Origin of the sequence: Pseudomonas sp. COW5, from assembly GCF_026240005.1 — a bacterium.
Classification (GTDB): domain Bacteria; phylum Pseudomonadota; class Gammaproteobacteria; order Pseudomonadales; family Pseudomonadaceae; genus Aquipseudomonas; species Aquipseudomonas kribbensis.
Genome location: NZ_JAPHVP010000001.1, coordinates 4,739,517 through 4,963,277 on the forward strand (window position 1 = coordinate 4,739,517; position 223,761 = coordinate 4,963,277).

Consider the following 223,761-nt stretch of genomic DNA (forward strand, 5'->3'; position numbering starts at 1 on the left):
TGCAAACCGCCTTCGCCGGTAACCCGGACCTGGCCGCTGCGCAGTGGGAAATCGGCATTGCCGAAGGTGACCGCAAACAGGCGGGCCTGATCCCCAACCCCGAGGTTTCGTGGGAGGCCGAAGACACCCGGCGCCAGTCGCGCACCACCACGGTGATGCTCAGCCAGCCGATCGAGCTGGGCGGCAAGCGTGGCGCGCGGATCGATGTGGCGAGCCGTGCTCAGGATGCCGCAGGCATCGAGCTGGAGCGCAAGCGCAACGCCTTGCGCGCCGATGTCATTCAAGCGTTCAACGGCGCACAAACTGCGCAGCAACGTTTGCAACTGAGCCGTCAGTCGCTGCAATTGGCCGAACACGGCTTGCGTGTGGCCCAAGGGCGGATCGAGGCGGGCAAGTCATCGCCGGTGGAAGGCACGCGGGCGCAAGTACAGCTCTCGGAAGTACGCCTGGAGCTGAGCCGCGCCGAGCGTGATCAGGCCAATGCGTACCAGCAACTGGCGCAGGTCATGGGCGCACCGTTGCCGACTTCTACCACGGTGCAAAGCGCTGCTCAAAGCCTGCCAAGCGTCCCACCGCCGACCCGTTTGCTTGAGCGCCTCAACGAAACGGCGGAGCTGCGCCTGGCCAGGTTGCAGATCGATCAGCGCGAAGCATCGCTGGGACTGGAGAAGTCCCAGCGGATTCCCGATCTCACCGTCAGCATCGGCAGCCAGTACAGCGAAACCGAGCGCGAGCGGGTCAACGTGGTCGGGCTGTCGATGCCGATTCCTCTGTTCAACCGCAATCAGGGCAATGTGCTGGCGGCGGCGCGGCGTGCCGATCAGGCACGGGACCTGCGCAACGCTACCGAGCTGCGCCTGCGCACGGAAATCCAGACCACCCTTGAGCAATGGCAGACCGCCAACGGCGAAATCCAGGCGTTCGACCGGACCATCCTGCCCGCCGCGCAAAGTGCGGTCGACAGCGCCACTCGCGGATTCGAAATGGGCAAGTTCGGCTTCCTCGACGTACTCGACGCTCAGCGCACATTGATCGCCGCTCGCACCCAATACATCCAGGCGGTGAGCGAGGCCACCGACGCCCGGGTCCGCATCGAACGCATTTTCGGCGATCTCAGCGTCAACCGTTGAATTTCAATTTTCTGATCACTGCGCGATGGCACGGCGCAGAGGAGTTTCCATGGATAAAAAACTGATCGTGGTCGCTGCGGCGACCTTGGCGCTGGGCATTGGCATCGGGTCGATGTGGGCGGGCAACTCGGGCATTGACGCGTATGCCGATGAGGCCGCCGAACATGCGGATCACGCCGAAGAAGGCGCTGCCGCAGAAGGCGAACATGGCGAAGAAGGGCACATCGAATTGACGGCCGAGCAGATCACGGCGGCGGGGATTCAACTGGCCGAAGCGCGAGCGCAACGCATCAGTCTCGGCTTGCCGTTCCCCGGCGAAGTGCGCTTCGACGAGGACCGCACCGCCCATGTGGTGCCACGTGTACCGGGGGTGGTCGAGTCGGTGTCGGTCAATCTCGGGCAGTCGGTGAAGAAAGGCCAGTTGCTGGCCGTAATCGCCAGTCAGCAGATTTCCGATCAGCGCAGCGAGCAGGCAGCCGCGCAGCGCCGGTTGGCCTTGGCGCGCACGACGTTCGAACGCGAGAAGAAACTGTGGCAGGACAAGATCTCCGCCGAACAGGATTTCCTCCAGGCGCGTCAGGCCCTGGAAGAAGCCGAGATCGCCGTGAGCAACGCCCGGCAAAAGATCAGCGTGCTCGATGGCAGCGTGGTCGCTACCGGCGGCAATCGCTATGAACTGCGGGCGCCGTTCGACGGCGTGGTGGTGGAAAAACACCTGACGCCGGGGGAGGTGGTCGATGAAACCACGGCGGCCTTCACGCTTTCGGACTTGTCGCGGGTGTGGGTCACCTTCGGTGTTTCTCCAAAAGATCTCAACAAGGTGCAAGTGGGCAAACCCGTCACCGTCAGCGCGGCGGAACTGAATGCTGAAGTCAGCGGCACCGTGGCTTACGTCGGCAGCCTGCTCGGCGAACAGACCCGTACCGCGACCGTGCGCGTCACCCTGGAAAACCCGCAAGGCTCATGGCGCCCTGGGCTGTTTGTCACCGCACTGGTCGCCACCGACAGCCGTCAGGCCAAGGTCGCCGTACCGGAAACCGCGATCCAGACCGTCGAGGACAAACCCACGGTATTCGTGCGCACCGACGACGGCTTCAAGGCGCAAGCGGTAGAGCTGGGCAGTCGCGCGGCGGGGCAGGTGGAAGTCACCGCCGGACTGGAGCCGGGCGTGCAAGTCGCCAGCGCCGGCAGCTTCGTCCTCAAATCGGAGCTGGGCAAAGCCTCGGCCGAGCACAGTCATTAATCGCGGAAGACTCCCATGTTCGAACGCCTGATCCAGTTTGCCATCGAGCAGCGCATCATCGTGCTGCTCGCCGTTCTGCTCATGGCCGGCCTCGGCATCGCCAGTTACCAAAAGCTGCCGATCGACGCCGTGCCCGATATCACCAACGTCCAGGTGCAGATCAACACCGGCGCGGCCGGTTTTTCGCCGCTGGAAACCGAACAGCGCATCACTTTTCCGATTGAAACCGCGATGGCCGGACTGCCCGCATTGGAGCAGACCCGCTCGCTGTCGCGTTCGGGGTTGTCCCAGGTCACGGTGATCTTCAAGGACGGCACCGACCTGTTCTTTGCCCGGCAGTTGGTCAACGAGCGGTTGCAGTCCGCCAAGGAGCAATTGCCCGAGGGCGTGGAAGCAGTGATGGGGCCGATTTCCACCGGGCTCGGCGAGATCTTTTTGTGGACGGTCGAAACGAAGGAGGACGCGCTGAAGGATGACGGCACGCCCTACACGCCAACGGACTTGCGAGTGATCCAGGACTGGATCATCAAGCCGCAACTGCGCAACGTTCCCGGTGTGGCCGAGATCAACACCATCGGCGGCTTTGCCAAGGAGTACCAGATTGCCCCCGATCCGAAAAAACTCGCGGCCTACAAACTGACACTCACCGATCTGGTGACGGCGCTGGAACGCAACAATGCCAACGTCGGCGCCGGCTACATCGAACGCAGCGGCGAGCAATTGCTGATTCGCGCGCCGGGGCAAGTGGCGAGCACCGAGGACATTGCCAACATCGTCATGGCCAACGTCGACGGCACGCCGATCCGCATCAAGAACGTTGCCACCGTGGATATCGGCCGTGAACTGCGCTCCGGCGCCGCCACGGAAAATGGCCGTGAAGTGGTGCTCGGCACGGTGTTCATGCTGATCGGCGAGAACAGCCGCACGGTCTCCCAGGCCGTCGCCGCCAAGCTGGAACAGATCAACAAGTCCTTGCCCGCTGGCGTGATCGCGGTGCCGGTGTACGACCGCACGCATCTGGTCGACAAGGCCATCGCCACGGTGAAGAAGAACCTCGTCGAAGGCGCGATTCTGGTGATCGCAATCCTCTTCCTCTTCCTCGGTAACATCCGCGCCGCGCTGATCACCGCGATGGTGATTCCGCTGTCGATGCTGTTTACCTTCACCGGCATGTTCAGCAACAAGGTCAGCGCCAACCTGATGAGCCTTGGTGCCCTGGACTTCGGCATCATCGTCGACGGCGCGGTGGTGATCGTCGAAAACACCCTGCGACGACTGGCTCATGCGCAGCAGCATCACGGACGGTTGCTGACGCGGTCCGAGCGTTTCCATGAAGTGTTTGCCGCGGCGAAAGAGGCGCGGCGACCGCTGATTTTCGGCCAGTTGATCATCATGGTGGTGTACCTGCCGATCTTCGCCCTGAGCGGCGTCGAAGGGAAAATGTTCCATCCGATGGCGTTCACCGTGGTCATCGCGTTGCTTGGCGCCATGCTCTTGTCTGTCACCTTTGTGCCTGCCGCGATTGCGCTGTTCGTCACCGGCAAGGTCAAGGAAGAAGAGGGCGTTGTGATGCGCGGTGCACGTCGTGTGTATGCACCCGCGCTGGCCTGGGTGATGTCGCATCGTGCCGTTGCCGTGGGCGCAGCGCTGGGTGTGATCGTGCTCAGTGGCGTGGTCACCAGCCGCATGGGCAGCGAGTTTGTGCCGAGTCTCAGCGAAGGCGATTTTGCCTTGCAGGCGTTGCGCGTGCCGGGCACCAGCCTGACGCAATCGGTGGACATGCAGCAGCGACTGGAAACGTTGATCCTCAATAAAGTGCCGGAAGTCGAGCGCGTGTTCGCCCGCACCGGCACGGCGGAAATCGCCTCCGACCCGATGCCGCCGAACATCTCCGACAGCTACGTGATGCTCAAGCCCAAAGACCAATGGCCGGATCCGGGCAAGTCCCGGGAGACCTTGATGGCTGAACTGCAGCAGGCCGCCGCAACTTTGCCGGGCAGCAACTATGAACTGTCGCAGCCGATTCAGTTGCGTTTCAACGAGCTGATCTCCGGCGTACGCAGCGATGTGGCGGTCAAGGTGTTCGGCGATGACATGGACGTACTCAACGCCACGGCGACGAAGATTGCTGTCGCGATGCAGAAGGTCAACGGCGCATCCGAGGTCAAGGTCGAGCAAACCACCGGGCTGCCGGTGCTGACCATCAACATCGACCGCGACAAGGCTGCGCGTTACGGGCTCAACGTTGGCGATGTGCAGGACACCATTGCGGTGGCCGTCGGCGGGCAGAAGGCCGGGACGATGTACGAAGGTGACCGACGATTCGACATGGTGGTGCGCCTGTCCGATGCCATGCGCAAGGACATCGAAGGGCTGTCGGCGCTGCTGATTCCAGTGCCGGCGGCGGGTGGTGATGCAGCCAGTCAGATCGGTTTCATTGCGCTCAAGGATGTCGCCAGCCTCGATCTGGTGCTGGGGCCGAATCAGGTCAGTCGCGAAAACGGCAAGCGCCTGGTAATCGTCAGCGCCAACGTGCGTGGGCGTGACATCGGATCGTTCGTCGCCGAGGCGGGCGAAGTGATCGAGCGCGATGTGCAGGTGCCGGCGGGTTACTGGACGACCTGGGGCGGGCAGTTCGAGCAACTGCAATCGGCGGCCAAGCGCTTGCAGATCGTGGTGCCGGTGGCGTTGCTGTTGGTGTTCGGACTGTTGTTCATGATGTTCAACAACCTCAAGGACGGTTTGCTGGTGTTTACCGGGATTCCGTTTGCGTTGACCGGCGGGGTCATGGCGTTGTGGCTGCGGGACATTCCGCTGTCGATTTCGGCGGGTGTCGGGTTTATCGCATTGTCCGGCGTGGCGGTGCTTAACGGGCTGGTGATGATTGCGTTCATTCGCAACTTGCGGGAGGAGGGGCGCTCGCTGTCCGAGGCGATCAACGTCGGTGCGCTGACGCGCCTGCGACCGGTGTTGATGACTGCACTGGTGGCGTCCCTGGGCTTCATTCCGATGGCGCTTGCAACCGGCACTGGCGCCGAGGTGCAGCGACCGCTGGCGACGGTGGTGATCGGCGGAATCCTGTCTTCGACCATTCTCACGCTGCTGATCCTGCCGGCGCTGTATCAGATTGCTCATCGCCGGGACGAGGAATCGCCTGCGGCTGCCTAGTCATTTTTTGCTTTAACAACCGGCCCGCAACTGCGGGCCTTTCTACATAACGGATATGTAATTTCGGCGCCACCGTCACGAAAGGTTCGGATTGTTACCTTGATCCCGTCAGTTACTTAAATGAGGAATCAAACATGAAACCTGTACAGATCGGTGCGTTTTTGTTGGCGTTGGCGGTGTCTTCCCTGGCGATGGCCGAAGGTGGCGGCGACCGCACCTTCGACCGAATGATGACCAACAACGACCGCTCCATGGAGCTGTTCGTTGCCAAGGAAAAGGCCCGGGATCCCGTTGTCGTGAACGACAAGAAGGCCGAACAGACCCAAGACCTGTAAGCGTGCCACCAGTGAATGAGCCCGTCATCGCGCATCGATGGTGGGCTTTTTTATGAGTCGTGTTTTGAAGGAGCTGGATATGAAACTTCTAAAGTTGTTGGCGTTCACCGGTGTCATGGCGATGTCTTTGAATGCGTTGGCCGAAGGGGGCGGAGATCGGACTTTCGACCGGGCGCTCAGCGCCAATGCCCAGGCCATGGAGCAGTACGCGGCGGCCCAGGGCAAAGCGGCGCCGGTGGTCAAGGAATATACGTACGGAATGAAGCTGGATGTGAAGAAAGTGGTGAGCGTTGTCCGGCCGAAAAATGAATGCGCGGTGGTGCCGGCTGCGATGACTTATGAAGACTCCAAAGGACAACTCAACACCGTCACCTACAGCGTCATGGGGACCTGCCGTCAACAGGGTGGATAGCGCCTGTAACGGCACAATCGCCCGGTTCATGTTGAGTGAGTCGGGCTTTTTTTCAGGCATAAAAAAGGCGTCCCGAAGGACGCCAAAGGATTCACCTCTTACCAAAGGAGCAAGGAGCTTCTAAAGGTGAATGTGTTGCTCGTGAAACTCAGAGAATCGCCAGCGGGTATTCGACGATCACGCGAACTTCATCCAGATCCGACTCGAACGCCGTGGCACGGGTGGTGGCCTGGCGCAGACGCAGTGACAGGTCTTTCATCGAACCGCTCTGCACCACGTATTTGACTTCGATGTCACGCTCCCAGCGCTTCTGGTCGGTCAGCGGATTGCCTTCGGCATCGCGGCGCATGTACACAGCGTTGGCGTTGGAATAATCGGCATCTGTGCCACGGGCATAACGGGTCATGAACGACAGGCCCGGTACGCCGTAAGTGCTCATGTCGAGGTCGTAGCGCGCCATCCAGGAACGCTCTTTGGGTGAGTTGAAGTCGCTGTACTGGATCGAGTTGTCGAGGAAGATCGAGTCGGACTGGCGCAGGTAATCGAAATCATCGTTGCCGTTGTTGCGCTGGTGGGAGAGGGCCACCGAGTGCGCGCCGAGTTTCACGCCGACCCGGCCGCTCCAGATGTTGTTGTCGAACTGGCCGAGCAACTGTTTGCCTTCATCGACCGCCTTGTAATAGTTCAGGCCACCGAACAGCGACAGGTCACCCGACAGCGGATACGTCCAGGCGGTGCCGGCGTAATACTGGTTCCAGGCATCTTTCAGGCGACTGGTGTACAGGCTGAAACTGAGGTTTTTGTTCAGCGCATAATCGCCGCCGCCATAAGCGATCCAGGGCGAGTTGACCGGGCCGGCATAGAAGGTCGCGAAATTCTCGCGCATGTCGCTGGACACCGGCTGGCTCATCGCATGCAACCGGCCACCCTGGATCGACAGGCCATCGATGCTGGTGTTGGTCGCCGTCACACCGCGAAAGCTTTCCGGCAGCAATCGCGAATCACCCGCCGCAACGACCGGGTTGGCCGGGAACACATCGCCGATTTTCACCACCGTATCGAAGGCCCGCACTTTGGCGGCACCGCCGACCTTGGTGTATTCGTCCCGTGCCTTGCCTTCGCTGTCGACCGGCAACACATCGAACGAACTGCGGCCACCGTTGCGTCCGTCACCGGTGTCGAGTTTCAGGCCGATCATCGCGAAAGCATCCACCCCGACCCCGACGGTACCCTGGGTGAAACCGGATTCGAACTTGCTGATGACTGCATGGGCCCAGGCCTCGGAATAACCATTGCCGGTGGGACTGGATTGGCCGTTGCGGTGATCACGATTGAAATAGAAGTTACGGTTGAGCACCGTCAGGCTGCTGCCTTCGATAAATCCTTCGGGTTTGTCTTCTGCAAACACCGCGGACGGCCCGGCGCCGACAACCACTGCTAAAGCGGCCATCGATATTTTTGTGTTGTTAACCATCAATCACTCCTGAGTTCGGCAGAACGGGAACGTGCTTCGGCGTGGGTTTTATTGTTCGACGGGCAAGGGCCCACCGGGAGAGTCGCCGGGTGACATCGTTGCAGGCTGCGGATAACGGGGAGGTGATGGGGGAATTACAATTTCGTTAGGTGGGTTCGGTTTGAGCTTCACTACTCAGCTCAGGGCGTATTTCTGTTTCCCCACTTGTGATCGGTATCCGCTTTGGCAAATTCAGCGTGTGGATTTTCAGAGTGATTTTGCCTTCACGTGCGGCGGCCAAATCTCTGAGGCCATCCATCAGTTCCGAAAAGATTTCGCGTTTCATTGGTCTTCCTCGTTTTGATTGGTCTCTTGAGCAGGCGAACAACATAGAGGTATTGCCCCCTGAGCTGGCTGTAGGACGAAACGGACATGCTGGCGGGAGCTTTCGATAAATAAGAGAAGAAGCTTCGTTATTGACGTGACCGAACAATCCGCAGCACTATCCAGCCATGACTGCCCAGCACCGAATGACCATGATGTGCTCCGCTATGACCGCTTCCGGCGGGCCATAGGGTCATGCATGTCTGGTCAATGACGTGTTACCCAAAGCCCCGCCAGAAATGGACGGGGCTTTTTCATTGCCTGTCCGCACATGGCTCATGGAGAGAGATATGTTCGAAATCAAAAGAGCCACCCCGGAGGATGCCTGGATAGCGTTCGAGATCCGGCGACTGGCGATCCGTCACCAATGCATCGGTGCCTACAGCGAGCAGCAGATGCTCGACTGGACAAAAGGCTCGGCGCAGGACGGTTACGACACGCTCATGCAAAAGCATTTCTATCTGGGTTACGTTGAGGGTGAGCCTGTGGCAACCGGCATGCTCGATCTGGAGCATCGCGAAATTGGCGCAATTTTCATCCACCCGGATTTCATGCGGCGCGGTCTAGGCAAACGAGTGCTGAGCTTTCTTGAAGCGCTGGCACGGAGTTTGGGACTGGCAGAGGTTTGTCTGGATGCGACATTGAATGCCACTGATTTTTATCGACGCTGCGGTTACGTCGGGGAGGGGAGTGCGGTTTATCAATCGCCTTCAGGTCTACAACTGGCCTGCGTGCCGATGGTAAAGAAACTGTGATGGCATAAACGCAAAAACGGCACCCGAAGGTGCCGTTTTTTATTGCGCTAGCAAAGCTTCAACGCGACTGTCGCGAGGGCTAGATCAAAATGGCCAATGACGTGTATTTGGCAACAATGGGATCTGCAGTGAGAAGCTTCATGGGTTCCGTCATAGCGGTTGCCACAATAAGGCGGTCGAACGGATCCCGGTGGTGAGATTCCAGATCCTTCACTGCAATCGCGTGTTCGGATGAAATGGGCAACTCAATGAACCCGCTTTCGACGCAGTATCGCCGAATTTCGTCCAGATCAACGCTCAGTTTTCCCAGGCCGACCTTGATCGCCATTTCCCAGAACGTCGCGGCGCTGACATAGATTTCGGCTGCATTATTGATGAGTTGTCTGGCTTTACCGGATAACTTCTGATCATCGGCGAGTACCCAGAGCAAAACATGGGTATCGAGTAACACCCTCATATTTTCTGGCCTTCAAAGGCATCCAGCAGATCATCCGGCAGGGCAGCATCGAAGTCATCGGTAACGACAAGTTTGCCCTTCATCGCACCAATTCGCTGTCCTCGTGGTCGCTCCACTGGAACCAGACGAGCAAGTGGTCGGCCATGCTTGGCGATGGTGATGACTTGTCCGGCAGCTGCGTCATCGACCAGTTTGGATAAATTGTTTTTGGCTTCGGCCAACGGAACAATGATCATGGTTCGCCCCTCGTATTCTGGACAAATATAGCCAGAACTATGTGGGGCTGCAAAGTTGAACGAAGCTTCAGTGCAGATGAGTGACGCAAGAGGAGGTTTTTCGTTGAAGCGCTCAGGCGGGACTTCGTTCTGGCATCCACTCGCAAAAGCGCCGTGACCATCGACCAACTCGTAAAAGGTCTCGCGTTTCATTATCTGTTTTGCCTCGATTGATATTTTCCGCAGGCACTCAGGATAGAGGCACACCCTCAATCTTGGCTGTAGGACGGACCTGACAGTCTTGCGCGAGTTTTCGGGAAATTCAGCAAGAGAACAAAGCAGCGGTAACAAATCCCACAAAAACAAAAACGGCACCCGAAGGTGCCGTTTCTGTTTGTAGCCATTCCAGCAGAGCAATCAGCCCGCCAGGCCCGCCTGCTGAACCAGGGTCAGCAATGGTTGCGGGTACACACCGAGGAAGAACGCGACCACGGCGATAGCCAGCAGCATCACGCCGCCGGCCTTCTGTTCCCAGTGCAGCTGGGCGTCGTGGCGGCGCAGGTTCGGTTCGATCAGGTACAGGGTGACCATCACGCGCAGGTAGTAGAACACGCCGATGGCGCTGCCCAGTACCAGCGAACCGACCAGCCACCATTGGTGCGACTCGACACCGGTGGCGATGATGTAGAACTTGCCGATGAAGCCAGCGGTCAGCGGGATACCGGCCAGGGACAGCATCATCACGGTCAGTACGGCGGTCAGGTACGGACGGCGCCAGAACAGGCCGCGATACTCGTACAGCGCATCTGCGTCACGGCCGTTGTACGGCGAGGACATCAGGGTGATCACGCCGAAGGCGCCGAGGCTGGTGATCACGTAGGTGACCAGGTACACGCCGATGGCCTCCACCGCCAGACCCTTGCTCGCCACCAGTGCGATCAGCAGATAGCCGAAGTGCGCGATGGACGAGTAACCGAGCAGACGCTTGAGGTTGCTCTGGGTCAGGGCCAGCAGGTTACCGAACAGGATCGAGGCGATGGCGATGATGGTCAGCACGTTGCTCAGAACACCACTGCTTGCGGCAGGGGAGATCTGGAACAGACGAACCATTACCGCGAACACGGCCACTTTCGAGGCGGTGGCGAGGAACGCGGCCACCGGTGCCGGAGCCCCTTCGTACACGTCCGGCGTCCACAGGTGGAACGGTACCAGCGACAGCTTGAACGCCAGACCGATCAGCATCATGCCCAGGCCCAGTTGCGCCAGCGAGCTCGGCAGGTTGGTGGTGGCCAGTGCCTGACCGATACCGACGAAGCTCAGGGAACCCGAGTCTGCGTACAGCAGCGCCATACCGAACAGCAGGAACGCGGAACCGGCGGCCGACAGCACCATGTACTTGATGCCGGCTTCCAGCGAACGCTTGTTGAAAAAGGCGTAGGCCACCAGACCGTAGACCGGTACCGACAGCAGTTCCAGACCGATGAACAAACCGGCCAGGTGCTGCGCGCTGACCAGAACCAGGCCACCGGCGGCGGCCATCAGGATCAGCAGGTACAGTTCTTCACGGTTGCCCGGGTAACCCGAACCGCCATCGCCGAGGTAGGCGTGGGCGAGGGTGACGCAGGCGAGGGTGGCGACCAGGATCAGCGCCATGTACAGGCAGGCAAAGGTGTCGATCTGCAGCAATGGAGTCACGGCCAGAGGCGCGACTTTCAGGGCCGGCAGGATCGACAGCAAGGCCAGGTTCAGACCCGCCACCGAAATCAGGAAGGTCTGCGAGTGGTTGCGGCGCCAGGCGATTGCCAGCATCACCACGATAATGGTGAGGCTGGTGATCAACAGTGGCGCTAGCGCAATAAAGTGTTGAATCGTGAATTCCATAGCGCTCTTACCGGGCCGAAGCGAGTTGAGTGAAGGCGGTGCCGAGCCACTGCTGCACGCCATGCATCGTGGCGGCAGAGGTGTCGAGGAACGGTTGCGGGTAGACGCCGAGGTAAATCAGCAGCACCGCAAGGCCCAGCACCATGATCAGTTCGCGACCGTCCATGCCGTGCAGGATCGAATCCGATTTCGACGGACCGAAGTAGGCACGGTGGATCATGATCAGCGAGTAGACCGAACCGAACACCAGACCGGAGGTGGCAATCGCGGTGATCCATGGCGCACTGGCGAAAGTGCCGATCAGGATCAGGAACTCGCCGACGAAGTTACCGGTGCCCGGCAGACCCAGAGAGGCGGCTGCGAAGAACAGGCTGATCGCCGGCAGGTAAGCGATACGCGACCACAGACCGCCCATCTCACGCATGTCACGAGTGTGCAGACGCTCGTACAGCTGACCGCTCAGGATAAACAGTGCCGCGGCCGACAGACCGTGGGCCAGCATCTGGATCACGGCACCTTGCAGCGCCAGTTGGCTGCCGGAGTAGATGCCGATCAGTACGAAGCCCATGTGGGAAACGGACGAGAAGGCGATCAGACGCTTGATGTCGGTTTGCGCGAACGCCAGGAACGCACCGTAGAAGATCCCGATCAGACCGAGGGTCATGGCGATCGGCGCGAACTCGGCCGAGGCGTTCGGGAACAGCGGCAGGGCAAAACGCAGCAGACCGTAGGCCGCGGTTTTCAGCAAGATACCGGCGAGGTCGACGGAACCTGCAGTCGGTGCCTGGGCGTGAGCGTCAGGCAGCCAGGAGTGGAACGGAACCACTGGCAGCTTGACCGCGAAGGCGATGAAGAAGCCGAGCATCAGGATGTACTCGGTGGTCATCGACATCTTGGTCTTCAACAGGTCGGCGTAGTTGAAGGTGATCACGCCGGTGCTGTTGTAGTTGACCAGTACCAGACCCAGGATCGCCACCAGCATGATCAGGCCGGAAGCCTGAGTGAAGATGAAGAACTTGGTCGCTGCGTAGATACGGGTTTTCTTGCCGTCCGAAGAACTGTGACCCCAGAGCGCGATGAGGAAGTACATCGGCACCAGCATCATTTCCCAGAAGAAGAAGAACATGAACAGGTCGAGGGCGAGGAACACGCCGACAACACCGCCCAGGATCCACATCAGGTTCAGGTGGAAGAAGCCAACGTGACGTTGAATTTCTTTCCACGAGCAGAGTACCGACAGGATACCCAGCAGACCGGTCAGCAGGATCATCAGCAGCGACAGGCCGTCGAGGGCCAGGTGCACGTTGATGCCGAAGCGCTGGATCCAGACGTGCTTGAACTCAAGCGCCCAGGTCGGATCGGCACCAGGCGCCGGAGCAAATGAATAGTCACCGTGGGCCCACAGCCAGAGGCCGAGGGCGAGTTCCAGGGTCATGGTCAACAGCGCAATCCAGCGGGGGAGGGTAGCGCCGAAGCGCTCACCCATCCAGCACAGCAGGCCGCCGATGAAGGGGATCAGGATTAGCCAAGGCAGAATCATGACGGGCTCGTTTCCTTTCGCAAATTCGCAAGGTTCATATCAGACCGCTACCAGCACGACAGCGCCGATTACCAGTACGGCACCAGCAGCCATCGAAGCAGCGTACCAACGCAGTTGACCGGTTTCGGTACGGCTCAGGGCAGTGTGACCACCCTTGGCCATACGCGGGATCAGACCGATGGTCTGGTCGAGCGGGTCTTTGCGCAGCATGTGGCTGATCGCAAGGTACGGCTTCACGAACAGTTTGTCGTAGATCCAGTCGAAGCCCCAGGCAGCGAACCACCAGGCCGAAAGGAGACGGCCGATGCCGCTGTTGGCAATCGCAGTCACGAAGCGACGCTTGCCGAGGAACAGCACCGCCGCCAGCAGGATACCGGCCAGGGCGATGGCGCCCGAGGCGATTTCCAGGCTGTGCTTGGCTTCGCCACCGGCATGGCCAACGCTCTCAGGCAGTACGCCGTGCAGCGGTGGAACGATCATGGCACCGACGAAGGTCGACAGCACGATCAGCACCGACAGTGGCAGCCAGTGAGCGATGCCGTGACCGGCGTGAGCTTCGGTCTTGGCTTCACCGTGGAACGCGATGAAGATCAGGCGGAAGGTGTACAGCGAGGTCATGAACGCACCGACCAGACCGGCGTACAACAGACCGTTGTGGCCGCTGGCGAACGCTTCCCAGAGGATTTCGTCCTTGGAGTAGAAACCTGCTGTCACCAGCGGCAGGGCAGCCAGGGCGGCACCACCGACGATGAAGCTGGCGTAGGCCAGCGGCAGTTTCTTCCACAGGCCGCCCATCTTGAAGATGTTCTGCTCGTGGTGGCAGGCAACGATCACCGCACCGGACGCAAGGAACAGCAGGGCCTTGAAGAAGGCGTGGGTCATCAGGTGGAAGATCGCGCCTTCCCAGGCGCCAACGCCCAGCGCCAGGAACATGTAGCCGATCTGGCTCATGGTCGAGTAGGCGAGGATACGTTTGATGTCGGTTTGAACCAGTGCGGCAAAACCTGCCAGAACCAGAGTCACACCGCCGACGATGCCGACCAGGTGCAGGATATCCGGCGCCAGGGCGAACAGACCGTGGGTACGGGCGATCAGGTAGACACCCGCAGTAACCATGGTTGCAGCGTGGATCAGTGCCGAAACCGGGGTAGGGCCGGCCATCGCATCCGCAAGCCAGGTCTGCAGCGGCAGTTGAGCCGATTTACCGACCGCACCACCCAGCAGCATCAGGGTTGCCAGCACGATCCAGAAATCGCCGACCTTGAAGTGCTCAGGCGCCTTCACCAGTAGTTCCTGGACGTTCAGCGTGCCCAGTTGCTGGAACAGGATGAACAGGCCGATTGCCATGAACACGTCGCCGATACGGGTGACGATGAAGGCTTTCAGTGCGGCGTTACCGTTGTTGCGGTTGCTGTAGTAGAAACCGATCAACAGGTACGAGCACAGGCCCACGCCTTCCCAACCGAAGTAGATGAACAGCAGGTTATCGCCCAGCACCAGGAACAGCATGCTGGCGATGAACAGGTTGGTGTAGGCGAAGAAGCGCGAGTAACCGGCTTCACCGCGCATGTACCAGGAGGCGAACAGGTGGATCAGGAAACCCACGCCGACCACCACACCGAGCATGGTCACGGACAGGCCGTCCAGGTACAGGGCGAAGTTAGGCTGGAAGCCTTCCACCGAGATCCACTTCCACAGTACGTGGACGTACACGCCACCTTCCGGTGGAGCGACGTTGAACTGCCAGATCACGTAGGCCGCGACGATGGCAGACAGGCCGATGGAGCCGACCCCGATCAGCGCCGACAGGTTTTCCGAGAGGCGGCCGCGGGAGAACGACAGCAACAGGAACCCGATCAGGGGGAATACGAAAGTCAGAAAGAGTAGGTTCATCCGCGCATCTCACTGGCAGCGTCGATATCGAGCGTGTGGAAGCGGCGATACAGTTGCAGCAGGATCGCCAGGCCAATACTGGCTTCGGCGGCTGCCAGGCTGATCACCAGGATGAACATGATCTGTCCATCCGGTTGCGCCCAGCGGGCGCCCGCAACGATGAAGGCCAGTGCAGAGGCGTTCATCATCACTTCCAGACTCATCAACACGAACAAAATGTTGCGGCGGACCATCAGGCCGACCAGACCAAGGCAGAACAGGATGCCGGCAACCGCCAGACCATGTTCGAGAGGGATAGCAGGCATGTCTTACTCCTTCGCCTCGTTACGGCCCAAATGGAACGCCGTGACGGCTGCAGCGAGCAGCAGCATCGAGGCGAGTTCGACCACCAGCAGGTACGGGCCGAACAGGCTGATGCCCACGGCTTTCGCGTCCACGGTGGTTTGACCGATGGCCTGACCGCTCTGGTGAGCGAACAGCACATACAGCAGTTCGGCCAGCAGCAGGGCGGCGAGAATCACCGGTCCTGCCCAAATGCCGGGCTTGAGCCAGGTGCGTTCCTGCTGAACCGAGGCCGGGCCCAGGTTCAGCATCATCACCACGAACACGAACAGCACCATGATGGCGCCGGCGTAGGCGATCACTTCCAGCACGCCGGCGAACGGAGCGCCGAGGGCGAAGAAGGTCATGGCCACGGAGATCAGCGAAATGATCAGGTAGAGCAGGGCGTGCACAGGATTGGTGTTGGTGACCACACGCAGTGTGGACACAACAGCGATACCCGATGCGAAATAGAAAGCGAATTCCATCGTTCTTCCTTAAGGCAGCAAGCTCTTCACGTTGATCGGCTCGGCTTCGTTTTGTGCGGCGCCTTTCGGCTTGCCCGCAACGGCCATACCTGCAACACGATAGAAGTTGTAATCAGGGTTTTTGCCGGGGCCGGAGATCAGCAGATCTTCTTTCTCGTACACCAGGTCCTGACGTTTGAACTCGGCCATCTCGAAATCCGGCGTCAGCTGGATCGCGGTGGTCGGACAGGCTTCCTCGCAGAGACCGCAGAAAATGCAGCGCGAGAAGTTGATACGGAAGAAGTCCGGGTACCAGCGACCGTCTTCGGTTTCAGCTTTCTGCAGCGAGATGCAACCCACCGGGCACGCCACGGCGCACAGGTTGCAGGCTACGCAGCGTTCTTCGCCATCGGGGTCGCGGGTCAGGACGATACGGCCACGGTAGCGTGGCGGCAGGTAGACCGGCTCTTCCGGGTATTGCAGGGTGTCGCGTTTGCGAAAGCCATGGCCGAAGACCATGACCAGGCTGCGCAACTGGGTACCGGTACCCTTAACGATGTCGCCAATATATTTGAACATGGGTCAAATCCTCACTGAACCGCAACTGCAGGCGTGTTCCACAACACGATTGCAGCGGTCACCAGCAAATTGATCAGGGTCAGTGGCAGGCAGAATTTCCAGCTGAAATCCATCACCTGGTCATAACGCGGACGCGGGATGGAAGCGCGCAGCAGGATGAACAGCATGATGAAGAACGCGGTCTTCAGTGCGAACCAGACGAAGGACAGTTGCGGCAGGATGCCGAACGGACCGTGCCAGCCACCGAAGAACAGGGTGACCAGCAGCGCCGAGATCAGGATGATGCCGATGTATTCACCGACGAAGAACATGCCCCATTTCATACCGGCGTATTCAATGTGGTAACCGTCGGCCAGTTCCTGTTCCGCTTCCGGCTGGTCGAACGGGTGACGGTGAGTCACGGCCACGCCAGCGATGAAGAAGGTACAGAAACCGAAGAACTGCGGAATGATGAACCACAGGTTCTGCGCCTGGTACTCGACGATGTCGCGCATGTTGAACGAGCCGACCTGCACCACGATGCCCATCAGGGCCAGGCCCATGAACACTTCGTAGGACACGGTCTGCGCCGAGGCACGCAAGCTGCCCAGCAGGGCGAACTTGTTGTTACTCGACCAGCCGGCGAACAGCACCGCGTAGACCGAGAGACCGGCCATGGCGAAGAAGAACAGCAGGCCGATGTTCAGATCCGCCACGCCCCAGGTCGGGGTGATCGGGATGATCGCGAACGCGATCAGCAGGGCGGACATGGCCACGACCGGTGCCAGGGTGAAGATCACCTTGTCGGCAAACGGCGGGGTCCAGTCTTCCTTGAAGAACATCTTCAGCATGTCGGCAGCGATCTGGAACATGCCGAACGGGCCGACGCGGTTCGGACCGTAACGGTCCTGCCACCAGCCCAGCAGGCGACGTTCGACAAAGCTGAGCAACGCGCCTGCGACCACAACGGCCAGCAGGATCACGATGGCTTTGATGACCGTCAGGATCACATCGATCACTTCAGGGGTGAACCAGGTCATTGCGCTGCCTCCTGCAGACCATCAACGGATACGCCGGCGAATGCCGGTGGAATGCCGGCGATGCCCGCAGGCAATGCCACCAGACCTGCGCCCAGCTCTTCATTGATGCGCAGCGGCAGACGCAGGGTCTGGCCGGCAACGTTGAGGCTCAGCAGTGCACCGTCGTTGACGCCCAGGCGGTCGGCTTCGGACTTGGCCAGAGCAACGTAGGCCGCCGGAATGCGTTCCTGAACCGGAGCGGCTTTCGAAGAGTTCTCTTCGCTGCCGAACAGGTGGAAGAACGGCACGGCTTGCCAGGTGCCCGGCGCCGGGTTGAATGCACGTGGCGCAGCAGCGAACCAGTTCAGCGAATCACCGGTGCTTTCGATCAGGCGGGTGCCTGGATCGCCAGCGCGCAGGTGACCACCGACTTCGTCCTGGAACTTGTTCCAGGCTTGCGGCGAGTTCCAGCCCGGCGACCAGGCAAAAGGAACCTGCTGACGCGGTTCGGCGGAGCCCGAGTAACCTTCCATCGAGAAGGCGAACGCGGTGTCCTTGTCTTGCGGGGTGCGCGGTTCGTGAACGCTGATGTTGGCGCGCATTGCAGTGCGGCCGGAGTAGCGCAGCGGTTCACGGGCCAGTTTCATGCCTTTGATGCGGAACGCGGCGGACGGTGCAGCGTCGACGATGCCGGCCAGTTGCGCGGTGCTCGAAGCAACGGCGGAGGTGACGTGGTCGAGTTGCGTCCAGTCGATCGGCTGGTTCAGCAGGGTGGCGCGCAGGGCGTGCAGCCAGCGCCAGCCTTCGTGGACCAGAATGCTCGCGTCCATGTATTGCGGGTCGAAAACCTGGAAGAAGCGCTGGGCGCGACCTTCCTGGCTGACCAGCGTACCGTCGCCTTCAGCGAAGCTGGCGGCTGGCAGAACCAGATGCGCGCGGTCGCTGGTAGCCGTTTTCTGATGGTCGGCAACGATCACTGTTTTCGCAGCATTCAGTGCCGCATCGACCTTGGCTTTCGAGGTACGGGTGTACAGATCGTTTTCCAGCACGACGATGGCGTCGGCCTTGCCGTCGATGACCGCTTGCAGCGCGGCATCAACCGATTCGCCACCGAGCATGGCCAGGCCGAGGCTGTTGGCTTCCGGCACGATCAGGCTGATCGAACCGTTCTTCTCGCGCAGCTTCAGGGCCTTGGCGATGTTCGCAGCCGCTTCGATCAGGGCTTTGGAACCCAGCGAAGTACCGGCGATGATCAGCGGACGCTTGGCAGCGAGCAGGGCGTCGGCGATGCGTTTGGCCAGTTCCAGGGCTTCAGCGTCCAGACCTTCGACGGCCGGTGCGCTGGCGTCCAGGGCGTGAGCCACGGCGAAACCGATGCGGGCCAGATCGTCCGGAGCGGCGTGTACACACTCCTCGGCGATGTCGTCGAGCTTGGTTTCAGCCAGGCTGGCGATGAACAGCGGGTTCAGCTCGTGCTGACCGATGTTCTTCACCGCAGCGTCGAGCCAAGGCTGGACGCGCATGGCTTCGGCCATGTCTTCGGCCTTGCCTTTTACCGACTGACGCAGGGCCAGGGCCATGCGGGCAGCGGTCTGGGTCAGGTCTTCACCGAGGACGAACACGGCGTCGTGGTCTTCGATGTCGCGCATGTTCGGCACTGGCAGCGGGCTGTCTTTCAGCACTTGCAGGACCAGACGGATGCGTTCCAGCTCGGAGGCTTCGATACCGGAGTAGAAGTGCTCGGCGCCTACCAGTTCACGCAACGCGTAGTTGCTTTCCAGGCTGGCACGGGGCGAGCCGATACCGACGATGTTGCGACCGCGCAGCAGGTCGGCGGCTTTGTCCAGCGCGTCGTCCAGGCTTAGTTTGGTGCCGTCGGCCAGCAGCGGCTGACGTGGACGGTCGGTGCGGTTGACGTAGCCATAACCGAAACGGCCACGGTCACACAGGAAGTACTGGTTCACCGAACCGTTGTAACGGTTTTCGATGCGACGCAGTTCGCCGTAACGCTCGCCCGGGGAGATGTTGCAACCGCTGGAGCAGCCATGGCAGATGCTCGGCGAGAACTGCATGTCCCACTTGCGGTTGTAGCGTTCGGAGTGAGTCTTGTCGGTGAACACACCGGTCGGGCAGACCTCGGTGAGGTTGCCGGAGAACTCGCTTTCGAGGGTGCCGTCTTCAACGCGACCGAAGTACACGTTGTCGTGGGCGCCGTACACACCGAGGTCGGTGCCGCCGGCGTAGTCCTTGTAGAAGCGCACGCAGCGGTAGCAAGCGATGCAGCGGTTCATTTCGTGGGAAATGAACGGGCCCAGTTGCTGGTTCTGGTGGGTGCGCTTGGTGAAGCGATAACGGCGCTCGTTGTGGCCGGTCATCACAGTCATGTCTTGCAGGTGGCAGTGACCGCCTTCCTCGCACACCGGGCAGTCGTGCGGGTGGTTGGTCATCAGCCATTCGACGACACTGGCGCGGAACGCCTTGGATTCTTCATCGTCGATGGAGATCCAGGTGTTGTCGGTGGCCGGGGTCATGCAGGACATGACGATGCGACCACGGGTGTCGTTCTCGTCGGTGTACTGCTTGACCGCGCACTGGCGGCAGGCCCCGACGCTACCAAGCGCGGGGTGCCAGCAGAAATAAGGGATGTCGAGGCCCAGCGACAGACATGCCTGTAACAGGTTGTCTGCCCCGTCGACTTCGAGCGCTTTGCCGTCTACGTGGATAGTGGCCATGGTTCAAAGGTCTTCGTTGGCCCGGTGTCAGCGGGCGTGGCTAATGGAATCTTGTTATCCGTCCGAATCCAGTCAGCCCCGAAAGGCGTCATCGGACGAAAGGCGAAGGGCACGGACCCTTCGCCTTTTTTTAAGCGTTTACGCGCCGACTACAATCGGCTTCGCCAGAGGCGGGACGGCGGCGCTTGCAGGCGCGATACCGGCTTCGAACTCTGGACGGAAGTATTTGATGGCGCTGCCCAACGGCTCCACGGCACCCGGTGCGTGAGCACAGAAGGTCTTGCCCGGGCCGAGGAAGTTGACCAGACCCAGCAGGGTCTCGATATCGCCTGGCTGGCCGCGACCTTGTTCGATGGCCATCAGCAGCTTGACGCTCCATGGCAGGCCATCACGGCAAGGGGTGCAGAAACCGCAGGATTCGCGAGCGAAGAACTGCTCCATGTTGCGCAGCAGGGACACCATGTTGACGCTGTCGTCCACCGCCATGGCCAGGCCGGTACCCATACGGGTGCCCACCTTGGCGATGCCGCCGGCGTACATTTGTGCATCGAGGTGTTCAGGCAACAGGAAACCGGTACCGGCGCCGCCTGGCTGCCAGGCCTTGAGCTTGTAACCGTCGCGCATGCCGCCGGCGTAGTCTTCGAACAGCTCGCGGCCGGTCACGCCGAATGGCAGTTCCCACAGGCCCGGGTTCTTGACCTTGCCGGAGAAGCCCATGAGCTTGGTGCCCATGTCTTCGCTGCCGTCGCGGGCCAACGATTTGTACCAGTCCACGCCGTCGGCGATGATCGCCGGCACGTTGCACAGGGTTTCAACGTTGTTCACGCAGGTCGGCTTGCCCCACACGCCAACGGCGGCAGGGAAGGGCGGCTTGGAGCGCGGGTTGGCGCGGCGACCTTCGAGGGAGTTGATCAGTGCGGTTTCTTCACCGCAGATGTAACGCCCGGCGCCGGTGTGGACGAACAGCTCGAAATCGAAGCCGCTGCCCAGGATGTTCTTGCCCAGCAGGCCCGCTGCCTTGGCTTCTTCCACGGCACGGTTCAGGTGCTTGGCGGCGGTGGTGTACTCGCCACGCAGGAAGATGTAGCCACGGTAGGTTTTCAGCGCACGGGCGCTGATCAGCATGCCTTCGATCAGCAGATGCGGCAGTTGCTCCATCAGCATGCGGTCTTTCCAGGTGTTCGGCTCCATTTCATCCGCGTTGCACAGCAGGTAGCGGATGTTGATGGATTCGTCCTTGGGCATCAGGCCCCACTTCACGCCAGTAGGGAAGCCTGCACCGCCGCGACCCTTGAGGCCGGCGTCTTTCACGGTCTGGACGATGGCGTCCTGATCCATGTCGGCAAAGGCCTTGCGCGCAGCGGCGTAACCGTTCTTGGCCTGGTACTCGTCGAGCCACACGGCTTCGCCGTCGTCACGCAGGCGCCAGGTCAGCGGGTGAGTCTCGGCCGAACGCTGGATGCGGTTGGCCGGACCGAAAGAAGTCAGGGTCATACGTAGCCCTCGAGCAGTTTGGCGACGCCGGCAGGCTGGACATCGCCAAAGGTGTCGTCATCGATCATCAGCGCCGGTGCCTTGTCGCAGTTGCCGAGGCAGCAGACCGGCAGCAGGGTGAAACGACCGTCGGCGGTGGTCTGACCCAGGCCTATCCCCAGGTTGTTCTGGATTTCGCTGACCACCGACTCGTGGCCGCCGATGTAGCAGACCATGCTGTCGCAGACGCGAATGATGTGACGGCCGACCGGCTGACGGAAGATCTGGCTGTAGAACGTGGCCACGCCTTCAACGTCGCTGGCCGGGATGCCGAGGATCTCGCCGATGGCGTACAGAGCGCCGTCCGGCACCCAGCCGCGTTCCTTCTGGACGATCTTCAAGGCTTCGATCGACGCCGCGCGCGGATCTTCGTAGTGATGCAGCTCGTGCTCGATGGCCGAGCGCTCGGTTTCACTCAGGGTGAAACGGTCTGTCTGGATAAGCGTGCTGTTCATGCTTAGCGGTCCACGTCGGCCATAACGAAGTCGATACTACCCAGGTACGCAATCAGGTCCGCGACCATGCTGCCTTTGATCACCGAAGGGATCTGCTGCAGGTGGGCGAAGCTCGGAGTACGGATCCGGGTACGGTAGCTCATGGTGCCGCCGTCGCTCGTCAGGTAATAACTGTTGATGCCCTTGGTCGCTTCGATCATCTGGAAGGATTCGTTGGCCGGCATGACCGGGCCCCACGAAACCTGCAGGAAGTGCGTGATCAAGGTTTCGATGTGCTGCAGCGTGCGCTCTTTCGGCGGCGGCGTGGTCAGCGGGTGATCCGCCTTGTACGGGCCTTCCGGCATGTTGCGCAGGCACTGGTCGATGATCCTGACGCTCTGGCGCATCTCTTCGACGCGAACCATGCAGCGGTCGTAGGCATCGCCGTTGGCGGCCAGCGGTACTTCGAACTCGAAGTTCTCGTAGCCGGAATATGGGCGCGCCTTACGCAGGTCGAAGTCGCAACCGGTGGAGCGCAGGCCGGCACCGGTGACGCCCCATTCCAGGGCTTCTTTGGTGTTGTACTGGGCAACGCCGATGGTACGACCCTTGAGGATGCTGTTCTGCAGGGCGGCCTTGGTGTATTCGTCGAGGCGCTTTGGCAGCCATTCAACGAAGTCCTTCACCAGTTTGTCCCAGCCGCGCGGCAGGTCGTGGGCGACGCCGCCGATGCGGTACCAGGCCGGGTGCAGACGGAAACCGGTGATGGCTTCGATCACCGTGTACGCCTTCTGGCGGTCGGTGAAGGTGAAGAACACCGGGGTCATGGCGCCGACGTCCTGGATGTAGGTACCCAGGAACAACAGGTGGCTGGTGATCCGGAAGAACTCGGCCATCATGATGCGGATGACGTCGACCTTCTCCGGCACCTTGATGCCGGCGAGCTTCTCGACCGAGAGCACGTACGGCAGGTTGTTCATCACGCCGCCGAGGTAGTCGATACGGTCGGTGTACGGAATGAAACTGTGCCAGGACTGACGCTCGGCCATCTTCTCGGCGCCACGGTGGTGGTAGCCGATGTCCGGAACGCAGTCGACGATCTCTTCACCGTCCAGTTGCAGGATGATACGGAACGCACCGTGAGCCGAAGGGTGGTTCGGACCCAGGTTGAGGAACATATAGTCCTCGTTCGGGCCGGAACGCTTCATGCCCCAGTCTTCAGGACGGAAGCGCGCGGCTTCTTCCTCGAGCTGTTGCTTGGCCAGGTTCAGGCTGAACGGATCGAATTCGGTGGCGCGCGCCGGGAAGTCCTTGCGCAGCGGGTGACCTTCCCAGGTCGGCGGCATCATGATGCGCGACAGGTGAGGGTGACCTTTGAAGTCGATGCCGTACATGTCCCAGACTTCGCGCTCGTACCAGTTGGCGTTCGGCCAGATGCTGGTGACGGTCGGCAAGCTGAGGTCGCTCTCGGACAAGGCGACCTTGATCATCACGTCACTATTACGTTCCAGCGACATGAGGTGATAGAACACGGTGAAGTCGGCGCCCGATGGCAGCCCTTGACGCTTGGTGCGCAGACGCTCGTCCACGCCGTGCAGGTCATAGAGCATGACGTACGGCTTGGGCAGGTTGCGCAGGAAAGTCAGGACTTCAACGAGTTTGGCGCGGGCCACCCACAGCACCGGCATGCCGGTGCGGGTCGGCTGAGCGGTGAACGCTTCGGCGCCAAAACGGTTGTTCAGTTCGACGACCACATCCTGGTCGTCTGCCTTGTAAGGCGGGATGTACAGAGCACTGCCTGTAGTCATGGTTATTTTTTCGCTTTCGGTCAACGTAAAGAATGAAGCCAGCTTCTCGTTTCTTTGAAACAGATCTGGATCAGACTTCGTCAGGGCTACGCAGATTGGTGACTGCGATTCGCTGTTCGCGGCGCTGTTCCTTCTGCGAAGGCATGTCGGCGCGATAAACGCCTTGATCGCCAACGACCCAGGAAAGTGGGCGACGCTCCTGGCCAATGGATTCCTGCAACAGCATCAAGCCTTGCAGAAATGCTTCTGGACGGGGCGGGCAGCCAGGTACGTAGACGTCCACGGGCAGGAACTTGTCCACCCCTTGAACCACGGAGTAGATGTCGTACATGCCACCGGAGTTTGCGCACGAACCCATGGAGATAACCCATTTCGGCTCGAGCATCTGCTCGTAGAGACGCTGAATGATCGGCGCCATCTTGATGAAGCAGGTCCCGGCGATAACCATGAAGTCGGCCTGACGCGGTGATGCCCGGATAACTTCGGCGCCGAAGCGCGCGATGTCGTGGGGCGCCGTGAAGGCGGTGGTCATTTCCACGTAGCAGCACGAAAGACCGAAGTTGTACGGCCACAGGGAGTTCTTACGTCCCCAGTTGACCGCGCCACTCAGCACGTCTTCCAGCTTGCCCATGAAAATGTTTTTGTGGACTTGATCTTCTAACGGATCGGAAACGGTTTCCCGCTGGCCGATCGGATACTGCTCGTTAGGAGCATCGGGGTCGATTCTGGTGAGATTGTATTGCATTGCCAAAGCCTCATTGTTTCAGCTTCGCCTGCCGCTTGCGACGAGCTTCCGGAGCCCAGTCAAGGGCGCCCACTCGGAACAGGTAGACAAGACCTGCCAACAGAATTGCTATGAAAACGAGAGCTTCGACGAATCCGGTCCAGCCGCTTTCGCGGACGGACACAGACCATGCAAAGAGAAAGAGGGCTTCGATATCGAAGATCACGAACAGCATCGCGACCAGATAGAATTTGGCTGAGAGCCGCAAGCGGGCGCCACCGGTAGGTAGCATGCCGGACTCGAACGGTTCGTTTTTGCTGCGGCCCCAGGCTTTTGACCCGAGGAGGCTGGAGACGCCGAGCATGAAGGCACACAGGCCGACTACACCCAGAAGGAAAATGGCAAAGCCCCAGTTGTGGGCCATGAGTCCTGTCGCTTCGGGCATGCTGGAAATCCTTAACAGAGAGCAAAGGTCTCTGAGCTTGATAAAGAAATAAGGCAGTGACGATATGTCGCAGCAATCAATCGCGCTGATTTTATGGCTAAACACCCTGCAAGTAAAATTCCTATAGCGAAATTATTTATTGGAATAAGGACATAGCGCACCTCTATGGCCCTGTAGCCCATGCGTTGCGGGCATTAGCCGGGATTTCACGAATTATGTTTTGTAGGAAATGTAACGAACATAGTTGCTGCTAAATGATAATTAATATCGTTTGGAGTGGTTTTGTAACTGTTTAGCGATTGGGCAGTTGGGAAGTTGTCTTATATCCGCGTTACTGCAAGTAGCGGCGGCGCCCGTTTTAACCGATTTTTGTGACGCGGATAGCGCTCTGGATCAATGTTTTGTCTGAAAGGCTGTGCCAGCTCTGGAGCGTTCAGCAAGTCGCAGGCAAAAAAAACGCCCCGAACCAGTCGGGGCGTCAGTCTTTCGGCTATGCGGTTAGCTTTCTATACGGTCCGCAAAGGCCGCTTACTCGGTGAAGTCGATCAGTGGAACTGTTCTTCTTCGGTCGAACCGGTCAGCGCGGTTACCGAGGACGTGCCGCCCTGGATCACGGTGGTCATGTCGTCGAAGTAGCCGGTGCCCACTTCCTGCTGGTGAGCCACGAAGGTGTAACCCTTGGCGGCGTCAGCGAATTCCTGCTCCTGCAGCTTCACGTAGGCAGTCATGTCGTTGCGGGCGTAGTCGTGCGCCAGGTTGAACATGCTGTGCCACATGTTGTGAATGCCGGCCAGGGTGATGAACTGGTGCTTGTAGCCCATGGCGGACAGTTCGCGCTGGAACTTGGCGATGGTCGCGTCGTCCAGGTTTTTCTTCCAGTTGAAGGAAGGCGAGCAGTTGTACGACAGGATCTGGTCCGGGTATTCCTTCTTGATCGCTTCGGCGAAGCGACGGGCTTCTTCCAGGTCTGGTTTAGCGGTTTCGCACCAGATCAGGTCGGCGTACGGCGCGTAGGCCAGACCACGGGCGATTGCCTGGTCCAGACCTGCACGCACCTTGTAGAAACCTTCCTGGGTACGGGTGCCGGTTACGAACGGCTGGTCGTACGGATCGCAGTCGGAAGTCAGCAGGTCGGCAGCGTTGGCGTCGGTGCGGGCCAGGATGATGGTCGGTACACCGGCAACGTCGGCAGCCAGACGAGCTGCGGTCAGCTTCTGTACGGCTTCCTGGGTTGGCACCAGAACCTTGCCGCCCATGTGGCCGCATTTCTTCACGGAAGCCAGTTGGTCTTCGAAGTGAACGCCGGCGGCGCCTGCTTCGATCATGCTCTTCATCAGCTCGTAGGCGTTCAACACGCCGCCGAAACCGGCTTCAGCGTCAGCCACGATTGGCGCGAAGTAGTCGATGTAGCCTTCGTCGCCCGGATTCTTGCCGGCTTTCCACTGGATCTGGTCGGCACGACGGAACGAGTTGTTGATGCGCTTGACCACGGTTGGAACCGAGTCCACCGGGTACAGCGACTGGTCCGGGTACATCGATTCGGCGGAGTTGTTGTCCGCAGCGACTTGCCAGCCCGACAGGTAGATTGCCTGGATACCGGCCTTGACCTGCTGCACAGCCTGGCCGCCGGTCAGGGCGCCCATGCAGTTGACGAAGTCTTTCTCTGGGCGGAAGGACGGCTTGGCACCCTGGGTGACCAGGTTCCACAGTTTTTCGGCGCCCATTTTTGCAAAGGTGTGCTCTGGTTGAACCGAGCCACGCAGACGGACGACGTCAGCAGCGGAGTAATTGCGAGTCACGCCTTTCCAGCGCGGGTTTTCAGCCCAGTCTTTTTCAAGGGCTGCAATTTGCTGTTCGCGTGTCAGTGCCATGGAGATAAACCTCGTCGCGTCTTTATGAAAAGTTGTTCTGCGGTGGAAAATTCCTTGCGCTCGCTGACCAGAAGCTTAGGTGGTCAGGTCGGGTTCGGCGGGGCAGGCGACGGGATGAACGATGGGCTCGAGGGGAAGTGAGCAGGTAAAGGCGAACTGGCGGGCGCATTGGGGCGTCGTGGGCCTTTGTGCGAACTACAGTGTAAAGCCGGGTTACCTAATTACGCTTCCGTCCCTCGGGACAACTTCGTTCCAGTCGGCAACCTCGTCAAACACACCTTGTGGGCGGTACAGACACGAAACGGCTCGCGGGGATGGGTGCGAGCATCGCTTCGAAGGCCCTTGCCAGGGCCTCTGATTAGCGGGAGCGAGGCCATCATGCCTTCGCTTTTTTGGCTCGTCAAACGTTTTGTAGTGCTTTTTTTCAAGCACTACATCTTTCGTCTAATACGACTAATCAGTCAGTTTTCGGTGCTTTAGTCCAACGTGTCGACTTTCACCCGCAACGTCATGTCATCCCGGCCTTGAGTCGAGTAGCTGCGGGCCAGGCCCTGTTTGTCGGCCTGAGTCTCGCGGTTCACGCCGGCGAGGGTGATCCATTCGCCCAAGCGTCCGGTGACGGTTGTGTCGGTGCTCTGCACGTTCACTACATCGGGACGTTCCTGGCTCATGCGGTCACGGTTGGTACTGATTGCCAGGTGAACGGTGTCGCCGGTGACGCTGGCAGTGACGTAGAAGCCTTGGGTGACGTTGCGATATTGGGTCTGGCTGCTGTAATCGCCGTAGGAGTTGGTCTGGCTGCTGGTGATCGGCACGCTCTGGCCGACCTGGATAAGCGCGGGTGCGCCTTCGCTGGCCTGAATCTGCTGAATGCCGCCGTCACGGCTGGCAGTGCTGTAGTTGATGATTCTGGTTTGTTGGTCGCCGGTGTTCTGCTGGTTGTTTTCGTTGGTGTCGACGGTGATCAGCAGGCGTTTGGGGGCGGTATCGAGCTGGGTGAGCAGGGCTTTCAATTCCTGGATCTTGTCCGGCTCGGCCTTGACGATCAGTTGGTTGCCATAGGCGCTGACCTGGCCGTCCTTGCCGATGAAGTCCTGAGCCACCGGCAGCATGTCGACGCTGGTGTGGTACTTGAGGGGCACGATTTCTGTGGCTGCCATCACCGAAAAACTGCAACCGAGCAGCAGGGTGGTGAGCAGGGTGCGTAGGGACATGTCCGTTATCTCCGCTTTCGAAAGGCTTGATATTGCCAGTTTGTCGGCCCGGGGTGGGGCAAGTTGAATCCTAGACAGCAAAACGCCCCGGCATCGGTCGATGGCGGGGCGTTTTGTGAAGCTCATCGAGCGTTATGCCGAATGGCGAACCATGTCGACATGCGGAATCCCGGCTTCCAGGAACTCTTCGCTGACCAGATTGAAACCCAGACGCTCATAGAACGCCGTGGCCTGCACCTGCGCGCTGAGCATCTGCTGCTTCAGCCCGCGAGCTTCAGCTTCGGCGATGACCGCTTGCATCAGCGCATCGCCGACCTTCAGTCCGCGCCAGTCCTTGAGCACCGAAACCCGGCCGATGTGGCCGTCGGGCAGCAGGCGGGCGGTGCCGATCGGAAAATCGCCTTCGAAGGCCAGGAAATGCACCGCCGTGGCGTCATCGGCGTCCCACTCAAGCTCGGGTGGAACCGATTGTTCGGCAATGAACACCGTTTCGCGAATGCGGCGGATCTCGGCGTTGTCCTTTTGCCAGTCTGCAACACGTACGCGAATCTTATTCATCGTCGGCGAACCCCAGGCTGCCCTGTTTGACCAGTTCGCACAGCAGGCCACGACCATCTTCGTCGCTCAGCCAGTCGCCGAGGTTGTCGGTGTGCAGGGCGTCAGCTGAACAGATCAGCTTCAGCAGCTCGCGCAGCTTGCCCGGCAAGTAGCGGCTCTGGCCGCTGGCGAACAGCAGCAGATCGTCATCGACTTCCGACCATGCCAGGCGCGCGCTCGGGTTGCGGATCAGGATGGCGCCGTCTTCGAGGGCGCTGAGGAAGTCTTCTTCTTCGACTTCTTCCGGGCCGACTACCAGCTCCGGATAACGCGGCTCGGTCATGTACTGGCCGAACCAGGTCAGCAGCAGGCGCTCGTCGCTCATGTGCTCGGCGAGCAGTGCCTTCAGGCGGCCCAGAGCATCGTGCTGGATCTGGTGCGGGTCATCGCTGACCGGCTTCGCATCGGCATCGGTGTAGCGCTCTTCGTCAGTCAGGAACTGGCTGAGGAAGTCAGTGAAGTGGGTCAGCACTTCGGCGGCGCTCGGTGCGCGGAAGCCGACCGAGTAGGTCATGCAGTCATCGACGGCAACGCCGCAGTGAGCCAGGCGCGGCGGCAGGTAGAGCATGTCGCCCGGTTCCAGGACCCACTCTTCGGTCTCATGGAATTCGGCGAGGATGCGCAGATCCGCATGTTGCAGCAGCGGGCTCTCGGAATCGCACATCTGGCCGATTTTCCAGTTGCGCTTGCCGTGGCCTTGCAGCAGGAATACGTCGTAGTTGTCGAAGTGCGGGCCGACGCTGCCACCCGGGGCGGCGAAGCTGATCATCACATCGTCGACGCGCCAGCTCGGCAGAAAGCGGAAGTTTTCCAGCAGTTCGCTGACTTCCGGCACGAACTGATCGACGGCCTGCACCAGCAGGGTCCACTCGCGTTCCGGCAGTTTGCTGAATTCGTCTTCGGCGAACGGGCCGCGGCGCAGTTCCCATGGGCGCTCGCCGTGTTCGATCACCAGGCGCGATTCGACTTCTTCTTCCAGGGCCAGGCCGGCGAGTTCGTCGGCGTCGATCGGGCTTTCGAAATCAGGAATCGCCTGACGGATCAGCAGTGGTTTTTTCTGCCAGTAATCGCGCATGAATTCGCGCGCCGTGAGACCACCCAGAAGTTGAAGAGGAATATCGGGATTCATATGTAACCTATTGAAAAAAAGCATTTTTCAGACGGGAATAAAAACGCCCGGCGCGGCCGGGCGTCTCAAGCGGGTCAAGCAGTCGATCAGATGCGTTTGGCTTGCGCTACAGCGTTGCCGATGTAGTTGGCCGGAGTCAGTTGCTTGAGCTCGGCTTTCGCTGCGGCCGGCATGTCCAGGCCATCGATGAAAGTCTGCAGCGCTTCAGGGCTGATGCCCTTGCCGCGAGTCAGTTCTTTCAGCTTCTCGTACGGGTTTTCGATGTTGTAGCGGCGCATCACGGTCTGGATCGGCTCGGCCAGGACTTCCCAGCAGGCGTCCAGATCGGCAGCAATCTTGTCAGCGTTCAGTTCGAGCTTGCTGATGCCTTTGAGGCTCGCTTCGTACGCGATCACGCTGTGGGCGAAGCCGACACCGAGGTTACGCAGAACGGTGGAGTCGGTCAGGTCGCGCTGCCAGCGGGAGATCGGCAGTTTGCTCGCCAGGTGCTGGAACAGCGCGTTGGCGATGCCCAGGTTGCCTTCGGAGTTTTCGAAGTCGATCGGGTTGACCTTGTGCGGCATGGTCGACGAACCGATTTCGCCGGCGATGGTACGCTGCTTGAAGTAACCCAGGGAGATGTAGCCCCAGATGTCACGGTCGAAGTCGATCAGGATGGTGTTGAAGCGCGCAATGGCGTCGAACAGCTCGGCGATGTAGTCGTGCGGTTCGATCTGCGTGGTGTACGGGTTGAAGGCCAGGCCCAGCTCGTCTTCGATGAAGGCGCGGGCGTTGGCTTCCCAGTCGATCTGCGGGTAGGCCGACAGGTGAGCGTTGTAGTTGCCGACAGCGCCGTTGATCTTGCCCAGCAGCGGAACGGCAGCGACCTGAGCGATCTGGCGCTCAAGACGGTAAACCACGTTCGCCAGCTCTTTACCCAGAGTGGTCGGGGAAGCCGGCTGACCATGGGTGCGAGACAGCATTGGCACGTCGGCAAAGCGCAGGGCCAGTTCGCGGATGGCGTTGGCGGTCTGGCGCATCAGCGGCAGCATCACGTCGTCACGGCCTTCGCGCAGCATCAGGGCGTGGGACAGGTTGTTGATGTCCTCGCTGGTGCAGGCGAAGTGGATGAATTCGCTGACCTTGGCCAGTTCCGGCAGCTTGGCCGCCTGCTCCTTGAGCAGGTACTCGATCGCTTTCACGTCGTGGTTGGTGGTGCGCTCGATCTCTTTCACGCGCTCGGCGTGCTCCAGCGAGAAGTTCTCGGCCAGTTCGTTCAGAACGGCGTTGGCTTCGGCGGAGAAGGCTGGCACTTCCGGGATGCCGGCATGAGCGGCCAGGCGCTGGAGCCAGCGCACTTCAACCAGAACGCGGGCGCGGATCAGGCCGTACTCGCTGAAAATCGGGCGCAGGGCCTGGGTTTTGCCGGCGTAGCGGCCGTCAACAGGGGAAACCGCAGTGAGCGAAGAGAGCTGCATGGGGTGTTCTCGGACAGTCGGGCAACGAAATGGGGCGCGTATCATACATGAAAAAATCCGCCGGTCCGTCGCCAACTGACCGGCGTATTACGCGTTACAGACTACAAAGCTTTTATTGCGCGGCGATTTACTCGCTGCGCATCAACGGATACAGCTCTTTGAGCAGCTTGCGACGACTGATCACCAACTGCCAGCGATGACCGCCGAGCTGACGCCACAGGCGTGCCGAACGGATGCCGGCGAGCAGCAGGGCGCGAATCTTCGAGGCGTTGCTTGGCTGCTGCAGGTTGCGCATGTCGCCGTGCACCTGGATGCGCTGGCGCAAGGTGCTCAGGGTGTCTTGATAGAGCGCGCCACAAGCGGCGATCACGTTTTCGTGGGCCGGGCCGAAATGCTCGACCTGCGACTGGATCTGCGGCAAGCGCTTGCCGATCACGTCGAGCATGTCGTTGCGCTTGGCCAGTTGCCGCTCAAGGCCGAGCATCGACAGGGCGTAGCGCAACGGCTCGCGCTGCAAGGTGCTCGGGTCGCGCTCGAGGGCGCCGATCAATGCGCGATAACCCTCGCGCAGGTTGATGTCGTCGCCGCCGTACACGTCCAGCGTGTCCTTCGGGTCGCGGACCAGCAGGCTGCCGAGCATGCAGCTCAGGCCGGCCTCGTTGGTCTGGCCGGTCTTGGCGATCCGGTCCACCAGCACGGCGGCGAGAAACACGCCGCCCAGAGCCGTCAATTGCTCCTGAGTCGGGCTCATGCCTGGCCGCTCCACGGCTCGGCGACTTCGATCACGCCGCCGCCGAGGCAGATTTCTCCGTCATAGAACACCACCGACTGACCCGGCGTGACCGCGCGTTGCGGTTCGTCGAACACGGCGCGGTAGCCGGTCGCGGTTTTTTCCAGGGTGCAGGCCTGATCGCTCTGGCGATAACGAACCTTGGCGGTCAGGCGCAGTGGCTGGCTCAGATCGATCGGGTTGACCCAGTAGATTTCCGAAGCGAGCAGGGCGCTGGAGAACAGCCACGGATGGTTGTTGCCCTGGCCGACGATCAGCTCGTTGGTGTCCAGGTCCTTGCGCAGCACGTACCACGGCTCGTCGCCGGCGTCTTTCAGACCGCCGATGCCCAGGCCCTGACGCTGGCCGATTGTGTGGTACATCAAACCGTGGTGACGGCCGATGACTTCGCCTTCGGTGGTCTTGATCTCGCCCGGTTGCGCCGGCAGGTATTGCTTGAGGAAATCGCTGAAACGACGCTCGCCGATGAAGCAGATCCCGGTGGAATCCTTCTTCTTGGCGGTGGCCAGCTCGTATTTCTCGGCGATTGCGCGGACTTCCGGCTTTTCCAGTTCGCCGACCGGGAACAGGGTCTTGGCGATCTGTTCACCGCCCACAGCGTGCAGGAAGTAGCTCTGGTCCTTGTTCGGGTCCAGGCCCTTGAGCAGTTCGGTACGACCGTCGATGTCGCGACGGCGCACGTAGTGGCCGGTGGCGATCAGGTCGGCGCCGAGCATCATGGCGTAGTCGAGGAATGCCTTGAACTTGATCTCGCGGTTGCACAGGATGTCCGGGTTCGGCGTGCGTCCGGCCTTGTATTCGGCCAGGAAATGCTCGAACACGTTGTCCCAATACTCGGCGGCGAAGTTGGCGGTGTGCAGCTTGATGCCGATCTTGTCGCACACGGCCTGGGCATCCGCCAGGTCGTCCATGGCGGTGCAGTATTCCGTTCCGTCGTCTTCTTCCCAGTTCTTCATGAACAGGCCTTCCACTTCATAGCCCTGCTCGATCAGCAGGAGAGCGGAAACGGAAGAGTCCACGCCGCCGGACATGCCGACAATGACGCGCTTCTTGGATGTGTCAGAAGGGGCTGGATCACGCATAGGGATTCAATGAGTGTCTTGAAAAAGGACGCGATTCTATCAGGCTCACGGCCTCAAGGCTAAAGGGAAGGGCGGATCAGTTCGAGACCGAAGCGATTGCCGGCGAGATAATCATCGATGCAGCGGATGATCAGCTCGCTGCGCCAGTTGTCTCGCTGGGCCAATAATTCGTCGCGGGTCAGCCACTTGGCGCCGACGATACCGTCGTCCAGTTGGTAATCCGGGTGGTGTTTCACGGCTTTGGCGCTGAAGCACACGCGCTGGTAAGTCACGCCGTTGCTCGGTGCGGTGTACAGATAAATGCCGATCACGCTGGTGGGTTCGACGTCCCAGCCGGTTTCTTCGAGGGTTTCGCGCACGGCGGCTTCGATCAGGGTTTCGTCCGGGTCCAGATGACCGGCGGGCTGATTGAGCACGTTACGGCCAGCCTTGTGTTCCTCGACCATCAGGAAACGACCGTTGTCCTCGACGATGGTGGCGACGGTGATGTGGGGGAGCCATTGCATTGATTGAATCTCCTGGGCGGAAGGCAGAAACACAAACCCCGGCGCATGGCCGGGGTTTGTGATGTTCCCTTTACAACCTTATACCAGCGCAGCAATCGCCGCGTTGAGGGTTGCGCTTGGGCGCATGGCCTTGCTGATCAGCTCGGCATTGGCGTGGTAGTAACCGCCGATGTCCACTGGCTTGCCTTGAACGGCGTTGAGCTCGGCGACGATGGTCGCTTCGTTCTCGGTCAGGGTCTTGGCCAGAGTCGCGAACTGCGCTTGCAGTGCAGCGTCTTCAGTCTGGGCAGCCAGGGCCTGAGCCCAGTACATGGCCAGGTAGAAGTGGCTGCCGCGGTTGTCGATGTTGCCGACTTTGCGCGATGGTGATTTGTTGTTGTCCAGGAACTGACCGGTAGCCTGATCCAGGGTCTTGGACAGAACCAGCGCTTTCGGGTTGTTGTAGTTCACACCCAGGTGCTCGAGAGACGCGGCCAGGGCCAGGAATTCACCCAGCGAATCCCAGCGCAGGAAGTTCTCTTCGACCAGTTGCTGCACGTGCTTCGGAGCCGAACCGCCGGCGCCGGTTTCGAACAGGCCACCGCCGTTCATCAGCGGCACGATCGACAGCATCTTGGCGCTGGTGCCCAGTTCCATGATCGGGAACAGGTCGGTCAGGTAGTCGCGCAGCACGTTGCCGGTCACCGAAATGGTGTCCTTGCCTTCGCGGGTGCGCTGCAGGGTGTACTTCATCGCGTCGACCGGCGCCATGATCTGGATGTCCAGACCGGCAGTGTCGTGATCCTTCAGGTAAGCCTGAACCTTCTCGATCACCACGCCGTCGTGGGCGCGCATCGGGTCCAGCCAGAAAATGGCCGGGGTGCTGCTTGCGCGAGCACGGTTGACGGCCAGCTTGACCCAGTCCTGGATCGGCGCGTCTTTGGTCTGGCACATGCGGAAGATGTCGCCGGCTTCGACAGCCTGTTCCATCAGCAGGGTGCCTTTGCTGTCGATCACGCGAACCACGCCGTCGGCCTTGATCTGGAAGGTCTTGTCGTGGGAACCGTACTCTTCAGCCTTTTTGGCCATCAGGCCAACGTTTGGCACGCTGCCCATGGTGGTCGGATCGAAAGCGCCATTGGCTTTGCAATCTTCGATCACGGCCTGGTAGATGGTGGCGTAGCAACGATCCGGGATCACGGCCTTGGTGTCGTGCAGCTGGCCGTCGGTGCCCCACATCTTGCCGGAGTCACGGATCATGGCCGGCATCGAGGCGTCGACGATGACGTCGCTCGGCACGTGCAGGTTGGTGATGCCTTTGTCGGAGTTGACCATCGCCAGCGACGGACGAACGGCGTAGACCGCTTGAACGTCAGCTTCGATCTGCGCTTGCTGCTCGGTCGGCAGCGATTTGATGCGGGCGTACAGGTCGCCGATGCCGTTGTTCAGGTTGAAGCCGATTTCGGCCAGCACGTCGGCGTGCTTGGTCAGGGCGTCCTTGTAGAACTCGGCAACGATCTGGCCGAACATGATCGGGTCGGAGACCTTCATCATGGTGGCTTTCAGGTGAACCGACAGCAGCACGCCTTGTTGCTTGGCGCTGTCGATTTCAGCGGCGATGAACGCGCGCAGGGCCTTTTTGCTCATGACGGAGCAGTCGAGGATCTCGCCCGCCTGAACGGTGGTTTTTTCTTTCAGGACGGTAGCGGTGCCGTCTTTGGCGATCAGCTCGATCTTCACGGCGTCAGCGGCGTCGATCAGGGCGGCTTTTTCGCTGCCGTAGAAATCGCCGGTGCTCATGTGAGCGACGTGGGACTTGGAGTCCTTGGCCCAGGCGCCCATTTTGTGCGGGTGCTTGCGCGCGTAGTTCTTGACCGACAGCGGAGCGCGGCGGTCGGAGTTGCCTTCACGCAGAACCGGGTTCACGGCGCTGCCCTTGACCTTGTCGTAACGCGCCTTGGCGTCTTTGTCGGCGTCGCTGGTCACGGTTTCCGGGTAGTCCGGCAGGTTGTAGCCCTGGGCTTGCAGTTCTTTGATCGCGGCTTGCAGTTGCGGAACCGAGGCGCTGATGTTCGGCAGCTTGATGATGTTGGCTTCAGGCGTAACGGCCAGGTCGCCCAGTTCGGCGAGGTGGTCGGCTACGGCTTTGTCGCCCAGTTGCTCGGGGAAGCTGGCCAGAATACGTGCTGCAAGAGAGATATCGCGGGTTTCCACGGCGATATCGGCCGAGGCGGTGTAAGCCTCGATGATCGGCAGCAGGGAATAGGTGGCGAGGGCTGGAGCTTCGTCGGTGAAGGTATAGATGATCTTCGAGCGGGTGGGCATATTCGGATTAACTCTCTCTTCTTTGCTAAAGCGTGCGCAGAAACTCGAGGGGCGCCGGGTAAGCGCGTTCGTTCAAAGTCATCCATGAACCGAATGTCGAGAATCTTCGCGGTGATGTTGGGTGCATCAGTAGAGCGTCAAGCAGTCGGACTGCGGTAACAACCCGACCAATCAGGCGGAAAGTCTCGTGCTAGAGAGGCCAGCCGTCGTGACCCTTTGGTCAGCGGGCGGCATTATACATAGGTAGCTGGCAATCTGCCGATGGTTCATATGCAACGATTCTCGTCCATTGGTCTAAAGGTCGCAGGGCGGGGTGGGGCGTAGAGTCGCCGTGAATGCTTGAGATTGGCGCTTTTCCCTTTGCTTTCAGGCTTGTACGAAACGAGATGTGGCCGCGCCCGGAACAGAGGGTTTGCGTGTTGATTCAACTGGGTTACGCTCGAACCAAGCCAGATGTTCAATCCAAACAATGGAGTTCAGCATGGGTTACAAGAAGATTCAGGTTCCAGCCGTCGGCGACAAAATCACCGTCAACGCAGACCATTCTCTCAATGTCCCTGATAACCCGATCATTCCCTTCATTGAAGGTGACGGCATTGGCGTCGACGTCAGCCCTGTGATGATCAAAGTGGTTGATGCTGCCGTGGCCAAGGCCTACGGGGGCAAGCGCAAGATTTCCTGGATGGAGGTTTATGCTGGCGAAAAAGCAACTCAAGTCTATGACCAGGACACCTGGCTGCCTCAGGAAACCCTGGACGCGGTCAAGGATTACGTGGTTTCCATCAAGGGCCCGCTGACCACTCCGGTCGGTGGCGGGATCCGCTCCCTCAACGTTGCCCTGCGTCAACAGCTCGATCTCTATGTCTGCCTGCGCCCTGTGGTGTGGTTCGAAGGCGTGCCAAGCCCGGTTAAAAAGCCCGGCGACGTCGACATGGTGATCTTCCGCGAGAACTCCGAAGACATTTATGCCGGTATCGAATGGAAGGCCGGCTCCCCGGAAGCCACCAAGGTCATCAAGTTCCTGAAAGAGGAAATGGGCGTCACCAAGATCCGCTTCGACCAGGATTGCGGTATCGGCATCAAGCCGGTTTCGAAAGAAGGCACCAAGCGTCTGGTGCGCAAGGCCCTGCAATACGTGGTGGATAACGATCGCAAGTCGCTGACCATCGTGCACAAGGGCAACATCATGAAATTCACCGAAGGTGCCTTCAAGGACTGGGGCTACGAGGTCGCGCGCGATGAATTCGGCGCCGAGCTGCTGGATGGTGGCCCGTGGATGAAATTCAAGAACCCGAAAACCGGCCGCGAAGTCATCGTCAAGGACGCCATCGCCGATGCCATGCTCCAGCAGATCCTGCTGCGTCCGGCCGAATACGATGTGATCGCCACCCTTAACCTCAACGGTGACTACCTGTCCGACGCCCTGGCGGCGGAAGTGGGCGGTATCGGTATTGCGCCGGGTGCCAACCTGTCCGACACCGTGGCCATGTTCGAGGCGACCCACGGTACTGCGCCGAAATATGCCGGCAAGGACCAGGTCAACCCGGGCTCGGTAATCCTGTCGGCCGAGATGATGCTCCGCCACCTGGGCTGGACCGAGGCGGCGGATCTGATCATCAAAGGCACCAACGGCGCGATCAAGGCCAAGACCGTGACCTACGACTTCGAACGTCTGATGGAAGGCGCCACACTGGTGTCGTCGTCGGGCTTCGGTGAGGCGATCGTCAAGCACATGTAAGAAAGGCAGCTGCAACGAAACCGCCCGGCTCGAGTGATCGAGCCGGGCGGTTTGTTTTCTGGCAGGTGTTCTGGTCGTTTCAGCTGGTCACTGACTGGTAATGAGCCGCTGGCGAGACGGCGTCTTTTGCAGTCTCCACATTCTGAATTTTTGTGGCGTGCAGGCCTTTGGGCCCTTGCACGATCTCGAATTTGACGATTTGCCCGGCTTTGAGGGTTTTGTACCCGTCCATTTCAATGGCGGAGTAGTGCGCAAAGAAATCGATTTCCTTGCCGTCCTCGTCTTTCCCCTCGCGGGCGTCGGTGTTGATGAAACCGAACCCCTTGGCATTGTTGAACCATTTCACCTTGCCGACAGCCATGCTCAAATCCCTCTGCAACAGTCTCCATCGCTGGAGTATCATCCAATTCATCCGCAGTCGAATCCGTTAAAAAGATTGACTCCGCGGATCTTTTTTACCCACTGTGGGTTCTATTGGTTGTAACACCGTTTTCCCGATAGTCAAGGTGACCGGGCAGTCGGAGTTGAAAACGTGTCAAGCCGCCCCCACCACTGTATTTGCACAACTGACGAACCTTTCTTTCCATGCATGCAATCAGCCAGATTCGACTAACATTCAATCAGGATCGCCCTGATTTACACGACGACGATTCAGCGGGTATTGCTGTTCAGGAAGCAAAGCCTGCGTTACAGGCGCCGCCGATGTACAAGGTGGTTTTGTTTAATGATGACTACACACCGATGGATTTCGTCGTCGAAGTGCTCGAGGTGTTTTTTAACCTGAATCGCGAGCTGGCGACCAAGGTCATGCTGGCCGTCCACACAGAAGGGCGGGCAGTATGTGGAGTGTTTACCCGCGACATCGCCGAGACAAAGGCCATGCAGGTCAACCAGTACGCCAGGGAAAGCCAGCATCCGCTACTCTGTGAAATCGAGAAGGACGGTTAATCGCCGACCACTTGGGTATGAGGTGAAGCTATGTTAAACCGCGAGCTCGAAGTCACCCTCAATCTTGCCTTCAAGGAGGCTCGTTCGAAGCGTCATGAGTTCATGACCGTCGAACACCTGCTGCTGGCCCTATTGGACAATGAGGCTGCCGCCACCGTATTGCGTGCCTGCGGCGCAAACCTCGACAAACTCAAGCACGACCTGCAGGAGTTCATCGACTCCACCACGCCGCTGATCCCCGTCCATGACGAAGATCGCGAAACCCAGCCAACCCTGGGCTTCCAGCGTGTGCTGCAACGTGCTGTCTTTCATGTACAGAGCTCGGGCAAGCGCGAAGTAACCGGCGCCAATGTGCTGGTTGCAATCTTCAGTGAGCAAGAGAGTCAGGCAGTGTTCCTGCTGAAACAGCAGAGCGTTGCACGAATCGATGTCGTCAACTATATCGCCCATGGCATTTCCAAGGTGCCGGGGCATGGCGATCACTCTGAAGGTGAACAAGATATGCAGGACGACGAGGGCGGTGAGTCTTCTTCTTCAGGCAATCCGCTGGATGCGTATGCCAGCAACCTCAACGAACTCGCACGCCAGGGCCGGATCGATCCGCTGGTCGGGCGTGAAACGGAAGTCGAGCGTGTCGCGCAGATTCTCGCGCGTCGGCGCAAGAACAATCCGTTGCTGGTAGGCGAGGCAGGTGTGGGTAAAACCGCGATTGCCGAAGGTCTGGCCAAGCGCATCGTCGACAACCAGGTGCCGGACCTGCTGGCCAACAGCGTCGTTTACTCCCTCGATCTGGGAGCCTTGCTCGCAGGCACCAAATATCGCGGCGATTTCGAGAAGCGCTTCAAGGCGCTGCTCGGTGAGCTGAAAAAACGTCCGCAGGCGATCCTGTTCATTGACGAGATCCACACCATCATCGGTGCGGGTGCTGCGTCCGGTGGCGTCATGGATGCCTCGAACCTGCTCAAGCCGCTGCTGTCGTCGGGTGACATTCGCTGCATCGGTTCGACCACGTTCCAGGAATTCCGTGGCATCTTCGAGAAAGACCGTGCCCTGGCACGTCGCTTCCAGAAGGTCGATGTGGTCGAGCCGTCGGTAGAAGACACCATCGGCATCCTGCGCGGCCTGAAAGGGCGTTTCGAACAGCACCACAACATCGAATACAGCGATGAGTCGTTGCGCGCCGCAGCTGAGCTGGCTTCGCGCTACATCAATGACCGGCATATGCCGGACAAGGCCATCGATGTGATCGACGAGGCGGGCGCCTACCAGCGTCTGCAGCCGGTCGACAAGCGTGTGAAGCGCATCGACGTGCCACAGGTTGAAGACATCGTGGCGAAGATTGCGCGGATTCCGCCAAAACACGTCACCAGTTCCGACAAGGAGTTGCTGCGTAACCTGGAGCGCGACCTGAAGCTGACGGTGTTCGGTCAGGATGCGGCGATCGATTCGCTGTCGACCGCGATCAAGCTGTCCCGTGCGGGCCTCAAGTCGCCGGACAAACCGGTCGGTTCGTTCCTGTTCGCCGGGCCTACCGGTGTCGGTAAAACCGAGGCCGCGCGGCAATTGGCCAAGGCGCTGGGGATCGAGCTGGTTCGTTTCGACATGTCCGAGTATATGGAGCGCCACACCGTATCGCGTCTGATCGGTGCGCCTCCGGGTTATGTCGGTTTCGACCAGGGCGGTCTGCTGACCGAGGCGATTACCAAGCAACCGCATTGCGTATTGCTGCTCGATGAAATCGAGAAGGCGCATCCGGAAGTCTTCAACCTGCTGCTGCAGGTGATGGACCACGGTACGCTGACCGACAACAACGGGCGCAAGGCGGATTTCCGCAACGTGATCGTGATCATGACCACCAACGCCGGTGCCGAAACCGCGGCGCGTGCTTCGATCGGTTTCACTCATCAGGACCACTCGTCCGATGCGATGGAAGTGATCAAGAAGAGCTTCACGCCGGAATTCCGCAACCGTCTGGATACCATCATTCAATTTGGTCGCCTCAGTCACGAGGTCATCAAAAGTGTGGTGGACAAGTTCCTCACCGAACTTCAGGCGCAGCTGGAAGACAAGCGGGTGCTGCTGGAAGTTACCGACGCGGCGCGCAGTTGGCTCGCGGCCGGTGGCTATGACTCGGCAATGGGCGCTCGCCCGATGGCGCGTCTGATCCAGGACAAGATCAAGCGTCCGCTGGCGGAGGAGATTCTGTTTGGCGAACTGGCCGAGCATGGCGGTGTGGTTCACATCGACATCAAGGATGGTGAGCTGACGTTTGACTTCGAGACTACGGCAGAAATGGCTTGATGGCTGGTAAGTGAAAAGGCGCCTTCGGGCGCCTTTTTGTTGTCTGCGGTTTTTTATTTTGGGGGCATATCCGTTGCTTCGGGAGCTGCCGCTGGCGGTTTCGCCCTTACGGCGAGTCACCTTTTCCAAACGCCGAAAAGGTAACCCAAAAGGCTTTACCCTGACGTACGGCCCCTCGCTGAGGCTCGGGGTTCCTTCGCTCCGGGATTGATCCGGGGGCATCGCCTACGGTTTGCTTCGCTGCACCTCCTCTCGATGTGTTTGGCTTCGCCAAACGGTCGCTGCGCTCCCGCCCCGAATCAATCCCTCCACTCAGCCTGCCGACGGGCCTTGAGATCAAAAGCTTTACTCGAGCTAACGCTCATCGTGGTGAGTGGTGAGTGGTGAGGGGCTCTTGATCTGGCTTTTGCTCTGGCTCTGGCTTTTGATTTTTTGCCCCTTCGGCAGGCCGAGCGGAGGTGTCCATCAGGGGGTAGGCGCGCAGCGCCGTGCGGCGAAGCCGCATACATCGAGAGGAGGTGCAGCGAAGCAAACCGTAGGCGATGCCCCCTGATGGACACCGTAGCGAGGGAACACTGAGCCTAAGCGAAGTGCCGTACGCCAGGGCGTAGACTTTTTGGTTGCTTTTGAGGCGTTTGTCAAAAGTGACTCGCTGTAAGAGCGAAACCGCCAGCGGCAGCTCCCGAAGCAACGGATATACACTCAAAACTCAAGCGCAAACCCAAAACCCGGACAAACAAAAACGCCCGGCATTAAGCCGGGCGTCTTGTATTGACTTGATTAGCGAGCGCGGTAAGTAATACGCCCTTTGCTCAAGTCATAGGGCGTCAGCTCGACGCGCACTTTGTCACCGGTAAGAATACGAATGTAGTTCTTGCGCATCTTGCCGGAAATATGCGCGGTTACGACGTGCCCATTTTCCAACTCCACACGAAACATGGTGTTGGGCAGGGTGTCGACGACAGTGCCTTCCATTTCGAAGCTGTCTTCTTTCGACATGCAGTAAAGCCCTCGGTATCCAATGAATGGCCCGGTGCAACTGCGCCAGGCAAAAGCGGCGTGCATTGTGCCCGAAAAATGGGGTTTACGCCAAGGGGTTTAGGGCTTTCGATCAGTTCAGGATGACCCAGCGCTGATTAATCAGCAGTTCGATAGGCCGATATTGGGTCTTGTAGTTCATCTTTTTGCAGTTTTTGATCCAGTAGCCAAGGTACACGGCTTCAAGCCCAAGGCGTCCGGCTTCAGCGATTTGCCAGAGGATGGCGTAGCGTCCGAGGCTGCGGCGTTCTTCCTCTGGTTCGTAAAAGGTGTAGACCGCCGACAGGCCGTTGGGCAGAAGGTCGGTGACGGCGACGGCCAGCAACCGTCCGTCGAGCCGGAACTCGTAGAAGCGTGAGAAGGGCAGGTCGCGAACCAGAAAAGTCGAGAATTGATCACGGCTCGGCGGGTACATGTCGCCGTCGGCATGACGCTGTTCGATGTAGCGCTGATAAAGATCGAAATACTCTTCGCTGAAGGCCGGTTTGACCGGGCGCACCTGCAAGTCGGCGTTGCGTTTGAAAATGCGCTTTTGTTGGCGATTAGGGTTGAATTGCGCCACTGGAATGCGCGCAGGCACGCAAGCATTGCAGTTCTGGCAATGCGGGCGGTACAGATGATCGCCGCTGCGACGAAAGCCCATTTCCGACAGGTCTGCGTAGACATGCACATCCATGGGCTGGCTCGGATCGAGAAACAGGGTCGTAGCCTGTTCCTCGGGCAGATAACTGCAAGAGTGAGGCTGAGTGGCATAAAACTTCAACCGCGCCAACTCGGTCATGATCAACCCTCGGGGGTAAGCTGGTGAATTAAGTGTAAGCCACGCGCGCAAAAGTCGCTCAGCAAACCCAGGTGGCCAGGTTGGGTCGGTCGAGGTGTCGGGCCAGATACTCGGCAAAGGCAGGGCGGGAAATTGCCCGGGCGCCCAGGCTGTGCAGATGATCGGTCGGCATCTGGCAGTCGATCAGCACGAAGCCCGCGTCTTTCAGGTGCCGCACCAGCGTGGCAAAGCCGTACTTGGAGGCATTGTCGGCGCGACTGAACATCGATTCCCCAAAAAACAGCTGCCCCATAGCCAGACCATAGAGGCCGCCGACCAGTTTGCCTTCATCCCAGACTTCCACTGAATGGGCGAAGCCGCGTTGGTGCAGTTCAATGTAGGCATCCTGCATGGCCTCGGTGATCCAGGTGCCATCAGCGTAATCCCGTGGCGCGGCGCAGGCGCGGATAACCGCTTCGAAGTCCTGATCGAAGGTCACTTGATAGCGTTGCTGGCGCAGCAGTTTGCCCAGACTGCGCGAGACATGCAGTTCGTCGGGAAACAATACGGTGCGCGGATCCGGCGACCACCAGAGGATGGGCTGTCCTTCTGAGAACCACGGAAAGCAGCCGTGGCGATAGGCCTGGATCAGGCGATCGGCGGACAGGTCACCGCCGGCCGCCAGCAATCCGTTGGGATCGCGCATGGCCTTTTCCAGTGGCGGGAAAGTCAGTGAATTGCGTTGTAACCAAGTCAGCATGGCGTCCAGGCTTGCAGAAGGGGAGGGCGGTGGGCGGCAGGGCCCGTTGCAAAGTGTGCCGTTAAATGGCGCGAATGTCCTCCCGAACCTGCGCGAAGTCGACGCTGCTGCAACTTGCCTTTCAGGATGCGGTCGTAGACGGGCGACGAGCTTGAGGGTGCATGCTTCGCTACGTTCATCAAATACACCTCATAAGCCTTTGTCACAAAAGACAATGCATGCTCAAATTGCGTCGCAGGTTTGGTCTGCTTGGCTATGCTTGAACATGGGGTTCGAAGCATGGCATCGAACGCGCAAACCCGTACAATGCCGGGCTGTTACAGAATATTCGCAGTGTGCCGTGTTTATAAAAGAGCGGGCGCAGTGTTAAAAGTAGTCTCAGTTGCGCCCGTCAATTTTTTACCTGCCTGGATTGGGCAGTTTTTTATCGTCATTCAATAGATGGACGCGCCGCTGGCGCAGGAAAAGAAGCGTTTTGAAGAAATCCACGGAAGCACCAAAAACAGTCGTTCCGCTTTGGCGCCAGCAATTGCACTACCGGCTCAAGGAAGGTGCATTGATCGCCATCGGCGCTCTGTGCCTGTTCCTGATGATGGCCTTGCTGACCTACGGCAAGGACGATCCGGGCTGGAGCCACAACAGCAAGATCGACGACGTGCAGAATTTCGGCGGTCCGGCGGGCTCCTACAGCGCCGACATCCTGTTCATGGTGCTGGGTTACTTCGCGTACATCTTTCCGTTGCTGCTGGCGATCAAGGCGTATCAGATCTTCCGTCAGCGCCACGAGCCGTGGCAGTGGAGCGGCTGGCTGTTTTCCTGGCGCTTGATCGGCCTGGTTTTCCTGGTGCTGTCCGGCGCCGCGCTGGCGCACATTCATTTCCATGCGGCCACCGCATTGCCGGCCGGCGCAGGCGGGGCGCTGGGCGAAAGCCTCGGCGATCTGGCCCGCAATGCCCTGAACATTCAGGGCAGCACATTGCTGTTCATTGCTCTGTTCCTGTTCGGTCTGACCGTATTCACCGACCTGTCGTGGTTCAAGGTGATGGACGTCACCGGCAAGATCACCCTCGATCTGTTCGAACTGTTCCAGGGCGCGATCAATCGCTGGTGGTCGGCGCGTACCGAGCGCAAGCAACTGGTGGCGCAACTGCGTGAAGTCGATGACCGGGTGCACGACGTGGTCGCACCGACCGTCACCGACAAGCGCGAGCAGGCCAAGGTCAAGGAGCGCCTGATCGAGCGTGAGCAGGCCCTGAGCAAGCACATGTCCGAGCGCGAGAAACAGGTTCCGCCGGTCATCGCCCCGGCCCCGGTCAAGGCGCCGGAGCCGAGCAAGCGCGTGCAGAAAGAGAAGCAGGTGCCGTTGTTCGTCGACAGCGCCGTGGAAGGCACCTTGCCGCCGATCTCGATCCTCGATCCTGCGGAAAAGAAACAACTCAATTATTCGCCCGAATCCCTGGCGGCGGTCGGCCACTTGCTGGAGATCAAGCTCAAGGAGTTCGGCGTCGAAGTCACCGTGGACTCGATCCATCCGGGCCCGGTCATTACCCGTTACGAAATACAGCCGGCTGCCGGTGTGAAGGTCAGCCGTATCGCCAACCTGGCGAAAGACCTTGCACGTTCGCTGGCCGTGACCAGCGTGCGGGTGGTCGAGGTGATTCCGGGCAAGACCACGGTCGGTATCGAGATCCCTAACGAAGACCGCCAGATCGTGCGCTTCTCCGAAGTGCTGTCGACCCCCGAGTACGACAACTTCAAGTCGCCGGTCACCCTGGCCCTGGGCCACGACATCGGCGGCAAACCGGTCATCACCGACCTGGCGAAGATGCCGCACCTGCTGGTAGCCGGTACGACCGGTTCCGGTAAGTCGGTGGGTGTGAACGCGATGATCCTGTCGATCCTGTTCAAGTCCGGCCCGGACGACGCCAAGCTGATCATGATCGACCCGAAAATGTTGGAACTGTCGATCTACGAAGGCATTCCGCACCTGCTGTGCCCGGTCGTGACCGACATGAAGGACGCCGCCAACGCCCTGCGCTGGAGCGTTGCCGAGATGGAGCGTCGCTACAAGCTGATGGCGAAGATGGGCGTGCGAAACCTGTCCGGCTTCAACGCCAAGGTCAAGGAAGCCCAGGACGCCGGCGAGCCGTTGAGCGATCCGCTGTACAAGCGCGAAAGCATCCACGACGAAGCGCCGTTGCTGCAGAAGCTGCCGACCATCGTCGTGGTCGTGGACGAATTCGCCGACATGATGATGATCGTCGGCAAGAAGGTTGAAGAACTGATCGCCCGTATCGCCCAGAAGGCGCGTGCGGCCGGTATCCACCTGATCCTCGCGACCCAGCGGCCGTCGGTGGACGTGATCACCGGTCTGATCAAGGCCAACATCCCGACGCGCATGGCGTTCCAGGTATCGAGCAAGATCGACTCCCGGACCATCATCGACCAGGGCGGCGCCGAACAACTGCTCGGCCACGGTGACATGCTCTACATGCCGCCGGGCACCAGTCTGCCGATCCGGGTTCACGGCGCCTTCGTATCCGACGATGAAGTGCATCGGGTGGTGGAAGCCTGGAAACTGCGCGGCGCGCCGGAATACAACGACGACATCCTCAACGGTGTCGAAGAGGCGGGCAGTGGTTTCGAAGGCAGCAGCGGCGGCGGTGACGGTGATGATCCGGAAGCCGACGCGCTGTACGACGAAGCCGTGCAGTTCGTGCTGGAAAGCCGCCGCGCCTCCATTTCCGCGGTACAGCGCAAGCTGAAGATCGGCTACAACCGTGCCGCGCGCATGATCGAAGCCATGGAAATGGCCGGCGTCGTGACGTCCATGAACACCAACGGTTCCCGCGAAGTCCTGGCCCCTGGCCCGGTGCGCGACTGATTCAAATGCAATGGACGGTGCATGAGGCGCCGTCCACTTTCCCACGCGTATTCAAGAGGACTCCCATGCGTCTTATCCGCATGCTGCTGCCGGTACTGGCTCTGACCACCCTCACGGCTCACGCCGATGACAAGGATGTGGCTCGCCTGACCCAATTGCTGGAAACATCCAAGACCCTGACGGCCAACTTTTCCCAGCTGACCCTCGACGGCAGCGGCACCCAGTTGCAGGAAACCACCGGCGACATGACCCTGCAGCGTCCGGGCCTGTTCTACTGGCACACCAATGCGCCGGCCGAGCAGACTATGGTCTCCGACGGCAAGAAAGTCACCCTGTGGGACCCGGACCTGGAGCAGGCCACCATCAAGAAACTGGACGAGCGTCTGACCCAGACCCCGGCCCTGTTGCTGTCCGGTGACGTATCGAAGATCAGCCAGAGCTTCGATATCAGCGCGAAAGAGGCGGGTGGTGTGATCGACTTCACCTTGAAGCCGAAAACCAAGGACACCCTGTTCGACAGCCTGCGTCTGTCGTTCCGCAACGGTCTGGTCAATGACATGCAACTGATCGACAGCGTCGGCCAGCGCACCAACATCCTGTTTACCGGGGTGAAGGCCAACGAAGCGGTCCCGGCCTCGAAGTTCAAGTTCGACATCCCGAAGGGTGCCGATGTGATCCAGGAATAAACACAGAGGTTTCAACGCTACGTGATGGATCTGTTTCGCAGTGCACCGATTGCCCAGCCGCTGGCCGCCCGTTTGCGGGCGACCAATCTGGATGAGTACGTCGGTCAGGAACACGTGCTCGCTCGCGGCAAACCACTGCGCGAAGCGCTGGAGCAGGGTGCCCTGCATTCGATGATCTTCTGGGGCCCGCCGGGCGTGGGCAAGACCACCCTGGCGCGGCTGCTGGCGGAAGTCTCGGATGCGCACTTCGAAACGGTCTCGGCCGTGTTGGCCGGCGTAAAGGAAATCCGTCAGGCGGTGGAAATCGCCAAGCAGCAGGCCGGCCAGTACGGCAAGCGCACGATCCTGTTTGTCGATGAAGTGCACCGCTTCAACAAGTCCCAGCAGGACGCCTTCCTGCCGTACGTTGAAGACGGCACGCTGATCTTCATCGGCGCCACCACCGAAAACCCGTCCTTCGAATTGAACAACGCATTGCTGTCGCGGGCGCGGGTCTATGTACTCAAGAGCCTCGACGAAGCGGCGTTGCGCAAACTGGTGCACCGCGCCCTCACCGAAGACCGAGGTCTGGGAAAGCGTCATCTGACCCTCAGCGATGAAGGCTTCCAGATGCTGCTGTCCGCCGCCGACGGTGATGGCCGGCGATTGCTCAATCTGCTGGAGAACGCCTCGGACCTGGCCGAAGACAACAGCGAGATGGGCACCGAGTTGCTGCAAAGCCTGCTCGGCGACACTCGCCGACGTTTCGACAAGGGCGGTGAGGCGTTCTACGACCAGATTTCCGCGCTGCACAAATCGGTGCGCGGTTCGAACCCGGACGGCGCGCTTTACTGGTTCGCGCGAATGATCGACGGCGGCTGCGATCCGCTGTACCTGGCCCGGCGCGTGGTGCGCATGGCCAGCGAAGACATTGGTAACGCCGACCCTCGCGCCCTGAGCCTGTGCCTGGCCGCGTGGGAAGTGCAGGAGCGTCTCGGCAGCCCGGAAGGTGAGTTGGCAGTGGCTCAGGCCATCACCTATCTGGCCTGCGCGCCGAAAAGCAACGCGGTGTACATGGGCTTCAAGACCGCGCTGCGCGCCGCCGCCGAACACGGCTCCCTGGAAGTGCCGCTGCATCTGCGCAACGCACCGACCAAACTGATGAAACAACTGGGTTACGGCGACGAATACCGCTATGCCCACGACGAGCCGGACGCCTATGCCGCCGGCGAAGACTATTTCCCGGAAGAACTCGACCCGATTCCGTTCTATCAGCCCGTGCCCCGGGGCCTGGAGCTGAAGATCGGTGAGAAGCTCAACCATCTTGCCCAACTCGATCGTTTAAGCCCCCGGCAGCGGAGAAAATAGTGGTTCCATTGATCGTTGCAGTCTCCGTCGGCGGGATTGCCGGCACCTTGTTGCGCTTCGCCACCGGCAATTGGGTCAACGCCAATTGGCCGCGGCACTTCTATACCGCGACGCTGGCCGTTAATATCGTGGGCTGCCTGTTGATCGGCGTGTTGTACGGCCTGTTTTTGATACGCCCGGAAGTACCGATCGAGGTGCGCGCCGGGTTGATGGTCGGCTTCCTCGGGGGGCTGACGACTTTTTCATCCTTTTCACTGGATACGGTGCGTCTGCTGGAAAGCGGGCAAGTGCCGCTGGCCCTGGGCTATGCGGCCATCAGCGTATTCGGCGGGCTGCTCGCGACGTGGGCCGGCCTGTCCCTGACCAAACTTTGATAACGAGAAACCGACATGCTCGATTCCAAACTGTTACGTAGCAACCTCCAGGACGTAGCGGACCGCCTGGCTTCCCGTGGCTTTGCCCTGGATGTCGCGCGCATCGAAGCGCTGGAAGAACAGCGCAAGACCGTCCAGACCCGCACCGAAGCACTGCAGGCTGAGCGTAACGCGCGTTCCAAATCCATCGGTCAGGCCAAGCAGCGCGGCGAAGACATCGCGCCGCTGATGGCGGACGTCGAGCGCATGGCGGGCGAACTGAGCGCCGGTAAAGTCGAGCTGGACGCGATCCAGACCGAGCTGGACTCGATCCTCCTGGGCATCCCGAACCTGCCGCACGAATCGGTACCGGTCGGCGAAGACGAAGACGGCAACGTCGAAGTCCGCCGTTGGGGTACTCCGACCGCGTTCGACTTCCCGGTTCAGGACCACGTGGCCCTGGGCGAGAAGTTCGGCTGGCTCGACTTCGAAACCGCCGCCAAGCTGTCCGGCGCACGTTTCGCCCTGCTGCGTGGCCCGATTGCCCGCCTGCACCGCGCACTCGCGCAGTTCATGATCAACCTGCACGTCACCGAGCACGGCTATGAAGAGGCCTACACGCCTTATCTGGTTCAGGCTCCTGCGCTGCAAGGCACTGGTCAACTGCCGAAGTTCGAAGAAGACCTGTTCAAGATCGGTCGCGAAGGCGAAGCCGATCTGTACCTGATCCCGACCGCCGAAGTGTCGCTGACCAACATCGTGGCCGGTGAAATCGTCGATTCGAAGCAACTGCCGATCAAGTTCGTCGCCCACACTCCGTGCTTCCGCAGCGAAGCGGGCGCGTCGGGTCGTGACACTCGCGGCATGATCCGCCAGCACCAGTTCGACAAGGTCGAGATGGTACAGATCGTCGAGCCGTCGACGTCGATGGACGCGCTGGAAGGCCTGACCGCCAACGCCGAGAAAGTCCTGCAACTGCTGGGTCTGCCTTACCGTACCCTGGCGCTGTGCACCGGCGACATGGGCTTCAGCGCGGTCAAGACTTACGACCTGGAAGTGTGGATCCCGAGCCAGGACAAATACCGTGAAATCTCGTCGTGCTCCAACTGCGGCGACTTCCAGGCCCGCCGCATGCAGGCGCGTTTCCGCAACCCGGAAACCGGCAAGCCTGAGCTGGTGCACACCCTGAACGGTTCCGGCCTGGCGGTCGGTCGTACCTTGGTGGCCGTGCTGGAAAACTACCAGCAGGCCGACGGTTCGATCCGCGTGCCGGACGTGCTGAAGCCGTACATGGGTGGCCTCGAGGTCATCGGCTAAATGAAATATCTGCCGCTGTTTCACAACCTGCGCGGCAGTCGTGTGTTGGTTGTCGGTGGGGGGGAAATTGCCTTGCGCAAATCCCGCCTGCTGGCCGATGCCGGTGCGCTGCTGCGGGTGGTCGCACCTGAAATTGAAGCGCAACTGCGCGAACTGGTTGCCGTCAGCGGTGGCGAGTGTCTGTCGCGCGGTTACGCCGAAACGGATCTGGACGGTTGCGGGCTGATCATTGCCGCCACCGACGATGAAGCGTTGAACGCGCAAGTTTCCGCCGATGCTCATCGGCGTTGCGTGCCGGTCAACGTGGTGGATGCGCCGGCGTTGTGCAGCGTGATCTTCCCGGCGATCGTCGACCGTTCGCCGCTGATCATTGCGGTGTCCAGCGGCGGCGATGCGCCGGTGCTGGCCCGGCTGATCCGCGCCAAGATCGAAACCTGGATTCCCTCGACCTACGGCCACCTGGCCGGTCTGGCCGCGCGTTTTCGTGATCAGGTCAAAGGCCTGTTTCCCGATGTGCAGCAGCGTCGCGGTTTTTGGGAAGACGTGTTTCAGGGGCCGATTGCCGACCGCCAGCTGGCCGGGCAGGGCGCCGAGGCCGAGCGTCTGTTACAGGCGAAGATCGACGGCGAAGCGAGTGTTACCACTGGCGAGGTGTATCTGGTGGGCGCTGGGCCGGGTGATCCGGATCTGCTGACTTTCCGTGCCTTGCGCCTGATGCAGCAAGCCGATGTGGTGCTGTACGACCGCTTGGTGGCGCCTGCGATTCTTGAGCTGTGCCGCCGCGATGCCGAGCGTGTCTACGTCGGCAAGCGTCGCGCCGATCACGCCGTGCCGCAGGATCAGATCAACCAGCAACTGGTGGATCTGGCTAAGGCCGGCAAGCGCGTGGTGCGGTTGAAGGGCGGGGATCCGTTCATCTTCGGCCGTGGCGGCGAGGAGATCGAGGAACTGGCGGCCCATGGCATCCCGTTCCAGGTCGTGCCGGGCATCACAGCTGCCAGCGGTTGTGCGGCGTATGCCGGGATTCCGCTGACCCATCGCGATTATGCGCAGTCGGTGCGTTTCGTTACCGGGCACTTGAAGGACGGTTCCACCGATCTGCCGTGGGCCGACCTCGTCGCGCCGGCGCAGACGCTGGTGTTCTACATGGGCCTGGTGGGGTTGCCAGTCATCTGCGAGCAGTTGATCAAGCATGGTCGTGCGGCCGATACCCCGGCAGCGTTGATCCAGCAGGGCACCACGGTCAATCAGCGGGTCTTCACCGGCACCCTGGCCGACCTGCCGCGTCTGGTGGCGGAGCATGAAGTGCATGCGCCGACGCTGGTGATCGTCGGCGAAGTGGTACAACTGCGCGAGAAACTGGCGTGGTTCGAGGGCGCTCAGGGTCAGGTCTGACTCTGAAGGGAGCGTTCCCACGCGGTGGGAACGCTCCTGCTCTCAACCTCTGCGCCAAACCCCTTTCCCGCCCAACCGGTCCCGGTCATGGGCAACAGTGAAATCCTGCTTCGGCCCCTTCGGCACAACCCCCGTCGGGTTGATGGTCTTGTGGCTGCCGTAGTAGTGATTCTTGATGTGCTGGAAATCCACGGTCTCGGCAATGCCCGGCCACTGGTACATCTCACGCAGCCAGTTCGACAGGTTCGGATAGTCGCTGATCCGCCGCAGATTGCATTTGAAATGCCCGTGATACACCGCGTCGAAACGAATCAGTGTGGTGAACAACCGCACGTCTGCCTCGGTGAGGTATTCGCCCGTCAGATAACGGTTGGCGCCGAGCACCTGCTCCAGATGATCGAGTTCGGCAAACACATCGTCGAATGCCTCTTCATAGGCCTGTTGCGAAGTGGCGAAACCGGCGCGGTATACACCGTTGTTCACCGCCGGGTAGATCCGCTCGTTCAGCGCATCGATCTCGCTGCGCAATGGCGCCGGATAGAAGTCGAGATCGTTGTCGGTCAGGTCATCGAAGGCGCTGTTGAACATGCGGATGATCTCCGCCGATTCGTTGCTGACGATGCGCTTGAGCTTTTTGTCCCACAGCACCGGCACCGTGACGCGGCCGGTGTAGTCGGCAGTATCAGCGGTGTAGCGTTGGTGCATGAAGTCGAAGTGGTCGAGCTTGTCGCCGGTCGAGCCGAGGTTCTGGTCGAAGGTCCAGCCGTTTTCCAGCATCAGCCAGCTGACGACTGAAACGTCGATCAGGCTTTCCAGGCCCTTGAGCTTGCGCAGGATCAGCGTGCGGTGCGCCCACGGACAGGCGAGGGAGACATAAAGGTGATAACGCCCGGCTTCGGCGGCGAAACCGCCTTCACCGCTCGGGCCCGCCTCGCCGTTGCGAGTGACCCAGTTGCGGCGCTGCGCCTGTTCGCGCTGGAACGCGCCGTCCTTGCTGCTTTCGTACCACTTGTCCTGCCAACGGCCGTCGACGAGTAAACCCATGATCAAGACTCCAGAAACCAATAATCGTTGGAGTGGAGTCTATTCCGATGAGTTCGAACAAAAAGCGCAAAGATCGGGCGTGAATGATCGGTTAAATCGATTTGTTCCGTGCAGCCCAGTATTGCTCGGCGATTTCGAAAGCCTGTTCACGGCTCTGGCCGAGGCCGCGCAACGCCAACGCCATGGTCGAAATCAGCGCCATTTGCGGGTAGCTGTCGACCACATCGCCGCGCCAGACAGCCTTCAGATGCTCGATATCCAGCGACGCGGGTTTGACGTGACGCTGCGCCGACAACTGCGGCCATTCCTCGTCCCAGCTCTCGCCGCCAGTGGTGCCGTACAAGTGGCTGTCGGCATCCGGGTTGATCTCGATTTCGCCGCCGTCGCCCTTGATCACGATCGCCGTATCGCCGAGCAGACCGCTGGCATCGCGGTGCACCGCTTGGTAGCCGGGATGGAAAATGCTCTGCAAACCGCAACGCGCGCCCAACGGATTGAGAATCCGTGCCAGCGAGTGGATCGGCGAGCGCAGGCCGAGGGTGTTGCGCAGGTCGATCATCCGTTGCAACTGCGGTGCCCAGTCCACCAGTGGCATGAAGGCCAGGCCACCGTGATCCAGCGCCGCGCCGACCTGTTGCCAGTTGCGGCACAGCGGGATGTTCAGCTCGCCCAGCAGTTGTTCGGAATACAAACGCCCGGCGGTGTGCGCGCCGCCGCCGTGCATGAAGATGCGCACGCCGTTCTGCGCCAGGCACTTGGCCGCCAGCAGATACCACGGCAGGTGACGCTTCTTGCCGGCATAGGTCGGCCAGTCCAGATCTACATTCAGCGCCGGCGCCTGCAGGCGTTCGCGCAGGGCTTCGGTGAAACCGGCCATCTCCTCGGCGCTTTCTTCCTTGTGTCGCAGCAACATCAGGAAAGCGCCGAGTTGGGTTTCTTCAACCGCTTCGTCGAGCACCATGCCCATGGCTTCCCGGGCTTCCTCGCGGGTAAGGTCGCGGGCGCCGCGCTTGCCCTTGCCGAGGATGCGCACGAACTGGGCGAACGGATGCTCGGCGGGCGTTTCGAGGGTCAGCGCTGGATAGTCGGTCATAGGCAATTCGTCGGTTTGGGCAGGCCCGCCAGTTTCGCGGCGAGTTTGGCAGGGGTGCCTTTGAACAGTCGGTTCAGGTGCAGGCTGTTGCCTTTCTCCGCGCCGAGCTTGAGCGCGGTGTACTTGATCAGCGGCCGGGTGGCCGGCGACAGCTGGAATTCGGCATAGAAGCTGCGCAGAAGTTCGAGGACTTCCCAGTGTTCCGGGCTCAGTTCGATGTCTTCGGCAGCGGCGAGGGCGCTGGCGACTTCTGCCGACCAGTCGTTGAGGTCGACCAGGAAGCCGTCCTTGTCCAGTTCGATGGCGCGGGCGCCGACGGTCAGCGCATTCATAGCCAGGAATTGACCTTGTCGTGGTGGATCGACAGTTCGACGAAGGCCGGATAATCGATGGCTTCGGCCCAGTCCGGAACCTGCACGGCGCGGGCTTGCGCATCTTCGGCCAGCACGAATAGTTTCACTCGGCGAGTTTCCAGCGCATTGAACGGCGCGGTGCCGGGTTGCAACGCATAAGCGGCATCACCGCACAGCAGCAGCGCGTCGGCAGTGCCGAGCAGACGCAGGCAACTGGTCAGGCGTTCGTCGCCGAACGGGGAATGAGACAACACATGCAAAGTCGACATCAGAGGGTGATCACCTGGTCGTAACGGTCAATAAGGGCGGTGATTTCATCGGCGGCCAATGGCTGCGCCTCGTCCAGCGAACGATCGCCGAGGCCGCGAGCACTGGCGCTGTCGGCGCAGTAGAACAGCTCTTCGACGCCGAACATCGGCAGCGCTTGCAGGTTGGCGCTCAGGTCTTTTTGTTGCAGGGCCTTGGCGTTCTGCCCGGCGGCCAGTTGCAGCACGCCGTCGTCGAGAAACAGCAGGCCGATTGGCAGGTCAAAGGCACCGCCGGCCAGCACGATGTCCAGCGCTTCGCGGGCGCCGGGGCCGGACCACGGCGATTGACGGCTGATGATCAGAAGGGATTTGGCCATGTCATGCGCCTCCGAAGCAGATCAGACGGTCGGCATCCTGCACCGCGTCATGCAATTGGCCGAGACCGGACAATTCCCACGGCGCGCTGACCGCCACGGCATCACGCTGATAACGCCCGGCTTCCTCGGCATTCAGCACGCCACGGCGCAGGGCGGCAGCGATGCAGACTACGCCGTCGAGGTTTTGTTCGGTGATGAAGGTTCGCCATTGTTTGGGCAGGTCCAGTTCGTCCTGCGGCGTAACTACAGCTTCGGACGCGTTGTAGACCCCGTCCTGATAGAAAAACAGCCGGACAATTTCATGCCCGCCGGCCAGCGCAGCCTGCGCGAACAGCAGGGCGCGGCGCGAGGAGGGCGCATGGGCGGCGGAAAACAATGCAATGGCGAACTTCATGACGGACTCGATCAGCAAAACTGCGGCCATGATAAAGCTTTCTCGGCGGGGCGGCGAAGCCGATGTTGCCGCAGACGTCAGCGCGGCATGTAACCCAACTGCCAGCGCCGTGGGATTTTCAGCGAGACCACGCCGATCAACGCAGCCAGCAAACCGCTGGCGTACAGTGCCTTGAGCCCCAGGTGATGCTCCAGCATGGCACCGAGGATGGCGCCGATGAACATCCCGCTCCACGGCACCAGTTGCACGCGCCAGCCATTGCGTCGCTCGCCCATGATCCAGCGCCCCAGACCGCGGCCGAACCGTGAAAGCGCACCGGTGACATAGGTCAGCCCGACGGCCAGACCGTTCACCTCCTCCACGGCAGCATTGAGCATGCCCATGGCGATGATTGCCGCCAGCAGCGCCGGCAATTGCACCTCGGACGGCCAGGCGGCGGCCCCGCAGAGCAGCGTCGCGATGCACAGCAGCAACGGCAGTGCGCGGCGCCCACCGAGGCGACCGATCACCACACCGAGGGCGTTGCCGACGATAAACGTGGCGACCAGGATCACCAGCCGCAGCGTCAGACTCACATCGCCATCACTGATCGCCACCGCCAGGCGTGTGGTGTTGCCGCTCATGAATGAAACGAAGTCGCCACTGGCCATGAAGCCGATGGCATCGGTCATCCCCGCCAGCACTGAAAGCGCAGCCACCATTGCCAGCCCTATGCGACCGCGCCATTTTTGCGTGTACAAGTGGCCGGGGCTGGCGCGGTGAGTCGAGGCGGTTGGCAGCATTGGTGCAGAGGTCCTTGCTTAGAGGTCAGGGTTCTATGCCATAAAGGTCGCAATATTCCAACCAGTCCATCCCGGCCATCTCCGCCACCTCGCGGTGCACTTCCAGGCGTTGCGCCTGATATTCCTCGGGAGTGGCCGCAGTCAGTTGCAGCGTCAGCTCCCAGGCGAACAGACCCTGGCTTTCGGCCTCGGCTTCAAAGGCTTCGTGCAGACGTTCCTCGCGGTACTGTGCCGGGGTTTCGCCCTTGGCCTGGGCCAGCAACGGATTGAGATGGTCGAGGGAATCGCGCAGCTCGGGGCGTGCGTCGAGAAACAGTTTGAGGGCATGTTCATGTCGCTGGTCGGTAGGCGCCATGGGGCTTCCTTGTGGGGCTGATGACCTTAATGTGCCGCAGCTGTCGGCGGGTGTCGCGCTCTAAATGCAGTAAAGCAGAACGATTTTGCGCGTTGCGGTGATACAGTCCGCTTTTTTCCGAATGAGCGAATGCAATGCGAATGCTGATGGTGGCACTGGCGGCAACCCTGCTGGCCGGTTGCGCGGGTTCGGTGATGGAAGATGCCCGCACTCAAACTCCTTACAAGGTCCTGAATTCGGACAAACCTGAAAAAGTCGTGGCCGAATGTGTGCAGTTCGCCTGGCAGGACGAAGCAGTGTTCGGCGTGGATGCGGCGGCGTACCTGCAACCGGGCAAGAAGGGTGGCTCGACGGTTTATACCCGTTCGGCGGAGTCGTTCGTCGACTTGACCACTGATGCGTCCGGCACCGTGCTGAATTACTACGCGCAGAAGGACGACTTTGTCGCCAAGCGCCGGTTGGCGGCGTTGGCGACCTGTCTGTAAACCTGGCGATCCGTGGGGCTCAGACGTCCAGACGTTTCTGGAAAAACATTCGTTTGTGCCCCGGCGGGTAATCCGCCAGCTCGCCAAACTGGCTGTACCCCAGCTTTTTGTAGAACTCAGGCGCCTGAAAATCGAAGGTGTCGAGCCAAGCCCCGATGCAACCTTTCTCCCGCGCCAGGTCTTCGGCCATGCGCATCAATTTCGAGCCGATCCCCTGATGGCGACTCTGCTCCGGCACCGACAGCAGATCGACAAACAACCACTGGCAGACCAACCGGCCATAGAGTCCGCCCAAAATCGCGTCATGTTCGTCGCGTACCAGCAGCGTGAGCGGCTCCGATACGGCAATCCCGGCCTGAGCGACGTTATAGGCGTGCAATGGCGCCAGAATGGCCAGGCGTTCTTCTTCCGTGGAGTCTTGCGACAGCTCGATCCGTAAACTCATGTGCAACATCCTTATGGCAGTGAACCGGCAGCCTATCGCGCCTCGACGGATTGATCCATCCCGGTATCGAGCAGTTGGAACCGTCGCTCTCGCGCCGGGGTCTAGCGCTTGAAGGCGTTCATTCCGAATGCGTCTGCCGAGGAGAGTCCATGAATATTTTCGAAGCCCTTCGCGAGAGCCACGACCGCCAGCGCGGCTATGCCAAGACCTTGATCAAGACCAGCGGCGACACCCCGGAGCGCGTCGAAGCCTACAAGCAACTGAAGGCCGAGCTGCAAGCCCACGAGACCGCCGAAGAGCGCCACTTCTACATCCCTTTGATGGAGTTCGACAACGGGGTCGACCTCAGTCGCCACGCCATCGCCGAACACCATGAAATGGACGAAATGATGGAGGAGCTCGACGAGACCGAAATGTCCAGTCCAGCCTGGCTGGCCACGGCGAAAAAGCTCTCGGACAAGGTCCATCACCACTTGAAGGAGGAGGAGCAGAAGTTCTTCCAGATGGCCGGCAAGCTGCTCGACGACAAACAGAAAGAACAGCTCGCCGGGCAGTATGAAAAGGAGTTCAAGGCGCAACTTCCCTGAGTGCTTGAATGCAGGTTTTCGTAGCGACGCTGTGTAGGCTTTTTGCCATGCGTTGGGTGAGCGTCGTCGCAATGAACTGTATTTATATCCAGTATTTTCGATGTTTTTCGGGTATTGCCCAGGCGGGCTGCGACAAAACCGCCGATGGACAAAAAATCCCCCTCCGTTAGCTTGAAGACCTCTCCCCGGAAAGGAGAGTTCTTAAATCAATGGAGTGAAAAACATGAATCAACCACAAGCTCAAACCCAACTGCGACACGGTCGCGTCATTTCCCCTGCAAGCCGCGGTGCGGTGGCCATCGAACAAGGATTGCTCGGTGGCTGGCAGGTCAACGAGATGGAGGGCGGCAAGAACTTCCCGGCACTGGTGGCCGGTCCGTTCCCGGCGCCTTTCGAGTCGGACAACCCGAGTGTCGTGCCACCGGCCGACGGGCACATTCTCAGCGGCGGCAAGGACGACGCCCGTGACTGTGTGAACTTCACCGACGAGGAAATGAGCAAGAAGCTCGGTCGCCCGTTCACCTGGCCGCTGCTCAACGTCACCCCTGGCCAGACCCTTGAGGTCAAATGGGAATACACCGCACCGCACACCACTCGCGGTTACCGCTGGCTGATCACCAAGGATGGCTGGGACCCGAAACAACGCATCACCCGTGCGCAACTGGAAGCAAAACCGTTCGCCGAGGACTTCTATCCGCAAGTGCCGTACTACAGTCATTCGGCGGAGCTGAAGGCCAAGGTCAATCACGCGGTGAAACTTCCGGCCAACAAGCAAGGTCGTCACGTCATCGTCCTGATGTGGATCGTCGCCAACACCGGCAACGCCTTCTATCAGGCCTTCGATGTGGACTTCAAATAAGTCCGCAACACCTACCTACACGTTCTGAAGGATTAGAACATGTCAAATATCGACTTCACGTTAATGCAAAACCAGGCGAGCGACGCGGCTTCGCTGATGCCGAGCATCGCCGGCAAGAAGATCCTCATGGGCTTCTGGCACAACTGGCCCGCGGGCCCGAGCGATGGCTATCAGCGCGGTCAGTTCGCCAACATCGCTCTGGAAAACGTGCCCAAGGACTACAACGTGGTTGCGGTCGCGTTCATGAAGGGCAGCGGGATTCCGACCTTCAAGCCGTTCAACGTTTCCGATGCCGAGTTCCGCCGTCAGGTCGGCGTACTCAACAGTCAGGGCCGGGCGGTGCTGATTTCCCTCGGCGGCGCCGATGCGCACATCGAATTGCGTGCCGGTCAGGAGCAACCACTGGCCAACGAAATCATTCGTCTGGTGGAGACCTACGGCTTCGACGGGCTGGACATCGATCTTGAACAGAGCGCGATTGATTTCGCTGCCAACAAGACTGTCCTGCCGGCCGCCCTGAAACTGGTCAAGGATCACTACGCAGGCCAGGGCAAGCATTTCATCATCAGCATGGCGCCGGAGTTTCCGTACCTGACCACCTCCGGCAAATACGTCGGTTACCTGCAGGCACTGGAAGGCTACTACGACTTCATCGCGCCGCAGTTCTACAACCAGGGCGGTGACGGTGTCTGGGTCCCCGAGGCCAATAACGGCAACGGGGCGTGGATCGCGCAGAACAACGATGCGATGAAAGAGGACTTCCTCTATTACCTGACCGAAAGTCTGGTGACCGGCACGCGCGGGTTCACGAAGATCCCTGCGGACAAGTTCGTCATCGGTCTGCCAGCCAACGTTGACGCCGCGGCCACCGGTTACGTGATCGACAAAAATGCGGTCGGCAATGCGATGAAACGCCTGGCGGTCAAGGGGCATCCGATCAAGGGCCTGATGACCTGGTCGGTGAACTGGGACAACGGCACCAGCAAGGATCGTGTGCCGTACAACTGGGAGTTCAGCCGGCGTTATGGACCGCTGATCAACGGCGTGGCGGCAGCCACGCAGGTGCCAGATGTCGCAATGGCCGACATGGCCCGTCAGCGGTAAATCGAATGAAAAAGCCCGGTAGCGCTGCCGGGCTTTTTTTCGCCTAACATGGGGCTTTTCCGGCCAAGACAAAGGATGAAGCGTCATGCCCAACACCGCCGAGCGGATCAACATCGTCGACACTCAGGTGTTGTCCCACGACTGGTATCTGCTGAAGAAAATCACCTTCGACTACCTGCGCAACAACGGTGAATGGCAACGCCAGACCCGCGAAGTCTACGACCGCGGCAATGGTGCGGCGATTCTGTTGTTCAATCGTGAGAAGCGCACGGTGGTACTGACTCGTCAGTTCCGCTTGCCGGTGTTCGTCAACGGTCACGATGGTCTGCTGATCGAGGTGGCTGCCGGACTGCTGGAAGGCGCGGCGCCGGAGCAGCGCATCCGCGACGAGGCTGAAGAAGAAACCGGATATCGCGTGCACGAGGTGAGGAAGGTGTTCGAGGCATACATGAGCCCGGGCTCGGTGACCGAGAAACTGCACTTCTTCGTTGCCGAATACGACGCGGCGTCAAAAGTCAGCGACGGTGGAGGCCTGGAGGAGGAAACCGAGGAACTGGAGGTTCTGGAGTGGCGCTTCGACGATGCCATGGCCGCGTTTCATCGTGGCGAGATCTGCGATGCCAAGACCATCATGCTGTTGCAGTACGCGGCGATGAATAACTTCTTCGGCGCTTAAAACAGCTCGCCGGTTTTGCCGATGTCTGACCACTGGCCACCTTCCAGTGTCAGCAAGCGCTCCTTGGCTTCAAGGCCGCCGGCAAACCCGGTCAGTTTTCCCGAAGCCCCAATCACCCGGTGGCAGGGCGCGATGATCGAAATCGGGTTTCTGCCGTTCGCCGCGCCGACGGCACGTACCGCGCTGGGATGGCCGATCTGTTCGGCGATCTGGCTGTAGGTGCGGGTCTCGCCGAACGGAATGGTCAGCAACGCGGCCCAAACCTTTTTCTGGAACTCGGTGCCGGCAAAGTCCAGCTCCAGATCGAACGCACTTCGCGTTCCGGCAAAATATTCTTCCAGTTGTCGCGCGGTTTTCACCAGTACCGGGTTGTCGGGTGCTTCGGTCATTGGTCCGAGGCGCACCCGGTTCGGTTTGTCGTTTTCCCAGAGGATGGCGGCCAGTCGTGAGCCGTTCGCGACCAGCTTCAACTCGCCGACGGGCGAGGGCAGGGTGATGAACGTGTAGGCCATGGGAAAAACTCCGGGTCGGGTCGGAAACAGCGTCCAGCATACTTCCGGATCGGGGAGGCGCAAACCGCAATCGCGACCATACTGGCTGATGCTCTTGAAGCGCTTTCCTACCTTATAAAAAGAAGAGACCGACTCATGAAGTACGAACCTTTTGCCAAATCGCTGATTGCGACCTCATTGGCGCTCAGCTGCCTCATGGCCCACGCCGCCTCGGTTGCCCCGGTCGCCGCCGAAAACGGCATGGTGGTCACCGCCCAGCACCTGGCCACCCACGTGGGTGTCGATGTCTTGAAAAGTGGCGGCAACGCGGTGGATGCGGCGGTCGCCGTGGGCTACGCACTGGCGGTGGTTTACCCGGCAGCGGGCAACCTCGGTGGTGGTGGTTTCATGACTATCCAACTGGCGGACGGACGCAAGACCTTCCTCGACTTCCGGGAAAAAGCCCCGTTGGCCGCGACGGCCAATATGTACCTCGACAAGGATGGCAACGTCATTCCTGATCTGAGTACCCGTGGCCACCTCGCGGTGGGCGTTCCGGGCACGGTCTCCGGCATGGAACTGGCACTGACCAAGTACGGCACCAAGCCGCGCAAGGACATGATCGCGCCGGCCATCAAATTGGCGGAAGAAGGTTTCGAACTGGAGCAGGGCGACGTCGATCTGCTGGACTACGCCACCGACGTGTTCAAGAAGGACATGAAAGATTCCGGCTCGATCTTCCTCCACAACGGCGAGCCGATGCAGGTCGGGCAGAAACTGGTGCAGAAGGATCTGGGCAAGACCCTGCGTACCATTTCCGAGAAAGGCGCCGATGGTTTCTATAAAGGCTGGGTAGCCGATGCCATCGTCACCTCCAGCCAGGCCAACAAGGGCATCATCACTCAGGCCGACCTCGACAAATACAAGACCCGCGAACTGGCCCCGGTGGAATGCGACTATCGCGGTTACCACGTGGTGTCGGCGCCACCGCCAAGTTCCGGCGGGGTGGTGATCTGCCAGATCATGAACATCCTCGAAGGCTATCCGATGAAGGATCTGGGCTTCCATTCGGCCCAGGGCATGCACTACCAGATCGAGGCGATGCGCCACGCCTATGTGGATCGCAACAGCTATCTGGGCGACCCGGATTTCGTGAAGAACCCGATCGAGCACCTGCTGGACAAGAACTACGCGACCAAGCTGCGCAACGCGATCCAGCCGCAGAAGGCCGGTGTGTCGGCTGAGCTGAAACCTGGCGTTGCGCCTCACGAAGGCAGCAACACCACGCACTACTCGATCGTCGACAAATGGGGCAACGCGGTCTCGGTCACCTACACCCTCAACGACTGGTTCGGCGCGGGTGTGATGGCGAGCAAGACCGGGGTCATCCTCAACGATGAAATGGACGACTTCACCTCGAAAGTCGGCGTGCCGAACATGTACGGTCTGGTGCAGGGTGAAGCCAACGCCATCGCGCCCGGCAAGGCGCCGCTGTCGTCGATGAGCCCGACCATCGTCACCAAGGACGGTAAAGTGGTGATGGTGGTGGGCACGCCGGGTGGCAGTCGCATCATCACGGCAACCTTGCTGACCATGCTCAATGTCATCGACTACGGCATGGGTCTGCAGGAAGCGGTCGATGCACCGCGCTTCCACCAGCAGTGGATGCCGGAGCAGACCAACCTCGAGGACTACGCCGCGAGCCCCGACACGAAGAAAATTCTCGAGAGCTGGGGTCACAAGTTTGCGGGCCCGCAGGACGCCAACCACATCGCCGCGATTCTGGTCGGAGCGCCGTCGCTGGGGGGTAAACCGGTGGGCAAGAACCGCTTCTACGGCGCCAATGATCCACGGCGCAACACCGGGTTGTCTTTGGGTTACTGAGAAGGGTAAAAAGGGGGCGGGCACACGTCCGCCCCTGTCTCAAGGACCGATCAAGGAAGGCTCACCATGACCACCGCATTGCTGATCATCGATGTCCAGCGCGCCCTGTGCACAGGCGAATACGAGTGCCACGACATCAAACGGGTGATCGACACCATCAACGGCCTCAGCGCCCGGGCGCGCAAGGCTGGCGTCACAGTCGTGCTGATCCAGCATAACGAGAAGGACAGCCCGCTCGCTTACGGCGCCGAGGGCTGGCAACTGGCCGATGGCCTGAATACCGCACCGAGTGACCTGCACGTCGACAAGACCGCCAACGACTCGTTCTACCAGACCAACCTGCAAAAGCTGATCCCCCGGGAAGACTTCGATCGCCTCGTGATCTGCGGCTTGCAGACCGATTACTGCGTCAACGCCACCGTGCGCCAGGCCCATCAACTGGGCTACGACGTGGAGCTGGCAGCCGACGCGCATTCCACCGTCGACAACGGCAACATGAGCGCCGAAGACATCATCGCCGAACACAACAAGGACTGGGCGCACCTGACCGGTTCCGTGGCGCGGATTGATGTGAAACCGGCGGCCGGGATCGCGTTCTGACTCTCTTGAAGTAACCGTTGAAATTTCCAGAGCATCGATAGCCCGGGCGCGGCATACTGCCGCCGCCTCAGGAATGGAATCTGTCGATGCTCGCTTTCAATCTCCGTCACGCCTTGCTGCTGACGTCCCTCGTTTTTGCTGCCAACTCCCAAGCTGCCAGTTTCGACTGTGCCGGCGCTTCCAGCCCGGTTGAAAAAGCCATTTGTGCGGATCCGGATCTCTCGGGACTCGATGACAAACTGTCTGCAGTCTGGCGTTCGGCGCTGGCCAAAGTTGCCGATCCCGAAGCCCTCAAGGCTGATCAGCGGATGTGGCTGAAAAGCCGCAATAGTTGCGACCAGCGGCTGGCCTGTCTGCGCCGCAATTATCTGATGCGAATTACCGAGCTCGATTACGTCGCCAAACCTTTTGGCTGGAACGCCACATGGCAGCTCATCCCTGATGGTCCCTCGACAGCCGCCCAAATCAATACCCGGCAGCGCGACGCCGGGCATATCGCTTTCGATATTTCGGCGGCAGAGGGCGGCAACTCGGGCGATCTGGAGGGTGTGGCTGTGCTGAAGGGTAAGCAGGCCGATTACGCTGAAGGTGAATGTGCGCTGAGCTTTACGGCGATCAACGGCATTCTGAATGTTGTTCAGGATGGTTCCGACGCCGCCTGCGGTGGGGGCATGGGGGTTTTCTACGCTGGTCGCTATGTGGCTTCCGAGCAACCATTGAAGATCGAATACGATTTGCTCAGCCTTGGACTCGCCCGTTCGTCTGAGGACAACGCGACGCTGCATGCGTTACTCAACGCTGACTATCAGGTGCTGGTTGAAACATCCGGTTCAATGATGATCGGCGACCCCGGTGCAGATGTGCCGGACGGTCAGGTTGTGGAAATGTGGATGCGTGGTATAGGGGGGACGGCGATTTTCATGAGCGCCCCAAGCAGCCGGTTTTGGGTGATGCTGATGGCCTACGACGGCAAGGGAAATGCTCGTGTTCGTTACTACACCAACGTGGCGCAATGGAAAGCTCGATTACCCGACGTCATGCAGGCCTGGTACAAGCAAAGGTCAGGTGAAGCAGCGCTGCCGCTGGATTTCATGCCCTGACGCTTCAGGTCGCAAACATCAACCTGCGAACATCACTCACCGGCTCGGACACCACACCGCCCAGCACCAGCCGCGTAATGGTATCCGCCGCCCTTTCATAGTCCTCATCCTGCGGCACTTCGCGCCCGGTGATGCGCCCCATCTGCCAGCCGATATTGGTGTAGGTGCGCGTCGCCGACCAGATGAACAACATCAAATGCTCGGGATCCACCGGGGCCAGCAAGCCGCGTTCGATCCAGCTGCGCAGGCACTCGACATTGCGCCGGGCTTCGGCGTGCAGCAGGTCGCGGCATTCATCGGGCAACTGGCGACCGCCCAGCAGCAGTTCACCACTGAACACCTTGGCAATCGCCGGATGCTCGCGGGCGATGCGGATGCGTGCCGCGACGTAGGCACGCAGGCCGATCAGCGGGTCATCACTTTCGCGCAGCACCGCCGAGGCTTCCAGCAGCGGCTCGACGAAGCCGAGCAGCACTTTGCCGTAGAGGTTTTCCTTGCTCTGGAAGTAGTAATAGAGATTGGCCTTGGGCACACCGGCGCGGGCGGCGATGTCGCGGGTCTGGGTCGCGTCGAAGCCGTTGGCGGCGAACTCTTCGCTGGCGGCCTTGAGAATCTGTTGCTGGTTGCGTTCGCGGATGCTGCTCATGGAAGGCGTTGAAAGTCTGGCGATTTCGGGTTCGCAATATACAAAACTATATAGCGATTAAGCCAGCGAACTCGACGGACAGCGCTATGCTGGTGCAATCATTGGCATTGATCGGGGAGGGGATATGAGTCTTCAGGCAATACGCGCCAGCGTGGATCATCTGGATGCGGTGGCCGAACTGTTCGACGGTTATCGCGGCTTTTATGGCCAGCCATCGAACCTTGAGCAATCGCGGGCCTTCATCGCCGAGCGCATGGCTGGCGATGAATCAGCGATTTTTCTGGTTCAGGATCAAAGCGGCGAAGCGCTGGGATTCGTGCAGTTGTACCCGACGTTTTCATCGATAGACGCCCACCGCACCTGGCTGCTCAGCGACCTGTTCACCACGCCGGCCGCTCGAGGCCGTGGCGTCGGGCGATTGCTGATGAACACCGCCCGCGACTTCGCCGTGGAAACCGGTGCCAAGGGCCTGGTGCTGGAAACCGCCACCGACAATTTCACGGCTCAGGGTTTGTACGAATCCCTTGGCTGGGTGCGTGACACAGGCTATTACACCTACAACCTGGACCTGCGACAGGGCTGATTCGGTCAGTCGGCCTGGGCCAGCAATCGTTCGATCTGCGCCATTTCCCAGGTGCTGAGCAGGCTGACCGGGTCGGTGCCGAAATGTTGAGTGGTGTCGAGTGTCCATACGCGACCTTCCGGGCACCGGCATTGCAGGCAGTGGTGCAGGCGTTGGCCGTCAAAGTCGAGCGACAGGTGCCAGCCGTCGATCTCGACCGACATCTGGTCGGTCCCGGATTCCTGTGCAATACGCCGTAATGCGCAAACGCCCAATGCCGCATCGCGCAGGCGCTGGCAGACTTCGCGGGTGGATAGAGATGACATGTGCAAACCCGAAGATCAACGAAGCGCGCAAGCATAAAACGCCGGGACGTCCCTGTCAGCGACCGCTGGCCCGTGCCCGGGCAATTGCGTAACATCCGCAACCCTCTTTTTCCCGCGAATACAGCGGCCGTCAGTATCGGCCGCGCTGTCAGGTAAGCCATGAAACCGATTCGTCTGCGCGCCGATGTCCTGGCCGGACTCACCACCTCGTTTGCCCTGTTGCCCGAATGCATTGCGTTCGCGCTGGTGGCTCACCTCAATCCGCTGATGGGCCTGTATGGCGCCTTCATCATTTGCACGCTGACCGCGCTGTTCGGCGGCCGGCCGGGCATGGTGTCCGGGGCGGCCGGTTCGATGGCGGTGGTGATCGTCGCGCTGGTGGTGCAGCACGGCGTGCAGTACCTGCTGGCGACGGTGTTGCTCGGCGGCCTGATCATGATGGCCTTCGGGCTGTTGCGCCTGGGCAAACTGGTGCGCATGGTGCCGCACCCGGTGATGCTCGGGTTCGTCAACGGTCTGGCGATCATCATTGCGCTGGCGCAACTGGAGCATTTCAAGAGCGGCGAGCAGTGGCTCAGCGGCACGCCGTTGTACCTGATGGCCGGGCTGGTGTTGTTGACCATGGCCATCGTCTACATCCTGCCGCGCCTGACCCGCGCCGTTCCGCCGGCACTGGTGGCGATTCTCGGCGTCGGGGCGCTGGTCTATCTGCTCGGCCTGCCGACCCGCACCCTCGGCGACATGGCGCACATCGCCGGCGGTCTGCCGACGTTCGCGTTGCCGGACATCCCGTACAACCTCGAAACCCTGCGCATCATCGCGCCCTACGCGATCCTGATGGCGCTGGTCGGCCTGCTGGAAACCCTGCTGACCCTCAACCTTACCGATGAAATCACCGAAAGCCGTGGCTACCCGGATCGCGAATGCATGGCGCTGGGCGCGGCGAACATGGTCTCCGGTGCGTTTGGCGGGATGGGCGGTTGCGCAATGATCGGCCAGACCGTGATCAACCTCAGTTCCGGCGGGCGCGGGCGGTTGTCCGGCGTGGTGGCGGGTGTGTTGATTCTGTTGTTCATTCTGTTTCTGTCGCCGCTGATCGAGCGGATTCCGCTGGCGGCGTTGGTGGGGGTGATGTTCGTGGTGTCGCAGCAGACGTTTGCCTGGGCCTCGTTACGGGTGCTGAACAAAGTACCGCTCAACGATGTGCTGGTGATCATCGCGGTCACCACCATCACGGTGTTCACCGATCTGGCCACGGCGGTGCTGTGCGGGATCATTATCGCGGCGCTGAATTTTGCCTGGCAGCAGGCACGCGAACTGTACGCCGATGAACATCTGGAAGCCGATGGCAGCAAACTCTATCGCCTGCACGGCACGCTGTTCTTTGCCTCGACCACGCCGTTCCTCAATCAGTTCGACCCGGCCAACGATCCTCAGCGCGTGACGCTGGACTGCCGGCACCTGAGCTTTGTCGACTACTCGGCCATCGCCGCGCTGAAAACCCTGCGCGAACGTTACGCCAAGGCCGGCAAGCAGTTGCAGGTGTTTCACCTGTCCGAGCGCTGCAAGAAACTGCTGAAACGCGCCGGGGTCGATCACGACTGAGATCGACCCCGGTCACTGTCAGGCATCGATAGCCGGGAAGTCGATGTCGGTCAGTGCGGTGTTGTTGAGGTAGTTGGTCAGGGTCTGCACGGCGACGATTGCGATCACTTCGATGATCTTCTTGTCGTCGATACCGGCAGCGCGGGCGGCGGCGATCTGTTCATCGCTCAGATGGCCACGGGTTTCGGTCAGTTGATGGGCGAGGGTGGCAAAAGCATTCAGCCTGCCGAGACGCGCGTCGATGATTTCTTCTGCTGCCAGCCCCGCCTTGCTGGCAAACAAGGTGTGCGCCGCCAGGCAGTAATCGCAGCCGTTGACCTGCGACGTGGCGAGGTACACCGCTTCTTTTTCCTTGGCGCTCAGGGACGTTTTGCCCAGCGTGGCGGAGACTTGCACGTAGGCATCCAGTGCGGCTGGGGCAACCGCCAGGGTCTTGAACAGGTTGGGCAGGAAACCGATTTTTTTCTGCACGCCTTCCAGGGTCGGGCGGGTGGCTTCGGTGGCGTTTTCAAGGGTGATCGGGGCAATGCGGCTCATGGTGGTTCTCCGAAAGTCCGGTGCGAAGTGCGCCGGGGATGGAGGTCATGTTATTGAGCGAGGCTGGTGCCTTGGGTGCAAATCGTCGAGGATATGCGACAGATCGTCCAAACCTGTCGTCGAGGATTCGTCCATGGATCGCTTGTCCACGTTACTCAGCCATTTCGGCGTGAATGCCGGCACCTTCCACAGCGGTACTTTCTGCGGCATCAGTGCCTACGGTGGCGATCAGGTCTGCGGTCATGTGCATCTGTTACAGGCCGGGCAAGTGCTGCTCAAACCGGGAAACGAACCCGAACTCACGCTCAGCGAACCGACGCTGATTTTCTTCCCCCGACCGTTTGCTCACCGACTGTTCGCCGACGAGGCCATGAACACGCAACTGGTGTGCGCCTCGCTGACCTTCGATGGCGGCGCGGGCAATGCGCTGGCGGCGGCGCTGCCGGATTATCTGGTGCTGAAACTCGCCGACCTTCCGGAAATGGCCAGCACTCTGGAATGGCTGTTCAAGGAAGCATTCGACGGTCATTGCGGGCGTGAAGCGGTGATGGATCGGCTGTTCGAACTGCTGGTGATTTTGCTGTTGCGCCATCTGATCAGCAGTCGCAACCAGCAGCCGGGCATGATGGCGGGGCTGGCCGACCCGAAGATTTCCCGTGCATTGAGCCTGATGCATGACCAACCGGCCAAGGCCTGGAGCGTCGCCGAACTGGCCGCGACCGTGCATTTGTCCCGTGCCGGTTTTGCCGAGCATTTCCGGCGAGTGGTGGGGCAGACGCCGGTGGATTATCTGGTGAGCTGGCGCGTCAGCCTCGCGCAGAAACGTCTGCGCGAGGGGCGGCCGATTGCCTTGATCGCCGAAGAAGTCGGCTATGAAAGTCCTTCGGCGCTGGCCCGGGCGTTTCGGCGCAAGACCGGGCTCAGTCCACGGGAATGGAAAGCGGGAACGAGCTGATCATCTGGCGAATTTCTTCGCCCCGGCCACGCACAAAATCACGCCCAACGTGACCACCAGCATGCCGACGCTGACATGCTCATGCAGCAACGTCGCCGCCAGCGCCAGGCCGAAAAACGGCTGCAGCAATTGCAACTGCCCGACTGCCGCAATTCCGCCCTGAGCCAGGCCGCGATACCAGAACACAAAACCGATCAGCATGCTGAACAGCGAAACGTAAGCCAGGCACACCCACGCCGACACGCTGATACCGCTGAACGAGGCGGGCGCCCGCCATACGCTCAACACGGCCATCGCCGGCAGCGACAACACCAGTGCCCAGCAGATCACCTGCCAGCCACCAAGGGTGCGCGACAGTTTGGCGCCTTCGGCATAACCGAGACCGCAGGCGAGGATCGCCGCCAGCATCAACAGATCCCCGGTGGGCGAGGCGGTCAGTCCCTGGGATACCGCAAAGCCGACCACCAGCGAACTGCCCAGCACCGAAAAGATCCAGAACACCGGACGCGGCCGCTCACCGCCGCGCAACACGCCGAAAATCGCCGTCGCCAGCGGCAGCAATCCTACAAACACAATGGAATGCGCCGACGTCACATATTGCAGCGCGAGGGCGGTCAATAGCGGGAAACCCACGACGACACCCAGTGCCACGATCAACAACGAGAACCACTGATCCCGCGCCGGGCGTCGTTCGCGAAACAGCCACAACAGGCACAGCGCCAACACCCCGGCGATGGTGGCGCGGATGACGGTGAGGAACACCGGGTCGAATTCCAGCACCGCCAGCCGCGTGGCCGGCAGCGAGCCGCTGAAAATCACGACGCCGATGAAACCGTTGATCCAGCCGTTGGTTTTTTCCAGGGCCGGTGCGGGCAGATTCGTGGTTCGTTCCATGTCGGTCATGCTCAAAAGTGGGGTTGCTTGTGGCTCATCCTAGGGTTGAGAATCAGCACAATCAAAGAATTGTCATGGATACATCCCGACATGCCGCGCTCCCGGTACAAGACCCTCGTTGATACCTATGCCGCCGACATTCGCAGCGGTCGCCTGTTGCCCGGCACGCGTCTGCCGACCCATCGGCAATTGGCGGCGAGCGAAGGGCTGGCGCTGGTCACAGCGTCGCGGGTGTATGCGGAGCTTGAGTCAATGGGGCTGGTCAGCGGCGAAACCGGGCGCGGCACGTTTGTTCGGGAAACCTCGTTGTTGCCGGGGCAGGGGATCGATCAGAAAGACATTGCCGTCGGCATGATCGACCTCAACTTCAACTATCCGTCGCTGCCGGGACAGGCCGATCTGCTGCGCACCGCTTTGCGGCAATTGGCGCTGTCCGGCGACCTTGAAGCGCTGCTGCGTTATCAACCCCACGCCGGGCGCCAGCATGAAAGGGCCTCGGTTGCCCGGCATTTGCAGGCGCGAGGCTTGAACGTCGACGCCGAGCAGGTGTTGATCGTCAACGGTGCCCAGCAAGGGCTGGCGGTGACGCTGATGGCACAGCTCAATCCCGGTGACGTGATCGCGGCCGATGCGCTGACCTATTCAGGCTTCAAGGTGCTTGCCGAAGCGCTGCACCTTGAACTGGTGGCGATCCCCGTGAACGAGAGAGGTCCGGATCTGGCGGCGCTCGACAGACTCTGCCGCAACCGCCCGGTGCGCGCCGTCTACAGCATGCCGACCCTGCACAATCCGCTGGGCTGGGTGATGCCGCTGGCGCAGCGTGAACAACTGGTGGCGATTGCCCGACAACATGATCTGACGATCATCGAAGACGCTGCCTACGCCTTTCTGGTCGATAACCCACCGCCACCGCTGGCGGATCTGGCGCCGGAGCGCACGGTGTACGTCTCGGGGCTTTCGAAAAACATTGCCACGGGCCTGCGCGTCGGCTTCATTGCGGCGCCACTGAAAATCGTCCCGGCACTGGAACGCATCATCCGCGCCACCACCTGGAACACGCCGGGGGTGATGACTGCGATTGCCTGCGGCTGGCTCGACGACGGCACGGTCACCTTGCTGGAGGCGCAAAAGCGCGATGACGCCCGGGCCCGTCAGGCGCTGGCCGCTGAAATCCTGCAAGGCTTGCCGATGGTTGGTCATCCATCTTCGTATTTCCTCTGGCTGCCGCTGCCGGAAGACGCAAGGTCCGATCAGGTGGTGATCGAGCTGATGAAAGCGCAGATCTCGGTCACCAACGCCGAGCCGTTCACCGTTTCGGCCCATGTGCCCCACGCGATCCGGCTGGCGCTCGGCTCGGTAGACATGCTTGTCCTGCGTCAAGCCTTGCTCAAAGTCCGGCAGGTGATCGCGGCTTACCTGTAGCGCAACGCTCCCCGCAGGATTACCCTTGGCGCCGCCGAAGATCTGGATGCTCCCGATGAAAAACACCGCGTTACTGACCCTCGCCCTGATCCTCAACGCAGGCCTGTTCAGCACGCCCGCCCTGGCGGCTGGCGACGCCGAGGCCGGCAGCAAAATCTTCCCGCGCCTGTGCGGCGGCTGCCATCAGGTCGGCGAATCCGCCCGCCCCGGATTCGGCCCGCAACTCAACGGCATCATCGGCCGCCCGGCGGGGACGTCGGCGAACTACGTGTACTCCGATGCGATGAAGAACTCCGGCATCACCTGGAATCGTGAAACGCTGACGGCGTATCTGAAAGATCCGAAGGGTGTGGTGCCGGGGACGCGGATGATCTTCTGGGGGCTGAGTGATGAGGAGAAGATTGATAATTTGTTGGCGTATCTTCAGTCATTTCCCAATCAATGAGCTTAATGGCGGGGACCGCGCAACGCCGTTCCCGCGTTCAATTTTCCTGCTCGGCCTGACCGGCAAACCACCCCATCACCACCCCACACGCCGGATGTGCTGCCGCCGACGGCTGCACGCACAACGAATAAATCCCCCCGGTTTTCAGCGGTTCCCCGAACGGCACCACCAACACCCCACGCTCGATGGATTCTGCCGCGAGTGTCATGTCCGTCACCGCCACACCCAATCCCCGCGCCGCCGCGTCCAGTGCCAGTTCATCGAGATTGAACGGAATGTGCCGGTAATCCTCCAGCGGTCTGCCGTCGTTCGCGGCCAGCCATTCGATCCATGCCTGGCGATCCGCCGAGCGATGCAGCAAGGCAAAACGCTGCAGTTCTTCGACTGACCGGGGGGCGTCCACCAAACCGGGGGCGCACACCGGCACCAGGGTTTCCTGAAACAGCGTCAGGCAGTCCGGATCACTCGATGCCGTCGGCAAATAAAGGATGTACGCGTCGCTGTCACTGGTGGGCTCGACGACTTCGGTGGCAACGGTTTCGATGGCCAGCGAAACCTCGGGATGACGCAGATAAAAGTCGCTGAGTCTGGGCAACAACCAGCGCACCGCGAGCGACACATGCAGGCGAATGCGGAACGGGCGCTTCTGCGGCGTGAGGCGTTCTTCGAGGTTTTTCAGTTGCTCGAAAATGCTCCGCGCGCTCGCCAGAACCAGCTCACCTTCCGGCGTCAGGTGCAGGTTGCGACTGGTGCGCACGAGCAGCACCACATTGAAGTGGCTTTCCAATTGCTGGATCTGCCGGCTGACGGCGCTTTGGGTCAGGCACAACGTCTGCGCAGCCTGAGTGAAGCTGCCGCATCGGGCGACTTCGACCAGTGCCTGCATGGCTTGCAGTGAGGGAACGTGGCGAATTTTATCCATGCGTTTTCAGAATGGCTCGATGATTTCTTAGCGTTGGTGAGGCGTTTGAAGACCCTATAGATTCTAGTTCTGGCGGCAATCTTCACAACACGAGCATGCGATTCACGCATGGCTATCCCCAGAAGGCAAGCCGCCGAACGACAGTCTTACGAGGTGATGCATGGACAATATCTGTGGCTGGATCGCGCAAGCCGGAAACGCCCCGGCACGTGGTCGCCTGAGCGGGGCGCAAAAAGCCGACTGGCTGGTGATCGGGGCCGGGATCACCGGGCTCAGCGCCGCGCATAACCTCGCGAAATTGCATCCCGAAGCACGGATTGTGGTGGTGGATCGGCAATCGGCGGCGCAAGGAGCTTCGGCGCGCAACTCGGGGTTCGTGGTCGCCCATGAACACCCGGCCGACAGCGAACTGATCGGCGCCGCAGGCTTTGCCGGGTTTGAAGTCGACACGGCGATTTCCCGTGCTGCCAGCGAAGAAGTCCGCCAATGCATTGCCCGACACGCCATCGACTGTGACTTCCGTGACAGCGGTTATTTCTTTGCCGTCAACGACCCGGCCAAGCTCAATCAGGTCGATGCGAAACTGGCCACGCTGCGCGCCCTCGGTGCCCGCGCCGAGTTTCTGCAAGGCGAGGCGCTGAGCCAGAAGCTCGGCACTCGCCACTATCAGGCTGCGATCTGGTGCGGCAACGGCAACGCGCTGCTGCAACCGGCCAAGTACGTGAAGGGCTTGCTCGATGCCCTCCCGGACAATGTCACGTTGTTCGAGAACACCGATATTTCCGCTCTTGAGCGCGTCGGTCAGGGACGTCTGCGTGCCCAAGGTGCCGAAGGCAGTATCGAGGCGAAGCAAGTGCTGGTGTGCCTCAACGCGTTCATTCCGCGCGTCGGGATCAGCGACAGCGCCACGTTCCCGATGGAGTTGAGTGCCAGCCTCACGCGCCCGCTCACGGATCAGGAATTCGCGGCCATCGGTTCGGTCGAGCCGTGGGGCGTGCTGTCGACCCGGCCGTTGGGCGCGACTGTGCGGTTGACCCCGGATCGCCGGGTGATGATCCGCAACACCGCCGAATACCGCACGCGAGACCTGTCCAACCGCGAACTGGTTTTGCGCCGGCAACATCATGTGCGCGGTCTGCAACGGCGTTTTCCGTTTCTCGGCGAGCAAGACATTCGCTACACCTGGACCGGCCATTTGAGTGCAAGCCGCAGCGGCCAGGCCTATTTCGACCGGGTGGAAGAGGGCGTTTTCGCCGTCGCCGGTTGCAACGGTTCAGGAGTGGCGCGTGGAACCCTGTGGGGGCGGCTGTTGGCGGAGCTGGCATCGGGCGTCGACTCGCCCTTGCTGCAATCGGTGATGCAACGGGCGGAACCCGGCTGGCTGCCGCCGCGACCTTTCTTCGATATCGGTGCCATGCTTCGCATGCGCGTGGAGGCGGTCAGGGCCAGAACAGAAATCTGAAATTCCGCACATCCCACAAGAACAAAAGCCACTCAATTCAGGTGACAGAACATGCGCGTCCACACACTTTCCCTGGCGGTCCTGCTTGCAACGGCATCGACTGGCGCCCTGGCCGACGAAGCGGTCAACATTTCCAACTGGAACGGCTACATCGCCGACGACACCCTGGCCAACTTCACCCAAGCCACCGGCATCAAGGCCACTTACGACATCCATGACAGCAACGAAGTGCTGGAATCGAAGTTGATGACCGGCAATACCGGTTACGACGTGGTCAGTCCGTCGAACCACTTTCTGTCGCGGCTGATCAAGGCCGGCGCGATCCAGAAACTCGACAAGTCGCAACTGCCGAACTGGAAGAACCTCGACCCGGTGTTGATGAAGAAACTCGAAGTCAACGATCCGGGCAATCAATACGGCTATCCGTACATGTGGGGCACCGCCGGCATCGGCTACAACGTCGAGAAGATCAAGGCGATTTTCGGCAACACCGACGTTACCCGCTCGTGGAAGCTGTTTTTCGACGAGGACAACATCAAGAAGTTGAGTCAGTGCGGCGTGGCGATCATCGACAACCCGACCCAGGTATTGCCGATCACCCTCAACTACCTGGGCCTGCCGCCACACAGCCATGAACCGGCGGATTACAAAAAGGCTGAGGCGGCCTTGTTCAAGATTCGCCCTTACGTGCAGTACTTCCACGCGTCGAAGTACATCAGCGATCTGGCCAACGGCAACGTCTGTGCGGTGATCGGTTTCAACGGCGATGTCGTCCAGGCGGCCGCCAGTGCCAAGGAAGCGAAAAACGGTATCGACATCGCTTATTCGATTCCCGACGAAGGCACAACGCTGTGGTTCGACATGGTGGTCATGCCCAGGAACGCGCCCCACCAGAAGAACGGCTACGCCTACATGAACTACCTGCTGGAACCGAAGGTGATCGCCAACATCAGCAACAGCATTCACTACGCCAACCCCAACGCGGCAGCGAATGAGTTCCTGACGCCGGCGGTGAAACAGGATCTGGCGATCTACCCGCCGAAAGCGGTGATGGACAAGTTGTTCACCGTGGAAGAGTTGCCGGCGGCGATTGCGCGGTTGACGACGCGGTTGTGGACCAAATTGAAGACCAATACCTGAAGAGACTCGTGAAGCGCTGCCGGCAGCGCTTCATGAAACATTTGCAGGTTGATACCAATGTGCCATTGCCTCCAGTAAAGTGTGCGCCGCCCGAGAGATGGATCCCGGGCGTTTACCCATGGAGTCTTGCAGTGAAATACCTCAGCAAAGTAGTCGCCACCGCACTGTTCGGTGTGGTTCTGGCAGGTTGCACCGGCACCCCGATGAACACCAAACACTACGACAGCAACCAGTACACCGTGATTGGCCACAGCGAAGCGACCGCCACCGGCCTGATGCTGTTCGGCGTGATCCCGATCCGGCAGAACAGCCGTTTCGTCCGCGCGCAAGAGGCCGCCATCCAGGCCAAGGGCGGCGATGCGATGATCAACACCCAGGTTCAGGAAAACTGGTTCTGGGCATGGGTCCTGAGCGGCTACACCACCAAGGTCTCCGGTGACGTGGTCAAGCTGAAAACCGTTCAGTAAGCGACGGCTGGATGTGAAAAAGCCCGGCTGATCAGGCCGGGCTTTTCTTTGTCTCGGGAAAGCGTTTTCAGATCATGCGACGCGGCGTTCCTGCAGACGATCCGAGCCACCTTCGGCAACGCGGCGTTCTTGCAGACGATCCGAACCGCCTTCAGCTACGCGGCGTTCCAGCAGACGATCCGAGCCACCTTCGGCAACGCGACGTTCTTGCAGACGATCCGAGCCACCTTCGGCAACACGGCGTTCGATCAGACGGTCCGAGCCACCTTCGGCAACGCGGCGTTCCAGCAGACGATCTGCACCACCTTCAGCTACACGCTGTTCGATCAATCGGTCCGAACCGCCTTCGGCGATCATGGTGTGAGCGGGTTTTGCTGCAAAAGCGTTGACTGCGAGAACCGAGAAAGCGATGCCGAGAAGGATTTGGCGTTTCATGATCGTGTGCTCCGGGGTGTTGTTTGGTTGGTATGGAGCAGATGTTACGCCCGGGATTTTTTATGAGAACTTCATTGACGTGATGGTGACTATCGACGCCAGCGATGGATGCGTGGCCCCCGATTCACGGGGCTGTTGCCCGAATACAGAGTTCGCCGGTGGCACGGATCAGGGCCAGTTCATGCAATGCATCCTGAGCCAGACCGCTGCGCGCCCTGGCCAGCCACGCCGTGCAGTCCGGGTCGTGGCGATAGGGCGTGAAGTCGGCGTATTGCTGCAACAGCCGGGTTTGCAGCTCATCCAGGCGCGGACGAATCTGTTTGCCCAGATCCGGACGCGGGGTGTCCGGCGCGGCGCCGGCCGCCTGCCACTTCGCGAGCAAACCGTATTGCACCAGCTTGTTGGCTTCCATTTGCGCGGCGATCAATTGCGCCACCTCTTCCGGGTCGAGCTTGCGTTCGGCGGCCAGCGTCCGGGCATTGGCGATGACCTGGGCTTCGCGGGGACTGTCCTGGATCGGCTTGCCGCTGTCCCATTTGGTCAGGGCGACGAGGTCGCCGATGTTCAGGCGTTCGTTCAGGGTACTCAGCAGGCTTTGCAGCGCTTCAGGCGCTGGCGCCGGGGCGGCATGGGCGGTCGTTGCCAGAGCAGCAAAAAGGGCAGAGGTCAGCAGGGTCGAGACGCGGGACATGGGATCGGTTCACTTCCATTTTGGACAGGGGGTGGAGATTACGAAGTTTTAATGCAAAGGGGTACGACCTGAACGGCTGTGCATACCTTAGACTCTCCCACATTGCCTCCTCCCGAGACGGACCTTCAATGCAAACCCCCGCGCAAAACCCCCTCTGGAAAACCTACCTGTTGTTCCTCGCCCCCATGGTGCTGTCGAACTTCCTGCAATCCATGTCGGGCACGGTCAACAGCATCTACATCGGCCAGATGCTCGGCACCCAGGCGCTGGCGGCGGTCTCGGGGATGTTTCCGATCATCTTTTTCTTCATCGCGCTGGTCATCGGCCTGGGGGCCGGGGCAGGGGTGTTGATCGGTCAGGCGTGGGGCGCGCGTGAGTCGCATATGGTGAAGGCGATTGCCGGGGCGACGTTGTTGCTGGGGGTGTTGATCGGGCTGGTCGCGGCGGTGTTTGGCAGTGTGTTTGCGCGCCAGGCGTTGCAGGGGTTGGGCACGCCGGCGGATGTGCTGGATGACGCGGTTTCCTACGCCCGGGTGATGATGTGGACTTTGCCGTTTGTGCTGGTGTACGTGCTGTTCACTCAGCTGTTGCGCGGGGTGAGTGACACGCTGTCGCCGATGCTCGCGCTGCTGCTGTCGACCGTTGTCGGTCTGGCGCTGACCCCGGCGTTCATTCGCGGTTGGTTCGGTTTGCCGCAACTGGGCATTCAGAGCGCGGCGTTCGCCGGTCTGGCCGGTACGCTGGCGGCGATGGCGTGGCTGTCATGGAGTCTGATCCGCAAAGGCCATCCGCTGGCACCGGACCGGGAGTTCTTTGCGTCGTTGCGCCTGGATGGCGAGATTCTCGGCAAGGTGTTGCGCATCGGCCTGCCGACCGGGGTGCAGATGATTGTGTTGTCGCTGTCGGAGCTGGTGATCCTGGCGTTGGTCAACCAGCACGGCTCACAGGCAACGGCGGCCTACGGTGCGGTGACGCAGATCGTCAACTACGTGCAGTTTCCGGCGCTGTCGATTGCGATCACTGCGTCGATCCTCGGTGCCCAGGCAATCGGTGCCGGGCGGCTGGAACGCATGGGGCCGATCCTGCGCACCGGGTTGTGGATCAACGTGTGCCTGACCGGTGGTTTGATCGTGCTCGGTTATCTGTTGTCGCACTGGCTGCTGGGGCTGTTCCTCACCGAAGACTCGACCCGGGCCATGGCCGAGCACCTGCTGCACATCATGCTGTGGAGCCTGTTGATCTTCGGCTTCCAGGCGATCATCGGCGGCATCATGCGTGCCAGCGGCACCGTGCTAGTGCCCGTCGCGATCGCGATCATTTGCGTGGTCGGCGTGCAGTTGCCGGCGGCGTACTGGCTGGACGGGCAGTTTGGTTTGCAGGGCGTGTGGATGGCGTTTCCGGTGGCGTATCTGGGGATGCTGGTGTTGCAGACGCTGTATTACAAACTGGTCTGGCAGCACCAGAAAATCGAGCGGTTGGTGTAGTGTTCAGCGTCAGCGAAAAATAGCTGTTTTCCCGCAGCAAAGCGTCGTAGCTTAGCCGCCCATAACTACAAGGACAGGTGAGGGTGTTCGTGGGCGTCTATCGATTGTTGCTGGCGGTGCTGGTGGCTTTGTCCCATATGGGGATCAATTTTGCGGGGCTGAACCCGGGTGTGGTCGCGGTGATCTCGTTTCTGATCATCAGCGGTTTCGTGATGACCTCGCTCATCGAACGTAACTACAAGGCGCTGGATAAAGTCGGTTCGTTCTATCTGGATCGGGCGTTGAGACTCTATCCGCAATTCCTGTTTTATCTGTGCCTGTCCTGCGCGGTGATCTATTTCCTGCTGCCCGGCACACCTCAGGCTGCCGAACTCACGTTCAAGCATATCGTCGCGAATCTGGCGATTGTGCCACTGGATTTCTACATGTTCGGTCTGGCCGGCACTCAGCTCATGCCGCCTGCGTGGTCGCTGGGGCTGGAGCTGTGTTTCTATCTGGCGATTCCGTTTCTGCTGATCTTCAAGCTGCGGGGCGTGGCGTTTGCTCTGTCCGTGGCCGTGTTCATGGTCGCGTGCCTGGGCTACATCAATACCGATGTCTACGGTTACCGACTGCTGCCGGGCGTGTTGTTCATGTTCCTCTGCGGCAGCTATCTGTATGACGCGCAGGGCAAGGGCCGGCTGATCGCGATGGGCACGTTCGTGGCTGCGGCATTGCTGTTTGTCGCAATCATGGCCGGCTGGATCGAGCGTCGGCCCTTCAATGCCGAAGTCACACTGGGCGTCGCCTTGGGCATTCCGGCCGTGTACCTGTTGACGAGGCTGCGCCAGCATCCGCTGGACGAGTTCTTCGGCAACATCAGTTATGGCGTGTTTCTCAACCATTTCGTGGCGATGTACCTGCTGCGTGCCCTCTGGCCGCTGGCCTGGATTGACTGGTATGTCGAGGCGGTGATGGCGCTGTCATTTGTCATGAGCATCGTGTCCTACCACGTCATTGAAAAACCGGCCCTGAAGCTGCGCCACAAACTGCGGGCCGGTGGGCGATCGGGCGTGGCACAGGCACCCGGTAGCGAACCGGTTGCCTGAGTGATGTCAGCCTGCGTGGCCGACCCGAATCCGTGGGCGCAGATGTCGCCAGGGCAACGCTTGCTCAAGTTGTGAAGCCAGGCGCAGCAACCTGTCTTCGGCACCAAAACGAGCGGCCACTTGCACGCCGATCGGCAAGCCGTCGCGGGACATCCCCAACGGCAGTGAAATGGCAGGTGTCCCGGCGACGTTGAACACTGGCGTGAACGGTGAGTGCTCGAACACACGATCCGTCCATTGCAGGCCATCCAGCGTGTCGGCGCCGCGATTGTAGGTGCCAATGGCTTGCGGCAGTTGTGGCAGGGTCGGGGACAGCAGGATGTCGATGGACTCGAACCACGCGGCCACTTGCCGGGCGACGCTGTTGCGCACTTCCAGCGCGGCGGCGAAATCCGTACCGCGCGATTGCTGGCCGAACGCATAACAGGCGAGGGTGGCCGGCTCCAGGGTGCTGCGATCGACTGGCCGCCGGGTAGCGCTGGCGAGATGGTCGATCCAGCGCACCAGGCTGGCACACCAGATATGCGCGTTGGCCTCGACGAAGGCGTCCCACGACAGGCCGAGCGGCGCCCGGACGGTTTCAACCTGATGGCCGAGGGATTCAAGCTCATGGGCAACACGGGCGGTGGCATCACTGATCTCGGCATCGACACTGGCCCCGTTCCACGGCGTGTCGAGCAAGCCGATACGCAAGCGTCCCGGATCGCGGCCGACCTGAGCCAGAAAACCTTCGACCGGCGCCGCCGTGTAATAAGGATCTCCCGGCGCACAGCCCTGTACCACATCCATCAGCGCCGCGCTGTCGCGCACCGTCCGTGACAGGCCCAATTGCACGCCGAGCCCGGCGAACACTTCGTCCATCAATGGCCCGTGGGAGCTGCGGCCGCGCGTCGGCTTGAGGCCCACCAGCCCGTTGAAGGCTGCCGGAACGCGGATCGATCCTGCCGCGTCGGTGGCATGAGCGATCGGCACGATGCCCGCTGCGACAGCCGCACCGGCGCCACCGCTTGAGCCCCCGGCGGAGCGTTGCGGGTTCCACGGATTGCGGGTCGGGCCTTGCAGGAGGGAGTCGGTTTCGGTGCTGAACGCCATTTCCGGCGTGGTGGTTCGGCCCAGGGTGATGAGCCCGGCGGCGTTGAAGCGCTGCATCAGCGTGGAATCAATTTCCGCGATCAGGCCTTGGGCGAGTCGGCTGCCCAGTTCACTGCGCCGCCCGGCTGCGGTGATCGCCAGGTCCTTGATCAGAAACGGCACTCCGGCCAAGGGGCCGCTGCCCGTGGTTGCGGTCGGTGTCCAATGCTCGATGACGGCGTTGATCGCCGGGTTGACCTGCTGTATCGCTTCGAGGGCCAGAGCGGTCAGCTCTTTGGCGTGGACTTCGCCCGACGCAACCAGTTGCGCGAGGCCGATGCCGTCATGTTCGGCGTATTCGTTGAGGTTCATGGATAGCACTCCGAGAGAGAGCACCGATATTAGGTCGCAGGGTCTCGGCTGATTAGCCCATAATCGCGGCATGAAATGTGCCATGGGTGGCACAGTTGAATGCTCTCAGGCAGGCCCGAAATGATCCGTGACTTGAATGACACGCTGGTTTTTGTCTGCGTGGTGCGCCTCGGCAGTTTCACCGCCGCCGCCCATGCCTTGCAGATGCCGAAGACCACGGTCAGCCGCCGGGTGCGCGAGCTGGAACAGGCCATCGGTGTGCAACTGCTGCGTCGCACCACCCGCCAGTTGAGCCTGACCGAGGCCGGGGCGGTGTATTACGAGCAGTGCAAATCCATCGCCGAGACACTCGAGCACGCCGAACGGGCGGTGCATCAATTGCGTGACGGGCCCCGTGGCTGGTTGCGGGTGACGGTGCCGTTTTCATTCGGGGTGAGTTGGTTTGCGCCGCTGTTGGCGGGGTTTCGTCAGGCGTATCCGGAGATTCGTCTGGAGATTCTGGCCTCTCATGTGCCGATGGATCTGGTGGGAGAGGAAATCGACGTTGCACTGCGGCTGGGGGCATTGCCGGACTCGAGTCTGATCGCCCGCAAACTCGCGAGCTTTCCCACCGGTATTTACGCGGCCCCGCAATACCTGGCGCGCCACGAAACGCCACAATCCCCGGAAGAATTGCTTCACCATCAAACGTTGACGCTGCATCAGGCCCGGCGCAATGTCGGTTATGTCTGGCCGTTGCGTCGGGAAGGGGCGCGCCTGAGAGACTATCGTGTCGAACCCTCCATCCTGGCCAACGATCCGGCGCTGTTGCACGACGCGTTACTGGCCGGTGAGGGATTGAGCCTGGCGATGGACCAGAGCATGCAAGCGGATGTGCAGGCCGGACGCCTGATCCGGGTGTTGCCGGAGTGGATCGGCCCGCCGCAGGATCTCAACGCGGTCACGGCTCGCGAGCATCTGCCATCGCCCAAGGTGACGGCGTTGATCGCTTACCTGAAGGCGCACATGCCGGACGGAGTGGCGTAAGCGGCGGTTGTTTGCTTAAGTCAATCGAGGCCTACCGAGGCGCCGGAGCATCCCATGTCGATTCGATTGTTGTTGGCTGCCGTGTGTTGCCTGATCGTCATGCCGGCGGCGCAGGCGGTGGAGTACACCCGGGTCAATACCGCCGCCAGCCAGATCAGCTTCACTTACAACCAGATGGGCTCGCGGATGTACGGCACGTTCGGCAAGTTCGACGCGACGCTGGACTTCGACACTGCCAATCTCGGCAACGCCCGCACCACGTTGCACATCGACCTCACGAGCATCGATGCCGGCAGCGAAGACGCCAACACGGAGCTGGTGAAACCGGCGTGGTTCGACACGCAAAAGTTTCCGACGGCAGTGTTCGAATCGACCGGTTTCAGCCGGGTCGATGAAAATCATTACCTGGTGGCCGGCCGGCTCACCCTCAAAGGCATCACCCATGACGTGCAGGTGCCGGTGCATCTGAAACCGGACAACAGCATCGGCATCTTCGACGGTGAACTGGTGCTCAAGCGCGATGCCTTCGGCCTCGGTGCCGGCGAGTGGGCCGACACCGTGGTTTCGAATGACATTGCGATCAAGTTCAAGGTCGTTGCACCGGCCCAGTGACCGGGCTCAATACGCCCGCCAGTGTCCCGGCACCCAGCGCCACTGGTTGCCGGCCCAGCGGTAATGCCCGGCGACCCAGTGATAGCCCGGCGCAGGCATCGCCGGAACCACTTCGACGATCGGTGGTGGACGGTGCGGGCGCGCCGGTTCGACGACACAACCCGACAGGGTGATTGCCACCAGTGTGGCGGTGATCAAGGTTTTTAGGGTTTTCGACATGGTGATGTTCCTGGTGGGTAACGTTGGCGGACGGTTGCGCGATCAACGCACCCAATGGCCTTCAATCCAGTACCAGTTCGGCCCGCGCGCCTGCCAGTGGCCAGGTTCCCAGCGTGCGCCATGGTGACGCACCGGTTGCCAGTGACCGGGCATCCAGACATAACCCCGGCCTTCCCAGCGCCAGTGGCCGCGATCCCAGGCGTAACCTGCCCGTGGACCGGGCATCGGTTCCATGCGCATCGGTGGCGGTGCTTCGCGGATGATCATTTCGGGTTGGGCAAACACGGGGGAACTGGCCAGCGCGGCCAGCGTCACTGGCACCAGCAGCAGGGCTTTTCGCCATTTCAACAGGGAACGCAGAACGTTCATGACAACTCCTCAGGACCTGCGTCGGGAAAATGAACGCAGCTGAAGAATTGGACGCCAAACGGGCGAAAAGTCCGCTCACCGGCAGATGAAATTTTTGTCAGGCTTGCACAGGGTATGATGTCGCGGTTCGCCGGTCGCCCAACCCGCCCGGCAACCTGTGTTTTACCGCCGGAGTTCACCCGCCATGCCCCGCATCACCCACTACAAGTCCCCGTGCCCCGAAGGCGTCAACAGCCAGATCCTGCAAATGGTGGTCGACTACCTGACCGACATCAGCGCCATTGGTCTGGGCCCGAGCAACCTGCTGTACAACGTCTATCAGTACGCGGTCGGCTACGAGGTGCATTTGTATCTGGAGGCGCTGAACGGCGAGAAGGGCACTGAAGTGGAGCTGCTGGTGGCCACCGACGACGATGATCCGGAACAGGTGATCGGCTTCCTGTTGTACTTGCCGGTGCAAGGCGACTGGGAAGCGTGCAATGTGGCCTATCTGGCGGTCAATCAGCAGCATCGCCGTCAGGGCGTGGCCCGTGCGTTGATTGCTGACATGGTTGCGCGTTACCCCCATGCCGAACTGACGTGCAGCGTGGGTAAAGTCCCGTATTTCGAGGCGCTGGGCTTTGAAGTGCTGGGCCAGCTGGAGACTCAGGTGCTGATGAGCACCCGGCATTACCGCAGCAACGGTTTGCGCGGTTTTATCGACACCACGCCGATCTACCGTTCGCTGGAAGTGCAGCAGATCCACACCTACCTGCTGCAGAAGCACGGCAAACGGGCGATGGTCGATGCCGAAAAACAGCGCGACCGGCACCTGGATCAAGTCACCCGTCACACCGAAGAATTTGTCCGCCAGCGCCTGACCGTGCACTGATCCGGCCAACGGCAAATAGCCCTTGTTGCGATGACCGCAGCAAGGGCTTTTTTGTACCCGTGATTTCAGGACAGCTTTACGTTCATGGTGATCCGCGCCGTGAACACTTTCTTGCCCTCGGCGTCGTGGATGTCCACCGGCACGATCTTGTCGCCTTCGGTCTGCCAGTCCAGCCCTTCGCCGTTGGCCACGGCTGTGACATCAGATTTGGCTTTGGCCAGGTACTCGACGGTCATGCCTTTCGGAATCCAGCGGGCGCCCGCGGGAATCGACACGTCGGTCATCATCCCGGCCGCGAGTTCGGCGGCGTTGCACATGGCAATGGCGTGCACGGTGCCGAGGTGGTTGGTGATCTCGCGGCGGAACGGCACCTGCACCGTTGCCGAGCCTGCACGCAGCTCGCTGACCAACGGATGGATGCTGCTGAAATACGGCGCTACCTGACAGGCCATCTGGCTGAACGCTTCGGGGCCGGCGCTGGTGAACATGCTGAGAAACTGACTCATGGTGAAGCCTCGCGATTAGTGAATTTGCAGAATTATGTTCCGTTACAGAATATTGTTCTGTAACGGAACGGTATTCTGTCCGTGGGAAATCTGTCAACCTAGGCGCGTTTCGATTACCGGCACGGGTGTGCCTTTCAACCGGATTTACAAGGCCTTCAACCCATGGACACCGCAGATCTACTCGAGCGCAGCTACCCCGGACGCCGGGCCGAACTCAAGCGCGACATCTTTCGCAAGGCCCTGCGCCTGTTCAACGAACAGGGGATCGAGGCCACCACCATCGAAATGATCCGCGCCGAGTGCGACACCAGCGTCGGCGCGATCTACCACCACTTCGGCAACAAGGAAGGGCTGGTGGCCGCGTTGTTTTTCACTGCGCTGGAAGATCAGGGGCGCTTGCGCGACGCTTATCTGGCCGAGGCGACGACCACTGAAGAGGGCGTGCAGGCGCTGGTCTACAGCTATGTGGACTGGGTCGAAAACCAGCCGGAATGGGCGCGGTTCCAGTATCACGCGCGTTATGCCGTGACCCGCGGTCCGCACAAGGATGAACTCGCCGACCGCAACAGGACGCGCAACCAGGGCCTGCGCACCTGGCTGAGCGAATCCGGGCGCGCCGCCGAACTCAATGAATGCCCGGCCGATTTGCTGCCGTCGCTGATCGTCGGCCAGGCCGACAGCTATTGCCGCGCGTGGTTGTCGGGAAGAGTGCAGGGCAGTCCGAAGGCTTATCGCGAGTTATTGGCGCAGGCCACTTGGCGCTCGATACGTCGCGAACCCGGCGAAGGCTGATTTTCAGGGACAAAAAAAGAGCCTCAAGACTCTTTGATGGGGAGGAAGTAGAGCCCGTGAGGCTCAAGATGCGCGTGAAACAAGGTGCGGGCTTGATTGGGGTTCAGGACACCCGTACCTACGCAGCGGTTTGGCGAACCAAGCGGTTGCGTATCTCCATCCTAGGAAGGTGCACGGACGGTCTCAAGTACCGTCAGTCACTTGCTTTGCGGCGCTGGCGGCGGCCCTTTCGACCATCGCGGTGATGGTTGCAAACAACTCGTCGCGGGCCTGCGCCGCGCTGATTTCGTCCGTGGCTGCTGCTTGAGACAAGGCCTCGGCGGCACCGAGCATGGCGCGCAATCCCGCTTGGGTAATGTCGCCACCGTCAGCGAACGGCGACAGCACACGGCGGCATTTCTCCAGGAAAATCGCCTCGTATTCGCGTTTGATCTTCTCCAGCTCCGGCGTGCTCGCCAGCGCAGCGATCACCCCGGGAATCTCGTTGCCCTGAGTCAGCACACAGTCGACATACGACGTGGCAATCACCGAGGCAGTGCCGCTCAACGTCGCCTCGCAATTGTCCAGCGCGGCATCCATCAGTGCGGTCTGGCGACTGTCGAAATCCTGATACAGCGCCGCCAGCAAACCGGCGCGGGTGGTGAAGTGGTCATACACCACCGGTTTGGTCACACCCGCCTTTTCCGCCAGATAACCAAGGGTGAGGGCATCGGTGCCTTCTTCGCGAATCAATTGCCAGGCCATGTCGAGCAACTGGCGCTGACGGTCTTCCCGGGACAGGCGTCGGCGGGGTTGAACGGATTCGGGGATTTCAGTGGTTGACATTGCTTATATACCAAACGTAACTTACTGAGGGTAACTTACTAAGTGTAGCTTATCGAAAGGATAAGCCCTTGGTCAGCAATCACCAACCGGAGAATTCCCCATGCACGCATTGATTGTTGTGGCTCATGACGATCCCCGTTCACTGACGCATGCGCTGGCGCAGAAAATCGCCAAAGGCTTGTCGAAAAGCGATCCGTCCAACACCTTCGAAATCGCTGACCTGCACGCCGAGGAATTCGATCCGCGTTTCGGTGTGGCCGACTGGGCGGTGCATCACCGTGAATCAGCGCCGCCGGCAGACGTCCTGGCCGAGCAGGCACGCATCGACCGCGCCGATGTGCTGGTGCTGGTGTATCCGGTGTTCTGGTGGTCGATGCCGGCGCTGCTCAAAGGCTGGATCGACCGGGTGTTCAGCAATGGCTGGGCGTTTGATTTCGACGGCGATTCGACCCTGAAGAAGCTCGGGCGCCTGCGCGTGCATCTGGTCGCACTCGGCGGAGCCGATGCACGCACCTACGAACGCCACGGCTACGGCGCGGCGATGAAGGTGCAGATCGATCACGGGATTTTTGATTACTGCGGGGCGACGGTGGCGGGCTCGGCGTTGTTGCTGGAGTCCGAGTTGCGCGACCCTGCGGTGCAACTGCAGGCGGCGCACGAACTCGGACTTGGGTTGTTCCGCTGACCCCCTGTGGGAGCGAGCTTGCTCGCGATTGCGATCTGCCAGTCAAGGCATGTGTTGAATGACACACCGCCATCGCGAGCAGGCTCGCTCCCACAAGGGGGCTACGGTGTCAGCGAGCGCCCGGCCAGCCGGCTTTTTCGAGAGCGGCGAGCAAGGTCGCGGCATCCAGCCCCGGCACCGAATGCCCGTTGCCTTCGGTGCTGTCGCTGGCCAGCAAGGCATTGATGATTGCTTCTTCAACCGCCTCGGTCGCCGCCAGAAACAGCTCGCTGATGTGGTCGTTGTTGACCATCCGCAAGCCGTCACAGGTGGGCGCGCCTTTGCCCTCGTAGGCGGCAGGCGGGACCTGTTCGTTGCCGGTGGCGAAGGCAATGAAAATGTCACCGCTGTGGTCTTCATTGCCACCGCCGGTACGTGCCAGACCAAGGCTCGCCCGTTGCGCCAGGCGCGTGCATTGATGCGGCAACAACGGCGCATCGGTGGCCAGACACACCACAATCGAACCCATGCCTGGATGCGGCAGCGAGGCACGCAGGAACGGCGAATCCACTTGTTCCATGTAACGCCCGACCGGGTAGCCGTCGACCCGCAGTTCGCTGCGAATTCCATGGTTGGCCTGGACGATGGCGCCCACTGTCCAGCCGCCCTGAGCCTTGCTCAATCGGCGTGATGCGGTGCCGATCCCGCCTTTGAATTCATGGCAGATCATGCCGCTGCCACCGCCCACCGCGCCTTCCTGCACGGGGCCATCGACTGCATTGCTCATGGCTTCGGCAACGTGTTCAGGCTTCACGTGAAAGCCGTTGATGTCGTTGAGCAAACCATCGAAGGTTTCCAGCACCACCGGCATGTTCCAGTAGAGACGACCGTCGTCCGGTTGCTGCGCGCGATCCAGTTCGATCAATGCATCGCGCACCACGCCAAGGCTGTGGGTGTTGGTGAAAGCAATCGGACTGGTCAGCAGGCCGGCCTCGCGAATCCATTCCAGCCCTGTCGCATCACCGTTGCCATTGAGCACGTGAACGCCGGCAAAACACGGTTGTGCATTGGTCGATCCGGCGCGCGGTTCGATCAGCGTGACACCGGTGCAGATGTCGCGTCCGGCGGCTCTTTGACCGCGCACATTACTGTGGCCGACCCGTACGCCGGGTACGTCGGTGATGGCATTGAGCGGGCCGGGCTGCAGTTGGCCGATGCGGATGTCGAGGTCGCGGGCACGTGGTTTCATGGTGTTCTCTTCTCTGTTCATTTTTGATTATTGACCGTTCTTGACCTTGCTCCAGACCCGCGTGCGCACCCGTTCGGTGGCTTTGGGCAAGGGTTCGAGGGTGAACAACGTGGCCATCGCCGTGGCAGACGGATATACCGCCGGGTTGTCGCGGGTGGCTTCGGCGACCAGCGCGGTGGCGGCGCGATTGCCATTGGGATAGGAGAGGTGATCGCTGACCGGCGCAATCACCTCGGGTCGCAGCAGGTAGTCGATGAACGCCAGGCCCTGGGTCGGATGCGGCGCGTCTTTGAGCAGTACCAGCGTGTCGAACCACACCGGCGCGCCTTCTTTCGGCAGGCTGTACTGGATCTTCACGCCGTTGCCGGCCTGCTCGGCGTTGGTCTTGGCTTCGAGCATCGCGCCGGACCAGCCGACCGCCACGCAGATGTTGCCGTTGGACAGGTCGCTGATGAATTTGGATGAATTGAAGTAGGCGATGTGCGGGCGCAGTTTCAGCAGCAGCGCTTCGGCTTTCTGATAGTCCTCGGCGTTGGTGCTGTTGGGCGGCAGGCCGAGATAGTGCAGCGCGACCGGGAGCATTTCCGACGGTGAATCGAGCATCGCCACGCCGCACTCGCCGAGTTTGGCCAGGTTCTCTTCCTTGAACACCAGATCCCAGGAATCCACCGGCGCCTTGTCGCCCAGCACGGCGCGCACCTTGTCGACGTTATAGCCGATGCCGTTGGTGCCCCACAGATACGGCACGGCGTACTGGTTGCCGGGGTCGTTGTTGGCCAGTTTGCCGAGCAGATCGTTGTCGAGATTCTTCCAGCCCGGCAGTTGATTGCGGGGCAGCGGGGCAAGGGCGCCAGCCTTGATCAGGGTCGGCAGACTGAAGTTGCTCGCCACTACCACGTCGTAGCCGCTGTGGCTGGTCATCAGTTTGCCTTCCAGTACTTCGGCGCTGTCGAAGGTGTCGTAGACAGGTTCGATGCCGCTGTCGCGCTTGAAATCATGCAGGGTGTTCGGGCCGATGTAGTCGTACCAGTTGTAGACATGCACGCTCGGCGCTTCGGCCGCTTGCGCGGTCAGTGCGACGGACACGACGCCCGCCAGGCCCAGGTTGATATACCCACGATGACAACGCATGATGCGGCACTCCTGGCCTGTGACAGGCCGGTGATGAACAGGAGTGGTCAGCCTATCGGGCGGGCCGTGCCGCACCCATTCCCATCATGGGTTACTCAAAAGGGGTAGTGCGTGGACGCGTTGCTGCAGGAATTGCCGGTGCATCAAAGCCTGTCGCGGCTGTTCGCCACGGTCGGTCAGGACGGCTTCTGGCGGGCGCTGGTCGATACGGTGCGGCTGCTGGTGCCGCTGGACAATGCGCTGGTGGCGGTGATGCAGGCGGGGCGGCCGCCGCAATTGCTGATCGACTTCGACAGCCAGGGGCGCGCCGACGAGCAGGAAGAACTGGCGGGTTACTGTGCCGGCATGTACCTGCTCGATCCGTTCTATCAGGCCGCCGTCGCCGGGATCTCCGATGGTTTGCACAGTCTCGCGGCCGTGGCGCCGGACCAGTTTCTGCACAGCGAGTACTACCTGAGCTACTTCCGTTCGGTGGTCGGCGCGGATGAGTTGCAATTCATGGTCAACACCGATGACGGCGTGCTCGGCTTGTCGATGGGCCGGGCGACGGCGTTCAGTCTGCAGGAGCAGGGTCGTTTACTGTGTGTGCGGGACTGGGTGTTGTCAGCGATGCGTCGACATGTGCAGTTGATGCCGCCGCAAGGCGCGTCCGTCGAGGCGCCGGTCGGCGATCTGGCGGCATTGCTGGACCGTTTCGATGCGCGGCTGACTGCACGTGAAATCGATACGGCGCGCCTGATTCTTCAGGGCTTCTCGAGCAAAGCCATCGCCCAGCAACTGAACATTTCGCCGGAGACCGTGAAGGTCCATCGGCGCAACCTCTATCACAAGCTCAACGTCACCGGGCATGGCGAGTTGTTTGCGCTGGTGCTGCGCCCGCGCTGAGCAAGATCAGCCGATCTGCTTGAACAGCAGCGCCTTCAAACCGCTTTCCGGATCGATATCCGGAAACTCCGGCGGGTTCTCCAGCCGTTGCTCGAAACGCAGGCTCGGCGCCTCCTGGGTCACGCCATCGATCAGGAAATCCGGACCGAACGACGGATCGTTCATGCACGCCAGCACCGTGCCCTGTGCCGTCAGCAGTTCCGGCAGGCGGCGCAGCACACGCTGGTAGTCCTTCGTCAGCAGGAAACTGCCTTTCTGGAATGACGGCGGATCGATGATCACCAGATCATAAGGGCCGCTGTTGATCACCTTGCCCCAGGACTTGAACAGGTCGTGGCCGAGGAAACTCACCTTGCTCAGGTCATGTCCGTTCAGGCGGTGATTGTCGCGGCCCCGGCTCAGCGCCGCGCGGGACATGTCGAGGTTGACCACATGGCTGGCGCCGCCTTCGATGGCCGCCACCGAAAAACCGCAGGTGTAGGCGAACAGGTTCAGCACCCGTTTGCCGGCAGACTGCTCGCGCACCCAGTTGCGTCCGTAGCGCATGTCGAGGAACAGCCCGGCGTTCTGCTTGCGGCCCAGATCCACGCGGTATTTCAGCCCGCCCTCGACGATGGTCATTTCGTCGATCTCGTCCCCCAGCAGCCATTCGGCGGTGCTTTGCGGCAGGTAGCGGTGCTGGATCAGCAGGGTGTGGGCGCCGGACTGTTGCCATTGCTTCGAATGAGTGATCTCCAGCAACAGACGCTTGAGGTCCTCCAGCTGCGAAGCCTCGGGTTCCTTGAACAGCGACACCAGCACCACGCCTTGCAGCCAGTCCACGGTGAGCTGTTCCAGCCCCGGCCAGCAGCGTCCACGACCATGGAACAGGCGCCGGGTTTCGGCCGGGGCCGAAGTCAGCGCGGTAAGCAGGTGGGCGTGGAGAACGGCGAGGGCTTGAGGGTTCATCAATCGGGATCGGCCAGCAAAAGGGCGGGCATTTTAACCACAAAAGCGCCGTGGCGATGGCCCGCCGAGCGACGTTATCGAAAAGACCTGTATCAAAAATGAATTTCTGTACAAGGTGTCGCTCATACCAGATAAGCAGCGGATTCATTCCGCTGAAAACGTTCATGTTGTTCAGGGAGTGCCAGTTCATGTGTCCAGTTCCGTCTTCGAGCGCGCACCTTCCTGACGGGTTGATTCTGGTAGTGGAAGACGATCCGTTGATTCTGGAGTTTTTGTGCGAAATTCTTCAGGAGGAAGGTTTCAAGGTCGAGCCGCAGACCAGTGCCGATGCGGCGTCGCAATACCTGGAAGAGCACGCGCCGGAAGTCGCGCTGCTGCTCACCGACATCACCATGCCCGGCACCCTCAACGGCGCGGACCTGGCCAATCTGGTCGGCGAGCGCTGGCCGGAAAAACCGGTGATGGTCATGTCCGGCTATGAAACGCCGGAAACCTCCGGCGTGCGCCATCCGGTGGCGTTCATCAAGAAGCCCTGGGCCATCGGTCAGTTGCTCGATTGCGTGGACGGCGCGTTCAAATCCAAGGCGCCGCGTCTGCACTGAAGCCTGCGGCAGATGCTACATTGCCGGGCACATTTGCCCGGCTCTGCCTAAGGATGCGATCCCTTGTCTGCTCAAGATGCTGTTTTCAATCGCGCGTTCGGCGCGTTCCTGTTCGACATGGACGGTACCGTCCTTAATTCCATCGCCGCCGCCGAGCGGATCTGGGCGGCCTGGGCCGAGCGTCATGGCGTGGATGTCGAGTCGTTCCTGCCGACCATCCATGGCGTGCGCGCCATCGACACCATCACGCGTCTGAACCTGCCGGGGGTGGACGCCGAGGCGCAAGCGGCGTTCATCACCGAGGCGGAAATCGAAGACGTTGAAGGCATAGTCGAGATTCCGGGTGCGGCGGCGTTTCTCAAGTCGTTGCCGGCAAATCAGTGGGCCATGGTGACCTCGGCGCCACGGGATCTGGCATTGCGGCGGATGGCGGCGGCGGGAATTCCGGAGCCGGCGGTGATGATCACTGCTGAAGACGTGAGCGCCGGCAAACCTGACCCGGCCGGCTACCAACTGGCCGCCAGGCGTCTGGGACTGAAACCGGCCGATTGCCTGATTTTCGAAGACGCGACGGTCGGTATCCAGGCTGCTGAGGCGGCGGGTGCGCCGTTGATGATCATCACCGCGACCCACCAGCATCCGATCGAGACTCCGCACGCGACCATCGCCAGCTACCGCGAGGTTGCGCTGAGTATCGACAGCGACGACCAGTTGCGTCTGCAACCTCAGTAAACGCCCGGCAACAACCGCCAGCTGCGCGCGCAATAGGCGTCGTATTCGGCGCCGAACTGGGTGCGCAGCAGCGCTTCTTCCGAGTGGATACGGGCAATCAGCGGGATCAGCGTCAGCGCCGCCAGCAGGATCCCGACCACCGAACGAAATGCCAGGGCCCAGCCCAGTGCGTTGACGACCAGCCCCAGATAGCTGGGATTGCGCAGGCGCGTATAGATGCCATCGGTGACCAGACGGTGCCCCGGCTGAATCGCCACCAGGCCGCTGAACCGATGCCCCAGCACAAACACCGGCCACAGCCGCAACGCCCCGCCGGCAATGAACAGCAACGCCCCCAGCCAGCGGGTGCCTTCGCTGCCCACGGTCCAGAAACCGATACGGTCGCAATAAGCCGGCAGAAAACCACTGACCAGTCCGATCACGCCGAACGCCGGAAGCACCCAGCGATTGGCCCGGTCCTCACGCTCGCCGGAGCTGAGGTTAACTTCGCTGAACAACGACACCACCACCATCACCAGCGTCGCCAGGGCCACGACCACCAGTGATCCGTGGGAGAAGAACACCGCCACACCACCGATGCCCCACATCGCCAGGCCCAGATAGGCGAGGGTGGCGAGGACCGCGACGACGGTCATTTGCGCTGACATTTTCATAGGCACCTCACGGCTGTTCCGTTCAGTGTAGATCCCGGCACGATCCCAGGCGTTTACCGTTCAGGGAACAGGGTGGACTAAGCTTCAGACAGGGACGTTTCGCTTTCATCCGTCCACGCTCCGACGCAGCGGTCGCCCGGACGTGGCCTCAACAGGAGCCCGCCATGCTGCACATCCGCACGCCGTTGATCCTCCATCCGACCCTGTCGACCACCTCCCGGCGTATCTGGTTGAAACTGGAAAACCTGCAACCCAGCGGCTCCTTCAAGCTGCGGGGCATGGGGTTGTTGTGCAGTCAGGCGGCGGCGCAGGGCAAACGCAAAGTCGTCTGCCCGTCCGGTGGCAATGCCGGTCTCGCCACGGCGGTGGCGGCGGCCAGTCTGGGTCTGCAAGCCTGCATCGTGGTGCCGCACACCACCCCGGAAGCGACCCGCGCGCGGATTCGCCGCACCGGCGCCGAAGTCATCGTTCATGGCAAGGTCTGGGACGAAGCCAACCAGCGGGCGCGGGAACTGGCCAGCGCGGCAGACACCGAATACGTCCCGGCCTTCGACCACCCGGTGTTGTGGCAGGGGCACAGCACCATGATCGATGAAATCATCGAAGACTGCCCGCAGGTCGACACCGTGGTCACCTCGGTCGGCGGCGGGGGATTGCTGGCAGGAATCCTCACCGGACTGCTGCGCCACGAGCGCCGCGACTGCCGGATCATCGCCTGCGAAACCCGGGGCGCCGCCTCGTTTGCCGCCGCCGTCGAGGCCGGCCACCCGGTGCGCCTGAGCAAGATCGACACCGTCGCCACCTCCCTGGGCGCCGCGCAGGTGGCGCAGTGGCCGGTGCAGCACATCGGCGAGTTCGATCACGAATGCCTGCTGCTGTCCGATGACGACGCGATCATGGGCGTGGTGCGTTATGCCAGTGATTTGCGGCAACTGGTGGAGCCGGCGTGCGGGGTGTCGCTGGCGGTGGCTTATCTGGATCATCCGGCGCTGGCGGGGGCTCGGGATGTGGTGATTGTTGTTTGTGGCGGGGTGAGTATCAGTGCGCAGTTGGTGGCGGGGTGGGGGCGTTTCGGGATTTGAATGCTCGGATTTCTGTGTCGACCGCTTTCCCTCACCCCAGCCCTCTCCCGGAGGGAGAGGGAGCCGACCGAGGTGTCTTGAGGGATACATCGACCTGAAAAACCGAGTCGATTATGGATTCACTGCAAAGCTTTCAGGTCGATGTATTACGGCAATATCCCCCAATCAGTTCCCTCTCCCTCTGGGAGAGGGCTAGGGTGAGGGCGCTTTCTGGATCAGGACCGCGATCTCAGATCCTCCGCGATCCTGACAATCTGCTCCAAAACATCCCCCATCTGCTGAATCACCTCAAGATTACTGAACCGCACCACCTCAATCCCGAGCCGCTGAAGATAGAGCGTCCGCCGCCGATCATGAACCTCACCCGCCTCCTCATAATGCTGCCCCCCATCCAGCTCCACCGCCAACCTCAACTCCACACAATAAAAATCCAGCACAAACGGCGGAATCGGCACCTGCCGCCGAAATTTCAACCCCGCTACCTGTCGCGCACGCAGCCTTTGCCAGAGCATCTGCTCGCAATCGGTCTGGCTAGCGCGTAAACGTCGGGCGAATCGGCGCTGGTCGAGGGTAGGGCGATTTTGCATGCTTCACGTCCTTGTGAAGTGGGATGGAAAATTCAATGTAGACCGGACAAACCGTCAGTGCCGGATCAACCTGATCATGGATTGACACTAGATTTTTCAGGTCGCTGTATCACGTCAATATCCCCCCGATCAGTCCCCTCTCCCTCGGGGAGAGAGCTAGGCGGGCGGCGTTCCGATGAGGGGCCAGCGGATTATCTGGCGCCCGAGATGTCCGGCCCCGTCAGCATCGTCCTGAACGTCTCCACCAACGGTCGCAAATTGACCCGATGCCAAGCCGCCCACAACGGCGTGGTAAACGCCAGCCACGGCACCTCCCGTAACACCACCCCCGGCGGAGCGTTGTGGCTCAGGCCTTTCTGGATCATCGCAATCCCCAGCCCCGAAGCGACCAATCCGAGCGCGGTAAACGGCTCGGTGGCCTGCATGCGCACATCCGGGGTGAAGCCGGCGCGCAGGCAGGCGCTCAGGAAGTCATCGCACGCATCCTGGCGCGGTTGCACGCCGATCCATTCCTGAGTGGCCAGATCCTCCGGGCTCAACGAAGCCTTTGCCGCCAGCGGGTGCTGTTCCGGCAGCGCCAGCAGCATCGGGTCGTCCAGTACCTGAAAACCCAGCAGATCCGGATCGTCCGCCGTCGGCGGTTCACTGACCAGCGCAATGTCGAGGCTGCGCTGACGCAGCCCTTCAAGTTGTTCGGCGGAGTTGAGGTTGTACAGCGCGACATGCACGTTCGGCCGATCCCCCCGCAGCACGCGCAAGGCATTGGGCAGGACGCCCGCGTGCATGGCGTTCTCGATATAGCCGATGCACAAGCCTCCTTCCTCGCCACGGCCCAGGCGCTTGCCGAGGGATTCGAGGCGATTGGCGTGAGTCAGCAGGGCGCGGGTTTCGGCGAGGAACGTCTGGCCGTCGCGGGTCAGGCGGATGCGTTGCTGGCTGCGCTCGAACAGGGTCAGGCCCAGGCGCTCTTCGAGCTGGGCGATCTGCCGGCTCAGGGGCGACTGAGAAATATGCAGGCGCTCGGCGGCGCGGCCGACGTGCTCTTCCTCGGCGACGACCACGAAATAACGCAATTGGCGGAAATCGATCATGTCAGACCTTTAGGGACTCAAGTGCTGCGCATTATGTCTTGGACGGTCTGAGTGTCGCAATCTAGGATCTGCTCAACGGTCAACCACGACCCAGACACTACGAGGAAATCCCCATGAGTTTGAAAGACAAACTGCCCGGCCAGCTGGGCTTCGGCACCGCGCCACTGGGCAACATGTTCCGCGCCATTCCTGAAGAAGAAGCCCAGGCCACCGTGCATGCGGCGTGGGATGCCGGCGTGCGTTATTTCGACACCGCGCCGTTCTACGGCTCGGGCCTGTCGGAAATCCGCCTCGGCGAAGCACTGTCCCGTTACAAGCGCGATGACTATGTGCTTAGCACCAAGGTCGGCCGGGTGATTCTCGATGAAGTCGAAGACGCCGCCGCCCGGGATCTGGGCGAGAAGAGCGGAGTTTTCGAACACGGCCGCCCGAACAAGATCGTCAACGATTACAGCGCCGACGCCACGTTGCGCTCGATCGAAGACAGCCTCGAACGCCTGAAAACCGATCGCCTCGACATCGTCTGGGTCCACGACATCGCTCAGGATTTCTATGGCGATCAATGGCTGGAGTATTTCAACCAGGCCCGCACCGGCGCCTTCAAAGTCCTGACCCGTCTGCGCGAGGAAGGCGTGATCAAGGGTTGGGGTCTGGGTGTGAACAAGGTCGAACCCTGCGAATTGACCCTTGATCTGACCGAAGCGCAGCCCGACGGCTTTCTGCTGGCCGGCCGCTACACTCTTCTCGACCACGAGCGGGCCCTGCAACGCCTGATGGATTCGGCCCGGGCGCAGAACGTTGAAATCGTCGTCGGCGGTCCTTATAGCTCGGGGATCCTGGCCGGTGGCGCGCACTTCGAATACCAGAAGGCCAGCCCTGAGATCGTTGCGAAGGTCGAGCAGATCAAACGCATCGCGGCGGCCCATGGTGTGGATGTAAAAGCAGCGGCGCTGCAATTCTCCCTGGCCAATCCGGCCGTGGCGGCGGTGATTCCCGGCGCGAGCAAACCGGGGCGCATCGCCGAAGACATGGCGGCGCTGTCGGCGGTGATTCCTGCCGGTTTCTGGCAGGCCATGCGTGAAGCGAAACTGGTGTCCGAACGTGCACCATTACCTATCGATGAGGTGAAAGCATGAAGATCGATCTGAGCGGAAAACTGGCGATTGTCAGCGGCAGCACGGCGGGCATCGGTTTGGGCATCAGCCAGTCACTGGCTGAGGCGGGCGCCACGGTGGTGGTGATCGGTCGCGACGCGGCCAAGGTCGAGCAGGCACTGGCGAGCATCCGTGACAAAGTGCCGGGCGCAAAACTGCGCGGTCTGACGGCGGATCTGGGCACGGCCGAAGGCGCGCAGAAACTGTTCGCCGCCGAACCGAAAGCCGACATCCTGGTGAACAACCTCGGGATCTACAACGCCGTGGATTTCTTCGATGCGCCCGATGATGAGTGGACGCGCTTCTATGAGATCAACGTGATCTCCGGCGTGCGCCTGTCGCGGCATTACGTCCCTGCGATGGTCGAGCAGGGCTGGGGCCGGGTGATCTTCCTGTCTTCGGAATCCGGCGTGGCCACCCCGGCCGACATGATCAATTACGGCGTGACTAAGAGCGCCAACCTCGCGGTGTCCCATGGCCTGGCCAAACGGCTGGCCGGCACTGGCGTCACGGTCAATGCGATCCTGCCGGGGCCGACCTTCACCGACGGCGTCGAAGAGATGCTCAAGGATGCCGCCGCCGAATCCGGTCGCAGCCTGCGGGACGAAGCCGACGCGTTTGTGCGCCGGGCCCGTCCGACCTCGATCATCCAGCGCGTGGCCAATGTCGAAGAAGTCGCGCACCTGGTGACCTACATCGCTTCACCGCTGTCCTCGGCCACCACCGGCGCCGCCTTGCGCGTCGACGGCGGCGTAGTCGACAGCCTGGCAATCTGAATTTTTGAGAGAGACATTTATTTATGGCAACAGCATCAGCATCCATCGACATCCCGGCTTCGGCCGATCAGGTCTGGCAATTGATCGGCGGCTTCAACACGTTGCCGGACTGGCTGCCGTTCATTCCCAAGAGTGAACTGAGCGAAGGCGGACGTGTGCGCAGCCTGCAAACCGCCGACGGCGGGGTAGTGGTCGAGCGTCTGGAAAGCTTCGATAACGCCGGCAAGACCTACAGCTATTCGATCCTGCAGGCGCCGTTTCCGGCCACCGATTATCTGGCGACGATTCGCGTCGAAGCCCAGGGTCAGGGCGCGAAGGTGACGTGGTCGGGGCGCTTCACGGCCAAGGGCGTGAGCGATGAGGAAGTGGTGGCGCTGTTCAGCGGCATCTATCAGGGTGGACTGGAGGCGCTGCGGGCCAATTACCCAACCTGACAGGCATGCCACGACCCCTTGTGGGAGCGAGCTTGCTCGCGAAAGCAGTTGATCGGTTTACAGATGTGTTAACTGATACTCCGCCTTCGCGAGCAAGCTCGCTCCCACAAGTTCGGCAGGTGTGTTCAGGACTGTGAAATCAGACTCTGCCGGCAATCCAGCACCAGTTTCGCCCCGCCCAGATCGCTGCGACCCACCTCAAGACTGAACCCGTGCAGGCTGACAATCGCTGCAACGATCGACAGCCCCAGCCCGAAACCGCTTTGCGGTTGTCCACCTTCTGCACGATAGAACCGCTGGAACACCGCTTCGCGTTCCGACTCGGGAATGCCGGGGCCGGAATCGTGCACTTCGATCCGTGTATGCCCCGCGTCATTCACTCCACGCAAAATCACCGTGCCGCCCGGCGGGGTGAACTTGATCGAGTTGCTCAACAGGTTGGCCAAGGCCTCAAACAACAGCGCCCGGTCACCATTGAGCATCGGCAGGGTTTCCGGCATGTTCAGCTCGAAACGCAGTTCGTCTTCCTCGGCCAGCGGCAGGTAGAACTCATGCAGTTCCTGTAGCAACCGCACCGGATCGAGCTCGACAAATCCCGAACGGCGCTGGCGATCTTCCAGTTCGGAAATCCTCAGCAAACCCCGAAAACGCGCCATCAGCGTATCCGCCTCGGCCAGCACCAGATCCAGTTGCGCCGCCTCCGGCGAGCCTTCGCCGGCCTGCTGCTGCATGCGATACAACTGCGCCCGCAGGCGGGTCAGCGGGGTGCGCAGGTCGTGGGCGATGTTGTCGCAGACGCCTTTGACTTCGTTCATCAGGCGCTCGATGCGATCGAGCATGGCGTTGACGATAGCGGCGAGCATGTCCAGTTCATCGCGGCGATTGGACACGGGCAAGCGGTGGGTCAGGTCACCGGCAACGATCGACTGGGCACTGGCCTGAATCGCGCGGATCCGCCGCAGTGGTCGGCGACGCAGCAAATGCCAGCCGATGATCCCCGGCACAATCGTCAGCGAAACACCCCAGAGCAGGGCACGCAGAATGATCCGGGTCACGGCGAACAGCGAACCGTTGTCGCGCACCAGCACCAGCCAGCGACCGTCGCGGGTCGGCGTGGCGACCGCATCGCAGCTGTCGGCGGGCAGGGTCGGGTCGTCGGATTCGGAGCAGTCGCGCAGTTCGTGGATCTTGCCGTCCAGCGGCAGGCCGGCAGGCATCTGCTGCAAGGCCCCGCCGAGGTAAGTGTGGTCGGCGGCGAACAGGCCGTAGGCGTCGATGCCGCGAATGTCGAAGGTCATGCTGGCGGCGAGCGCGTCTTCCAGTTGCTCACCGCGAAAATGCGAGAACAGATGCTGACGCTGCATCAGCGAATGCTTGGCCAGGTTGTCGAGGTAACCGGAGACCTCGAAATACATGACCCCCATGAGGATCCCGCTCCAGGCCACGAACAACGAACTGTAAAGCGCCAGCAACCGGCTGCTGGAGGAACGCCAACCGTCAGACGGGTTCGGCAATGACATAACCCGAGCCTCGCACCGTGCGGATCAGCGGGACGTTGCCCGGCGGGTCGATCTTCTTGCGCAGGCGACCGATGTGCACGTCGATCAGGTTGGTGCCCGGATCGAAGTGATAACCCCAGACTTCCTCGAAAATCATCATCCGCGACAGGATCTGGCCGCTGTTGCGCATGAGGAATTCCAGCAGTTTGTATTCGGTCGGCAGCAGCGTCAGCACCTGCTCGGCACGGCTGGCTTCGTGGCTGATCAGGTCCAGTTCCAGGTCTGCCACACGCAGGGTGGTGGGCTGGGTGCCGCCGTTGTTCTGGCGGCGCAGTAACACTTCGACCCGGGCGGCCATCTCGTCGGTGGCGAAGGGTTTGGTCAGGTAATCGTCACCGCCGGCGCGCAGGCCGCGTACGCGTTCGTCAACATCGGACAGGGCGCTGATCATCAGAATCGGCGTGGACACACCCATGGTGCGCAGGGTGGTGACGATGGCCAGGCCATCGAGCTCGGGCAGCATGCGGTCGAGGGTAATCAGGTCGTAATTGCCGCTGACGGCGCGGTCGAGGCCTTCGCGGCCGTTGTCGACCCAATCCACGTCGAGGCCGTGGCTGCTCAGTTCGGCGACGATTTCCCGGGCGGTCACGGCGTCGTCTTCGATGGTCAAGATGCGAGTCATGGTGGGCCTGCTGATCGGTTCAAACGGAATGGCAGCATTTTGCCAAGATTTTGCAATAACGCTTTAAATTAACTTTCATGTTGTAGTTGATACAAACGCAAATGACCCGTCGTGGTTACCGATTTGTTTCCTGAAACATTGATATCATCTGGCCACATTTTCGAGGGAGAGATTCCGTGGGCAAGTTGATTCGCGGTGGCTGGATGCCGATGGCCGGGATATTTCTGGCGCTGCTAAGTGCTTCGGCATTGGCCGCCAACACCCCGTGTTCCGGGAAGAAGGGAGGCATCGATCGCTGCGATGGCGATCTGTTTCTGTGCAATGACGGCTCCATCAGCGGCTCGAAAAAGAGCTGCGCTGCCATGTTCGGCATTCGTGAACAGGCACGGCCGCAGCAGTTTCTGCAGAGCAATGACGGCTGTGATTGTGGCACCGGTTCGTTCTGTACCGGACCACGCGGCGGCGTGTATTGCCTGACGCCCAGCGGCAAGAAGAGCTACAAGCGCAAATAAGCGGTTTTGTGCCAATGCATAAAACCCGCTGCTATCGAGCCGTTGTTGCAAATTGCATGGTCCCAGGAAGTTCAGACTTTTTAACTGATTGAATCCAAACGATTTATTTAATGTTGGCGACTGGCACGGTCACTGCAATTCATCTGCTGACGAGTTGTAACACCATCTTTCATGCCGGGAGCAGAACAACAATGAATAGATCCTCTGATGGGTTTTATCCTGCCTTTGATGGCGAGTCGAGCAACGTCTCGGGAGTCTCCTGGGGCGCGATCTTCGCCGGGGCCGCGGCGGCTGCGGCGCTGTCGATGATTCTGGTGCTGCTCGGCTTCGGTCTGGGCTTCTCCGCTGTATCACCGTGGGCCGGGGAGGGTGTCAGCGCCAAGGGCCTGGGCATTTCGACGATCGTGTGGCTGGCGGCGACGCAAATCATCGCTTCCGGCCTGGGTGGCTACATTGCCGGTCGCCTGCGGGTGAAGTGGGCGAACATGCACGGTGACGAGGTGTATTTCCGCGACACCGCCCATGGCTTCCTCGCCTGGTGCGTGGCCACGCTGGTGACCGCGACGCTGGTGGTCGGCTCGGTCAGCAGCATCGTCAGCGGTGGCGTGCAGGCCGGTGCGAGTGTTGCCGGTGGCGCTGCCAGTGCGATGACTCAGGCCGCCGGCACGGCTGCGGCCAACACCAGCAGCGACCAGTACGGTTACTTCGTCGACAGCCTGTTCCGCGATGACCGTCCCGCCGCCGTCAGTGACGATGCCGCCCGTGGCACCGTGACCCGGATCTTCGCCCAGAGCTTGGCCAACGGTCAGCTCAGCCCCGAGGATCGTACCTACCTCGCGCAACTTGTGGCGCAACGCACCAACCTGAGCCAGGCCGATGCCGAGCGTCGTGTCGATGAAATCTACGCCCGCACGCAAAAGGCCATCGCCGACGCCAAAGTGAAAGCGCAACAGGCCGCTGACACCGCCGCCAAAGTCGCTGCCTGGACCTCGCTGTGGATGTTCATCGCGCTGCTGGCCGGTGCGTTCTTCGCCAGCCTGTCGGCCACCTTCGGCGGTCGCCGCCGGGATGCCGTCGAGTACGTTGAAGTCGACACCTACACCACGACCACTGTGCCCCCAGTCCGTTAATCAAGGAGCATCACCATGCGCTCATTACTGCTGTTTTTCCTCGGCGTGCCAATCCCGATCATCATCCTGATCGCCCTGTTCGTGCACTGATCCCTCTGGGGCTTATGCCTCGGCCGCTTTCACCCTCGGGTGAAAGCGGCTTTTTGCTGTCCGGCCGATGGGATGGCACAGAACCGTACAGTCATTTCTATGGCCTGGATCAATATTCGTCGGCGCAATATCCCCTACCGTGAAATTTCCCGGCCCTTGCCGCTGGATCGACTACATTGCTTGCGCGCACTTTGCTGCGCGATCAGAGCAGACCTGCCGGCCCGATAGAGAGAAAACTTCCACGAGTCGGCGAGGTGTAGTGCAGCAAGGAGCTGTTTCAACCTCACCTGAACCTTTTCACGGATGATCATCGCAATGCACTGCCTAGAAAGAACCTTCGATATCCAGCCTTTGACGCAGGCGGATATGACTGTCCACATCAACGGCCAGCCGGTCACCGCCGCCATCGGCGAAACCGTGCTCAGCGTCATTCAGTCCCTCGGCGTGCGCCAGGTCGCACGCAACGATCACAACCAGGTCAGCGGTGCCTATTGCGGCATGGGCGTGTGCCAGTGCTGCCTGGTGAAAATCAACGGCCGGCACAAACGCCGCGCCTGCCAGACCGTGGTGCGTGACGGCATGCAGGTCGAAACCCAGGTCAACCGCATTCACGGGAAGGAGGCGCCATGAGTCAGCATCCGGTCATTGTCGGCGGTGGGCCGGCGGGGATGGCGGCTGCCATCGAACTGGCGCGCCATGGTGTGCGCAGCACCTTGCTGGAAGAGGCGTCGCGCCTTGGCGGTGTGGTCTATCGCGGGCCGCTGCGTGACGGCGTGCAGCTGGATTATCTGGGGCCGCGTTACTCGGAAGCATTGAGCAAACTGCACGGCGACTTTCAGGAGCAGGCCGGGCTGATCGATGTGCGTCTGCATCACCGGGTGGTCGGCGCCGAAGGCGCCCGCTCGCTGGTGGTGCTCGATGGTGATGAGCGCCTGCACGAAATCAGCTATCCGCAACTGGTGATGGCCGCCGGTTGTCACGAACGCAGCGTGCCATTTCCCGGCTGGACGCTGCCCGGCGTCATCATGCTCGGCGGCCTGCAATTGCAGATCAAAAGCGGCGTGGTCAAGCCGCAGGGGCCGGTGGTCATCGCCGGCACCGGGCCGCTGTTGCCGCTGGTGGCGACCCAGCTGCACGCGTCCGGCGTGAGCGTGGTCGGTGTCTACGAGGCCTGCGCGTTCGGCAAGATTGCCAAGGAAAGCCTGGCGCTGCTGAACAAGCCGCAACTGTTCCTCGACGGCTTGAGCATGCTGGCCTACCTGAAACTGCACGGCATCCCGATGAACTACGGCTGGGGCGTGGTCGAGGCGCACGGCGAAGGCGAACTGAAAAGCGTCAGCGTGGCGCCGTACTCGGCGACGTGGGAGCCGGACATGAGCCGCGTCGAGCGCTTCGAAGCGAAGACGCTCGCGGTCGGCTACGGCTTCATTCCGCGTACTCAGTTGAGCCAGCAAATGGGCCTGGATCACGGCTTCAGTGACGACGGTTACCTGCGCGCCAATTCCAACATCTGGCAGCAGAGCAGCGAACCCCACGTGCATCTGGCCGGCGACATGGGTGGGATTCGCGGCGGCGAAGCGGCAATGCTGGCCGGCAAGATCGCCGCCACTTCGATCCTGCTGCAACGCGGTGTGCTGGAAGAAGAACTGGCACGGGTCCGTCGCGACCGTTATCTGGGCAAGCTTAAAGCCATCGTACGATTCCGCGCGGCGGTGGATCGCTACACCGAACGCGGCGTCGGGCAAATCGCATTGCCGGCCGCCGACACGGTGATCTGCCGCTGCGAACACGCGACCCGCGCTGACATCGACCGGGCGCTGGAGCAGGGCGTGCAAGACATCGCCAGCCTGAAAATGCGCACCCGCGTGAGCATGGGCGACTGTCAGGGGCGGATGTGCGTCGGCTATTGCAGCGACCGCCTGCGTCAGGCCACCGGGCGCAAGGATGTCGGCTGGCTGCGGCCGCGTTTCCCGGTCGATCCGATTCCTTTTTCCGCGTTTCAGTCCCTCGGCACGGAGGCCGTTTCCCATGAGTAAGTTCTATGACGTGGTCATCGCCGGCGGCGGTGTGATCGGCGCGTCCATCGCCTATCAGTTATCCAAGCGCAAAAATCTCAAGGTCGCGATGATCGACGCCAAACGCCCGGGTAACGCGACCCGCGCCTCGGCCGGTGGCTTGTGGGCCATCGGCGAATCCGTTGGCTTGGGCTGCGGGGTGATTTTCTTCCGCATGATGTCGGCCAACCGCAAGCGCGAAACCCAGGGCGCAGCGGTGGCGGTGGACTCCAGCACGCCGCATATCTTGCCGCCGTCGTTCTTCGACTTTGCCTTGCAGTCCAACGCGCTGTACCCGGCGCTGCACCGTGAGCTGAAAGACAACCACGGGATGGATTTCAAGTTCGAAAAGACCGGGCTCAAATTCGTCATTTATGACGATGAAGACCGGTTGTACGCCGAGCACATCGTCGGCTGCATTCCACACCTGGCCGATCAGGTGCGGTGGCTGGATCAGGCTGCATTGCGCGAGTCCGAACCGAGCGTCAGCCATGAGGCGCGCGGTGCGCTGGAGTTTCTCTGCGACCACCAGGTCAGCCCGTTCCGCCTCGCCGACGCCTACGCCGAAGGCGCCCGGCAGAATGGCGTGGACATGTACGTCAACACCAACATCACCGGCGTGCTGCATCACGGCTCGCGGGTGACCGGCGTGCAGACAGCCGAAGCCGGGGTGTTCCACTGCAAGACCCTGATCAACGCCGCGGGCGCCTGGGCGGCAGACTTGAGCGAGTGGGCCACGGGAATTCGTATTCCAGTGAAGCCGGTGAAAGGCCAGATCCTGCTGACCGAGCGCCTGCCGAAAATCCTCAACGGTTGCCTGACCACCAGCGATTGCTACATGGCGCAGAAGGACAACGGCGAAATCCTGATCGGCAGCACCACCGAGGACAAAGGCTTCGACGTCACCACCACCTGGCCGGAAATCGCCGGGCTGGTGCAGGGCGCCGTGCGTTGTCTGCCAGAGCTGGCGGACATCAACCTCAAGCGCACCTGGGCCGGGCTGCGTCCGGGCTCGCCGGATGAGTTGCCGATTCTCGGGCCGATGGCCGGGGTGGAGGGGTATCTCAATGCCTGCGGGCATTTCCGCACCGGCGTGCTGACGTCGGCGATCACCGGGGTGTTGCTGGACAAACTGGTCAACGATGAACCGCTGCCGCTGGACATCACGCCGTTTCTGGCGGACCGGTTTGCAGTGGCGCCGGCCAAAGAAGAGAGGGAGCTGGAGATAGCCTGAACCTGTGGGAGCCAGCCTGCTGGCGATGAGGCCGGTTCAGTCACCCTTGATGGTGGCCGAGCTGTCGCAATCGCCAGCAGGCTGGCTCCCACATTTGCATCTCTGCAAGCTTCAGGACTTGCCGGACTGTTCTTCCAGTTGATCCGACTCAAACAATCTGGCCAGTTCCGCCCGGGCTTCCTGAGCGGTCTGCAGCACTTTGGCCGCATCGTCGTACACCGCGTGCTGAGCTTCCAGCACCTGTTCGTCGTGGTGCTTGAAGCGCTTGATCCGCGCATCGGCCTGGGCCTGGGTCAAACCGAGGCCGACCAGTGTGCGACGGCTCATTTCCAGACTGGAGTAATAGGTCTCCCGGATCGGATCGGCCCCCACATCCACCAAACGATGAACGTGCTGGCGGTTACGGGCCCGAGCGATGATTTTCATGTGCGGGTAAAGCTTGCGCACGATCTCGGCAGTCTTGATGTTGGCCTCCGGATCGTCCGTGGCAATCACGAAATATTCCGCTTCCCCTACCTTGGCCGCACTAAGGATTTCCGGGCGCATCGGGTCGCCGTAGAACACCGGCACGCCGCCGAAACTGCGCGACAACTCGATGGTTTCCACCGAGGTATCCAGCGCCACGAACTTGATGTTCTGCGCCCGCAGGATCCGCGCCACGATCTGACCCATCCGGCCCATGCCGGCGATCACCACCCTTGGGGTTTCGGTGTCGATCTGGCGGAACTTCTCCGGCACTTCCACCGGCTGCACCTTCGGGCTGACCAGCCGTGCGCAGATCAACAGCAGCAACGGCGTCACCGCCATCGACAGGGTGATGGTCAGCACCAGCAAGTCGTACAGACGCGGTTCGAACAGACCCTGATCGCGACCGATCTTGAACACCACAAAGGCAAATTCACCGCCCGCCGCCAGCACGATGCCGAGGCGAATCGCGCTGACCTTGTTCAACCCGCCGGCCAGACGCCCGACCACAAACAGCAACGGCAACTTCAGGGCGATCAGCAGCAGCGTCAGCCCCAGCACGGTAATCGGCGCGCTGAGCAGCAGACTGAGGTTGGCGCCCATGCCGACGCTGATAAAGAACAGCCCCAGCAGCAGGCCCTTGAACGGCTCGATCTGCGCTTCCAGTTCATGGCGATATTCCGAATCCGCCAGCAGCAACCCGGCGAGAAACGCGCCCAGCGCCATCGACACACCGACCATGTCCATCATCCACGCCGTGCCGATCACCACCAGCAACGCGGTGGCGGTAGACACTTCCGGCAAACCGGTTTTCGCCACCACGCGAAACACCGGGCGCAACAGATAACGCCCGCCGATCACGACCACGGCGATGCTGCCCAAGACCTGCAAACTGTGGCGCACGTCGTCAGCGGTGCTGGTGTGGTGATCGACGCCCGCGAGCATCGGCACCAGAGCGATCAGCGGGATTGCGGCGATGTCCTGAAATAGCAGAATGGCGAACGCCAGCCGCCCATGGGGGCTAGTCAGTTCCTTGCGCTCGGCGAGGCTTTGCAGACCGAACGCGGTGGACGACAGGGCCAGACCAAGGCCGAGCACAATCGCGCTGTTCAGCGGCTGCCCGAACACCGACAACGCCAGTACGCCAATTACCGAACCGGTCAAAAGCACCTGAGCCAGACCCACGCCGAATACCGATTTGCGCATCACCCACAAACGTCGCGGCGACAGCTCAAGACCGATGATGAACAGCAGCAACACCACGCCCAGTTCCGAGATATGGCTGACGCTCTGCGGATTGCCGATCAGGCCCAGCACCGACGGGCCGATGATCACCCCGGCAAACAGATAACCGAGCACCGCGCCCAGTTGCAGGCGCTTGGCCAAGGGGACGGTGAGCACCGCCGCGAACAGAAACACGACAGCGGCTTGCAACAGATTGCCTTCATGGGGCATGAGCGGAACTCCAGTAACGCGGTACGGCGGGGGGCGACAAGGATAAAGGCTGAAACGATTACAGATCTACCGCAGACCCTGCTTGAGCGCATGTGCTCCTGTAACAATTTGCATCAATTGGTTACATTTATAGCCTCAGCGAATCAATTCCTTCCGAGTCTCCCATGGCCATCAACTTCGACCTCAACGACCTGCAAGCCTTTCGCGCCGTGGTCGAGCAGGGCAGTTTCCGCAAGGCCGCCGACACCGTGCGCATTTCGCAACCGGCCCTGAGCCGACGCATCGAAAAGCTCGAAGACGCCCTCGGCGTGAAGCTGTTCGAGCGCACCACGCGCAAAGTCAGCCTGACCCAGGCCGGGCGTGGCTTCATGCCAAGTGTCGAGCGTTTGCTGGATGATCTTGATGTGGCGTTGCTCGGCATCAGCGAAGTCGCTTCGAATCGGCAGGGCCATGTCACCGTCGCCTGCGTGCCGTCGGCGGCGTATTACTTCATGCCACGGGTGGTCGCCCGCTATCACCAGCAGTTCCCGCGCATCAAAGTCAAAGTCCTCGATTCCAGCGCCCACGACGTGCTGACGGCGGTGGTCAATGGCGAGGCGGATTTCGGCCTGAGCTTCATGGGCACTCAGGAGGCGGGCGTGGATTTCGAGCCGCTGGTGCAGGAGAGCTACGTGGTGGCTTGTCGTCGCGATCACCCCCTGGCCGGGCGCAGCAGCGTCAGTTGGGATGAGTTTTACCAGCAGGATTACATCTCGCTGGACAAGACGTCGGGTAACCGTTTCTTGCTTGATCAGGCGCTGGCGAAAGTGGTGCCGCAACGGCCGAGCATCTGCGAAACCCTGCACGTGACGACGATGATCGGTCTGGTGGAAGCGGGACTGGGTGTGGCGGCGGTGCCGTTGATGGCGATGCCGGCGGCGGATCATCCGATCCTGACGCGGGTGCCGCTGACCGATCCGCAAGTGATGCGCAGTGTCGGCATCATCAAGCGCCGGGGTCGTACCCTGACCCCGGCGGCACTGGAACTGGAGCGGCTGGTGGTGGAAATGAAAGTCCAGCCGCCGAAGGTCAGCGCTTGACCGAGTCCAGCCCGGTGGCCTGTACGTCTGCCTGAGCGGCAGGCGCGGCCAGATAGGCGAGCAACGCCTTGGCCTCCTGCGGATGCTGCGCACCCACTGGAATCCCCGCAGCGAAACGCGTTACCGACTGCACCGATTCCGGGATCTTCCCGACATACGTCACGCCCGGCACCGGCAGCAATTCGCTGACCTGTTGGAAGCCCAGTTGATAGTCGCCGGTGGCAACCACCGAGCCCACCGGGATTTTCGGGATCATCTTCGCCTTCGGTTTCAACTGATCTTCGACGTCGAGCTTCTTGAACAACTGCTGCTCGATGTACACGCCGCTGGCGCTGTCCGAGTAGGCCACCGACTGCGAATCGAGCAGGGTTTTCTTCAGGGCATCGACGTTGCTGATGTCCGGTTTCGGCGCGCCTTCGCGCACCACCAGGCCGATCCGCGAATCCGCCAGTTCCACCCGCGAAGCCGGGTCGACCTTGCCTTGCTTGATCAAGTCGTCGAGGGCGTAGCCGACCATGATCACCACGTCGGCCTGTTCACCCCGGGCCAGGCGATTGGGGATCGCTTCCGGGGCCTTGCCCATCGACGGGCCGAGGATGGTGTCGAGGGTGTTGCCGGTGTTCGCGGCGAATTTCGGGCCGAGGACTTTGTAGGCGGCGGTGAAGCCGCCGGAGGTCATTACCCGTAGTTCTTCAGCCTGAGCGAATGCGCTGAAGGCGAGAAGGGCGAGGGCGGTCAGATTGAAGAGCTTTTTCATGTTGGCTGGCTCCTCAAGCGACCGCAGGTTGCAGACGACCGCCCGCACGGCGATACAGATACAGCGTCGCGCACAACGCACACAGCGCGCCGACACTCATCCAGTAACCCGGTGCGGCTTTGTCGCCGGTGTACTGGATCAGGAAAGTCGACATTGCCGGCGTGAACCCGCCGAAGATCGCGGTGGCAAGGCTGTAGGCCAACGAGAAACCGGCCACCCGAACCTCAACCGGCATGATCTCGGTCAGCGCCGGAATCATCGCGCCGTTGTACATGCCGTAGATGAACGACAGCCAGAGCAGCGACAGCAACATGTGGCTGAAGCTCGGCGCCTGCACCAGATACGACAGCGCCGGATAAGTGGTCGCCAGGGCCAGCAACGACATGGTGATCAACAACGGGCGACGGCCGAAACGGTCCGACAACGCGCCACCGATCGGCAGCCAGAAGAAGTTCGAAACGCCCACCAGCAGCGTCACCAGCAACGCATCCGAGGTGCTCAGATGCAACACGGTTTTGCCGAAGGTCGGCGCGTACACGGTGATCAGGTAGAACGCGGTGGTGGTCAGGGCAACCATCAACATCCCGCCAACCACCACGACCCAGTTCTGGCCGAGGGTGCGGAACACTTCTTTCATGCTCGGGCGATGTTTGCGGGTGGCAAACTCTTCGGTTTCCGCCAGGTTGCGGCGCAGCAGGAAGATAAACGGCACGATCATGCAACCGACGAAAAACGGAATCCGCCAGCCCCAATCGGCAATCACGTCCGGCGCCATCCACTGGTTCAAGGCAAAGCCCAGCGCAGCGGCAACGATGATCGCAACCTGTTGGCTGGCCGACTGCCAGGCCGTGAAGAAACCTTTGCGGCCCGGTGTGGCGATCTCCGACAGATACACCGAAACGCCGCCCAGTTCCGCACCGGCCGAAAAGCCCTGCAGCAAGCGCCCGATCAGCACCAGCGCCGGTGCGAACAGGCCAATGGTTTCGTATCCGGGCACCAGCACAATCAATATCGTGCCGCTGGCCATGATCGACAGCGTGACGATCAAGCCCTTGCGACGACCGACGTCATCGATGTAAGCACCGAGCACAATGGCCCCCAGCGGACGCATCAAAAAGCCTGCGCCGAACACCGCGAACGTCATCATCAGGGAAGCGAACTCACTGCTCGCCGGAAAGAACACCGCCGCGATCTGCGTGGCGTAGAAGCCGAACAGAAAGAAATCGAACTGTTCGAGGAAGTTACCCGAGGTCACCCGGAAAATGGCACCGGCCCGCGAGCCGCCGTGTGGGATTGAGGCTGTCATCGAAAAATACTCCACCGCTTTTATGACGTGCGCGACGGGGAGGCGGCGCACGGTTTTTATTGGGGCGGATAGTGGCGCGGGGGGATCGATTTGTTAATTGCATAGTTGGCATGGATTGATGCGCAGGGTGGATCAATCCAGACCGAACGGCAGCCCCTTTATTGAAGCGGCGTAGCCGTTTCCTGTTTCTTCGCCGGCACACCCGGTGCAGTGGCGGTTGTAAAACTGCCATCCCACTGCGGATCGATCCGACGAATGCGCACGCTCAGATCAGGGTGTGACGCAAACATCCGGCTCAGCAAACCTGATCCGCCCGTGCTGAAAAACAAATGACTGAACTCGGCGGCACGGGGGGAGTTGATGACGGAACCTTGTTTATGGGCGCCGATTTTTTTCAGCGCACCGACAATGCTTTGCGGATTGCGCGTGTATTGCACTGCGCTCGCATCGGCGAGGAACTCACGCTGGCGACTGACAGCCGCCTTGATCAAATTGCCATAGAGATTCCCGATAAATCCGGCCACGCACAGGGCGAAACCGAGCGCGAAAACCACCAACATCAGCCGCACGTCTCGTTTGTCGCGCTTGAGCAGGCTGGCCATTATGTAAGTACCCGCCAGCCCCAGCACCAACAGGCCGTGCACCACCGCCACCAGTTGCGTATTGAGGCGCATGTCACCGTTGAAAATATGGCTGAATTCGTGGGCAATCACCCCTTGCAGTTCTTCTCGGGTCAGCAGCTTCACCGCGCCACGGGTCACGCCGATGGCCGCATCCTCCGGTGTAAGTCCGGCCGCGAAGGCGTTGATGCTCTCGTCCGGCAACAGATACACCGCCGGCACGCGGGTGCCGGAGGCAATCGCCATTTCTTCGACGACGTTCATCAAGCGCTGCTCGTCCAGGGTGCGCGCATTGCCGTTGAGCAGGCGGCCACCCAGTTTCTCCGCAACGACTTTGCCGCCCGCCCGCAGTTGCCGATATTTCAGCAGGCCGCCGATCACCACGATGCTGCTGATAAACGACGCGATGACGGCCATCGCCAGAAAGGCATCTGCCAGCGTGCCAGTGCCGCTCAAGTAATCTTCAAAACCACTGAATACGAAGGGCAGGGCGGTCAGGATGACCAGCGAGACAATCGACAGCGTCATCAGGTAAACCAGCCGTCGGGTCTGGTTGCGAGCCTGGGTTTGTCGTTCAAAGAAATTCATCGGGCCATCCATGGAAAGCAGAAGTCAGAAAGAAACCTTGGGTGCGGTTTTGATTGCCAGCGTATCCGCAAACTTCAGCGGCACGGCGTCATCGCGATGGCCAAAACTGGCTGCCAGCAGCACCGCTGGAAAGCTCTGTTTGAGGGTGTTGTAGGCCATGACCGCGTCGTTGAATGCCTGACGCGCGAAACTCACCTTGTTTTCGGTGCTGCTCAGCTCTTCGCTCAGTTGCTGCATGTTCTGCGAGGCCTTGAGTTCCGGATAGGCTTCCAGCGTCAGATTCAATCGGCCCACGGCACTGCTGAGTGCGCTGTCCGCCAGGCCCAGTTGCGCGATGTGCTGGGCATTGCCCGGTTTGGCCTGCGCAGCTTCAAGTCCCGCCACGGCTTCATTGCGCGCAGCGATCACCGCTTCCAGGGTTTCGCGCTCATGGGCCAGATAACCCTTGGCGATGCTGACCAGATTGGGGATCAGGTCATAGCGGCGCTTGAGCTGCACTTCGACCTGGGCAAACGCGTTCTTGATCTCGTTGCGCCGGGCCACAAGCTTGTTGAAAAGACTGACAGCGTAGAGGCCCAGAACCGCAAGCAGCACCAGATTGACGATGAGGTAGATTTTCACGGTGATGTCCTTGTTCACTCGGCGGGGGCGCGCGGGATCTTATCGTAATTGGTGGCCATTGGCTGTAATTGCCATGTGGCGGGGGAACCCCGGATGGTGCTCCGGGACGCGACTACAATCTCAAGTCCCGCATCATCAAAAAACAAGGAATGATTCCCGAACCCCGCAGTCGGAGTTCAGGTATCACACATCTGAAGGAGGTTCACCGATGAACAACAAGACCCTGATCGCCAGCCTGGCCCTCGTCGCCGGCATCGCCGGGATCACCCCACTCGTTCAAGCGGCGCAACCCTCGACCGACACCGTCGAACGCTCGCCCACCGACGGCCGCGAACTGAAGGTCAACGACCGCGCCCCGGACGTCTATCAACGCAGCGAAAAAGCCATCAAGAACTGGAAACAGAAAGGCCTCAAGCAACCGGATCCTCAGGCGCAGTGGGTGCAGATGAACGACAAGTACGTGATGGTGATGATCACCAACGGGACGATTGTGGACATTAAACCGGTGGAGCGTTAACGCTCACATTCCAAATCCCGGTGCACTTGTCCGCACCGGGCTTTCCCCCCCCAACCGATACTGATTATTCCCGCTGCGCTTGGCCTCATACATCGCCAGATCCGCGATATGCAGCAGCCGGTCCATGGTCGGCGCATGGTCGGGGAATACCGCCACGCCGAGGCTGGTGCCGATGTGGCGTTGGTCGTTGCCGATGGTGATCGGTGGGGACAGTTCGATGAAGATTTTCTGGCAGATGCTACGGGCTTCGTCCTGCAGGTTCAGGCCGGGGGCGAGGCCTTGCAGGATGACCACGAATTCATCGCCACCGATGCGCGCGACGGTGTCGCTGACCCGCAGGATGCGTTTCAGCCGTGTGGCGGTGGTGATCAGGACGCGGTCACCGGCGGCGTGGCCGTAGCGGTCGTTGATGCTTTTGAAACCGTTGAGATCGATAAACACCAGCGCCACCCGGGTCTCGGTCGCGCGGGCATGTTCCAGTGCTTCTGAAAGGCGTTCTTCCAGCACCAGTCGATTGGGCAAACCGGTCAGCGGATCGAAGTGCGCCAGGTGCTGGAGGTAACTGGCCGAGGCTTTCTCTTCAGTGATGTCGCGCACCACGCCCATCATCTTGATCATCGCGTCGTGGTCGTTCTTCACCACGTTTCCGGTTTCCCGCAGCCAGCGAATCGTGCCGTCGGGCCAGACCACGCGGTACTCCTCGTCGTGGTTTTCGCCGGTTTCCAGGCAACGCAATTCCCCGGCGCGCACCTTGGCGCGGTCGTCCGGGTGGACGCAGGAGCAGAACAAGGCGTAGGAGGGCGTCACTTCGCCAATTTTGAACCCGAACATGCCGAAGATTGCGTCGGACCAATAGAGTCGATCTGTGTCGACTTCCCAATCCCAAGTGCCGATTCGCGCAAAATACTGGCTGCGCTTGAAGCGCTCGGCATCGCCATCCTGGCGAATGTTCTGGCCTTCGGCGGCGCGGGTGAACAGTTCGCGATACTCGGCGAGTTGCCGGCGCAGGGCACGCTCGCGGCGAATCAACACGGCGATCACGACCATCAGCACAACGACAAGGGCAAAGCCGATCCAGAGTTGAGTCATTCAAGCATCGCTGACATGGCGTATCGATTCGGGTTGGTGGCGGGTGGCTATCATTCATCACGGCCAACGCTGGGTCAAACGGTTGCCAATGTCCGGCATTTCTGGGAAAACGGCGGCCAGCGGAACAATAGAGTGAATGTTATGAATGATGAACTGCAGATAATCGATCTTCAGCCCGGCGACGGAAAAGCCGCCGTCAAAGGCGCATTGATCACCACCCAATACACCGGTTGGCTGGAAGACGGCACCGAATTCGATTCCTCTTGGAGCCGCGGCAAACCGTTCCAGTGCGTGATCGGCACGGGCCGGGTGATCAAGGGCTGGGATCAAGGGATCATGGGCATGCAGGTGGGTGGCAAACGCAAACTGCTGGTGCCGGCGCATCTGGGGTATGGCGAGCGGACGATGGGCAAGATTCCGCCGAATTCGAATCTGGTGTTCGAGATTGAGTTGTTGGAAGTGTTGACGCGGGAGGATTGATGGCCGGAGGTCATCTGTTCGAACTGCTCAAGGATCAGGTCGATGGATGTTGAACAGATCATTTACGAAACCGTTGCGTGGTTGACTATCGAACACCAAGGACGACGGAGTCCGATTTACAACATCCAGTCGGTATTCTTCGTGGCCATGATGATTTTTTTGTGGTTCGTCGGAAAGGATGTCCTCGCACGGCGAAAAGCTTTTCTGGCCAGCAAGGCTCAGGCCCTGGTGTCAAAGCCACTGTCCGCAATTTCCTTCGCCGAGGAAGATGGGCAGAAGGTCAGGTTCACCGGCGTTTTGCTGGAGAAGGAGGGCGTTTACACCGTGACAGTGACCCGCGACGATGACAAAGAAGCCGGCGTTTTGTCCCGTGACGGGCTGCTTTCGTTGGAAGAGGTCGAGGTTTATTTGAGGGGGCATACGCCTTTCATTCTGTCTGACTTTCGACGGTGATCGTTTGCACATAAAGCCCGTTGTGATGAGGAAAACTCTGATCACAACGTCCTGTATACAAGTGTTCGAAGAATTAGATACGCCCACCTTGAGCTTTTGGAAGGTGGGCAAACACTTCTAAAGTTTCTCCAGGGTGTCAGCTGTCATTCTGGCCAAGCCACTCCCCTAAGATCTGGTTACGGTAGAAATCCGAGTGCAGGTTGTATTGAGGGTCAATGTTCTCTGAGTAAAGATAGAGGTGCTCATTTTCGGACAGTCGTAGAATGTCTCCTAGCCACATGATGACGCTGCCTGCCGAGTTTATACCATACGCAACTTCGATACCTTGCTTGGTGGTTATCAATCCTGCGCTGGGGGTAGACCTATGCAGCTCACAATTTTTGCTGTGCTCAAATTTAATCAGAACGTCTTGGTTGAAATAGACCGGTGTTAGGTATCCATCTGAAGGGATGCATCTGACCAACCCTGGAATGAAGAAGTGCTCAACCATCGAGTACTTGAAGTGTGCACCTTCTGCGATTGGGAGCTTCCCACGGTTAAATCTACCAAACCAATTTATATTGGCACTTTCTTTATTGTTGGATTTAGCGTGTTCAATTTCAGTTTGTATGATTTTCACAGCTGCCGGAGGGAAAAATATTTCTCCTGTCGCGTTGGATTTTAGATAGGGGAGTTTGTTTAAGGTAACCTTCACTCCGCCGTGTCGGAATGTGAGTCTGTCAGAGCAGAGGTGCAATGGATTGTTCGCGTTGTCGAAATAGCTGTCATGCGGTATTAGTTGCTCAATTTCCATTGTGCTTCGTCCTTGTCCATATGATGCTGGGATCAATCTATCTTTAGTAAAGTCGCAGCGCAATCAGTTTGCTATTTCTACAGTGGAGGCTTGAGCCTCTAAGGTTTTCAACTATCTTGGTGAGCAGTAAGAGACAGGCCCGTGGCCGTCGGGACACTTGTGTCGCTGCAGAATCTGGGCGCCGGTTGGGTTGGTGATGGGTGGGAATGGATTTCCGATCGTACAGCGTGATGAACATCTTGCCGGCCAGTCGATGCACTGATACTCGATAGACGCGCGAATGTATTGCCGGCCGGTTGTCAGAGTTGATCCACGGCTGCTAGCAACACTGTCGTCTGGCCACAGAATCAACTTATTCATAGTTGTGCACCGAGGAAAGTGTTTCCGTATACCGTTTTTTTCATCATTGTGCTCGTTGACTTTCAAGGCATGGCGGTTTTCTGCGTCCTTGGTCCACCTAAGCTGTAGTGGTTTCCGGGAGGGGCGGAAGTGTCGAGTCGCAAAGGTGGCGGAGCGGGAGGTTTTCTCGGATCATCGGCGGGGCCGAGATTGATCCTTGGCGGCGGTTATCCGCGTGTCACTCTGACAAGGACAGGGAAATGCAAGTCAGCAAGCTTACCGTCATATACCTCGATAGCTCCGATTATTCGACTCTTACTCGCCCTCGACTGGAGCACGCGCAGAGTGAGCAGTTGGCAGCATTGAGAGCGCTCAAGAAACGCAAGGATGTAATGTTCGTATATTCAGGGGCGCACATCGCGGAAATGTCGCCCTTGGAGCAGCAGTACGCCGGCGCAGGTGTTACGCGCACTGCGCTGATGGTTGAGCTATGTGGGCGCACTACGATGATTTCCTACGATCGCCTGATGAAGGCTGAGTTGACGCGTTTGGTGGAGCGCGATCCGGCCTCTGTAAATGTCTTGGACAGCAACGGTGCGTGGTTTCCGGACATGGGGTCGCTGATGAGCCCACTGGATGAGCTGGACATCCCCGGGATGATGCAGGAGGAAGTGGACAAGCATCAGATGAACCGCAAGGCGCGTAGGTTTTTCCAGAAAAGCATGACCAAGAAGGGCGGTTTCAGCAGCAACTTTGAGAAGACCACTGGCGAGACGCTGGATTTGACTGAGCTGCTTACGAAGGTGCCTATGCGCAAACGCGATGCGGCAGTTCTCAAGAGATATGTGCTAGGTACCGCCACGCGCGAGCAAGCCGACCAGGCCTTTCTAGAAAGCCTACGTGACCCTACCTTCATGTCACAGTGGTTCATCTACAACCACCATCAACTGGGTTCCGTCATTGAGTGGGTCAGGAAGCCGGCGCAGCAACTTCTCGCAAGCTGTCAGCAGGCGCTTGATGACCTTAATTATCAGCTTGTTCAGCTGTCGAAATCCGAACGTGCTGAGGCGATGCAAGGGATCAGAGGTGAGCGCTGGACGAAACTGAAGAAGCAGGGAATGGTCGACATTGTGAACCGCCTTTTTGAGCGCCTGCTGCCAGAGGCACCCAAATGTGAAGACGCTTCACTGATTGAACGCTACTGTCCAGGTCTTTTCGTCTGCATCAACGCCTTTTTTACTTCGCTTCACAAGTCGCTGGGGGAGAATGGTCGAGAGCCAAAGGCCAGTGATTTTGTTGACCTTATTCATGCCCTGTATATCCCCTACGTATCGTACTTTCGAGCCGACCGCTACATGTGCGGCGTGCTGCAGCCACTAGCCGAGATTTATGGCACCAAAGTAGTGGGTTCGGTGTCTGCGATTATTGAAGCGCTGGAGGCCGGTGAACCTCAAGTGGTCTGATCACTTTTGCAAACTACTGGTGTCGGCGCATTTGGGTTACGGCGGACGATGGGAAAGATTCCGCCGAATTCGAATCTGGTGTTCGAGATTGAGTTGCTGGAGGTTTTGACGCGGGAGGATTGAAGCTCGCGGTACGAGGGCGTTGTGATGAGGGAAGTCCCTCATCACAACGTCCGGGATGCGACGCTTGGTGAGTCAGGTAAATGCCTCAATATCGTCAAGCGTGTCTTCGATCACGCCTTCCAGCGAGGGGAATCTTGTCTTTACTTCTTCCAGCGCTGAGAGGGCAGCATCTTTGTCCAGCTCGCCGTGCCTGCGAGCGATGTGGGCGAGAGCGGTAATGGCGGATGAGACTACGGCTTCATTACTGCTGGCGAAATACTTCAAGCAAGTCTGTTGGGCCCAAATCCTGTCTTCTTCATTGAGGCCAATAGAAATCAGAGCCTGGATAACGTCTGTGTCTGTGCGGCTTTGAAGAAGTCTCACTGCTTCATCATGGCTAATAGACGGGTCTTTATAGGTCAGGCTCACTTCTTGGCTCCCAGAATGTTGCCTTTGTTATCCGTTTTCTTGGCTTTGATTAGCGCGTTTTTCACAGTGAATGCAAAAAATGAACCCGCTGCCTCCGATCACGGAGCAGCGGGTTTTTTCTTGCCTTTTTACCTGAGGCGTTACGCTGCCATCGCCATCTCATCCAGCGTTGCGGCAACCGTGCTGGTCAGGCTCGGAAATCTGCGTTTTACGCTGTTAAGTACCGGCATTACTCGGTTGCGGTCCAGTTTGCCGTGATCGCGGGCGAGCTGGACGAGGGCGTCGAGGGCGGCGGTGACGATGGATTTTCTTTCGCTTTCGAGCAGCAGCAGGCATGCCTTTTCGGCCCATTGGCTGTCTTTCTCGTTGAGGCCGATGGAGATCAGGGCGGCGACGACGTGTGCATCGGATTTGCTTTCCATGGTGTGTTCCTCAGGTCGTGGCATCGAGGGTGTCCAGCGCCCGGTTCACGGCGAGTTCGCCACACATCACCACTTGGGCGATGCCCAGGACGGTGCTGCGGTAGGGCGGGTCCAGCAGCGCGGCGAAGTCGCTGAGCATCACGCTGGCCGAGGCCATCGATTCGCAGGCGTGGGCCAGCAAGGCATGTTGATCGATGTGGGGGGCGATGAGGAACATGCGGCCGGGGCAGTGCTGTTTCGGGGCGGTGGGTTTCAGGTAATGGTCGAGGGCGCGCTCGGCGGCTTCGTGGAGTTTTTTTGAGTCGGTGGAAGAGTAGGGCGAAGTCGGGTCGGACTCGTTGGGTGCGTCTTTTTCGGGTGGATCGGGTACGTGTTTGAACATTCGGGAAAGCCTCAAAGTGATGCCGACACCACCCCGCGACTAAACGAAAAGGTGGCAGCTGTACGCAGGTTAGTCGACCGGCGACTTCCCAAAACCGGCGCACCCGAGGGTGCCCTGCACACAGCCGCCATAGAGTGCAGATGAAGGTCACCTGACTGTCTGGAGCACATGTAAAGTTTTGAGAAATCATCGAGCGACTAAACCCGTTCACTGACCATTCAGTGACGCGAATCAAGTTACCGACGCCCTCAAAACCGCACAAGCCGGCGGATTCTGGCGTAGTTGTAGGCAAAGGCGCAAGGCAATGTAGCCTCCCGGATGGGGGCAAAATGATGCGTCATTTTTCAGTCCGCCATCGCGAGCAGGCTCGCTCCCACAGGGTTCTGTGTCGGCTTGTCAGGTGTGCCGGCTCGCGCATTTCTGCTTTGTGATACCGGATATTTAATAAGCCACTTCAAGCTTGATTTATATCGGTTTCGATATAGCCTGCATGGTATATCCAGCACAAGGAATCAGGCTAAACCATGAAGGATCATCAAAACCCGCCCCAGCGTTTCGCAAGCGTCTGGGATGCACTGGAAGACACGCCGCAGGAAGCGGCCAACATGCGCCTGCGGGCCAAGCTGATGCGTACGCTGTGCGAAACGATTCGAGCCTGGGAGCTTCCGCAAAAGGAGGCGGCCAAGCGTCTTGGCATCACCCAGCCGCGCCTCAACGACGTACTCAACGGCAAAATCGACAAGTTCTCTCTGGATGCGCTGGTCAATCTGTCGGCCGCAGCGCAACTGGACGTAGACCTCTGCTTCTCGTCGTCCCCGCCACTGCAATGGGCCTGACAGGCAAGCGTTCCCAACGATCCTGCCTCTGAAACACCTTCCAGAGGCGGTTGCCATCTGACGCTCCGCCTCAATCCTTTCACGTCAAAAATTCAAGCCGCGACGGACGGTCGAAAACAGGCCTTGCCCCTTTCAGTCGGAACAGCGACTATGCTCGCCATATAGGGGTAGGGGGTATAGGTATGTCGCACACGCACGAACACAAAGGCGAGTTGCTCAACCGGGTCCGGCGCATTGCCGGGCAGGTTCAGGCAGTTGAACGGTCGCTGGAATCCGAGGCCGATTGTGCCAAGACGTTGCACCTGATGGCGGCGATTCGCGGCGCGGTCAATGGCTTGATGGAGCAGTTCATCGAGGCCCACGCCCGCGAGCACGTCGCCCATCCCGACCTCAGCGACGAAGCCCGCGCCCAGGGCGTGGAAGAGTTGCTGCAAGCCATCCGCCGTTATTCCAAGTGAGCACCGATACCATGAATCTGACGACGCGCTCTGACGACTTTTCCCACGACCACCAGTTTCTTGGCGCATCCCACGACGACAACGCCCGTCGCACCTTGTGGGTGGTGGCGCTGACGTTCGTGATGATGATCGGCGAGATTGCCGCCGGTTACCTCACGGGGTCCATGGCACTCCTGGCTGACGGTTTCCACATGGCGACCCACGCCGGCGCCCTCGGCATCGCGGCGGCGGCCTATGGTTTTGCCCGGCGCAACGCCAACAATCGCCGTTACAGTTTCGGCACCGGCAAGGTCGGCGATCTGGCGGGGTTTGCCTCGGCCATGGTGCTGGGGTTGGTGTCGCTGGGCATTGCCGGGGAATCGGTTTTCCGTCTGTTCGAGCCCACCAGCGTGGCGTTCGGCGAAGCAACCTTGATTGCCGTGGTCGGCCTGGGCGTCAATCTGCTCAGCGCTTTTTTGCTGGCCGGCCATCACGGACATCATGAGCATGGCCATAGTCACGATCATGGTCATCACCACCATCACGACAACAACCTGCGTTCAGCCTACGTGCACGTACTCGCCGATGCATTGACATCGGTGCTGGCGATTGCCGCGCTGCTGGCCGGGCGCTATCTGGGCTGGGTCTGGATGGACCCGGTGATGGGCATCGTCGGTTCCATCGTCATCGCCAAATGGGCCTGGAACCTGATGCGCGACAGCGCCGCCGTGCTGCTCGACACCACCGATGAACCGGTGGCTGAGGAGATCCGCGAACTGCTGGAAACCTCCGACGACGTGCGCATCAGCGATTTGCACGTCTGGCAGGTCGGCCCGCAGGCGCGGGCGGCGATTGTCAGCGTGGTGGCGGCTGCTGGTGTGACTGCCGAAGCGATTCGCGAGCGACTGGCGCCGGTGCATGAGTTGTCGCACCTGACCGTCGAGTTACGCAGCGCTTAAGTCATTGCCTCGCAGAACACTGGAATCCGCCCGTTGAGGGAAGGGCGGTAATGCCAGGTGAGCCGGCTCAGGTCGATGTCATGGGCGAGGATTTCACCGACGGTGGCGCTGGCAATGGTCAGCGCCAATCTTTGCCCAGGGCATTGATGCCGACCGCTGCCGAACGTGAAGCTGCGGCGGCTCGGGCGATCCGGCAGAAACTGATCCGGGTTTTCATTCAGGGCCGGGTCGCGGTTGGCCGAGGCGAGCAACACCAGAATCACGTCGCCTGCTTCAAAGCGCACGCCGTCGATTTCGCAGGTGTTCGCGACAAATCGTCGGGTGTTCTGCACCGACGGATCGAAGCGCTGGACTTCGGCCAACAGCGAATCCACTGGCACATCGCGTAATTCGGGCTGACGCTGTAACGCGACCAGCGCGTTGCCGATCAGGCCGGCGGTGGCTTCAAAGGTCTGCGAGCAAAGGCCGATGAGGTTGGCGATCAGTGCGTCTTCTTCGCCTGCAAAGCGCTGTTGGATGTCGGCGAGAAACGGGTTTGGCTCTGCCAGTAATTCAATGAAGTAACCGTACAATTGCTCAGCCGCTCGATGGGCTGCCGCCAATTGCAGGTCATTGCTCAGCGGTGAAAGGCACGCTGCAAAATCCGCAGTCAGCTCACTGATCGCCCGCGCTTGTGCCGGAGTGAATCCGAGTAAAGCCGCAACCACGCACACCGGGCCGCGAAACATTGCCTTATATAAGCCGTCGGCATCGTTTGTGATCAACCGTGCGGCGACCAGCGCTCTGACATCTTCGTCATTGATCAGCCCCAGCGTCGGCTCAATGGCCGAACGCGGGCAACGCTGAGCTTCGCCATCATTCATCCGCATCAACTGGCCAAACACCTTGCCCGCCATGCCATCGGCGATGGCTTTGGGCACCGGTTCCTGCACCGGACGCACCCGGCAATCCGGATTCGCCAGCACCGCGCAAACCGCCCGGGCACTGCTGGCTACCCAAAGTTTCAGTCCGTGATGAAAGGTCAGCCCGCCCGCCGCGCGCAGTTCGGCGTAGTAGGGATAGGGATCGGCGTGAGTCGCAGCGATGATCGGGTCCATGGATCGCAACCTTGTCGGTGGGGAAAGTGTTGCTACTATCTCCAGTCCTTGAGGGTGATGATTCGTCCGGGAGCGAAATATGCACGCAGAACATCAAGACATCGGCGTCTCGCAAGTGGCCGCCGCCATAGCGGAACCGGCGCGAACCAAAATGCTGTGTTCACTGATGGACGGCCACGCCCGCACCGCCACGGAGCTGGCGACCCTCGCCGACGTCAGCGCCTCCACCGCCAGTGCACACCTGGCCAAACTCAAGGACCTGGCGCTGGTGCGCCTGCACGTGCAGGGCCGCCACCGTTATTACAGCCTCGCCGACAAACGCGTGGCTCAGGCCCTCGAAGCGCTGATGGTGATCGGCCAGAACCCCGCGCCGACCTTCAAACCGCACACGCCCGATCGCCTGCAATTTGCCCGCACCTGCTATGACCACATGGCCGGGACGCTGGCGGTATTGCTGCATGACCGGTTGCTGGAGGGCGGTTGGCTGGTGGAGTCCGATGAGCAGGCGTACCGCTTGAGCGAGAGCGGAGAGGCGCTGTTCGAAGGGTTGGGAGTCGAGGTCAGGGATCTGTCGACCTTGCGCCGACGCTTTGCCTGCCCGTGTCTGGACTGGAGCATGCGCCGGCCACATCTGGGTGGATCGCTCGGGGCGGCGCTGTTGCAGACCGCGTTGAAGCGCAAGTGGGTGACGCAGGATCTGGACAGTCGGGCGCTGACGTTGACGGCGGTGGGGCGCAAGGAGATGACAGCGCGATTCGGGGTGAAATGGCCCGAAGCGATGCAGCCTGTCCCGGTGCGTAGATCCTCGACCATCTCAGCTGACAGCCGACTGTAATAAGTCCGACTGACAAAGGGTCGTTTTACGACTTGTCGGCCGTGGGCGGACTCTATACTGTATATGCGAACAGTATAAGGTCCATGCCATGCAACTCATCGACAAGCTCAGCATCCTCGCCGACGCCGCCAAGTACGACGCCTCCTGCGCCAGCAGTGGCGCGCCCAAGCGCAGCTCCGAGGGCAAGAGCGGGCTGGGTTCGACCGATGGCATGGGCATCTGTCACAGCTACACGCCGGACGGGCGCTGTGTGTCGCTGCTCAAGGTTCTGCTGACCAATTTCTGTCTCTACGACTGCCAGTACTGTGTCAATCGCCGTTCGAGCGACGTGCCCCGGGCGCGTTTCACGCCAGAGGAAGTGGTGACGCTAACCCTGGATTTCTACCGGCGCAATTGCGTCAGCGGGTTGTTCCTCAGTTCGGGGATCATCCGTTCGGCGGACTACACCATGGAGCAACTGGTGCGCGTCGCGAAGTTGCTGCGCGAAGAGCATGAGTTCCGTGGCTACATTCATCTCAAGACCATCCCCGAAGCCGATCCTGCGCTGATCGAAGAGGCCGGGCGTTATGCCGACCGCTTGAGCGTCAACATCGAATTGCCCACCGATGCCAGTTTGCAAACGCTGGCGCCAGAGAAGCAGATCGGCTCGATCAAGCAGGCGATGAACACCATCTACACCGGCGTGCAGACCGTGCTCAATGAACCCCGCGCCCCGAAGTTCGCCCCGGCCGGGCAGAGCACGCAGATGATTGTCGGTGCCGATGACACCGACGACAGCACCATCCTCCACAGTGCCCAAACCTTGTACGGCAATTTTCGCCTGCGCCGGGTGTATTACTCGGCGTTCAGCCCGATTCCCGACAGCCCGAAAAGCGTACCACTGGCCGCGCCGCCGCTGATGCGTGAGCACCGTTTGTATCAAGCCGACTTTCTGCTGCGCAGCTATGGCTACAGCGCCGGTGAATTGCTCAAGGGGCCGGGCAATCTGGCGCTGGACATCGACCCGAAACTGGCCTGGGCTCTGCAAAATCGCGAGGTGTTTCCGCTGGATCTCAATCGTGCCGAGCCGGCGCTGATTTCGCGCATTCCCGGTATCGGCCTTCGCACAACCGAGCGTCTGGTGGAGCTGCGTCGGCAGCGGCGCATCCGCTACGAAGATGTGGCCCGCATGCGCTGCGTACTGGCCAAAGCCAAGCCGTTCATCATCACCAGCGACTATCACCCGCAGCAGGCAGAAGTCACCAGCCAGATGCTCTATCAGCAGTTGCGCGACCGGCCGATGCCGCAGCAGATGGGGTTGTGGGGATGATCAATCTTGATTGCGACGACCTGTTCGACACCTGGCGTCAGCAGGCACGCTGGCTGCTCAGCCATGAAATCGATCCGAGCCTGGTGAGCTGGGCGTCGGAAGGGGTGAGTGATCTGTTTGCCAGTGATGTGTCGGTGCCTGAAGGGCAGGGACCGTTTCAGGCGCGTATTCCGCGTGCGTTGCTCGACACCCTGGAACAGGCGTCACGCTACCGTGGCGATCAGCGCTGGAGCCTTTTGTATGAAGTGCTCTGGCGCGTCAGCCACGGCGATCGCACGGCAATGATGGCCGGCGACAAACTCGGCAGCGAGTTACAGCGTCGGATCAAGCAGGTGCAGCGCGAGGCCCATCATCTGCATGCGTTCGTGCGTTTCATCGAGCGCCCGCCAGAGCTGCCGGGCCCGCAGTACGTCGCGTGGCACGAGCCGGCCCACGACATCCTGCACAGCGCCAGCGAACACTTCATCGGGCGTATGGGGCGACATCGCTGGCTGATCGCCACGCCACGGGGCGGGGTTTATTACGATGGCGAACAGTTGATCCATCAGCGCCAGTGTCCGCTGGAATGGCAGCAACTGGCGCAGAACGTTGACGATCCACAGGGTGAGCTGTGGCTGGCGTACTACAGCCACATCTTCAATCCGGCGCGGTTGAACGAGAAGGTCATGCAAGGGCACTTGCCCATGCGTTTCTGGAAGAACCTGCCGGAGGGCGAATTGATCCCTGGATTGATTACCCAGGCGCGCATGGGCAAGCAGCAGAACGGGCAGGCCGGCGGCATCGCCGGGCGTGGCGGAAAGCGCATTGCCTTGAAACAGGTGAAGCGTGAATCGTCCGTTCAGCGCGTCGCCGAAGCCATCAACAGACCAAAACCGGCAAAGGTCACGCCCGAGACTTTCGCTGTCAGCCAGGACCCTTTCGGGCTCGACAGCCAACCTTTGGCGGCATTGGCGAGCAGCGCATAGCTGCCGTGCACCAGAATCACCAGCACGGCGTAAGAGGCCACCAGTTTGAAGAACTGCGGAAGGAAAGCCTGTGTGGTGTCGATGAACTGCGGGAACACCGCCAGAAAGAAGAAGATGGCTTTGGGATTGAGAAACTGCAGGGACGCGGCCTCCAGAAAGCGGTAGCTCGGGCGCGATGGGCGGACGTCTTGCAGGGTACGGAAACGATCCGAACGCCAGCTCTTGAAACCCAGGTACAACAGGTAAGCGGCGCCGGCGTATTTCAACACGGTAAAGGCCGTCGCCGAGGCGCTGAGGATCAGGCCGACACTGGTTGCACTGACGGCGGCAACCACGAAGGCTCCCGAGGCAATTCCCAGAATCCCGGGCACTGCGCCGGTCCAGCCCAGGCGTACGGCGTTGGACAGGGTCAGCACGACGCCCGGGCCGGGGCTCAAAATGGTCAGGGTGGCGAAGAGTACAAAGAGTCCGTAGCTGTGCATGTCTGGCTCCGTCGGGGCGCGGGGTTGGGCGTGCGGGCAGATTGGCGTGGCGAAGAACCTGTGACAAACGCTTTAAATGCAGCGCATACGTGACTAAATTAGACCCATGAACAAATCACTCCCGCCGCTCAATGCGGTTCGTGCCTTTGCGGTCGCTGCCCGTCATCAGAGTTTCACGCTGGCGGCTGAAGAGCTGCACGTGAGCCACAGTGCCGTCAGCCGGCACATCAAATTGCTGGAAGAACACCTGGGTGTGTTGCTGTTCGAACGACGCATCCGTCAATCGTTGCTGACGCCTGCCGGCCAGCGTTTTTATCAGCAGGTTAGCACCGGCCTGGCGCAGATCGCCGACGCGGCTGCCGAGTTGCGGCAGCAGGCAGCACGGCCGATCGTGACCATCAACACCCGGCCGTCCTTTGCCCAGTTATGGCTGACGCCCCGGCTGGATGACTTCACGGCGGAACATCCGGACATCGAACCGCTGGTGATCACCCAGACCCGCTCTCCGGATCCTGCGCGAGACAGCTTCGACATCGTCATCCGCCGTGGCCGCGACGACTGGGCACCGACCATCGAATCGCACGCGCTGTTTGAAGATGAGTTGCTGATGGTGGCGGCGCCCGAGCTGATCGAGCGAATCCCCTTGGCGAACCTTGCCGATCTGGGCCGGCACACTTTGCTGACGGTCAGGGCCCGACGCGAAGACTGGCACCACTGGGCGCTGCGTTTTGGCCAGAGTCAGAGTGCGACCCAGGAGATTCGCCAGTTCGATTACATGCATCGAGTCATGGAGGCCGCTGTGGCGGGTGAGGGCGTCGCGCTGTGTCCGACCACGTTGCTGGGCACGCATCTGTCGAGCGGTCGGCTGGTCTGTCCGTTGCCTGACTTGCGGATGCCGCTGCCCCGTTATTACTACGGCGTGGCGCCGCAGGCCTCCGCAGCGGCTCAGGTATTTCTGGCGTGGCTGCAAAAACAGACCCCATGAAAAAGCCCCCATCGATCACTCGATGGGGGCTTTTGTGCATCTGGGCGTCAGATCAAACCTTGACGATCCAGCCGGCTGGCGCTTCGACGTCGCCGGTCTGTACGCCGGTCAGCTCTTTGTAGAGCTTCTGGGTCACAGGGCCGACTTCGGTTTCGCTGTGGAACACGTGCAGGTGGTCGTTGTAGCTGATGCCGCCGATCGGGGTGATCACCGCAGCGGTACCGCAGGCGCCGGCTTCCTTGAAGTCCGACAGCTTGTCGATGAACACGTCGCCTTCGACCACTTCCAGGCCCAGACGGGACTTGGCCAGTTCGATCAGCGACAGACGGGTGATGCCCGGCAGTACCGATGGCGAGTTCGGGGTCACGAATTTGTTGTCGTGGGTGATCCCGAAGAAGTTGGCCGAACCGACTTCCTCGATCTTCTTGTGGGTCAGCGGATCCAGGTAGATGGCGTCAGCGAAGTGCGCTTTCTTGGCCTGTGAGCCCGGCATCAGGCTGGCGGCGTAGTTGCCACCGACCTTGGCGGCACCGGTGCCTTGTGGCGCGGCGCGGTCGAAGCTGGAAATCTGGAAGTTGTGCGGGGTCAGGCCGCCCTTGAAGTAGGCGCCTACCGGGATCGCGAACACCGAGAAGATGAACTCCGGCGCGGTACGCACGCCGATGTTGTCACCTACGCCGATCACGAACGGACGCAGGTACAGCGCGCCGCCGGTGCCGTAAGGCGGGATGAAGCGCTCGTTGGCGCGAACCACTTCTTTGCACGCTTCGATGAATTGCTCGGTGGACACATGCGGCATCAGCAGGCGGGCGCAGCTGCGCTGCATGCGCGCGGCGTTCTGGTCCGGACGGAACAGGTTGATCGAGCCGTCCTTGCAACGATAGGCCTTCAGGCCTTCGAAGCATTGCTGGCCATAGTGAAGGGCAGTGGAACCTTCGCTGATGTGCAGCACGTTGTCTTCGGTCAGGGTGCCTTTGTCCCACTCGCCGTTGCGAAAGTACGACAGATAGCGTTTATCGGTCTTGATGTAGTCAAAACCCAGCTTGTCCCAATTGATGCTTTCGTTACCCATGACACCCTCTATCACTTAACAACCGTCGAAACGGTTCAAGGCTTCTGACGTTTTTTTGGATGGGCACAACAATACTTCATTCTTGAGCGGTTTCGCAGCCCGGACTATCGGATGACAGACAGATAAATCGCGTTGGCTTCGAGAATTCGCGAGCAAGCTCGCTCCCACAGGTTATGTGAACGTCACAAATCCAATGTGGGAGCGAGCTTGCTCGCGAAGAGGCCATCGCTGTCACCATCAATTTGAAGGGTTTACAGGTGCAACGCATGCCCGAGGGCACGCAACGCCGCTTCCTGCACCGCTTCACCCAGGGTCGGGTGCGCGTGGATGGTGCCGCCGATGTCTTCCAGTCGCGCGCCCATTTCCAGGCTTTGCGCGAACGCGGTCGACAGCTCCGACACCCCGACACCCACCGCCTGCCAGCCGACAATCACATGGTTGTCCCGACGGGCGACCACCCTTACGAAGCCGGTTTTCGATTCCAGGGTCATCGCCCGGCCATTGGCCGCGAACGGGAAGTTCGACACGATGCAGTCCAGTCCCGCCGCCTTGGCTTCATCCGGCGTCTTGCCGACAACGACCAGTTCCGGGTCGGTGAAGCACACGGCGGCGATGGCGGTCGGGTTGAACTCGCGGGTCTTGCCGCTGATCAGCTCGGCAACCATCTCGCCCTGGGCCATGGCGCGGTGGGCCAGCATCGGCTCGCCGCTCAGGTCGCCGATGGCGTAGACGTTGCGCATGCTGGTCTGGCAACGACTGTCGATCTTGATCGCCGAGCCGTTCATGTCCAGGTTCAGCGCTTCAAGATTCCAGCCCTGGGTATTGGGTTTGCGACCGACGGCCACCAGCACCTGATCGGTTTCCAGGTTCAGGGTGTCGCCGTTCGGATCGCGCACCTGCAACGTGCCGTCGAAACCCAGCACGCTGTGCTTCAGGTAGAGCTTCACGCCCAGTTGCTTCAGCGCATCGTGCACCGGTTGGGTCAGCTCGGCGTCGTAGGCCGGCAGGATGCGATCCTGCGCCTCGACCACACTGACCTCGGCGCCGAGCTTGCGATAGGCAATGCCCAGCTCCAGACCGATGTAACCACCGCCGACCACGATCAGGCGCTTCGGAACCGACTTCGGCGCCAGCGCCTCGGTGGACGAAATGATCGGCCCGCCAATCGGCAGGATCGGCAGGTTGACGCTTTTCGAACCGGTGGCGAGCACCAAGTGTTCGCACTGGATGCGGGTGTCGCCGACTTCCACGGTCTTGCCGTCGATGACCTTGGCCCAGCCGTTGATGACCTGAACCTTGTGTTTCTTCAGCAGCGCGGCGACGCCAGTGGTCAGGCGATCGACGATGCCGTCCTTCCACTCGACGCTTTTGCTGATGTCGAGGGTCGGCGCGGAAACGCTGATGCCCAGTGCCGAATGCTGATTGTGATGCTGAGTCTGGTGAAACTGCTCGGCCACATGGATCAGCGCTTTCGACGGAATGCAGCCGATGTTCAGGCAGGTGCCGCCCAGCGATTCGCCCTCGACCAGAATGGTCGAAATGCCCAGTTGCCCGGCGCGAATGGCCGTCACGTAACCGCCAGGGCCGCCGCCGATGATCAGCAGCGTGGTGTTCAGAGATTGCATGCCATCACTCCACAAACAGGGTCGCGGGTTGTTCGAGCAGACCACGAATGGCCTGGATGAAGAGCGCCGCATCCATGCCGTCGACCACGCGATGATCGAAGGAGCTGGAGAGGTTCATCATCTTGCGGATCACCACCTGGCCTTTGACGACCATCGGTCGTTCGACGATTTTGTTCACACCGACGATTGCCACTTCCGGCAGGTTCAGCACCGGGGTACTGACGATGCCGCCAAGGGCGCCGAGGCTGGTCAGGGTGATGGTCGAGCCGGACAGTTCATCGCGGCTGGCCTTGCCATTGCGGGCAGCGTTGGCCAGGCGGGAGATTTCCGCCGCGCTGTCCCAGAGGCTGCGCGTCTCGGCGTGACGCACCACCGGCACCATCAGGCCGACGTCGCTTTGGGTGGCGACGCCGACATGCACCGCGCCGAGGCGGGTGATGACCTGAGCTTCGTCGTCGTAACGGGCGTTCATCTGCGGGAAGTCGCGCAGGGCGACGACCAGTGCACGCACCAGGAACGGCAGCAAGGTCAGCTTGCCACGGCTGGCGCCGTGTTTTTCGTTCAGGTGGGCGCGCAGTTCTTCAATCGCGGTGACGTCGATTTCCTCGACATAACTGAAGTGTGCAGCACGCTGAGTCGCATCCTGCATGCGCTGGGCGATCTTGCGGCGCATGCCGATCACCTGAATCTGTTCTTCATCGTTGCGCTGGGCGTAAGCGGCGGCGACCGGCGCCGAAGCGTTCGACTGACCTTGCGCCAGATAGGCCTCAAGGTCTTCGTGCAACACGCGACCGGCCGGGCCGGAACCGCGCACCAAACGCAATTGAATGCCCAGATCCAGCGCGTGTTTGCGCACGGCCGGCGAGGCCAGTGGGCGCTCATCGGCTTCACGGGCAACCATCGGGCCCTGGCAAACCGGAGCCGTACGCGGCGCGACGGGTTTGCTTTCAACGACCGCTTCAACTTTCGGTGCGACAGGTGCTTCCTTCGCTGCAACAGGCGCCGGTTTGTCGGACTCTTTCAGATTGCCCGCACCTTCAACCTCGATGCTGATCAGCACACTGCCGACCGCCATCACTTCGCCCGGCTGACCACCGAGCGCAATCACCTTGCCGTGTACCGGCGACGGAATATCCACCATCGCCTTGTCGGTCATCACATCCGCCAGCACCTGGTCTTCAACGACCAGATCGCCGACCTTGACGTGCCACTGCGACAGTTCTACTTCTGCGATGCCTTCGCCGATGTCCGGCATCTTGATAACGTGCGTGCCCATTCAGACCTCCATGACCCGTTTCAGCGCCGCGCCCACTCGGGACGGCCCAGGGAAATACGCCCACTCCTGCGCGTGCGGGTAGGGGGTGTCCCAACCGGTGACGCGTTCGATCGGCGCTTCCAGGTGGTGGAAGCAATGCTCTTGCACCAGCGACACCAGTTCGGCGCCGAAACCGCAGGTGCGGGTGGCTTCGTGTACCACGACGCAGCGGCCGGTTTTCTTCACGGATTTGACGATGGTTTCCAGGTCCAGCGGCCACAGGCTGCGCAGGTCGATGACTTCAGCGTCCACACCGCTTTCTTCGGCGGCGACCTGCGACACGTAGACGGTGGTGCCGTAGGTCAGCACGGTGACTTCCTTGCCCGGACGGGCGATGGCGGCAACGTCCAGCGGCACGGTGTAGTAGCCGTCCGGGACTTGTGCGGCCGGGTGTTTCGACCACGGGGTTACCGGGCGTTCGTGGTGGCCGTCGAACGGGCCGTTGTACAGGCGTTTCGGCTCCAGGAAGATCACCGGGTCATCATTTTCGATGGAGGCGATCAGCAGGCCCTTGGCGTCATACGGGTTGGACGGCATGACAGTGCGCAGGCCGCAGACCTGAGTGAAAAGGGCTTCGATACTCTGGCTGTGGGTCTGGCCACCGTAGATGCCGCCACCGCAAGGCATGCGCAGGGTCATCGGCGCGGTGAACTCACCGGCGGAGCGATAACGCAGGCGCGCCGCCTCGGAAATGATCTGGTCGTAGGCCGGGTAGACGTAGTCGGCGAACTGGATTTCCACCACCGGGCGCAGACCGTAGGCACCCATGCCCACGGCGGTCCCGACGATGCCGCTCTCGGAGATCGGCGCGTCGAACACCCGCGAGGTGCCGTACTTGGCCTGCAGGCCTTCGGTGCAACGGAACACGCCACCGAAGTAGCCGACGTCCTGGCCGAACACCACCACATTGTCGTCACGCTCAAGCATCACATCCATGGCCGAGCGCAGGGCCTGGATCATGGTCATGGTGGTCGTGGTCATGGCGGTTTCCAACTGAATATTGTTGTTGTGGTCGTTCATGTCAGATCCCCAGCTGCTGACGCTGGCGCTTCAAGTGCTCCGGCATCTCTTTGTAGACGTCTTCAAACATGGTCGCGGCGCTTGGAATCTGGCCGCCGGCGAGGGTGCCGTACTGTTCGGCCTGTTTCTGTGCGGCGATCACTTCGGCTTCGAGCTCGGCGCTGACGGCGGCGTGCTCTTCTTCCGACCAGTGGCCGACCTTGATCAGATGCTGTTTCAGGCGGGCGATCGGGTCGCCCAGCGGGAAGTGGCTCCAGTCGTCGGCAGGACGGTATTTGGACGGATCGTCGGAGGTCGAGTGCGGGCCGGCACGGTAGGTGACCCACTCGATCATGGTCGGGCCGAGGCCGCGGCGGGCGCGTTCGGCGGCCCAGGCGGAGGCGGCATAGACCGCGTAGAAATCGTTGCCGTCAACGCGCAGGGAGGCGATGCCGCAACCGACGCCGCGTCCGGCGAAGGTGGTGGCTTCACCACCGGCGATGGCCTGGAAGGTCGAGATCGCCCACTGGTTGTTGACCACGTTGAGGATCACTGGCGCACGGTAAACGTGGGCGAAGGTGAGGGCGGTGTGGAAGTCTGATTCGGCGGTGGCGCCGTCACCGATCCAGGCCGAGGCGATTTTGGTGTCGCCCTTGATTGCCGAAGCCATGCCCCAGCCCACGCCTTGAATGAACTGGGTGGCGAGGTTGCCCGAGATGGTGAAGAAACCGGCGTCCTTCACGGAGTACATGATCGGCAACTGACGTCCCTTGAGCGGGTCGCGCTCGTTGGACAGCAACTGGCAGATCAGGTCGACCAGCGGTACGTCGCGGGCCATCAGGATGCTTTGCTGGCGGTAGGTCGGGAAGCACATGTCGTCAGTGTTCAAGGCCAGGGCCTGGGCACTGCCGATGGCTTCTTCGCCGAGGCTCTGCATGTAGAACGACATTTTTTTCTGACGCTGGGCGACCACCATGCGGTTGTCGTAGATCCGGGTCTTGAGCATCGCGCGCATGCCTTTGCGCAGGATTTCGACCGGCACGTTCTCGGCCCATGGGCCGAGGGCGTTGCCCTGGTCGTCGAGCACACGGATCAGACCACGGGCCAGGTCGGCAGTGTCGGCGGGTTCAACGTCGATGGAAGGTTTGCGCACCGTGCCGGCATCGGTCAGATGCAGGTAGGAGAAGTCGGTTTTGCAGCCTGGGCGGCCCGAAGGTTCAGGGACGTGCAGACGCAGCGGTTCATACGCTTGGGTCATGGCTTCTACGCTCGATCTTGTGAATTTCTTGTAGTGAGCTGGCAGTCATTCTTCGATAAAAGAAATCTTGTCCTACAACAATCATAGGCCCGGGCAAGAAGAATATTTCTCTCTGTTTCGTTGCGCTGGAGATCATTTGCAGATAGAAAATCTGCATAAACATAAAAAACAGGTGGTTTTGTCTCATGCGCAAACTGGACCGTACCGACATCGGCATTCTCAACAGCCTTCAGGAGAATGCGCGCATCACCAACGCCGACCTGGCCCGTTCGGTCAATCTGTCGCCGACACCGTGCTTCAACCGGGTCAAGGCGATGGAAGAACTGGGGCTGATCCGTGAGCAGGTGACCCTGCTGGATGCCGACCTGCTCGGGCTGCACGTGAACGTGTTCATTCACGTCAGCCTGGAGAAGCAGGTGGAGGAAGCGCTGCAGCATTTCGAAGAAGCGATTTCCGACCGTCCGGAAGTCATGGAGTGCTACCTGATGGCCGGCGACCCGGATTATCTGATCCGGGTGCTGGTGCCGACCATTCAGTCCCTTGAGCGCTTCATGATGGATTTCCTGACCAAAGTGCCGGGCGTGGCCAACATTCGGTCAAGCTTTGCGCTCAAGCAGGTGCGCTACAAGACCGCTTTGCCGTTGCCGGCGAACGGTTTGACATTGGGAAACTGAAACCGGTGCAGTTCACAGGTATTCATACCGATAACCGAGTTCTTCCGTAAAAAGTGCCTGCTGAACGGTAAAGCTCTGGGGCCAGGGCGCGAGTTCGTTATCCGGGTGAAAGACCAGTGTCGATTCACTCAGGTCGACAAACGGGAAGGACTGGATATTGGGGTGTTGCCGTTTCCAGCGCTCCCACAGCAGGTCCAGATGGCAATGGTGCAGAAAGAACAGCGGGTCGTTGGGAGAAGAAGCCTCCATCATGTTGCCGCCAATCCATGCGTGCACTGGATTGTGCAATTCGTTCTCTGAAATGTTTTCCCAACCACCCGGTTCCATCCAGTAGGGTGTTCTGTTCAGGGCCGAGATGATGGCTTCCTGAGTCGGCAAAGCACCAGCGGCCCCCAGATCGCGACGCAAGGCAGCGCTACCGGTTCCTTCGTCCCATACAGACACGATGAATGCCGACTGGTTATTGGAAAAAGGGCCGGTCGTTACCTGTTGGTTCTGGGTGTTGTCGCCATTACCGCCCATGAAGTTCGAAGTGAACGGGTTGTCGGTGCCGCTGATTTGCCAGTTCCAGTAGGGCAAGGTGATCCGAGGATCATCGACGGCGGCCTGCAGAGCCAGCTCGAACTGGCGGATCAGTACACGGTGCCAGGGATAAAACAGGGGACTCTGGTGCGGGTTGGGGACGAGCGGATTACCGCGCCCCATCGAATTCTTGTGTATCTGGACAAAGTCATCGTAGCGGCTCTGCAGACCGGGGCGCAGCACACTGTTAACGTTGTTTTTCAGCCTCAGAACCGCTTCGACAAAGGCGGATTTCTGTTGCGGCGACATATCTCGGTGGTTTCGGCGAATATCCATATTGCACAGACTCCATTGATTGATTGCCCAATGAAGTCTGCCTGCTGGCCGAGATTACGCCCAGTTCATGGCATCCGACGCGACAGGTACGAAATCCGTTATTCCCGGTTCCTGGATTGAGTTTTTCCTACACGGAGTTGATGGGGATCTTCAGGTAGACAACGCCATTTCCTTCCGCAGGCGGCAAATTCCCCGCTCGCACATTCACTTGAATCGCCGGCAATAACAGCGTCGGCATACCCAGCCCGGCATCACGTTTGGTGCGCATCTCGACAAAAGCGTTTTCGTCGATGCCGTCATGCACATGGATATTGCTTTTACGCTGTTCGCCCACGGTGGTCTGGCACTGCGAGGCGCGACCTTGCGGCGGGTAGTCGTGGCAGACGTAGAGCTTCACGCTGGCGGGGAAGGCCAGCAGTTTGTGGATCGAATTGAACAGTTGATGCGCGTTGCCGCCGGGGAAGTCGCAACGGGCGGTGCCGACATCGGGCATGAACAGCGTGTCGCCGACCAGGATCTGCTCGCCGTCGATCAGGTAGGCCATGTCCGCTGGTGTGTGGCCGGGAACGTGCAGGGCGGTGGCCTTGAGGTTGCCGATCAGGAAAGACTCGTTCGGTGCGAACAGGTGATCGAACTGCGAGCCGTCGACACGAAATTCCGGCTCCAGGTTGAACAGCGCCTTGAACACGTTCTGCACTTTACTGATCGATTCGCCGATGGCGATCTTGCCGCCCAGCTCGCGGCGCAGGTAGGGCGCGGCGGACAGGTGATCGGCGTGGGCGTGGGTTTCCAGCAGCCACTGCACTTGCAGATGGTGGGCGCGCACGAAGGCAATGATTTTGTCTGCCTGGGCCGTGCAGGTGCGGCCGGCGGCACCGTCGTAATCAAGCACCGGATCGACGATTGCACACTGTCCGCCATCGGCCTCGTAGACCACGTAGCTGTAGGTCGAGGAGGCGGGGTCGAGGAAAGCTTCAATCAGCGCGGGCATGGACAGGGTCCTGTGCAGGAAGGTGGAAAGTCAGGGTTGCAACACTTTATGTAAACACATAATGTCCGCAGCTTAAGTGACGTTGAAGGCATCCTGCAAATGCAATCCAGTCTGACCGAATGTGAAGTCGCCCAACTGCGGGCCTCGGCCTCCAAGGCCTGTTCGCTGCTCAAGGCCCTGGCCAATGAGGATCGGCTGCTGATCCTGTGCCAGCTGACCCAGGGCGAACGCAACGTCGGCGAGCTGGAGAAAATGACCGGCGTGCGCCAGCCGACCCTGTCCCAGCAACTGGGCATCCTGCGTGATGAAGGGCTGGTCGCGACCCGACGTGAAGGCAAGTACATTTTTTACGGCCTCGCCAGTCATGAAGTCATCCAGGTGATGAAAACCCTGTCCGGACTCTACTGCGGAGCCGTGCTCAAAAGCTGGGCGCAATAGACCCGGCTATCCTTGCGTGCAGCAATAAGGAACAAGCAATGAACGATCAACACTGGGGCCCATCCATCAGTGCAGACATCGTGGTTATCGGCGGCGGCACCGCCGGCATCGGTTTTGTCGCCAGTCTGCTCAAGCGTGATCCGCACCTGAAAGTGACGGTGATCGAGCCGAGTGCCCAGCATTACTACCAACCGGCGTGGACGCTGGTCGGCGGTGGTGCCTTTGATGCCAAAGATACCGCCCGCCCGATGAACAAGGTGATGCCGCGTCAGGCCACCTGGATTCAGGCGGCAGTGACCGGCATCGATCCCGACAAACGCCAGCTCACCCTCAACGATCAACGCACCGTCAGCTATCAGAACCTGATTGTCTGCCCCGGCCTGCGTCTGGCCTGGGAGAAGATCGAGGGTTTGCAGGAGAGTCTTGGCCAGCACGGCGTCACCTCCAATTACAGCTACCAGCATGCGCAATACACCTGGGATCAGGTGCAGAAACTGCGCGGCGGCAAGGCGCTGTTCACTCAGCCGGCGATGCCGATCAAATGCGCGGGCGCGCCGCAGAAGGCGCTGTATCTGTCCTGCGATCACTGGCTCAAGAAGGGCGTTTTGAACAAGGTCGAGGTTGAATTCAATCTGGCCGGTGCGGCGCTGTTCGGCGTGGCGACGTTCGTGCCACCGCTGATGAAGTACATCGAAAAATACAACGCCCGCCTGGCGTTCAACGCCAATCTGGTCAAGGTCGACGGCCCGACGAAAACCGCCTGGTTCGAGGTCAAGGATGCCGACGGCGACGTCAGTCAGGTAGCCAAGACCTTCGATCTGCTGCACGTCGTGCCGCCACAGGTTTCCCCGGACTTCATCGCGCAAAGTCCGCTGGCCGACGCCGCCGGCTGGTGCGAGGTCAACCCGCACAGCCTGCAACATCCGCGTTATCCGGAGGTGTTTGCGCTCGGCGATATCTGCAACACCACCAACGCGAAAACCGCTGCTGCCGTGCGCAAGCAGGTCGTGGTGGTCGCCGAGAACCTGCTGGCACAGCGCAAGTCTCTGGCGTTGCCGCTGAAGTACGACGGCTACGGCTCCTGCCCGCTGACGGTGGAGAAGGGCAAGGTGATCCTCGCCGAGTTCGGCTATGGCGGCAAGTTGCTGCCGACCTTTCCTCTCGACCCGACCGTGCCACGGCGTTCCGCGTGGTGGCTGAAGGCATCCCTGCTGCCGTGGTTCTACTGGAACGGCATGCTCAAGGGCCGCGAGTGGCTGACCGGTGTGTCCAAAGTCGACTGAGAACTCCCTATGTTGCTGGCAAGTCTGTTTGGCGTGGTGATGGGATTGATCCTCGGACTGACCGGGGCCGGCGGCGGGATTCTCGCGGTGCCGGCGCTGGTGCTCGGGCTGGGCTGGACGATGACGCAAGCGGCGCCGGTGGCATTGTTTGCCGTGGGCAGTGCGGCGGCGGTCGGGGCCATCGATGGTTTGCGTCATGGACTGGTGCGCTACCGCGCGGCGCTGTTGATCGCGGCGCTCGGGGCGGTGTTTTCGCCGCTGGGCATCTACTTCGCGCACCAGTTGCCGGAGAAGGTCCTGATGATCCTATTCAGCCTGCTGATGGTCATGGTGGCCTGGCGCATGCTGCGTCGCGAACGCCAGCAAGAGGGGCCGAGCGATCATGGCCACGCCAGTTGGGGCCAGAAGAACTGCATGCTCAATGAACAGACCGGCCGCTTCGACTGGACCGCCAAATGCACCGCAACCCTCGCAGCGCTGGGGGCGGTCACCGGTGTCGTGTCGGGGTTGCTGGGCGTTGGCGGCGGGTTCCTGATCGTGCCGGCGTTCAAGCAACTGACCGATGTGCAGATGCGCGGCATCGTCGCCACGTCCCTGATGGTGATCAGCCTGATTTCCGCCATCGGTGTGATCGGTGCGTTCCATGCAGGGGTGCGGATCGATCATTTGGGCGCGGCGTTCATCGTGGCCAGCATTGTCGGCATGATCATCGGGCGCAAACTTTGCGCGCGAGTACCGGCGAGGACATTGCAGGTGGGATTCGCCAGTGTCTGCCTGGTGGTTGCGGCTTATATGCTGCTGCGGGCGTGAGTCGTTAAACAGAGAAAAATCGCAGCCTTGGCTGCGATTTTTTTGTCACTGGTTGTACGCCGCCTCGGTGTTGTCGATCAGCGGGTTTTTCTCGGTCAGCACCACCTGGGCAATCTGATCCTTGCGCATGAAGGCCACCTTCGGATGCGATTGCGCATAACGGATAAAGCGCTCCATCGCCTCGACCATTGCCGGCGTGCCACCGATGCGGTCGTGCAGACTCACCGACATCATTCGCCGCTTGTTCGCGCCTTCGGCGTAGAGGCGATCGAATTCCAGCACCAGCTGCTGATAAAACTGCTCGGCGGAGAAATGTCTGCCTTCGATCAGCACAATGTCGTTGTTGCGCAGGGTGTAGGGCACCACGGCGAATTTGCGCCCGCGAACCATGGTCACGAAGGGCTCATCGCGGCTGACATCGTCGATGTGGTAGGTGAAGTTCAGGTCCTGCAGCACCTTCAGTGTATTGGGACTGCGTCGCAGCCAGTTGGCGTTGTAACCCACCGAGCGCTGGCCGGTGATTTTCTCCACCGCCGCGACGCCGTCGCCGATGAACTGTTTTTCCTGGGCGTAGTTCATGTTGTACGAATCGGCCCAGCGCATGCCGTGGGCCGCCAGTTCATGGCCGCGCTCGGCAATCGCCCTGGCCAGTTCCGGGTGCTTGAGCGCCGCCTCACCGACCACGTGGGAAGTGACCTTGATGCCGGTGCGATCCCACAGATCGAGCATGCGCCACAGGCCTTCCTTGTAGCCGTAATCGAACCAGGTCTGCGCCGGCAGGTCCGGATAACCTTTGGGCAGCGGTGTGCCGGAGAATGGACTTTCCGCGCCCTCGGGCTGGCCACCGGTTTCGAATTGCATCGACACCGAAATCACCAGTTGCGAGCCATCCGGCCACGGGCGTTCCTGGGCGAAGGCGAGGGCGGGCAGCAACAGGGCGGCTGCCAGCAGGTTTTTCAGCAGACGCGGGGAGCGTTGCCAGCGGGACGTGGTCATAACGGGCACCTTGCAGGTTGAGAAGTGCAGCAAGGTTGGCATCCGCTACGCTTGGGAAAAATCCGCTGCGGGCGAGATGACCTTTAAACAAAATTTACGAATCCACCACTGACTTGTGGGAGCTAGCTCCCACAGGGATATGTGTTTGGCTGCCGTTTTGCGGCACACTCAAGCCATCACCGTACAAGGCCTTTCCATGGATCGATACGCCCCGCGCAACTGGCAGCCTCACGAGAAGCCCAGCCTGCCCGGATCCCCCTCGACGCCGTTGCACTCCAACCCCAAGCGCCTGGCCTATGCGCTGGTGGGGTTGCTGGTGGCGTTGACCGGCGGGTTGGGCAACTCGCTGGTGGTCGCCAACCTGCCTTATCTGCAAGGCGCGCTCGGGGCGACCACGGCGGAGATGGCCTGGCTGCCGGCGGCGTATGTGATGACCAACGTGTCGATGAACCTGCTGCTGGTGAAGTTTCGCCAGCAGTTCGGCTTGCGGGCGTTCACCGAGGTGTTTCTGGTGCTGTATGCGCTGGTGACCTTCGGCCATCTGTTCGTCAATGACCTGAATTCGGCGGTTGCCGTGCGCGCGGCCCACGGCATGGTCGGCGCGGCGCTGAGTTCGCTGGGCCTGTATTACATGGTGCAGGCGTTCCCGGCCAAATGGCGGATGAAGGCGTTGGTGCTCGGTCTTGGCACTTCGCAACTGGCCTTGCCGCTGGCCCGGCTGTTTTCTGAAGACCTGCTGCAGATCGCCGAATGGCGCGGTCTGTACCTGTTCGAATTGGGCATGGCGCTGCTGTCGCTGGGCTGTGTGTTGATGCTCAAGTTGCCGCCGGGTGACCGCTTCAAGACCTTCGAACCCCTCGACTTCCTGACCTTCGCGATCCTCGCCAGCGGCGTGGCCTTGCTGTGTGCCGTGCTGTCCCTGGGCCGGATCGACTGGTGGCTGGAGGCACAATGGATCGGCATTGCCCTCGCCGCATCGATTGCCCTGATCCTCGCGGGGCTGGCCATCGAACACAACCGCAGCAACCCGATGCTGATGACCCGCTGGCTCGGCAGCGGGGTGATGATCCGTCTGGCGCTGGCAGTGATCCTGATTCGCATGGTGACCTCGGAGCAATCCACCGGCGCCGTGGGTTTCATGCAGAACCTGAACATGAGCAGCCAGCAGTTGCACAGCCTCTACGTGGTGATGCTGATCGGCAGCGTCGCCGGGCTGCTGACCAGTGCGCTGACCATCGACCCGAAACACCTGTTGATGCCGCTGATCGTCTCGCTGGCGTTGATGGCCACCGGTTCGATCATCGACAGTTCCTCGAACAACCTGACCCGCCCCGAGAACCTGTATTTCAGCCAGTTCCTGCTGGCCTTCGGCAGCACCTTTTTCCTCGGGCCGACCATGGTCCTCGGCACCCGTAACGTGCTGACCAATCCGCGCAATCTGGTGAGCTTTTCCGTGTTGTTCGGGATCTGCAACAACCTCGGCGGCCTGATCGGCGCGGCGTTGCTGGGGACCTTCCAGATCGTGCGTGAGAAATTCCATTCCAGCCATATCGTCGAGCAACTGGTGTTGTCCGACCCGTTGGTGGCCGCCCGGGTACAGAGCGGTGGTTCGGCGGTCGGCTCCCTGATCGCCGACCCGAGCCTGCGCAACCTGCAAGGCATTCGCAGCCTCGCCAACGCGGCTACTCGCGAGGCCAACGTGCTGGCCTATAACGATGTGTTCATGCTGATCGCGGTGATCGCGATCCTCACCATGATCTGGATTTCCATCCGTGCGCTATGGCTGATCAGCACCACCAAAGCCGTCGCTCCGACACCTTCCGTACCTTCCAGCGGTGCCACTTCTTCATGACCGAACCGACCACCACGACCACCAATGCCATCGCTGCCACCCCTGAAGGTGTAGCGCCGCCGTCATCGCCGAACACCGAACCGCGCTCGTTGCGGGTGCGGATCATCTCGTCGCTGGGCTTTGCCGCGATTGCCATCGTCGGCGTACTGATCGTGCTGTATGCGTGGCAGTTGCCGCCGTTCAGCAGTGCGGTCGAAACCACCGAAAACGCTCTGGTGCGGGGGCAGGTGACGATCATCGGCCCGCAGCTCAGCGGTTATGTCTATGAAGTCCCGGTGCAGGATTTCCAGTTCGTGAAGGCCGGGGATTTGCTGGTGCGTCTCGATGACCGGATTTATCAGCAGCGTCTGGATCAGTCGCTGGCACAACTGGCGGTGCAGAAAGCCTCACTGGCCAATGTGGTGCAGCAGCGCAACAGCGCCGAAGCAACGATCAAGTTGCGGCAGGCGGTGGTGGCCGACAGCGAGGCGCAGCTGCGCAAAAGCGAGGCGGACCTGCGCCGCAACACGGCGCTGGTCAATGACGGTTCGGTATCCAAGCGCGAGATGGACGTGGCGCTGGCCGCCAACGCGCAAAGCATTGCGTCCGTGGCTCAAGCCAAGGCCAATCTGGAAATCGCCCGGCAGGATCTGCAAACGGTGATCGTCAATCGCGGTTCGCTGGAGGCCGCCGTGGCCAGCGCCGAGGCTGCGGTGCAACTGGCGCGGATCGATTTGTCCAACACCCGGATTATCGCCCCGCGTGACGGTCAGCTCGGGCAGATCGGCGTGCGCCTCGGTGCCTACGTCAACTCCGGGGCGCAGTTGATGGCGCTGGTGCCGGACCAGAAGTGGGTGATCGCCAACATGAAAGAGACCCAGATGGACAACGTGCGGGTCGGGCAACCGGTGAGCTTCACCGTCGATGCGCTGAACCACCGCAAATTCACCGGCCACGTTCAGCACATCTCGCCCGGCACCGGTTCGGAGTTCGCGTTATTGCAGGCCGACAACGCCACCGGCAACTTCGTGAAGATCGCCCAGCGGGTGCCGGTGCGCGTGACCATCGATCCGGACCAACAGGAAATCGAGCGCTTGCGGCCGGGGATGTCAGTGGTGGTCAGCATCGATACGGCGAAGGGCGATACTCAGAAACACTGACGTCAGGCCGCAATCATCGGCGGCAGGGTGCCGAGCACGGAAACCGCCGCCACCGCGCCGATCCCCAGCAGCCACTCCAGCATCACACTGCGTTTGAGGGTGTCGACGCGCTGTTCGCAATCACGGATGCGCAAGCGATTGAACAGCGCCAGCCCCAGCATCCCGAGCACCAGCAAGGCCTTGATCAGCAGGATCAGGGCGAATCCCGAGAACAACGGCGTCGGCCACCATTGGCCGGTGAGGACGCGCACGTTGATCAGCCCGGTGATCAGCAGACCGGCAACCAACACGTAGCCGACCCCGCTGAAGCGCTGCAAGACGTAACGCACCGTTTCGCCGGACTGGCGCAGGATCATCACCAGCATCAGCAAACCGCCGAGCCAGGCGCCGACGCAGGTCAAGTGAACGACCTGATTGAGGATCAGCATCTGGCCGCTGAATCCGTCGAGCATCGCCCCGTGACCGACTGGCGCCAGAGTCATCAGTAGCAGCGCACTAAGGCCCAGCCGCAATGGCTGGTTCGAACGCCATGGCGTAAACAGCAACGCCAGCAACAGGGCATTGATCAGCAAATGCCAGCGCCATACCTGACCGAAAAACGTATGGCCCAGTACCAGCTCGACAGTGTCCGGGTCGAACGCCGCAGCCGCCGAACCGGCCATGCTCGCGGTGATCAGCAACGCCCAGGCAACGCCGCTGGCCAGCGCAATCGCCGCCAACCAGCGAGCCAGCCGCGCCAGATGCCGATCCAGCGCCGGCGCCTCATCCTTGAGCAGCAGCGGCCGGAACAGCCAGGCCCCGAACAGCATCAACACCACGATGAAATGCAGGAACCGGCACAGCACCAGCGCGTCACTCATGAATTACTGGCCAACCTTGAACTGATAGGCGCCTTCGCTCTTGTGCGTATCGACCGACACTGCGTGCCATTCGATCTTGTATTCGCCGGCGGTCAACGGTGCTTCAGGGGTGACGATCAGGGTTTTCTTGTCGCCTTCGGTGGTCAGCGGCTTGATCTTCACCGGCGCGCCGTCGTGGGTCACGGTGACTTTGGTGAAGCTGGCTTCGACGCCTTCGGAAAACACCAGGCGAAGATCCGCAGGGGCGGCGACGGTGCTGTCGGCGGCCGGGGTTTCGCTTTTCAGATGCGCATGGGCGAACGCCTGGGAGGTGACGACCAGCGAAGCCAGCAGGGCGGCGGCGGTGAACAGTTTTTTCATCGACATGGGCAGTGTCCTTTCAGTGAAATGGCGGGCTGAGTATAGAGCGAGGATCACAGGCTTTTCAGGCGCATGTGCACAACCGGAAAGGGTCGGCCTTCGCCATCGAGTTCCGAGCGGCCGATGTCCTCGAAGCCGTAGTGCAGATAGAAGCCGTGGGCCTGGGGATTCTGTTCGTTGACATCCACCTTAAGCAACGGCCGGCGGACATGGTCGAGCAAGCGTCGGCCGATGCCCTGGCCCCGCTGAGCCGGGTCGATGAACAGCATCTGTACGGTGTCGTCGTCGGTGGCAATAAAGCCTGCCGGAGAGTTGTCGGGGTTCTCGAAGACCCAGACATCCAGCGCGGGCAGGTAGGCGTCACGCACCAGCGGGAACAGTCGGTGAATGTCGTCTTCCGGAAGAAAGTCGTGGGTGGCGCGGACGGAACGTTCCCACAGGTCGGCAAGTTGCTGATCGTCCGCGGCAATACGTTTGCGAATGGTCATGGACAAGATCCTTCAGTGTCTGACAGGGAGAAGGGGGGCGATCCTAAACCAGAAAAAAGCCCAAGTGTGTGAAGAATCGTTCTCGCCTGTCGCCCCTTGCCCAGAGCGGATGCTAGTCTTCAACAACGTTGTCTTCAGGGAGCCCTCATGGGCAATCACAAGATCGAAATTCGCCGCACCAACGTCGACAAGATCCTGCTGGCGGCGGAAAAAGTCTTCGCCGAAAAAGGCTTCGGCGGCACCGCCATGGCCGACATCGCCACCGAAGTGCAGCTGCCGCGTTCCAATCTGCATTACTACTTCTCAACCAAGAGCGAGCTGTACAGCGCCGTGCTGTTCGACCTGCTGGAAGTGTGGAAGCAGGACGCGCTGTGCTTCGAGATGTTCGACGATCCGCGGGTGGTGCTCAGCAGCTACATCCGCGCCAAGATGAACCACTCGCGCAGCCGGCCCTACGGCTCGAAAGTCTGGGCCAACGAAATCATCCACGGCGCGCCGACCCTCGGCGAGGCGCTGGATGTCAGCCTGTATGACTGGGCGAAGATGAAGGAAGCGAAGATCCGTCAGTGGGTGGAGGACAAGCGGATTCTGCCGGTGGAGCCTTCGAGCCTGCTGTACATGATCTGGGCGTCGACGCAGCACTATGCCGACTTCGATCATCAGGTGAATATTCTGAATGAGCACCAGCCGTTGTCGGACATGCAGTTCGAGCGGGCGGTGCAGACGGTGACGAGTGTGATTTTGCGGGGGATTGGATTAGAACCCTGAGAATTGTTTTGATGGGACGATCCATGCCCTCACCCCAGCCCTCTCCCGGAGGGAGAGGGAGCTGACCGAGGTGTCATTCGCTATACATCGACCTGAATCACCGAGTCGATTATGGAATCACAGCGGCGTCCTAGCTGTTTCCAATATGGATTCACAGCCAAACTTTCACGTCGGTGTAATTCGTCAATATCCCCCAATCAGTCCCCTCTCCCTCGGGGAGAGGGCTAGGGTGAGGGGACTTTCGGATCAACGCGCCAATCTAGACCGCAACGTGATACGGATTCCTCGGATCATGATTCCAGTCCAGAAACGGCTTGCCCGTTTCCATCGGCACCATCTCGATACAGTCCGCCACCGGACAGGTGATCTGGCACAAATTGCACCCCACACACTCGTCATCGATCACTTCATATTTATGCGTGCCATCGGCCTGTTTCAGACTGCTGATCGCCTGGTGTGACGTGTCCTCGCAGGCAATGTGGCAACGCCCGCAACCGATGCACGCTTCCTGGTCGATCTTCGCGATGACCTGATAATTGATGTCCAGGTACTTCCAGTCCGTGGTGTTGCCCACCGCCCGCCCGGAAAATTCGGCAATGTTGGCGTAACCCTGACTGTCCATCCACCGCGACAAGCCGTCCTTCATCTCCTCGACAATCCGGAAGCCATGCAGCATCGCCGCCGTGCACACCTGCACCGCGCCGCTGCCCAGCGCCATGAACTCCGCCGCATCGCGCCAGCTGCCGATGCCGCCAATGCCGCAGATCGGCAGGCCCTGAGTCTGCGGGTCGCGGGCGATCTCCGCGACCATGTTCAGTGCAATCGGTTTGACCGCCGAGCCGCAATAACCACCGTGAGTGCTTTTGCTGCCGACGGTGGGCAGGGCGACCATGTGTTCGAGGTCGACGCTGGTGATCGAGTTGATGGTGTTGATCAGCGACACCGCATCGGCGCCGCCCCGGTGTGCGGCGCGGGCGGCGACGCGGATGTCGGTGATGTTCGGCGTCAGCTTGACGATCACCGGCAGCGAGCAATAGGTCTTGCACCAGCGCGTGACTTGCTCGACATATTCCGGCACCTGACCGACCGCCGCGCCCATACCGCGTTCGGGCATGCCGTGGGGGCAACCGAAATTCAGCTCGATGCCATCGGCGCCGGTGGCTTCCACCAGCGGCAGGATGTGTTTCCACGACTCCTCGACGCACGGCACCATCAGCGACACGATCAGCGCGCGGTCCGGCCAGTCCTTTTTCACCTGGGTGATTTCCCGCAGGTTGATCTCCAGCGAGCGGTCGGTGATCAGTTCGATGTTGTTGATGCCCAGCACTTCGCGGTTGGCGCCGTAATGCGCCGAGTAGCGCGAGGACACGTTGACCGCCGCCGGGTCTTCACCCAGGGTTTTCCAGACCACGCCGCCCCAGCCGGCCTCGAAGGCGCGCACCACGTTGTAGGCCTTGTCGGTCGGTGGCGCGGAGGCCAGCCAGAACGGGTTGGGGGCTTTGATTCCGGCAAAGACAATCGAAAGATCGGCCATTTACGCAGCCTCCACGTTGAGCATCAGTTGAGCGTTGATCGCCTCGGCGGCGCGCTTGCCGTGTTGCACCGCTTGCACGGTCAGGTCCTGATCGAGGCTGGTGCAGTCGCCGCCGGCATACACACCGGGGATGCTGGTGCGCAGGTTGTCATCGACCTGAATCCGTTCGCCCTGACGTTTCAATTCGCGGGCCAGCGGGTCGGCGAGGGCGCTGCCGTCGAAGGCCTGGCCGATGGCTTTGAAGATTGCATCGGCCGCCAGCTCGAAGGTCTCGCCTGTGGTTTGCAGGCGACCTTCCACCAGATGAGTGCGGGCGAAGCGCATGCCGCGCACCTTGCCTTGAGCGTCGAGCAGCACTTCGTCCGGTTGTGCCCAGGTCAGCAGCCGCACTTGATTTGCCTTGGCGATGTCCTGTTCGTGGCTGGTGGCGCCCATGTCCGCCGCGCCACGGCGATACACCAGATTGACGTCGCGGGCGCCGAGGCGGGCCATTTGCACGGCCATGTCGATGGCGGTGTTGCCGGCGCCGAGGACGATGCAATGTTCGGCGAGCGGCAGTTGCGACAGGTCATCGGCCTGGCGCAGTTCGCGGATGTAGTCGGTGGCGGCGAGCAGGCCGGGGGCGTCTTCGTGGGCCAGGCCGAGTTGTTTGCTGGCGTTGAGACCGAGGCCGAGGAACACCGCGTCGAACTGCTGATGCAGTTCGCTCAAGGTCAGGTTGTCGCCGAGTTTCTGCCCGTGGCGGATTTCGATGCCGCCGATCTGCAGGAGGAAATCCAGTTCCTTCTGTGCGTAGTCGTCGACCAGTTTGTATTTGGCGATTCCGTATTCGTTGAGCCCGCCAGCCTTCTCCCGCGCTTCGAAAATCACCACGTCATGTCCGTGCATGGCGCTGCGGTGGGCGCAGGACAAACCTGCGGGGCCGGCACCGACCACAGCAATGCGTTTGCCAGTGGCGGCGGCGCGCTGGAACGGGTGCTCGGTGAAATGCGCATTGTCCACGGCGTAGCGTTGCAGCAGGCCGATCAGCACTGGTGCGCATTCGTGGGCGTTGTTGCGCACGCAGGCTTGCTGGCAGAGGATTTCGGTCGGACAGACCCGGGCGCAACTGCCGCCGAGGATGTTTGCCGAGAGGATTTTCTGCGCTGCACCGGGCACATTGTCCTGATGGATATTGCGGATGAACGACGGAATGTCGATCTCGCTCGGGCATGCATTCACGCAGGGCGCGTCGTAGCAGTACAGGCAGCGCGAGGCTTCCAGGTGCGCCTGGCGGTCGTTGAGCGGTGGTGCCAGATCGGTGAAATGGCCGGCGAGGGCGGCCGCACTTTCGTGCGGGTGCGGAAGATGGTTCAGGGTCTCGATCACGGTTTTTTGCCTCACGGTTATTTGAGGTTTTCTGCCTCTGTCGGGCAGTGGTTTTTTGTGTTGTCTGAACTGGCCTCATCGCCAGCAGGCTGGCTCCCACATTTGGAATGCGTACACTTGTGGGAGCTAGCCTGCTAGCGATGGCCGAAGGCCTGGATTTCAGCGTTTAACCGCAACCGGCCTGTGCAACTCAGCCCGCTTGCTCAACAAGTCAAACACCGCCGGATACGCCGGCCGTTCGATATACCGGCCCGCCCCGCGCTCGGCGCGCAGGTCGCCGTCGGCCCAGACCACTTTCCCCTGGCTGACGGTATGGCTCGGCACACCGCGCACGGTCTTGCCTTCGAAGATGTTGAAGTCCACCTGCTGATGGTGGGTCTTGGCGGAGATGGTGCGGGTACCTTGCGGGTCCCACAGCACCAGGTCGGCATCGGCGCCGACGCGGATCGCGCCTTTGCGCGGGTAGAGGTTGAAGATCTTGGCGGTGTGGGTGGAGGTGAGGGCGACGAAGTCCTGCATCGACAAACGCCCGGTGTTCACCCCTTCATCCCACAACACCGCCATGCGGTCTTCGATGCCGGCGGTGCCGTTGGGAATCTTGCTGAAATCATCGCGCCCGGCGGCTTTCTGCTCGGCGCAGAAGCAGCAATGGTCGGTGGCTGTGGTGTGCAGATTGCCGCTCTGCAAGCCATGCCACAGGGCTTCCTGATGCCCGCGCGGACGGAACGGCGGGCTCATCACGTAGCCGGCGGCGGTCTGCCAGTCCGGGTGCTGGTAGACGCTGTCGTCCAGCAGCAGATGCCCGGCCAGCACTTCGCCGTAGACCGGTTGGCCCTTGCTGCGGGCGTAGGTGATTTCGTCGAGGGCCTCCTTGGTCGAGACGTGTACCAGGTACAGCGGCGTGCCGATGGTTTCAGCGATGCGGATCGCCCGGCTCGCGGCTTCACCTTCGACCTGCGAGGGCCGCGACAGCGGGTGCGCTTCCGGCCCGGTGATGCCCTGGGCCATCAACTTGCGCTGCAGGTGATAGACCAGCTCGCCGTTTTCCGCGTGCACGGTCGGCACGGCGCCGAGTTCCAGGCAGCGCTCGAAACTCGCGACCAGCGTGTCGTCGGCGGCCATGATCGCGTTCTTGTAGGCCATGAAATGCTTGAAGCTGTTGATCCCGTGCTGGCTGACCAGTTCGGCCATTTCCTCGCGGACCTGCTCGCTCCACCAGGTGATCGCGACGTGGAAGCCATAGTCTGACGCCGATTTTTCCGCCCAGCCGCGCCACTGGTGAAAGGCTTCGAGCAGCGACTGCTGCGGATTGGGAATCACGAAATCGATGATCGACGTGGTGCCGCCGGCCAGGCCTGCGGCGGTGCCGCTGTAGAAGTCTTCGCTGGCCACGGTGCCCATGAACGGGAGTTGCATGTGGGTGTGCGGATCGATGCCGCCGGGCATCAGGTACTGGCCGCTGCCGTCGAGCACTTCGGCGCCGGCGGGAACATCCAGGTTTTCACCAATGGCTTTGATCACGCCGTCAGCGCAATAGACATCGGCGCGGTAACTTTCATCATGGGTAACAACGGTGGCGCCACGGATCAACAGAGACATTCCGAGTTCCTCGCAGGCATGACCGACTTGTGCCGGTTCTAGTGTTTTATTGTTTGCAGCGCAAAATGCGTAATCTTGTCAGCGCTGTCAGGAATAGACGCTAGTCGCAGTTCTGCAATTGATCAAGATTATTTTTTATAAGCTTATTTCTGTTTTAAATGACTGATAAATAACGATAAAAATCATAAATCACCAAAATGGTGAGGCACTTCACTATTTTGACGCACTTGACAGGTTGGAAATATGAGCAAGATTTCCTATGTGAAATCAGCTGCTTGAAGTTGAGCTGCGGCTGAGCGCCCATGATGAAAAAAAGTGCAGTGCACCAGATTGAGTCCTGACAGTTCGGACAACTTGCCTGGCATTTAGCCTGAGTGTTCAGTCAAGTGTTCGCGGCCTCACACGGTGAATAATTAAAACTGATAAACATCAGTTGGTTACAAGAAATGAAAAGCACGGCCCGATGCGAAAGCGGGGCACCCGGCACGTTTATTGATGCCGCCGCTGACACCATGGCCGGTGCATGAAGGTTGTCAGTTCCTCCGGCCATCGTCCGGCTCGCACCTGCGTGTGTAGCCGCCTGATGAGCAAAAAATAATCAGAAGAACAGTGGAGCGGCCATGCAACAGAACAGATCGCAAGTGACCGAGCGCGACGGCTTGTTCGAACTCGAAGCCGGCAGCGACGTCCTCGACAGTCCCCGTTACAACCACGACATGGCACCGACCAAGGTGCGCGAACGAACCTGGAACAAATGGCACATCACCGCCCTGTGGGTCGGCATGTCGATTTGCGTGCCGACCTACACTCTGGGCGGCGTGCTCACCGCGTATTTCGGTTTGACCGTCGGCGAGGCGCTGTTGGCGATTCTGTTTGCCAACATCATCGTGCTCATCCCGCTGACGCTGAATGCGTTTCCCGGCACCAAATACGGCATTCCGTTTCCGGTGCTGCTGCGGTCGTCGTTCGGGATTCTCGGCTCCAACGTGCCGTGCCTGATCCGCGCACTGGTGGCCTGCGGCTGGTTCGGCATCCAAACCATGTTCGGCGGGCTGGCGATCCACCTGTTTCTCGGTTCGATCTTCGAGGGCTGGAAATCCCTCGGCGGCACGGGGGAAGTGATCGGTTTCATGATCTTCTGGACACTGAACCTGTGGGTGGTGATCCGTGGCGCCGAGTCGATCAAATGGCTGGAAACCCTGTCGGCACCGCTGCTGGTGGCGGTCGGCATCGGGCTGCTGGTATGGGCCATGCCCAATGTGTCGATGACTGAACTGCTGGCGATTCCGCCGAAGCGTCCTGAAGGTGCGAGCGTGGTCAGTTACTTCGCTGCCGGGCTGACGGCGATGGTCGGCTTCTGGGCCACCCTGTCGCTGAACATTCCCGACTTCAGCCGCTATGCCCGCAGCCAGAAGGATCAGATCCTCGGGCAGATTTTCGGCCTGCCGCTGACCATGTTCCTGTTCGCCGCACTGGGCGTGGTGATGACCGCCGCGTCGGTGAAACTGGTGGGTGTCAGCGTTTCCGATCCGGTGACTTTGATCGGCCATATCCAGAGCCCGGTGTGGGTCGCGGTGGCCATGGCGCTGATCATCATTGCCACGCTGTCGACCAACACCGCCGCCAACATCGTCTCGCCGACCAACGACTTCCAGAACATCGCGCCCAAGGTCATCAACCGCACCAAGGCAGTGATTCTCACCGGGTTCGTCGGCCTCGCGCTGATGGGGCATGAATTGCTGAAAAAGCTCGGCTGGATCGTCTCCGACCTCAGCCTGGAAACCGTGTATTCGAACTGGCTGCTGGGCTATTCCAGCCTGCTCGGGCCGATTGCCGGGATCATGGTGGTGGACTATTTCCTGATCAAGAAACAGCAACTGGACCTGGCCGGCCTGTACCGCGATGACGTCTACCCGGCGTGGAACTGGTCCGGGTTCATCGCCTTCGGCGTGCCGGTGGTGCTGACCCTGCTGTCGCTGGGCAGCAGCGCGTTCAGCTGGTTCTACAGCTACGGCTGGTTCACCGGCTCGGCGTTGGGCGGGTTGATCTATTACGGGTTGTGCGCGATGCGGGCACAGCCTTCTGTCGTGAAATCACCGGTGTAGAGGAGGGCCTCATCGCGAGCAAGCTCGCTCCCACAGGTTTTCCGGTGGACACAGCATTTGTGTACGACTGCATTCCCTGTGGGAGCTGGCTTGCCAGCGATGGTGGCCAGACAGTCACCGCAGCAATATCCATAAGAAAACTGCCTGAGGAGATCCCCATGAACGCAGCCGTAGACGTTCTGCAATCGACCCATCAGCACATCAACCGCGACCGCTTGTGGGCGTCGCTCATGGAACTGGCCAAACTCGGCGCCACGGTCAAGGGCGGGGTCTGTCGCCTGGCCCTGACCGACCTCGACCGCCAGGCCCGCGATATTTTCGTGCAGTGGTGCAAGGACGCCGGTTGCAGCGTCACGGTCGATGAAGTCGGCAACATCTTCGCCCGCCGCCCCGGGCGCAACCCGAACCTGCCGCCGGTGATGACCGGCAGCCACATCGACACCCAGCCCACCGGCGGCAAGTTCGACGGTTGCTTCGGCGTGCTGGCCGGGGTCGAAGTGCTGCGCACCCTCAACGACCTGGGGGTGGAAACCGAGGCGCCGCTGGAAGTGGTGGTCTGGACCAACGAAGAAGGCTCGCGCTTCGCCCCGTGCATGATGGGCTCTGGCGTGTTCGCGGAAAAATTCACCCTCGAAGAAACCCTGGCCAAGGTCGATGCCGACGGCGTAACGGTCGGCGAAGCGCTGAACGCCATCGGCTACGCCGGGCCGCGCAAGGTCAGCGGGCACAAGGTTGGCGCCTATTTCGAAGCACACATCGAACAGGGACCGATCCTGGAGGACGAACAGAAAACCATCGGCGTGGTACTTGGCGCTCTGGGACAGAAGTGGTTCGACCTGAAACTGCGCGGCGTCGAAGCCCACGCCGGCCCGACCCCGATGCACCTGCGCAAGGATGCATTGGTGGGCGCCTCGGTGATCGTCGGCGCAGTCAACCGAGCCGCCCTGGGCCATCAACCCCACGCTTGCGGTACCGTCGGTTGCCTGCAAGCCTATCCGGGCTCGCGCAACGTCATTCCCGGTGAGGTGCGCATGACTCTCGACTTCCGGCATCTGGAACCTGCACGTCTTGACTCGATGATCGCAGAGGTCAAGCAAGTCATCGAAACCACCTGCGAAGAACACGGCCTGACCTACGAGCTGACCCCGACCGCTGACTTCCCGCCGCTGTACTTCGAAAAAGGCTGCGTCGAAGCCGTGCGTGGCGCTGCCAAAGGTCTCGGCCTGTCGCACATGGACATCGTCAGCGGCGCCGGTCACGACGCGATTTTCCTCGCCGAACTCGGCCCGGCCGGGATGATCTTCGTGCCGTGCGAGGGCGGTATCAGCCACAACGAAATCGAAAACGCCGCGCCGGACGATCTGGCGGCGGGCTGTGCGGTGTTGTTGCGGGCGATGCTGGCGGCTTCGGCGGCAGTGGCAGGGGGACAACGCGCTGCCTGACGTTCATTAATCGTTCATGAAAATGTGCGACGTTGCCGCCCCGGAAAAGGAAGTCAGGGACGCGCAATGTCGCCCATCAAAGTCATCACCTCAGGCTCGGCGTATCTGGACATCGACGCCTGTGCCTGCTGCATCGCCTACGCAGAACTGCTCAACCTGCAAGGCATTCCCGCCCGCGCCGTCAGCAGCGCAAAACCCAATGCCAGCGTTTCGAAAACCGTGCTGGGCTGGGGCGCCGATCTGGACGATTACCGCCCGACATCCAACGACGAGTTCGTGCTGGTCGATGTCTCCGATTACCACCACTTCGACCCGATGGTCGCCCTCGACCGGGTGGTGGAAGTCATCGACCATCATCCGGGTTTCGAAAACCATTGGGCGCAAAAGCTCGGATCTGCCGCCGACATCCGCCCGATCGGCGCGGCGGCGACCCAGGTTTTCCAGCGCTGGAAAACCACAGGTTTGCTGCCGAGGATCAGCGAGCAAAGCGCCGCGCTGTTGGCCACGGCGATTCTGGACAACACGTTGAATTTCACCGGGCAGATGACCACGGCGGCGGATATCGAGGCTTACGCCGAACTCGCGCCACACGGGAAACTCACGGCGGACTGGCCCGAGCAGTACTTCCTCGAATGTCAGGCCAACATCGAATCAGACATGTCTGCTGCATTGGCCGCCGATCTCAAACGCATGAAGCCCGAGAGCCGGTTGCCCGAGGTTTTTGCGCAGATGACTGTGTGGGATGCCGACTCGTTGATCGAGAAGCATCGCAGCGAGATTTGCCGCTGGATGGGCGGGCAGGGCGATGACTGGTTGTTGAACGTCATCAGCATCAGCCAACGCAAAAGTTGTTTGCTGGCCGAACCCGAAGTCAGCCAGCAGAAGTTGAGTCGTTTACTGCCGATGGAATGGCAGGCTGGATTGGCGGTTCTAAAGCCCTCGATCTTGCGCAAAGAGCTATTGAAACTGGGGCTGAGCGTGAACCCGGACGGGTGAAGTGATTACCCGGGATTGTCGGTTTTACTCGTTGCACTCTTGCGCCGTTCAACGCCATTCGGGTTGCCAACGTCCAGCAATCGTCTTTCCACCATTACATTTTCAAGCGCCTGACGCTCGGCCGGCGCCATCTCGTGCTCGCGCCTTTTCAGCTCCAGCAGGATGGGGCTGGACCAGGTGCGATAGGTCTGTTCGATGAGGCGGTTGGATGTCATCAGTCTCTCCTTGATCAAGAGCCCGGTGTAGCTGGCAGGGGCTCAATCCGATGAGGTACTAACGTTAGTCGACAAAATCAAGACGCGCGAGTCACTCGATCTTGAAAGGTGCATCCTCAGTCTCATTTACGATTAATAACACTGTCTGGAATATATTATCGTTCTAAGGAGCAAAAAAATCTTGAGTGTTCGAGCGATGATGGTTTTTAACTGGGGTGGATAATGATTTCATTGATTTTGGCTTCTTAATAATTGATCTGGCTAAGGTGTTTCGGTGGTTGTGATGGTTTTTATGGCTTTCGATGGTTGGGAAACTAAATTTCTACTGTGTGGCTTCAGTTTGTCTTTTTGAAATCTGTTCCAGAAGTTGAGGTATGTCGTCGTACTCTTCATACCAAATGATGTTTACGCCAAGCTCTTTCAGGACCTCTTCGTTTAAGGAGTGATGTCTGTCAAGGAAGGTTTTTATTGTGCTGATAGGCGCGTTTATAATTTTTTTATCGTTGTGTTTACTAAAGTATTCAATGTTGATTCTTTGCATGAAGGCGTAGTGTTTGGGTTTTTCAATAGATCTTGCTGCAATCTCAAGAAGTCGTCTTAAGTTTGGATCGCTCATTGAGAGACCAATCATTACGCAAGTCGATTCTTTGAGTGAGTTCAGTTGGATGAGGTTAGACCAGTGATAGGGTTCGTTATAGATTTTGTGGTATCCCTCTTCCGAGAAAACAAGTGTGCTTCGATCTAAGTTTGAATAATTTGATCGGTCTTCTGGTAGAAAGCCATGAACATGATATATGGGTAGCTCGTCGGTGTTGGGGATCTCAATCTCTTCGAAAATGCTTCTAAATTGAATTTCACGGTTGCCAAGTTGGCGTTCCAGCAAATCGTCAAAATTGTAAGTTATTACAGATTTTACTTTTGCTCCCGTTCTACCAGGAGTGCACATGGAGGCAATTGATTTTATTAATTTTGATTCTATATTTTTGCGTTTATCACGCAGTTCGTACAGTTGCTTTGTAACGGTATTTACAAAAAGGGTTTGCTCACTGCTTCCGTTGGTCGACATGCCTTTTCGGATATATCTAGCAGACATTAGGGCCGATGGACCGTCAACTTCTCTTAAACGCTTAACTATGCTGGAGATCTCCGTGCTGTCAATTGTTTTATCTTTTCCAAGCTCTGAAGTAAGCAGTGCGACGAATAATGAATTTAGTAAAGTGTTCCAGTCCGGGAGCCCTGCGCTGCTTGAAACACCCGCTCCGAGCAATAAGGAGAATTGCCCAGACTTATACTCGCTCTTAATGCGCTCTACGATTTCAGCGCGCTCGTCTTTCCAGTTTTCTTGTTGTTTGGAGAATGCCGTCTCCAATCTTATTGTGAATATGTTTTCGATTAGTTTGTTGGCTTGTTCTGGGTATTTTTCAATTAGAGAGGATATTTTTTCAGGTCCCCATATGTGAAATGGGGAGCCGGGTTTTGAATGGGGCGTTATATGATTTTTGAGGATGTCTTGATTGGGTTTTTTGGTTGTGATTATTAATACTGAAGTATTTTCCATAATAGGAAAATTTTTCTGCATTTTTTCAATATCAAGTAATATTTTCTTGGGGTGAGATGATAGCGTTATTTGGATAAACGTTGGGCCGTCAAACTCGTCAAAGCCTTCAGGTGCGAAAGCATCAAATCCATAGTCAGGTGTGTTTATCTGCAGTTTTAAAGGCTTATCTTGGGCTTGTAGGTGTATTTTGAGAAGGCCTAAAAGCAGGGCTTCTATGAGGTAGTAGCCGCGAGTCCCTTGGTTGTCAATGTTCTCTAGTATTTTTTCAAATTCCATGTTGAAGCTCTAGGAGTTGTTGGTTAGGTTATGCAGGATGCTACGTTTTTTATCTATGGGATGTCCATGCCCAATGAGTGGGTGGCTTACTGTAGGTTTTGCAGGGGTGAATTCTGGAGCCGGGTGGGCAGATTTTATGTGGATGCTAAATATGGGTCATTGACTTATGAAGTCGTTAAGTATTGAGGTGGTCCTCGGTTTGTAGCTGTAGCGGTTATAAAACACGTTGAATTTTTTAGCTGTTCAGTAGAGGTTGCTCGCGAAAGTGGTGGGTCAATCAAATTATTATGATTGTCCGCCGGTTTTCGCGAGCAGGCTCATTCCTACAATGGTTACTCGTCGACCTTCATCATCGCCTGCACTCCCTCCCACGCCTCGGCCCGCATCCGCTCGATATCCAGCCCCGGAATTACCCCGTCATCGACCACGATCCGCCCGCCCACCAGGCTGTATTTCACGGCAATCGGCTCACCCGCGACGACCGGTGCGACGGCGCTGTCGTGGAAGCCGTAGAACCGTGGATGGTCGAGGCTGTAGATCACCAGATCCGCTGCCTGACCAATTTCCAGCGTGCCGACCGCACCGAGCCCGAGCACTTGCGCGCCGCCGGCCGTGCCCCAGTGGATCACGTCTTCGGCGGTGGTGGCCGAGGCGCCTTGTCCGGCGCGGTGGATCAGCCAGGCGGTGTTGGCTTCGCCGACCATGCTTCCGGATTCGTTGGAGGCTACGCCGTCGACACCGAGGGAGATCGGCACGCCGGCCTCGTACATTTGCGGAATCGGCGCAACGCCGCTGCCCAGCCGCGCGTTGCTCACCGGGCAGTGAGAGACGCCGGTGCCGGTCTGGGCGAGCATGCGGATTTCCCCCGGTTGCAGGTGCACGGCGTGGGCGAACCACACGTCCGGGCCGAGCCATTCGTGTTCGGCGACGAACTCCACCGGCAGGCAGTTGTACTTGTCGCGGCAGAAATTCACGTAGTTCTGGGTTTCCGACAGGTGCGTGTGCAGGCGCAACCCCATGCCTCGGGCGGTGTGCGCCAGTTCGCGCAGCAGCGTCGGCGGCAGCGAGAAGGTTGGCGTGGTTGGCGCCACGACTACACGGCGCAGTGCGTCCGGAGTGTCCTGGTGATAGCGCGATTTCAGCCGTTCGAGATCGCCGACCATTTGCTCCAGGGATTCCGGCTGAAGCGCGGTTTTCGAGAAGCCCGGATGTGCGCTGGCAGACTCCAGCGCACCGCCACGGCAGAGCACGAAACGCAGGCCGAATTCCTCGGCAAGGTCGAATAGCAAGTCGCCGGTCTCGGTGCTGCCGTGGGCGTGGTAGAGGTAGTGATGATCGGCGCAGGTGGTGACGCCGGACAGCAGCAGTTCGACCATCCCCAGCCGCGCGGCGATCCGTGCCAGTTGCGGTGTGAAGCGGTTCAGGCGCGGGTAGGGCACGCTGGCCAGCCAGCCTTGCAGATCCTGATTCAAGCCTTCGGGCACGGCTTTGAGCAGGTTCTGGAACAGGTGATGGTGGGTGTTGATCCAGCCCGGATAGACCACCGAATTGCGCGCGTCGATCACTCGCTCACCGGGTTGTGGCTCAAGGTTGGTGGCCATTTCCGCGATGCTGCCGTTGACCACGCGGATGTCTACGGCGCCGGCCCGGGCCCGGGGGCCGCGCAGGCCGGTCATCACCGCCACGGGATTTTTGATCAGGATGTTTTGAAGTCGAGTCATGGGCAGCTCCAGTCAGAGGATGTGCGAGGCGGATTTGCCGGGTGTGGTTTCTGGCACGCTGACGCCGTTGAGCGCCGCGTTGAGCAGCACCGACACCAGGCAGGCGATGACCACGCTGCTATGCAGGAACGGCTGTGACCACTCGGGCAATTGTTTGAACAGGGTCGGGGCGAGCACCGGCACCAGGGCGGCGGCGATGGTGAAACCGACGATCAGCACGTTGTAGCGGTTGCGCTCGTAGTCGACCTTGGCCAGGGTCTGGATCCCGGCCGCCGCGACCACGCCGAACATGGCGATGCCGGCACCGCCCAGTGCCGCGGTCGGCATCGAGGCGATGATCGCCCCGGCCTTCGGTACCAGCGCAATCGAACACATCAGCAGGCCGCTGATCGCCACCACCCAGCGGCTGCGCACGCCGGTCAGGATCACCAGCCCGACGTTTTCCATGAAGGCGATGAACGGGAACGCGGCGAACATCCCGGCGATGGTGCTGGCCAGGCCATTGGCGCGCAGACCGTTGATCACCTGCTTGTCGTCGACCGGTTTGTCGACGATGTCGCCGATGGCCACGAACAGCCCCATGGACTCGACCATCTGCACGATCATCACGACGACCATGGTGGCGATGGGGATCAGGCTGAAGGTCGGCAGGCCGAAATAGAACGGGTAGGGCACGGTCAACCACGGCGCGTCCTCGACGCTGTGAAAGTTGCCCATGCCCAGGCCGTAAGCCAGACCGGCGCCCACCAGCATTCCCACCAGCACCGCCATGTTGCGCAGCAACGGGCTGCCATAACGGTTGACCAGCAGAATCGTCAGCAACACCAGCACCGCCACGGCGAGAAACGCCGGGGCGCCGAAGTTGCTCGCGTTGCGCCCGCCGCCAACCCATTCATAGGCAATCGGGAACAGTTGCAGACCGATCACCGTGACGATGCAACCGGTCACCACCGGCGGAAAGAATCGTCGCAACCGGCCCACGAATGGCGCCATCAGCAGGGTGAAAATCCCCGCGCCGATCACCGCCCCGCAGACTCCGGCGAAGCCTACCTCCGGGTTGCTGCCGATGGCGATCACCGGCCCGACGCTGCTGAACGCCACGCCCTGCAGAATCGGCAGGCGCACGCCGAACTTCCAGAAACCGACGGTCTGCAACAGGGTGGCGATGCCGGAGCAGAACAACGTGGTGCTGATCAGTACCACCGTGTCGGCGTGGGACATCTTCAAGGCACTGGCGACAATCAACGGCACGGCGATGGCGCCGATGTACGAGACGGCCATGTGCTGCAGGCCGAGGGTGAGCATCTGTCGCACCGGCAGGACGCGGTCGACGGGGTGGACGGTGGAGGAGGAACTGGCTGACGACATGGGGAATCACCTCTAGCTGTTGTTATTCGGTACAGAGGGGTATTCGTTCTGTGTGCCCGGAACCGCCATCCACCGGCTCCGATGCCGGGTTTCAGCCGGCCAGGCAAGCGGCGAAGCCCTGGTTCAGCGCCGCCCGATCCAGGTCGCGGCCGATGAACACGATCTTGCTCGAGCGCGGCTCGCTGCCCCACAAGGTCGAGGCGCGGAACTCCACCAGGCTGTGCACGCCTTGCAGCACGTAGCGTTGGTCTTCGTTGGCCACCGCCAGCACGCCTTTCATGCGGTACAGGTTGTCGGCCTGAGCACTGCGCAACTCGCTGATCCAGCGGTGGAACGCCATCAGGTTGACGGCACCGTCCACGGCGATGCCCACCGAGGACACGCTCGGGTCGTGGTCGTGATCGGGCTCTTCAGCGTGATGGTCATGGTCGTGGTGATCGTGGTCGTGCTGATCCGCGCCGATTTCCATCAGCTTCTGCGTGCATTCGAAGGCGCCAATACCCAGGATTTTCGACAGGTCGATCTGCGCATGGGTCGAGGTCACCAGATCTGCCGTGGCGTTCAGGCCACGAATCTTGCCGCGCAGGGTTTCCACGTCTTCAGCGCTGACCAGATCGACCTTGTTGATGACGATACGGTCGGCGCAGACGATCTGGTCCACGGCCTGATTGTCGACGCCATCCAGTTGCAGGTCTTCCAGGTGCTGGGCGATGTGTTTGGCATCGACCATGGTCACGATGGCGTCGAGTTCGACTTCCTCGGCAATCGGGTCGTTGATGAAAAAGCTCTGGGCCACCGGGTACGGGTCGGCCAGGCCGCTGGTCTCGATCAGAATGTGGTCGAGCCGCACCGGACGCGCCACCAGTTCACGGACGATGCGCACCAGATCCTCGCGGACTTCGGCGGTGCAGCAGACGCAGCCGTTGACCATTTCGTAGATCTCTTCGGTCTCGGAGCTGAGCACCAGATCGCCGTCGATGCCGACCTCGCCGAACTCGTTTTCGATCACCGCGATCTTGCGGCCGTGGTTCTCCTTGAGGATGTAGTTGAGCAGGGTGGTTTTGCCGGCACCGAGGAACCCGGTGAGGATGGTGACCGGGATTTTGGTGTTCGGGGTCGGGGCGTTGAAGGGGGTGTTCATGTGAGGCTCCTTGATGATTACCGGTGCACGATGAATTGAGTGATGACGCTTTATTGTGGGAGCTAGCTTGCTAGCGATAGCGGTGTGTCATTTAGCGGTGATGGCAACTGATCCACCGCCATCGCGAGCAAGCTCGCTCCCACAGGGTTCTGTGTGTTCTCTCCATCGGCGGGCGACGCCGGCATCGAGGCCGAACAGGTCGAGGACGCGACCGAGGCTGTGGTCGACCATTTGCGCCAGGCTGTCGGGGCGGGCGTAGAAGGCCGGCACCGGCGGGGCGATGATCCCGCCCATCTCGGTGACGGCGGTCATGTTGCGCAGGTGGGCGAGGGTCAGCGGCGTTTCGCGGGCCATCAGCACCAGGGTGCGACGCTCCTTGAGGGTGATGTCGGCGGCGCGGCCGATCAGCCCCGATGACGTGCCGGTGGCGATCTCCGCCAGCGTCCTCATCGAACACGGCGCAACCACCATGCCCAGGCAACGGAACGAACCGCTGGCGATCCCGGCGGCCACGTCGTCGGCACGGTGATAATGGCTGGCGAGGGCGGTGACGTCCGCCAGTTTGTAGTCGGTTTCGTGGGCCATGGTCAGCAGCGCGGCGCGGCTGATGATCAGGTGGCTTTCGATGTTCAGCCCGGCCAGCAGCTGCAGCAGTCGCACGCCGTAGATGAACCCGGACGCGCCGCTGATGCCGACCACCATCCGCTGGCGGTTCACGATGGCAGGCCTTCAAGCAGTTGCCGGGCGCGTTCGAGCACGTCCTGATCAAGCTGCGCCTTGATCCCGTCGAACCCCGAGCCGCGCGTGGCATCGAGGCCCATGCGCGACGTGGTGCCATTGACCGAGGACGACGGGTCCAGCGGGCTGCCGGGCAAACCGTCGATGGTGAAAATGTCGAGGTGCGGCTGGAAATGCGTGGCCAGTGCCCACAGCACCTGGCTGTCGTCGGTGAGGTCGATATCGCTGTCCACCGCGATCACGGTTTTCAGGTACGGATCCCAGCCGAGCAGGGCCAGCATGATCTGCCGGGCCTCGCCGTCGCGGCTCTGGTCCAGCGCCACGTAGCAATGAAAATGCGTGCCGGAATTCGGGTAATGCACGGCGGTGACGGCGGGGAAACGCGCCTTGAGCTTCTCGCTCATTTCCGCTTCACGGGGCAGCCGCGCCAGGGTCAAATGTTCGGCGTAACGCCCGCCCATCACGTCCACCAGCCACGCGTCCTTGCGCCGCAACAGGGTGTCGACGCGCAGCACGTTGTTGGTCGAGCGATCCGAGGAATAACCGCTGAATTCGCCGAACGGGCCTTCTTCGGCATAGGCCGCCGGGTCGATGGCGCCTTCGAGCACGAACTCGGCGTAAGCCGGCACGCCGATGCCGTAGCGCGGGGTCTTCACCAGCTCCAGCGGCGCACCGAACAGCCCGCCGGCCACCGCGCGTTCGTCGCTGCCGTAAGGCAAGCGAGCCGCAGCGGCGAGCATGAACAGTGGGTGCGCGCCGACCACCATGGCCACGCGCAGTTCTTCGCCGCGTTCGCGGGCGGTCTGCAACATCCGCCACAGGTGCCCGCGTGAGTGCAAGCTGGTGGCCAGGGCCTGACGGGCGTGGCGCATCGAGCGGTGGTAGCTCATGTTGGCGATGCCGGTCTGTGGGTCCTCGGCGATGATGATCGCGTTGGTAATGTACGGGCCGCGATCACTGTCGAAATGCTTGAGCATCGGCAGCAGCGCCAGGTCCAGGGTTTCGCCTTCGAAGACTTCGTCGAGTATCGGGCCGGTTTCGACGTAGCGCGGCGCGATTGGCTGGTTGGCGCGGGTCTGGAAGGTTTCGTGCAATTGCGCGGCGCTGACGCCGAACAGCCGGGCGATACGCCGGCGGGAGGCGAACAGATTGGTCGCCACCGGCACGCCGAGGTTGCCGACGTTTTCGCAGATCAGCAGCGGATCGCGGCCTTGAGTGGCGAGGGCATCGACCAGGGCGGTGACGTCCTGATCGGCAGAAAGGGGTTGGGTGATGGTCAGCACATCGTCCGGGTACTGGCGGCGATAGGCGTCGATGAATACGTGAAAATCCTGAGAGTCGCCGAGCGTCGAACGGGTCATGGTTTCACCTCGTAAAAAGCAGGCACGCAGGGGTGAGGCTGGCGTTCGATCGACAAGCCGTTGGCCTGCCGGTCGAGCGAACGCCGGGTCATCTTCGCGCCTGTAAAGTCGCTGTGTACGGGTTTAGAGGTAGGTCGTGGTCAGACGAATGTCCGCCTCGGCCAGATCCTTGGGCGGCGGGGTCGGTTCGATCCCGCACAACCGGGCGATGTTGTTGCCCAGGTAATCCTCAAGGTGATCTTCGTCGATCCCCAGGCCCTGCGGCGCCGGCGAGCACAGCACTTCCAGCTCGCGCAACCACATGCCCGGTTCATTCGGCGGCGAGTCGGTGCCGAACACGATCTTGTTGCGCGGCAGCTCTTTGGCGAACTCGACGATCCGCGACTGGAAGCACCAGCCGGATTCGCAGTACACGTTCGGCGTGTCCATCGCCATCCAGAACGCCTCGAACGAGTAGTTGCCACCGGTCTGGATGCCGAAGTGGCCGATGATGAAATTGACCATCGGGAACTCGCGGATGATCGGGTAGAACATCGTCGGAATGGTGTACGGGCCGTCGCCGGTGTGGATCAGCACCACGATGTTGTACTTGGCGCAGACTTTCATCGCCGGACGCAGCCAGTCGAGTGCGCGATCCGGGCGATAGCCGTGCATGTTGGCGTGCAGCTTGAGCATCTTGAAGCCGTATTCCTTGATGTGGAATTCCAGCTCTGCCGCACCGTTTTCCGGTCCCCAGCGCGGGTTGAAGTTGAAGTTGCCGATGAAGCGGTCCGGGTACTTCACGCACAGTTCGGCGACGTAGGACATGTAGTCGCGCACGCCCTCGCGGCCACGGCGGTTGCCGTCGCGATATCCGGTGTTGCCAGGTGGCGGCTGGATGAAACCCATGTCGATCCGGCGCGGCTTGCCGTTGATCATGTACGGGCCGTCCATCAACTTGAGCATGCGCTCGCCGGTGAACGGTTCGCCGGTGTGGCGCCAGGCCTCGTCGACCAGGTTGGTGGGGTGCAGATGGGTGTCGATGATCATCGGTTCAGCTCCTGGCCAGTTGAGTGGTGACGGGGCGCTTGAGTTGCGCCTCTGCTTCGGAAACGGAACGCGGCGGCGGAGACGGCTGAAGGCCGATCATCCGTGCGGTGTTGTTGCCCAGGTAGTCTTCGAGGGTGTCCTCGTCGAGGTTCAGGCCCTGCGGTGGCTCGTGGCACAGCACTTCGAGCAGGCGCAGCCACATGCCCGGTTCGTTCGGCGGGGTGTCGGTGCCGAACAGGATCTTGTGGGTCGGCAGGACCTTGGCGAACTCGACGATCCGCGATTGCAGGCACCAGCCGGATTCGCAATAGACGTTGGGCAACTCCATCGCCCACTGCATCGGTTCGAACACGTAGACGCCGCCGGTCTGCACACCGAAGTGGGCCATGATGAAATCGACGTTGGGGAATTCCTTGATCATCGGCACCCATTCCGACGGGATGCTGTAGGGCCCGTCGCCGGTGTGCAGCTTGACCGGAATGCCCAGCTCGGCGCATTTCTCGAAGGCCGGGCGCACCCAGTCCAGCGCACGGTCGGGACGGTAGGCGTGCATGTTGGCCTGCATCTGCACCATCTTGAAGCCGTGTTCCTTGACGTAGCGCTCGATCGCCTCGACGCCGTTTTCCACGCCGCAGCGCGGGTTGTAGACGAAGCAGCCGATGAAACGGTCCGGGTAGGTCTGGACCATTTTCAGGGTGTAGGCCATGTAGGCGTCGATGGATTCGCGGCCCGACAGTTCGCCGTCGGTCCAGGTGTAAATGGTGTTGCCCTGCGGCGGCTGGATGAAGGCTTTGTCGATGCGGCGAGGCTTGCCGTTGACCATGTACGGGCCATCCATCATCTCCAGCAGACGCTCGCCGGTGAACGGGTCACCGTCATGCCTCCAGGCGAGGTCCACCAGATCGGTGGGATAGCAACTGATATCGATGATCATTGAAGTCGATCTCCTGATAGCGGGGAAGGGAGCCTTGCGGCTCACAGCATCCACGTCCCGGGCAATCGGCCGTTTCTATGCGCAGCACTCGCGCATTCCCTCGCCTGTTCGCATCCGGCCCGGGTGGGTGGTTGCTTGAGGCGAGTATTGGAAGGCGGGGGAGGGTTCGTACAATATTAATTGGGTGGGGTGGTGATACTTCTGGGATATGGGGGGAAGATCAAAAGCCTGCCCTCACCCTAGCCCTCTCCCGGAGGGAGAGGGGGCCGACCGAGGTGTCTATGGGTTTACATCGACCTGAAAAATCCAGTCGATTATGGATTCAGTAAAGCAGGTTCAGGTCGGCGGATTATGTGAGCATCCCCCGATCGGTCCCCTCTCCCTCCGGGAGAGGGCTAGGGTGAGGGCAGCATTCTCAAGCGTACTCAGAGCCAACTGTTTGATGATCTCAACCACCGGCCCTACCCGCTCAGCCTGCCCATGCGGCCACACCGCATACAGGTTGTAATGCGCCGCAATCCGCGCCTCGTTCAGCGCCACCAGCCGCCCGCTGCGCAACGCATCGGCAGCCAATAATCCCCGCACCAGCCCGGCGCCAACGCCAGCCTCCGCCGCCGCAATCAGATTCGCCGCATTATCGAAAACCACCCGCGCAGGCGGTTCTGTCGGTGTCATCCCGGCCGCATCCAGCCACGGAATCCACGACCTGCGCGTATACCCCAGCAGCGGCAATTCAAGAATCTGCGCCGGGCTCAACGGCAGCTGCAAACCATGCCGCTCCAGCAACGCCGGAGACGCCACCGCCATCACCCGATCCCCGCAGATCTGCGTCATCTCGCAATCGTCCCAGTCGCCGTAGCCATAGCGCAGTGACAGGTCCACCTGTTCGAACGTGCTGCGATCGCTGCGTGGCATCGACAGGATCGTCACTTCGTAATCCGGCAAACCGTCGAGCAATTGCGGCAGGCGCGGATTGAGCCAGCTCTGGGCCAGTTCGCTGTCAACGTCCAGGGTCAGACGCTGGGCCACGCTGCGGTTTTTCACCGAGGACAACGCCCGGTCAATCTGCGCCAGACCGTCCGACAGCACGCTGGCAAACAACTGCCCGGCATCGGTCAGGTTGCTGCCGCCGCCTTCGCGCACGAACAGCGGCTGGCCGATGAAGTCTTCAAGGGCGCGGATCTGCTGGCTGATCGCGCTGTGGGTCAGGTCGAGCTTGCGCGCGGCGCTGGAAAAACTGCCGCTGCGCGCCGCGTGGATGAACGCGCTCATGGACTGCACCGACGGGTATCGCTTGTACATGTTGTTAGTCCTGCTTACACCGGTTGGCAGAAATCGTCGCTGGCCGCGTGTTGCCCGGGTTTCCAATAATCGGTGACCAGGCCCGCACAAAGACGGGCCGCTCTTTTGGAGCCTGACAATGATTGCATTCACGGTTAACGGCGAACGACGCGAGCTGAATGAAGCGTCCCCCTCCATGCCCTTGTTATGGGTATTGCGTGATCAGTTGAAACTCACCGGCACCAAGTTCGGCTGTGGCATGGGCCTGTGCGGTGCCTGCACCGTGCACCTGAACGGCGTCGCGGTGCGTTCCTGCCAGTTGCCGCTGGCCGCCGTCGCGGGCCACAGCATCACCACCATCGAGGGCCTGTCGCCCAGCGAAAGCCATCCGCTGCAACTGGCCTGGGTCGCCGAAGATGTGCCGCAATGCGGCTACTGTCAATCCGGGCAGATCATGTCCGCTGCCGCGCTGCTCAACACCGGGGCACCGGTCAACGACGACTCGATCCGCAACGCCATGTCCGGGAATATCTGCCGCTGCGGCACTTACGGGCGCATCAACAAGGCGATCAAACGTGCGGCGAACGCGCCGAAGGAGGCGTGATGAGCCTCGTCGAAAATGCCGGTGTTGAACTGTCGCGTCGGGTGTTTCTAAAGCAGACGGTGACGGTGGCGTCCGGCCTGGCGATTGCGCTGTACCTGCCAACCGGTGCAGCGGCTGAGCCCAAAACCTCGGCCACCGAATTCGAACCCAACGCCTGGGTGCGCGTGCTGCCCGACGGCACGGTGAAACTGGTGGTGCACAAGCACGATTCCGGCACCGGAACCCAGACCGCACTGGCCGCGTGCGTGGCCGAGGAGCTGGATGTGAACCCGATGACTGTGCAGGTCATCACCCCGGAAGATCCGTTCTTCGAAATCTATATTCATCCGGTCTGGAAAGTCTTCTCCACCGGCGGCAGCACCAGTGTGTCGCTGGAATACGATCGCCTGCGCATGGCCGGCGCCACGGCGCGGGCGCTGCTGATCGGTGCGGCGGCGCAGCAGTGGAAAGTCAGCCCTGACAGCTGTTCCACCGAAGAAGGCCGGGTCGTGCATGCCTCGAGCAAGCGCAGCCTCGGCTATGGCGAACTGGCCGGCGCGGCGGCGCAATTGCCGGCACCGGCCAACGTCACGCTGAAAGATCCGTCGCAGTTCAAATACATCGGCAAGTTGCGCCACAAACGCGATGCGGCGGCCAAGGTGTGCGGGCGTTTCAAATACAGCATCGACGTGCAGTTGCCGGGGATGTTGGTGGCGGTGATTCAACGTGCGCCGGTGGTGGGCGCCAAGGTTGTCGCGGTGAATTCGGCTGCCGCGTTGCAGGTGCCGGGTGTGCGCAAGGTGATCGCGGTTCCGGGGCGGCCGGACGTGCTCGGCGGTAACCTCGAAGGCGTCGCGGTGCTCGCCGAAACCTTCTGGGCCGCGCAGCAGGGACGCAAGTTGCTGGAGATCAAATGGAGCGACTCGCCGCTGGCCAACTTCGACAGTGCCGAGCTGCCCAAGGCACAGATCGCAGCGATCAGCGATCCGGCAACGCAAACCGTCAAAGCCATGGCCCAGGGCGATGTCGCCGGACAATGGCCGGGCGCGGCGAAGCTGCTCGAAGCCGATTACACCATGCCCTACAAGGTGCAAAACCCGCTGGAACCGATCTGCATCACCGCCCAGGTCAAGGACAAGGCAATCACCTATTGGGGCGGCGTGCAGGTGCCGTCGTCGGCGCTGGAAGCGGCGCAGACCGTGTGCGGCATCGCCAAGGACAGAGTCACGATCCATGAGCTGGTGTCCGGCGGCAGCTTCGGTGCGCGGGAAGCCAAATACTGGCTGTTCGAAGTCGCGTATCTGGCGCAGCAGAGCGGTGTGCCGGTGAAACTGCTCAACAGCCGCGAAGACGAAATGCACGCGCTGTTCAATCACCCGGCGACTCTTCATCGAGTAAAAGGCGCGCTGGATGCCCAGGGCAAACTCACCGCGCTGCAACTGCATGCAGTGTCGCCGGCCTCCCCGGAGCAGTGGGAGCCGGGCTATTTCGAGCGTCCGGATCACATGGATTACAGCACCACTGAAGCGATCACCGCGTGGGACTTCGCCTATCGTCCGCCGCACCTGGAGCTGAACTGGGTCAAGCACGAAAGCCACGTGCCCAGCGGCTGGTATCGCTCGGTGAGCTTTATTCCCAACGTGTTCGCCGTGGAAAGCTTCATGGATGAACTGGCCCATGCGGCCGCTGAAGACCCGCTGGCGTTCCGCCTGGCCAACATGCGGGAGCGGCCACGGCATGTCGCGGTGCTGAAACAGGCAGCCGAACGCGCTGGTTGGGGCCAGAAACTGCCGCCGGACACAGCGCTGGGGATCGCCACCAATCAGGGCTACACCAGTTTCATCGCCGTGGTGGCGCGGGTTGCGAAAGTCGACGGCAAGGCCCGGGTCGAGAAGCTGACTTGCGTGGTCGATTGCGGTCTGGCGGTGTCGCCCGGCGGGGTCGAAGAGCAGATTTACGGCGGGCTGCTGTGGGGCCTCGGCCATGCGCTGTTCGACCGTCTCGACATTCAGCAGGGCAGGGTGGTGCAGAGCAATTTCCACGACTATCGCGTCACGCGCATGTCCGACATGCCGCCGGTGGACATCCTCGTGCTCGATGGCCAGCCGGACAAACCGGGCGGCGTCGGAGAGCTGGGCAGTCCGTCGGTGGTTCCGGCGATTGCCAATGCGCTGTTCAGCCTGACCGGGGTGCGTCAGCGTTCCACGCCATTGAACCTGGGGTAAGTCGCCATGGACCTGCGTTTGCTGCGGTACTTCATGGCCCTGGCCGATGAGCTGCACTTCGGCCGTGCCGCCGAACGGCTGCACATCTGCCAGCCGCCGCTGAGCCAGCAGATCCGCTTGCTGGAGGAAGAACTCGGCACGCCGCTGTTCGAGCGCAGTCATCACCGGGTCGAACTGACAGCGGCAGGGCAGATGCTCAAGGAGCAGGCACCGCTGGTGTTCGAACAACTCGAACGGGCGCTGGACCTGACCCGCCAGACCGGGCGCGGGCAACTGGGCGAGCTGGAAATCGGCATGATCAGTTCGGTGATGGTCGGCGTGCTGCCCAAGGCGTTGCACCTGTTTCGCGAGCGCTATCCGCAGGTGACCTGGCGTCTGCATGAGATGACCCCGGCGGCCCAGGTCAAGGCCTTGAAAGAGAAACGCATCGACGCCTGCGTGTTCCGCGTCGGTTATGACGACCCGCAATTGCGCAATGAATTGCTGATCCATGAGCCGATTCATGTAGTGATGCCGGCGGATCATCCGCTGGCCCGGCGTGAAGTGCTGGCGCCGGCTGATCTGGCGCAGGAACCGTTCGTGGCGCTGGAATTGAAGCAGTCGCGCTTCGCCAATTTTCTTTATCAGTGCTGTATTCAGGCCGGTTTCACCCCGCAGATCCGCCAGCAGGTGATCGAGGTGCAGACCTTGCTCAGTCTGGTGCGTGCGGGGTTCGGCGTGGCGCTGTTGCCGGCCTCCATCGAGCAACTGGCTCCCGCCGGGCTGGTGTTCCGGCGCCTGACCCCGGCGCTGCCGCAGGTGCCGCTGTACGCGACCTATCGGGCGGACGATGCCTCACCGGTGCTCAAGCTGTTTCTCGATACGCTGCGGGAACTGGTGGATCACTCATCGCGGTAACCAAGGGCAAAATTGCCCGGCACGATCGCGACGGCCAGCGGTCGTAATCTTCACATGCGCGTACTTGTGGAGAGCCAATGAGCCGGGACGTCCTGACCACCGAAACCAATCGCCGCCAGTTGCAACAGATCATCGCCGGTCTGTCCGACGGGGTGATTCTGCTGGAACTCGACCAGACCATCCTCTGGGCCAACGAAGCCGCGCTGGCGATGCATGGCGTCAGTCGCATCGGCGAGTTGGGCAACAATGCCGGGGAGTATGCCGAGCGCTTCAACCTGCGCTATCGCAACAACCACACGCTGACACCGGAGCAGTACCCGATCAGCCGTGTGGCGGCGGGGGAAACCTTCAGCGATGTGCTCGTGGAAGTCACCCCGCTCAGCGATGAAGAACGCACCTGGGTGCACAGTGTGCGCAGCATGGTGCTGACCGATCGTGACGGCGAGACCGAATCGCTGGTACTGATCATGAGCGACGTCACCGATTGGGCCAACGCCGAGCAGCGCTTCGAAAAAACCTTCAATGCCAACCCGGCGCCGGCGGTGATCTGCCGCCTCAGCGATCTGCGTTACATCAAGGTCAATCCGGGGTTTCTGGAGATGACTGGCTACACCCGGGATCAGGTGATCGGCGCCTCGACCTATGAGCTGGACATTCTCGAACAGGCCGAACGCAAGGAACTGGCCATCCAGCGCCTGCGGGATGTCGCGACCATTCCGCAGATGCAGGCTGAATTGCGCCTGCCGGACGGTGGCAGCAAACAGGTGATCGTCGCCGGTCAGCCGCTGGTGCTCAATGATGAAGACTGCATGTTGTTTTCGTTCGTCGACATGGAGCTGCGGCACAAGGCCGAAGTCGCCCTGCGCCAAAGCGAGGAGCGCTTCGCCAAGGCCTTTCGCCTGACGCCGGTGCCGATCCTGATCTGCAGCGCCGACGAGCAACGGCTGATCGACGTCAATCAGGCCTTTCTCGATACCCTGGCCTACTACAGCGACGAAGTGCTGGGCAAGACCGTCGCGCAACTGGACTTCATCGATGAACCGGCGGAACGCGCCCGGTTACTGGCGGCGCTGGAGAAGACCGGCCGGGTTGACCGCGTCGATATGCGGATCCGCAGGAAAGACGCCGAATTGCTGGAGTGCGCGGTGTCCGCCGACACCGTCAACATTCAGGACACGGTGTGCTATCTGCTGGTGCTGATGGACATCACCGAGCGCAAGCGCACCGAGCTTGAACTGGTGGCGGCGATTGAAGAGGTGATGAAGGACGCTTCGTGGTTCAGCCGCACGCTGATCGAAAAACTGGCCAATGTGAAGAAGGTCAACTCGCCGCAACTGCCCAGCGTTTCGTTTACCGATCTCACGGCTCGGGAGCGTGATGTGCTGGGACTGATCTGTGAGGGGTTGGCGGACAAGGAGATTGCGGCGCGATTGAAACTGGCGCCGAACACGGTGCGCAATCATGTGGCGACGGTGTATTCCAAGCTCGATGTGCACAGTCGCAGCGAGGCGATTGTCTGGGCTCGCGAACGTGGGTTGTTCTCGGGCAGCAGCCGGGGGCAGCGGTAAGGTGCAAATGCACTAGTTCATGGGGTGCAAATTCGGGTGTTTGATCGGGCGGGCTGTTCTTAGTCTGGTGAGGTGCGGTGCGGTTTTTCCCCGTGATCGCGTCCCTTTTGAACCTGCTAATGGATCAGCCCCTTATGAATGTGTTGTTTGTTGTCGAGTCTCGTTGTGCGGAGCTGGCGCGATGATTTATCTGGCGCAGTTGCGGGCGCAGCTTGAGCGCAGTTTTTCGCCGTTGGCTTGTGAGTGTGTGGTGGATGGGGATCACTCGCTTACTGTGAAGTTGTATCACCCGGCTTCCGGGCAGGTTGATCTGGTGATCAGTGGGTTGAGTCTGGATGCCTTGCGTACTCCGGAAGCGGTGGATGCCTTGATTGATGAATTGCGGTATGAGCTTGAGAGTAATTCTTTGCGGTCGCCGGGGTGAACTTGGCGGCCTCTGGGCCGACCAGGTTCATGGTTTTTTTGGGTGAATATCCGTTGCTTCGGGTGTTGCGGCTGGCGGTTTCGCCCTTACGGCGAGTCCCTTTTGGCAAACGCCCCAAAAGGAACCAAAAGGTCTGTGCCCCTGACGTTCGGCACCTCGCTTTGGCTCGGTGTTCCTTCGCTCCGGGATTGATCCGGGGGGCATCGCCTACGGTTTGCTTCGCTGCACCTCCTCTCGATGTGTTTGGCTTCGCCAAACGGTCGCTGCGCTCCCACCCCCGGATCAATCCCTCCACTCAGCCTTCCGACGGGCCCTGCGATCAAAAGCGGTACTCGAGCTAACGCTCATCGTTTTGAGTGGTGAAGAGCGTAAAGCCGACTTGTGTGCTCTTCAAAGCTTGAGTTCGACTCGGTGTTCAGGTCGATGTAATTCAAATAGTCACTACGATCGGCTCCCTCTCCCTCCGGGAGAGGGCTGGGGTGAGGGCTGGTTCTTGAGGTTGTTCAAGAATCTGTCGGAACACACGGTCCGTTTGTTCACCCCACCCCAAAATCGACAGCCATTTCCCCCCAATCCCACCATCCCACTGGCACTCACCCCCCACTGGTCTATAAGGAATGAGTGGTTCGGTTTCCATAACCGGGTATTTGCACGCTCGGCGACGGGAGTTTGTCTTCCATTTATCGCGGGTCATCCTATGAACAATCCTGGGAAACGCGTGTGTTTTTCGTTGTTGTCGGCTTTCGGTCTGGTGCTGCTCAGTGGCTGTGCCAGCCCTCCACCCCCTCCGCCGGCAGCGCCGCCTCCGCCACCTGAACGCACCTGTCAGGTGATGGAAAATACCGAGGTCGCCGGTGACATGTATGCCGACGGGCAGGTAACCCGACACATCACCAAGACGCGTTGCGTCACTCAATAACGCACGCGCCGTCGAGGGCGCGGGTCGAGTGGATTGTGCTGGTGGCGGATCTGGTCGGTACCGCCGTGTTTGCCGTTGAAGGCGCCATTGCCGCGATGCACGCTCAACTCGATCTGCTCGGGGTGATGGTGATTGCCTTCATCGTCGCACTCGGCGGCGGGGTGACCCGTGATCTGTTGATCGGCGCTACGCCGCCCAAGGCTGTGGCTGACTGGCGCTATCCGGCGCTGGCGTTTGCCATGGGCGGGGTGGCGTTTGTTTTTCATGAGCAGGTGCTGGGCTGGTCCGGTTCGACCCTGATCGTGCTGGACGCGGCGGGGTTGGCGCTGTTTGCCGTGGCCGGGGCGCAGAAGGCGTTGAATTTCGGCATTTCGCCGTTTGTGTCCATGCTGATGGGGACGATTACCGGCGTCGGCGGCGGGGTGCTGCGGGACATTGTGCTGGCGCGGGTGCCGGTGGTGTTGCAGGCGGATCTGTATGCCAGTTCGGCGTTTGTCGGCGCGGCGGTGTTGATCGTCGGGCGCAGGCTGGGCGTTTCGCCGGTGGCGGCTGCGTTGCTGGCGGGGGCGGCGTGTCTGTTGTTGCGCTTGTTGTCGGTGCATTTCGGCTGGCAGTTGCCGAAGGTTCTGGAGGCATGAAAAAGGCAGCCCTTGGGCTGCCTTTTCTTTTACATCAGCGGCGGATCAGGACAGGAAACCGCCGTCCACGTTCAGCGATACGCCGGTGGTGTAGCTCGAAGCATCGCTCGCCAGGTACAGCACGGCGCCGGCCATTTCGCTCGGGTCGGCCACGCGCTTGAGCGGGATCTGCGTCAGGGCCTGTTTCAGGATCGCGTCGTTCTTCACCAGCGCCGAGGCGAATTTGGTGTCGGTCAGGCCCGGCAGCAGGGCGTTGCAGCGAATGCCGAACTGCGCGCATTCCTTGGCGAAGACTTTGGTCATGTTGATCACGGCGGCCTTGGTCACCGAGTAGATGCCCTGGAAGATCCCCGGCGAGATGCCGTTGATCGAGGCCACGTTGATGATGCTGCCGCCACCGTTTTCGCGCATCAGCTTGCCGGCTTCCACCGACATGAAGAAGTAGCCGCGGATGTTCACGTCGACGGTTTTCTGGAAGGCGCCGAGGTCGGTGTCCAGCACGTTGCAGAACTGCGGGTTGGTCGCGGCGTTGTTGACCAGAATGTCCAGACGGCCGAACTGTTCCTTGATCCCGGCAAACACCTGGCTGATCTGTTCCATTTCGCCGATGTGGCAGGCGACCGCTGTGGCCTTGCCGCCGGCGGCGATGATGGCGTCGGCCACGTGCTGGCAGCCTTCGAGTTTGCGGCTCGAAACGATCACATGGGCGCCTTGCTGGGCCAGCAGTTTGGCGATGGCTTCACCGATGCCACGGCTGGCGCCGGAGACGAAAGCGATCTTGCCGTCGAGGTCGAACAACTGAGTCTTGGACATGGGATTCCCTTGTAGTGAGCCTTGTTATAACGCCGTCATCAGAGGCTGGATTTGGCAATGACCTGCAGGCTCATGTGCTCCAGCAGTTTGTTCATGTGAATGAACTGCGCGAAGCGTTTGTCCTGGGTCTGGCCATGGAAGAAGCGGTAGTAGATCTGCTGCACGATGCCGGCCAGGCGGAACAGGCCGTAGGTGTAGTAGAAGTCGAAATTGTCGATCTGGATGCCCGAACGCTCGGCGTAGTAGTCGACGAATTCGCGGCGGGTCAGCATGCCCGGGGCGTGGCTTGGCTGGCGGCGCATCAGTTGCACCGGTGCCGGGTCGTCGGCCTGGATCCAGTAGGCGAGGGTGTTGCCCAGGTCCATCAATGGATCGCCGAGGGTGGTCAGTTCCCAGTCGAGCACGCCGATGATCTGCATCGGGTTGTTCGGGTCGAGGATGACGTTGTCGAAGCGGTAGTCGTTGTGCACGATGCTGGAGGTCGGGTGGTCGGCCGGCATCTTGTCGTTGAGCCAGGCTTTGACCTTTTCCCAGTGCGGTGCGTCCGGGGTCAGGGCTTTTTCGTAGCGTTCGCTCCAGCCTTTGATCTGCCGGGCAACGTAGCCTTCCGGCTTGCCCAGATCACCGAGGCCGCAAGCGTTGTAATCGACCCGGTGCAGCTCGACGAAACGGTCGATGAAGCTCTTGCACAGGGCTTCGGTTTTCGCCGAATCCAGGCCCAGTTCCGGCGGCAGGTCCGAGCGCAGGATGATCCCCTTGACCCGTTCCATCACATAGAACTCGGCGCCGATCACCGAATCGTCGGTGCAGTGCACGTAGGCTTTCGGGCAATACGGGAAGCCGTCACGCAACTGGTTGAGGATGCGGAATTCGCGGCCCATGTCGTGGGCGGACTTGGCCTTGTGGCCGAATGGCGGACGGCGCAGGACGAATTCCTGGTCCGGGTATTCCAGCAGGTAGGTCAGGTTCGACGCGCCGCCGGGAAACTGGCTGATCTGCGGCGTGCCGGTCAGGCCCGGAATGTGCGCCTTGAGGTACGGATCGATCAGGCTGGCATCGAGTTCTTCGCCAGAGCGGATACGGGTGGACTGGTCAGTAAGCGCCATGCTTATCCCTTCTGCTTATTTTGGAGGCCAGACATCATTGGCTAATCTAATGGCGCGCTCGGGCGGTCACAAGCGCGGTTCGGTCTTATAGGTTAGCGTGTTGGACGATAATCACCTTTGGGAATGTGCGCGGCGGGCCGCTGGCGACTAAGGTTTAGCGCGTATGCCTTGTTCACAAAGGAGCTTTGAAATGGGCTGCCCGCAAGTCTGTGCCAGCGCCACCCTGCAATGCAGTTTCGGCGCCGCGCCGGCGGTGCTCAACGTGCTGCCGGTCAACCGCACGCTGACCGGCGGGATGCCGGCGGCGAACATCATGGATCATATTCCGCTGGTTAACGTCACGACCTTCGGCATGTGCATGAGCATGGCCAACCCGATGGTCGCCGCTGCCACGGCGGCGGCATTGGGCGTACTGACGCCGATGCCGTGCATTCCCGCGACCGCCTCGCCGTGGATCCCCGGCGGCGCGCCGACCTTGCTGCTGGGCGGGATGCCGGCAATCGATGCCAACAGCACGTTGATGTGCAACTGGGCGGGGGTGATCAAGATCGTGATGCCGGGGCAGATGCAGATGTTGATTCCCTGAGTTTTGTATTTGGCGCGAAATCCCGCCCCCTCATCGGAACGCCGCCCGCCCAGCCCTCTCCCGGAGGGAGAGGGAGCTGACGGAGGTGTCTTACGTTCTACATCGACCTGAAAGACCGAGTCGATTATGGATTCAGCGCAAATCTTTCACGTCGGTGTATCTCACCAATATCCCCCAATCGGTCCCCTCTCCCTTTGGGAGAGGGCTAGGGTGAGGGGCTCTTCTGGGCTTTCAGGCCTGCTGCGGATCCGTCCACTTGCGAAACCACCAGCGCACCCGGGAAATCGGCTTGCCATCGGCATCCAGCGGTCGCCCGTCTTCGGCAAATCCTTGCTCCGGCTCCATCAACCGCCCATTCAGATAACGCGCATCCACCGCCGGTTTGCCGTTGGGATGAAAGCGTTGATAGCGCCCCTCACGCACACCGTCGCGATAGAACTCGGCCTCCGCCACTTGCCCGTCGGGAAAGTAGTTGAATGCCTCACCATGCAATAACCCACGCCGATAAGTGGCCTTGCGCTGCAACCAGCCCTCGGGCGCATAAAAACTGGCGACGCCTTGCAGCTTGTCGCGCACGAACGGCATCTGCGCCGAGACCTTGCCGTTGGGGTGGTAGAGCAGGGACGTGCCCTGCAATTGGCCCTGGCTGTAATTCAGGTCTGCCTGCTGGCGACCGTCATCCTTGATATTCAACGGGCCGTCGAGCTGGCCGTCCTGCAATCGCCCCTTGAGGTGTTTGTCATTCTGCTGCAAATCCAGCGGTGTGATCGCCATGGCGACTCCTTGTCAGTTGACCTGTACCAGCCCGCCCTTGATGGTCAGCATGCCGCCACCGTCCACGGTCTGCGAGGCCGCGCCCTTGTTGGTCAGGCTGACGCCGGCATCGTTGGTCAGCGTGGTTCCGGCCTTGTTGTCCAGCGAGGTGCCGGCCTGATTGGTCATGGCGGTGCCGGCCTTCTGGGTGATCGAGGTGCTGGCCGAGGTCGCCAGATCGGCGCCGCTCTTGATCGTGAAACTGCCGCCGCTTTGCAGCGTAAGGGTGCCGCTGACCTTGATCGTCAGGTTGCCGTCCACCGTCAGGCTGTAATCGCCGGTGACCTTGTCGGTGTAGTTGCCGCCGGTGCTGTGGTTCTGGTCGGCGCCGACTTTTACCGTGCGGCTGTCCTTCACATCGAGGCTGTCGCTGCCGGTCTGGATGGTCACGCTGCGTTTGCCTTTCTCCAGCGTGACGGTTTCATCGCCGTCCTTGACCGTGCGGGTGCGGGCGTTTTGCACAGTGAGGGTTTCGTCGTGGCCGACCGTTGCAGTGGTGTCGTTGAGCACGTTGATCTTCAAGTCTTTCTGCGCCTGCAGGAACACCTCTTCGGCATCCTTCTTGTCCTCGAAACGCAGCTCGTTGAAACCGCCGCCACCCTTGGACGATTGGGTCTTGATCCCCGATTGGGTCTGGTTCGCCGGCAAGGCATAGGGCAGGGCGTTGTCGCCGTTGTACACGCAACCGGTGACCAATGGCCGGTCCGGATCGCCGTCGATGAAGGTGACGATGACTTCCTGGCCGATGCGTGGCACGAACTGCATGCCGAAGCCCTTGCCACTCCACGGCAACACCACACGCACCCAGCAGGAACTGGTTTCATCGTTCTTGCCGTCGCGATCCCAGGGGAATTGCAACTTGATCCGGCCGTATTCGTCTGTCCAGATTTCTTCGCCGGACTTGCCGACCACGATGGCGGTTTGTGGATGCATGCGCGGTTTCGGTGTGGTGCGGGTCGGGCGGAACGGCGTGGCTTTGGGGATGGCTTCGAAGCGGTTGCGATAGCTTTCGTGGCTGGCGTCGTGGGTTACGTGTGTTACCACCCAGTCGATATTCAGGCTCGGATCTTCATGTCCATCGAGAGTGAACCAGTGCCCCGGAATCAGCCAGCGGCAGTCGCTTTCACCCACGAAACGTTTCTCTTCACTGCGCAAACCGTCGACCCGTTGCTTGGTCAGCGCATCACCCCGAGCCTTGGCGTTGTAACCACCGGGATGCTCGTAGATCGAACGCGGCCCGGCCACGGCCTCGGCCTGGCCATAGAGCGAGGTGGTCGGCGTGGTGAACTCGTAATCCGTTGCCTTGTACACCCCGGCCACAGCTTGCAGGCACACCTGACCCGAGCGGATGCCATGCAACTCGCGCTCGCCCATTTGCTGACCCAGATACTTGACCTTCGGGCCGTTGGGGATCTGCACGAAGGCGTCATTGCTGTCGCCCAGCACCAGCGTGTGCTTGCCTTCGTCGTGGGTGAAAAACCAGAAGATGCCTTCCTCTTCCAGTAGCCGCGAGACGAAGGCGAAGTCGGTTTCGCCATATTGCACGCAGTATTCGCGGGGCGTGTAGCTGCCGCTCAGCGAGAGTTTGAAATCGGTGAAGCCGTGGGCCTTGAAAATCGTGGTGACGATGTCCGAGGTGGCGAGGTTCTGGAACACGCGGTTGTTGCTGGCGAGGGTCAGCCACCAGAGCCACGGACGCAATACGAGCTGATAGCGCTCGGCGGTGGCGTCGGCAGGAAGTTGGCGGATTTCGGCGACCAGCGCATCGAAGGGGCGCAGTTGGGCGTCGTTGTGCAGGGTGGTGGTGACGTGGCTGGCGATGGCGCTGGTCAGGGTGAGGCTGGTGCCGTCATTCAGACCATTGAGCGTTTGCGTGCCCAATATGTTGAGGGCCTCGTCGCCGGACAAAGACTCAGGGTACAGCGCCGACAGCGAAGCGGCGGTAAGGGACAAGGTCGTGTTGCTGTCGGTGGAGCGGGGCATCGATCATCCTCCAATCCTTGAAAGGGGAGTGTTTTGAAGGGGGCCGCATTGACTTCTAATACGTGTTCGATCCTTGTTCATACATTGTGGATTTCCACATCTTGATCAAAATTATTGGCGTTGGGAGCATGCATGGCGGGCGCCCCAGCCACGTAGTTGCCGGTATGTTGATGGGCCGCTAACGCGCCGGGCACATTGTAGGGAGGGAAACCGCCGAAACTCACTGGCAAGGCAGCCAGCGCCACCCGATTGGCCACGGCATTGGCGATCACAAGGTGGATAGCTCCCGCGATTTTCGGCAGCGAAACAGCGCGCCATCGAACCACTATGTGCGACGGTACGAAGGTGTAGAGGTCATTGGAATTGGCTGGAGGTATGGCAAATGTGTCGACCGATCTGACGACCTGATACTCGACACCGACCCAGTAGTTGGGCATAGGGTTTTTCAGGTCAAAGCTGCGGCAGGTGTTCAGGAAGTTACGAATATGATTTTCAATGCCGGTGTGCCAGCTGTTGGCCTGCGAGCTGAGAATCGTCAGGTTATCCCACTGATTGCCGGGTCCACCCCATTCACCGTTGATCAAGTGCGCTCGTTTCCAGCTCACCACATCTTCAATCAAGGTGTGGGCTGGAAATCCCACTCCAAGCCAAGGCGTATTCCAGCCTTCACCGCCGATGCTGGGTTTGTTGTTGACCTGGATGCCTCCCGGTGCAGCGATGTCCGGCCCCAGAATACAATGAGCCCAAGTGGCTCCCATCGTTTTACCGTGCACGGCATAGATGGGGCCGTATTGGTCTGCGGTCATCGTAAAGACTGTTTGATCAGGCGAAATGGAGCCGTTTTGATTGACCCAGCGTGTCATGGCGTCTCCTTTTGTTGTAGTCAGGGTGGCTCTCTTGCATGTCGATCTTCTTTTAACGCGTGTTAGTCCAGAAATGATCCCAATAAAGGCACGTTTTTATTAAGCCATACGTATTTCGTCCCCCACATCGTTACGGTACTGCGATAAACGTCCCAGCCTTTATCCGTTTTTACCGAGATAATCGTGTGCTCATACCAGGTGTTGACAAACTCGGCCTCGCCATCCACTACCGCTTCAGCAAGCTTTTTGGCTTGGGCCAGGAACTCTTGAATGGCGGTGGATTCACCTCCGGTAAAATCTGCATCGGTGCGACGAAACTTGGCGATAGGGTGAACACCGTCAGGCAGCGGACTCGGCATGTTTTTTCCGTCGGCATCGTGATAAAAGCGGTTGCCGGTCGCTGTTTCATGAACGGAAAGTGCACAACCATTCATTGAGCAAGTGACAATCAATGTACCGGTGTCTTGCCCTTTGGGCACATCGACAAAGCCGGCGCCAAAGTGCTTATAGGGGATATACCAATCGATGCCCGTCGATGTGACGTCCAGTTGCAAGACACTTTCATTGGTAGTGCTGACGGGGGAAACGTTGCAATCTGCCGTTATGGAACCACCTCGTACAATCACGGCATGGCTGCCGAAAAATGCTTCAGGGTTTGTGCGCAGCAATGACAACAATGCTGCAGGTTGGTTGGCTTTTTTGGAACTTGACGAAGAGTTGCCCATAATCGATCGCCTTGTTTGGGTGAATCATCCCAGAATGGGATTTATTTTTACTGAGTCAAAAAGTGGCGGATTTATTTTCCCGGGAGAGCGAAAAATTAAATCTGTCCCCTTTGATTTTTTATGGTGTCGTGTAGTGGTTGCCATTTCTGTATTCAATCTGCATGGGTGCGGTTTCAGTCGTTGCATTGAACGCGATCGTTGATGTGAAACCCTGGTTTGGGATCACAACATTGATCTTGATGTTGTACATCTGTGCAACGATCGCGATTTCTATTCCGCTACCCCAAGTTCCCGAAAGTTTCATATCTGCAATATAAGCAGGAGTGATATCCCAGTTGTAACAAAAAGCTGGATTGTTCTCCATGTACAGGCAGACGTAGTTCCTCAGTTCTTCGTGTGATAACCCATGTACACCTCGTTGCTGTAGACACCTGGCCAATGTATGAAAAAGACAATTGCCATCTGTAGGTATTCCATTTTCATCGCGTGACTGACTGACGGGAAGTCGCGGAAGGTCTGACGAGAATCCTTTGCTTTTTTTTAGAAGTTCTATATCTGAAGGCGATATTAGGTCGGTGTCTATGGTGCTGAATATCCTGAACCAGGGCGCCTCGGTGGGGGCAGACAAAATTTCGTTCTGTTTGGTTTTTGTCTTGATTATGAGATTGACGACTTTGAATCTTCGACGTGTCGCTTGAAATAGGCTTAGCGGAGATTTTGCCAGGTTTCTGTTTGAAGCCTTGACTGTTCCCGTGTTTGCCCAGCCATTGGATTGTGTTTGACCTATACCCCAGGAGATGTCGCCACTTTCCGCTTTTCCGTTCGACCAGCCATGAGTGTGCAAATCTTTGATCCAGTCAGGAGCGTATACCTCAATCAATACTGCATAGCTGCTTCGGCCAAACATTTTGTTCATATAGGCTTTGCTATAGTTTCGAAATGAAGCGAAGCCTTGGTGGCCGGCGGCCGACAGAACCAGTCCGAATCGAAACGCTTCGAATTCTTCCGCAGTCATTGCTCGATAGAAATAGGTTTGAGCATCTCCCGAGTTTGAAGGTGATGAATCATCGAATCGTGCAGGGGCAGAGTAAATTGTGTATTCCAGGGGCTTGCTTTGGTGGGCGTCCAGGACTAAACCAAACTCATCGATTATTTTCTCGATCGTGATGATTTTTCTGAAGTCACACATTGATTTTCACTCTTGAATTGAATTCGGGTTGACTTCCCGTTCTTGACGGATGTCCCGTAACTTTGGCCTTTAACTGTGAGTGGGGTAATCTGGAGATCACTCCAATACCCACTCCGCCAACTTCCCTGTCACTTGTGTCATCAACACATTCTCGACATCCCGCGCGCCGGCCGCGCTGCATTTGGCGAGCACCGCTTTCACAATTCCCGAATCAAACTCGAACTGTTTGCCGGTCGCCGCCTTGTAGCGGCCACGCAGTTTTTCCAGCTTCGCCAGCACAATCCCTTCCAGCGTCTGCTCATCCAGCGGCCGATACGCAACCACCGTCATGCGCGCCAGAAACGCCGGGCGGAAGGCTTGCAGGAGGACTTTGTGCAGCGCTTCGTTGAAGGCTTCGCTACCGATTTGCGACATCGGGGTGTCGAGTAGCAATTCGGCACCGACATTGCTGGTGGCGAGCATCACGGTGTTCTTGAAATCGACCACCAACCCGGTGCCGTCTTCCATCAAGCCCTTGTCGAACACGTTGTAAAACGCTTCCAGCACATCCGGATGCGCCTTCTCTATTTCGTCCAGCAACACCACCGAATACGGTTTGCGTCGAACAGCTTCCGTCAGCACGCCACCGCTGCCGTAACCGACGTAACCCGGAGGGGCGCCCTTGAGCTGGCTGACGGTGTGGGCTTCCTGATATTCGGAAAGGTTGATGCTGATCAGGTTGCGTTCGCCGCCGTACAGCGCGTCGGCCAGCGCATACGCGGTTTCGGTTTTGCCAACACCGGTGGGCCCGACCAGCAGGAACACACCGACCGGTTTTTGTGGATCGGTGAGCCCTGCGCGATAAGCCTGCAAACGCTGGGCGATGGTGTTCAGCGCGGTGCTCTGGCCCATGACGCGCTGGCCCATGCGGGTGCCGAGGGTTCGCACGGCATGGGCTTCGTCGGCGAGCATCTTGCCGACGGGGATGCCGGTCCAGCCGGCGATCACGGCAGCGACGGTTTTGCTGTCGACCTGTTCCGGAACCAGCGGGTCGTCCTGGCGAATCGCATCCAGTCCCGCCTCCAGGCGCAGCAGTTCGGCGGCCAGATGATCGATGCGGCTGTCAGTGGCTTCGTCGGGTTTGTCGCTGTCGGCGCTTTCGCTCAACGCCAGCAACTCGCGGCGGGTCTCGAGCAGTTCGCGCACGGCGACGCGCTCTTCGCTCCAGCGAGTTTCCAGTTCGCGGATGGCCTGGACGTTGGTCTTCGATTCACTTTCCAGCAGGGTGATGCGTTCACGATGATCCAGCCCGGTGGCCTGCTCCCGGCGCAGGCGTTCGACTTCATCCTTGAGGCTGTTTTGCCGGTGGCGCAGGCTCTCCAGCGGTGGCGGCACGTCGTGCTGGCCGAGGGCGACCCGGGCGCATGCGGTGTCGAGCACGCTGATGGCCTTGTCCGGTAGCTGGCGGCCGGAGATGTAACGGTGCGAGAGTTTCACCGCTTCGTGGATCGCCGCATCCAGCACTTGTACGCCGTGATGCTGTTCGAGTTTGGCGGCCACGCCGCGAAGCATTTCCACCGCGGTGATTTCATCCGGCTCCTCGACCTGCACCAGCTGGAAGCGGCGGGCGAGGGCCGGATCCTTCTCGAAATATTTCTTGTATTCCATCCAGGTGGTGGCGGCGAGGGTGCGCAATTCACCTCGGGCCAGCGCCGGTTTGAGCAAGTTGGCCGCATCGCTGCCGCCCTCGGCTCCGCCTGCGCCGATCAAGGTATGAGCCTCGTCGATGAACAGGATGATCGGCTTGTCGGCGCTGCGTACTGCATCGATCACGCCTTTGAGCCGTTGTTCGAATTCGCCTTTGACCCCGGCACCGGCCTGCAACAGGCCCAGGTCGAGCACCCGCAGGCTGACTTCCTGCAGCGACGGCGGCACGTCACCGGCGGCGATGCGCAGCGCCAGGCCCTCGACCACGGCGGTTTTGCCCACGCCCGGCGCGCCCACCAGAATCGGGTTGTTCTGCCGGCGCCTCAGAAGAATGTCGATGCACTGACGAATCTCGCCATCGCGACCAACGATGGGATCGATACGTCCGGCGTGGGCGTCGGCGGTCAGGTCCTGGGTGTATTGGTCCAGCACCGAGTCCTGCCGTGGCGCCGGATTTCCAGAAGACACAGAGCGCGGGCCTGCATGCTCGCGGGAGTTCTCCGTCCACTCCAGCAGATTCGCGCGCAGGGCTTCTTTCGGAATCCGCAGCAATGACGACGCACTGTTGAGCAGCAGGCTTCGGCGCTCGTCACGATCAATCAACGCGAGAAGCAAAAGCCCGGAGCGAATGCTGTCGATCCCCAGCACACTGGCCTGCACCACGGCATCTTCCAGCAATCCCAACGTGTGCGAGGACAGCGCCGGGGTGCGCGTGCTGCCAGCCTTGAACAGGTCCAGTGCCTTGTTGATTTCAGCTGTCAGTGCATCCCGTTCCAGCCCGAAACGCGGCAGCAGGAAAGCAAAATCGCCGCCGTCGATGTCGAGCAATTCCAGCAACAGATGCTCGATCTCGACAAAGTGATGCCCGCGCTGCAAACAGCGCTGGGCGGCACGTTCGAGGGCGCGTCGGTTGTCCGGGTTGAGGCGTCCGATCAGGCTGGCCAGTTCCATTTCAGGTGATCTCCAGCTGACGAAGACGGGTTTCGATCCGTTGCACAGCAAGGCTGGCCTGACGCTGCAAACCACCGTTCCAGCTCAACAACGCCGGGGCCTGGCGACCAAGCTTCAGCGGCCCGGCACCGCGTACCAGCATCACCAGTTTCACGTCCAGATCCGGGCCGAAATACAACGCCGCCAGGCTCGCCAGTGCCGGGTGCGATTCGCCGTCCGGCAGAAAGCTCCCGGCCTGCGCCGAGGACAATGGCCCGAGCGTCAGACGAATCCCGGCATGTTCATCCCATACCCGCGTGCCGGCCACGGCGGTGCGACCCAGTTGCAGATTGCGCCCGCCAGCCTTCATGACGCTGCGGCTGGCGGCCGGAATTTCACGCCATGCACCTTCATAGGCGCTCAGCTCCACCGGTATGGAAAATTGCTCGCGGACAATCGCTGCGAACCCCGCCAACGACCGACGGCCATCGGCGTACAACGCGGTGCAGGCCAGAGCGGCGCAGTCGGGAATCGCTTGGCGCTCCTGCAGGGACTTGGGCAACAACCCGGTCAGGGCCCGCAATTGCGCCTGCACCGGCGAGGCGCCGGGCGTGGTGAAGCCAAGGGCGATCCGGTGTTTTCGCATCACCTTGTACAGCAGGCTGAGCAGCCGATGCTGGAACAGGTCGAGGAACTCGGCGGGCGCGTGATCCTTGGCCCGGGCCCGTTGTTGCAGCCATTCCTGATAGGCGTAGGGCAGTGGGCCGTCGGGGCCGCCGAGGCCGAACATCGGCGAGTTGAGCGTCAGCGGTTCACCGGGTTTTTCTTCCAGGCTTTCGATCTGGCTGGCGGCGAACACGGGCGTCAACGGCCCGCGCAATTTCAGCGCTTCGGCCTGCGGCGATGTGCCTGAACCGAGGGAGTCGGCCTGCGGCTGTTCGCGCTCCAGCAACAGCAACGCTTGCAACCATTCGAACGCCTGCGGATCGCGGCGCAGTCGCTGGCCCAGGGTCAGAGCGACAGGGGCATGCCGGCTTGGGGTTGCCATGCCTTGACCTCCTTGTCAGCCTGCATGAGCACCGTGCGCACAAAGCGATTGGCCGTGGCGTACACCGAAAAGAACTGCGCGAGCACCGCCGAGAACAGCACCGCGCTGCTGCCGACGAAATGCTGCGGATCGAGCTGCAACTGCACTTCAAGTCCGTTGCGCCAGCCACGCCAGGCATCGGCGCCAACGTGGCCGATTACCCGTTCGCAGGCAAGGCTCAGCAAGCCATCGATCTGGCGCAGGGCGCTGGACTCATCGCGCAGGTTATGCAGATGCAGAAACTCTTTCAGCGCATCCAGCGCCTGCGGTCCTTCGACCAGCGACAAATGATTGAGGGTCAGTTGCGACACCAGCCGCCAGCGCGAATCGCCGTCCAGTCGCGGCAGACTCTGCGGGCTCGGCGGATTGCGCAGGCGTGCCCACGCCACCGGCCCAGGCCGCTCGAATCCCAGCGGTGTACCGGCCGGCAGGCTCTGGGCCAGGTGCCGGTTGGTGCACAGCAGTTCGGCCGTGAGGCTGTAGTCGGGCAGGTCGGTTTGCGGTTCAAAACGGGTGTCGACGACGCTGACCAGAAGATCACTGCCGAGCCGGTTCGGCGACTGGCCACTGACTCGCCGCGCATGCCAGTACCGCTGTTGATCGCCGCCGCTGTGCTGGCTGCCGTAATAGGCGGGCAGGCGTTGCACGCCGGCGCTGGAGCTGGAGCGCATCGCGCGGATGCTGTGGATCTCGACACTGTTTTCCCGGTGGCTGTCGGCGACCAGTCGGTATTCGCTGCGGGTGCCGTCGGGGCGCAGCGGCTCGGAGGTGCGCGGGAACAGATTGATCACCGGTGCACAGCCGAGGGCGATGTCGCTGGCCTGCAAGTGCAATCGACCCGCCGGCGCACGGTCGAAAACGATGTACAGGTAAAGCGTCTGGCTGTCGCTGGATACGCCGGAGAGCGGCAGGTCGAAGAAGTGGAATTTCTCCGGGAAGGCAAAGTACTCCGCCAGCAGGCGCATGCCCGGGTGCACGCCGTCCTCGTCCGGCAGCAGCACTTCGTCGTCGGCGAACCCGACGATCTGTGGCAGTCCCTTCACCTTCGCCGGAATGCTCCCCGGCGAGCCTGCGAGCACCTGCACGGCATGGGCGCCGAGCAGGTCATAGAGGCCGGCGTTGATCACCGGTGAGGCGGCCAGATGAATGCGTAAGCTGTCGATCTCCAGCTCGGACCATTGGCTTTCGCCCAGGCATCGCAGGCTCAGGCGCAAGGCCGAACGGGACTGCGCCACACTGGTCAACGCCTGGGCTTCGTCGCTGCCGAGCAACAGCGCTTCGGTCACTTCGATGGGCCACAGCCGCACGGCGGCACTGGTGCGAAAGTGAATGCTTTCGCCCTTGCTGGTGGTGACGAACAGTGGCGTGTCACGGGGCAGGGGATAGCCGCCGTCGAGTTTGCCTTTGCTCGGGTCCGGCTCGAACTGCACGATGGCGCAGGACGGCAGCGGGCGCACGGCCAAGGGATAGAGCTGCTCCAGCAGAGCATCGCTGAACTCGGCGTAGTCGTCATCCAGACGCCGTTGCAGACGCGCCGCGAGCAGGGCGAAGCCTTCGAGCAATCGCTCGACGTGCGGGTCGGGGCACTCACCGGGAGACAGCTCCAATCGCCGCGCGACTTTCGGGTAGCGTTCGGCAAACTGGCTGCCAGCGTGGCGCAGCCAGGTCAGTTCACGCTGGTAATAGTCGAGCAGTTGCGGGTCAATCGAGTCGCTCATGGCGCACCTCCAGCCCTTCGTTGCCGGGCTCGATGACAAAGGCCACCGGCCAGTGCAGCGAGCCGCTGCGCAATTCGCCGAGCAGGCGGATGCTCAATCGCTGGGGCTGTTCGGGGAGGGGATTGACCTGAACCTCGCCCAGCAGCAGGCGCGGTTCGAAGTGGGTGATGGCCTCGCGAATGTCCCGCGCCAGGCGACGGCGGTCATCGCTGCGCTGTTGTTGCAGGGCGCTCCAGTCGGCGATGCCGTAGTCGATCACGCTCGGGGGTGTCGTCAGTGCGCGCGGGCCACGGCGGGTGTTGAACAGGCGCCCGAGCTCGGCATGCACCGAGTCGAGCAAATCCTGCCGATTGAACAACGGCGGCTCGTCGGCCTCGCTCCAGGCGAGGCGTTCGAACAGCGGTGCACGTATGCCGGTGCCTGCCATGGCGAGGGCGTCCGGTTACTTGCTGGCCTTGTTGGCCGCCAGATCCCAGACCGTGCCGGCGGTGCCTTCCTTGGTGCCGTCGTCTTTTTGCGCGGTGAGTTCCCATTTGATCTTGGTGAAGTTCAGGGACAGGGTTTCCACCGGTTTGCCCCCGGTGCCGCCGCTGACGCTGACGTTGGAGATCACCACGTTGGTCAGGGTGTAGATGATGAACGGCATGATCTGCCCGCTGCCTTCAGCGGCATTGCGACCGATGGTGATCTTGGCTTCCGGGATCGGCTTGCCGGCACAGCAATATTCGTTGAGCGAAGGGGTCGAGCTGTCGATGAATTTGGTCAGGGTAAATTCACCGATGTGAGGTCGGCCGGAGGTACGCTCCGAGTTGCTGACGTCGTTGGTCACCTGCATCGCCACGTTGTGGCTGTAGGACATGACTTCGATCTTGTCCTTGTAGCCCTCGAGCAGGCTGTCGCCTTTGATGTCGCCGCCGAGGTCGAGAATGATTGCATCCATCGCTTGAAACTCCTGAAGGTTGTCGCGCTAGACAAACGGGGGAGCGCCCGCAGGGAAATCCTGCGGGCGCAGGCAGGTCAGGCTGCTACCGGAGGCGGCAGGGTCGCGACCAGGCGGATCGACGCGGTCAGCTCTTCCAGCTGGAAGTGCGGCCGCAGGAATACCGTCGCGCGATAGGCACCGGGTTTGCCGGCGACTTCGGTGACGTCCACCCGCGCTTCACGCAGCGGGTACTGCGCCTTGATTTCCTGCGGCGCGTTGTCGTTGATCAGCACGTAGTCGGCGATCCAGTTGTTGAGGTAGGTCTGCACGTTGTCGCGGGTCATGAAGCTGCCGACCTTGTCGCGCATGATCACCTTCAGGTAATGGGCGAATCGCGAAGCCGCGAGTACGTACGGCAGCATCGCCGAGATACGTGCGTTGGCGTTGGCCTCGTTGGTGTTGTAGACCTTGGACTTGTTGGTGGTCTGGCCGCCGAAGAACACCGCGATGTCGCTGTTCTTCTTGTGGCACAGGGCGATGAAACCGAGGTCGTTGAGCTCTTTTTCCCGGCGGTCTGTGATCGCCACTTCGGTCGGGCATTTCAGCGACAGGTCGCCGGAGCTGGTACGGAAAGTGTGCGCCGGCAGACCTTCGACCGCGCCGCCGCCTTCAGCGCCACGGATCGCCGCGCACCAGCCGTACTTGGCGAAGGCTTCAGTGATGCGTTGCGACAGCGCCCATGCGGCATTGCCCCACAGGTATTTGCTGTGATCGGTGCCGTTGGTGTCTTCGACGTAATTGATGCCTTCCACCGGCGAGGTGTCCGGGCCGTAAGGCAGGCGCAGCAGGAAGTGTGGCAGCACCAGCGAGACGTAGCGCGAGTCTTCGCTCTCACGGAACGAGCGCCACTTGATCAGTTCCTGGCTCTCGAACACTTTCGACAGGTCACGGGGCACCGCTAGTTCGGTGAAGCTGTTCATGTCGAACAGGCGCGGGCTGGCTGCGGCAATGAATGGCGCGTGCGCAGCGGCGGCAACGTTCGAGAGTTTTTCCAGCAGGCCGATGTCCTGTGGGTGACGACCGAAGGTGTAGTCACCGACCAAAAGGCTGAACGGGTGGCCACCGAAGGTGCCGTATTCCTCTTCGTAGATCTTTTTGAACAACGCGCTCTGGTCGAACTCGACGGCTTTTTCCAGGTCGTTCTGCAGCTCTTTCTGCGTCACGTTGAGCAGGCGCAGTTTCAGCCGGGTGCTGGTTTCAGTGTTCTGCACCAGCATGTGCAGGCCGCGCCAGGACGCTTCGAGTTTTTGCAGGTCCGGGTGATGCAGCACCTCGTTGAGCTGGGCGCTGATCAGTTCATCGATCTTGCTGATGCGGTCGTTGATCATCGCCACGGTGTCCTTGTCGATGGCCATGCCTTCGTCGAGTACCTGGGTGGCGAATTCCGCGAGCATGTCGCGGGCGTAGTCCTGCTGGCTGTCGTCATGGGCCATGCGGCCCTCGGCGATGATCCGGTCAAGCAGGGATAAAGTTTCGGCGGCAGCATTTTCGCTGGCTTGATTCTGGGCGGCGGCGGGCATGGCGAATTCTTCCTCGGTCAGGTGGACGATCAGGCTTGCGGTTCGGCCGGGGCCTCGGCATCAGCGGCCGGGACAGCGGTGTCCGGGCGAGCCGATTTGATCTCTTGCAAGCCTTCGGTGTTGGCGATGACATCGCGCAGCAGCTTGTCGAGATCGTCGTTGCCGTCGAGTTTGGTCAGCAGGTCACGCAGGCGCTGACGGGCTTCGAACAGGCGACGCAGCGGAGTGACTTGCTCCACCACCTTGACCGGGTCGAAATCGTCGATGTGTTTGAAGTTGAGTTCGATGTTCAGCTTGCTGTCGTCGCCGCTGAGAGTGTTGTTGACTTGCAGCGTGGCGCGAGGGGCGATGGAGGCGAGGACGTCGTTGAAGTTGTCGCGGTCGATTTCGGTGAAACGGCGTTCGGTCAGTTTTGCCAGTGGTTCGAGCGGCTTGCCCGAGAGATCGGCAAGAATCCCGACCACCAGCGGCAATTCCTTTTTCTCGATGGCGTTGCCGATTTCGACGTCATAGGTGATTTGCACTCGGGGCGGGCGAACCCGGTCGAGCTTGTGCTGGGTACTTTCTGCCATGTCGGCGGACTCCGATGCGATGAGCGGGCGCAATGCATCGGGGAGGCCCGTTCATCGCTTTCCCTTGCTGGACCACAGGTTAGAAAGGGAGGCAGATGACCTGTCGTTCCTTTGACAAACCTTCCACATTCGGCTGTAGGAACCGAACTACCCAAGACGCTAGAACAGGTCTATAAAAATGCAAGCGAAAAACGTTTTTGGACTGTCTCGCGAAAAGGAAAATTCATTTTGTCTTCACGACTTTTTCTAACAATCGGCTTTGCGCTGCTCGCGGGCTGTTCATTCTTCGGGCCGAAAGTCGACCTCGACAGCCTGACCCTCGACGTCGCGCCCAAGGCCAATGACGACACCCCGATCGCCGTGGATTTCATCGCGGTCAACGACCCAGACCTGCTCAAGCAACTGTCGGGCATCAGCGCCCAGCAGTGGTTCGCCGGGCGCGAGCAGTACCAGCGCGACTATCGTCAGCTGATGAGCGTGTGGGGACTGGAGCTGGTGCCGGGGCAATTCATCGACCGCCAACCCTTCCCGCTGGGGGGCAAGCGGGCGGCTGGACTTTTAGTCTTCGCCAGCTATAACACACCCGGAGCGCACCGCTTGCGGCTGGACGATCAGAGCGATGCGTGGCTCAAGTTCGACAGCCGCGAGATGACCCTGGTCAGCAAGGAAAACTGAAAAAAACCGTCCGCCGCCGGTTCGCGGTGCAGTCGAAGGGAGTCGTATGAGTCTGCTACCTGACGCGGTCTGCTGGCATGAAGGCATGCAATTGCTGCCACAGCATTTTCAGTTGCAGGGCCTGCGGGCCGAAGCGCTCGGCGCGCATCTGGCCCAGGCGTGCAACCCGTGGTTCTTCGGGGTCAGTCACATGGAGTTCGACCCTTCGGCGATGAGTGCCGGGGTGGTGCGGGTGATGTCCTTGCAGGGGACGATGCCCGATGGTTTGCCGGTCAATCTGCAGGCGGGTGTCGGGCCGTTGGTGGAGCTGGATGTCGGCCCGTCGATCAACGAAACCGACGATGCAACGGTCACCGTGTACCTGGCGATCAGCCCTTTGTGGCGCGCCGGTCAATTGCTGCCGCTCAAGGGCCGTTTACAGTCGGTGGTCGGCGAGGCCCTGCCGGATCTCACCAGCGGCGAATTCCCTGAATCGATTACCGTGTGGCGACCCAATCCGCGTCTGTGCACGCAACTCAACAAGGCGGATTCGATCTGCCTGCCGTTGCTGAAAATTCGCAGGGAGGGTGGCGGCTTCCTGCCGTTGCCGTATACACCGCCGACGCCGGTCCTGTTGCCGGAATCGCCGCTGGGTCGGCGGATTGCCGGGCTCTGTGCGCGGGCCCGGGAGAAATGCCTGTTTCTCGGCGGGCGTCTGCGTCAGGCACAACAGTCCGGCAATCAGGACGATGCGCTGGAGATTCGCCGCCAACTGACCGCGTTATGGACGCGACTGCCGGAAGTCGAAGGCTCGCTGAACAGTCGCATCGCCCATCCGCAGGCGTTGTATGTGCAGTTGCTGGGGCTGGCCGGCGCGTGGTCGGCGCTGGATCCGCTGGCGGGCGTGCCGTCGTTTGCGCCGCTGGATTTTTTCGAATTGCAGCGTGGGTACGAACCGCTGCTCGATTGGCTGGAAACCACGCTTGAGCTCATCCGCGCAGGTTATCGCAGCATCGCATTCGAACGCAGCGAACACAGTTTCTCCATTCAGTTGCCGGACGAGCAGCCGAGCCAGCGGCTGGTCATCGGCCTGCGCATGCCCAACGGCGCCAGTGAGCAGGCGGCCGGCGAGTGGCTGCGCGGCGCGATCATCGCCTCGGCGCCGCACATCGCCTTGCTCAGCCGCCAGCGCATGAGCGGTCTGACGCACCAGGCCATGAGTCGCAGCGAGCAAGTGGCCTACAGCGTCGGCGACGACACCCGACTGTTTGTGGTGACAGCCGAAGGCAACTGGTTCGACGCGCAATTGCCGCTGGTGATCGCCGCGCCGGCCACCCGGTTGACCAGCAGTCCGTGGCAAGTGGTGCTGTTTGTCGCCCAGAACAGTGAAAGTGCCTGATCACACAAGGAACGCCGTATGTCGCAAGGAAGTGCCGCAAGCCTTGGGTTGCAGGACGCACCGTTGAGCAGCGCGTTCCGTCAGACGTGGCAGCAATGGCAACTGGACTGGACGCAGTTGCCCAAGGATATCGAGGACGATGCGGCGCTGGTCGAAACCGTGGTCGAGCTGTCCACCCAGGCTTCACAACGGCTGTGGCGCACGGCGTTTTCGCGGGTCGGCGACTCGGCGACCGAACAGGTCAAGGCGCTGGTGTATGCCTTCGTTGCGCTGGTCGATGAAACGCTGCTGTTCAGCCCATGGCCGGGCCAGGGCGCCTGGCAGGAAAAACCCCTGGAATCGCGCCTCTACTCCAGTCGGCAGGCGGGTGAGCAGTTGCCGGCGGCGATCCAGACTCTTCTCGATGAGCAGCAACCCACTACACGCGACCTCGCCAACGTTTATCTGCAATGCCTGATTCTCGGTTTCCACGGACGTCTGCGCGGCGAGCATAGCCAGGCGCAACTGGAGAAGTGGCGGCTGGCGCTGTTCACCTTTGCCTGGCAGGACGAGGCCAGTTACGACGATGTCAGCCAGCGCCTGGTACAACCTTCGCTGGCCGCACCGCTGCAACTGCCGGTGCGCACGGCGTTGCCGGACGGCTTTCGTCTGGCGCTGGGGATTCTGGCGATGGTGCTGTTGCTGACCGGGGTCGGCCAGTTCTTGTGGAGTGACATTCGTTCCGAACTGGAGCCGGTGCTGCAAACCACCGACTCGATGGCGGCGCGGGAGCAAGACTCATGAGTACCTTGACGATCGTCGCGTGGGTGGTCGCGGTGCTGTTGCTGCTGGTGATCGTCGGGGTGGCGGTGTGGTGGCTGCGCACTCGAAGCGGTGCGGCGATCCGCAGTTTCTATCTTGCGGTGCGGCACATGGAGCAAGAACAGGGCACTCACGATCGCTATCAATTGCCATGGCTGCTGATGCTCGGCGATGAGGTCCAGGGCACGCAACTGGTGACCGAATGGCGCCTGCAACCCACCGACAAGCCGGCCTGGTTCGGCCGTTGGTGGTCTGACCCTGAAGGGGCGGTGCTGGTGGTGCCCCAAGGCCTGTTTCTGCCGGAAGACGGCATGCATTTGCAACGGGGCGGCTGGTGGCGATTGCTTGGACTGATCCTGCGCCTGCGCAGCAAGCGTCCGCTCGACGGGGTGATCTGGACCGTGCCGGTCAGTCGCCTGGGCAATCTGGAGCAGGCAACGCAGTTGGGTCTTGCGGCGCGCCGGCGCTTCATCGACCTGTTGCAACGTTTTGGTTTGAGCGTGCCGGTATACGTGATCGTCACCGGTCTTGAGGAATTGCCGGGGTTTCAGGACCTGATCAGTTCGCTGCCGGATGAGGCACGCGAACGCACCCTGGGCTGGTCATCGCCGTTTGCGCGAGATGCGGTGTGGCAGGGTCAATGGAGCGATCAGGCACTGGATCGCCTGCACCGCGCCGTCGCCGAAGCGGTAATTGAACTCGGTACGTTGTCCGGGCAGTTGACCGCGGACCTGTACGCCTTGCCAGAGCGTCTCGAAACGCTGCGACGGGGTCTGCAGAATGTGCTGGAACCGGTGTTCCAGGGCAACGCTCAGGGTGAGGCTCCGTGTTTTCGCGGCGTGTACTTCAGCGCCAACCAACCGGCCGACGACGCACTGGACGGCTTCAGCGCCGATGACAGTGGCCTGCAGCGCAGCGTGTTCATGCGTCAGCTGTGGCGCCAGCGTCTGGTGGGCGAGCGTGGTCTGGCACAGGGGGTGCCGCGTCTGTTGCGCTTGCGTCAGCGCTGGCAACGGCTGACGGCCGGCGTAGCGCTGGTGGTCGGGGTCGTCTGGGCACTGGCGATGTTCTGGGTGTGGAACCAGTCGGTCAAGGATGCCCATGAGCTGGCGCGGCTGATGCAGGGCGCGCAGAAGAGTTACGTCACGGTCACCGATGACGCCCACCGCGTCGAGCCGACCCGGCGCAATGTGCAGAGCTTCTGGCGGGTGCTGGAAAAGGCACCGCACTGGCACTACGTGTCGCTGGCGTTTCCGTCATCGTGGGTTTCTTCTGTCGATGTGAAGATCGAACGGGCGGTGTTCCAGGCCGCCCAGCGTCATATGATCCAGCCGCTGCATGAATTGCTGGTGGCGGAGCTGGCGAAGCTCAAGGCGATCCGCGCGACGGATCGGCGCAACAGCGTCGAAAGCGAAGACCCGGCCCAGTGGCAGAACTACCAGAAAGCCACGGACCTGGTGGACCGGGCGCTGCGCCTGGAGCAGCAGAACCAGTTGTTCGCCGAGGTGCAGAACAATCAGCGGGCACCGCTGGACGATCTGGTGCAACTGAGCAACAACGCGCTGTCGCTCAACCTCAATGCGGCGACGGTGCCCCACGCCGCTTACTACAATCGGCTGTTGGCGGCAGGGGACAATGGAGATTTGCAGGCGCTGGATCTGAGCGTCGAGCGACCGCTGATCGTCAACAACTTCAACGGGCTGATGGAGCGCTGGCTCGATCAGTATTTCCTGGCCGACAATTTTGTCAGCAAGGCCGGCTACCTCAAGCTGCACCTGGAACAGCTTGAGGCCGGGAGTGGCAACAGCCTCAGCGAGCTGGAAGACCTGCGCGCGCTGATCGATGACCTGCAAGCGGCGATCGCCCTGACCAATTCGACCTGGAGTCGCGGCAAGGGCCAGGAACTGGTGCCGGGCTACCGCGAATTTCTCGACAAGGTGCGCAAGAGCACGTTGCTCGGGCCGGCGGTTGAGCAACAACTCGATGCGCAGGCGGGCAAGCTGCAGCAGAGTTTCCGTGATCAGTGGATCGCCCAGGTCGGTTCGCGCGGCAACTTGCTGGTGCAGCAGGGCAGCGGGCAACTGGCATTGCAGGATCAGGTGGTGAAGCTCAATAACGCGGTGCAGGCGTTGTTCAAGCGCGACTTCGTGTCCATCGCGATGCGCGCCACCGAAGACAACGTCAACCTGCAAGGCCAGACCGTCGATGGCGACGACCTCAATACTTCACTCAACTACTTCACCAGCTACAAGAGCTACGTCGCCGAAGAACTGCCGCGCATCCCGCCGGTTTATCGCGAGGCATTGCTGCAAGCGGCAGAAGGTGCGGCGGCGCAGGCCATGTGGCTGAGCCTGAAAGATCACAACGACCAGACGCATCCCTACGCTGTGTTCAATGTGCAGGCCGAGCAGGCGATGGCTTTGCAGAAGGCGTTTGTCGAGGTCCATCGCAGCGATCTGGCGGCGCGTCTGCAAGGCGCGCTGAATCGCCGTGCCATGGCGCAGATCGTCAACGGTCTGGATGAAATCACCGCGCAACCGCTGTTCGGTGGCCGGACTGAAATCAGTCAGTGGGACGGCTCGAAAAACCTCGGTCTGCAACTGTACGGCGCCAGCGATGTGCAGGATCTGAAGCTGAGCCTCAAGCAACAATTCAACACCATGCTCGGCATCACCGAGCGGCGCACATCGGCATTGCAGTGGCTGATGACCCAGCAGGGCAATCTGTCGGCGCTGGATTACGAACGGGTGACCCAGTTCAGCGCGCTCAACGACGAACTGCTCAAGTACAAGGACTCGAACCCGGCCAGTTCGCCGGCGCAGATCGAGCAACTGGTCAGCCGTGATTTCATCGAGATGGACACCGGCTCCTGCGTGCAGGTGTTGCAGACCGCCAATCTCGCAGGCGGGCGCGGCACGCTGGCGATGCGTGCGGTGGAGTTGCAACAGTCGGCCATGCAGCGTTGCCAGTACCTGCAACAACAGCAGGCAGCAGCGGCGTGGAATGAACTGGCCAACTATTTCAATCAGTACCTGGCCGATCGCTTTCCGTTTGCCAACGGTTTGCAGGCGCAGGATGCGGACCCGGCGCGGGTGCAGCATTTTCTGGAAATCATCGACAAGCGTCTGCCGGTGGCCCAGGCCGGACTGGTGCTGAGCCAGACTCCGGAACGTCTGGCGGCGGAGGATTTTCTCAACCGTTTGAAGCAGGCGAGCCTGTGGCTGACCCCGCTGTTCGTGCGTGACAAGAGCGGCATCCTCGGTGTCGAGATGGACGTTCGCTGGCGCACTGATCGTGATGATGAGCGCGGTGCCGATCAGGTGATCGCCGGGGGCTTGCTGGCGGGCAGTCAGCAAATCAACTATCCCGCCGCCGAGCAGCCGAACCTGCGCTGGATGGTTGGCCAGCCGATCCGCCTGACCCTGCGTTGGGCGCGCAACGGCCGCGAGCGCCCGGTCAACGATCCGCTGCAACCGAACCTGGTGGTGCGGGACCTGGAGGCCGGTTGGGAGTATGGCGGGCCATGGTCGTTGCTGCGGCTGATGCGCGCGCACTTCTCGGTGCAGCGCCAGCCGAGCATGGATTACACGGATTTTCCCCTGACGTTGCGCCTGCCGGTCACTGCGCTGAACGACAGCGTGACCACGGAGTTCACCCGGATGTTTGTGCGCCTGTCGTTGATGAGTCAGGGCTCGAAACTGCCGTTGGCGATTCCGCCGTTGCCGACCCGGGCGCCGCGTTCGCCGTTCCAGGTGACCGGCACCACCGCCGCCATTGAATCCCGCGAGGAGGGCCTGTGAGCCTGCCATCTGCAACCTTGCCCGACCTGATCGATCAGTTGCTCGCACCGATCAGCCCTGATGCGCCTTGTGGTGTGGATCTGCGTTACGAACGCGAGTTCGATCAATTGCGCGACCTGCGCCGTGAAGACGATGCGAGCCTGCCGACCGGGGTCTGGCAATCGACGTTGAAACAGGCGAACTGGCCCGCAGTGGAAACACTCACCACCACGCTGCTTATCGAGCGCAGCAAGGACCTGATGCTCAGTGCCTGGCTCGGCGAGGCCTGGCTGCATCTTCAAGGGCTGGACGGATTGCCCGGCAGCCTGGCGCTGATCGCCGGATTGTGTGAGCGCTATCCCGAACAACTGCATCCGCAGGCCGAGGAGGGCGATCAGTCATGGCGGGTGATTCCGCTGGAGTGGCTGGTGCGTCGGTACAGTGAAGTGCTGCTGACCCGGGTGCCGCTGTTCGGCTCGCACAACAGCGATTTCGAGGCCTGCAACCTGGAAACCTGGCGCCGTTTGCAGGTGCAGCAGGTACAGGTCAACGACAGCAAGAATGCAAAGATTTCAGCGGAGGCCGCACGCAATGAACAGAAGAAGCTCAGCGAACAGGTGCGCGCCACGCCGCTGGCGTTCTGGCTGCGCCAACAGGGCAATCTGCTGCTGAGCCAACAACACCTGCAACGTCTGAACGCCTGGAGCGATACGTACCTCGGTGATCAGGGGCCGGGTCTGCAGCCCTTGCAGGAGATCATTCAAGCGCTGCTGAAACTGGTTCAGGAGTTCATCGCCATGCACCCACAAAAGCCGGCGCCGGTCGCACCCGTCGAAGCCCCCGTGTTGGAGGCGCAACCGGTCGAGGAAGCCGCCGTGGCGGCGCAGGTCTTTCGTGAGCCGGCGAGCCGTGAAGAGGCCTATCGGCAATTGCTGCTGATTGCCGAATACCTGGCCCGCACCGAGCCCCACAGCCCCGTGCCGTACCTGATCCGGCGCGGGGTGGAGTGGGGCAACAAGCCGTTGAGTGAACTGCTCGGCGAGCTGATCTCGGCCGACGCCGAATCGCGACGGCTGTGGACGTTGCTCGGCGTACTTTAGTGCACGCGCTGGTTGTTCTGTTTCGGCGGCAATGTCAGCGGCGTCAGCACCGGTTCTCCGGAAAAGAACGCCACCAGGTTTTTCCCCACCAGTTCCACGGTGCCTTGGGTGGCTTCCGGTGACAGCCCGGCGACGTGGGGGGTGAGGATCACGTTGCTCAGGGTTTTCAGTGCGTCCGGAACCCGTGGTTCGTGGTCGAACACGTCCAGTGCGGCGCCGGCAATTCGCCGTTGCTCAAGTGCCGTGATCAGGTCCGCCGTGGCGATCACGCTGGCGCGGGCGATATTGACGATAAAGCCTTTGGGCCCCAGAGCGTCCAGCACGGGGCGGGTCACCAGATGCTGGCTGCCGATGCCGCCGGGCGTCGCCACCACCAGAAAATCCGAGGCCCGCGCCAGCTCGGTCGGGGTCGAGCAGAAGGTGTAGGGCACGTCGTTGCGCACCTGGCGGTTGTGGTAGCTGATCTCCATGTCGAAACCCAGATTCGCGCGTTTGGCGATGGCCATGCCCACCGCGCCGAGGCCGAGAATCCCCAGCCGCTTGCCCGCCAGGGACGGGCGCATGATCTTCGGCCATTCGCCACGGCGCACCGCGGCATCGCAGCGTGGAATGTCGCGTACCAGCGCCAGCAGCAACGCCATGGCATGGTCGGCCACCGACGAGGCGTTGACGCCGGCGCCGTTGGTGACGGTCAGGCCCCGGTTGCTGGCGGCTTGCAGGTCCACTTGTTCGTAGCCGGCGCCGATCACGCAGATGATTTTCAGCGCAGGCAATGCGGCGATTTCTTCGGCGTACAAACCCAGCGGGCCACGGGTGAGCACCGCGTCGATGCGTGCGCCGTGAGTGGCAATGGCCTGGGCGCGTTCGGCGGGAGTCGGGGCAAGAATCAGGTGAAAGCCCTGTCGTTCAAGAATGGGCAAATAGTCATTGATGGTTTCAACCAGTACCAGAACGGTGGCGGGCATTGCTCGGCTCCTGTGATCGTCGGCGGGTCGGTCGCGAAAGTCGTGTCAGAGTGCTGATTGCAGAGCGGTTTGGCAATGGCCGACATTGCCCCGCACCAGCCAGTGTAGGAGCTGATGCGGGGAGTGCGCGGGCGCTTCGTCAGAAGGCGATGTCGGCGGTGTTGATCAACCGCACGAACGCCGCGCCGAGGGTTGCGTTGTGATGCTCGATGATCGCCCGGGCCGGCAGTGCGGGGGTGTCCATGCAAGTGTGGGCATCGGCTACCAGCCATGGCTTGAAGCCCAGCTCGGCAGCGGCACGGCAGGTGCTGTCGATGCAGAACTGAGTTTTCATGCCGACGATGTACAGGTCTTCGATTTTCGCGGCGTTGAGTTGCCGGGCCAGGTCGGTGCCGTGGAAGGCGTTGGGGCGGGATTTGTCGAAGAGGGTGGCGTTTGCGCCATCCAGCTCAAGCGCAGGCAGTAACTGCCAGAACGCACTGCCGGCGGCAATCGGCGAGCCGGCCGGGCCGGTGTGGCGAACAGCAAAAACCGGCACCTGGCGGTGGCGCGCCTGAGCGATCAAGTGCTGGATGTTGGCGAGCATGCGTTCGCCGTCGTGGGGTTTTTCCTGACCCTGGAACAGGCCGACCTGCATATCGATGATCAACAGTGCTGCGGACATGGTGTTTCTCCTTGGGTACCAAACGTGCCGCACGGACGGGAGAAACAGCAAGGCCCCGTCCATTGCTGGCGGGGCCTCGGGTTTGCTGCGCTGGTTTTACCTCAGGCGCAAACACCACGACCCGCCGGTGGCGGTCGTGGTGGTACGGGTGAGGTGCAGCGCGCAAAGGTTCATGGGGCCGATCATGCTGGCGGCGTCAGCGGACTGTCAACAGATGCATCAACTGGCGTACTGGGCGATGCCGTTGCCGAATGACCAGTTTTCTTTTTTCACTTCGACCAGATTGATGAACACATCTTCCAGACGGATCGACAGGTGCGTGTTCAGGTTCCGGGCGATGGTCTGGTACAGCGCCTTTTTCTGCTCCAGCGTCCGGCCCTCATTGAGGGTGATCTGGATGATCACCAACTGGTCGCTGCGCTGGATCCCCAAGTATTGAGTATCGAAGACGAAATGCTCGCCGTCGTGCTCGGCCAGGATCTGGAAGTTGTCGTGCTCCGGCACATTGATCGTGCTGCGCATGGCGGCGTAGATCTGCTCGCCGACGCGTTTGGCGAAGATCGGGTCGGGGCGTTTCTTGAGTTCGACGCGGACGAGGGGCATGGGAGGGCTCCATGGGGAAGGGGACGGGAAGGGGCTGTCAGTCGGTTCGCCATTGGGTATAGCTGAAAATGCCAATCTGTGAGGTTGTTTAAAAACGTTTGGAAACGGATGCCCGCGTCCTGCTGAATTTACGGATGTTGCCTACGAGTGCTGCCGGATTTATCCGCTATACGGCGAGATGTGAAGCACGAAACCATAGAGAGCAGGACAGGACGCGCTCTTCAGGATGGGACGTAGGCCTGGACGGAAATTGCCATCAGCCAAGGAAGGCCAATGCTTCAGAACAACCGTGAAAACCTGGAACTCGACAGGCTGCATAACGAAACGCGAAAACTTGTGGCTGAACGGCAAAAGCTTCTGGCTGAAGAAAAGAAGCTGAAATGGGAGACGTATTTTTATCCAGTCGCGGTAGTGGCCGGCGTGTTAACGGCAAGCGCGGCATTGGCTGGCGTCTTTTTCAGGTTTTGAGCGTTCGTTTTCGCCATCTTCAGACACATGACCCAAAAGGAAATCAACATGAGCACCTATGACGCCAAAGCCAGAATGGAACAATTGGAACGGGAACACGATGAGTGGGCCGAAAAAATACGGATCAAAAACAGGAAAGAAATGCGCCCGATCTGGGGCTTGCTGGGTCTGGGCATCTTTTGCATGTCCCTTGGCTTCATGTTGGCCCGATCGATTTGATCGGGTTCTCCCCATGGCGCATTCGGCGCCAGAACGTGTCATAAAACGACATTTTACGTATCTGGTGCCGACAGCTATTTTCCCAAAAGCGACAACCTTCCAATCTGCTCCGTACAACCATTCCTCAGCTAAGTCTTTGCTTCCGCTCATTTATCGCGGAGAATCGCGCCCCTGTTTCGGCCGGAGCATGTCTGTCGGTTTTTTCCGACGCGTCCTGACCGAGTGGCAAGTGACCGGAATGCGGAGATCCGACCGGATGAATGATCAGGCCAATAGCGTCGAACAACGCTTTGAAACGGCAGCACCAGCGCAACTTTCGAGCTGGAATCGCCATGACACTACCTGGATGTTGGGACTGTTCGGGACGGCCATCGGCGCCGGTACCCTGTTTTTGCCGATCAACGCAGGTCTGGGTGGCTTCTGGCCGCTGGTGATCCTCGCGCTGCTGGCATTCCCGATGACTTTCTTCGCGCACCGCGGCCTGACCCGCTTTGTGCTCTCCGGTCGCGAAGGCGCCGACATCACCGAGGTGGTGGAGCAGCATTTCGGCATCAAGGCCGGTGCGCTGATCACCTTGCTGTACTTCTTCGCAATCTTCCCGATCCTGCTGATCTACAGCGTTGGCCTGACCAACACCGTCGCCAGCTTCCTCGAACACCAACTGCACATCACGCCGCCACCGCGCGCGCTGCTGTCGTTCGTGCTGATCCTCGGCCTGCTGGCTGTTGTTCGTTGCGGCGAGCAGGTGATCGTCAAGGCCATGAGCCTGATGGTGTATCCGTTCATCGTCGCGCTGCTGTTCCTCGCCGTGTACCTGATTCCGCACTGGAACGGCGGCATCCTGAGCACCGCTTCGCAGGTGCCGGCGCCGTCGGCGCTGCTGCACACGCTGTGGCTGGCGATTCCGGTGATGGTGTTTTCGTTCAACCACTCGCCGATCATTTCGGCGTTCGCGGTGGACCAGAAGCGTCGTTACGGCGTACACGCCGACGAACGCAGCTCGCAGATCCTGTCCCGCGCCCACCTGCTGATGGTGGTGATGGTGCTGTTCTTCGTCTTCAGTTGCGTGCTGACCCTGTCGCCGGAGCAACTGGCTGAAGCCAAGGCGCAGAACCTGTCGATCCTGTCGTACCTGGCCAACCACTTCAGCAACCCGACCATCGCGTTCGCCGCGCCGCTGATTGCATTCGTGGCCATCTCCAAGTCGTTCCTCGGCCACTACATCGGTGCCAGCGAAGGCCTGAAAGGCTTGATCGTGAAAAGCGGCAAGCGCCCGGGCGCCAAGGCGCTGGATCGCATCGTTGCAGCGTTCATGCTGGTGGTGTGCTGGATCGTGGCGACCCTGAACCCGAGCATTCTCGGCATGATCGAAACCATCGGTGGCCCGGTCATCGCGGCGATCCTGTTCCTGATGCCGATGTACGCGATCCGCAAGGTACCGGCCATGGCGCGCTATCGCGGTCAGGCGTCGAACGTGTTTGTCACCGCCGTAGGCCTGGTGGCAATTTCGGCGTTGATCTACTCGCTGACCGCCTGATTCCAGGCCAGCAGCTCCAGACGGGGGCGAGCGATTCGCCCCCGCTTTTGCAAGACCCCTCAGTGCCTGATCCAGGGCACACATCCCAAGGCATAAACGGCTACGCTTGAAAGGCACTTTTCCCCGGAGATGCCTCATGCCCCGTGCACGACCCCAATTGATCAGCGCCAAACTGGAAAAACTCCATCCCACCCAGCTCACGGTCGGCCTCGCCGAAGTCGCCGACAAGCGTCAGGAATGGAAAAAACTCAAACGCAAGGAGCGGGCGGCAGCGCTGGACAATCACTGGTTCCCCAGTGTGCTCGGGCCTGAAGGTGTCTATTACATCGTCGATCACCATCACTTTGGTCTTGCGCTGATCGAGGAAGAGGTCAAGAAGGCCTCCTTGCTGGTGCTCAAGGATCTTTCGTTTGTCGACACGGTAACCTTCTGGAACGTGATGAACTTCAACCAGTGGGCGCACCCCTACGACGGGCGCGGTGTCCGGCGCACCTTTGAAGCCATTCCCAAATCCATTGCCGATCTGCAGGACGACCCTTATCGCAGCCTCGCCGGACGCTTGCGCCGGGCCGGTGGCTACGCCAAGGACGCCACGCCCTACAGCGAGTTTCTCTGGGCGGATTTCTTTCGCAGCCGCATTGCCAGTGATCAGATCAACGACCTCAGTCCCAAATTGCAGACCAAAGCCATGAATCTGGCCCGCAGTCAGGAAGCTCGGTATCTGCCAGGGTGGGTGGGTCCGATTGTCAACTGAACCTCTGAGTGCCGCTTCCCGACCCGAAGTGCAAAGTCGTAGCCAGGACCTGTTGGCCGGGTTGTCGATTGCCGGTCTGTTACTGCCCGAGGCCGTGGCGTATTCCAGCATTGCCGCGTTGCCACCGCAGGCCGGGGTAATCGCGTTATTCGCCGGGCTGCTGTGTTACGCGTTGATGGGCACCAGCCGCTTTGCCGTGGTCTCGGCCACGTCGTCATCGGCGGCGGTGCTGGCGGCTGCGACGGCTTCGCTGGCCAGTGGCGATCCGGCATTGCGCCTGAGCCTGGCGGTCGGCCTGGTGATGATGACCGGGGTGCTGTTTCTGCTGGCGGGGTTGTTCAAGCTCGGCAGCGTGACATCCTTCATCGCCAAACCGGTGTTGCGTGGCTTCGCATTGGGACTGGCGGTGACGATCATCCTCAAGCAGGTGGCGAGCGTCGTCGATGTCCACCTGACTGAAAGCAACCTGGTTCGCTTTCTGCCGCAGTTGATCGAGCAGTGGCCGAAATGGAATCTGGCAGGCGCTGGAGTAGCGCTGGTGGCGTTGCTGGTACTGATGGTCTGCGCCCGTTTTCGCCGGGTGCCGGGTGGCTTGATTGTTGTCGCATTGGGCATTGCCGCCAGCCAATGGCTGAACCTGCCGGCCTACGGCGTGAAGCTGATCGGAGTCATCGACCTGGCGCTGGAGATGCCACAGCTGCCGAACATGCCGTTTGCCGACTGGCTGCGACTCGGCGAGCTGGCGTTTGCCATGGTGATGATTCTGTATGCCGAGTCCTATGGCTCGATCAGCTCGTTTGCCCTGAAACACGGCGACCGGGTGTCCTCGAACCGCGACCTGCTGGCCCTTGGCGCGTCCAATCTGTTGTCGGGCCTGTTTCACGGCATGCCCGCCGGGGCCGGGTATTCGGCGACTTCGGCCAATGAAGCGGCGGGGGCGACATCGCGGTTGGCGGGAGTTGTCGCGGCGGCGGTGGTGTTGCTGATCGTGTTGACCGTGCTGCCGTACATCGCCCTGACTCCGGAACCGGTGCTGGCCGCGATCGTGATTCACGCGCTGGGACGTGCGTTGAGTCTGCAACCGCTGGGCCGCTACTTCATCTGGCGCCGTGACCGCTTGCTGGTGATCTGCGCGGTGGCGGCGGTGCTGGTGCTGGGCGTGCTCGACGGTTTGCTGCTGGCAGTGGCGATCAGCGTGGTGCTGATGCTCAAACAGATGTCCTCGGCGGATATTCAGGTGCTGGGACAAATGGGCGGCGGTCACGATTACGTCGACGTGCAGCGCCATCCGGATGCCCGGGAAATCCCCGGCGTGCTGATCGTGCGTCCGAGCGAGGCACTGTTTTTCGCTAACGTGGAACGGATTCTCGGTGGCGCGCTGCGGCTGGCTCGGCATGCGCCGGCAGCGGTGCACACGATCATCCTGAGTCTGGAAGAGTCGCCGGATCTGGACGGCACCAGCATCGAAGCGCTGGAGGCGTTCTTCCTGCAGGTGCGGGCCGAGGACAAACTGTTGATTCTGGCGCGCCTCAAGCATGAGGCGCAGACCGTGCTGGCGCAATTGCCGGCGCTGGAACGCGAGCAGGTGCTGTTGAGCGGCTTGAGTGTGGACGAGGCGGTACAGCAGGCACTCAAGCTGAATGCATGAGTTTTCACAGGCATAAAAAAACGCCGCTCATCTCGCGATGGGCGGCGTTTTTCATTGCGTTGCAGCGTCAGGCTTGAACGACAGGGATCTTGGCGTTCGCAGCAGCTTCACGGAACTCGGCAATCTGGTCGAAGGACAGGTAGCGGTAAACATCGGCCGCCATGCTGTCGATCTTGCCAGCGTATTCCATGTACTCCTCGACGGTCGGCAGGCGACCCAGGATCGAAGCAACGGACGCCAGCTCGGCCGAAGCCAGGTAGACGTTCGCGCCGTCGCCCAGACGGTTCGGGAAGTTACGGGTCGACGTCGACACCACGGTGCTGTTCGGCTCGACGCGTGCCTGGTTACCCATGCACAGCGAGCAGCCTGGCATTTCCATGCGGGCGCCGGCCTTGCCGTAGATGCCGTAGTAGCCTTCTTCGGTCAGTTGGTGAGCGTCCATTTTGGTCGGCGGCGACAGCCACAGACGGGTTGGCAGCTGACCCTTGACCTGATCCAGCAGTTTACCGGCAGCGCGGAAGTGACCGATGTTGGTCATGCACGAACCGATGAACACTTCGTCGATCTTCTCGCCAGCAACGCTGGACAGCAGACGGGCGTCGTCCGGGTCGTTCGGCGCGCACAGTACAGGCTCGCTGATGTCGGCCAGATCGATTTCGATGACTTCGGCGTACTCGGCGTCGGCATCGGCTTCCATCAGCTCAGGGTTGGCGATCCAGGCTTCCATCGCTTGAGCACGACGTTCCAGGGTACGCGCATCGCCGTAGCCTTCGCCGATCATCCAGCGCAGCAGGGTGATGTTGGACTGCAGGTACTCGGTGATCGACTCTTTCGACAGCTTGATGGTGCAACCGGCAGCCGAACGTTCGGCCGAGGCGTCGGACAGTTCGAACGCCTGTTCCAGGGTCAGACCTTCCAGGCCTTCGATTTCCAGGATGCGGCCGGAGAAGGCGTTTTTCTTGCCTTTCTTCTCGACGGTCAGCAGACCGTTCTGGATGGCGAAGTAAGGAATGGCATGAACCAGGTCACGCAGGGTGATGCCAGGTTTCATCTTGCCTTTGAAGCGCACCAGGATCGATTCCGGCATGTCCAGCGGCATGACGCCGGTGGCAGCGGCGAACGCGACCAGACCGGAACCGGCCGGGAACGAAATACCCATCGGGAAACGGGTGTGCGAGTCACCACCGGTACCCACGGTGTCCGGCAGCAGCATGCGGTTCAGCCACGAGTGGATGATGCCGTCGCCCGGACGCAGGGAAACGCCGCCGCGGGTCATGATGAAGTCAGGCAGGGTGTGGTGGGTGGTCACGTCGATCGGCTTTGGATAAGCCGCGGTGTGGCAGAAGGACTGCATCACCAGATCAGCGGAGAAGCCCAGGCACGCCAGGTCTTTCAGTTCGTCACGGGTCATTGGACCGGTGGTGTCCTGAGAACCTACGGTGGTCATCTTCGGTTCGCAGTAGGTGCCAGGACGGATGCCTTTGCCTTCTGCCAGACCGCAGGCCTTGCCGACCATTTTCTGCGCCAGGGTGTAACCCTTGGTGCTTTCGGCCGGTGCTTCAGGTTTCTTGAACAGGTCGAACGCAGGCAGACCCAGTTCGGCGCGAGCCTTCTCGGTCAGGCCACGGCCGATGATCAGCGGGATACGGCCGCCGGCGCGGACTTCGTCCAGCAGAACCGGGGTCTTCATTTCGAAGGTGGTGATGACTTCGTCGGTACCGTGCTTGCAGACTTTGCCGGCGTGCGGGTACAGGTCGATCACGTCGCCCATGTTCATGTTCGATACGTCGAACTCGATAGGCAGTGCGCCGGCATCTTCCATGGTGTTGTAGAAGATCGGAGCGATCTTGCTGCCGAAGCAGAAGCCGCCGCCGCGCTTGTTCGGCACGTAAGGGATGTCGTCGCCGAAGAACCACAGGACCGAGTTGGTCGCGGATTTACGCGAGGAACCGGTACCGACCACGTCACCGACGTAGGCGATCGGGAAGCCTTCGCCGCGCATGGTTTCGATCTGCTTCATCGGGCCGGTCTTGCCTTGCTCGTCCGGAACGATGCCGTCACGGGCCATTTTCAGCATGGCCAGGGCGTGCAGCGGGATGTCAGGACGCGACCAGGCGTCTGGAGCAGGGGACAGGTCGTCGGTGTTGGTTTCGCCGGTGACCTTGAAGACGCGCAGGCTGATCTTGTCGGCCAGCACAGGGCGCTTCTTGAACCACTCGCCGTCAGCCCAGGATTGCAGCACGGCCTTGGCGTGAACGTTGCCGTTCTTGGCTTTTTCAGCCACGTCGTGGAAGGCATCGAACATCAGCAGGGTGTGCTTGAGTTCTTCGGCGGCCACTGGCGCCAGTTCGGCGTTGTCCAGCAGTTCGACCAGAGTCACGATGTTGTAGCCGCCCTGCATGGTGCCGAGCAGTTCTACAGCGCGTTTCTTGTCCAGCAGAGGGGAGGAGACTTCGCCCTTGGCCAGTGCGGAAAGGAAACCGGCCTTGACGTAGGCGGCTTCGTCCACTCCTGGTGGTACGCGATTGGTGATCAGGTCAACGAGGAAAGCTTCTTCGCCAGCCGGAGGATTCTTCAGCAGCTCGACCAGGCCTGCAGTTTGTTCGGCGTTAAGCGGCTGGGGAACGATACCCAGTGCTGCACGCTCTTCGATATGTTTGCGGTAGGCTTCAAGCACAGTTATTACCCTCATCAGTGGTCCCAAATGGGTGTCCGGGACGCTCATCCCGAAATTGCCGTACTCATGCTCCTCACGACGTTGTGGGTCGTTCGGCCAGAATTACCGGCAATTCCTTACAGAAGCTGCTTTCAAAGTTTTACGCCTGCAGAACGGGGAGCTGATGAGGGTTGGCGTTGGGCTTTTCCCCGCTGGAAAAACCCTTCGCCAACACCGCTCTGAAGGAACGACTGTGCTCGTGACGCTTTGAAAACAGCTTCTAACGGACATTGGCGCCTAAAAAGGCTGGCTGATTCTACGGCAAAAAAAATTTAAAGGTAAGTCGGGCTCTATTGGACTTTGGTGGCGTTGTGCGCCGGCAGGCCAAACCCCGATCCAGCGCTTGTCCCTGACGTTTGAGGGGTGATGAATGCCGGACAAAGGGCTAACATGCCGACCTGTTCCGCGTTTCAAGTGTTCTGCCCATTTATGCCCAATCAGACCATCAAGACCCCCTGCGTCGGCCTCTGCTCCACTGTTTACGGTGATCTGGTGTGCCGTGGCTGCAAGCGTTTCCACCACGAAGTGATCCACTGGAACGGTTACAACGAGGAGGAAAAGCGCGCGGTGTGGCTGCGTCTTGAGCAATTGCTGTCACAAGTGATGGCGAGCAAGGTCGAGGTCTTCGATCCGGCGCGCCTGCGCCAGCAGCTGGAACAGCGCAAAATCCGCTTCGTACCGCATCAGTCGGAATATTGCTGGGCGTACCAGCTGATCGCCCGGGGCGCGCGGGTGATCATTAATCTGGAAGCCTACGGAATGGTGCTGCTGCCGGAGTTTCGTGACTGGAACCTGCCGGAACTGCGCGATGCCATTGATCGGGAATTTTTCCTGCTGTCGGAAGCGCACTACCAGCGCTATATCGCACCGGGTTTCCTGAAGGATGCCCTCGGCGACTGAAGGTCAAAAGCTTCGCGAGCAAGCCCGCTCCCACATGTTGAATGCAATCGCGCAATTGCAATGCATTCTCCTGTGGGAGCGGGCTTGCTCGCGAAGGGGACATGACAAACGCCGCAACGCTTAATGCTTGACCGCCAACTCCACCAAATGGTCTTCAACCTCCTGCGGCTTGAGCACCAGCACATCACTCTCCAGCGCATCCAGCACCACTTCGGCGGTATTGCCGATCAACGCCCCTGACAACCCGGTGCGCGCCACGGTGCCGATCACCGTCACCGCCGCCTGTAGTTTGTGCGCCATGAACGGAATCAGCACATCCGCCGGGCCTTCCTCGACATGCAAATGCTCGTCATCGACATCGAATTCAGCCTGGAACGCCCGGCATTGCTCGCGATAGCGCGCCTCGATGGTTTCCTTGAGCTGGAAGGTCGGGTCGGCGGCCGAGAGCATCGGTGACGGATGGGCGGTAATCACGTGCAGATGCCCCTTGGCCAGACTCGCGATGTCATAACCGTGGTCGATGATGGTGGTGTGCAGGTGACGGTGTTCGCCATCGGCGTTGCCCACGTCGACCGCTGCCAGAATCACTCGGTCTTTCCAGGAGGCGGAGGTTTTCACCAGCAGCACCGGGGTCGGGCAGTGGCGCAGCAGTTTCCAGTCCGCCGGCGTCAGCAGGGCTTTTTTCAGCGAACTGTCGGGGAAATGCTGCTTGATCACCAGCCCGCAGCCTTCGGCCTGCTGCACGTCGATGATGGTTTCGTGCAGGCTCTCGTTCCACGCCTGTTCGGTGGTGACGCTGTAGCCGTCCGCCAACAGCGCGGCCTTGAGCACGCTGAGCATGCCGGCGTGATCGTGCTTCTTGTCGCAGACCAGCAGGTGCAGATGGGCCTGGGTCACCCCGGCGATCAGCTTGGCGCGCTTGAGCGCCAGGCTTTCCGCGTGTTCGGGTTCGATGACCACCAGAATGCTGCGAATGGCTTGCATGAGTGAGTCTCCAGCAATGAAAAGGCACGGCGTTGCACAACTATAGTTGCTGCTGATGCGCCTGCGACTTGATGCATATCAAGGGCTGGCGCTGGTGGTCTGCGGGCAGGCCGGTATAATCGGCGCCCTTCGCTCGAACACCTTTGACCGTGAGCCCCATGATCCTTCCCGAAATCCACGAATTCCTTGGCTGCCGCACGCCAGACGCCTGGGTCCAGGCCGCGCTGGCCGATCAGGAAACCCTGCTGATCGACCACAAGAACTGCGAGTTCAAGGCCGCCAGCACCGCGTTGAGCCTGATCGCCAAGTACCATTCCCATGTCGATCTGATCAATATGATGTCGCGCCTGGCCCGGGAAGAACTGGTGCACCACGAACAGGTCATGCGCATCTTGAAGCGGCGCAAGATCGAGCTGCGCCAGCTGCATGCCGGCCGTTATGCCTCGAGCCTGCGCAAAGTGGTGCGCAGCCACGAACCGGTGAAACTGGTCGACACCCTGGTGGTCGGCGCCTTCATCGAAGCCCGCAGTTGCGAACGTTTCGAAGCGCTGGTGCCGCATCTGGACGAAGAACTCGGCAAGTTCTATTTCGGCCTGCTGAAAAGCGAGGCCCGGCATTTCCAGGGTTACCTGAAACTGGCCTACCAGTACGGTGACGCCAAGGACATCGCTCAAGTGATCGAGAAAGTCCGCGCCGCCGAGCAGGACCTGATCGAATCCCCGGACGAGGAATTCCGTTTCCACAGCGGCGTACCCGTCGCGGCATGAAATGTTAAAAACTCTTAAGAGCATGAAACATCAACGAAAACCGGCCCAAGTGGCCGGTTTTTGCTGCCCGCGATAATCGTCTTGCCTGCGAATGCCGCCATAATGTCGCCCACTTCACTGAGGGTTGGCGACGGTCGTTATGGATAACCTGGGTTTTGGCAAAGTCCTGCTGGTGGAAGACGATGAGCGGCTGGCCGCGCTGATCGCCCACTTTCTCGAACAACACGGCTACGAGGTGCGCACGGTGCATCGCGGCGATCTTGCCGTGGCCGCGTTTCTTGAATTCAAGCCCAAAGTCGTGGTGCTCGACCTGATGCTGCCGGGGCAGAGCGGCCTGCACGTGTGCCGGGAAATCCGCAGCGTGTCGGACACGCCGATTGTCATCCTGACGGCCAAGGAAGACGATCTCGACCACATTCTGGGCCTGGAGTCCGGGGCCGACGATTACGTGATCAAGCCGATCAAGCCGCCAGTGCTGCTCGCGCGTCTGCGCGCACTGCAACGCCGGCAAGTGCCGGACAGCGGCGTGGTCAGCTCCCTGGAGTTCGGTCAGTTGCTTATCGACCGCAGCTGCCGCGAAGTGCGTCTGGCCGGCGAGCTGATCGAGCTGACCACCATGGAGTTCGAACTGCTGTGGTTGCTGGCCAGTGCTGCCGGCAACATCCTGTCGCGCGATGACATTCTCAACCGCATGCGCGGCATCGCCTTCGACGGTCTCAACCGTAGCGTCGACGTGTACATCAGCAAGTTGCGCAACAAACTCAAGGACAACCCCCGCGAACCGGTGTGCATCAAGACCGTGTGGGGCAAGGGCTATCTGTTCAATCCGTTTGCGTGGGAGTTGTAGATGCTGCGGTTATTTCTCGGGCTGTTTCTGGTAATGACCGTCGGGCTGGTGGCGGCGCTGCAAACCGTCGAACACACCTTCAACGCGCTGCTCGACAACCAGATGCAGGCCTACAACCGCGAGGCGGTGCGTGGCCAGGCATGGTCGCTGATCGAACACATGCGCGACCAGAAAGGCGCGGCGCGGGAGGCGCAACTGGACGCGCTGCGCCCGCACTACGGGCTGACGCTGAGTCTGGTCGAGGCCGATCAACTGAAGCTCAGCGATGAGGAAAAAGCCGAACTGGCCCAGGGCCTGCTGGTGATCCGCCACGACTACACCCAGTTCATCAGTAACATCGACGGCGGCTCGCAACTGCTCAGCATCAAGCTGCCGCCGGAGCCGAGCCTGATGCCGTTCTACATCTCGGCGGCTTACATGATGCTGGCCGTGCTGCTCGGTATCGTCCTGTACTTCTGGGTGCGCCCGCACTGGCGTGATCTGGAAAAACTGCGACTGGCCGCCGAGCGTTTCGGTGACAACGACCTCTCCGCGCGGATCCAGCTTTCAAAACGCTCGAACATCCGGGACCTGGCCGAACACTTCAACCTGATGGCGGCGCGCATCGAAGGCCTGATCGCCAATCAGCGTGAACTGACCAACGCCGTGTCCCACGAACTGCGCACGCCGATTGCCCGGTTGTCGTTCGAACTCGACCAGCTCAAGCAACAACCGGACGCCAGCCAGAACCGCGAACTGATCGCCGACATGTACGCCGACCTTGGCGAACTGGAAGAAATGGTCTCCGAGCTGCTGACCTACGCCAGCCTCGAACGCGGTGCGACGGTGATCACTCGCGAGAACATTCAGGCCGCCAACTGGCTCGACAGTGTGGTCGGGAGCGTGGCGCTGGAGGCCGAAGCTGCCGGGGTGCAACTGCTGATCGGCGAATGCCGGGTCGAAGAGGTGCGGATCGAGCCGCGCTTCATGGCACGGGCGGTGATCAATCTGCTGCGTAATGCCATTCGTTATGCCGAACAACGGGTCGAGGTGTCGCTGGTGCGTATCGGCGATCAATACGAAGTGCAGGTCAACGACGACGGGCCGGGCGTGCCGCTGGCCGGTCGGGAGAAGATTTTCGAACCGTTCTCGCGCCTGGACGCCAGCCGCGACCGCCGCACCGGTGGTTTCGGTCTCGGGCTGGCGCTGGTGCGGCGGGTGTCGCAATCCCATGGCGGCCGGGTCGAGGTTGGCGATTCACCGTGGGGCGGGGCGTCGTTCCGCATGACCTGGGCGCATCTGGATTGATGGTTTCCTCCCCCGAAGGGTGAGGTGTCGGTTCAACTCAGCACGTAGTCCACCGGTTTCAGCGCCGGAGGCAAAGGCTCGACACCGAGTTCCGCCAGAATATCCCGCTCGATACCCCGCACCAGCGCATCGGTCGACAGGTCATTTTCATCACGCCCAAACGGATCTTCCAGTTCATCGGCAATCGCATCCAGGCCAAAGAAGGTGTAACTGACAATCGCCGTGAACAGCGGCGTCAGCCAACCCAGCGGTTCGGCCATGGCGAACGGCAGCAGGATGCAGAACAGGTAGATCGTGCGGTGCAGCAGCAGGGTGTAAGGGAAGGGCAGCGGCGTGTTCTTGATCCGCTCGCACACCGCTTGTGCCTGGGTCAGGCTGGTCAGGTGATTGGCCAGCAGCATGTAGCGCCATTCGCTGAGATCCCCCGCCTCGTGGAGATCGGAGCATTGCTGGCCGACGGTTTGCAAAATGCGCCCGCTGTAGTCCGGCACCTGTGCGTCGTGTTGCGGGGTGATCCACTCGGCGCTGGCGGTGGCTTCGTTTTCCCGGCGCAATCGCGCATTCAGCGCATGGGCAAAACCGCAGAGATTGAGCAGCAATAACCGACGTTGCGCCGATTCGCGGATGACATGGGTTTCGCGAATCACCGATCGCACATGCACGATCACTTCACCCCAGGCCTTGCGCGCCTCGTACCAGCGGTCGTAGCAGGCGTTGTTGCGAAAATTCATGAAGATCGACAGCGACAGACCAAGCAAGGTAAACGGCGTGGCGTTGACCTTGGTGAAGTTGCTCGGATGGAGGATTTCCACCAGCACGATGGCCGACGCCAGCAACGTGACCATCAGGGTGCGCAGGGCGATGCGCTTGGCAATCGAGCCCTTGAGGGTGAACAGGATGGCGAACTGGTTGACCTTGGGTCGGATGATCATGCTGTTTTTGCCTTGAAAACGTGGCGGTTCAGCCGCCGGTCATGTTCATGAAACGCACCACTTGCACGTCGTCGTTCACTTCAAAATTGTGTCGGTAAGGCTTGAGCTTCATCGCCTCGATGATCGCTTTCTCCAGCCGTTGCGGTTGACCCGGATGGGCCCGCAGCACCGCTTTCAAGTCCACCGAATGCTCGTTCCCCAGACACAGTAGCAAACGCCCCTCGACCGTCAGTCGCACCCGGTTGCAGGTGCCGCAAAAGTTGTGGCTGTGGGGCGAAATGAACCCCAGCCGAATGTGCGGCGCTTCGGCCAGCCGCCAGTAGCGCGACGGGCCCTGGGTCGACTCGGCGGAATCGATCAGGGTGTAACGCTCGGCGATCTTTTCGCGCACCTGGGTGCTGGAGAAGAACGACTCGGCGCGGCTGTGTTCGCTGATGATGCCCAGCGGCATTTCCTCGATGAAGGAAATGTCCAGATCCCGCTCGATGGCGAACTGCACCAGATCATTGATCTCGTGATCGTTGCGGCCCTGCATCACCACGCAGTTGAGTTTAGTGCGGGTAAATCCGGCCTCGCGGGCGGCATCGATGCCGTTGATCACTTGTGCCAGGTCGCCGGTGCGGGTCATCTGCCTGAAGCGTTCGGCATCGAGGCTGTCGAGACTGACGTTGAGGCGCTTGACCCCGGCGTCGAACAGCGGGCCGGCGAGTTTGCCGAGCTGCGAGCCGTTGGTGGTCAGGCACAGCTCACGCAGGCCGGGCAGGGCGGCGATCTGTTTGCACAAGCCGACGACGCCGGGACGAATCAGCGGTTCACCGCCAGTCAGGCGGATCTTGCGGGTGCCCAGCGCCACAAAGCTCTGCGCCAGTTGATTGATCTCCTCCAGCGTCAGCACCCGTTGGCGCGGCAGGAACTGCATGTCTTCAGCCATGCAATAGACGCAGCGGAAGTCGCAACGGTCGGTGACCGACATGCGCAGGTAGTCGACGCGGCGGTTGTATCCATCGATCAGGATGCGCTCTGACATGACAGCCTCGCTTGGGTGAAATCCGCTATTGAAGGGATTGGGTCGGCGCAGGTTATGAGCAACTTCGAACAGCGTCCAATCACTATTAATGACCGGCCGATTGATGCTGTCGATGATGAAATAATTATTCCGGATTTATCGCTTCTTAGTTTTGCAAGTGCCCGTATTTAAAGGGTTTACGTCCGTGATAGATGCTTTCGATAACGCAGTCATTAATAGCGATTAGACAAGTTTTTGCAGCGGTTCATATCCTTGGCCCGTCAAACGAAACGACCGCTTTTGAACTTGAAAGTCAGTCGTCGCTGTTTAAACCCGATCAGGTTTTTTGCCTGTGTGCATCGTCATGGAGAAGTCCCATGTCACAAGTCGACCGTTACAAACCCTACAAGGGCGCCGCTGCGGGTTGGGGCGCTGTGATCAGCCTCACGAAGAACTGGCTGGGCAGTGAAAACGCCCTGAAAAACATCCGCGCCATGCTCAAGACCAACCAGAACGGCGGCTTCGACTGCCCCGGTTGCGCCTGGGGTGAGGCACCCGGCGCGAGCATGCTGAAGTTCTGCGAGAACGGCGCCAAAGCGGTGAACTGGGAAGCCACCGGCCGCCTGGTCGATCCGGCATTCTTCAACAAGTACACGGTGTCGACGCTGGCCGAGCAAAGCGATTACTGGCTTGAATATCAGGGCCGGATCACCCATCCGATGCGCTACGACGCGCGGGTCGACCGCTATGTCGAAACCACCTGGGACGAAGCCTTCGCGCTGATCGCCAAGCACCTCAAAGGCCTGAAATCACCCCACGAGGCCGAGTTCTACACCTCGGGTCGTGCCAGCAACGAAGCGGCATTTCTCTATCAGTTGTTCGTCCGCGCCTACGGCACCAACAACTTCCCGGACTGCTCGAACATGTGTCACGAAGCCAGCGCGGTGAGCATGGGCGAGAGCCTGGGTGTCGGCAAAGGCACGGTGGTCTATGAAGACCTGCACCACGCCGACGCGATTTTCGTCATCGGTCAGAACCCCGGCACCAACCACCCGCGCATGCTCGAACCGCTGCGCGAAGCGGTAAAACGCGGCGCGCAGGTGGTGTGCATCAACCCGCTCAAGGAGCGTGGGCTGGAGCGTTTCCAGAACCCGCAGAACCCGATCGAGATGCTCAGCAACGGCTGGGAAGCGACCAACACCGCGTACTTTCGCCCGGCACTGGGCGGTGACATGGCGATGATTCGCGGCATGGCCAAGTTCCTGCTGGAGTGGGAGCGTGAAGCCCAGGCTACCGGTGGTGAGCCGGTGTTCGATCACGCGTTCATCGCCGAGCACACCTCGGGTCTCGACAGCTATCTGGCCGAAGTCGATGCCACGAGCTGGGAGCACATCGTCGAGCAGTCCGGCGTGCCGCTGCGTGACATCGAACTGGCCGCGCGCATGTATGCCCGCGCCAAGAGCGTGATCATGTGCTGGGCGATGGGCCTGACCCAACACGTGCACTCGGTGCCGACCCTGCAGGAAGTCATCAACCTGCAACTGCTGCGCGGCAACGTTGGCCGTCCGGGTGCCGGGCTGTCACCGGTGCGTGGTCACAGCAACGTGCAGGGCGACCGCACGATGGGCATCAACGAACTGGCGCCGAAAGCGCTGATGGACGCCCTGGAAAAACGCTTCAACTTCAAGGTTCCTCGCATACATGGCCATAACACGGTCATGGCGATTGGTGCCATGGAGCGGGGCGAAGCCAGGGTGTTTATCGGTCTGGGCGGCAACTTCGCCCAAGCCACGCCGGACACCCCGCGCACCCACGCGGCGATGCGCAAACTCGACCTGAGCGTGCACATCTCGACCAAACTCAACCGCAGCCATCTGGTGACCGGGCGTGACGCGCTGATCCTGCCGTGCCTCGGTCGTACCGACATCGACGTGCAGGCCGAAGGCCCGCAAGGCGTGACCGTGGAAGACACCTTCAGCATGGTGCACTTGTCGTTCGGCCAGTTGAAACCGAAGTCGGCGCACCTGAAATCCGAGCCGGCGATCATTGCCGGGATCGCCGCCGCCACGTTGGGCAAGCACCCGATCGACTGGGAATGGGCGGTGGGCGACTACGGGCGCATCCGCAACCTGATCGCCGACGTGATTCCGGGCTTCGACAATTTCAACGAGAAGCTGCTGATCCCCGGTGGTTTCCACCTCGGCAACGACGCCTCCGACCGTGTCTGGAAAACCGAATCCGGCAAGGCTCAGTTCACCCCGTGCGTGCTGCCCGAACATCTGATCAGCGAATGTGTGCGCAACCTGCCGGTCAAGCCGCATCTGATCTTGCAAACCATGCGTTCCCACGATCAGTACAACACCACGCTGTACGGCCTCGACGACCGTTATCGCGGGGTCTACGGCATGCGCGACGTAGTGTTCGCCAACGAACAGGACATCCGCCGGCTCGGTTTCGAACCGGGGCAGAAGGTTGATCTGGTAGCGCTGTGGGGCGACGAGCGCGAACGTCGGGTCAGCGGTTTCACCCTGATCGCCTACGACATTCCGGCCGGGCAGGCTGCCGCGTACTACCCGGAGACCAATCCGCTGGTGCCGCTGGAAAGCTACGGTGATCGCACCTACACGCCGACCTCCAAGTTCGTGGCGATCCGCCTCGAAGCGGCCGAGGCGAGCAACCTGATCCCGTCATCGGTGGCGTAACCGACTCACGCGATCCAACCCTTTTGCAATCTGACTGGCTGCAGGCGTTCGCGCCTGGCGGTGGCCCGACCGTGTGCTGCCGCTTTTCAGCCTGGATGAGGACATCATCATGTTCAACCTGGAGGCACTGGACCTGGCGCGAATTCAATTCGCGTTCACGGTTTCGTTCCACATCATTTTCCCGGCGATCACCATTGGTCTTGCGAGTTTCCTGGCGGTGCTCGAAGGCCTGTGGCTGAAAACCCGTAACGACACGTACCGCGATCTCTACCACTTCTGGTCGAAGATCTTCGCCGTCAACTTCGGCATGGGCGTGGTGTCGGGTCTGGTCATGGCGTACCAGTTCGGCACCAACTGGAGCGGATTTTCCGACTTCGCCGGCAGCATCACCGGGCCGTTGCTGACCTATGAAGTGCTGACCGCGTTCTTCCTTGAGGCGGGGTTCCTCGGGGTGATGCTGTTTGGCTGGAACCGTGTGGGGCGTGGCTTGCACTTCTTCGCCACGGTGATGGTCGCTATCGGCACGCTGATTTCGACCTTCTGGATTCTGGCGTCGAACAGCTGGATGCAGACCCCGCAGGGCTTCGAAATCGTCGACGGCCGGGTGATGCCACTGGACTGGCTGGCCATCGTGTTCAACCCGTCGTTCCCGTTCCGTCTGGCGCATATGGCGATTGCTGCATTTGTTGCCACAGCGTTCTTCGTTGGCGCTTCGGCAGCCTGGCATTTACTGCGCGGCAACGACACCCAACCGGTGCGCAAGATGTTTTCCATGGCGCTGTGGATGGCGCTGATCGTCGCGCCGATTCAAGCAGTGGTCGGTGACGCCCATGGCTTGAACACCCTGGAACACCAACCGGCGAAAATCGCCGCCATCGAAGGCCACTGGGAAAACGCCGACAACGGGCCGACCCCGCTGGTGCTGTTCGGCCTCCCGGACATGCAGGCGGAGAAGACCAAGTATGCGATCGAGATTCCGTACCTCGGCAGCCTGATCCTCACCCACAGCCTCGACAAGCAGATCCCCGCGCTCAAAAGCTTCCCGAAAGAAGACCGGCCGAACTCGACCGTGATCTTCTGGAGCTTCCGCGTGATGGCCGGGCTCGGCATGTTGATGATTCTGGTCGGTGTGCTGGGGCTGGTGTTGCGGCGCAACGGCAAGGTCTACCGGCATCGCGGCTTCCAGCGGCTGGTGCTGTTGATGGGGCCGAGTGGTCTGATCGCGCTGCTGGCGGGTTGGATCACCACCGAAGTCGGGCGTCAGCCGTGGGTGGTGTACGGCCTGATGCGCACCCATGACGCCGCGTCCCATCACTCGGTGGCGCAGATGAGCACGTCGCTGGCGCTGTTCGTCGTCATTTACTGCTCGGTGTTCACCGTGGGCATCGGCTACATGATGAAACTGGTGAGCAAGGGCCCGCAGCCGCACCACGAACACCCGCCCGAAGGCACCCCGTTGCAGACCCCGCGCCGGCCACTTTCGGCGGTCACCGACAACCTCGAATCCGCGACCCGGATCCACTGATAAAGGAGCGTTGAGTCATGGGTATTCAAGGTATCGATCTCTCGTTGATCTGGGGTGTGATCATTGTCTTCGGGGTGATGATGTACGTGATCATGGACGGCTTCGATCTGGGTCTCGGGATTCTGTTTCCGATGATCAGCGACGAGCAGGAACGCGACGTGATGATGAACACCGTCGCGCCGGTCTGGGACGGCAACGAAACCTGGCTGGTGCTCGGCGGCGCGGCGTTGTACGGCGCGTTTCCGCTGGCTTACGGGGTGATTCTCGAGGCGCTGTATCTGCCGCTGATCTTCATGCTCGCAGGGCTGATTTTTCGTGGCGTAGCGTTCGAGTTTCGCTTCAAGGCGCCGGCGGAAAAACGTCATCTGTGGGACTGGGCGTTCATTGGCGGCTCGTTGCTGGCGACGTTCTCCCAGGGCGTGGTGATCGGCGCGTATGTGGCCGGGATTCCGGTGGTGGATCGGCAGTTTGCCGGTGGCGGTCTCGACTGGCTGGCGCCGTTCCCGCTGGTGTGCGGCGTCGGTCTGGTAGTTGCTTATGCCTTGCTGGGCAGCACCTGGCTGCTGGTGAAAACCGAAGGCATGCTCGAGTCGCGGATGCGTCACTACAGCCGTCCGCTGGCGTGGCTGCTGCTGGCGATGGTGGTGGTGATCGGCGCGTGGACGCTGCAACTGCATCCGGAACTGGCCACTCGCTGGTTCAACCATGCGCACCTGACCGTGTTCGCCGGGCTGGTGGTGCTGGCGGCACTGGCGCTGTTCGGGTTGTTGCGCTCGTTGCGTCAGCGGCACACCCACTGGCCGTTCGTGTTCACCCTGGTGCTGATGTTCCTCGGTTACATCGGACTGGCGCTGAGCATCTGGCCGAACATCATTCCGCCGTCGGTCAGCCTGTGGGCGGCGGCATCACCGGCCACCAGTCAGTTGTTCGCCCTGATCGGCGCGCTGTTCATCCTGCCGGTGATCCTGATGTACACCTTCTGGAACTACTACGTGTTCCGCGGCAAAGTGAGGATCGGCGATGGCTACCATTGAAATGCGTGAAGTGAAGAGCCGCTGGTACAAACGTCTGGGCTGGCTGTTGCTGATCTGGTCCGGCAGCGTGGTGTCGCTGGCGGTGGTGGCGAGTCTGCTGAAACTGGCGATGTATGCGGCGGGGATGAGGACCCACTGATCATAAAAAAACCGGAGCCTGGCTCCGGTTTTTTATTGCCTGCATATTGCATCCACTGCACAACCCCTGTGGGAGCCAGCCTGCTGGCGATAGCGATCTTTCAGTCTATGAAGATGTGATGACCTCATCGCGAGCAGGCTCGCTCCCACAGGGGCAGCGGTGGATTCAAGTCATCATTCGCCACCAAACAGCGCCGTCCAGTAAATGCCGGCGCTGCTCTTCGGATCGACTGCGTAGGCAGCACCCAGTTCGCGGTACTGCGGGTTCATCAGGTTGGCACAATGGCCGGGGCTGGCGAGCCACCCGGCGACGACTTTCTGCACGGTATCTTGCCCGGCGGCGATGTTCTCGCCGACCTGCTGGCCGCTGTAACCGGCCAGTTCGGCGCGGTCCCCGGGGGTGCCGCCGTTGCGGTCCTTGTGGTCGAAATAGTTGTTGTTGGCCATCTCGCGGCTGTGATCCTGAGCGACACCGCCGAGCACTGCGTTCCACGCCAGTGGCGCCGCCGCGGAGAACGACTGGCCGCCGCACTGGCGCGGCTGGCTGCGGGCGGCGTTGAGTTGCGTCAGCAACTTCTGGCCCTCGGCTTGTCCGTCGCCCAGGCGTGCCGACAGCAGCGGTCGCGCCAGGGTGATGCGCCAGTCACGGTCGGCGCGGCTGACGCCGATATCGACGAACTGCGGATCCAGCACCACCTGACAGAAGCTCTCCTGAATCGCCTTCATTGCCGCCGCCGCATCCCGAGGGCCGTTGAGGGTGATCGCCTGCACATTGACCATCGGGTAACTGGCGCTGGCCATGGCCTGTTGCAGATCGACCATGCCACTGGCCGGCAGATGCAGGCGCGGGTCGGCCGACAGCGGCGGCAATTCACTGGATGCCTGAGTACCGCAGCGCTGCGGCTGGCTGCGGTAGCTGTTGATCGACTCGATCAATTGCGACTCATCACTGGCCATGGCCGAAGTGGCCAGCGCCAGGCCCGTGGACAACGCGGCGAATCGCAGAACGGATGGCATGAAGCGCATGGAATTCTCCCTTGGGCTGAGTGCGCCCATGATGCGCGAAACGCCCCGGGGTCGTGCAATGTCTTTTTTCTTCATGGTGTGGTTTTCAGCACGGAACGTTGCGCCGGATTCTGCCGTCTACACTCTGCGAAGTCCCCGGAAACCGGGCGTCTCAGCCACGTAACACTTTGCCCGCGACGGGCGCTGCCGGAAGAATCGATCATGAAATTGCACGGGCTGATCTGTTGTCTTGTGTTGACCCTGCTGAGCGGCGCGGTGCTGGCTACCGATCAGGCACCGATCAAGGAAAAGGCCGAAGCGAAAGCCGAGGTACTGGAAGAAAAGGCTGCCGACAAACCCAACGCGCCTCCGGCACCGAAGTCCGAAGCCATCACCCCGAAAGAGGTTCAAGCCGTCGACCCGGCCGGCACCGCGCCGCTGGACGACCCGATCACCTGTCTGGCGCGCAGCATCTATTGGGAAGCCAAGGGCAAGGACACGGCGGAAATGGAAGCCGTGGCCAACGTGGTGATGAATCGTCTCGGCCACGACGGCTTCCCCGGCACCGTGTGCGAAGTGGTCAAGCAGGGCTCGGAAACCAAGAGTTGCCAGTTTTCCTGGTGGTGCGACGGCAAGTCGGATCAGGTCAAGGAAGACGCCGAATATGCGCTGGCCAAGGATATTGCCGGCAAGGCCCTGAACCGTCAGCTCCCCGATCGCACCCACGGCGCTTTGTACTTCCACGACCACAACGTCGACCCGAGCTGGGCGAAGAAATACACCAAGACCGCCGAGACCGGGAAATTTCTGTTCTACAAACCCAAGGACGGTGAGGCGCGTTAGGCGCAGACCTCTCGCACGCAGTTGCGCAACCAGCGATGCGCCGGGTCGGCGTCCATGCGCGGGTGCCAAAGCATCGAAACGCTGATGTCCGGCATGCGCAATGGCAGGGCGAAGCTGAACAGTCCCGTTCGCAATTTGCTGGTGTGACGTTCCGGGACGGTGGCGATCAGGTCGGATTCGCGAACCAGCGTCAGCGCCGCCGAGAAGCCGCCGAACGAAGTGACGATGTCCCGCGTCAGGCCGAAGGCGAGCAGCGCTTCGTCCACCGGGCCGCTGCTGCGTCCGCGCCGTGACACCAGAATGTGCTGGCCCGAAGCGAAGCGTTTGGCGCTGACCTTGCCGCTGCTCAGCGGATGCCCCTCACGCACCACACCGATCCACTGATCGCGGAACAGGATGCGGCTGTGCAGCGTCGGGTCGGTGCTGTCATCGACCACGCCGGTTTCCAGATCCACCCGGCCTTCGCGCAGCAGGGTGCTGTCCTTGTCGGCCTTTTGCACAAAACGCAGGCGCACGTCGGGCGCTTCTTCGGCGATGCGGGCAAGCAGGGCGGCGGCGAAGGTTTCGACAAAACCGTCGGTGTTGCGCAGGGTGAAAGTGCGCCGCAACTGGCCGGGATCGAGCACTTCTGCCGGGCGCAAAACCGCTTCGGCTTCCTGCACCAGATAGCTGACCCGGTCGCGCAACTCCAGCGCGCGCGGGGTCGGCACCAGTCCACGACCGGCGCGCACCAGCAGCGGATCCCCGGTGGTTTCCCGCAACCGGGCCAGCGCCCGGCTCATGGCGGACGGACTCAGACCCAGGCGCGTGGCGGCCCGGGCCACGCTGCCTTCGCTCAGCAGCACGTCGAGGGTGATCAACAGGTTCAGATCCGGTGTATTCATGACATGGCGTTCCATGCAGGTATCAAGTGCAAAGCATGCGTCTTGCGCCTTGTATTGTCGAGGCTCAGGCTATGTCCCATGACTTTTGCCCTGTGAGCCCCCCATGCACCGAGAACCCCTGAGCCCTTCAGCCCGCTGGGCGTTGACCAGTCTGGCGCTGTCGATGTTGATGCCGTCGCTGGACACCAGCATCGCCAACGCCGGACTGCCGACCCTGGCGGCGGCCTTCGATGCGACGTTTCAGGAAGTGCAGTGGATCGTGCTGGCCTATCTGCTGGCGGTCACCACCTTGATTGTCAGCGTCGGGCGACTGGGTGACGGCTTCGGGCGGCGACGCTTGCTGTTGATCGGCATCGGCATCTTTACCGCCGCGTCTCTTGCATGCGCACTGGCGCCGAGCCTGGCCTGGCTGATCGGTGCGCGGGCGGTGCAAGGCCTGGGCGCGGCGATCATGTTCGCATTGACCGTGGCGCTGGTGGCCGATGCGGTGCCCAAATCCCGGGCCGGCAGTGCGATGGGATTGCTGGCCACGATGTCGGCCACCGGCACCACCCTCGGGCCGTCGCTCGGTGGGTTGCTGATGGCGCATGTCGGCTGGGAGTCGATCTTTGTGATCAACGTGCCGTTGGGTTTGCTCAACGCATGGCTGGTGTATCGCTATCTGCCCAAGGATCGAATCGTACGCAAGCCTTTTGTGTTCGATTATCCCGGCACCGCGGCGCTGATGCTGACGCTGGCGGCCTATGCACTGGCGATGACGGTTGAGGGATTCACCCGGACGTTGTTGCTGATCAGTCTGTTGGGCGTGGGGTTGTTCATCCTGATCGAGAAGAAGAGCAGGGCGCCGCTGATTCATTTGTCGTTGTTCACCGATTCACGCATCAGCAGCAGTCTCGCCCTGACCTTGCTGGTGACCACGGTGATGATGACCACGCTGGTGGTCGGGCCGTTTTACCTGAGCCGAGGCTTGGGGCTCGGCAGCACTCAGGTCGGACTGGTGTTGTCGGTCGGGCCGTTGCTGGCGGCGTTCAGTGGCGTGCCGGCCGGGCGTCTGGTGGATCGTTTCGGGGCGCGGCGAATGGTGCCGGGCGCATTGCTCGGGCTGGCCTGCGGTTGTGGTTTGCTGGCGCTGTTGCCGGTGAGTCTCGGACTGCTTGCCTATGTGTTGCCGATAACGGTGGTTGCATTGAGTTATGCGCTGTTCCAGGCCGCCAACAACACCGGGCTGATGGCGGGTGTCGGGCAGGATCAACGCGGGGTGGTCTCGGCGATGCTCGGGTTGTCACGCAATCTGGGGTTGATCACCGGGGCGGCGGCCATGGGGGCGGTGTTTGCCCTGGCCACGGACGATCCGACCCGGGCGACGGCGGCAGTCATCGCGAGCGGTTTGCACATGACCTTCGGCGTTGCTGCGGCGTTGATGCTTGCGGCGCTCGGGCTCGGCGCCTTCACACACCTGCGTCTCGCGTCTCCCGTGCCGGAAAGAACAGCTCAAAGCAGGTGACGCCATCAGCGCTGCTGACGCTGTAGCGGCCCTGATGCAATTGCATGATGGTCGCCACGATCGACAGGCCCAGACCGTTGGATTGGGCCGAGCGCTCGCGGGACGGATCGGCGCGGTAGAAACGTTCGAACAGCCGCGACAGATGCTCGGGGGGAATCGTCGCCCCGTGATTGCGCACCCGCAGATAACTGCCATCCGGCTCGGAGATGGCTTCAACCTGCATCGTCGAATCTGCCGCGCCGTACTTGATCGCATTGGCACACAGGTTGGCCAGCGCCCGGCGCAGCAGCATCGGCTCGGCCCAGATCACGCCGCTGCCACGGGCCTCGATGGTGACGCCGACATCAGCGGCCAGTCCTTCGAAGTAATCGGCGATGCGTTGCATCTCATCATCGGCGTCCAGCTCCTGACGCTGGCTCAAGGCACTGGCCGGGTCGGTGCGGGCGAGAAACAGCATGTTGTCGAGCATCCGTGCCAGCCGTTCGAGTTCTTCGACGTTGGAGGCGAGCAACTGTTGATAGGCCTCGACGCTGCGGTTCTGTTGCAGGGCAACCTGGGTTTCGCCGAGCAGGTTGTTGATCGGCGTGCGCAGTTCGTGGGCCATGTCGGTGGAGACCTGGCTCAGTTGGGTGACCCCTCGGTCGAGCCGGTCCAGCATCGCGTTGAAGGCTTCGATCATCGGCTGCAATTCCCGGGGCGTGCCGTGATGATCGAGGCGTTCACCGAGGTTGGCGATGCCGATTCCGTGGGCATGCCGGGCAAGCCGCCGCAACGGCAGCAGGCCGCGATACACCAGCAGACAGCCAACCAGTGCAAGGACTATCGCCGCCAGTGACGCCAGGCCATACACGCTGAGTCGGTAACTGGCGAGCATCGCCGTGCGCTCGCTCATCACCTTGCCGATCAGCACTTGCAGATTGCCCTGGTCGCCGGAGTCGATACTGGCCGCCACCGCCGAGAACGGCACGCCGTTGATGCTCGGCAGATGTTGCACATCGTTGAGGGCCATCACGTGGTTGATCGGCACGGCGGGTACGGTCGGCAAGGTCAGGTTGCTGGGATTGACCACGAACAAGGGAGGCTGGTCCGGGGCGCCGATGGTCAACAGCGCTTCGCGGTTGCCGAGCATGTTCTGGAACAGCGCCGGTTTGTTCTGGATCAGCTCCAGGGTGTTGCTGTCGTTGAGGATGGTGCGCAACTGATCGATGCGGCTGACCAGCTGGATGTCATCGCGGCGGGTCAGTTGTTCATCCAGCGCGTTGTACAGCGCCGCGCCGAGGCCCGCCAGGGACGCGAAGGCGAGCACCGCGAACACCAGCGCCAGGCGCAGCGTCAGGGAATACGAACCGGCGACTTTC

218 protein-coding genes and 3 pseudogenes (3 of these 221 only partly in view) are annotated in these 223,761 nt (G+C 60.8%); 100 read left to right on the plus strand and 121 right to left on the minus strand.

What is annotated here, in order from left to right:
- The 5 genes from OQ248_RS21630 to OQ248_RS21650 form a co-directional block, all read left to right on the plus strand.
- On the plus strand, window positions 1–1,130 hold the 3' portion of the coding sequence (locus tag OQ248_RS21630) for a TolC family protein (RefSeq protein ID WP_265813949.1). 118 nt of this gene lie to the left of the window's left edge; the window shows 1,130 of its 1,248 coding nt (coding positions 119–1,248); its start codon lies beyond the left edge, outside the window; its stop codon occupies window positions 1,128–1,130.
- Window positions 1,131–1,179: 49 nt separating this feature from the next.
- Window positions 1,180–2,373 carry an efflux RND transporter periplasmic adaptor subunit gene (locus tag OQ248_RS21635; protein ID WP_265813950.1) on the plus strand — a complete coding sequence of 398 codons (1,194 nt, stop codon included), beginning with the start codon at window positions 1,180–1,182 and terminating at the stop codon, window positions 2,371–2,373.
- 15 nt (window positions 2,374–2,388) lie between these two features.
- Window positions 2,389–5,541: a CusA/CzcA family heavy metal efflux RND transporter gene (locus OQ248_RS21640; protein ID WP_265813951.1), complete on the plus strand. Its 3,153-nt coding sequence runs from the start codon at window positions 2,389–2,391 to the stop codon at window positions 5,539–5,541.
- Window positions 5,542–5,675: 134 nt separating this feature from the next.
- Window positions 5,676–5,876 carry a co-regulatory protein PtrA N-terminal domain-containing protein gene (locus tag OQ248_RS21645; RefSeq protein ID WP_248743191.1) on the plus strand — a complete coding sequence of 67 codons (201 nt, stop codon included), beginning with the start codon at window positions 5,676–5,678 and terminating at the stop codon, window positions 5,874–5,876.
- A gap of 79 nt (window positions 5,877–5,955) precedes the next feature.
- The gene (locus tag OQ248_RS21650) at window positions 5,956–6,288 is read left to right on the plus strand and encodes a DUF2790 domain-containing protein (protein WP_119428977.1); all 333 of its coding nucleotides are present in this window, start codon (window positions 5,956–5,958) and stop codon (window positions 6,286–6,288) included.
- 148 nt (window positions 6,289–6,436) lie between these two features.
- On the opposite strand, the gene OQ248_RS21655 is transcribed toward OQ248_RS21650, so the two are convergent.
- Both OQ248_RS21655 and OQ248_RS21660 read right to left on the minus strand, forming a co-directional pair.
- Window positions 6,437–7,762, minus strand: coding sequence for an OprD family porin (locus OQ248_RS21655; protein ID WP_265813952.1), 1,326 nt, complete (start codon window positions 7,760–7,762; stop codon window positions 6,437–6,439).
- Between the two features lie 145 nt (window positions 7,763–7,907).
- Window positions 7,908–8,087, minus strand: coding sequence for a hypothetical protein (locus tag OQ248_RS21660; protein WP_265813953.1), 180 nt, complete (start codon window positions 8,085–8,087; stop codon window positions 7,908–7,910).
- 328 nt (window positions 8,088–8,415) lie between these two features.
- On the opposite strand from OQ248_RS21660, the gene OQ248_RS21665 reads away from it, so the two are divergent.
- A complete protein-coding gene (locus tag OQ248_RS21665; protein WP_265813954.1) occupies window positions 8,416–8,880 on the plus strand; it encodes a GNAT family N-acetyltransferase in 465 nt (154 codons plus the stop codon).
- Window positions 8,881–8,959: 79 nt separating this feature from the next.
- Here OQ248_RS21665 and OQ248_RS21670 read toward each other — a convergent pair whose 3' ends face one another.
- The 24 genes from OQ248_RS21670 to OQ248_RS21785 all read right to left on the minus strand — a co-directional run bounded on the left by OQ248_RS21670 (window position 8,960) and on the right by OQ248_RS21785 (window position 35,857).
- On the minus strand, window positions 8,960–9,337 hold the full coding sequence (locus OQ248_RS21670; RefSeq protein WP_265813955.1) for a type II toxin-antitoxin system VapC family toxin: 378 nt from the start codon (window positions 9,335–9,337) through the stop codon (window positions 8,960–8,962).
- Window positions 9,334–9,765, minus strand: a complete 432-nt coding sequence (locus OQ248_RS21675; RefSeq protein WP_265813956.1) for a type II toxin-antitoxin system Phd/YefM family antitoxin — start codon at window positions 9,763–9,765, stop codon at window positions 9,334–9,336. Before OQ248_RS21675 ends, OQ248_RS21670 begins: the two co-directional genes overlap by 4 nt.
- Before the next feature lie 204 nt (window positions 9,766–9,969).
- Entirely contained in the window at window positions 9,970–11,433 is a 1,464-nt protein-coding gene (gene nuoN, locus OQ248_RS21680; protein ID WP_085712396.1) for an NADH-quinone oxidoreductase subunit NuoN, read from the minus strand.
- A gap of 7 nt (window positions 11,434–11,440) precedes the next feature.
- The gene (gene nuoM, locus OQ248_RS21685; RefSeq protein ID WP_007951464.1) at window positions 11,441–12,973 is read right to left on the minus strand and encodes an NADH-quinone oxidoreductase subunit M; all 1,533 of its coding nucleotides are present in this window, start codon (window positions 12,971–12,973) and stop codon (window positions 11,441–11,443) included.
- Window positions 12,974–13,012: 39 nt separating this feature from the next.
- Window positions 13,013–14,866 carry an NADH-quinone oxidoreductase subunit L gene (gene nuoL / locus OQ248_RS21690; protein ID WP_119428974.1) on the minus strand — a complete coding sequence of 618 codons (1,854 nt, stop codon included), beginning with the start codon at window positions 14,864–14,866 and terminating at the stop codon, window positions 13,013–13,015.
- The gene (gene nuoK, locus OQ248_RS21695) at window positions 14,863–15,171 is read right to left on the minus strand and encodes an NADH-quinone oxidoreductase subunit NuoK (protein ID WP_003180046.1); all 309 of its coding nucleotides are present in this window, start codon (window positions 15,169–15,171) and stop codon (window positions 14,863–14,865) included. The genes nuoL and nuoK overlap by 4 nt, the downstream gene beginning before the upstream one ends.
- 3 nt (window positions 15,172–15,174) lie before the next feature.
- Window positions 15,175–15,675, minus strand: a complete 501-nt coding sequence (nuoJ, locus tag OQ248_RS21700; protein WP_085690004.1) for an NADH-quinone oxidoreductase subunit J — start codon at window positions 15,673–15,675, stop codon at window positions 15,175–15,177.
- Between the two features lie 9 nt (window positions 15,676–15,684).
- Complete coding sequence (gene nuoI / locus OQ248_RS21705; RefSeq protein ID WP_007951461.1) at window positions 15,685–16,233, minus strand: NADH-quinone oxidoreductase subunit NuoI; 549 nt, start codon at window positions 16,231–16,233, stop codon at window positions 15,685–15,687.
- Window positions 16,234–16,244: 11 nt separating this feature from the next.
- Window positions 16,245–17,252: an NADH-quinone oxidoreductase subunit NuoH gene (gene nuoH / locus OQ248_RS21710; protein ID WP_007951460.1), complete on the minus strand. Its 1,008-nt coding sequence runs from the start codon at window positions 17,250–17,252 to the stop codon at window positions 16,245–16,247.
- Entirely contained in the window at window positions 17,249–19,963 is a 2,715-nt protein-coding gene (gene nuoG / locus OQ248_RS21715; RefSeq protein ID WP_265813957.1) for an NADH-quinone oxidoreductase subunit NuoG, read from the minus strand. Before nuoG ends, nuoH begins: the two co-directional genes overlap by 4 nt.
- 138 nt (window positions 19,964–20,101) lie before the next feature.
- Window positions 20,102–21,457 (minus strand): NADH-quinone oxidoreductase subunit NuoF, encoded by a 1,356-nt coding sequence (nuoF, locus tag OQ248_RS21720; protein WP_064380702.1) that lies wholly within the window; start codon window positions 21,455–21,457, stop codon window positions 20,102–20,104.
- Window positions 21,454–21,951, minus strand: coding sequence for an NADH-quinone oxidoreductase subunit NuoE (nuoE, locus tag OQ248_RS21725; RefSeq protein ID WP_003223804.1), 498 nt, complete (start codon window positions 21,949–21,951; stop codon window positions 21,454–21,456). The genes nuoF and nuoE overlap by 4 nt, the downstream gene beginning before the upstream one ends.
- A 2-nt stretch (window positions 21,952–21,953) precedes the next feature.
- Window positions 21,954–23,738 carry an NADH-quinone oxidoreductase subunit C/D gene (gene nuoC / locus OQ248_RS21730; protein WP_085712391.1) on the minus strand — a complete coding sequence of 595 codons (1,785 nt, stop codon included), beginning with the start codon at window positions 23,736–23,738 and terminating at the stop codon, window positions 21,954–21,956.
- Between the two features lie 70 nt (window positions 23,739–23,808).
- Complete coding sequence (locus OQ248_RS21735) at window positions 23,809–24,483, minus strand: NADH-quinone oxidoreductase subunit B (RefSeq protein ID WP_007951456.1); 675 nt, start codon at window positions 24,481–24,483, stop codon at window positions 23,809–23,811.
- A 10-nt stretch (window positions 24,484–24,493) separates the two neighbouring features.
- Entirely contained in the window at window positions 24,494–24,907 is a 414-nt protein-coding gene (locus OQ248_RS21740; protein ID WP_003223812.1) for an NADH-quinone oxidoreductase subunit A, read from the minus strand.
- A gap of 545 nt (window positions 24,908–25,452) precedes the next feature.
- On the minus strand, window positions 25,453–26,778 hold the full coding sequence (gene aceA, locus OQ248_RS21745; RefSeq protein WP_039767419.1) for an isocitrate lyase: 1,326 nt from the start codon (window positions 26,776–26,778) through the stop codon (window positions 25,453–25,455).
- A 476-nt stretch (window positions 26,779–27,254) separates the two neighbouring features.
- Complete coding sequence (locus OQ248_RS21750; protein WP_265813958.1) at window positions 27,255–27,992, minus strand: secretin N-terminal domain-containing protein; 738 nt, start codon at window positions 27,990–27,992, stop codon at window positions 27,255–27,257.
- Window positions 27,993–28,124: 132 nt separating this feature from the next.
- Window positions 28,125–28,550, minus strand: a complete 426-nt coding sequence (locus OQ248_RS21755) for a GNAT family N-acetyltransferase (RefSeq protein WP_085712389.1) — start codon at window positions 28,548–28,550, stop codon at window positions 28,125–28,127.
- Window positions 28,543–29,718, minus strand: coding sequence for a cupin domain-containing protein (locus tag OQ248_RS21760; RefSeq protein WP_114884016.1), 1,176 nt, complete (start codon window positions 29,716–29,718; stop codon window positions 28,543–28,545). The genes OQ248_RS21755 and OQ248_RS21760 overlap by 8 nt, the downstream gene beginning before the upstream one ends.
- Before the next feature lie 86 nt (window positions 29,719–29,804).
- On the minus strand, window positions 29,805–31,175 hold the full coding sequence (gene purB, locus OQ248_RS21765) for an adenylosuccinate lyase (protein ID WP_085712387.1): 1,371 nt from the start codon (window positions 31,173–31,175) through the stop codon (window positions 29,805–29,807).
- A 127-nt stretch (window positions 31,176–31,302) separates the two neighbouring features.
- Window positions 31,303–31,926: a high frequency lysogenization protein HflD gene (gene hflD, locus OQ248_RS21770; protein WP_064380694.1), complete on the minus strand. Its 624-nt coding sequence runs from the start codon at window positions 31,924–31,926 to the stop codon at window positions 31,303–31,305.
- Window positions 31,923–33,047 (minus strand): tRNA 2-thiouridine(34) synthase MnmA, encoded by a 1,125-nt coding sequence (mnmA, locus tag OQ248_RS21775; protein WP_007951446.1) that lies wholly within the window; start codon window positions 33,045–33,047, stop codon window positions 31,923–31,925. Before mnmA ends, hflD begins: the two co-directional genes overlap by 4 nt.
- Window positions 33,048–33,106: 59 nt before the next feature.
- Entirely contained in the window at window positions 33,107–33,553 is a 447-nt protein-coding gene (locus OQ248_RS21780; RefSeq protein WP_103386160.1) for an NUDIX hydrolase, read from the minus strand.
- Between the two features lie 78 nt (window positions 33,554–33,631).
- On the minus strand, window positions 33,632–35,857 hold the full coding sequence (locus tag OQ248_RS21785) for an NADP-dependent isocitrate dehydrogenase (protein ID WP_265813959.1): 2,226 nt from the start codon (window positions 35,855–35,857) through the stop codon (window positions 33,632–33,634).
- Between the two features lie 481 nt (window positions 35,858–36,338).
- On the opposite strand from OQ248_RS21785, the gene icd reads away from it, so the two are divergent.
- Entirely contained in the window at window positions 36,339–37,595 is a 1,257-nt protein-coding gene (icd, locus tag OQ248_RS21790) for an NADP-dependent isocitrate dehydrogenase (protein WP_085712383.1), read from the plus strand.
- Window positions 37,596–37,674: 79 nt separating this feature from the next.
- Here icd and OQ248_RS21795 read toward each other — a convergent pair whose 3' ends face one another.
- Entirely contained in the window at window positions 37,675–37,956 is a 282-nt protein-coding gene (locus tag OQ248_RS21795; protein ID WP_265813960.1) for a cold shock domain-containing protein, read from the minus strand.
- 224 nt (window positions 37,957–38,180) lie between these two features.
- On the opposite strand from OQ248_RS21795, the gene clpS reads away from it, so the two are divergent.
- Both clpS and clpA read left to right on the plus strand, forming a co-directional pair.
- Window positions 38,181–38,543: an ATP-dependent Clp protease adapter ClpS gene (gene clpS / locus OQ248_RS21800; RefSeq protein ID WP_015094394.1), complete on the plus strand. Its 363-nt coding sequence runs from the start codon at window positions 38,181–38,183 to the stop codon at window positions 38,541–38,543.
- A 30-nt stretch (window positions 38,544–38,573) separates the two neighbouring features.
- Window positions 38,574–40,844 carry an ATP-dependent Clp protease ATP-binding subunit ClpA gene (gene clpA, locus OQ248_RS21805; protein ID WP_085712381.1) on the plus strand — a complete coding sequence of 757 codons (2,271 nt, stop codon included), beginning with the start codon at window positions 38,574–38,576 and terminating at the stop codon, window positions 40,842–40,844.
- Between the two features lie 780 nt (window positions 40,845–41,624).
- Here clpA and infA read toward each other — a convergent pair.
- The 3 genes from infA to aat all read right to left on the minus strand — a co-directional run bounded on the left by infA (window position 41,625) and on the right by aat (window position 43,402).
- Window positions 41,625–41,843 carry a translation initiation factor IF-1 gene (infA, locus tag OQ248_RS21810; RefSeq protein WP_002553999.1) on the minus strand — a complete coding sequence of 73 codons (219 nt, stop codon included), beginning with the start codon at window positions 41,841–41,843 and terminating at the stop codon, window positions 41,625–41,627.
- 112 nt (window positions 41,844–41,955) lie between these two features.
- Window positions 41,956–42,663 carry an arginyltransferase gene (locus tag OQ248_RS21815; protein WP_119427033.1) on the minus strand — a complete coding sequence of 236 codons (708 nt, stop codon included), beginning with the start codon at window positions 42,661–42,663 and terminating at the stop codon, window positions 41,956–41,958.
- A gap of 58 nt (window positions 42,664–42,721) precedes the next feature.
- Complete coding sequence (gene aat / locus OQ248_RS21820) at window positions 42,722–43,402, minus strand: leucyl/phenylalanyl-tRNA--protein transferase (protein ID WP_265813961.1); 681 nt, start codon at window positions 43,400–43,402, stop codon at window positions 42,722–42,724.
- Window positions 43,403–43,877: 475 nt separating this feature from the next.
- On the opposite strand from aat, the gene OQ248_RS21825 reads away from it, so the two are divergent.
- The 6 genes from OQ248_RS21825 (at window position 43,878) to cysG (ending at window position 51,384) form a co-directional block, all read left to right on the plus strand.
- Window positions 43,878–46,286, plus strand: a complete 2,409-nt coding sequence (locus tag OQ248_RS21825) for a DNA translocase FtsK (protein ID WP_085712378.1) — start codon at window positions 43,878–43,880, stop codon at window positions 46,284–46,286.
- A 65-nt stretch (window positions 46,287–46,351) separates the two neighbouring features.
- Complete coding sequence (lolA, locus tag OQ248_RS21830; RefSeq protein ID WP_007958184.1) at window positions 46,352–46,972, plus strand: outer membrane lipoprotein chaperone LolA; 621 nt, start codon at window positions 46,352–46,354, stop codon at window positions 46,970–46,972.
- 24 nt (window positions 46,973–46,996) lie between these two features.
- The gene (locus tag OQ248_RS21835; protein ID WP_114884005.1) at window positions 46,997–48,319 is read left to right on the plus strand and encodes a replication-associated recombination protein A; all 1,323 of its coding nucleotides are present in this window, start codon (window positions 46,997–46,999) and stop codon (window positions 48,317–48,319) included.
- Window positions 48,319–48,693, plus strand: coding sequence for a fluoride efflux transporter CrcB (crcB, locus tag OQ248_RS21840; RefSeq protein WP_007958188.1), 375 nt, complete (start codon window positions 48,319–48,321; stop codon window positions 48,691–48,693). The genes OQ248_RS21835 and crcB overlap by 1 nt, the downstream gene beginning before the upstream one ends.
- A 15-nt stretch (window positions 48,694–48,708) precedes the next feature.
- Window positions 48,709–49,989, plus strand: coding sequence for a serine--tRNA ligase (serS, locus tag OQ248_RS21845; protein WP_265813962.1), 1,281 nt, complete (start codon window positions 48,709–48,711; stop codon window positions 49,987–49,989).
- The gene (gene cysG / locus OQ248_RS21850) at window positions 49,990–51,384 is read left to right on the plus strand and encodes a siroheme synthase CysG (protein ID WP_265813963.1); all 1,395 of its coding nucleotides are present in this window, start codon (window positions 49,990–49,992) and stop codon (window positions 51,382–51,384) included.
- A gap of 42 nt (window positions 51,385–51,426) precedes the next feature.
- Here the strand turns inward: cysG and OQ248_RS21855 are convergent, their stop codons facing one another.
- The 8 genes from OQ248_RS21855 to OQ248_RS21890 all read right to left on the minus strand — a co-directional run bounded on the left by OQ248_RS21855 (window position 51,427) and on the right by OQ248_RS21890 (window position 56,030).
- Window positions 51,427–52,428, minus strand: coding sequence for a glutathione S-transferase family protein (locus tag OQ248_RS21855; protein ID WP_265813964.1), 1,002 nt, complete (start codon window positions 52,426–52,428; stop codon window positions 51,427–51,429).
- Window positions 52,429–52,519: 91 nt separating this feature from the next.
- Window positions 52,520–53,521 carry a glycosyl transferase family protein gene (locus OQ248_RS21860; protein ID WP_265813965.1) on the minus strand — a complete coding sequence of 334 codons (1,002 nt, stop codon included), beginning with the start codon at window positions 53,519–53,521 and terminating at the stop codon, window positions 52,520–52,522.
- Window positions 53,518–53,853 (minus strand): TusE/DsrC/DsvC family sulfur relay protein, encoded by a 336-nt coding sequence (locus tag OQ248_RS21865; RefSeq protein ID WP_007958196.1) that lies wholly within the window; start codon window positions 53,851–53,853, stop codon window positions 53,518–53,520. Before OQ248_RS21865 ends, OQ248_RS21860 begins: the two co-directional genes overlap by 4 nt.
- The gene (gene tusB, locus OQ248_RS21870) at window positions 53,850–54,143 is read right to left on the minus strand and encodes a sulfurtransferase complex subunit TusB (RefSeq protein ID WP_114883996.1); all 294 of its coding nucleotides are present in this window, start codon (window positions 54,141–54,143) and stop codon (window positions 53,850–53,852) included. The genes OQ248_RS21865 and tusB overlap by 4 nt, the downstream gene beginning before the upstream one ends.
- A complete protein-coding gene (gene tusC, locus OQ248_RS21875) occupies window positions 54,143–54,499 on the minus strand; it encodes a sulfurtransferase complex subunit TusC (RefSeq protein WP_192558394.1) in 357 nt (118 codons plus the stop codon). Before tusC ends, tusB begins: the two co-directional genes overlap by 1 nt.
- Window position 54,500: 1 nt before the next feature.
- Window positions 54,501–54,893 (minus strand): sulfurtransferase complex subunit TusD, encoded by a 393-nt coding sequence (gene tusD, locus OQ248_RS21880; protein ID WP_265815124.1) that lies wholly within the window; start codon window positions 54,891–54,893, stop codon window positions 54,501–54,503.
- 77 nt (window positions 54,894–54,970) lie between these two features.
- On the minus strand, window positions 54,971–55,675 hold the full coding sequence (locus OQ248_RS21885; protein WP_265813967.1) for a YoaK family protein: 705 nt from the start codon (window positions 55,673–55,675) through the stop codon (window positions 54,971–54,973).
- A 25-nt stretch (window positions 55,676–55,700) separates the two neighbouring features.
- Complete coding sequence (locus tag OQ248_RS21890; protein WP_265813968.1) at window positions 55,701–56,030, minus strand: DUF6388 family protein; 330 nt, start codon at window positions 56,028–56,030, stop codon at window positions 55,701–55,703.
- Window positions 56,031–56,164: 134 nt separating this feature from the next.
- Here OQ248_RS21890 and OQ248_RS21895 point away from each other — a divergent pair, with 134 nt between their 5' ends.
- A complete protein-coding gene (locus OQ248_RS21895) occupies window positions 56,165–56,515 on the plus strand; it encodes a hypothetical protein (RefSeq protein WP_085712367.1) in 351 nt (116 codons plus the stop codon).
- 19 nt (window positions 56,516–56,534) lie between these two features.
- Here OQ248_RS21895 and OQ248_RS21900 read toward each other — a convergent pair whose 3' ends face one another.
- On the minus strand, window positions 56,535–56,960 hold the full coding sequence (locus OQ248_RS21900) for a GNAT family N-acetyltransferase (RefSeq protein WP_265813970.1): 426 nt from the start codon (window positions 56,958–56,960) through the stop codon (window positions 56,535–56,537).
- A gap of 149 nt (window positions 56,961–57,109) precedes the next feature.
- Between OQ248_RS21900 and OQ248_RS21905 the strand changes: the two genes are divergently transcribed.
- The 4 genes and pseudogenes from OQ248_RS21905 (at window position 57,110) to OQ248_RS21920 (ending at window position 60,186) form a co-directional block, all read left to right on the plus strand.
- Entirely contained in the window at window positions 57,110–57,547 is a 438-nt protein-coding gene (locus OQ248_RS21905; protein WP_085712365.1) for a hemerythrin domain-containing protein, read from the plus strand.
- Between the two features lie 223 nt (window positions 57,548–57,770).
- Complete coding sequence (locus OQ248_RS21910) at window positions 57,771–58,406, plus strand: lytic polysaccharide monooxygenase auxiliary activity family 9 protein (protein ID WP_248743173.1); 636 nt, start codon at window positions 57,771–57,773, stop codon at window positions 58,404–58,406.
- A 39-nt stretch (window positions 58,407–58,445) separates the two neighbouring features.
- Window positions 58,446–59,447, plus strand: a pseudogene (locus OQ248_RS21915) (chitinase); the annotation flags it as partial.
- Between the two features lie 148 nt (window positions 59,448–59,595).
- On the plus strand, window positions 59,596–60,186 hold the full coding sequence (locus OQ248_RS21920) for an NUDIX domain-containing protein (RefSeq protein ID WP_265813971.1): 591 nt from the start codon (window positions 59,596–59,598) through the stop codon (window positions 60,184–60,186).
- On the opposite strand, the gene OQ248_RS21925 is transcribed toward OQ248_RS21920, so the two are convergent.
- A complete protein-coding gene (locus tag OQ248_RS21925; RefSeq protein ID WP_119427051.1) occupies window positions 60,183–60,698 on the minus strand; it encodes a methylated-DNA--[protein]-cysteine S-methyltransferase in 516 nt (171 codons plus the stop codon). The two genes, OQ248_RS21920 and OQ248_RS21925, sit on opposite strands and share 4 nt — an antisense overlap.
- A 135-nt stretch (window positions 60,699–60,833) precedes the next feature.
- On the opposite strand from OQ248_RS21925, the gene ggt reads away from it, so the two are divergent.
- The 3 genes from ggt (at window position 60,834) to OQ248_RS21940 (ending at window position 64,261) form a co-directional block, all read left to right on the plus strand.
- Window positions 60,834–62,561 carry a gamma-glutamyltransferase gene (gene ggt / locus OQ248_RS21930; protein ID WP_085711597.1) on the plus strand — a complete coding sequence of 576 codons (1,728 nt, stop codon included), beginning with the start codon at window positions 60,834–60,836 and terminating at the stop codon, window positions 62,559–62,561.
- Between the two features lie 66 nt (window positions 62,562–62,627).
- The gene (locus OQ248_RS21935) at window positions 62,628–63,161 is read left to right on the plus strand and encodes a cysteine hydrolase family protein (RefSeq protein WP_265813972.1); all 534 of its coding nucleotides are present in this window, start codon (window positions 62,628–62,630) and stop codon (window positions 63,159–63,161) included.
- Between the two features lie 86 nt (window positions 63,162–63,247).
- A complete protein-coding gene (locus OQ248_RS21940; RefSeq protein WP_265813973.1) occupies window positions 63,248–64,261 on the plus strand; it encodes a lysozyme inhibitor LprI family protein in 1,014 nt (337 codons plus the stop codon).
- 4 nt (window positions 64,262–64,265) lie between these two features.
- On the opposite strand, the gene OQ248_RS21945 is transcribed toward OQ248_RS21940, so the two are convergent.
- Complete coding sequence (locus tag OQ248_RS21945) at window positions 64,266–64,907, minus strand: TetR/AcrR family transcriptional regulator (protein ID WP_265813974.1); 642 nt, start codon at window positions 64,905–64,907, stop codon at window positions 64,266–64,268.
- A gap of 124 nt (window positions 64,908–65,031) precedes the next feature.
- Between OQ248_RS21945 and OQ248_RS21950 the strand changes: the two genes are divergently transcribed.
- Window positions 65,032–65,490 (plus strand): GNAT family N-acetyltransferase, encoded by a 459-nt coding sequence (locus OQ248_RS21950; RefSeq protein WP_265813975.1) that lies wholly within the window; start codon window positions 65,032–65,034, stop codon window positions 65,488–65,490.
- 5 nt (window positions 65,491–65,495) lie between these two features.
- Here the strand turns inward: OQ248_RS21950 and OQ248_RS21955 are convergent, their stop codons facing one another.
- Window positions 65,496–65,795: a hypothetical protein gene (locus OQ248_RS21955; protein WP_265813976.1), complete on the minus strand. Its 300-nt coding sequence runs from the start codon at window positions 65,793–65,795 to the stop codon at window positions 65,496–65,498.
- Window positions 65,796–65,954: 159 nt separating this feature from the next.
- Here OQ248_RS21955 and OQ248_RS21960 point away from each other — a divergent pair, with 159 nt between their 5' ends.
- Window positions 65,955–67,400 carry a SulP family inorganic anion transporter gene (locus OQ248_RS21960; RefSeq protein WP_265813977.1) on the plus strand — a complete coding sequence of 482 codons (1,446 nt, stop codon included), beginning with the start codon at window positions 65,955–65,957 and terminating at the stop codon, window positions 67,398–67,400.
- Between the two features lie 18 nt (window positions 67,401–67,418).
- On the opposite strand, the gene OQ248_RS21965 is transcribed toward OQ248_RS21960, so the two are convergent.
- A complete protein-coding gene (locus OQ248_RS21965; protein ID WP_265813978.1) occupies window positions 67,419–67,937 on the minus strand; it encodes a peroxidase-related enzyme in 519 nt (172 codons plus the stop codon).
- 133 nt (window positions 67,938–68,070) lie between these two features.
- Here OQ248_RS21965 and OQ248_RS21970 point away from each other — a divergent pair, with 133 nt between their 5' ends.
- Complete coding sequence (locus tag OQ248_RS21970) at window positions 68,071–68,892, plus strand: AraC family transcriptional regulator (RefSeq protein ID WP_265813979.1); 822 nt, start codon at window positions 68,071–68,073, stop codon at window positions 68,890–68,892.
- Here OQ248_RS21970 and OQ248_RS21975 read toward each other — a convergent pair whose 3' ends face one another.
- Window positions 68,893–69,786, minus strand: a complete 894-nt coding sequence (locus OQ248_RS21975) for a DMT family transporter (RefSeq protein ID WP_265813980.1) — start codon at window positions 69,784–69,786, stop codon at window positions 68,893–68,895.
- 90 nt (window positions 69,787–69,876) lie between these two features.
- Between OQ248_RS21975 and OQ248_RS21980 the strand changes: the two genes are divergently transcribed.
- Window positions 69,877–71,208 (plus strand): PLP-dependent aminotransferase family protein, encoded by a 1,332-nt coding sequence (locus OQ248_RS21980; RefSeq protein ID WP_265813981.1) that lies wholly within the window; start codon window positions 69,877–69,879, stop codon window positions 71,206–71,208.
- 55 nt (window positions 71,209–71,263) lie between these two features.
- Window positions 71,264–71,653, plus strand: a complete 390-nt coding sequence (locus OQ248_RS21985; RefSeq protein WP_248740917.1) for a cytochrome c family protein — start codon at window positions 71,264–71,266, stop codon at window positions 71,651–71,653.
- A 37-nt stretch (window positions 71,654–71,690) separates the two neighbouring features.
- Here OQ248_RS21985 and OQ248_RS21990 read toward each other — a convergent pair whose 3' ends face one another.
- Window positions 71,691–72,575, minus strand: a complete 885-nt coding sequence (locus OQ248_RS21990; RefSeq protein WP_265813982.1) for a LysR substrate-binding domain-containing protein — start codon at window positions 72,573–72,575, stop codon at window positions 71,691–71,693.
- Between the two features lie 160 nt (window positions 72,576–72,735).
- Between OQ248_RS21990 and OQ248_RS21995 the strand changes: the two genes are divergently transcribed.
- The 3 genes from OQ248_RS21995 to OQ248_RS22005 all read left to right on the plus strand — a co-directional run bounded on the left by OQ248_RS21995 (window position 72,736) and on the right by OQ248_RS22005 (window position 75,644).
- Window positions 72,736–74,037, plus strand: coding sequence for an FAD-dependent oxidoreductase (locus tag OQ248_RS21995; protein ID WP_265813983.1), 1,302 nt, complete (start codon window positions 72,736–72,738; stop codon window positions 74,035–74,037).
- 51 nt (window positions 74,038–74,088) lie between these two features.
- Window positions 74,089–75,177 (plus strand): polyamine ABC transporter substrate-binding protein, encoded by a 1,089-nt coding sequence (locus OQ248_RS22000; RefSeq protein WP_265813984.1) that lies wholly within the window; start codon window positions 74,089–74,091, stop codon window positions 75,175–75,177.
- A gap of 131 nt (window positions 75,178–75,308) precedes the next feature.
- Window positions 75,309–75,644 carry a hypothetical protein gene (locus tag OQ248_RS22005; RefSeq protein ID WP_265813985.1) on the plus strand — a complete coding sequence of 112 codons (336 nt, stop codon included), beginning with the start codon at window positions 75,309–75,311 and terminating at the stop codon, window positions 75,642–75,644.
- Between the two features lie 72 nt (window positions 75,645–75,716).
- Here the strand turns inward: OQ248_RS22005 and OQ248_RS22010 are convergent, their stop codons facing one another.
- Both OQ248_RS22010 and OQ248_RS22015 read right to left on the minus strand, forming a co-directional pair.
- Window positions 75,717–76,079: a hypothetical protein gene (locus OQ248_RS22010; protein WP_265813986.1), complete on the minus strand. Its 363-nt coding sequence runs from the start codon at window positions 76,077–76,079 to the stop codon at window positions 75,717–75,719.
- A 124-nt stretch (window positions 76,080–76,203) separates the two neighbouring features.
- Window positions 76,204–76,770 (minus strand): chorismate mutase, encoded by a 567-nt coding sequence (locus OQ248_RS22015; RefSeq protein WP_265813987.1) that lies wholly within the window; start codon window positions 76,768–76,770, stop codon window positions 76,204–76,206.
- A gap of 128 nt (window positions 76,771–76,898) precedes the next feature.
- Here OQ248_RS22015 and OQ248_RS22020 point away from each other — a divergent pair, with 128 nt between their 5' ends.
- Both OQ248_RS22020 and OQ248_RS22025 read left to right on the plus strand, forming a co-directional pair.
- Entirely contained in the window at window positions 76,899–78,254 is a 1,356-nt protein-coding gene (locus tag OQ248_RS22020) for an MATE family efflux transporter (RefSeq protein ID WP_265813988.1), read from the plus strand.
- An 89-nt stretch (window positions 78,255–78,343) separates the two neighbouring features.
- Window positions 78,344–79,342: an acyltransferase gene (locus tag OQ248_RS22025; protein ID WP_265813989.1), complete on the plus strand. Its 999-nt coding sequence runs from the start codon at window positions 78,344–78,346 to the stop codon at window positions 79,340–79,342.
- A 6-nt stretch (window positions 79,343–79,348) separates the two neighbouring features.
- On the opposite strand, the gene OQ248_RS22030 is transcribed toward OQ248_RS22025, so the two are convergent.
- Window positions 79,349–80,785: an amidase gene (locus OQ248_RS22030; protein ID WP_265813990.1), complete on the minus strand. Its 1,437-nt coding sequence runs from the start codon at window positions 80,783–80,785 to the stop codon at window positions 79,349–79,351.
- Between the two features lie 120 nt (window positions 80,786–80,905).
- Between OQ248_RS22030 and OQ248_RS22035 the strand changes: the two genes are divergently transcribed.
- Both OQ248_RS22035 and OQ248_RS22040 read left to right on the plus strand, forming a co-directional pair.
- Entirely contained in the window at window positions 80,906–81,811 is a 906-nt protein-coding gene (locus OQ248_RS22035) for a LysR family transcriptional regulator (protein WP_265813991.1), read from the plus strand.
- Window positions 81,812–81,865: 54 nt separating this feature from the next.
- Window positions 81,866–82,423, plus strand: coding sequence for a YceI family protein (locus tag OQ248_RS22040; protein WP_265813992.1), 558 nt, complete (start codon window positions 81,866–81,868; stop codon window positions 82,421–82,423).
- 6 nt (window positions 82,424–82,429) lie between these two features.
- On the opposite strand, the gene OQ248_RS22045 is transcribed toward OQ248_RS22040, so the two are convergent.
- Window positions 82,430–82,642: a YXWGXW repeat-containing protein gene (locus OQ248_RS22045; protein WP_119427071.1), complete on the minus strand. Its 213-nt coding sequence runs from the start codon at window positions 82,640–82,642 to the stop codon at window positions 82,430–82,432.
- 42 nt (window positions 82,643–82,684) lie between these two features.
- Entirely contained in the window at window positions 82,685–83,011 is a 327-nt protein-coding gene (locus tag OQ248_RS22050) for a YXWGXW repeat-containing protein (RefSeq protein WP_119427072.1), read from the minus strand.
- A 184-nt stretch (window positions 83,012–83,195) separates the two neighbouring features.
- Here OQ248_RS22050 and OQ248_RS22055 point away from each other — a divergent pair, with 184 nt between their 5' ends.
- On the plus strand, window positions 83,196–83,882 hold the full coding sequence (locus OQ248_RS22055) for a GNAT family N-acetyltransferase (protein ID WP_265813993.1): 687 nt from the start codon (window positions 83,196–83,198) through the stop codon (window positions 83,880–83,882).
- 65 nt (window positions 83,883–83,947) lie between these two features.
- On the opposite strand, the gene OQ248_RS22060 is transcribed toward OQ248_RS22055, so the two are convergent.
- A complete protein-coding gene (locus OQ248_RS22060) occupies window positions 83,948–84,388 on the minus strand; it encodes a hotdog fold domain-containing protein (protein ID WP_265813994.1) in 441 nt (146 codons plus the stop codon).
- A gap of 162 nt (window positions 84,389–84,550) precedes the next feature.
- Between OQ248_RS22060 and OQ248_RS22065 the strand changes: the two genes are divergently transcribed.
- Window positions 84,551–85,180 carry a TetR/AcrR family transcriptional regulator gene (locus OQ248_RS22065; RefSeq protein ID WP_265813995.1) on the plus strand — a complete coding sequence of 210 codons (630 nt, stop codon included), beginning with the start codon at window positions 84,551–84,553 and terminating at the stop codon, window positions 85,178–85,180.
- Window positions 85,181–85,363: 183 nt separating this feature from the next.
- On the opposite strand, the gene OQ248_RS22070 is transcribed toward OQ248_RS22065, so the two are convergent.
- Entirely contained in the window at window positions 85,364–86,005 is a 642-nt protein-coding gene (locus tag OQ248_RS22070) for a TetR/AcrR family transcriptional regulator (RefSeq protein ID WP_265813996.1), read from the minus strand.
- A gap of 100 nt (window positions 86,006–86,105) precedes the next feature.
- Here OQ248_RS22070 and OQ248_RS22075 point away from each other — a divergent pair, with 100 nt between their 5' ends.
- Complete coding sequence (locus OQ248_RS22075) at window positions 86,106–86,690, plus strand: NAD(P)H-dependent oxidoreductase (protein ID WP_265813997.1); 585 nt, start codon at window positions 86,106–86,108, stop codon at window positions 86,688–86,690.
- A 109-nt stretch (window positions 86,691–86,799) separates the two neighbouring features.
- Here OQ248_RS22075 and OQ248_RS22080 read toward each other — a convergent pair whose 3' ends face one another.
- Together OQ248_RS22080 and OQ248_RS22085 are read right to left on the minus strand one after the other, a co-directional pair.
- Window positions 86,800–87,918: a P1 family peptidase gene (locus tag OQ248_RS22080; RefSeq protein WP_265813998.1), complete on the minus strand. Its 1,119-nt coding sequence runs from the start codon at window positions 87,916–87,918 to the stop codon at window positions 86,800–86,802.
- Window positions 87,919–87,945: 27 nt separating this feature from the next.
- Window positions 87,946–89,049: an extracellular solute-binding protein gene (locus OQ248_RS22085; protein WP_265813999.1), complete on the minus strand. Its 1,104-nt coding sequence runs from the start codon at window positions 89,047–89,049 to the stop codon at window positions 87,946–87,948.
- A gap of 111 nt (window positions 89,050–89,160) precedes the next feature.
- On the opposite strand from OQ248_RS22085, the gene OQ248_RS22090 reads away from it, so the two are divergent.
- Window positions 89,161–89,934, plus strand: coding sequence for a helix-turn-helix transcriptional regulator (locus OQ248_RS22090; protein WP_265814000.1), 774 nt, complete (start codon window positions 89,161–89,163; stop codon window positions 89,932–89,934).
- A 6-nt stretch (window positions 89,935–89,940) separates the two neighbouring features.
- Here the strand turns inward: OQ248_RS22090 and OQ248_RS22095 are convergent, their stop codons facing one another.
- Window positions 89,941–90,882, minus strand: a complete 942-nt coding sequence (locus tag OQ248_RS22095) for a class I SAM-dependent methyltransferase (protein WP_265814001.1) — start codon at window positions 90,880–90,882, stop codon at window positions 89,941–89,943.
- 188 nt (window positions 90,883–91,070) lie between these two features.
- On the opposite strand from OQ248_RS22095, the gene OQ248_RS22100 reads away from it, so the two are divergent.
- Both OQ248_RS22100 and OQ248_RS22105 read left to right on the plus strand, forming a co-directional pair.
- Window positions 91,071–91,484 (plus strand): response regulator, encoded by a 414-nt coding sequence (locus tag OQ248_RS22100; protein ID WP_119427083.1) that lies wholly within the window; start codon window positions 91,071–91,073, stop codon window positions 91,482–91,484.
- Window positions 91,485–91,547: 63 nt separating this feature from the next.
- Window positions 91,548–92,216 (plus strand): HAD-IA family hydrolase, encoded by a 669-nt coding sequence (locus OQ248_RS22105; RefSeq protein WP_265814002.1) that lies wholly within the window; start codon window positions 91,548–91,550, stop codon window positions 92,214–92,216.
- On the opposite strand, the gene OQ248_RS22110 is transcribed toward OQ248_RS22105, so the two are convergent.
- Window positions 92,210–92,869: an isoprenylcysteine carboxylmethyltransferase family protein gene (locus tag OQ248_RS22110; RefSeq protein WP_114883923.1), complete on the minus strand. Its 660-nt coding sequence runs from the start codon at window positions 92,867–92,869 to the stop codon at window positions 92,210–92,212. The genes OQ248_RS22105 and OQ248_RS22110 overlap by 7 nt on opposite strands.
- Window positions 92,870–93,033: 164 nt before the next feature.
- On the opposite strand from OQ248_RS22110, the gene OQ248_RS22115 reads away from it, so the two are divergent.
- Window positions 93,034–93,951 carry a pyridoxal-phosphate dependent enzyme gene (locus OQ248_RS22115; RefSeq protein WP_265814003.1) on the plus strand — a complete coding sequence of 306 codons (918 nt, stop codon included), beginning with the start codon at window positions 93,034–93,036 and terminating at the stop codon, window positions 93,949–93,951.
- A 215-nt stretch (window positions 93,952–94,166) separates the two neighbouring features.
- Here OQ248_RS22115 and OQ248_RS22120 read toward each other — a convergent pair whose 3' ends face one another.
- Both OQ248_RS22120 and OQ248_RS22125 read right to left on the minus strand, forming a co-directional pair.
- Complete coding sequence (locus tag OQ248_RS22120; RefSeq protein ID WP_265814004.1) at window positions 94,167–94,538, minus strand: endonuclease domain-containing protein; 372 nt, start codon at window positions 94,536–94,538, stop codon at window positions 94,167–94,169.
- Between the two features lie 191 nt (window positions 94,539–94,729).
- On the minus strand, window positions 94,730–95,629 hold the full coding sequence (locus OQ248_RS22125; protein ID WP_265814005.1) for a LysR substrate-binding domain-containing protein: 900 nt from the start codon (window positions 95,627–95,629) through the stop codon (window positions 94,730–94,732).
- 113 nt (window positions 95,630–95,742) lie between these two features.
- Between OQ248_RS22125 and OQ248_RS22130 the strand changes: the two genes are divergently transcribed.
- From OQ248_RS22130 to OQ248_RS22140, 3 genes are read left to right on the plus strand one after another with little or no spacing between them, the layout of a single operon-like run.
- A complete protein-coding gene (locus OQ248_RS22130; RefSeq protein WP_265814007.1) occupies window positions 95,743–96,765 on the plus strand; it encodes an aldo/keto reductase in 1,023 nt (340 codons plus the stop codon).
- A complete protein-coding gene (locus OQ248_RS22135) occupies window positions 96,762–97,559 on the plus strand; it encodes an SDR family oxidoreductase (protein ID WP_085711559.1) in 798 nt (265 codons plus the stop codon). Before OQ248_RS22130 ends, OQ248_RS22135 begins: the two co-directional genes overlap by 4 nt.
- A gap of 23 nt (window positions 97,560–97,582) precedes the next feature.
- Window positions 97,583–97,993: an SRPBCC family protein gene (locus tag OQ248_RS22140; RefSeq protein WP_265814009.1), complete on the plus strand. Its 411-nt coding sequence runs from the start codon at window positions 97,583–97,585 to the stop codon at window positions 97,991–97,993.
- Window positions 97,994–98,118: 125 nt separating this feature from the next.
- Here the strand turns inward: OQ248_RS22140 and OQ248_RS22145 are convergent, their stop codons facing one another.
- Together OQ248_RS22145 and OQ248_RS22150 are read right to left on the minus strand one after the other, a co-directional pair.
- Complete coding sequence (locus tag OQ248_RS22145) at window positions 98,119–99,513, minus strand: HAMP domain-containing sensor histidine kinase (protein ID WP_114883917.1); 1,395 nt, start codon at window positions 99,511–99,513, stop codon at window positions 98,119–98,121.
- Window positions 99,491–100,174, minus strand: coding sequence for a response regulator transcription factor (locus OQ248_RS22150; protein WP_085711556.1), 684 nt, complete (start codon window positions 100,172–100,174; stop codon window positions 99,491–99,493). Before OQ248_RS22150 ends, OQ248_RS22145 begins: the two co-directional genes overlap by 23 nt.
- A gap of 176 nt (window positions 100,175–100,350) precedes the next feature.
- Here OQ248_RS22150 and OQ248_RS22155 point away from each other — a divergent pair, with 176 nt between their 5' ends.
- From OQ248_RS22155 to hcnC, 5 genes are all read left to right on the plus strand, one after another.
- Entirely contained in the window at window positions 100,351–100,686 is a 336-nt protein-coding gene (locus OQ248_RS22155; RefSeq protein WP_265814010.1) for a hypothetical protein, read from the plus strand.
- Window positions 100,687–100,877: 191 nt separating this feature from the next.
- Window positions 100,878–101,816 carry a hypothetical protein gene (locus OQ248_RS22160; protein ID WP_085711555.1) on the plus strand — a complete coding sequence of 313 codons (939 nt, stop codon included), beginning with the start codon at window positions 100,878–100,880 and terminating at the stop codon, window positions 101,814–101,816.
- Between the two features lie 405 nt (window positions 101,817–102,221).
- Window positions 102,222–102,536: a cyanide-forming glycine dehydrogenase subunit HcnA gene (gene hcnA / locus OQ248_RS22165; protein WP_265814011.1), complete on the plus strand. Its 315-nt coding sequence runs from the start codon at window positions 102,222–102,224 to the stop codon at window positions 102,534–102,536.
- Complete coding sequence (gene hcnB, locus OQ248_RS22170) at window positions 102,533–103,942, plus strand: cyanide-forming glycine dehydrogenase subunit HcnB (RefSeq protein WP_265814012.1); 1,410 nt, start codon at window positions 102,533–102,535, stop codon at window positions 103,940–103,942. Before hcnA ends, hcnB begins: the two co-directional genes overlap by 4 nt.
- Window positions 103,935–105,194, plus strand: a complete 1,260-nt coding sequence (gene hcnC / locus OQ248_RS22175; protein WP_265814013.1) for a cyanide-forming glycine dehydrogenase subunit HcnC — start codon at window positions 103,935–103,937, stop codon at window positions 105,192–105,194. The genes hcnB and hcnC overlap by 8 nt, the downstream gene beginning before the upstream one ends.
- Window positions 105,195–105,305: 111 nt before the next feature.
- Here the strand turns inward: hcnC and OQ248_RS22180 are convergent, their stop codons facing one another.
- On the minus strand, window positions 105,306–107,114 hold the full coding sequence (locus OQ248_RS22180; protein ID WP_265814014.1) for a monovalent cation:proton antiporter-2 (CPA2) family protein: 1,809 nt from the start codon (window positions 107,112–107,114) through the stop codon (window positions 105,306–105,308).
- A gap of 164 nt (window positions 107,115–107,278) precedes the next feature.
- Between OQ248_RS22180 and OQ248_RS22185 the strand changes: the two genes are divergently transcribed.
- A complete protein-coding gene (locus OQ248_RS22185; protein WP_102622005.1) occupies window positions 107,279–108,193 on the plus strand; it encodes a LysR family transcriptional regulator in 915 nt (304 codons plus the stop codon).
- On the opposite strand, the gene OQ248_RS22190 is transcribed toward OQ248_RS22185, so the two are convergent.
- From OQ248_RS22190 to OQ248_RS22205, 4 genes are all read right to left on the minus strand, one after another.
- On the minus strand, window positions 108,183–108,950 hold the full coding sequence (locus OQ248_RS22190) for a substrate-binding domain-containing protein (RefSeq protein ID WP_265814015.1): 768 nt from the start codon (window positions 108,948–108,950) through the stop codon (window positions 108,183–108,185). The genes OQ248_RS22185 and OQ248_RS22190 overlap by 11 nt on opposite strands.
- A gap of 13 nt (window positions 108,951–108,963) precedes the next feature.
- Window positions 108,964–110,256: an MFS transporter gene (locus OQ248_RS22195; RefSeq protein ID WP_265814016.1), complete on the minus strand. Its 1,293-nt coding sequence runs from the start codon at window positions 110,254–110,256 to the stop codon at window positions 108,964–108,966.
- Between the two features lie 158 nt (window positions 110,257–110,414).
- Window positions 110,415–111,464, minus strand: a complete 1,050-nt coding sequence (locus OQ248_RS22200) for a M48 family metallopeptidase (RefSeq protein WP_265814017.1) — start codon at window positions 111,462–111,464, stop codon at window positions 110,415–110,417.
- A 24-nt stretch (window positions 111,465–111,488) separates the two neighbouring features.
- Window positions 111,489–112,085 carry a LemA family protein gene (locus tag OQ248_RS22205; protein ID WP_085711616.1) on the minus strand — a complete coding sequence of 199 codons (597 nt, stop codon included), beginning with the start codon at window positions 112,083–112,085 and terminating at the stop codon, window positions 111,489–111,491.
- Window positions 112,086–112,293: 208 nt separating this feature from the next.
- Here OQ248_RS22205 and OQ248_RS22210 point away from each other — a divergent pair, with 208 nt between their 5' ends.
- Window positions 112,294–112,602, plus strand: coding sequence for an RcnB family protein (locus OQ248_RS22210; protein ID WP_085711544.1), 309 nt, complete (start codon window positions 112,294–112,296; stop codon window positions 112,600–112,602).
- 3 nt (window positions 112,603–112,605) lie between these two features.
- On the opposite strand, the gene OQ248_RS22215 is transcribed toward OQ248_RS22210, so the two are convergent.
- On the minus strand, window positions 112,606–113,691 hold the full coding sequence (locus OQ248_RS22215; protein WP_265814018.1) for a sensor domain-containing diguanylate cyclase: 1,086 nt from the start codon (window positions 113,689–113,691) through the stop codon (window positions 112,606–112,608).
- A 141-nt stretch (window positions 113,692–113,832) separates the two neighbouring features.
- Between OQ248_RS22215 and OQ248_RS22220 the strand changes: the two genes are divergently transcribed.
- The gene (locus OQ248_RS22220) at window positions 113,833–114,171 is read left to right on the plus strand and encodes an FKBP-type peptidyl-prolyl cis-trans isomerase (RefSeq protein ID WP_007952931.1); all 339 of its coding nucleotides are present in this window, start codon (window positions 113,833–113,835) and stop codon (window positions 114,169–114,171) included.
- A 42-nt stretch (window positions 114,172–114,213) separates the two neighbouring features.
- Entirely contained in the window at window positions 114,214–114,624 is a 411-nt protein-coding gene (locus tag OQ248_RS22225) for a hypothetical protein (protein WP_265814019.1), read from the plus strand.
- Window positions 114,625–114,760: 136 nt separating this feature from the next.
- On the opposite strand, the gene OQ248_RS22230 is transcribed toward OQ248_RS22225, so the two are convergent.
- Complete coding sequence (locus OQ248_RS22230) at window positions 114,761–115,417, minus strand: hypothetical protein (protein ID WP_265814020.1); 657 nt, start codon at window positions 115,415–115,417, stop codon at window positions 114,761–114,763.
- Between the two features lie 599 nt (window positions 115,418–116,016).
- On the opposite strand from OQ248_RS22230, the gene OQ248_RS22235 reads away from it, so the two are divergent.
- On the plus strand, window positions 116,017–117,219 hold the full coding sequence (locus tag OQ248_RS22235) for a hypothetical protein (RefSeq protein WP_265814021.1): 1,203 nt from the start codon (window positions 116,017–116,019) through the stop codon (window positions 117,217–117,219).
- 10 nt (window positions 117,220–117,229) lie between these two features.
- Window positions 117,230–117,342: pseudogene (locus OQ248_RS22240) on the plus strand (FKBP-type peptidyl-prolyl cis-trans isomerase); the annotation flags it as partial.
- Between the two features lie 72 nt (window positions 117,343–117,414).
- On the opposite strand, the gene OQ248_RS22245 reads toward OQ248_RS22240, so the two are convergent.
- The 3 genes from OQ248_RS22245 to OQ248_RS22255 form a co-directional block, all read right to left on the minus strand.
- Entirely contained in the window at window positions 117,415–117,750 is a 336-nt protein-coding gene (locus OQ248_RS22245; protein WP_265814022.1) for a hypothetical protein, read from the minus strand.
- 140 nt (window positions 117,751–117,890) lie between these two features.
- On the minus strand, window positions 117,891–118,172 hold the full coding sequence (locus tag OQ248_RS22250) for a hypothetical protein (protein WP_265814023.1): 282 nt from the start codon (window positions 118,170–118,172) through the stop codon (window positions 117,891–117,893).
- 10 nt (window positions 118,173–118,182) lie between these two features.
- Entirely contained in the window at window positions 118,183–118,554 is a 372-nt protein-coding gene (locus OQ248_RS22255; RefSeq protein ID WP_265814024.1) for a DUF6124 family protein, read from the minus strand.
- A gap of 524 nt (window positions 118,555–119,078) precedes the next feature.
- Between OQ248_RS22255 and OQ248_RS22260 the strand changes: the two genes are divergently transcribed.
- From OQ248_RS22260 to dmeF, 3 genes are all read left to right on the plus strand, one after another.
- Window positions 119,079–119,390, plus strand: coding sequence for an XRE family transcriptional regulator (locus tag OQ248_RS22260; RefSeq protein ID WP_265814025.1), 312 nt, complete (start codon window positions 119,079–119,081; stop codon window positions 119,388–119,390).
- A 182-nt stretch (window positions 119,391–119,572) separates the two neighbouring features.
- A complete protein-coding gene (locus tag OQ248_RS22265; protein WP_096822565.1) occupies window positions 119,573–119,848 on the plus strand; it encodes a metal/formaldehyde-sensitive transcriptional repressor in 276 nt (91 codons plus the stop codon).
- A gap of 11 nt (window positions 119,849–119,859) precedes the next feature.
- Window positions 119,860–120,786, plus strand: coding sequence for a CDF family Co(II)/Ni(II) efflux transporter DmeF (gene dmeF, locus OQ248_RS22270; protein WP_265814026.1), 927 nt, complete (start codon window positions 119,860–119,862; stop codon window positions 120,784–120,786).
- On the opposite strand, the gene OQ248_RS22275 is transcribed toward dmeF, so the two are convergent.
- Window positions 120,783–121,883, minus strand: a complete 1,101-nt coding sequence (locus tag OQ248_RS22275; RefSeq protein WP_265814027.1) for a cytochrome P450 — start codon at window positions 121,881–121,883, stop codon at window positions 120,783–120,785. The two genes, dmeF and OQ248_RS22275, sit on opposite strands and share 4 nt — an antisense overlap.
- A gap of 79 nt (window positions 121,884–121,962) precedes the next feature.
- Between OQ248_RS22275 and OQ248_RS22280 the strand changes: the two genes are divergently transcribed.
- The 3 genes and pseudogenes from OQ248_RS22280 to OQ248_RS22290 form a co-directional block, all read left to right on the plus strand.
- Window positions 121,963–122,718 (plus strand): helix-turn-helix transcriptional regulator, encoded by a 756-nt coding sequence (locus OQ248_RS22280; protein WP_265814028.1) that lies wholly within the window; start codon window positions 121,963–121,965, stop codon window positions 122,716–122,718.
- Between the two features lie 88 nt (window positions 122,719–122,806).
- Window positions 122,807–124,027: a putative DNA modification/repair radical SAM protein gene (locus OQ248_RS22285; RefSeq protein ID WP_265814029.1), complete on the plus strand. Its 1,221-nt coding sequence runs from the start codon at window positions 122,807–122,809 to the stop codon at window positions 124,025–124,027.
- Window positions 124,024–124,836: pseudogene (locus OQ248_RS22290) on the plus strand (TIGR03915 family putative DNA repair protein); the annotation flags it as partial. The gene OQ248_RS22285 and the pseudogene OQ248_RS22290, both read left to right, overlap by 4 nt.
- A 29-nt stretch (window positions 124,837–124,865) precedes the next feature.
- Here the strand turns inward: OQ248_RS22290 and OQ248_RS22295 are convergent.
- A complete protein-coding gene (locus tag OQ248_RS22295; protein WP_134826289.1) occupies window positions 124,866–125,474 on the minus strand; it encodes a LysE family translocator in 609 nt (202 codons plus the stop codon).
- Window positions 125,475–125,580: 106 nt separating this feature from the next.
- Here OQ248_RS22295 and OQ248_RS22300 point away from each other — a divergent pair, with 106 nt between their 5' ends.
- Window positions 125,581–126,459: a LysR substrate-binding domain-containing protein gene (locus OQ248_RS22300; protein ID WP_265814030.1), complete on the plus strand. Its 879-nt coding sequence runs from the start codon at window positions 125,581–125,583 to the stop codon at window positions 126,457–126,459.
- Window positions 126,460–126,511: 52 nt separating this feature from the next.
- Here the strand turns inward: OQ248_RS22300 and OQ248_RS22305 are convergent, their stop codons facing one another.
- The 5 genes from OQ248_RS22305 to OQ248_RS22325 all read right to left on the minus strand — a co-directional run bounded on the left by OQ248_RS22305 (window position 126,512) and on the right by OQ248_RS22325 (window position 132,728).
- The gene (locus OQ248_RS22305; protein WP_085711531.1) at window positions 126,512–127,531 is read right to left on the minus strand and encodes a branched-chain amino acid aminotransferase; all 1,020 of its coding nucleotides are present in this window, start codon (window positions 127,529–127,531) and stop codon (window positions 126,512–126,514) included.
- A 251-nt stretch (window positions 127,532–127,782) separates the two neighbouring features.
- Window positions 127,783–129,156, minus strand: a complete 1,374-nt coding sequence (gene lpdA, locus OQ248_RS22310) for a dihydrolipoyl dehydrogenase (RefSeq protein WP_265814031.1) — start codon at window positions 129,154–129,156, stop codon at window positions 127,783–127,785.
- Window positions 129,157–129,160: 4 nt separating this feature from the next.
- Window positions 129,161–130,432, minus strand: coding sequence for a dihydrolipoamide acetyltransferase family protein (locus OQ248_RS22315; RefSeq protein WP_265814032.1), 1,272 nt, complete (start codon window positions 130,430–130,432; stop codon window positions 129,161–129,163).
- On the minus strand, window positions 130,433–131,491 hold the full coding sequence (locus tag OQ248_RS22320; protein ID WP_114883895.1) for an alpha-ketoacid dehydrogenase subunit beta: 1,059 nt from the start codon (window positions 131,489–131,491) through the stop codon (window positions 130,433–130,435).
- Between the two features lies 1 nt (window position 131,492).
- Entirely contained in the window at window positions 131,493–132,728 is a 1,236-nt protein-coding gene (locus tag OQ248_RS22325) for a 3-methyl-2-oxobutanoate dehydrogenase (2-methylpropanoyl-transferring) subunit alpha (RefSeq protein WP_114883893.1), read from the minus strand.
- 185 nt (window positions 132,729–132,913) lie between these two features.
- Here OQ248_RS22325 and bkdR point away from each other — a divergent pair, with 185 nt between their 5' ends.
- On the plus strand, window positions 132,914–133,402 hold the full coding sequence (bkdR, locus tag OQ248_RS22330; protein ID WP_007915088.1) for a Bkd operon transcriptional regulator BkdR: 489 nt from the start codon (window positions 132,914–132,916) through the stop codon (window positions 133,400–133,402).
- Between the two features lie 12 nt (window positions 133,403–133,414).
- Here the strand turns inward: bkdR and OQ248_RS22335 are convergent, their stop codons facing one another.
- On the minus strand, window positions 133,415–134,260 hold the full coding sequence (locus OQ248_RS22335) for a tyrosinase family protein (protein ID WP_265814033.1): 846 nt from the start codon (window positions 134,258–134,260) through the stop codon (window positions 133,415–133,417).
- Between the two features lie 127 nt (window positions 134,261–134,387).
- Window positions 134,388–135,251 carry an MBL fold metallo-hydrolase gene (locus OQ248_RS22340; protein WP_265814034.1) on the minus strand — a complete coding sequence of 288 codons (864 nt, stop codon included), beginning with the start codon at window positions 135,249–135,251 and terminating at the stop codon, window positions 134,388–134,390.
- A 99-nt stretch (window positions 135,252–135,350) separates the two neighbouring features.
- Here OQ248_RS22340 and OQ248_RS22345 point away from each other — a divergent pair, with 99 nt between their 5' ends.
- Genes OQ248_RS22345 through OQ248_RS22355 form a run of 3 tightly spaced genes read left to right on the plus strand, consistent with a single transcriptional unit; the run spans window position 135,351 to window position 137,782 of the window.
- Window positions 135,351–135,689: a metalloregulator ArsR/SmtB family transcription factor gene (locus OQ248_RS22345; RefSeq protein WP_007952897.1), complete on the plus strand. Its 339-nt coding sequence runs from the start codon at window positions 135,351–135,353 to the stop codon at window positions 135,687–135,689.
- A gap of 38 nt (window positions 135,690–135,727) precedes the next feature.
- Window positions 135,728–136,972, plus strand: coding sequence for an FAD/NAD(P)-binding oxidoreductase (locus OQ248_RS22350; RefSeq protein WP_265814035.1), 1,245 nt, complete (start codon window positions 135,728–135,730; stop codon window positions 136,970–136,972).
- Window positions 136,973–136,981: 9 nt separating this feature from the next.
- A complete protein-coding gene (locus tag OQ248_RS22355; protein ID WP_065258956.1) occupies window positions 136,982–137,782 on the plus strand; it encodes a sulfite exporter TauE/SafE family protein in 801 nt (266 codons plus the stop codon).
- 45 nt (window positions 137,783–137,827) lie between these two features.
- Here the strand turns inward: OQ248_RS22355 and OQ248_RS22360 are convergent, their stop codons facing one another.
- Entirely contained in the window at window positions 137,828–138,778 is a 951-nt protein-coding gene (locus tag OQ248_RS22360) for a polysaccharide deacetylase family protein (protein ID WP_265814036.1), read from the minus strand.
- A gap of 196 nt (window positions 138,779–138,974) precedes the next feature.
- Here OQ248_RS22360 and OQ248_RS22365 point away from each other — a divergent pair, with 196 nt between their 5' ends.
- A complete protein-coding gene (locus OQ248_RS22365; protein WP_085711522.1) occupies window positions 138,975–140,630 on the plus strand; it encodes an MFS transporter in 1,656 nt (551 codons plus the stop codon).
- On the plus strand, window positions 140,627–141,769 hold the full coding sequence (locus OQ248_RS22370) for an HlyD family secretion protein (protein WP_265814037.1): 1,143 nt from the start codon (window positions 140,627–140,629) through the stop codon (window positions 141,767–141,769). Before OQ248_RS22365 ends, OQ248_RS22370 begins: the two co-directional genes overlap by 4 nt.
- Before the next feature lie 2 nt (window positions 141,770–141,771).
- On the opposite strand, the gene copD is transcribed toward OQ248_RS22370, so the two are convergent.
- From copD to OQ248_RS22385, 3 genes are read right to left on the minus strand one after another with little or no spacing between them, the layout of a single operon-like run.
- Window positions 141,772–142,629: a copper homeostasis membrane protein CopD gene (gene copD, locus OQ248_RS22375; RefSeq protein WP_265814038.1), complete on the minus strand. Its 858-nt coding sequence runs from the start codon at window positions 142,627–142,629 to the stop codon at window positions 141,772–141,774.
- Window positions 142,630–142,632: 3 nt separating this feature from the next.
- Window positions 142,633–142,995, minus strand: a complete 363-nt coding sequence (copC, locus tag OQ248_RS22380) for a copper homeostasis periplasmic binding protein CopC (protein WP_265814039.1) — start codon at window positions 142,993–142,995, stop codon at window positions 142,633–142,635.
- A 47-nt stretch (window positions 142,996–143,042) separates the two neighbouring features.
- Complete coding sequence (locus OQ248_RS22385) at window positions 143,043–143,477, minus strand: GNAT family N-acetyltransferase (RefSeq protein WP_265814040.1); 435 nt, start codon at window positions 143,475–143,477, stop codon at window positions 143,043–143,045.
- 147 nt (window positions 143,478–143,624) lie between these two features.
- Here OQ248_RS22385 and OQ248_RS22390 point away from each other — a divergent pair, with 147 nt between their 5' ends.
- Window positions 143,625–144,245 (plus strand): TetR/AcrR family transcriptional regulator, encoded by a 621-nt coding sequence (locus OQ248_RS22390; RefSeq protein ID WP_265814042.1) that lies wholly within the window; start codon window positions 143,625–143,627, stop codon window positions 144,243–144,245.
- Window positions 144,246–144,504: 259 nt separating this feature from the next.
- Here the strand turns inward: OQ248_RS22390 and preA are convergent, their stop codons facing one another.
- The 3 genes from preA to hydA form a co-directional block, all read right to left on the minus strand.
- On the minus strand, window positions 144,505–145,779 hold the full coding sequence (gene preA / locus OQ248_RS22395) for an NAD-dependent dihydropyrimidine dehydrogenase subunit PreA (RefSeq protein WP_192561503.1): 1,275 nt from the start codon (window positions 145,777–145,779) through the stop codon (window positions 144,505–144,507).
- On the minus strand, window positions 145,780–147,147 hold the full coding sequence (locus OQ248_RS22400; RefSeq protein WP_265814043.1) for an NAD(P)-dependent oxidoreductase: 1,368 nt from the start codon (window positions 147,145–147,147) through the stop codon (window positions 145,780–145,782).
- 159 nt (window positions 147,148–147,306) lie between these two features.
- Complete coding sequence (gene hydA, locus OQ248_RS22405) at window positions 147,307–148,746, minus strand: dihydropyrimidinase (protein ID WP_265814044.1); 1,440 nt, start codon at window positions 148,744–148,746, stop codon at window positions 147,307–147,309.
- A 620-nt stretch (window positions 148,747–149,366) separates the two neighbouring features.
- On the opposite strand from hydA, the gene OQ248_RS22410 reads away from it, so the two are divergent.
- The 3 genes from OQ248_RS22410 (at window position 149,367) to OQ248_RS22420 (ending at window position 153,289) form a co-directional block, all read left to right on the plus strand.
- Window positions 149,367–150,851 carry an NCS1 family nucleobase:cation symporter-1 gene (locus OQ248_RS22410; RefSeq protein ID WP_265814045.1) on the plus strand — a complete coding sequence of 495 codons (1,485 nt, stop codon included), beginning with the start codon at window positions 149,367–149,369 and terminating at the stop codon, window positions 150,849–150,851.
- A 158-nt stretch (window positions 150,852–151,009) separates the two neighbouring features.
- Complete coding sequence (locus tag OQ248_RS22415; protein ID WP_192551977.1) at window positions 151,010–152,293, plus strand: Zn-dependent hydrolase; 1,284 nt, start codon at window positions 151,010–151,012, stop codon at window positions 152,291–152,293.
- 75 nt (window positions 152,294–152,368) lie between these two features.
- Window positions 152,369–153,289, plus strand: coding sequence for a DHH family phosphoesterase (locus OQ248_RS22420; RefSeq protein ID WP_265815125.1), 921 nt, complete (start codon window positions 152,369–152,371; stop codon window positions 153,287–153,289).
- Window positions 153,290–153,294: 5 nt separating this feature from the next.
- Here the strand turns inward: OQ248_RS22420 and OQ248_RS22425 are convergent, their stop codons facing one another.
- The 10 genes from OQ248_RS22425 to OQ248_RS22470 form a co-directional block, all read right to left on the minus strand.
- On the minus strand, window positions 153,295–153,504 hold the full coding sequence (locus tag OQ248_RS22425; protein ID WP_265814046.1) for a hypothetical protein: 210 nt from the start codon (window positions 153,502–153,504) through the stop codon (window positions 153,295–153,297).
- Window positions 153,505–153,826: 322 nt separating this feature from the next.
- Window positions 153,827–155,338 carry an SIR2 family protein gene (locus OQ248_RS22430; RefSeq protein ID WP_265814047.1) on the minus strand — a complete coding sequence of 504 codons (1,512 nt, stop codon included), beginning with the start codon at window positions 155,336–155,338 and terminating at the stop codon, window positions 153,827–153,829.
- Window positions 155,339–155,670: 332 nt separating this feature from the next.
- Window positions 155,671–157,059, minus strand: coding sequence for an amidohydrolase family protein (locus tag OQ248_RS22435; protein ID WP_265814048.1), 1,389 nt, complete (start codon window positions 157,057–157,059; stop codon window positions 155,671–155,673).
- A 12-nt stretch (window positions 157,060–157,071) separates the two neighbouring features.
- A complete protein-coding gene (locus tag OQ248_RS22440) occupies window positions 157,072–158,427 on the minus strand; it encodes a nucleobase:cation symporter-2 family protein (RefSeq protein WP_248742058.1) in 1,356 nt (451 codons plus the stop codon).
- A 91-nt stretch (window positions 158,428–158,518) separates the two neighbouring features.
- Window positions 158,519–159,568, minus strand: a complete 1,050-nt coding sequence (locus tag OQ248_RS22445) for a GTP-binding protein (protein ID WP_265814049.1) — start codon at window positions 159,566–159,568, stop codon at window positions 158,519–158,521.
- A gap of 87 nt (window positions 159,569–159,655) precedes the next feature.
- A complete protein-coding gene (locus OQ248_RS22450; RefSeq protein WP_265815126.1) occupies window positions 159,656–160,270 on the minus strand; it encodes a UbiX family flavin prenyltransferase in 615 nt (204 codons plus the stop codon).
- An 11-nt stretch (window positions 160,271–160,281) separates the two neighbouring features.
- Window positions 160,282–161,667, minus strand: a complete 1,386-nt coding sequence (locus tag OQ248_RS22455; RefSeq protein WP_265814050.1) for a UbiD family decarboxylase — start codon at window positions 161,665–161,667, stop codon at window positions 160,282–160,284.
- A 123-nt stretch (window positions 161,668–161,790) separates the two neighbouring features.
- Window positions 161,791–162,696 carry an amidohydrolase family protein gene (locus tag OQ248_RS22460; protein WP_007952854.1) on the minus strand — a complete coding sequence of 302 codons (906 nt, stop codon included), beginning with the start codon at window positions 162,694–162,696 and terminating at the stop codon, window positions 161,791–161,793.
- Window positions 162,697–162,700: 4 nt separating this feature from the next.
- Window positions 162,701–163,630 (minus strand): amidohydrolase family protein, encoded by a 930-nt coding sequence (locus tag OQ248_RS22465; protein ID WP_011334798.1) that lies wholly within the window; start codon window positions 163,628–163,630, stop codon window positions 162,701–162,703.
- A gap of 336 nt (window positions 163,631–163,966) precedes the next feature.
- A complete protein-coding gene (locus tag OQ248_RS22470; protein ID WP_265814051.1) occupies window positions 163,967–164,932 on the minus strand; it encodes a LysR substrate-binding domain-containing protein in 966 nt (321 codons plus the stop codon).
- A gap of 118 nt (window positions 164,933–165,050) precedes the next feature.
- On the opposite strand from OQ248_RS22470, the gene OQ248_RS22475 reads away from it, so the two are divergent.
- From OQ248_RS22475 to OQ248_RS22500, 6 genes are all read left to right on the plus strand, one after another.
- Window positions 165,051–165,515 (plus strand): (2Fe-2S)-binding protein, encoded by a 465-nt coding sequence (locus OQ248_RS22475; RefSeq protein WP_265814052.1) that lies wholly within the window; start codon window positions 165,051–165,053, stop codon window positions 165,513–165,515.
- Complete coding sequence (locus OQ248_RS22480) at window positions 165,515–167,719, plus strand: molybdopterin cofactor-binding domain-containing protein (protein WP_265814053.1); 2,205 nt, start codon at window positions 165,515–165,517, stop codon at window positions 167,717–167,719. The genes OQ248_RS22475 and OQ248_RS22480 overlap by 1 nt, the downstream gene beginning before the upstream one ends.
- A 6-nt stretch (window positions 167,720–167,725) precedes the next feature.
- A complete protein-coding gene (locus OQ248_RS22485) occupies window positions 167,726–168,616 on the plus strand; it encodes a LysR family transcriptional regulator (protein ID WP_085711502.1) in 891 nt (296 codons plus the stop codon).
- A 77-nt stretch (window positions 168,617–168,693) separates the two neighbouring features.
- Window positions 168,694–170,184 (plus strand): helix-turn-helix transcriptional regulator, encoded by a 1,491-nt coding sequence (locus OQ248_RS22490; RefSeq protein ID WP_265814054.1) that lies wholly within the window; start codon window positions 168,694–168,696, stop codon window positions 170,182–170,184.
- 181 nt (window positions 170,185–170,365) lie between these two features.
- Window positions 170,366–170,608, plus strand: coding sequence for a DUF1652 domain-containing protein (locus OQ248_RS22495; RefSeq protein WP_265814055.1), 243 nt, complete (start codon window positions 170,366–170,368; stop codon window positions 170,606–170,608).
- Window positions 170,609–171,511: 903 nt separating this feature from the next.
- Window positions 171,512–172,165, plus strand: coding sequence for a TRIC cation channel family protein (locus tag OQ248_RS22500; RefSeq protein ID WP_265814056.1), 654 nt, complete (start codon window positions 171,512–171,514; stop codon window positions 172,163–172,165).
- A 45-nt stretch (window positions 172,166–172,210) separates the two neighbouring features.
- Here the strand turns inward: OQ248_RS22500 and OQ248_RS22505 are convergent, their stop codons facing one another.
- Window positions 172,211–172,978, minus strand: a complete 768-nt coding sequence (locus tag OQ248_RS22505) for an SDR family oxidoreductase (RefSeq protein ID WP_085687598.1) — start codon at window positions 172,976–172,978, stop codon at window positions 172,211–172,213.
- 38 nt (window positions 172,979–173,016) lie between these two features.
- Entirely contained in the window at window positions 173,017–174,084 is a 1,068-nt protein-coding gene (locus OQ248_RS22510; RefSeq protein WP_096820222.1) for a phosphotransferase family protein, read from the minus strand.
- Between the two features lie 190 nt (window positions 174,085–174,274).
- On the opposite strand from OQ248_RS22510, the gene OQ248_RS22515 reads away from it, so the two are divergent.
- Window positions 174,275–174,670: a DUF4280 domain-containing protein gene (locus OQ248_RS22515; protein WP_085732036.1), complete on the plus strand. Its 396-nt coding sequence runs from the start codon at window positions 174,275–174,277 to the stop codon at window positions 174,668–174,670.
- 231 nt (window positions 174,671–174,901) lie between these two features.
- On the opposite strand, the gene OQ248_RS22520 is transcribed toward OQ248_RS22515, so the two are convergent.
- From OQ248_RS22520 to tssB, 12 genes are all read right to left on the minus strand, one after another.
- A complete protein-coding gene (locus OQ248_RS22520) occupies window positions 174,902–175,444 on the minus strand; it encodes a toxin-antitoxin system YwqK family antitoxin (protein ID WP_265814057.1) in 543 nt (180 codons plus the stop codon).
- Window positions 175,445–175,456: 12 nt separating this feature from the next.
- Window positions 175,457–177,466, minus strand: a complete 2,010-nt coding sequence (tssI, locus tag OQ248_RS22525) for a type VI secretion system tip protein VgrG (RefSeq protein WP_265814058.1) — start codon at window positions 177,464–177,466, stop codon at window positions 175,457–175,459.
- A gap of 77 nt (window positions 177,467–177,543) precedes the next feature.
- On the minus strand, window positions 177,544–178,329 hold the full coding sequence (locus tag OQ248_RS22530) for a hypothetical protein (protein ID WP_265814059.1): 786 nt from the start codon (window positions 178,327–178,329) through the stop codon (window positions 177,544–177,546).
- Between the two features lie 62 nt (window positions 178,330–178,391).
- Window positions 178,392–179,054, minus strand: coding sequence for a hypothetical protein (locus OQ248_RS22535; RefSeq protein WP_265814060.1), 663 nt, complete (start codon window positions 179,052–179,054; stop codon window positions 178,392–178,394).
- A gap of 118 nt (window positions 179,055–179,172) precedes the next feature.
- The gene (locus tag OQ248_RS22540; RefSeq protein WP_265814061.1) at window positions 179,173–180,243 is read right to left on the minus strand and encodes an OTU domain-containing protein; all 1,071 of its coding nucleotides are present in this window, start codon (window positions 180,241–180,243) and stop codon (window positions 179,173–179,175) included.
- Between the two features lie 96 nt (window positions 180,244–180,339).
- Window positions 180,340–182,880, minus strand: a complete 2,541-nt coding sequence (tssH, locus tag OQ248_RS22545; RefSeq protein WP_265814062.1) for a type VI secretion system ATPase TssH — start codon at window positions 182,878–182,880, stop codon at window positions 180,340–180,342.
- Between the two features lies 1 nt (window position 182,881).
- Entirely contained in the window at window positions 182,882–183,907 is a 1,026-nt protein-coding gene (tssG, locus tag OQ248_RS22550) for a type VI secretion system baseplate subunit TssG (protein ID WP_265814063.1), read from the minus strand.
- A complete protein-coding gene (tssF, locus tag OQ248_RS22555; protein WP_265814064.1) occupies window positions 183,871–185,664 on the minus strand; it encodes a type VI secretion system baseplate subunit TssF in 1,794 nt (597 codons plus the stop codon). Before tssF ends, tssG begins: the two co-directional genes overlap by 37 nt.
- Window positions 185,648–186,091: a type VI secretion system baseplate subunit TssE gene (gene tssE, locus OQ248_RS22560; RefSeq protein WP_265814065.1), complete on the minus strand. Its 444-nt coding sequence runs from the start codon at window positions 186,089–186,091 to the stop codon at window positions 185,648–185,650. The genes tssF and tssE overlap by 17 nt, the downstream gene beginning before the upstream one ends.
- Window positions 186,092–186,106: 15 nt before the next feature.
- On the minus strand, window positions 186,107–186,604 hold the full coding sequence (locus OQ248_RS22565) for an Hcp family type VI secretion system effector (protein ID WP_025111453.1): 498 nt from the start codon (window positions 186,602–186,604) through the stop codon (window positions 186,107–186,109).
- Between the two features lie 77 nt (window positions 186,605–186,681).
- On the minus strand, window positions 186,682–188,166 hold the full coding sequence (gene tssC / locus OQ248_RS22570; RefSeq protein ID WP_085711487.1) for a type VI secretion system contractile sheath large subunit: 1,485 nt from the start codon (window positions 188,164–188,166) through the stop codon (window positions 186,682–186,684).
- A gap of 29 nt (window positions 188,167–188,195) precedes the next feature.
- Window positions 188,196–188,738 (minus strand): type VI secretion system contractile sheath small subunit, encoded by a 543-nt coding sequence (tssB, locus tag OQ248_RS22575; RefSeq protein WP_007958861.1) that lies wholly within the window; start codon window positions 188,736–188,738, stop codon window positions 188,196–188,198.
- Window positions 188,739–188,966: 228 nt separating this feature from the next.
- Here tssB and OQ248_RS22580 point away from each other — a divergent pair, with 228 nt between their 5' ends.
- The 5 genes from OQ248_RS22580 to tssA are packed head-to-tail and all read left to right on the plus strand — an operon-like array spanning window position 188,967 to window position 196,471.
- Window positions 188,967–189,413 (plus strand): type VI secretion protein, encoded by a 447-nt coding sequence (locus tag OQ248_RS22580; RefSeq protein ID WP_085732262.1) that lies wholly within the window; start codon window positions 188,967–188,969, stop codon window positions 189,411–189,413.
- A 46-nt stretch (window positions 189,414–189,459) separates the two neighbouring features.
- Complete coding sequence (gene tssK, locus OQ248_RS22585) at window positions 189,460–190,791, plus strand: type VI secretion system baseplate subunit TssK (protein ID WP_114883825.1); 1,332 nt, start codon at window positions 189,460–189,462, stop codon at window positions 190,789–190,791.
- 18 nt (window positions 190,792–190,809) lie between these two features.
- Window positions 190,810–191,574, plus strand: coding sequence for a DotU/TssL family secretion system protein (locus OQ248_RS22590; RefSeq protein ID WP_265814066.1), 765 nt, complete (start codon window positions 190,810–190,812; stop codon window positions 191,572–191,574).
- Window positions 191,571–195,392 (plus strand): type VI secretion protein IcmF/TssM N-terminal domain-containing protein, encoded by a 3,822-nt coding sequence (locus tag OQ248_RS22595; protein ID WP_265814067.1) that lies wholly within the window; start codon window positions 191,571–191,573, stop codon window positions 195,390–195,392. The genes OQ248_RS22590 and OQ248_RS22595 overlap by 4 nt, the downstream gene beginning before the upstream one ends.
- Window positions 195,389–196,471 (plus strand): type VI secretion system protein TssA, encoded by a 1,083-nt coding sequence (gene tssA, locus OQ248_RS22600; protein ID WP_265814068.1) that lies wholly within the window; start codon window positions 195,389–195,391, stop codon window positions 196,469–196,471. Before OQ248_RS22595 ends, tssA begins: the two co-directional genes overlap by 4 nt.
- Here tssA and OQ248_RS22605 read toward each other — a convergent pair.
- From OQ248_RS22605 to OQ248_RS22615, 3 genes are all read right to left on the minus strand, one after another.
- Window positions 196,468–197,436, minus strand: coding sequence for a 2-hydroxyacid dehydrogenase (locus OQ248_RS22605; RefSeq protein WP_119427306.1), 969 nt, complete (start codon window positions 197,434–197,436; stop codon window positions 196,468–196,470). The two genes, tssA and OQ248_RS22605, sit on opposite strands and share 4 nt — an antisense overlap.
- A 139-nt stretch (window positions 197,437–197,575) precedes the next feature.
- Window positions 197,576–198,100 carry a cysteine hydrolase family protein gene (locus OQ248_RS22610; protein WP_265814069.1) on the minus strand — a complete coding sequence of 175 codons (525 nt, stop codon included), beginning with the start codon at window positions 198,098–198,100 and terminating at the stop codon, window positions 197,576–197,578.
- A gap of 219 nt (window positions 198,101–198,319) precedes the next feature.
- Window positions 198,320–198,703 (minus strand): tautomerase family protein, encoded by a 384-nt coding sequence (locus OQ248_RS22615; protein WP_265814070.1) that lies wholly within the window; start codon window positions 198,701–198,703, stop codon window positions 198,320–198,322.
- A gap of 273 nt (window positions 198,704–198,976) precedes the next feature.
- On the opposite strand from OQ248_RS22615, the gene OQ248_RS22620 reads away from it, so the two are divergent.
- From OQ248_RS22620 to OQ248_RS22640, 5 genes are all read left to right on the plus strand, one after another.
- The gene (locus tag OQ248_RS22620) at window positions 198,977–199,171 is read left to right on the plus strand and encodes a hypothetical protein (protein ID WP_085732020.1); all 195 of its coding nucleotides are present in this window, start codon (window positions 198,977–198,979) and stop codon (window positions 199,169–199,171) included.
- Between the two features lie 48 nt (window positions 199,172–199,219).
- Window positions 199,220–199,390, plus strand: a complete 171-nt coding sequence (locus OQ248_RS22625; RefSeq protein WP_167443778.1) for a hypothetical protein — start codon at window positions 199,220–199,222, stop codon at window positions 199,388–199,390.
- A gap of 256 nt (window positions 199,391–199,646) precedes the next feature.
- The gene (locus OQ248_RS22630) at window positions 199,647–200,927 is read left to right on the plus strand and encodes an HAAAP family serine/threonine permease (RefSeq protein WP_265814071.1); all 1,281 of its coding nucleotides are present in this window, start codon (window positions 199,647–199,649) and stop codon (window positions 200,925–200,927) included.
- A gap of 136 nt (window positions 200,928–201,063) precedes the next feature.
- Window positions 201,064–201,681, plus strand: coding sequence for a ParB-like protein (locus tag OQ248_RS22635; protein ID WP_114883813.1), 618 nt, complete (start codon window positions 201,064–201,066; stop codon window positions 201,679–201,681).
- 28 nt (window positions 201,682–201,709) lie between these two features.
- Entirely contained in the window at window positions 201,710–203,329 is a 1,620-nt protein-coding gene (locus OQ248_RS22640) for a SulP family inorganic anion transporter (protein ID WP_265814072.1), read from the plus strand.
- 67 nt (window positions 203,330–203,396) lie between these two features.
- On the opposite strand, the gene acnB is transcribed toward OQ248_RS22640, so the two are convergent.
- Window positions 203,397–206,006 carry a bifunctional aconitate hydratase 2/2-methylisocitrate dehydratase gene (gene acnB, locus OQ248_RS22645; protein ID WP_134826535.1) on the minus strand — a complete coding sequence of 870 codons (2,610 nt, stop codon included), beginning with the start codon at window positions 206,004–206,006 and terminating at the stop codon, window positions 203,397–203,399.
- A 468-nt stretch (window positions 206,007–206,474) separates the two neighbouring features.
- On the opposite strand from acnB, the gene OQ248_RS22650 reads away from it, so the two are divergent.
- Complete coding sequence (locus OQ248_RS22650; RefSeq protein WP_065260613.1) at window positions 206,475–206,945, plus strand: DUF1289 domain-containing protein; 471 nt, start codon at window positions 206,475–206,477, stop codon at window positions 206,943–206,945.
- A 120-nt stretch (window positions 206,946–207,065) separates the two neighbouring features.
- Here the strand turns inward: OQ248_RS22650 and OQ248_RS22655 are convergent, their stop codons facing one another.
- Entirely contained in the window at window positions 207,066–207,929 is an 864-nt protein-coding gene (locus OQ248_RS22655; RefSeq protein WP_085711476.1) for a universal stress protein, read from the minus strand.
- A 158-nt stretch (window positions 207,930–208,087) separates the two neighbouring features.
- Here OQ248_RS22655 and miaE point away from each other — a divergent pair, with 158 nt between their 5' ends.
- From miaE to OQ248_RS22670, 3 genes are all read left to right on the plus strand, one after another.
- Window positions 208,088–208,696 (plus strand): tRNA isopentenyl-2-thiomethyl-A-37 hydroxylase MiaE, encoded by a 609-nt coding sequence (gene miaE, locus OQ248_RS22660; protein WP_265814073.1) that lies wholly within the window; start codon window positions 208,088–208,090, stop codon window positions 208,694–208,696.
- Window positions 208,697–208,835: 139 nt separating this feature from the next.
- On the plus strand, window positions 208,836–209,543 hold the full coding sequence (locus tag OQ248_RS22665; protein ID WP_265814074.1) for a response regulator: 708 nt from the start codon (window positions 208,836–208,838) through the stop codon (window positions 209,541–209,543).
- Window positions 209,544–210,830 (plus strand): ATP-binding protein, encoded by a 1,287-nt coding sequence (locus OQ248_RS22670; RefSeq protein WP_119427311.1) that lies wholly within the window; start codon window positions 209,544–209,546, stop codon window positions 210,828–210,830.
- Window positions 210,831–210,862: 32 nt separating this feature from the next.
- On the opposite strand, the gene OQ248_RS22675 is transcribed toward OQ248_RS22670, so the two are convergent.
- The gene (locus tag OQ248_RS22675) at window positions 210,863–211,762 is read right to left on the minus strand and encodes a bestrophin family protein (protein WP_265814075.1); all 900 of its coding nucleotides are present in this window, start codon (window positions 211,760–211,762) and stop codon (window positions 210,863–210,865) included.
- A gap of 28 nt (window positions 211,763–211,790) precedes the next feature.
- Window positions 211,791–212,789, minus strand: coding sequence for a GTP 3',8-cyclase MoaA (moaA, locus tag OQ248_RS22680; RefSeq protein ID WP_265814076.1), 999 nt, complete (start codon window positions 212,787–212,789; stop codon window positions 211,791–211,793).
- A 356-nt stretch (window positions 212,790–213,145) separates the two neighbouring features.
- Between moaA and OQ248_RS22685 the strand changes: the two genes are divergently transcribed.
- From OQ248_RS22685 to OQ248_RS22700, 4 genes are all read left to right on the plus strand, one after another.
- Window positions 213,146–215,470 (plus strand): FdhF/YdeP family oxidoreductase, encoded by a 2,325-nt coding sequence (locus OQ248_RS22685; RefSeq protein ID WP_265814077.1) that lies wholly within the window; start codon window positions 213,146–213,148, stop codon window positions 215,468–215,470.
- A gap of 109 nt (window positions 215,471–215,579) precedes the next feature.
- Window positions 215,580–216,995, plus strand: a complete 1,416-nt coding sequence (locus OQ248_RS22690; RefSeq protein WP_265814078.1) for a cytochrome ubiquinol oxidase subunit I — start codon at window positions 215,580–215,582, stop codon at window positions 216,993–216,995.
- A gap of 17 nt (window positions 216,996–217,012) precedes the next feature.
- On the plus strand, window positions 217,013–218,029 hold the full coding sequence (cydB, locus tag OQ248_RS22695) for a cytochrome d ubiquinol oxidase subunit II (RefSeq protein ID WP_265814079.1): 1,017 nt from the start codon (window positions 217,013–217,015) through the stop codon (window positions 218,027–218,029).
- Window positions 218,016–218,168 carry a DUF2474 domain-containing protein gene (locus OQ248_RS22700; protein ID WP_074688757.1) on the plus strand — a complete coding sequence of 51 codons (153 nt, stop codon included), beginning with the start codon at window positions 218,016–218,018 and terminating at the stop codon, window positions 218,166–218,168. Before cydB ends, OQ248_RS22700 begins: the two co-directional genes overlap by 14 nt.
- Window positions 218,169–218,341: 173 nt before the next feature.
- Here the strand turns inward: OQ248_RS22700 and OQ248_RS22705 are convergent, their stop codons facing one another.
- Entirely contained in the window at window positions 218,342–219,193 is an 852-nt protein-coding gene (locus OQ248_RS22705) for a CAP domain-containing protein (protein ID WP_265814080.1), read from the minus strand.
- A 201-nt stretch (window positions 219,194–219,394) separates the two neighbouring features.
- On the opposite strand from OQ248_RS22705, the gene OQ248_RS22710 reads away from it, so the two are divergent.
- Complete coding sequence (locus OQ248_RS22710; protein WP_265814081.1) at window positions 219,395–220,015, plus strand: cell wall hydrolase; 621 nt, start codon at window positions 219,395–219,397, stop codon at window positions 220,013–220,015.
- On the opposite strand, the gene OQ248_RS22715 is transcribed toward OQ248_RS22710, so the two are convergent.
- Window positions 220,012–220,899 (minus strand): LysR family transcriptional regulator, encoded by an 888-nt coding sequence (locus OQ248_RS22715; protein WP_265814082.1) that lies wholly within the window; start codon window positions 220,897–220,899, stop codon window positions 220,012–220,014. The two genes, OQ248_RS22710 and OQ248_RS22715, sit on opposite strands and share 4 nt — an antisense overlap.
- 103 nt (window positions 220,900–221,002) lie before the next feature.
- On the opposite strand from OQ248_RS22715, the gene OQ248_RS22720 reads away from it, so the two are divergent.
- A complete protein-coding gene (locus OQ248_RS22720) occupies window positions 221,003–222,403 on the plus strand; it encodes an MFS transporter (protein WP_265814083.1) in 1,401 nt (466 codons plus the stop codon).
- On the opposite strand, the gene OQ248_RS22725 is transcribed toward OQ248_RS22720, so the two are convergent.
- On the minus strand, window positions 222,348–223,761 hold the 3' portion of the coding sequence (locus tag OQ248_RS22725; protein WP_265814084.1) for a heavy metal sensor histidine kinase. 2 nt of this gene lie beyond the right edge of the window; only the last 1,414 of its 1,416 coding nucleotides appear in the window; only part of the start codon is in view: it crosses the right edge, with 1 base visible at window position 223,761; its stop codon occupies window positions 222,348–222,350. The genes OQ248_RS22720 and OQ248_RS22725 overlap by 56 nt on opposite strands.
- Window positions 223,760–223,761, minus strand: partial view of a heavy metal response regulator transcription factor gene (locus tag OQ248_RS22730; protein WP_265814085.1) — a 2-nt sliver only. It continues 670 nt past the right edge of the window; just 2 of its 672 coding nucleotides fall inside the window; the start codon falls outside the window, past its right edge; its stop codon straddles the right edge of the window (only 2 of its three bases are visible, at window positions 223,760–223,761). The genes OQ248_RS22725 and OQ248_RS22730 overlap by 4 nt, the downstream gene beginning before the upstream one ends.

Excerpts from the sequence above, each read along its gene's own strand:
- OQ248_RS21635 (WP_265813950.1), top strand. The coding sequence starts at position 1,180 with ATGGATAAAAAACTGATCGTGGTCGCTGCGGCGACCTTGGCGCTGGGC.
- OQ248_RS21640 (WP_265813951.1), top strand. The coding sequence starts at position 2,389 with ATGTTCGAACGCCTGATCCAGTTTGCCATCGAGCAGCGCATCATCGTG.
- OQ248_RS21645 (WP_248743191.1), top strand. The coding sequence starts at position 5,676 with ATGAAACCTGTACAGATCGGTGCGTTTTTGTTGGCGTTGGCGGTGTCT.
- OQ248_RS21650 (WP_119428977.1), top strand. The coding sequence starts at position 5,956 with ATGAAACTTCTAAAGTTGTTGGCGTTCACCGGTGTCATGGCGATGTCT.
- OQ248_RS21655 (WP_265813952.1), bottom strand. The coding sequence starts at position 7,762 with ATGGTTAACAACACAAAAATATCGATGGCCGCTTTAGCAGTGGTTGTC.
- OQ248_RS21660 (WP_265813953.1), bottom strand. The coding sequence starts at position 8,087 with ATGAAACGCGAAATCTTTTCGGAACTGATGGATGGCCTCAGAGATTTG.
- OQ248_RS21665 (WP_265813954.1), top strand. The coding sequence starts at position 8,416 with ATGTTCGAAATCAAAAGAGCCACCCCGGAGGATGCCTGGATAGCGTTC.
- OQ248_RS21670 (WP_265813955.1), bottom strand. The coding sequence starts at position 9,337 with ATGAGGGTGTTACTCGATACCCATGTTTTGCTCTGGGTACTCGCCGAT.
- OQ248_RS21675 (WP_265813956.1), bottom strand. The coding sequence starts at position 9,765 with ATGAAACGCGAGACCTTTTACGAGTTGGTCGATGGTCACGGCGCTTTT.
- nuoN (WP_085712396.1), bottom strand. The coding sequence starts at position 11,433 with ATGGAATTCACGATTCAACACTTTATTGCGCTAGCGCCACTGTTGATC.
- nuoM (WP_007951464.1), bottom strand. The coding sequence starts at position 12,973 with ATGATTCTGCCTTGGCTAATCCTGATCCCCTTCATCGGCGGCCTGCTG.
- nuoL (WP_119428974.1), bottom strand. The coding sequence starts at position 14,866 with ATGAACCTACTCTTTCTGACTTTCGTATTCCCCCTGATCGGGTTCCTG.
- nuoK (WP_003180046.1), bottom strand. The coding sequence starts at position 15,171 with ATGCCTGCTATCCCTCTCGAACATGGTCTGGCGGTTGCCGGCATCCTG.
- nuoJ (WP_085690004.1), bottom strand. The coding sequence starts at position 15,675 with ATGGAATTCGCTTTCTATTTCGCATCGGGTATCGCTGTTGTGTCCACA.
- nuoI (WP_007951461.1), bottom strand. The coding sequence starts at position 16,233 with ATGTTCAAATATATTGGCGACATCGTTAAGGGTACCGGTACCCAGTTG.
- nuoH (WP_007951460.1), bottom strand. The coding sequence starts at position 17,252 with ATGACCTGGTTCACCCCTGAAGTGATCGATGTGATCCTGACGGTCATC.
- nuoG (WP_265813957.1), bottom strand. The coding sequence starts at position 19,963 with ATGGCCACTATCCACGTAGACGGCAAAGCGCTCGAAGTCGACGGGGCA.
- nuoF (WP_064380702.1), bottom strand. The coding sequence starts at position 21,457 with ATGACCCTGACTTCTTTCGGTCCGGCCAACCGCATCCAGCGTTCGGCC.
- nuoE (WP_003223804.1), bottom strand. The coding sequence starts at position 21,951 with ATGAACAGCACGCTTATCCAGACAGACCGTTTCACCCTGAGTGAAACC.
- nuoC (WP_085712391.1), bottom strand. The coding sequence starts at position 23,738 with ATGACTACAGGCAGTGCTCTGTACATCCCGCCTTACAAGGCAGACGAC.
- OQ248_RS21735 (WP_007951456.1), bottom strand. The coding sequence starts at position 24,483 with ATGCAATACAATCTCACCAGAATCGACCCCGATGCTCCTAACGAGCAG.
- OQ248_RS21740 (WP_003223812.1), bottom strand. The coding sequence starts at position 24,907 with ATGCCCGAAGCGACAGGACTCATGGCCCACAACTGGGGCTTTGCCATT.
- aceA (WP_039767419.1), bottom strand. The coding sequence starts at position 26,778 with ATGGCACTGACACGCGAACAGCAAATTGCAGCCCTTGAAAAAGACTGG.
- OQ248_RS21750 (WP_265813958.1), bottom strand. The coding sequence starts at position 27,992 with ATGTCCCTACGCACCCTGCTCACCACCCTGCTGCTCGGTTGCAGTTTT.
- OQ248_RS21755 (WP_085712389.1), bottom strand. The coding sequence starts at position 28,550 with ATGAATAAGATTCGCGTACGTGTTGCAGACTGGCAAAAGGACAACGCC.
- OQ248_RS21760 (WP_114884016.1), bottom strand. The coding sequence starts at position 29,718 with ATGAATCCCGATATTCCTCTTCAACTTCTGGGTGGTCTCACGGCGCGC.
- purB (WP_085712387.1), bottom strand. The coding sequence starts at position 31,175 with ATGCAGCTCTCTTCGCTCACTGCGGTTTCCCCTGTTGACGGCCGCTAC.
- hflD (WP_064380694.1), bottom strand. The coding sequence starts at position 31,926 with ATGAGCCCGACTCAGGAGCAATTGACGGCTCTGGGCGGCGTGTTTCTC.
- mnmA (WP_007951446.1), bottom strand. The coding sequence starts at position 33,047 with ATGCGTGATCCAGCCCCTTCTGACACATCCAAGAAGCGCGTCATTGTC.
- OQ248_RS21780 (WP_103386160.1), bottom strand. The coding sequence starts at position 33,553 with ATGCAATGGCTCCCCCACATCACCGTCGCCACCATCGTCGAGGACAAC.
- OQ248_RS21785 (WP_265813959.1), bottom strand. The coding sequence starts at position 35,857 with ATGCCCACCCGCTCGAAGATCATCTATACCTTCACCGACGAAGCTCCA.
- icd (WP_085712383.1), top strand. The coding sequence starts at position 36,339 with ATGGGTTACAAGAAGATTCAGGTTCCAGCCGTCGGCGACAAAATCACC.
- OQ248_RS21795 (WP_265813960.1), bottom strand. The coding sequence starts at position 37,956 with ATGGCTGTCGGCAAGGTGAAATGGTTCAACAATGCCAAGGGGTTCGGT.
- clpS (WP_015094394.1), top strand. The coding sequence starts at position 38,181 with ATGCATGCAATCAGCCAGATTCGACTAACATTCAATCAGGATCGCCCT.
- clpA (WP_085712381.1), top strand. The coding sequence starts at position 38,574 with ATGTTAAACCGCGAGCTCGAAGTCACCCTCAATCTTGCCTTCAAGGAG.
- infA (WP_002553999.1), bottom strand. The coding sequence starts at position 41,843 with ATGTCGAAAGAAGACAGCTTCGAAATGGAAGGCACTGTCGTCGACACC.
- OQ248_RS21815 (WP_119427033.1), bottom strand. The coding sequence starts at position 42,663 with ATGACCGAGTTGGCGCGGTTGAAGTTTTATGCCACTCAGCCTCACTCT.
- aat (WP_265813961.1), bottom strand. The coding sequence starts at position 43,402 with ATGCTGACTTGGTTACAACGCAATTCACTGACTTTCCCGCCACTGGAA.
- lolA (WP_007958184.1), top strand. The coding sequence starts at position 46,352 with ATGCGTCTTATCCGCATGCTGCTGCCGGTACTGGCTCTGACCACCCTC.
- OQ248_RS21835 (WP_114884005.1), top strand. The coding sequence starts at position 46,997 with ATGGATCTGTTTCGCAGTGCACCGATTGCCCAGCCGCTGGCCGCCCGT.
- serS (WP_265813962.1), top strand. The coding sequence starts at position 48,709 with ATGCTCGATTCCAAACTGTTACGTAGCAACCTCCAGGACGTAGCGGAC.
- cysG (WP_265813963.1), top strand. The coding sequence starts at position 49,990 with ATGAAATATCTGCCGCTGTTTCACAACCTGCGCGGCAGTCGTGTGTTG.
- OQ248_RS21855 (WP_265813964.1), bottom strand. The coding sequence starts at position 52,428 with ATGGGTTTACTCGTCGACGGCCGTTGGCAGGACAAGTGGTACGAAAGC.
- OQ248_RS21860 (WP_265813965.1), bottom strand. The coding sequence starts at position 53,521 with ATGACCGACTATCCAGCGCTGACCCTCGAAACGCCCGCCGAGCATCCG.
- OQ248_RS21865 (WP_007958196.1), bottom strand. The coding sequence starts at position 53,853 with ATGAATGCGCTGACCGTCGGCGCCCGCGCCATCGAACTGGACAAGGAC.
- tusB (WP_114883996.1), bottom strand. The coding sequence starts at position 54,143 with ATGTCGACTTTGCATGTGTTGTCTCATTCCCCGTTCGGCGACGAACGC.
- tusC (WP_192558394.1), bottom strand. The coding sequence starts at position 54,499 with ATGGCCAAATCCCTTCTGATCATCAGCCGTCAATCGCCGTGGTCCGGC.
- tusD (WP_265815124.1), bottom strand. The coding sequence starts at position 54,893 with ATGAAGTTCGCCATTGCATTGTTTTCCGCCGCCCATGCGCCCTCCTCG.
- OQ248_RS21885 (WP_265813967.1), bottom strand. The coding sequence starts at position 55,675 with ATGCTGCCAACCGCCTCGACTCACCGCGCCAGCCCCGGCCACTTGTAC.
- OQ248_RS21890 (WP_265813968.1), bottom strand. The coding sequence starts at position 56,030 with ATGGCGCCTACCGACCAGCGACATGAACATGCCCTCAAACTGTTTCTC.
- OQ248_RS21895 (WP_085712367.1), top strand. The coding sequence starts at position 56,165 with ATGCGAATGCTGATGGTGGCACTGGCGGCAACCCTGCTGGCCGGTTGC.
- OQ248_RS21900 (WP_265813970.1), bottom strand. The coding sequence starts at position 56,960 with ATGAGTTTACGGATCGAGCTGTCGCAAGACTCCACGGAAGAAGAACGC.
- OQ248_RS21905 (WP_085712365.1), top strand. The coding sequence starts at position 57,110 with ATGAATATTTTCGAAGCCCTTCGCGAGAGCCACGACCGCCAGCGCGGC.
- OQ248_RS21910 (WP_248743173.1), top strand. The coding sequence starts at position 57,771 with ATGAATCAACCACAAGCTCAAACCCAACTGCGACACGGTCGCGTCATT.
- OQ248_RS21920 (WP_265813971.1), top strand. The coding sequence starts at position 59,596 with ATGCCCAACACCGCCGAGCGGATCAACATCGTCGACACTCAGGTGTTG.
- OQ248_RS21925 (WP_119427051.1), bottom strand. The coding sequence starts at position 60,698 with ATGGCCTACACGTTCATCACCCTGCCCTCGCCCGTCGGCGAGTTGAAG.
- ggt (WP_085711597.1), top strand. The coding sequence starts at position 60,834 with ATGAAGTACGAACCTTTTGCCAAATCGCTGATTGCGACCTCATTGGCG.
- OQ248_RS21935 (WP_265813972.1), top strand. The coding sequence starts at position 62,628 with ATGACCACCGCATTGCTGATCATCGATGTCCAGCGCGCCCTGTGCACA.
- OQ248_RS21940 (WP_265813973.1), top strand. The coding sequence starts at position 63,248 with ATGCTCGCTTTCAATCTCCGTCACGCCTTGCTGCTGACGTCCCTCGTT.
- OQ248_RS21945 (WP_265813974.1), bottom strand. The coding sequence starts at position 64,907 with ATGAGCAGCATCCGCGAACGCAACCAGCAACAGATTCTCAAGGCCGCC.
- OQ248_RS21950 (WP_265813975.1), top strand. The coding sequence starts at position 65,032 with ATGAGTCTTCAGGCAATACGCGCCAGCGTGGATCATCTGGATGCGGTG.
- OQ248_RS21955 (WP_265813976.1), bottom strand. The coding sequence starts at position 65,795 with ATGTCATCTCTATCCACCCGCGAAGTCTGCCAGCGCCTGCGCGATGCG.
- OQ248_RS21960 (WP_265813977.1), top strand. The coding sequence starts at position 65,955 with ATGAAACCGATTCGTCTGCGCGCCGATGTCCTGGCCGGACTCACCACC.
- OQ248_RS21965 (WP_265813978.1), bottom strand. The coding sequence starts at position 67,937 with ATGAGCCGCATTGCCCCGATCACCCTTGAAAACGCCACCGAAGCCACC.
- OQ248_RS21970 (WP_265813979.1), top strand. The coding sequence starts at position 68,071 with ATGGATCGCTTGTCCACGTTACTCAGCCATTTCGGCGTGAATGCCGGC.
- OQ248_RS21975 (WP_265813980.1), bottom strand. The coding sequence starts at position 69,786 with ATGGAACGAACCACGAATCTGCCCGCACCGGCCCTGGAAAAAACCAAC.
- OQ248_RS21980 (WP_265813981.1), top strand. The coding sequence starts at position 69,877 with ATGCCGCGCTCCCGGTACAAGACCCTCGTTGATACCTATGCCGCCGAC.
- OQ248_RS21985 (WP_248740917.1), top strand. The coding sequence starts at position 71,264 with ATGAAAAACACCGCGTTACTGACCCTCGCCCTGATCCTCAACGCAGGC.
- OQ248_RS21990 (WP_265813982.1), bottom strand. The coding sequence starts at position 72,575 with ATGGATAAAATTCGCCACGTTCCCTCACTGCAAGCCATGCAGGCACTG.
- OQ248_RS21995 (WP_265813983.1), top strand. The coding sequence starts at position 72,736 with ATGGACAATATCTGTGGCTGGATCGCGCAAGCCGGAAACGCCCCGGCA.
- OQ248_RS22000 (WP_265813984.1), top strand. The coding sequence starts at position 74,089 with ATGCGCGTCCACACACTTTCCCTGGCGGTCCTGCTTGCAACGGCATCG.
- OQ248_RS22010 (WP_265813986.1), bottom strand. The coding sequence starts at position 76,079 with ATGAAACGCCAAATCCTTCTCGGCATCGCTTTCTCGGTTCTCGCAGTC.
- OQ248_RS22015 (WP_265813987.1), bottom strand. The coding sequence starts at position 76,770 with ATGTCCCGCGTCTCGACCCTGCTGACCTCTGCCCTTTTTGCTGCTCTG.
- OQ248_RS22020 (WP_265813988.1), top strand. The coding sequence starts at position 76,899 with ATGCAAACCCCCGCGCAAAACCCCCTCTGGAAAACCTACCTGTTGTTC.
- OQ248_RS22030 (WP_265813990.1), bottom strand. The coding sequence starts at position 80,785 with ATGAACCTCAACGAATACGCCGAACATGACGGCATCGGCCTCGCGCAA.
- OQ248_RS22035 (WP_265813991.1), top strand. The coding sequence starts at position 80,906 with ATGATCCGTGACTTGAATGACACGCTGGTTTTTGTCTGCGTGGTGCGC.
- OQ248_RS22040 (WP_265813992.1), top strand. The coding sequence starts at position 81,866 with ATGTCGATTCGATTGTTGTTGGCTGCCGTGTGTTGCCTGATCGTCATG.
- OQ248_RS22045 (WP_119427071.1), bottom strand. The coding sequence starts at position 82,642 with ATGTCGAAAACCCTAAAAACCTTGATCACCGCCACACTGGTGGCAATC.
- OQ248_RS22050 (WP_119427072.1), bottom strand. The coding sequence starts at position 83,011 with ATGAACGTTCTGCGTTCCCTGTTGAAATGGCGAAAAGCCCTGCTGCTG.
- OQ248_RS22055 (WP_265813993.1), top strand. The coding sequence starts at position 83,196 with ATGCCCCGCATCACCCACTACAAGTCCCCGTGCCCCGAAGGCGTCAAC.
- OQ248_RS22060 (WP_265813994.1), bottom strand. The coding sequence starts at position 84,388 with ATGAGTCAGTTTCTCAGCATGTTCACCAGCGCCGGCCCCGAAGCGTTC.
- OQ248_RS22065 (WP_265813995.1), top strand. The coding sequence starts at position 84,551 with ATGGACACCGCAGATCTACTCGAGCGCAGCTACCCCGGACGCCGGGCC.
- OQ248_RS22070 (WP_265813996.1), bottom strand. The coding sequence starts at position 86,005 with ATGTCAACCACTGAAATCCCCGAATCCGTTCAACCCCGCCGACGCCTG.
- OQ248_RS22075 (WP_265813997.1), top strand. The coding sequence starts at position 86,106 with ATGCACGCATTGATTGTTGTGGCTCATGACGATCCCCGTTCACTGACG.
- OQ248_RS22080 (WP_265813998.1), bottom strand. The coding sequence starts at position 87,918 with ATGAAACCACGTGCCCGCGACCTCGACATCCGCATCGGCCAACTGCAG.
- OQ248_RS22085 (WP_265813999.1), bottom strand. The coding sequence starts at position 89,049 with ATGCGTTGTCATCGTGGGTATATCAACCTGGGCCTGGCGGGCGTCGTG.
- OQ248_RS22095 (WP_265814001.1), bottom strand. The coding sequence starts at position 90,882 with ATGAACCCTCAAGCCCTCGCCGTTCTCCACGCCCACCTGCTTACCGCG.
- OQ248_RS22100 (WP_119427083.1), top strand. The coding sequence starts at position 91,071 with ATGTGTCCAGTTCCGTCTTCGAGCGCGCACCTTCCTGACGGGTTGATT.
- OQ248_RS22110 (WP_114883923.1), bottom strand. The coding sequence starts at position 92,869 with ATGAAAATGTCAGCGCAAATGACCGTCGTCGCGGTCCTCGCCACCCTC.
- OQ248_RS22115 (WP_265814003.1), top strand. The coding sequence starts at position 93,034 with ATGCTGCACATCCGCACGCCGTTGATCCTCCATCCGACCCTGTCGACC.
- OQ248_RS22120 (WP_265814004.1), bottom strand. The coding sequence starts at position 94,538 with ATGCAAAATCGCCCTACCCTCGACCAGCGCCGATTCGCCCGACGTTTA.
- OQ248_RS22125 (WP_265814005.1), bottom strand. The coding sequence starts at position 95,629 with ATGATCGATTTCCGCCAATTGCGTTATTTCGTGGTCGTCGCCGAGGAA.
- OQ248_RS22130 (WP_265814007.1), top strand. The coding sequence starts at position 95,743 with ATGAGTTTGAAAGACAAACTGCCCGGCCAGCTGGGCTTCGGCACCGCG.
- OQ248_RS22135 (WP_085711559.1), top strand. The coding sequence starts at position 96,762 with ATGAAGATCGATCTGAGCGGAAAACTGGCGATTGTCAGCGGCAGCACG.
- OQ248_RS22140 (WP_265814009.1), top strand. The coding sequence starts at position 97,583 with ATGGCAACAGCATCAGCATCCATCGACATCCCGGCTTCGGCCGATCAG.
- OQ248_RS22145 (WP_114883917.1), bottom strand. The coding sequence starts at position 99,513 with ATGTCATTGCCGAACCCGTCTGACGGTTGGCGTTCCTCCAGCAGCCGG.
- OQ248_RS22150 (WP_085711556.1), bottom strand. The coding sequence starts at position 100,174 with ATGACTCGCATCTTGACCATCGAAGACGACGCCGTGACCGCCCGGGAA.
- OQ248_RS22160 (WP_085711555.1), top strand. The coding sequence starts at position 100,878 with ATGAATAGATCCTCTGATGGGTTTTATCCTGCCTTTGATGGCGAGTCG.
- hcnA (WP_265814011.1), top strand. The coding sequence starts at position 102,222 with ATGCACTGCCTAGAAAGAACCTTCGATATCCAGCCTTTGACGCAGGCG.
- hcnB (WP_265814012.1), top strand. The coding sequence starts at position 102,533 with ATGAGTCAGCATCCGGTCATTGTCGGCGGTGGGCCGGCGGGGATGGCG.
- hcnC (WP_265814013.1), top strand. The coding sequence starts at position 103,935 with ATGAGTAAGTTCTATGACGTGGTCATCGCCGGCGGCGGTGTGATCGGC.
- OQ248_RS22180 (WP_265814014.1), bottom strand. The coding sequence starts at position 107,114 with ATGCCCCATGAAGGCAATCTGTTGCAAGCCGCTGTCGTGTTTCTGTTC.
- OQ248_RS22185 (WP_102622005.1), top strand. The coding sequence starts at position 107,279 with ATGGCCATCAACTTCGACCTCAACGACCTGCAAGCCTTTCGCGCCGTG.
- OQ248_RS22190 (WP_265814015.1), bottom strand. The coding sequence starts at position 108,950 with ATGAAAAAGCTCTTCAATCTGACCGCCCTCGCCCTTCTCGCCTTCAGC.
- OQ248_RS22195 (WP_265814016.1), bottom strand. The coding sequence starts at position 110,256 with ATGACAGCCTCAATCCCACACGGCGGCTCGCGGGCCGGTGCCATTTTC.
- OQ248_RS22200 (WP_265814017.1), bottom strand. The coding sequence starts at position 111,464 with ATGAATTTCTTTGAACGACAAACCCAGGCTCGCAACCAGACCCGACGG.
- OQ248_RS22210 (WP_085711544.1), top strand. The coding sequence starts at position 112,294 with ATGAACAACAAGACCCTGATCGCCAGCCTGGCCCTCGTCGCCGGCATC.
- OQ248_RS22215 (WP_265814018.1), bottom strand. The coding sequence starts at position 113,691 with ATGACTCAACTCTGGATCGGCTTTGCCCTTGTCGTTGTGCTGATGGTC.
- OQ248_RS22220 (WP_007952931.1), top strand. The coding sequence starts at position 113,833 with ATGAATGATGAACTGCAGATAATCGATCTTCAGCCCGGCGACGGAAAA.
- OQ248_RS22225 (WP_265814019.1), top strand. The coding sequence starts at position 114,214 with ATGGATGTTGAACAGATCATTTACGAAACCGTTGCGTGGTTGACTATC.
- OQ248_RS22230 (WP_265814020.1), bottom strand. The coding sequence starts at position 115,417 with ATGGAAATTGAGCAACTAATACCGCATGACAGCTATTTCGACAACGCG.
- OQ248_RS22235 (WP_265814021.1), top strand. The coding sequence starts at position 116,017 with ATGCAAGTCAGCAAGCTTACCGTCATATACCTCGATAGCTCCGATTAT.
- OQ248_RS22250 (WP_265814023.1), bottom strand. The coding sequence starts at position 118,172 with ATGGAAAGCAAATCCGATGCACACGTCGTCGCCGCCCTGATCTCCATC.
- OQ248_RS22255 (WP_265814024.1), bottom strand. The coding sequence starts at position 118,554 with ATGTTCAAACACGTACCCGATCCACCCGAAAAAGACGCACCCAACGAG.
- OQ248_RS22260 (WP_265814025.1), top strand. The coding sequence starts at position 119,079 with ATGAAGGATCATCAAAACCCGCCCCAGCGTTTCGCAAGCGTCTGGGAT.
- OQ248_RS22265 (WP_096822565.1), top strand. The coding sequence starts at position 119,573 with ATGTCGCACACGCACGAACACAAAGGCGAGTTGCTCAACCGGGTCCGG.
- dmeF (WP_265814026.1), top strand. The coding sequence starts at position 119,860 with ATGAATCTGACGACGCGCTCTGACGACTTTTCCCACGACCACCAGTTT.
- OQ248_RS22275 (WP_265814027.1), bottom strand. The coding sequence starts at position 121,883 with ATGGACCCGATCATCGCTGCGACTCACGCCGATCCCTATCCCTACTAC.
- OQ248_RS22280 (WP_265814028.1), top strand. The coding sequence starts at position 121,963 with ATGCACGCAGAACATCAAGACATCGGCGTCTCGCAAGTGGCCGCCGCC.
- OQ248_RS22285 (WP_265814029.1), top strand. The coding sequence starts at position 122,807 with ATGCAACTCATCGACAAGCTCAGCATCCTCGCCGACGCCGCCAAGTAC.
- OQ248_RS22295 (WP_134826289.1), bottom strand. The coding sequence starts at position 125,474 with ATGCACAGCTACGGACTCTTTGTACTCTTCGCCACCCTGACCATTTTG.
- OQ248_RS22300 (WP_265814030.1), top strand. The coding sequence starts at position 125,581 with ATGAACAAATCACTCCCGCCGCTCAATGCGGTTCGTGCCTTTGCGGTC.
- OQ248_RS22305 (WP_085711531.1), bottom strand. The coding sequence starts at position 127,531 with ATGGGTAACGAAAGCATCAATTGGGACAAGCTGGGTTTTGACTACATC.
- lpdA (WP_265814031.1), bottom strand. The coding sequence starts at position 129,156 with ATGCAATCTCTGAACACCACGCTGCTGATCATCGGCGGCGGCCCTGGC.
- OQ248_RS22315 (WP_265814032.1), bottom strand. The coding sequence starts at position 130,432 with ATGGGCACGCACGTTATCAAGATGCCGGACATCGGCGAAGGCATCGCA.
- OQ248_RS22320 (WP_114883895.1), bottom strand. The coding sequence starts at position 131,491 with ATGAACGACCACAACAACAATATTCAGTTGGAAACCGCCATGACCACG.
- OQ248_RS22325 (WP_114883893.1), bottom strand. The coding sequence starts at position 132,728 with ATGACCCAAGCGTATGAACCGCTGCGTCTGCACGTCCCTGAACCTTCG.
- bkdR (WP_007915088.1), top strand. The coding sequence starts at position 132,914 with ATGCGCAAACTGGACCGTACCGACATCGGCATTCTCAACAGCCTTCAG.
- OQ248_RS22335 (WP_265814033.1), bottom strand. The coding sequence starts at position 134,260 with ATGGATATTCGCCGAAACCACCGAGATATGTCGCCGCAACAGAAATCC.
- OQ248_RS22340 (WP_265814034.1), bottom strand. The coding sequence starts at position 135,251 with ATGCCCGCGCTGATTGAAGCTTTCCTCGACCCCGCCTCCTCGACCTAC.
- OQ248_RS22345 (WP_007952897.1), top strand. The coding sequence starts at position 135,351 with ATGCAATCCAGTCTGACCGAATGTGAAGTCGCCCAACTGCGGGCCTCG.
- OQ248_RS22350 (WP_265814035.1), top strand. The coding sequence starts at position 135,728 with ATGAACGATCAACACTGGGGCCCATCCATCAGTGCAGACATCGTGGTT.
- OQ248_RS22355 (WP_065258956.1), top strand. The coding sequence starts at position 136,982 with ATGTTGCTGGCAAGTCTGTTTGGCGTGGTGATGGGATTGATCCTCGGA.
- OQ248_RS22360 (WP_265814036.1), bottom strand. The coding sequence starts at position 138,778 with ATGACCACGTCCCGCTGGCAACGCTCCCCGCGTCTGCTGAAAAACCTG.
- OQ248_RS22365 (WP_085711522.1), top strand. The coding sequence starts at position 138,975 with ATGGATCGATACGCCCCGCGCAACTGGCAGCCTCACGAGAAGCCCAGC.
- OQ248_RS22370 (WP_265814037.1), top strand. The coding sequence starts at position 140,627 with ATGACCGAACCGACCACCACGACCACCAATGCCATCGCTGCCACCCCT.
- copD (WP_265814038.1), bottom strand. The coding sequence starts at position 142,629 with ATGAGTGACGCGCTGGTGCTGTGCCGGTTCCTGCATTTCATCGTGGTG.
- copC (WP_265814039.1), bottom strand. The coding sequence starts at position 142,995 with ATGTCGATGAAAAAACTGTTCACCGCCGCCGCCCTGCTGGCTTCGCTG.
- OQ248_RS22385 (WP_265814040.1), bottom strand. The coding sequence starts at position 143,477 with ATGACCATTCGCAAACGTATTGCCGCGGACGATCAGCAACTTGCCGAC.
- OQ248_RS22390 (WP_265814042.1), top strand. The coding sequence starts at position 143,625 with ATGGGCAATCACAAGATCGAAATTCGCCGCACCAACGTCGACAAGATC.
- preA (WP_192561503.1), bottom strand. The coding sequence starts at position 145,779 with ATGGCCGATCTTTCGATTGTCTTTGCCGGAATCAAAGCCCCCAACCCG.
- hydA (WP_265814044.1), bottom strand. The coding sequence starts at position 148,746 with ATGTCTCTGTTGATCCGTGGCGCCACCGTTGTTACCCATGATGAAAGT.
- OQ248_RS22410 (WP_265814045.1), top strand. The coding sequence starts at position 149,367 with ATGCAACAGAACAGATCGCAAGTGACCGAGCGCGACGGCTTGTTCGAA.
- OQ248_RS22415 (WP_192551977.1), top strand. The coding sequence starts at position 151,010 with ATGAACGCAGCCGTAGACGTTCTGCAATCGACCCATCAGCACATCAAC.
- OQ248_RS22425 (WP_265814046.1), bottom strand. The coding sequence starts at position 153,504 with ATGACATCCAACCGCCTCATCGAACAGACCTATCGCACCTGGTCCAGC.
- OQ248_RS22430 (WP_265814047.1), bottom strand. The coding sequence starts at position 155,338 with ATGGAATTTGAAAAAATACTAGAGAACATTGACAACCAAGGGACTCGC.
- OQ248_RS22435 (WP_265814048.1), bottom strand. The coding sequence starts at position 157,059 with ATGACTCGACTTCAAAACATCCTGATCAAAAATCCCGTGGCGGTGATG.
- OQ248_RS22440 (WP_248742058.1), bottom strand. The coding sequence starts at position 158,427 with ATGTCGTCAGCCAGTTCCTCCTCCACCGTCCACCCCGTCGACCGCGTC.
- OQ248_RS22445 (WP_265814049.1), bottom strand. The coding sequence starts at position 159,568 with ATGAACACCCCCTTCAACGCCCCGACCCCGAACACCAAAATCCCGGTC.
- OQ248_RS22450 (WP_265815126.1), bottom strand. The coding sequence starts at position 160,270 with ATGGTGGTCGGCATCAGCGGCGCGTCCGGGTTCATCTACGGCGTGCGA.
- OQ248_RS22455 (WP_265814050.1), bottom strand. The coding sequence starts at position 161,667 with ATGACCCGTTCGACGCTCGGCGACTCTCAGGATTTTCACGTATTCATC.
- OQ248_RS22460 (WP_007952854.1), bottom strand. The coding sequence starts at position 162,696 with ATGATCATCGACACCCATCTGCACCCCACCAACCTGGTCGACGAGGCC.
- OQ248_RS22465 (WP_011334798.1), bottom strand. The coding sequence starts at position 163,630 with ATGATCATCGATATCAGTTGCTATCCCACCGATCTGGTGGACCTCGCC.
- OQ248_RS22470 (WP_265814051.1), bottom strand. The coding sequence starts at position 164,932 with ATGTACAAGCGATACCCGTCGGTGCAGTCCATGAGCGCGTTCATCCAC.
- OQ248_RS22475 (WP_265814052.1), top strand. The coding sequence starts at position 165,051 with ATGATTGCATTCACGGTTAACGGCGAACGACGCGAGCTGAATGAAGCG.
- OQ248_RS22480 (WP_265814053.1), top strand. The coding sequence starts at position 165,515 with ATGAGCCTCGTCGAAAATGCCGGTGTTGAACTGTCGCGTCGGGTGTTT.
- OQ248_RS22485 (WP_085711502.1), top strand. The coding sequence starts at position 167,726 with ATGGACCTGCGTTTGCTGCGGTACTTCATGGCCCTGGCCGATGAGCTG.
- OQ248_RS22490 (WP_265814054.1), top strand. The coding sequence starts at position 168,694 with ATGAGCCGGGACGTCCTGACCACCGAAACCAATCGCCGCCAGTTGCAA.
- OQ248_RS22495 (WP_265814055.1), top strand. The coding sequence starts at position 170,366 with ATGATTTATCTGGCGCAGTTGCGGGCGCAGCTTGAGCGCAGTTTTTCG.
- OQ248_RS22505 (WP_085687598.1), bottom strand. The coding sequence starts at position 172,978 with ATGTCCAAGACTCAGTTGTTCGACCTCGACGGCAAGATCGCTTTCGTC.
- OQ248_RS22510 (WP_096820222.1), bottom strand. The coding sequence starts at position 174,084 with ATGGCGCTTACTGACCAGTCCACCCGTATCCGCTCTGGCGAAGAACTC.
- OQ248_RS22515 (WP_085732036.1), top strand. The coding sequence starts at position 174,275 with ATGGGCTGCCCGCAAGTCTGTGCCAGCGCCACCCTGCAATGCAGTTTC.
- OQ248_RS22520 (WP_265814057.1), bottom strand. The coding sequence starts at position 175,444 with ATGGCGATCACACCGCTGGATTTGCAGCAGAATGACAAACACCTCAAG.
- tssI (WP_265814058.1), bottom strand. The coding sequence starts at position 177,466 with ATGCCCCGCTCCACCGACAGCAACACGACCTTGTCCCTTACCGCCGCT.
- OQ248_RS22530 (WP_265814059.1), bottom strand. The coding sequence starts at position 178,329 with ATGACACGCTGGGTCAATCAAAACGGCTCCATTTCGCCTGATCAAACA.
- OQ248_RS22535 (WP_265814060.1), bottom strand. The coding sequence starts at position 179,054 with ATGGGCAACTCTTCGTCAAGTTCCAAAAAAGCCAACCAACCTGCAGCA.
- OQ248_RS22540 (WP_265814061.1), bottom strand. The coding sequence starts at position 180,243 with ATGTGTGACTTCAGAAAAATCATCACGATCGAGAAAATAATCGATGAG.
- tssH (WP_265814062.1), bottom strand. The coding sequence starts at position 182,880 with ATGGAACTGGCCAGCCTGATCGGACGCCTCAACCCGGACAACCGACGC.
- tssG (WP_265814063.1), bottom strand. The coding sequence starts at position 183,907 with ATGGCAACCCCAAGCCGGCATGCCCCTGTCGCTCTGACCCTGGGCCAG.
- tssF (WP_265814064.1), bottom strand. The coding sequence starts at position 185,664 with ATGAGCGACTCGATTGACCCGCAACTGCTCGACTATTACCAGCGTGAA.
- tssE (WP_265814065.1), bottom strand. The coding sequence starts at position 186,091 with ATGGCAGGCACCGGCATACGTGCACCGCTGTTCGAACGCCTCGCCTGG.
- OQ248_RS22565 (WP_025111453.1), bottom strand. The coding sequence starts at position 186,604 with ATGGATGCAATCATTCTCGACCTCGGCGGCGACATCAAAGGCGACAGC.
- tssC (WP_085711487.1), bottom strand. The coding sequence starts at position 188,166 with ATGCCCGCCGCCGCCCAGAATCAAGCCAGCGAAAATGCTGCCGCCGAA.
- tssB (WP_007958861.1), bottom strand. The coding sequence starts at position 188,738 with ATGGCAGAAAGTACCCAGCACAAGCTCGACCGGGTTCGCCCGCCCCGA.
- tssK (WP_114883825.1), top strand. The coding sequence starts at position 189,460 with ATGAGTCTGCTACCTGACGCGGTCTGCTGGCATGAAGGCATGCAATTG.
- OQ248_RS22590 (WP_265814066.1), top strand. The coding sequence starts at position 190,810 with ATGTCGCAAGGAAGTGCCGCAAGCCTTGGGTTGCAGGACGCACCGTTG.
- OQ248_RS22595 (WP_265814067.1), top strand. The coding sequence starts at position 191,571 with ATGAGTACCTTGACGATCGTCGCGTGGGTGGTCGCGGTGCTGTTGCTG.
- OQ248_RS22605 (WP_119427306.1), bottom strand. The coding sequence starts at position 197,436 with ATGCCCGCCACCGTTCTGGTACTGGTTGAAACCATCAATGACTATTTG.
- OQ248_RS22610 (WP_265814069.1), bottom strand. The coding sequence starts at position 198,100 with ATGTCCGCAGCACTGTTGATCATCGATATGCAGGTCGGCCTGTTCCAG.
- OQ248_RS22615 (WP_265814070.1), bottom strand. The coding sequence starts at position 198,703 with ATGCCCCTCGTCCGCGTCGAACTCAAGAAACGCCCCGACCCGATCTTC.
- OQ248_RS22620 (WP_085732020.1), top strand. The coding sequence starts at position 198,977 with ATGCTTCAGAACAACCGTGAAAACCTGGAACTCGACAGGCTGCATAAC.
- OQ248_RS22625 (WP_167443778.1), top strand. The coding sequence starts at position 199,220 with ATGAGCACCTATGACGCCAAAGCCAGAATGGAACAATTGGAACGGGAA.
- OQ248_RS22630 (WP_265814071.1), top strand. The coding sequence starts at position 199,647 with ATGAATGATCAGGCCAATAGCGTCGAACAACGCTTTGAAACGGCAGCA.
- OQ248_RS22635 (WP_114883813.1), top strand. The coding sequence starts at position 201,064 with ATGCCCCGTGCACGACCCCAATTGATCAGCGCCAAACTGGAAAAACTC.
- OQ248_RS22650 (WP_065260613.1), top strand. The coding sequence starts at position 206,475 with ATGCCCAATCAGACCATCAAGACCCCCTGCGTCGGCCTCTGCTCCACT.
- OQ248_RS22655 (WP_085711476.1), bottom strand. The coding sequence starts at position 207,929 with ATGCAAGCCATTCGCAGCATTCTGGTGGTCATCGAACCCGAACACGCG.
- miaE (WP_265814073.1), top strand. The coding sequence starts at position 208,088 with ATGATCCTTCCCGAAATCCACGAATTCCTTGGCTGCCGCACGCCAGAC.
- OQ248_RS22665 (WP_265814074.1), top strand. The coding sequence starts at position 208,836 with ATGGATAACCTGGGTTTTGGCAAAGTCCTGCTGGTGGAAGACGATGAG.
- OQ248_RS22670 (WP_119427311.1), top strand. The coding sequence starts at position 209,544 with ATGCTGCGGTTATTTCTCGGGCTGTTTCTGGTAATGACCGTCGGGCTG.
- OQ248_RS22675 (WP_265814075.1), bottom strand. The coding sequence starts at position 211,762 with ATGATCATCCGACCCAAGGTCAACCAGTTCGCCATCCTGTTCACCCTC.
- moaA (WP_265814076.1), bottom strand. The coding sequence starts at position 212,789 with ATGTCAGAGCGCATCCTGATCGATGGATACAACCGCCGCGTCGACTAC.
- OQ248_RS22685 (WP_265814077.1), top strand. The coding sequence starts at position 213,146 with ATGTCACAAGTCGACCGTTACAAACCCTACAAGGGCGCCGCTGCGGGT.
- OQ248_RS22690 (WP_265814078.1), top strand. The coding sequence starts at position 215,580 with ATGTTCAACCTGGAGGCACTGGACCTGGCGCGAATTCAATTCGCGTTC.
- cydB (WP_265814079.1), top strand. The coding sequence starts at position 217,013 with ATGGGTATTCAAGGTATCGATCTCTCGTTGATCTGGGGTGTGATCATT.
- OQ248_RS22700 (WP_074688757.1), top strand. The coding sequence starts at position 218,016 with ATGGCTACCATTGAAATGCGTGAAGTGAAGAGCCGCTGGTACAAACGT.
- OQ248_RS22705 (WP_265814080.1), bottom strand. The coding sequence starts at position 219,193 with ATGCGCTTCATGCCATCCGTTCTGCGATTCGCCGCGTTGTCCACGGGC.
- OQ248_RS22710 (WP_265814081.1), top strand. The coding sequence starts at position 219,395 with ATGAAATTGCACGGGCTGATCTGTTGTCTTGTGTTGACCCTGCTGAGC.
- OQ248_RS22715 (WP_265814082.1), bottom strand. The coding sequence starts at position 220,899 with ATGAATACACCGGATCTGAACCTGTTGATCACCCTCGACGTGCTGCTG.
- OQ248_RS22720 (WP_265814083.1), top strand. The coding sequence starts at position 221,003 with ATGCACCGAGAACCCCTGAGCCCTTCAGCCCGCTGGGCGTTGACCAGT.